The sequence below is a fragment of the Rhizobium sp. P43 genome (assembly GCF_056730705.1).
In genome coordinates, this window is the sequence record NZ_CM161539.1 from 2,453,690 (window position 1) to 2,674,774 (window position 221,085).

At 61.6% G+C, this 221,085-nt stretch carries 227 protein-coding genes, 2 tRNA genes, 1 pseudogene and 1 riboswitch (1 of these 231 running past the window's edge); of the genes and pseudogenes, 102 read left to right on the forward strand and 128 right to left on the reverse strand.

What is annotated here, in order from left to right; translation table 11 throughout:
* A protein-coding gene (locus AC1PUL_RS12335) for a hypothetical protein (protein ID WP_480464476.1) crosses the window boundary here: on the reverse strand, positions 1-57 show its start. It extends 180 nt beyond the left edge of the window; the window shows 57 of its 237 coding nt (coding positions 1-57); the start codon lies at positions 55-57; the stop codon falls past the left edge of the window.
* 355 nt (positions 58-412) lie between these two features.
* Between AC1PUL_RS12335 and AC1PUL_RS12340 the strand changes: the two genes are divergently transcribed.
* From AC1PUL_RS12340 to AC1PUL_RS12355, 4 genes are all read left to right on the forward strand, one after another.
* Positions 413-664, forward strand: coding sequence for a hypothetical protein (locus AC1PUL_RS12340; RefSeq protein WP_480464477.1), 252 nt, complete (start codon positions 413-415; stop codon positions 662-664).
* 100 nt (positions 665-764) lie between these two features.
* Positions 765-1,013 carry a hypothetical protein gene (locus tag AC1PUL_RS12345; protein WP_480464478.1) on the forward strand — a complete coding sequence of 83 codons (249 nt, stop codon included), beginning with the start codon at positions 765-767 and terminating at the stop codon, positions 1,011-1,013.
* A 105-nt stretch (positions 1,014-1,118) separates the two neighbouring features.
* Positions 1,119-1,367 carry a hypothetical protein gene (locus AC1PUL_RS12350; protein WP_480464479.1) on the forward strand — a complete coding sequence of 83 codons (249 nt, stop codon included), beginning with the start codon at positions 1,119-1,121 and terminating at the stop codon, positions 1,365-1,367.
* 123 nt (positions 1,368-1,490) lie between these two features.
* A complete protein-coding gene (locus AC1PUL_RS12355; RefSeq protein WP_480464480.1) occupies positions 1,491-1,739 on the forward strand; it encodes a hypothetical protein in 249 nt (82 codons plus the stop codon).
* 89 nt (positions 1,740-1,828) lie between these two features.
* Here AC1PUL_RS12355 and AC1PUL_RS12360 read toward each other — a convergent pair whose 3' ends face one another.
* A complete protein-coding gene (locus AC1PUL_RS12360) occupies positions 1,829-2,260 on the reverse strand; it encodes an RrF2 family transcriptional regulator (protein WP_480464481.1) in 432 nt (143 codons plus the stop codon).
* Between the two features lie 217 nt (positions 2,261-2,477).
* On the opposite strand from AC1PUL_RS12360, the gene AC1PUL_RS12365 reads away from it, so the two are divergent.
* The 4 genes from AC1PUL_RS12365 to AC1PUL_RS12380 all read left to right on the forward strand — a co-directional run bounded on the left by AC1PUL_RS12365 (position 2,478) and on the right by AC1PUL_RS12380 (position 8,089).
* Positions 2,478-3,227 (forward strand): phosphoadenylyl-sulfate reductase, encoded by a 750-nt coding sequence (locus AC1PUL_RS12365; RefSeq protein WP_480464482.1) that lies wholly within the window; start codon positions 2,478-2,480, stop codon positions 3,225-3,227.
* Between the two features lie 207 nt (positions 3,228-3,434).
* Entirely contained in the window at positions 3,435-4,391 is a 957-nt protein-coding gene (cysD, locus tag AC1PUL_RS12370) for a sulfate adenylyltransferase subunit CysD (RefSeq protein WP_480464483.1), read from the forward strand.
* Between the two features lies 1 nt (position 4,392).
* A complete protein-coding gene (gene cysN / locus AC1PUL_RS12375) occupies positions 4,393-5,871 on the forward strand; it encodes a sulfate adenylyltransferase subunit CysN (RefSeq protein WP_480464484.1) in 1,479 nt (492 codons plus the stop codon).
* Between the two features lie 526 nt (positions 5,872-6,397).
* Positions 6,398-8,089, forward strand: coding sequence for a methyl-accepting chemotaxis protein (locus tag AC1PUL_RS12380; protein WP_480464485.1), 1,692 nt, complete (start codon positions 6,398-6,400; stop codon positions 8,087-8,089).
* 38 nt (positions 8,090-8,127) lie between these two features.
* On the opposite strand, the gene AC1PUL_RS12385 is transcribed toward AC1PUL_RS12380, so the two are convergent.
* Both AC1PUL_RS12385 and AC1PUL_RS12390 read right to left on the reverse strand, forming a co-directional pair.
* Positions 8,128-9,168: a LacI family DNA-binding transcriptional regulator gene (locus tag AC1PUL_RS12385; RefSeq protein ID WP_480464486.1), complete on the reverse strand. Its 1,041-nt coding sequence runs from the start codon at positions 9,166-9,168 to the stop codon at positions 8,128-8,130.
* A gap of 282 nt (positions 9,169-9,450) precedes the next feature.
* Positions 9,451-9,527: transfer RNA gene (locus tag AC1PUL_RS12390), tRNA-Pro, on the reverse strand.
* Positions 9,528-9,862: 335 nt separating this feature from the next.
* Between AC1PUL_RS12390 and AC1PUL_RS12395 the strand changes: the two genes are divergently transcribed.
* From AC1PUL_RS12395 to AC1PUL_RS12405, 3 genes are all read left to right on the forward strand, one after another.
* Complete coding sequence (locus AC1PUL_RS12395) at positions 9,863-10,282, forward strand: hypothetical protein (protein ID WP_480464487.1); 420 nt, start codon at positions 9,863-9,865, stop codon at positions 10,280-10,282.
* Positions 10,283-10,704: 422 nt separating this feature from the next.
* Entirely contained in the window at positions 10,705-10,965 is a 261-nt protein-coding gene (locus AC1PUL_RS12400; RefSeq protein ID WP_480464488.1) for a hypothetical protein, read from the forward strand.
* A 169-nt stretch (positions 10,966-11,134) separates the two neighbouring features.
* On the forward strand, positions 11,135-12,913 hold the full coding sequence (locus AC1PUL_RS12405) for a flagellin N-terminal helical domain-containing protein (protein ID WP_480464489.1): 1,779 nt from the start codon (positions 11,135-11,137) through the stop codon (positions 12,911-12,913).
* Between the two features lie 110 nt (positions 12,914-13,023).
* Here AC1PUL_RS12405 and AC1PUL_RS12410 read toward each other — a convergent pair whose 3' ends face one another.
* Complete coding sequence (locus AC1PUL_RS12410) at positions 13,024-13,578, reverse strand: helix-turn-helix transcriptional regulator (protein WP_480468570.1); 555 nt, start codon at positions 13,576-13,578, stop codon at positions 13,024-13,026.
* 385 nt (positions 13,579-13,963) lie between these two features.
* Here AC1PUL_RS12410 and AC1PUL_RS12415 point away from each other — a divergent pair, with 385 nt between their 5' ends.
* Positions 13,964-15,136: a GGDEF domain-containing protein gene (locus AC1PUL_RS12415; RefSeq protein ID WP_480464490.1), complete on the forward strand. Its 1,173-nt coding sequence runs from the start codon at positions 13,964-13,966 to the stop codon at positions 15,134-15,136.
* Positions 15,137-15,142: 6 nt separating this feature from the next.
* On the opposite strand, the gene AC1PUL_RS12420 is transcribed toward AC1PUL_RS12415, so the two are convergent.
* From AC1PUL_RS12420 to AC1PUL_RS12430, 3 genes are all read right to left on the reverse strand, one after another.
* Positions 15,143-15,931, reverse strand: a complete 789-nt coding sequence (locus AC1PUL_RS12420) for a phosphate/phosphite/phosphonate ABC transporter substrate-binding protein (protein WP_480464491.1) — start codon at positions 15,929-15,931, stop codon at positions 15,143-15,145.
* Between the two features lie 35 nt (positions 15,932-15,966).
* Positions 15,967-16,890: a fatty acid desaturase gene (locus AC1PUL_RS12425; RefSeq protein ID WP_480464492.1), complete on the reverse strand. Its 924-nt coding sequence runs from the start codon at positions 16,888-16,890 to the stop codon at positions 15,967-15,969.
* A gap of 639 nt (positions 16,891-17,529) precedes the next feature.
* Positions 17,530-17,604: transfer RNA gene (locus AC1PUL_RS12430), tRNA-Gln, on the reverse strand.
* A 171-nt stretch (positions 17,605-17,775) separates the two neighbouring features.
* Here AC1PUL_RS12430 and AC1PUL_RS12435 point away from each other — a divergent pair.
* Positions 17,776-18,336, forward strand: a complete 561-nt coding sequence (locus AC1PUL_RS12435; protein ID WP_480464493.1) for a type 1 glutamine amidotransferase domain-containing protein — start codon at positions 17,776-17,778, stop codon at positions 18,334-18,336.
* 89 nt (positions 18,337-18,425) lie between these two features.
* On the opposite strand, the gene AC1PUL_RS12440 is transcribed toward AC1PUL_RS12435, so the two are convergent.
* The gene (locus tag AC1PUL_RS12440; protein ID WP_480464494.1) at positions 18,426-18,752 is read right to left on the reverse strand and encodes a hypothetical protein; all 327 of its coding nucleotides are present in this window, start codon (positions 18,750-18,752) and stop codon (positions 18,426-18,428) included.
* 113 nt (positions 18,753-18,865) lie between these two features.
* On the opposite strand from AC1PUL_RS12440, the gene AC1PUL_RS12445 reads away from it, so the two are divergent.
* Entirely contained in the window at positions 18,866-19,882 is a 1,017-nt protein-coding gene (locus AC1PUL_RS12445) for a hypothetical protein (protein ID WP_480464495.1), read from the forward strand.
* Positions 19,883-19,968: 86 nt separating this feature from the next.
* Positions 19,969-20,904, forward strand: a complete 936-nt coding sequence (locus AC1PUL_RS12450) for a DUF1499 domain-containing protein (RefSeq protein ID WP_480464496.1) — start codon at positions 19,969-19,971, stop codon at positions 20,902-20,904.
* Between the two features lie 229 nt (positions 20,905-21,133).
* Here AC1PUL_RS12450 and AC1PUL_RS12455 read toward each other — a convergent pair whose 3' ends face one another.
* Positions 21,134-22,054: an MBL fold metallo-hydrolase gene (locus tag AC1PUL_RS12455; RefSeq protein ID WP_480464497.1), complete on the reverse strand. Its 921-nt coding sequence runs from the start codon at positions 22,052-22,054 to the stop codon at positions 21,134-21,136.
* The gene (locus AC1PUL_RS12460; protein ID WP_298466899.1) at positions 22,051-22,347 is read right to left on the reverse strand and encodes a cupin domain-containing protein; all 297 of its coding nucleotides are present in this window, start codon (positions 22,345-22,347) and stop codon (positions 22,051-22,053) included. Before AC1PUL_RS12460 ends, AC1PUL_RS12455 begins: the two co-directional genes overlap by 4 nt.
* Positions 22,348-22,623: 276 nt before the next feature.
* Between AC1PUL_RS12460 and AC1PUL_RS12465 the strand changes: the two genes are divergently transcribed.
* The gene (locus AC1PUL_RS12465; RefSeq protein WP_480464498.1) at positions 22,624-22,908 is read left to right on the forward strand and encodes a ribbon-helix-helix domain-containing protein; all 285 of its coding nucleotides are present in this window, start codon (positions 22,624-22,626) and stop codon (positions 22,906-22,908) included.
* 34 nt (positions 22,909-22,942) lie between these two features.
* On the opposite strand, the gene AC1PUL_RS12470 is transcribed toward AC1PUL_RS12465, so the two are convergent.
* The 3 genes from AC1PUL_RS12470 to ppdK form a co-directional block, all read right to left on the reverse strand.
* Positions 22,943-23,929 (reverse strand): nucleotidyltransferase domain-containing protein, encoded by a 987-nt coding sequence (locus AC1PUL_RS12470; protein WP_480464499.1) that lies wholly within the window; start codon positions 23,927-23,929, stop codon positions 22,943-22,945.
* 5 nt (positions 23,930-23,934) lie between these two features.
* Positions 23,935-24,498 (reverse strand): 3'-5' exonuclease, encoded by a 564-nt coding sequence (locus tag AC1PUL_RS12475; RefSeq protein WP_480464500.1) that lies wholly within the window; start codon positions 24,496-24,498, stop codon positions 23,935-23,937.
* Positions 24,499-24,760: 262 nt separating this feature from the next.
* On the reverse strand, positions 24,761-27,427 hold the full coding sequence (gene ppdK / locus AC1PUL_RS12480) for a pyruvate, phosphate dikinase (protein WP_480464501.1): 2,667 nt from the start codon (positions 27,425-27,427) through the stop codon (positions 24,761-24,763).
* A gap of 225 nt (positions 27,428-27,652) precedes the next feature.
* Between ppdK and AC1PUL_RS12485 the strand changes: the two genes are divergently transcribed.
* From AC1PUL_RS12485 to AC1PUL_RS12495, 3 genes are all read left to right on the forward strand, one after another.
* A complete protein-coding gene (locus AC1PUL_RS12485) occupies positions 27,653-28,645 on the forward strand; it encodes a VOC family protein (protein ID WP_480468571.1) in 993 nt (330 codons plus the stop codon).
* A gap of 156 nt (positions 28,646-28,801) precedes the next feature.
* On the forward strand, positions 28,802-30,115 hold the full coding sequence (locus tag AC1PUL_RS12490) for an enoyl ACP reductase FabMG family protein (RefSeq protein WP_480468572.1): 1,314 nt from the start codon (positions 28,802-28,804) through the stop codon (positions 30,113-30,115).
* A 368-nt stretch (positions 30,116-30,483) separates the two neighbouring features.
* A complete protein-coding gene (locus tag AC1PUL_RS12495; protein WP_480464502.1) occupies positions 30,484-31,650 on the forward strand; it encodes an MFS transporter in 1,167 nt (388 codons plus the stop codon).
* On the opposite strand, the gene AC1PUL_RS12500 is transcribed toward AC1PUL_RS12495, so the two are convergent.
* The 4 genes from AC1PUL_RS12500 to AC1PUL_RS12515 form a co-directional block, all read right to left on the reverse strand.
* Positions 31,651-32,085, reverse strand: a complete 435-nt coding sequence (locus tag AC1PUL_RS12500) for an Ivy family c-type lysozyme inhibitor (RefSeq protein ID WP_480464503.1) — start codon at positions 32,083-32,085, stop codon at positions 31,651-31,653. It lies immediately after the preceding gene.
* Entirely contained in the window at positions 32,082-32,258 is a 177-nt protein-coding gene (locus AC1PUL_RS12505) for a hypothetical protein (protein WP_480464504.1), read from the reverse strand. Before AC1PUL_RS12505 ends, AC1PUL_RS12500 begins: the two co-directional genes overlap by 4 nt.
* A 92-nt stretch (positions 32,259-32,350) precedes the next feature.
* Positions 32,351-35,815: a chromosome segregation SMC family protein gene (locus AC1PUL_RS12510; protein ID WP_480464505.1), complete on the reverse strand. Its 3,465-nt coding sequence runs from the start codon at positions 35,813-35,815 to the stop codon at positions 32,351-32,353.
* 444 nt (positions 35,816-36,259) lie between these two features.
* Positions 36,260-37,009 (reverse strand): DsbA family protein, encoded by a 750-nt coding sequence (locus AC1PUL_RS12515; protein ID WP_480464506.1) that lies wholly within the window; start codon positions 37,007-37,009, stop codon positions 36,260-36,262.
* A 419-nt stretch (positions 37,010-37,428) separates the two neighbouring features.
* Between AC1PUL_RS12515 and AC1PUL_RS12520 the strand changes: the two genes are divergently transcribed.
* The 3 genes from AC1PUL_RS12520 to AC1PUL_RS12530 are packed head-to-tail and all read left to right on the forward strand — an operon-like array spanning position 37,429 to position 43,650.
* A complete protein-coding gene (locus AC1PUL_RS12520; protein WP_480464507.1) occupies positions 37,429-38,826 on the forward strand; it encodes a tetratricopeptide repeat protein in 1,398 nt (465 codons plus the stop codon).
* Between the two features lie 10 nt (positions 38,827-38,836).
* Positions 38,837-41,440, forward strand: a complete 2,604-nt coding sequence (locus tag AC1PUL_RS12525; RefSeq protein ID WP_480464508.1) for a FecR family protein — start codon at positions 38,837-38,839, stop codon at positions 41,438-41,440.
* 8 nt (positions 41,441-41,448) lie between these two features.
* Positions 41,449-43,650, forward strand: coding sequence for a CHASE2 domain-containing protein (locus tag AC1PUL_RS12530; RefSeq protein ID WP_480464509.1), 2,202 nt, complete (start codon positions 41,449-41,451; stop codon positions 43,648-43,650).
* 6 nt (positions 43,651-43,656) lie between these two features.
* Here AC1PUL_RS12530 and AC1PUL_RS12535 read toward each other — a convergent pair whose 3' ends face one another.
* The 3 genes from AC1PUL_RS12535 to AC1PUL_RS12545 form a co-directional block, all read right to left on the reverse strand.
* Positions 43,657-45,930, reverse strand: coding sequence for a SulP family inorganic anion transporter (locus AC1PUL_RS12535; protein ID WP_480464510.1), 2,274 nt, complete (start codon positions 45,928-45,930; stop codon positions 43,657-43,659).
* 13 nt (positions 45,931-45,943) lie between these two features.
* Positions 45,944-48,208, reverse strand: a complete 2,265-nt coding sequence (locus AC1PUL_RS12540) for a SulP family inorganic anion transporter (RefSeq protein WP_480464511.1) — start codon at positions 48,206-48,208, stop codon at positions 45,944-45,946.
* Positions 48,209-48,408: 200 nt separating this feature from the next.
* Entirely contained in the window at positions 48,409-48,900 is a 492-nt protein-coding gene (locus tag AC1PUL_RS12545) for a DUF721 domain-containing protein (RefSeq protein WP_298466852.1), read from the reverse strand.
* 82 nt (positions 48,901-48,982) lie between these two features.
* Here AC1PUL_RS12545 and mutY point away from each other — a divergent pair, with 82 nt between their 5' ends.
* The gene (mutY, locus tag AC1PUL_RS12550; RefSeq protein WP_480464512.1) at positions 48,983-50,089 is read left to right on the forward strand and encodes an A/G-specific adenine glycosylase; all 1,107 of its coding nucleotides are present in this window, start codon (positions 48,983-48,985) and stop codon (positions 50,087-50,089) included.
* A gap of 3 nt (positions 50,090-50,092) precedes the next feature.
* Complete coding sequence (locus AC1PUL_RS12555) at positions 50,093-50,704, forward strand: HAD family hydrolase (RefSeq protein ID WP_480464513.1); 612 nt, start codon at positions 50,093-50,095, stop codon at positions 50,702-50,704.
* Between the two features lie 181 nt (positions 50,705-50,885).
* On the opposite strand, the gene AC1PUL_RS12560 is transcribed toward AC1PUL_RS12555, so the two are convergent.
* Positions 50,886-52,016: a DNA methyltransferase gene (locus AC1PUL_RS12560; protein WP_480464514.1), complete on the reverse strand. Its 1,131-nt coding sequence runs from the start codon at positions 52,014-52,016 to the stop codon at positions 50,886-50,888.
* Positions 52,017-52,597: 581 nt separating this feature from the next.
* On the opposite strand from AC1PUL_RS12560, the gene AC1PUL_RS12565 reads away from it, so the two are divergent.
* A complete protein-coding gene (locus tag AC1PUL_RS12565) occupies positions 52,598-52,789 on the forward strand; it encodes a type II toxin-antitoxin system ParD family antitoxin (protein WP_480464515.1) in 192 nt (63 codons plus the stop codon).
* Positions 52,790-52,843: 54 nt separating this feature from the next.
* On the opposite strand, the gene AC1PUL_RS12570 is transcribed toward AC1PUL_RS12565, so the two are convergent.
* From AC1PUL_RS12570 to AC1PUL_RS12595, 6 genes are all read right to left on the reverse strand, one after another.
* On the reverse strand, positions 52,844-53,185 hold the full coding sequence (locus AC1PUL_RS12570; protein WP_480464516.1) for an MmcQ/YjbR family DNA-binding protein: 342 nt from the start codon (positions 53,183-53,185) through the stop codon (positions 52,844-52,846).
* Between the two features lie 126 nt (positions 53,186-53,311).
* The gene (locus AC1PUL_RS12575) at positions 53,312-53,734 is read right to left on the reverse strand and encodes a DUF1284 domain-containing protein (RefSeq protein ID WP_480464517.1); all 423 of its coding nucleotides are present in this window, start codon (positions 53,732-53,734) and stop codon (positions 53,312-53,314) included.
* Between the two features lie 7 nt (positions 53,735-53,741).
* Entirely contained in the window at positions 53,742-54,329 is a 588-nt protein-coding gene (locus tag AC1PUL_RS12580; protein ID WP_480468573.1) for a biotin transporter BioY, read from the reverse strand.
* A gap of 610 nt (positions 54,330-54,939) precedes the next feature.
* Complete coding sequence (locus AC1PUL_RS12585) at positions 54,940-55,620, reverse strand: GntR family transcriptional regulator (protein ID WP_480464518.1); 681 nt, start codon at positions 55,618-55,620, stop codon at positions 54,940-54,942.
* Positions 55,621-55,692: 72 nt separating this feature from the next.
* Positions 55,693-56,037, reverse strand: a complete 345-nt coding sequence (locus AC1PUL_RS12590) for an antibiotic biosynthesis monooxygenase family protein (RefSeq protein ID WP_480464519.1) — start codon at positions 56,035-56,037, stop codon at positions 55,693-55,695.
* The gene (locus AC1PUL_RS12595) at positions 56,034-56,363 is read right to left on the reverse strand and encodes an NIPSNAP family protein (RefSeq protein ID WP_480464520.1); all 330 of its coding nucleotides are present in this window, start codon (positions 56,361-56,363) and stop codon (positions 56,034-56,036) included. The genes AC1PUL_RS12590 and AC1PUL_RS12595 overlap by 4 nt, the downstream gene beginning before the upstream one ends.
* Positions 56,364-56,532: 169 nt before the next feature.
* On the opposite strand from AC1PUL_RS12595, the gene AC1PUL_RS12600 reads away from it, so the two are divergent.
* From AC1PUL_RS12600 to AC1PUL_RS12615, 4 genes are all read left to right on the forward strand, one after another.
* Positions 56,533-57,219, forward strand: a complete 687-nt coding sequence (locus tag AC1PUL_RS12600) for an ArsR/SmtB family transcription factor (RefSeq protein WP_480464521.1) — start codon at positions 56,533-56,535, stop codon at positions 57,217-57,219.
* A gap of 86 nt (positions 57,220-57,305) precedes the next feature.
* Positions 57,306-57,650, forward strand: coding sequence for a DMT family transporter (locus AC1PUL_RS12605; protein ID WP_480464522.1), 345 nt, complete (start codon positions 57,306-57,308; stop codon positions 57,648-57,650).
* On the forward strand, positions 57,650-58,237 hold the full coding sequence (locus tag AC1PUL_RS12610) for a TetR/AcrR family transcriptional regulator (protein WP_480464523.1): 588 nt from the start codon (positions 57,650-57,652) through the stop codon (positions 58,235-58,237). The genes AC1PUL_RS12605 and AC1PUL_RS12610 overlap by 1 nt, the downstream gene beginning before the upstream one ends.
* Positions 58,238-58,353: 116 nt before the next feature.
* The gene (locus AC1PUL_RS12615) at positions 58,354-59,043 is read left to right on the forward strand and encodes an HAD family hydrolase (protein WP_480464524.1); all 690 of its coding nucleotides are present in this window, start codon (positions 58,354-58,356) and stop codon (positions 59,041-59,043) included.
* Between the two features lie 12 nt (positions 59,044-59,055).
* Here AC1PUL_RS12615 and AC1PUL_RS12620 read toward each other — a convergent pair whose 3' ends face one another.
* Together AC1PUL_RS12620 and AC1PUL_RS12625 are read right to left on the reverse strand one after the other, a co-directional pair.
* Entirely contained in the window at positions 59,056-59,961 is a 906-nt protein-coding gene (locus AC1PUL_RS12620; RefSeq protein WP_480464525.1) for a diacylglycerol/lipid kinase family protein, read from the reverse strand.
* A gap of 297 nt (positions 59,962-60,258) precedes the next feature.
* A complete protein-coding gene (locus AC1PUL_RS12625; protein ID WP_480464526.1) occupies positions 60,259-61,623 on the reverse strand; it encodes an LLM class flavin-dependent oxidoreductase in 1,365 nt (454 codons plus the stop codon).
* Between the two features lie 119 nt (positions 61,624-61,742).
* Here AC1PUL_RS12625 and AC1PUL_RS12630 point away from each other — a divergent pair, with 119 nt between their 5' ends.
* On the forward strand, positions 61,743-62,336 hold the full coding sequence (locus tag AC1PUL_RS12630; RefSeq protein WP_480464527.1) for a helix-turn-helix domain-containing protein: 594 nt from the start codon (positions 61,743-61,745) through the stop codon (positions 62,334-62,336).
* 31 nt (positions 62,337-62,367) lie between these two features.
* Here the strand turns inward: AC1PUL_RS12630 and AC1PUL_RS12635 are convergent, their stop codons facing one another.
* Positions 62,368-62,925 (reverse strand): hypothetical protein, encoded by a 558-nt coding sequence (locus AC1PUL_RS12635; RefSeq protein ID WP_480464528.1) that lies wholly within the window; start codon positions 62,923-62,925, stop codon positions 62,368-62,370.
* Between the two features lie 303 nt (positions 62,926-63,228).
* Between AC1PUL_RS12635 and thrC the strand changes: the two genes are divergently transcribed.
* The 4 genes from thrC to AC1PUL_RS12655 are packed head-to-tail and all read left to right on the forward strand — an operon-like array spanning position 63,229 to position 69,535.
* The gene (gene thrC, locus AC1PUL_RS12640) at positions 63,229-64,635 is read left to right on the forward strand and encodes a threonine synthase (protein ID WP_480464529.1); all 1,407 of its coding nucleotides are present in this window, start codon (positions 63,229-63,231) and stop codon (positions 64,633-64,635) included.
* A gap of 20 nt (positions 64,636-64,655) precedes the next feature.
* A complete protein-coding gene (locus tag AC1PUL_RS12645) occupies positions 64,656-65,954 on the forward strand; it encodes a M16 family metallopeptidase (protein ID WP_480464530.1) in 1,299 nt (432 codons plus the stop codon).
* Between the two features lie 60 nt (positions 65,955-66,014).
* On the forward strand, positions 66,015-66,626 hold the full coding sequence (locus AC1PUL_RS12650; protein WP_480464531.1) for a GNAT family N-acetyltransferase: 612 nt from the start codon (positions 66,015-66,017) through the stop codon (positions 66,624-66,626).
* Positions 66,627-66,628: 2 nt separating this feature from the next.
* Positions 66,629-69,535 carry an EAL domain-containing protein gene (locus AC1PUL_RS12655; RefSeq protein ID WP_480468574.1) on the forward strand — a complete coding sequence of 969 codons (2,907 nt, stop codon included), beginning with the start codon at positions 66,629-66,631 and terminating at the stop codon, positions 69,533-69,535.
* A 31-nt stretch (positions 69,536-69,566) separates the two neighbouring features.
* Here AC1PUL_RS12655 and AC1PUL_RS12660 read toward each other — a convergent pair whose 3' ends face one another.
* Positions 69,567-70,172, reverse strand: a complete 606-nt coding sequence (locus AC1PUL_RS12660) for a YqgE/AlgH family protein (protein ID WP_185809439.1) — start codon at positions 70,170-70,172, stop codon at positions 69,567-69,569.
* Between the two features lie 187 nt (positions 70,173-70,359).
* On the opposite strand from AC1PUL_RS12660, the gene AC1PUL_RS12665 reads away from it, so the two are divergent.
* Together AC1PUL_RS12665 and AC1PUL_RS12670 are read left to right on the forward strand one after the other, a co-directional pair.
* Positions 70,360-71,208 carry a protein-disulfide reductase DsbD domain-containing protein gene (locus tag AC1PUL_RS12665; protein ID WP_480464532.1) on the forward strand — a complete coding sequence of 283 codons (849 nt, stop codon included), beginning with the start codon at positions 70,360-70,362 and terminating at the stop codon, positions 71,206-71,208.
* A 71-nt stretch (positions 71,209-71,279) separates the two neighbouring features.
* Positions 71,280-71,771 (forward strand): peroxiredoxin, encoded by a 492-nt coding sequence (locus AC1PUL_RS12670; RefSeq protein ID WP_298464139.1) that lies wholly within the window; start codon positions 71,280-71,282, stop codon positions 71,769-71,771.
* A 66-nt stretch (positions 71,772-71,837) separates the two neighbouring features.
* Here AC1PUL_RS12670 and AC1PUL_RS12675 read toward each other — a convergent pair whose 3' ends face one another.
* Complete coding sequence (locus AC1PUL_RS12675) at positions 71,838-72,146, reverse strand: Dabb family protein (protein WP_480464533.1); 309 nt, start codon at positions 72,144-72,146, stop codon at positions 71,838-71,840.
* Between the two features lie 198 nt (positions 72,147-72,344).
* Here AC1PUL_RS12675 and AC1PUL_RS12680 point away from each other — a divergent pair, with 198 nt between their 5' ends.
* Positions 72,345-72,662, forward strand: coding sequence for a helix-turn-helix transcriptional regulator (locus tag AC1PUL_RS12680; RefSeq protein WP_298464144.1), 318 nt, complete (start codon positions 72,345-72,347; stop codon positions 72,660-72,662).
* 17 nt (positions 72,663-72,679) lie between these two features.
* Here the strand turns inward: AC1PUL_RS12680 and AC1PUL_RS12685 are convergent, their stop codons facing one another.
* The 16 genes from AC1PUL_RS12685 to coxB form a co-directional block, all read right to left on the reverse strand.
* Positions 72,680-73,045 carry a type II toxin-antitoxin system RelE/ParE family toxin gene (locus AC1PUL_RS12685; protein WP_480464534.1) on the reverse strand — a complete coding sequence of 122 codons (366 nt, stop codon included), beginning with the start codon at positions 73,043-73,045 and terminating at the stop codon, positions 72,680-72,682.
* A gap of 135 nt (positions 73,046-73,180) precedes the next feature.
* Positions 73,181-73,651: a ribonuclease HI gene (rnhA, locus tag AC1PUL_RS12690; protein ID WP_480464535.1), complete on the reverse strand. Its 471-nt coding sequence runs from the start codon at positions 73,649-73,651 to the stop codon at positions 73,181-73,183.
* Positions 73,648-74,613 (reverse strand): homoserine kinase, encoded by a 966-nt coding sequence (locus AC1PUL_RS12695; RefSeq protein ID WP_480464536.1) that lies wholly within the window; start codon positions 74,611-74,613, stop codon positions 73,648-73,650. The genes rnhA and AC1PUL_RS12695 overlap by 4 nt, the downstream gene beginning before the upstream one ends.
* 115 nt (positions 74,614-74,728) lie before the next feature.
* Positions 74,729-75,163 (reverse strand): type II toxin-antitoxin system HicB family antitoxin, encoded by a 435-nt coding sequence (locus AC1PUL_RS12700; RefSeq protein WP_307376084.1) that lies wholly within the window; start codon positions 75,161-75,163, stop codon positions 74,729-74,731.
* 4 nt (positions 75,164-75,167) lie between these two features.
* The gene (locus AC1PUL_RS12705; RefSeq protein ID WP_480464537.1) at positions 75,168-75,356 is read right to left on the reverse strand and encodes a type II toxin-antitoxin system HicA family toxin; all 189 of its coding nucleotides are present in this window, start codon (positions 75,354-75,356) and stop codon (positions 75,168-75,170) included.
* A gap of 365 nt (positions 75,357-75,721) precedes the next feature.
* Complete coding sequence (locus AC1PUL_RS12710; RefSeq protein WP_480468575.1) at positions 75,722-76,120, reverse strand: DUF5333 family protein; 399 nt, start codon at positions 76,118-76,120, stop codon at positions 75,722-75,724.
* A gap of 41 nt (positions 76,121-76,161) precedes the next feature.
* The gene (gene ispH / locus AC1PUL_RS12715) at positions 76,162-77,160 is read right to left on the reverse strand and encodes a 4-hydroxy-3-methylbut-2-enyl diphosphate reductase (protein WP_480468576.1); all 999 of its coding nucleotides are present in this window, start codon (positions 77,158-77,160) and stop codon (positions 76,162-76,164) included.
* A gap of 10 nt (positions 77,161-77,170) precedes the next feature.
* Positions 77,171-77,536, reverse strand: a complete 366-nt coding sequence (locus tag AC1PUL_RS12720) for a DUF1304 domain-containing protein (RefSeq protein ID WP_480464538.1) — start codon at positions 77,534-77,536, stop codon at positions 77,171-77,173.
* A gap of 71 nt (positions 77,537-77,607) precedes the next feature.
* Positions 77,608-78,366, reverse strand: a complete 759-nt coding sequence (locus tag AC1PUL_RS12725) for an SURF1 family protein (RefSeq protein ID WP_480464539.1) — start codon at positions 78,364-78,366, stop codon at positions 77,608-77,610.
* Positions 78,359-78,742, reverse strand: a complete 384-nt coding sequence (locus AC1PUL_RS12730) for a DUF983 domain-containing protein (protein ID WP_480464540.1) — start codon at positions 78,740-78,742, stop codon at positions 78,359-78,361. Before AC1PUL_RS12730 ends, AC1PUL_RS12725 begins: the two co-directional genes overlap by 8 nt.
* A gap of 141 nt (positions 78,743-78,883) precedes the next feature.
* The gene (locus AC1PUL_RS12735) at positions 78,884-79,762 is read right to left on the reverse strand and encodes a cytochrome c oxidase subunit 3 (protein ID WP_480464541.1); all 879 of its coding nucleotides are present in this window, start codon (positions 79,760-79,762) and stop codon (positions 78,884-78,886) included.
* Positions 79,763-79,817: 55 nt separating this feature from the next.
* On the reverse strand, positions 79,818-80,426 hold the full coding sequence (locus AC1PUL_RS12740; RefSeq protein ID WP_480464542.1) for a cytochrome c oxidase assembly protein: 609 nt from the start codon (positions 80,424-80,426) through the stop codon (positions 79,818-79,820).
* A gap of 13 nt (positions 80,427-80,439) precedes the next feature.
* Entirely contained in the window at positions 80,440-80,574 is a 135-nt protein-coding gene (locus AC1PUL_RS12745) for a hypothetical protein (RefSeq protein ID WP_480464543.1), read from the reverse strand.
* Positions 80,574-81,530, reverse strand: coding sequence for a heme o synthase (locus tag AC1PUL_RS12750; RefSeq protein WP_480464544.1), 957 nt, complete (start codon positions 81,528-81,530; stop codon positions 80,574-80,576). Before AC1PUL_RS12750 ends, AC1PUL_RS12745 begins: the two co-directional genes overlap by 1 nt.
* Positions 81,531-81,620: 90 nt before the next feature.
* On the reverse strand, positions 81,621-83,288 hold the full coding sequence (ctaD, locus tag AC1PUL_RS12755) for a cytochrome c oxidase subunit I (protein ID WP_480464545.1): 1,668 nt from the start codon (positions 83,286-83,288) through the stop codon (positions 81,621-81,623).
* A gap of 14 nt (positions 83,289-83,302) precedes the next feature.
* The gene (gene coxB, locus AC1PUL_RS12760; RefSeq protein WP_480468577.1) at positions 83,303-84,187 is read right to left on the reverse strand and encodes a cytochrome c oxidase subunit II; all 885 of its coding nucleotides are present in this window, start codon (positions 84,185-84,187) and stop codon (positions 83,303-83,305) included.
* Positions 84,188-84,514: 327 nt separating this feature from the next.
* On the opposite strand from coxB, the gene AC1PUL_RS12765 reads away from it, so the two are divergent.
* From AC1PUL_RS12765 to AC1PUL_RS12780, 4 genes are all read left to right on the forward strand, one after another.
* Positions 84,515-85,045, forward strand: coding sequence for an invasion associated locus B family protein (locus tag AC1PUL_RS12765; RefSeq protein WP_480464546.1), 531 nt, complete (start codon positions 84,515-84,517; stop codon positions 85,043-85,045).
* A 109-nt stretch (positions 85,046-85,154) separates the two neighbouring features.
* Positions 85,155-86,570: a metalloprotease TldD gene (gene tldD / locus AC1PUL_RS12770; RefSeq protein ID WP_480464547.1), complete on the forward strand. Its 1,416-nt coding sequence runs from the start codon at positions 85,155-85,157 to the stop codon at positions 86,568-86,570.
* Entirely contained in the window at positions 86,567-86,995 is a 429-nt protein-coding gene (locus tag AC1PUL_RS12775; RefSeq protein WP_480464548.1) for a bleomycin resistance protein, read from the forward strand. Before tldD ends, AC1PUL_RS12775 begins: the two co-directional genes overlap by 4 nt.
* Positions 86,996-87,029: 34 nt before the next feature.
* Positions 87,030-87,704 (forward strand): HAD family hydrolase, encoded by a 675-nt coding sequence (locus tag AC1PUL_RS12780; protein ID WP_480464549.1) that lies wholly within the window; start codon positions 87,030-87,032, stop codon positions 87,702-87,704.
* Here the strand turns inward: AC1PUL_RS12780 and AC1PUL_RS12785 are convergent, their stop codons facing one another.
* From AC1PUL_RS12785 to AC1PUL_RS12795, 3 genes are all read right to left on the reverse strand, one after another.
* Positions 87,705-88,118, reverse strand: a complete 414-nt coding sequence (locus AC1PUL_RS12785; RefSeq protein ID WP_480464550.1) for a type II toxin-antitoxin system HicB family antitoxin — start codon at positions 88,116-88,118, stop codon at positions 87,705-87,707. It abuts the gene before it with no gap.
* A 25-nt stretch (positions 88,119-88,143) separates the two neighbouring features.
* Positions 88,144-88,398 (reverse strand): type II toxin-antitoxin system HicA family toxin, encoded by a 255-nt coding sequence (locus tag AC1PUL_RS12790; protein WP_480464551.1) that lies wholly within the window; start codon positions 88,396-88,398, stop codon positions 88,144-88,146.
* A gap of 336 nt (positions 88,399-88,734) precedes the next feature.
* A complete protein-coding gene (locus AC1PUL_RS12795; protein ID WP_480464552.1) occupies positions 88,735-90,048 on the reverse strand; it encodes a serine hydrolase in 1,314 nt (437 codons plus the stop codon).
* Positions 90,049-90,356: 308 nt separating this feature from the next.
* Here AC1PUL_RS12795 and AC1PUL_RS12800 point away from each other — a divergent pair, with 308 nt between their 5' ends.
* On the forward strand, positions 90,357-91,403 hold the full coding sequence (locus AC1PUL_RS12800; protein ID WP_480468578.1) for a polysaccharide deacetylase family protein: 1,047 nt from the start codon (positions 90,357-90,359) through the stop codon (positions 91,401-91,403).
* Positions 91,404-91,416: 13 nt separating this feature from the next.
* On the opposite strand, the gene pdxH is transcribed toward AC1PUL_RS12800, so the two are convergent.
* Complete coding sequence (pdxH, locus tag AC1PUL_RS12805) at positions 91,417-92,031, reverse strand: pyridoxamine 5'-phosphate oxidase (RefSeq protein ID WP_298464221.1); 615 nt, start codon at positions 92,029-92,031, stop codon at positions 91,417-91,419.
* Between the two features lie 65 nt (positions 92,032-92,096).
* Here pdxH and AC1PUL_RS12810 point away from each other — a divergent pair, with 65 nt between their 5' ends.
* The 4 genes from AC1PUL_RS12810 to AC1PUL_RS12825 all read left to right on the forward strand — a co-directional run bounded on the left by AC1PUL_RS12810 (position 92,097) and on the right by AC1PUL_RS12825 (position 95,680).
* Complete coding sequence (locus tag AC1PUL_RS12810) at positions 92,097-92,552, forward strand: RT0821/Lpp0805 family surface protein (RefSeq protein WP_480464553.1); 456 nt, start codon at positions 92,097-92,099, stop codon at positions 92,550-92,552.
* Between the two features lie 224 nt (positions 92,553-92,776).
* Positions 92,777-94,033 (forward strand): J domain-containing protein, encoded by a 1,257-nt coding sequence (locus tag AC1PUL_RS12815; RefSeq protein WP_480464554.1) that lies wholly within the window; start codon positions 92,777-92,779, stop codon positions 94,031-94,033.
* A 220-nt stretch (positions 94,034-94,253) separates the two neighbouring features.
* Complete coding sequence (fabI, locus tag AC1PUL_RS12820) at positions 94,254-95,072, forward strand: enoyl-ACP reductase FabI (protein WP_480464555.1); 819 nt, start codon at positions 94,254-94,256, stop codon at positions 95,070-95,072.
* Positions 95,073-95,089: 17 nt separating this feature from the next.
* On the forward strand, positions 95,090-95,680 hold the full coding sequence (locus AC1PUL_RS12825) for a histidine phosphatase family protein (protein WP_480464556.1): 591 nt from the start codon (positions 95,090-95,092) through the stop codon (positions 95,678-95,680).
* Between the two features lie 39 nt (positions 95,681-95,719).
* On the opposite strand, the gene AC1PUL_RS12830 is transcribed toward AC1PUL_RS12825, so the two are convergent.
* On the reverse strand, positions 95,720-95,980 hold the full coding sequence (locus AC1PUL_RS12830) for a DUF1344 domain-containing protein (protein WP_480464557.1): 261 nt from the start codon (positions 95,978-95,980) through the stop codon (positions 95,720-95,722).
* Positions 95,981-96,272: 292 nt separating this feature from the next.
* On the opposite strand from AC1PUL_RS12830, the gene AC1PUL_RS12835 reads away from it, so the two are divergent.
* The 3 genes from AC1PUL_RS12835 to ribB all read left to right on the forward strand — a co-directional run bounded on the left by AC1PUL_RS12835 (position 96,273) and on the right by ribB (position 101,708).
* Positions 96,273-99,326: a bifunctional diguanylate cyclase/phosphodiesterase gene (locus tag AC1PUL_RS12835; RefSeq protein WP_480464558.1), complete on the forward strand. Its 3,054-nt coding sequence runs from the start codon at positions 96,273-96,275 to the stop codon at positions 99,324-99,326.
* Positions 99,327-99,501: 175 nt separating this feature from the next.
* A complete protein-coding gene (gene aroC / locus AC1PUL_RS12840) occupies positions 99,502-100,596 on the forward strand; it encodes a chorismate synthase (RefSeq protein WP_480464559.1) in 1,095 nt (364 codons plus the stop codon).
* An 11-nt stretch (positions 100,597-100,607) separates the two neighbouring features.
* Entirely contained in the window at positions 100,608-101,708 is a 1,101-nt protein-coding gene (gene ribB, locus AC1PUL_RS12845; protein WP_480464560.1) for a 3,4-dihydroxy-2-butanone-4-phosphate synthase, read from the forward strand.
* 82 nt (positions 101,709-101,790) lie between these two features.
* Here ribB and AC1PUL_RS12850 read toward each other — a convergent pair whose 3' ends face one another.
* The 3 genes from AC1PUL_RS12850 to AC1PUL_RS12860 all read right to left on the reverse strand — a co-directional run bounded on the left by AC1PUL_RS12850 (position 101,791) and on the right by AC1PUL_RS12860 (position 104,273).
* Positions 101,791-102,495, reverse strand: a complete 705-nt coding sequence (locus AC1PUL_RS12850; RefSeq protein ID WP_480464561.1) for an AprI/Inh family metalloprotease inhibitor — start codon at positions 102,493-102,495, stop codon at positions 101,791-101,793.
* A 141-nt stretch (positions 102,496-102,636) separates the two neighbouring features.
* Positions 102,637-103,053: a GNAT family N-acetyltransferase gene (locus AC1PUL_RS12855; protein WP_480464562.1), complete on the reverse strand. Its 417-nt coding sequence runs from the start codon at positions 103,051-103,053 to the stop codon at positions 102,637-102,639.
* 32 nt (positions 103,054-103,085) lie between these two features.
* A complete protein-coding gene (locus AC1PUL_RS12860) occupies positions 103,086-104,273 on the reverse strand; it encodes a winged helix-turn-helix domain-containing protein (RefSeq protein WP_480464563.1) in 1,188 nt (395 codons plus the stop codon).
* 111 nt (positions 104,274-104,384) lie between these two features.
* Between AC1PUL_RS12860 and AC1PUL_RS12865 the strand changes: the two genes are divergently transcribed.
* The 5 genes from AC1PUL_RS12865 (at position 104,385) to AC1PUL_RS12885 (ending at position 108,449) form a co-directional block, all read left to right on the forward strand.
* A complete protein-coding gene (locus AC1PUL_RS12865; protein ID WP_480464564.1) occupies positions 104,385-105,224 on the forward strand; it encodes a DUF3800 domain-containing protein in 840 nt (279 codons plus the stop codon).
* Between the two features lie 222 nt (positions 105,225-105,446).
* Positions 105,447-106,127 (forward strand): energy-coupling factor ABC transporter ATP-binding protein, encoded by a 681-nt coding sequence (locus tag AC1PUL_RS12870; protein WP_480464565.1) that lies wholly within the window; start codon positions 105,447-105,449, stop codon positions 106,125-106,127.
* Entirely contained in the window at positions 106,121-106,726 is a 606-nt protein-coding gene (locus tag AC1PUL_RS12875) for an energy-coupling factor transporter transmembrane component T family protein (protein ID WP_480464566.1), read from the forward strand. Before AC1PUL_RS12870 ends, AC1PUL_RS12875 begins: the two co-directional genes overlap by 7 nt.
* 28 nt (positions 106,727-106,754) lie before the next feature.
* Positions 106,755-107,318 (forward strand): biotin transporter BioY, encoded by a 564-nt coding sequence (locus AC1PUL_RS12880; protein ID WP_480464567.1) that lies wholly within the window; start codon positions 106,755-106,757, stop codon positions 107,316-107,318.
* 93 nt (positions 107,319-107,411) lie between these two features.
* On the forward strand, positions 107,412-108,449 hold the full coding sequence (locus AC1PUL_RS12885) for a DUF4424 domain-containing protein (protein WP_480464568.1): 1,038 nt from the start codon (positions 107,412-107,414) through the stop codon (positions 108,447-108,449).
* Positions 108,450-108,456: 7 nt separating this feature from the next.
* Here the strand turns inward: AC1PUL_RS12885 and AC1PUL_RS12890 are convergent, their stop codons facing one another.
* Entirely contained in the window at positions 108,457-108,687 is a 231-nt protein-coding gene (locus tag AC1PUL_RS12890) for a hypothetical protein (RefSeq protein ID WP_480464569.1), read from the reverse strand.
* Between AC1PUL_RS12890 and AC1PUL_RS12895 the strand changes: the two genes are divergently transcribed.
* Complete coding sequence (locus tag AC1PUL_RS12895; protein ID WP_480464570.1) at positions 108,677-110,683, forward strand: methyl-accepting chemotaxis protein; 2,007 nt, start codon at positions 108,677-108,679, stop codon at positions 110,681-110,683. The genes AC1PUL_RS12890 and AC1PUL_RS12895 overlap by 11 nt on opposite strands.
* An 87-nt stretch (positions 110,684-110,770) precedes the next feature.
* Here AC1PUL_RS12895 and AC1PUL_RS12900 read toward each other — a convergent pair whose 3' ends face one another.
* The 3 genes from AC1PUL_RS12900 to AC1PUL_RS12910 form a co-directional block, all read right to left on the reverse strand.
* Positions 110,771-111,028, reverse strand: coding sequence for a DUF2188 domain-containing protein (locus AC1PUL_RS12900; RefSeq protein ID WP_480464571.1), 258 nt, complete (start codon positions 111,026-111,028; stop codon positions 110,771-110,773).
* A 9-nt stretch (positions 111,029-111,037) separates the two neighbouring features.
* A complete protein-coding gene (locus tag AC1PUL_RS12905) occupies positions 111,038-111,364 on the reverse strand; it encodes a hypothetical protein (protein WP_480464572.1) in 327 nt (108 codons plus the stop codon).
* A gap of 151 nt (positions 111,365-111,515) precedes the next feature.
* Positions 111,516-112,118, reverse strand: a complete 603-nt coding sequence (locus AC1PUL_RS12910) for a superoxide dismutase (protein ID WP_298464282.1) — start codon at positions 112,116-112,118, stop codon at positions 111,516-111,518.
* Positions 112,119-112,313: 195 nt separating this feature from the next.
* Between AC1PUL_RS12910 and AC1PUL_RS12915 the strand changes: the two genes are divergently transcribed.
* Positions 112,314-112,643: a hypothetical protein gene (locus AC1PUL_RS12915; protein WP_480464573.1), complete on the forward strand. Its 330-nt coding sequence runs from the start codon at positions 112,314-112,316 to the stop codon at positions 112,641-112,643.
* 5 nt (positions 112,644-112,648) lie between these two features.
* Here the strand turns inward: AC1PUL_RS12915 and AC1PUL_RS12920 are convergent, their stop codons facing one another.
* Both AC1PUL_RS12920 and AC1PUL_RS12925 read right to left on the reverse strand, forming a co-directional pair.
* On the reverse strand, positions 112,649-112,990 hold the full coding sequence (locus AC1PUL_RS12920; protein ID WP_480464574.1) for a YkgJ family cysteine cluster protein: 342 nt from the start codon (positions 112,988-112,990) through the stop codon (positions 112,649-112,651).
* Between the two features lie 4 nt (positions 112,991-112,994).
* Positions 112,995-114,179, reverse strand: coding sequence for an MFS transporter (locus AC1PUL_RS12925; RefSeq protein WP_480464575.1), 1,185 nt, complete (start codon positions 114,177-114,179; stop codon positions 112,995-112,997).
* Between the two features lie 156 nt (positions 114,180-114,335).
* Between AC1PUL_RS12925 and AC1PUL_RS12930 the strand changes: the two genes are divergently transcribed.
* Positions 114,336-114,677 (forward strand): type II toxin-antitoxin system RelE/ParE family toxin, encoded by a 342-nt coding sequence (locus AC1PUL_RS12930; protein WP_480464576.1) that lies wholly within the window; start codon positions 114,336-114,338, stop codon positions 114,675-114,677.
* Here AC1PUL_RS12930 and AC1PUL_RS12935 read toward each other — a convergent pair.
* The 5 genes from AC1PUL_RS12935 to AC1PUL_RS12955 form a co-directional block, all read right to left on the reverse strand.
* The gene (locus AC1PUL_RS12935) at positions 114,674-114,985 is read right to left on the reverse strand and encodes a helix-turn-helix domain-containing protein (protein WP_480464577.1); all 312 of its coding nucleotides are present in this window, start codon (positions 114,983-114,985) and stop codon (positions 114,674-114,676) included. The genes AC1PUL_RS12930 and AC1PUL_RS12935 overlap by 4 nt on opposite strands.
* A 99-nt stretch (positions 114,986-115,084) precedes the next feature.
* Positions 115,085-115,630, reverse strand: coding sequence for a GNAT family N-acetyltransferase (locus tag AC1PUL_RS12940; protein WP_480464578.1), 546 nt, complete (start codon positions 115,628-115,630; stop codon positions 115,085-115,087).
* Positions 115,627-115,935, reverse strand: coding sequence for a type II toxin-antitoxin system TacA family antitoxin (locus AC1PUL_RS12945; RefSeq protein ID WP_480464579.1), 309 nt, complete (start codon positions 115,933-115,935; stop codon positions 115,627-115,629). The genes AC1PUL_RS12940 and AC1PUL_RS12945 overlap by 4 nt, the downstream gene beginning before the upstream one ends.
* A gap of 73 nt (positions 115,936-116,008) precedes the next feature.
* Complete coding sequence (gene dxs, locus AC1PUL_RS12950; protein WP_480464580.1) at positions 116,009-117,928, reverse strand: 1-deoxy-D-xylulose-5-phosphate synthase; 1,920 nt, start codon at positions 117,926-117,928, stop codon at positions 116,009-116,011.
* Between the two features lie 89 nt (positions 117,929-118,017).
* The gene (locus AC1PUL_RS12955) at positions 118,018-118,944 is read right to left on the reverse strand and encodes a pirin family protein (protein WP_480464581.1); all 927 of its coding nucleotides are present in this window, start codon (positions 118,942-118,944) and stop codon (positions 118,018-118,020) included.
* A gap of 287 nt (positions 118,945-119,231) precedes the next feature.
* On the opposite strand from AC1PUL_RS12955, the gene AC1PUL_RS12960 reads away from it, so the two are divergent.
* Positions 119,232-119,597: a response regulator gene (locus tag AC1PUL_RS12960; RefSeq protein ID WP_480464582.1), complete on the forward strand. Its 366-nt coding sequence runs from the start codon at positions 119,232-119,234 to the stop codon at positions 119,595-119,597.
* A 54-nt stretch (positions 119,598-119,651) separates the two neighbouring features.
* On the opposite strand, the gene AC1PUL_RS12965 is transcribed toward AC1PUL_RS12960, so the two are convergent.
* Complete coding sequence (locus AC1PUL_RS12965; RefSeq protein WP_480464583.1) at positions 119,652-120,122, reverse strand: Lrp/AsnC family transcriptional regulator; 471 nt, start codon at positions 120,120-120,122, stop codon at positions 119,652-119,654.
* 181 nt (positions 120,123-120,303) lie between these two features.
* Between AC1PUL_RS12965 and AC1PUL_RS12970 the strand changes: the two genes are divergently transcribed.
* The 9 genes from AC1PUL_RS12970 (at position 120,304) to AC1PUL_RS13010 (ending at position 127,471) form a co-directional block, all read left to right on the forward strand.
* A complete protein-coding gene (locus tag AC1PUL_RS12970) occupies positions 120,304-121,095 on the forward strand; it encodes an ABC transporter ATP-binding protein (RefSeq protein WP_480464584.1) in 792 nt (263 codons plus the stop codon).
* A gap of 41 nt (positions 121,096-121,136) precedes the next feature.
* Positions 121,137-121,910: a transporter substrate-binding domain-containing protein gene (locus AC1PUL_RS12975; protein ID WP_480464585.1), complete on the forward strand. Its 774-nt coding sequence runs from the start codon at positions 121,137-121,139 to the stop codon at positions 121,908-121,910.
* A 21-nt stretch (positions 121,911-121,931) separates the two neighbouring features.
* The gene (locus AC1PUL_RS12980; protein ID WP_480464586.1) at positions 121,932-122,657 is read left to right on the forward strand and encodes an ABC transporter permease; all 726 of its coding nucleotides are present in this window, start codon (positions 121,932-121,934) and stop codon (positions 122,655-122,657) included.
* A gap of 13 nt (positions 122,658-122,670) precedes the next feature.
* Positions 122,671-123,360 (forward strand): ABC transporter permease, encoded by a 690-nt coding sequence (locus tag AC1PUL_RS12985; RefSeq protein WP_480464587.1) that lies wholly within the window; start codon positions 122,671-122,673, stop codon positions 123,358-123,360.
* A gap of 22 nt (positions 123,361-123,382) precedes the next feature.
* Positions 123,383-124,615: a trans-sulfuration enzyme family protein gene (locus tag AC1PUL_RS12990; protein WP_480464588.1), complete on the forward strand. Its 1,233-nt coding sequence runs from the start codon at positions 123,383-123,385 to the stop codon at positions 124,613-124,615.
* A gap of 23 nt (positions 124,616-124,638) precedes the next feature.
* Positions 124,639-125,550, forward strand: coding sequence for a homocysteine S-methyltransferase family protein (locus AC1PUL_RS12995; RefSeq protein ID WP_480464589.1), 912 nt, complete (start codon positions 124,639-124,641; stop codon positions 125,548-125,550).
* A gap of 43 nt (positions 125,551-125,593) precedes the next feature.
* Complete coding sequence (locus tag AC1PUL_RS13000; RefSeq protein WP_480464590.1) at positions 125,594-125,884, forward strand: toxin-antitoxin system TumE family protein; 291 nt, start codon at positions 125,594-125,596, stop codon at positions 125,882-125,884.
* A complete protein-coding gene (locus tag AC1PUL_RS13005) occupies positions 125,881-126,231 on the forward strand; it encodes an HVO_A0114 family putative DNA-binding protein (RefSeq protein ID WP_480464591.1) in 351 nt (116 codons plus the stop codon). The genes AC1PUL_RS13000 and AC1PUL_RS13005 overlap by 4 nt, the downstream gene beginning before the upstream one ends.
* A gap of 286 nt (positions 126,232-126,517) precedes the next feature.
* On the forward strand, positions 126,518-127,471 hold the full coding sequence (locus tag AC1PUL_RS13010) for a TerC family protein (protein ID WP_480468579.1): 954 nt from the start codon (positions 126,518-126,520) through the stop codon (positions 127,469-127,471).
* 100 nt (positions 127,472-127,571) lie between these two features.
* Here the strand turns inward: AC1PUL_RS13010 and AC1PUL_RS13015 are convergent, their stop codons facing one another.
* A complete protein-coding gene (locus AC1PUL_RS13015) occupies positions 127,572-127,823 on the reverse strand; it encodes an exodeoxyribonuclease VII small subunit (protein WP_480464592.1) in 252 nt (83 codons plus the stop codon).
* 2 nt (positions 127,824-127,825) lie between these two features.
* Positions 127,826-128,761 carry a histone deacetylase family protein gene (locus AC1PUL_RS13020; protein ID WP_480464593.1) on the reverse strand — a complete coding sequence of 312 codons (936 nt, stop codon included), beginning with the start codon at positions 128,759-128,761 and terminating at the stop codon, positions 127,826-127,828.
* A gap of 179 nt (positions 128,762-128,940) precedes the next feature.
* Between AC1PUL_RS13020 and AC1PUL_RS13025 the strand changes: the two genes are divergently transcribed.
* Positions 128,941-129,342: an acyl-CoA thioesterase gene (locus AC1PUL_RS13025; RefSeq protein ID WP_480464594.1), complete on the forward strand. Its 402-nt coding sequence runs from the start codon at positions 128,941-128,943 to the stop codon at positions 129,340-129,342.
* Between the two features lie 35 nt (positions 129,343-129,377).
* Here AC1PUL_RS13025 and AC1PUL_RS13030 read toward each other — a convergent pair whose 3' ends face one another.
* Together AC1PUL_RS13030 and AC1PUL_RS13035 are read right to left on the reverse strand one after the other, a co-directional pair.
* A complete protein-coding gene (locus AC1PUL_RS13030) occupies positions 129,378-131,102 on the reverse strand; it encodes a methyl-accepting chemotaxis protein (protein WP_480464595.1) in 1,725 nt (574 codons plus the stop codon).
* Positions 131,103-131,301: 199 nt separating this feature from the next.
* Positions 131,302-133,203 carry a methyl-accepting chemotaxis protein gene (locus AC1PUL_RS13035; RefSeq protein ID WP_480464596.1) on the reverse strand — a complete coding sequence of 634 codons (1,902 nt, stop codon included), beginning with the start codon at positions 133,201-133,203 and terminating at the stop codon, positions 131,302-131,304.
* 390 nt (positions 133,204-133,593) lie between these two features.
* Here AC1PUL_RS13035 and AC1PUL_RS13040 point away from each other — a divergent pair, with 390 nt between their 5' ends.
* From AC1PUL_RS13040 to AC1PUL_RS13050, 3 genes are all read left to right on the forward strand, one after another.
* Entirely contained in the window at positions 133,594-134,400 is an 807-nt protein-coding gene (locus AC1PUL_RS13040; protein ID WP_480464597.1) for a TlyA family RNA methyltransferase, read from the forward strand.
* Entirely contained in the window at positions 134,397-135,647 is a 1,251-nt protein-coding gene (locus tag AC1PUL_RS13045; protein ID WP_480464598.1) for a class I SAM-dependent RNA methyltransferase, read from the forward strand. The genes AC1PUL_RS13040 and AC1PUL_RS13045 overlap by 4 nt, the downstream gene beginning before the upstream one ends.
* 103 nt (positions 135,648-135,750) lie before the next feature.
* Complete coding sequence (locus tag AC1PUL_RS13050) at positions 135,751-137,307, forward strand: peroxidase family protein (protein WP_480464599.1); 1,557 nt, start codon at positions 135,751-135,753, stop codon at positions 137,305-137,307.
* A 2-nt stretch (positions 137,308-137,309) separates the two neighbouring features.
* On the opposite strand, the gene AC1PUL_RS13055 is transcribed toward AC1PUL_RS13050, so the two are convergent.
* Positions 137,310-137,618: a hypothetical protein gene (locus AC1PUL_RS13055; RefSeq protein ID WP_480464600.1), complete on the reverse strand. Its 309-nt coding sequence runs from the start codon at positions 137,616-137,618 to the stop codon at positions 137,310-137,312.
* A gap of 207 nt (positions 137,619-137,825) precedes the next feature.
* Positions 137,826-139,916 carry a methyl-accepting chemotaxis protein McpU gene (gene mcpU, locus AC1PUL_RS13060; protein WP_480464601.1) on the reverse strand — a complete coding sequence of 697 codons (2,091 nt, stop codon included), beginning with the start codon at positions 139,914-139,916 and terminating at the stop codon, positions 137,826-137,828.
* A gap of 285 nt (positions 139,917-140,201) precedes the next feature.
* Here mcpU and AC1PUL_RS13065 point away from each other — a divergent pair, with 285 nt between their 5' ends.
* Entirely contained in the window at positions 140,202-141,119 is a 918-nt protein-coding gene (locus tag AC1PUL_RS13065; RefSeq protein ID WP_480464602.1) for an aminoglycoside phosphotransferase family protein, read from the forward strand.
* A gap of 13 nt (positions 141,120-141,132) precedes the next feature.
* Here the strand turns inward: AC1PUL_RS13065 and AC1PUL_RS13070 are convergent, their stop codons facing one another.
* The gene (locus AC1PUL_RS13070; RefSeq protein ID WP_480464603.1) at positions 141,133-141,894 is read right to left on the reverse strand and encodes a crotonase/enoyl-CoA hydratase family protein; all 762 of its coding nucleotides are present in this window, start codon (positions 141,892-141,894) and stop codon (positions 141,133-141,135) included.
* A gap of 153 nt (positions 141,895-142,047) precedes the next feature.
* Entirely contained in the window at positions 142,048-143,826 is a 1,779-nt protein-coding gene (locus AC1PUL_RS13075; protein WP_480464604.1) for an acyl-CoA dehydrogenase family protein, read from the reverse strand.
* A gap of 407 nt (positions 143,827-144,233) precedes the next feature.
* On the opposite strand from AC1PUL_RS13075, the gene AC1PUL_RS13080 reads away from it, so the two are divergent.
* Complete coding sequence (locus tag AC1PUL_RS13080) at positions 144,234-146,144, forward strand: PhoX family protein (RefSeq protein ID WP_480464605.1); 1,911 nt, start codon at positions 144,234-144,236, stop codon at positions 146,142-146,144.
* A 111-nt stretch (positions 146,145-146,255) separates the two neighbouring features.
* Here the strand turns inward: AC1PUL_RS13080 and minE are convergent, their stop codons facing one another.
* The 7 genes from minE to AC1PUL_RS13115 all read right to left on the reverse strand — a co-directional run bounded on the left by minE (position 146,256) and on the right by AC1PUL_RS13115 (position 152,010).
* A complete protein-coding gene (gene minE, locus AC1PUL_RS13085; RefSeq protein ID WP_113379454.1) occupies positions 146,256-146,516 on the reverse strand; it encodes a cell division topological specificity factor MinE in 261 nt (86 codons plus the stop codon).
* Positions 146,513-147,328: a septum site-determining protein MinD gene (gene minD / locus AC1PUL_RS13090; protein ID WP_480464606.1), complete on the reverse strand. Its 816-nt coding sequence runs from the start codon at positions 147,326-147,328 to the stop codon at positions 146,513-146,515. Before minD ends, minE begins: the two co-directional genes overlap by 4 nt.
* A gap of 29 nt (positions 147,329-147,357) precedes the next feature.
* On the reverse strand, positions 147,358-148,128 hold the full coding sequence (gene minC, locus AC1PUL_RS13095) for a septum site-determining protein MinC (protein ID WP_480464607.1): 771 nt from the start codon (positions 148,126-148,128) through the stop codon (positions 147,358-147,360).
* A 188-nt stretch (positions 148,129-148,316) separates the two neighbouring features.
* Complete coding sequence (locus AC1PUL_RS13100) at positions 148,317-148,826, reverse strand: BA14K family protein (protein WP_480464608.1); 510 nt, start codon at positions 148,824-148,826, stop codon at positions 148,317-148,319.
* Between the two features lie 210 nt (positions 148,827-149,036).
* Complete coding sequence (locus AC1PUL_RS13105) at positions 149,037-149,456, reverse strand: BA14K family protein (RefSeq protein ID WP_480464609.1); 420 nt, start codon at positions 149,454-149,456, stop codon at positions 149,037-149,039.
* Positions 149,457-149,680: 224 nt separating this feature from the next.
* Positions 149,681-150,763 carry an FAD-binding oxidoreductase gene (locus AC1PUL_RS13110; protein ID WP_480464610.1) on the reverse strand — a complete coding sequence of 361 codons (1,083 nt, stop codon included), beginning with the start codon at positions 150,761-150,763 and terminating at the stop codon, positions 149,681-149,683.
* A 2-nt stretch (positions 150,764-150,765) separates the two neighbouring features.
* A complete protein-coding gene (locus tag AC1PUL_RS13115; protein WP_480464611.1) occupies positions 150,766-152,010 on the reverse strand; it encodes an aromatic ring-hydroxylating oxygenase subunit alpha in 1,245 nt (414 codons plus the stop codon).
* A 102-nt stretch (positions 152,011-152,112) separates the two neighbouring features.
* Positions 152,113-152,310, reverse strand: a riboswitch (cobalamin riboswitch).
* Between the two features lie 303 nt (positions 152,311-152,613).
* Between AC1PUL_RS13115 and AC1PUL_RS13120 the strand changes: the two genes are divergently transcribed.
* Positions 152,614-153,219 (forward strand): DUF6656 family protein, encoded by a 606-nt coding sequence (locus tag AC1PUL_RS13120; protein ID WP_480464612.1) that lies wholly within the window; start codon positions 152,614-152,616, stop codon positions 153,217-153,219.
* 16 nt (positions 153,220-153,235) lie between these two features.
* On the opposite strand, the gene AC1PUL_RS13125 is transcribed toward AC1PUL_RS13120, so the two are convergent.
* On the reverse strand, positions 153,236-154,315 hold the full coding sequence (locus AC1PUL_RS13125) for a GGDEF domain-containing protein (protein WP_480464613.1): 1,080 nt from the start codon (positions 154,313-154,315) through the stop codon (positions 153,236-153,238).
* Between the two features lie 219 nt (positions 154,316-154,534).
* On the opposite strand from AC1PUL_RS13125, the gene AC1PUL_RS13130 reads away from it, so the two are divergent.
* From AC1PUL_RS13130 to AC1PUL_RS13140, 3 genes are read left to right on the forward strand one after another with little or no spacing between them, the layout of a single operon-like run.
* Complete coding sequence (locus AC1PUL_RS13130; RefSeq protein WP_480464614.1) at positions 154,535-155,527, forward strand: L-threonylcarbamoyladenylate synthase; 993 nt, start codon at positions 154,535-154,537, stop codon at positions 155,525-155,527.
* The gene (locus AC1PUL_RS13135) at positions 155,524-156,960 is read left to right on the forward strand and encodes an FAD-binding oxidoreductase (RefSeq protein WP_480464615.1); all 1,437 of its coding nucleotides are present in this window, start codon (positions 155,524-155,526) and stop codon (positions 156,958-156,960) included. Before AC1PUL_RS13130 ends, AC1PUL_RS13135 begins: the two co-directional genes overlap by 4 nt.
* 4 nt (positions 156,961-156,964) lie before the next feature.
* A complete protein-coding gene (locus AC1PUL_RS13140) occupies positions 156,965-157,351 on the forward strand; it encodes a winged helix-turn-helix domain-containing protein (RefSeq protein ID WP_480464616.1) in 387 nt (128 codons plus the stop codon).
* A 17-nt stretch (positions 157,352-157,368) separates the two neighbouring features.
* Here AC1PUL_RS13140 and modC read toward each other — a convergent pair whose 3' ends face one another.
* The 4 genes from modC to AC1PUL_RS13160 form a co-directional block, all read right to left on the reverse strand.
* Complete coding sequence (modC, locus tag AC1PUL_RS13145; protein WP_480464617.1) at positions 157,369-158,454, reverse strand: molybdenum ABC transporter ATP-binding protein; 1,086 nt, start codon at positions 158,452-158,454, stop codon at positions 157,369-157,371.
* Complete coding sequence (modB, locus tag AC1PUL_RS13150; protein ID WP_480464618.1) at positions 158,454-159,146, reverse strand: molybdate ABC transporter permease subunit; 693 nt, start codon at positions 159,144-159,146, stop codon at positions 158,454-158,456. Before modB ends, modC begins: the two co-directional genes overlap by 1 nt.
* Before the next feature lie 33 nt (positions 159,147-159,179).
* Positions 159,180-159,980: a molybdate ABC transporter substrate-binding protein gene (modA, locus tag AC1PUL_RS13155; protein WP_480464619.1), complete on the reverse strand. Its 801-nt coding sequence runs from the start codon at positions 159,978-159,980 to the stop codon at positions 159,180-159,182.
* A 95-nt stretch (positions 159,981-160,075) separates the two neighbouring features.
* Complete coding sequence (locus AC1PUL_RS13160) at positions 160,076-162,307, reverse strand: DUF1217 domain-containing protein (RefSeq protein WP_480464620.1); 2,232 nt, start codon at positions 162,305-162,307, stop codon at positions 160,076-160,078.
* Between the two features lie 304 nt (positions 162,308-162,611).
* On the opposite strand from AC1PUL_RS13160, the gene AC1PUL_RS13165 reads away from it, so the two are divergent.
* The gene (locus tag AC1PUL_RS13165; protein ID WP_480464621.1) at positions 162,612-163,178 is read left to right on the forward strand and encodes a DUF6101 family protein; all 567 of its coding nucleotides are present in this window, start codon (positions 162,612-162,614) and stop codon (positions 163,176-163,178) included.
* Positions 163,179-163,309: 131 nt separating this feature from the next.
* Here AC1PUL_RS13165 and ubiA read toward each other — a convergent pair whose 3' ends face one another.
* Both ubiA and AC1PUL_RS13175 read right to left on the reverse strand, forming a co-directional pair.
* Positions 163,310-164,263 (reverse strand): 4-hydroxybenzoate octaprenyltransferase, encoded by a 954-nt coding sequence (gene ubiA / locus AC1PUL_RS13170; protein ID WP_480464622.1) that lies wholly within the window; start codon positions 164,261-164,263, stop codon positions 163,310-163,312.
* An 81-nt stretch (positions 164,264-164,344) separates the two neighbouring features.
* A complete protein-coding gene (locus AC1PUL_RS13175) occupies positions 164,345-165,142 on the reverse strand; it encodes a MipA/OmpV family protein (protein WP_480464623.1) in 798 nt (265 codons plus the stop codon).
* A gap of 307 nt (positions 165,143-165,449) precedes the next feature.
* Between AC1PUL_RS13175 and AC1PUL_RS13180 the strand changes: the two genes are divergently transcribed.
* From AC1PUL_RS13180 to AC1PUL_RS13190, 3 genes are all read left to right on the forward strand, one after another.
* Complete coding sequence (locus AC1PUL_RS13180; protein ID WP_480464624.1) at positions 165,450-166,337, forward strand: branched-chain amino acid aminotransferase; 888 nt, start codon at positions 165,450-165,452, stop codon at positions 166,335-166,337.
* An 86-nt stretch (positions 166,338-166,423) separates the two neighbouring features.
* Positions 166,424-168,532 (forward strand): S9 family peptidase, encoded by a 2,109-nt coding sequence (locus tag AC1PUL_RS13185; RefSeq protein WP_480464625.1) that lies wholly within the window; start codon positions 166,424-166,426, stop codon positions 168,530-168,532.
* 223 nt (positions 168,533-168,755) lie between these two features.
* Positions 168,756-169,073: a hypothetical protein gene (locus AC1PUL_RS13190; RefSeq protein ID WP_480464626.1), complete on the forward strand. Its 318-nt coding sequence runs from the start codon at positions 168,756-168,758 to the stop codon at positions 169,071-169,073.
* Between the two features lie 68 nt (positions 169,074-169,141).
* Here AC1PUL_RS13190 and AC1PUL_RS13195 read toward each other — a convergent pair whose 3' ends face one another.
* Positions 169,142-169,867, reverse strand: coding sequence for a cation efflux transmembrane domain-containing protein (locus tag AC1PUL_RS13195; RefSeq protein ID WP_480464627.1), 726 nt, complete (start codon positions 169,865-169,867; stop codon positions 169,142-169,144).
* A gap of 81 nt (positions 169,868-169,948) precedes the next feature.
* Between AC1PUL_RS13195 and AC1PUL_RS13200 the strand changes: the two genes are divergently transcribed.
* From AC1PUL_RS13200 to AC1PUL_RS13225, 6 genes are all read left to right on the forward strand, one after another.
* Positions 169,949-170,362 (forward strand): MerR family transcriptional regulator, encoded by a 414-nt coding sequence (locus AC1PUL_RS13200; RefSeq protein ID WP_480464628.1) that lies wholly within the window; start codon positions 169,949-169,951, stop codon positions 170,360-170,362.
* Between the two features lie 10 nt (positions 170,363-170,372).
* On the forward strand, positions 170,373-170,831 hold the full coding sequence (locus tag AC1PUL_RS13205) for a cupin domain-containing protein (protein WP_480464629.1): 459 nt from the start codon (positions 170,373-170,375) through the stop codon (positions 170,829-170,831).
* Positions 170,832-170,869: 38 nt separating this feature from the next.
* Complete coding sequence (locus AC1PUL_RS13210) at positions 170,870-171,166, forward strand: toxin-antitoxin system TumE family protein (RefSeq protein ID WP_480464630.1); 297 nt, start codon at positions 170,870-170,872, stop codon at positions 171,164-171,166.
* Complete coding sequence (locus AC1PUL_RS13215; RefSeq protein WP_480464631.1) at positions 171,139-171,495, forward strand: HVO_A0114 family putative DNA-binding protein; 357 nt, start codon at positions 171,139-171,141, stop codon at positions 171,493-171,495. Before AC1PUL_RS13210 ends, AC1PUL_RS13215 begins: the two co-directional genes overlap by 28 nt.
* Positions 171,496-171,724: 229 nt before the next feature.
* A complete protein-coding gene (locus AC1PUL_RS13220) occupies positions 171,725-172,213 on the forward strand; it encodes an N-acetyltransferase family protein (protein WP_480464632.1) in 489 nt (162 codons plus the stop codon).
* Positions 172,214-172,243: 30 nt separating this feature from the next.
* Complete coding sequence (locus tag AC1PUL_RS13225; RefSeq protein WP_480464633.1) at positions 172,244-172,813, forward strand: DJ-1/PfpI family protein; 570 nt, start codon at positions 172,244-172,246, stop codon at positions 172,811-172,813.
* 15 nt (positions 172,814-172,828) lie between these two features.
* Here the strand turns inward: AC1PUL_RS13225 and AC1PUL_RS13230 are convergent, their stop codons facing one another.
* The 6 genes from AC1PUL_RS13230 to AC1PUL_RS13255 all read right to left on the reverse strand — a co-directional run bounded on the left by AC1PUL_RS13230 (position 172,829) and on the right by AC1PUL_RS13255 (position 177,782).
* Positions 172,829-173,053, reverse strand: coding sequence for a hypothetical protein (locus AC1PUL_RS13230; RefSeq protein ID WP_113460664.1), 225 nt, complete (start codon positions 173,051-173,053; stop codon positions 172,829-172,831).
* A 76-nt stretch (positions 173,054-173,129) separates the two neighbouring features.
* Positions 173,130-174,047 carry a cytochrome c gene (locus AC1PUL_RS13235; protein ID WP_480464634.1) on the reverse strand — a complete coding sequence of 306 codons (918 nt, stop codon included), beginning with the start codon at positions 174,045-174,047 and terminating at the stop codon, positions 173,130-173,132.
* 90 nt (positions 174,048-174,137) lie between these two features.
* Entirely contained in the window at positions 174,138-174,581 is a 444-nt protein-coding gene (locus AC1PUL_RS13240) for a c-type cytochrome (RefSeq protein WP_480464635.1), read from the reverse strand.
* Between the two features lie 166 nt (positions 174,582-174,747).
* The gene (locus AC1PUL_RS13245; protein ID WP_480464636.1) at positions 174,748-175,623 is read right to left on the reverse strand and encodes a metallophosphoesterase; all 876 of its coding nucleotides are present in this window, start codon (positions 175,621-175,623) and stop codon (positions 174,748-174,750) included.
* Between the two features lie 64 nt (positions 175,624-175,687).
* Complete coding sequence (locus AC1PUL_RS13250; RefSeq protein WP_480464637.1) at positions 175,688-176,764, reverse strand: AI-2E family transporter; 1,077 nt, start codon at positions 176,762-176,764, stop codon at positions 175,688-175,690.
* Positions 176,765-176,900: 136 nt separating this feature from the next.
* Positions 176,901-177,782: a VOC family protein gene (locus AC1PUL_RS13255; RefSeq protein WP_480464638.1), complete on the reverse strand. Its 882-nt coding sequence runs from the start codon at positions 177,780-177,782 to the stop codon at positions 176,901-176,903.
* 212 nt (positions 177,783-177,994) lie between these two features.
* On the opposite strand from AC1PUL_RS13255, the gene AC1PUL_RS13260 reads away from it, so the two are divergent.
* Both AC1PUL_RS13260 and AC1PUL_RS13265 read left to right on the forward strand, forming a co-directional pair.
* Positions 177,995-178,405, forward strand: coding sequence for a universal stress protein (locus tag AC1PUL_RS13260; RefSeq protein WP_480464639.1), 411 nt, complete (start codon positions 177,995-177,997; stop codon positions 178,403-178,405).
* A 25-nt stretch (positions 178,406-178,430) separates the two neighbouring features.
* Positions 178,431-178,751 carry a TraR/DksA family transcriptional regulator gene (locus AC1PUL_RS13265; RefSeq protein WP_480468580.1) on the forward strand — a complete coding sequence of 107 codons (321 nt, stop codon included), beginning with the start codon at positions 178,431-178,433 and terminating at the stop codon, positions 178,749-178,751.
* 65 nt (positions 178,752-178,816) lie between these two features.
* On the opposite strand, the gene AC1PUL_RS13270 is transcribed toward AC1PUL_RS13265, so the two are convergent.
* A complete protein-coding gene (locus tag AC1PUL_RS13270) occupies positions 178,817-181,135 on the reverse strand; it encodes a Tex family protein (protein WP_480464640.1) in 2,319 nt (772 codons plus the stop codon).
* Positions 181,136-181,272: 137 nt separating this feature from the next.
* Between AC1PUL_RS13270 and AC1PUL_RS13275 the strand changes: the two genes are divergently transcribed.
* The 4 genes from AC1PUL_RS13275 (at position 181,273) to AC1PUL_RS13290 (ending at position 186,361) form a co-directional block, all read left to right on the forward strand.
* Complete coding sequence (locus AC1PUL_RS13275; protein ID WP_480464641.1) at positions 181,273-182,340, forward strand: hypothetical protein; 1,068 nt, start codon at positions 181,273-181,275, stop codon at positions 182,338-182,340.
* Positions 182,341-182,427: 87 nt separating this feature from the next.
* Complete coding sequence (gene purD / locus AC1PUL_RS13280) at positions 182,428-183,699, forward strand: phosphoribosylamine--glycine ligase (RefSeq protein WP_480464642.1); 1,272 nt, start codon at positions 182,428-182,430, stop codon at positions 183,697-183,699.
* Positions 183,700-183,824: 125 nt separating this feature from the next.
* Entirely contained in the window at positions 183,825-184,274 is a 450-nt protein-coding gene (locus tag AC1PUL_RS13285; RefSeq protein ID WP_480464643.1) for a plant virulence effector HPE1-like domain-containing protein, read from the forward strand.
* Between the two features lie 266 nt (positions 184,275-184,540).
* Positions 184,541-186,361 carry a methyl-accepting chemotaxis protein gene (locus AC1PUL_RS13290; RefSeq protein WP_480464644.1) on the forward strand — a complete coding sequence of 607 codons (1,821 nt, stop codon included), beginning with the start codon at positions 184,541-184,543 and terminating at the stop codon, positions 186,359-186,361.
* Positions 186,362-186,421: 60 nt separating this feature from the next.
* Here AC1PUL_RS13290 and AC1PUL_RS13295 read toward each other — a convergent pair whose 3' ends face one another.
* The 9 genes from AC1PUL_RS13295 to AC1PUL_RS13335 form a co-directional block, all read right to left on the reverse strand.
* Positions 186,422-186,925: a 2-thiouracil desulfurase family protein gene (locus AC1PUL_RS13295; protein WP_480464645.1), complete on the reverse strand. Its 504-nt coding sequence runs from the start codon at positions 186,923-186,925 to the stop codon at positions 186,422-186,424.
* The gene (locus tag AC1PUL_RS13300; protein ID WP_480464646.1) at positions 186,922-187,221 is read right to left on the reverse strand and encodes a type II toxin-antitoxin system RelE/ParE family toxin; all 300 of its coding nucleotides are present in this window, start codon (positions 187,219-187,221) and stop codon (positions 186,922-186,924) included. Before AC1PUL_RS13300 ends, AC1PUL_RS13295 begins: the two co-directional genes overlap by 4 nt.
* Complete coding sequence (locus AC1PUL_RS13305; protein WP_076392690.1) at positions 187,214-187,465, reverse strand: type II toxin-antitoxin system ParD family antitoxin; 252 nt, start codon at positions 187,463-187,465, stop codon at positions 187,214-187,216. Before AC1PUL_RS13305 ends, AC1PUL_RS13300 begins: the two co-directional genes overlap by 8 nt.
* A gap of 106 nt (positions 187,466-187,571) precedes the next feature.
* Positions 187,572-189,836, reverse strand: a complete 2,265-nt coding sequence (glyS, locus tag AC1PUL_RS13310; RefSeq protein ID WP_480464647.1) for a glycine--tRNA ligase subunit beta — start codon at positions 189,834-189,836, stop codon at positions 187,572-187,574.
* Between the two features lie 97 nt (positions 189,837-189,933).
* Entirely contained in the window at positions 189,934-190,239 is a 306-nt protein-coding gene (locus tag AC1PUL_RS13315; protein WP_113460681.1) for a HigA family addiction module antitoxin, read from the reverse strand.
* A gap of 144 nt (positions 190,240-190,383) precedes the next feature.
* Positions 190,384-190,884 (reverse strand): endonuclease domain-containing protein, encoded by a 501-nt coding sequence (locus AC1PUL_RS13320; protein ID WP_480464648.1) that lies wholly within the window; start codon positions 190,882-190,884, stop codon positions 190,384-190,386.
* A 172-nt stretch (positions 190,885-191,056) separates the two neighbouring features.
* On the reverse strand, positions 191,057-192,991 hold the full coding sequence (locus AC1PUL_RS13325; protein WP_480464649.1) for a DUF2207 domain-containing protein: 1,935 nt from the start codon (positions 192,989-192,991) through the stop codon (positions 191,057-191,059).
* Positions 192,988-194,253 (reverse strand): 3-phosphoshikimate 1-carboxyvinyltransferase, encoded by a 1,266-nt coding sequence (gene aroA / locus AC1PUL_RS13330; RefSeq protein ID WP_480464650.1) that lies wholly within the window; start codon positions 194,251-194,253, stop codon positions 192,988-192,990. The genes AC1PUL_RS13325 and aroA overlap by 4 nt, the downstream gene beginning before the upstream one ends.
* A gap of 36 nt (positions 194,254-194,289) precedes the next feature.
* Positions 194,290-194,841, reverse strand: coding sequence for a LemA family protein (locus AC1PUL_RS13335; protein WP_480464651.1), 552 nt, complete (start codon positions 194,839-194,841; stop codon positions 194,290-194,292).
* Positions 194,842-195,043: 202 nt separating this feature from the next.
* On the opposite strand from AC1PUL_RS13335, the gene AC1PUL_RS13340 reads away from it, so the two are divergent.
* Together AC1PUL_RS13340 and AC1PUL_RS13345 are read left to right on the forward strand one after the other, a co-directional pair.
* Positions 195,044-197,068: a sensor histidine kinase gene (locus tag AC1PUL_RS13340; protein ID WP_480464652.1), complete on the forward strand. Its 2,025-nt coding sequence runs from the start codon at positions 195,044-195,046 to the stop codon at positions 197,066-197,068.
* A gap of 12 nt (positions 197,069-197,080) precedes the next feature.
* Positions 197,081-197,482, forward strand: a complete 402-nt coding sequence (locus AC1PUL_RS13345) for a response regulator (protein WP_480464653.1) — start codon at positions 197,081-197,083, stop codon at positions 197,480-197,482.
* A 69-nt stretch (positions 197,483-197,551) separates the two neighbouring features.
* On the opposite strand, the gene AC1PUL_RS13350 is transcribed toward AC1PUL_RS13345, so the two are convergent.
* The 8 genes from AC1PUL_RS13350 to AC1PUL_RS13385 form a co-directional block, all read right to left on the reverse strand.
* Positions 197,552-198,850 carry a glycosyltransferase gene (locus AC1PUL_RS13350; protein WP_480464654.1) on the reverse strand — a complete coding sequence of 433 codons (1,299 nt, stop codon included), beginning with the start codon at positions 198,848-198,850 and terminating at the stop codon, positions 197,552-197,554.
* A complete protein-coding gene (locus AC1PUL_RS13355; protein WP_480464655.1) occupies positions 198,847-199,803 on the reverse strand; it encodes a glycine--tRNA ligase subunit alpha in 957 nt (318 codons plus the stop codon). The genes AC1PUL_RS13350 and AC1PUL_RS13355 overlap by 4 nt, the downstream gene beginning before the upstream one ends.
* 89 nt (positions 199,804-199,892) lie before the next feature.
* Positions 199,893-200,300 carry a PIN domain-containing protein gene (locus AC1PUL_RS13360; RefSeq protein WP_480464656.1) on the reverse strand — a complete coding sequence of 136 codons (408 nt, stop codon included), beginning with the start codon at positions 200,298-200,300 and terminating at the stop codon, positions 199,893-199,895.
* Entirely contained in the window at positions 200,300-200,530 is a 231-nt protein-coding gene (locus tag AC1PUL_RS13365; protein ID WP_298464513.1) for an AbrB/MazE/SpoVT family DNA-binding domain-containing protein, read from the reverse strand. The genes AC1PUL_RS13360 and AC1PUL_RS13365 overlap by 1 nt, the downstream gene beginning before the upstream one ends.
* A 59-nt stretch (positions 200,531-200,589) precedes the next feature.
* On the reverse strand, positions 200,590-200,784 hold the full coding sequence (locus tag AC1PUL_RS13370) for a hypothetical protein (protein ID WP_480464657.1): 195 nt from the start codon (positions 200,782-200,784) through the stop codon (positions 200,590-200,592).
* A gap of 34 nt (positions 200,785-200,818) precedes the next feature.
* Positions 200,819-201,682 (reverse strand): S49 family peptidase, encoded by an 864-nt coding sequence (locus AC1PUL_RS13375; protein ID WP_298464519.1) that lies wholly within the window; start codon positions 201,680-201,682, stop codon positions 200,819-200,821.
* A 92-nt stretch (positions 201,683-201,774) separates the two neighbouring features.
* Positions 201,775-202,581, reverse strand: a complete 807-nt coding sequence (locus tag AC1PUL_RS13380) for a tRNA1(Val) (adenine(37)-N6)-methyltransferase (protein WP_480464658.1) — start codon at positions 202,579-202,581, stop codon at positions 201,775-201,777.
* Positions 202,582-202,588: 7 nt separating this feature from the next.
* Entirely contained in the window at positions 202,589-202,819 is a 231-nt protein-coding gene (locus tag AC1PUL_RS13385; protein ID WP_480464659.1) for a putative signal transducing protein, read from the reverse strand.
* Between the two features lie 125 nt (positions 202,820-202,944).
* Here AC1PUL_RS13385 and AC1PUL_RS13390 point away from each other — a divergent pair, with 125 nt between their 5' ends.
* The 4 genes and pseudogenes from AC1PUL_RS13390 (at position 202,945) to moaB (ending at position 207,345) form a co-directional block, all read left to right on the forward strand.
* On the forward strand, positions 202,945-203,961 hold the full coding sequence (locus AC1PUL_RS13390) for a polyprenyl synthetase family protein (RefSeq protein WP_480464660.1): 1,017 nt from the start codon (positions 202,945-202,947) through the stop codon (positions 203,959-203,961).
* Positions 203,962-204,082: 121 nt separating this feature from the next.
* Positions 204,083-205,895 (forward strand): annotated as a pseudogene (locus AC1PUL_RS13395) (tetratricopeptide repeat protein).
* A 5-nt stretch (positions 205,896-205,900) separates the two neighbouring features.
* Positions 205,901-206,797 (forward strand): 4-(cytidine 5'-diphospho)-2-C-methyl-D-erythritol kinase, encoded by an 897-nt coding sequence (locus AC1PUL_RS13400; RefSeq protein ID WP_480464661.1) that lies wholly within the window; start codon positions 205,901-205,903, stop codon positions 206,795-206,797.
* Positions 206,797-207,345, forward strand: coding sequence for a molybdenum cofactor biosynthesis protein B (gene moaB / locus AC1PUL_RS13405; protein WP_480464662.1), 549 nt, complete (start codon positions 206,797-206,799; stop codon positions 207,343-207,345). The genes AC1PUL_RS13400 and moaB overlap by 1 nt, the downstream gene beginning before the upstream one ends.
* On the opposite strand, the gene AC1PUL_RS13410 is transcribed toward moaB, so the two are convergent.
* Positions 207,346-207,867 (reverse strand): glycosyltransferase family protein, encoded by a 522-nt coding sequence (locus AC1PUL_RS13410; protein ID WP_480464663.1) that lies wholly within the window; start codon positions 207,865-207,867, stop codon positions 207,346-207,348.
* A 130-nt stretch (positions 207,868-207,997) separates the two neighbouring features.
* On the opposite strand from AC1PUL_RS13410, the gene AC1PUL_RS13415 reads away from it, so the two are divergent.
* Both AC1PUL_RS13415 and AC1PUL_RS13420 read left to right on the forward strand, forming a co-directional pair.
* Positions 207,998-209,155, forward strand: a complete 1,158-nt coding sequence (locus tag AC1PUL_RS13415) for a PA0069 family radical SAM protein (RefSeq protein WP_480464664.1) — start codon at positions 207,998-208,000, stop codon at positions 209,153-209,155.
* 132 nt (positions 209,156-209,287) lie between these two features.
* Positions 209,288-209,947, forward strand: a complete 660-nt coding sequence (locus AC1PUL_RS13420; protein ID WP_480464665.1) for a ribonuclease HII — start codon at positions 209,288-209,290, stop codon at positions 209,945-209,947.
* On the opposite strand, the gene AC1PUL_RS13425 is transcribed toward AC1PUL_RS13420, so the two are convergent.
* The 6 genes from AC1PUL_RS13425 to AC1PUL_RS13450 all read right to left on the reverse strand — a co-directional run bounded on the left by AC1PUL_RS13425 (position 209,944) and on the right by AC1PUL_RS13450 (position 213,685).
* Positions 209,944-210,969, reverse strand: coding sequence for an SH3 domain-containing protein (locus AC1PUL_RS13425; protein ID WP_480464666.1), 1,026 nt, complete (start codon positions 210,967-210,969; stop codon positions 209,944-209,946). The genes AC1PUL_RS13420 and AC1PUL_RS13425 overlap by 4 nt on opposite strands.
* 88 nt (positions 210,970-211,057) lie before the next feature.
* A complete protein-coding gene (locus tag AC1PUL_RS13430) occupies positions 211,058-211,537 on the reverse strand; it encodes a F0F1 ATP synthase subunit B (RefSeq protein WP_480464667.1) in 480 nt (159 codons plus the stop codon).
* A gap of 5 nt (positions 211,538-211,542) precedes the next feature.
* Entirely contained in the window at positions 211,543-212,133 is a 591-nt protein-coding gene (locus tag AC1PUL_RS13435) for a F0F1 ATP synthase subunit B (protein ID WP_480464668.1), read from the reverse strand.
* 81 nt (positions 212,134-212,214) lie between these two features.
* A complete protein-coding gene (locus tag AC1PUL_RS13440; RefSeq protein WP_006726635.1) occupies positions 212,215-212,442 on the reverse strand; it encodes a F0F1 ATP synthase subunit C in 228 nt (75 codons plus the stop codon).
* 72 nt (positions 212,443-212,514) lie between these two features.
* Complete coding sequence (locus AC1PUL_RS13445) at positions 212,515-213,264, reverse strand: F0F1 ATP synthase subunit A (RefSeq protein WP_480464670.1); 750 nt, start codon at positions 213,262-213,264, stop codon at positions 212,515-212,517.
* A gap of 58 nt (positions 213,265-213,322) precedes the next feature.
* The gene (locus AC1PUL_RS13450; RefSeq protein WP_298464573.1) at positions 213,323-213,685 is read right to left on the reverse strand and encodes an AtpZ/AtpI family protein; all 363 of its coding nucleotides are present in this window, start codon (positions 213,683-213,685) and stop codon (positions 213,323-213,325) included.
* 383 nt (positions 213,686-214,068) lie between these two features.
* Here AC1PUL_RS13450 and AC1PUL_RS13455 point away from each other — a divergent pair, with 383 nt between their 5' ends.
* On the forward strand, positions 214,069-214,263 hold the full coding sequence (locus AC1PUL_RS13455; protein WP_298464576.1) for a hypothetical protein: 195 nt from the start codon (positions 214,069-214,071) through the stop codon (positions 214,261-214,263).
* 5 nt (positions 214,264-214,268) lie between these two features.
* On the opposite strand, the gene AC1PUL_RS13460 is transcribed toward AC1PUL_RS13455, so the two are convergent.
* The 5 genes from AC1PUL_RS13460 to AC1PUL_RS13480 all read right to left on the reverse strand — a co-directional run bounded on the left by AC1PUL_RS13460 (position 214,269) and on the right by AC1PUL_RS13480 (position 220,926).
* Positions 214,269-215,444 carry a cell wall hydrolase gene (locus AC1PUL_RS13460; RefSeq protein WP_480464671.1) on the reverse strand — a complete coding sequence of 392 codons (1,176 nt, stop codon included), beginning with the start codon at positions 215,442-215,444 and terminating at the stop codon, positions 214,269-214,271.
* 192 nt (positions 215,445-215,636) lie between these two features.
* Positions 215,637-217,529 (reverse strand): potassium transporter Kup, encoded by a 1,893-nt coding sequence (locus tag AC1PUL_RS13465; RefSeq protein WP_480468581.1) that lies wholly within the window; start codon positions 217,527-217,529, stop codon positions 215,637-215,639.
* A gap of 24 nt (positions 217,530-217,553) precedes the next feature.
* Entirely contained in the window at positions 217,554-218,531 is a 978-nt protein-coding gene (locus AC1PUL_RS13470) for a magnesium transporter CorA family protein (RefSeq protein WP_480464672.1), read from the reverse strand.
* A 158-nt stretch (positions 218,532-218,689) separates the two neighbouring features.
* Positions 218,690-219,844 (reverse strand): iron-sulfur cluster carrier protein ApbC, encoded by a 1,155-nt coding sequence (apbC, locus tag AC1PUL_RS13475; protein ID WP_480464673.1) that lies wholly within the window; start codon positions 219,842-219,844, stop codon positions 218,690-218,692.
* Positions 219,845-220,188: 344 nt separating this feature from the next.
* Positions 220,189-220,926, reverse strand: a complete 738-nt coding sequence (locus AC1PUL_RS13480) for a LuxR family transcriptional regulator (RefSeq protein ID WP_480464674.1) — start codon at positions 220,924-220,926, stop codon at positions 220,189-220,191.
* Between the last annotated feature and the right edge of the window lie 159 nt (positions 220,927-221,085).

The following is a 221,085-nucleotide window of genomic DNA, read 5'->3' on the forward strand; positions in this document are numbered from 1 at the left end:
ACACGCGTCTCGCAGGCTGGATCCGGCCATCAGCGAATGGCCTTTGGCAAGCGACATGCGGCGGCTCCGCGAGGGGTCAGAGAACCAGAATTGTGCGGCTCCCTGATCGTGAGAATGGCTCTCAGAACACAGCCAGGACCCTCTCGCCCCCCCCTCAATCGCAGTCACGAAAGGGTGAAAGCAGTAGAAAATAATCGTTGTATGTCATAGTTAAATGACAGTGTCCTTCAACGCTAACGCGCTGATTTCACTCACATCTCTCCGCAAGTATCATCCCTGATACCGAGTACACTTGCCGAACCAATCAGTTCGATTGTGCGCAAAGGGCTCTTGCAAACCAAATTCCTCTACGCCATATCTCAATCATCGAACCGAGCAGTTCGATTAAGCAAGGTTCTAAAGGCACACACTCATGAAGACCATCGCAGCAGCAATCTTGACCTCCATACTGGCCGCTCCCCTGGCCACGTCGGCCGCTGCTGCGATGCAGCCAATCCCGGGCTCCATCACCTATGGCGGTGCCCAACCGAGGCTCGAACAGGCCCCCGCCGGTTCGAACTTCTTCCACACCTTCTATCTCAACGGCACCGAGGTGCACGAGATTTACAAGGTGAACCCAGACCGGACCGTCTCCATCGTCTCCCGTTCCATGTCGAACGACTGACGCAGAAGGCGACCCGCAACACAGGTGAAGCACACCCTGAAACGCAACCTACAGCTGAGACCGTGAAGGCCAGCTCTCTTCAAGATAAGGAAACACGACCATGAAGACCATCATCTCTGCCGCCCTCATCTCCATCGCTGCTGGCTCGGCCGCTTTCGCCGCCGTCCAGCCGATCCCGGGCTCGATCACCTATGACAACGCAAACGTCCAGCTGGAAAAGGCACCTGCCGGTTCGACCTTCTTCCACACCTTCAACAACGGTGATGGCCGTGACGTTCGCGAAGTCTACAAGGTCAACGCCGACAAGACCGTGACCCTGGTTGATCGCCAGATCTCCAACGCTTCGTAATTAACGCGCCTCCCAAGACGCACAGAAGACCCCGGTGGCTGGCTCGGCCCTCCCCCTCAGACCCCGAGCCGCCGCCAACCTAACCCTAGACAAGGAACCAAGACCATGAAGACCATCATCTCCGCCACCCTCATCGCCCTCGCAGCCGGCACCTCGGCTTTTGCCGCCGTCCAGCCGATCCCGGGCTCGATCACCTATGACAACGCCAATGTCACGCTCGAAAAGGCACCAGCCGGCTCGACCTTCTTCCACACCTTCTCCAACGGCAGCGGCCAGGATGTTCGCGAGATCTACAAGGTCAATGCCGACAAGTCGGTGACCCTGGTTGATCGCCAGGTCTCCAACGCTTCGTAATCTCGAAGCGAACGATAACGCGCCTCCCAGGACGCAATACCTCTCGGCGGTCGGTCCGGTCCCCTCTCCCCCGCCCCAAACCGGGCCGCCGCCACACCCAACGCTCCACAAGGAAACACGACCATGAAGACCATCATCTCCGCCACCCTCATCGCCCTCGCAGCCGGCACTTCCGCCTTCGCCGCCGTCCAGCCGATCCCGGGCTCGATCACCTATGACAACGCCAATGTCACGCTCGAAAAGGCACCCGCCGGCTCGACCTTCTTCCACACCTTCAACAATGGCAGCGGCCAGGACGTTCGCGAGATCTACAAGGTCAACGCCGACAAGACCGTGACCCTCGTCAACCGCTCCATCTCCAACGCCTCCTGATCTTCAGGGTGCGTGTGGGGCCCCGCAGCCAAGGCTGCGGGGCTTTCTTTTCGTTTGTGATTGACGCGAGAAAGGGTGCCCCACGAGGCTCAATGGGCGAGATCGTCCGCCTTTGCGGCAGCGTCTGCCAGGCTGGTCGACAGCAGAACAGCACGCGTCTCGTCGGCCACCTTGGCAAAGACCCGCCGAATCTCGCAATCGGTTTCGCCATCGCAATCCTCGCAACGGCGATAGGCCGTGAGCGACAGGCAGGGCAAGGGTGCAACAGGACCGTCGATCAGCCGCAGCACTTCGCCATAGGTGATTTCGGTGGCCGGACGATGCAGCAGATAGCCGCCCTGCTTGCCGCGCCGGCTTTCCACCATGCCACCACGCTTCAGATCCAGCATGATCTGCTCAAGGAATTTCTTCGGAATCTTCTGCTTGTCGGCGATATCGGGGATCTGGATCGGCTCGCCCGGCTCAGCCCTGGCAAGAAGCGTCAGCGCTCTCAGCGCATACTTGGCTTTCTGTGTGATCATCGATCGTCAATGTCTGCCATGAGCGGCTTCAAATCGTGCCTCGGCCATAGCGCAAATTCCCGCGCCGTGCCACGGGTCATTTCAGCCGTGCGGCACGAATTGCCGCGATATCTGCATGCGAGAGAGATATTTGCTCTTTCGATGCAACTCGGCGAACGTCGATTTCTGTCCGTCCCGCCGCTCATGCCGGATAATGGCGTCACTGAGCAGGGATCCCATGATGACTACGAACACATCCGCAGACCTGGCCCGGACGCTGGACCAGCAACTCGCCTCGGCCGACCTCACCGAGCGCCTGCGCATCGTCGCGGGCCTTGATGGAAGGGCTGTTTTCACGACCTCGCTCGGCATCGAGGATCAGGTGATTACCGCGGCGATCGGGCTCGCCAACCTTCCGATCGATGTCTCGACGCTGGAGACGGGCCGCCTCTTCAAGGAGACGGTGGACTTGATCGCCGAGACCGAAGAGCGTTTCGGGATTGCGATCAAGCGCTTCCATCCGCGCCAGGACGACATCGATGCCTATGCGGCGAAGTATGGTTTGAACGGCTTCTACGAGAGCGTCGAGGCTCGGCATGCCTGCTGTCATGTGCGCAAGCTGGTTCCGCTGGGGCAAGCGCTTGCCGGTGCCCGCTTCTGGATCACCGGTTTGCGCCGCTCCCAGTCCGGCAACCGCGCGGCCACCCCGTTTGCGGAATATGACGCCGAGCGCGACCTGATCAAGGTGAACCCGCTCGCCGACTGGTCGATTGACGACATCAACACTTACGTCGAGGCCGAGAGCGTCCCCACCAATCCGCTGCACAAGCGCGGTTACCCCTCGATCGGCTGCGAGCCCTGTACCCGTGCGATCAAGCCGGGTGAACCGGAGCGCGCCGGGCGCTGGTGGTGGGAGAATGACGAGAAGCGCGAATGCGGGTTGCATGTGCCGGAGGCAGCAGCGTCTTCGGTCGCGGCGCCGGCTTGAGTAGGAACGAGAATTCACCCCCCTCTGTCACTTCGTGACATCTCCCCCACAAGGGGGGAGAGCGGGGCGCCAGCCACTCGCCTCCCTGCCTGGACTGGGCGCTCGGGAAGCGGATTTCGGTCTCCCCCCGTGTGGGGGAGATGCCGGCAGGCAGAGGGGGGTGCCACGAAATGCCATCGTCGATGGCCATCAAGGCAGACAGAGACCATGCACACACACACATCCGAATTCGATCCGCATTCCAAGGATCCCGTCACCAAGCCGCCGCTCGATCCGCATCTGAAGGCGCTCGAGAATGAGGCGATCTATATCTTCCGCGAAGTGGCAGCCGAGTTCGAGAAGCCGGTCATGCTCTATTCGATCGGCAAGGATTCGTCCGTGCTCCTGCACCTGGCACGCAAGGCCTTCTTCCCCGGTCGCGTGCCCTTCCCGCTTCTGCATATCGACACCGGCTGGAAATTCCCCGAGATGATCGCGTTTCGCGATGCGACGGCGGAGAAGTTCGATCTCGACCTGATCGTGCACACCAATCCGCGGGGCAAGGAAGAGGGTATCGGCCCCTTCACCCATGGCTCGGCCTATCATACCGATGTGATGAAGACGGAAGCGCTGCGCCAGGCGCTCGACGCCGGCAAGTATGACGCGGCCTTCGGCGGCGCGCGTCGCGACGAGGAAGCCTCCCGCGCCAAGGAACGCATCTACTCCTTCCGCACGCCCGACCACAAATGGGATCCGCGCAACCAGCGCCCGGAACTCTGGAACATCTATAACGGCATGATCCGCCGGGGTGAAAGCGTGCGCGCCTTCCCGCTGTCGAACTGGACCGAAGTCGACATCTGGCGCTACATCCAGGCCGAAAACATCGAACTGCCGCCGCTCTATTATGCGAAGAAGCAGAAATATGTGGAACGCGACGGCATGCTGATGTGGGCCGAAGACCCACGCTTCGAGGCCTTGCCCGGCGAACAGATCCAGGAAGGCATGCTGCGCTTCCGCACCCTCGGCTGCTGGCCGCTGACCGGCGGCATCCGCTCCAATGCGACCACCCTCGACGCGGTGATCGCCGAACTCGAAATCGCCACCGTCTCCGAACGCCAGGGCCGCGCCATCGACCGCGACCAGGCCGGATCGATGGAAAAGAAGAAGCGCGAAGGATATTTCTGAGATGACCGCAGCTGCCAATACCGCCCTCGCCACCGAGGCAACCCAGACCGAAGCCGCACCCGTCATCCGCGACTCGCGTCCCCTTCGCCTGATCACCTGCGGCTCCGTCGATGACGGCAAGTCGACGCTGATCGGTCGCCTGCTGTGGGATACCAAGGCCGTCAAGGAAGACCAGGCGGCGACGTTGCGCCGCGATTCCGGCCAGCAGAACGATCTCGGCCTGCCCGATTTCGCCCTGCTGCTCGACGGCCTGCAGGCGGAGCGCGAACAGGGCATCACCATCGATGTCGCCTATCGCTATTTCGCCACCGACCGCCGCTCCTTCATCGTGGCCGACACACCCGGCCACGAGCAATATACCCGCAACATGGCAACCGGCGCCTCGACGGCGGACCTCGCCATCCTGCTGGTTGACGCTCGTGCCGGCCTCCTGGAACAGACCCGTCGCCATGCCACCATCGCCTCGCTGATGGGCATCAAGCAGTTCGTGCTGGCGGTGAACAAGTTCGACCTCGTCGGCTACGACAAGGCCGTGTTCGACCAGATCAGCACCGAGTTCAAGGCACTGGCGCTGACCCTCGGCGTGCGCCAGGTGACAGCCATCCCGATGTCGGCGCTGCAGGGCGAAAACGTCGTCTATTCCGGCAAGTCGGTGATCCCGTGGTATGAAGGCCCGACGCTGGTCGAGACGCTGGAACTCGCCACCCTGCGCTCCGGCCAGTCGACCGGTTTCCGTCTGCCCGTCCAGCGCGTCTCGCGTCCGGGCGAAAGCTTTCGCGGCTATCAGGGCACGGTGGCCGGCGGCGCGGTGAAGCCCGGCGACAGCGTGGCCATCCTGCCCTCCGGCCAGGTCGCCAATGTCAAGCAGATCGTCACCTTCGACCTGGTGCGCAACGCAGCCGTTGCCGGTGACGCGATCACGCTGGTACTCGACCGTCAGGTGGACGTGGCGCGCGGCGACATGATCGTCTCGCTCGATGCCCAGCCGCAGACGGGTCTTGCCTTCGACGCGCAGATCGTGGCGCTGCAGCCGGATGGTATCATACCGGCCAAGCGCTACTGGCTGAAGGCCGGTTCGCGTCGCCAGCGCGTGCAGGTGCAGCCGGTGCAGCAGCTGGATCTCAAGTCCGGCAAGTGGCAGGCGGCCGAGATGCTCCAGATGAATGCCATCGGCAAGGTGCATCTGTCCTTCGACGAGACCGCGATCTTCGACCCCTATGAGCAGAACCGCGGCACCGGCGCCTTCATCCTGATCGATCCGGACACCAACAACACGGTGGCCGGCGGCATGATATCAGCCAAGCGCTCGGAACTCGGCGAGCTGAACGCCCATGACGGCCGTGTGATCCTGTCGCTGCCAGCGGATCTTGCCGAGCAGCTGCTGGCCACCGAACTTTTGGCCAGCCGCCGCGACGAAGTGGAAACCCGCCGTGTGACGACAAGCGCTGCGCGCCAGTTGTTGGATGACATCGACGGCTGAGATCCAAGTTCCTATGACTGCCACGACCGGCCCGCTCTTGTGCGGGCCGTTTTACGTGGATGACCGGCGCGTCCGTAAACAGGGCCAGACAAGCTTTCCGACTTTCATAGATACGCCTCGCGTCCGCGTATCGACACGGCATGAACGCTTTCCGTATGGGCGTAGTGATCGCCCGCAGCGCAACCGTGGAGCGATTGTGCGGATAATGCACTCGGCACTGTCCCCGGGTAACGGGATGTGACTGGCCGGAACAGCCCAGACCGGCCTGCCGCCGGATCGCAGCGTCACCGCTATGCAGACACTTGAGGTCTTCCGCCAATACTTTCAAACCCTTGGCAACCAAAGGCCTGTGGCGGTGTATGGGCACCGCTGTAGTTACGAAATAGTGATCGAACTTGATCGGACCAACTCGCTCGCACCCAAAAAAGGACTAGGACCTTAATCGCTGCCTTAAGTTTTTGCTCTTACCGATACGGACACCAACGCGCCGAACGTGCGGCAGCGCAAAACAGCAACCGGAGGACATATGCAACTGCCAGGTTTTGGAAGTTCGAAGAACGTAGCGAAGATGTTGGCGCTGGAGGCGCTGCAGGCGAATGTCATGGTGGCCGACGGCAATCTTAACATTACCTACATGAATCCGGCATTGGTGGAGCTTCTCAAAGCCGCTGAGGCGGACCTGAAGAAGGAATTGCCGACATTCAGCGTCGCGAGCCTGATCGGCAGCAATATCGACATCTTCTGCAAGCCCCGCTCGGCGCTGAGCAACATCTTAGCTGCGAAGACCGCCAACCGCACGACCATCACAATCGGCAATCGCATCTATGACCTGTTGATAACCCCGCTAAAGCGGGGCGCGAAAACCGTTGGCTTCGTGGTCGAGTGGACCGATGCCAAGGCTCGCCTTATGGATGTCGATTTCGCGGCCCAGATCACGGCGATCTCCCGCTCCCAGGCGATCATCGAGTTCACCGTTGATGGCAATATCATAAACGCCAATCACAACTTCACCGATCTCATGGGCTATTCACTGCATGAGATTGTCGGACGGCATCACAGTATGTTCGTCGAGAAGGCGCATGCCAATTCCGAGGAATACAAGACGTTCTGGCAAACCCTTCGTGATGGCCGATACGTCGCCGCCGAGTTCCCGCGAAGGACGAAGAGCGGCAAGGAAGTCATCATCTCCGCCTCCTACAATCCGATCTTGGACAACCATGGCAAGGTCGTGAAAATCGTCAAGTTCGCCACCGATGTTACGGCCCGGGTGCGCACGGTCAGCTCCCTCGGTGACTCCCTGAAACGTCTTTGTTCCGGGGACTTCGGCTTCCAGCTCACCGAGCCGTTCTCAGCCGAATTCGAATTTCTGCGCCACGATCTCAACCGCTCGGTCTCCCAGCTTTGCGACACCTTTCGCGAGATATCGAGCAGTGTCGAGATCATTAGCCAAGGGACCCGCGAGATTACGCAGGGTGTGGGCGACCTTTCACGGCGGACCGAGAGCCAGGCGGCCAATCTTGAGGAGACGGCAGCGGCGCTAGAGGAAGTTACGTCCAACGTCAGCGCGTCAGCGCAACGCGCACAGGATGCCCGGGACGTCGCTGGCTCTGCCAAGGCGAGTGCCGAAAAATCCGGAGAGGTGGTGTCCCAGGCCGTGGATGCGATGAGCCGTATCGAAGTCTCCTCCTCGAAGATCTCCAACATTATTGGTGTCATCGACGAGATAGCCTTCCAGACCAATCTTCTGGCGCTGAATGCCGGTGTCGAGGCGGCACGCGCCGGTGAAGCGGGACGCGGATTTGCTGTGGTGGCTCAGGAAGTTCGCGAACTTGCCCAGCGCTCGGCCAAGGCCGCCAAGGAGATCAAGGACCTGATCCAGAATTCTGCAACGGAAGTTGCCTCCGGCGTCAGGCTGGTCAGCGACACTGGCGGAGCGCTGAAATCGATCAGCCAGTTGATCGTGGAGATCAATGATCACATCGTTGCCATTTCAACGGCAGCACGCGAACAGTCTTCCGGCCTGGTTGAAGTCAACAGCGCCGTCAACGGCATGGATCAGATGACCCAGCAGAATGCCGCCATGGTCGAAGAAAGCAGTGCTGTGGCTTCCACGCTCGCAAGCGAAGCCAACAAGCTGCGCGGCATGATTGGCCAGTTCAACCTCGGTGATCAGCAGAATGGCGCAGCAGCGGGGCAGCGGATGAGACGGGCGGCGTAACAAGTTTTACAGCATGACGGCCCGAGGCGTGGCTGACGTCACCCCTCGCGGTCCGTCGAGCCGCGTTTGACGAGCTGATAGCCGAGATCGACGACCTTGGACGGGTAGGTGCCCGATCCGGTCGCGCGGATGATCATGTCCACCGCGCGATAGCCGATTTCATAGCGGGGAACACGCACAGACGTGATCGCCGGAAAAGCGAAACCCGCATATTCCAGATCATTGAAGCCGCAGATGCCGAAATCCTCGGGAACGGCAATGCCCCGGCGCTGACATTCGAAGAGCACGCCAAGGGCGATATCGTCATTGTGGCAGAAGGCAGCGTCGACATCCGGGAACTCGCTTTTCAGCCGATCCAGCAAATGGCAACCAAGGCCAACGCTGCTGCTGGTATCGACGGAGAGTACAAGGGCAGGATCGAAGAGGTCTGCCTCCTCCATCACGGCCTTGAAACCTTCCAAGCGGCGCCTGGCACGAAAATCCCAGAGACCGCCCAGCATTGCGATGCGTTTGTATCCCTTTTCAAGAAGGTGCCGTGTGGCCGCTTCTGCGGCAAGCCGGTGGTCGATACCGACCGCCATGTCTGACGGCTGTCGGCTGATATCCATGACTTCGACCACGGGACAGGGGGCACGACGCAGGAGATCATCGATCGCGGGATCATCCATCTGCCCGACATGGATCAGACCGGCTGGATTTTGAGACAGGAAGAAGCGCAGCTGACGGAGCTGGTCTTCGCTGTCGGCCCCGGGGTTTGCATATTGGATGCGCAAATCGGAAGGTCGAACACGATCCTCGATACCGCGAATGAGGGCGAGAAAGGAATGGCTGGTCAAAACGGGAGAGACGACACCCACGAGACCGCTGTTCTTGCTGGCGAGAGCGCGGGCAGCAAGATCCGGCACATAGCCCATCTGCTCCACAACGCTCAGGATCGTGTCGCGCAACTGCGGAGATACTTTTTCAGGGTCTCGGAGGGCGCGAGACACGGTTATCGCACTCACCCCCGCTTTCTGAGCAACGTCTGAAAGCGTTACCTTATCCTGGCGCTGACGACGCCTCTTCGTGCTCTGAATCATGCTCACCAAACCGTATCAATTACAATTATTGGTAGAATGCACGACATTGGTGTGCAAGACTGCACTGGACCTTATGCACTTAAACTTAGACTAATCTTCCTTCTCAAGCAACGGCTTGCAACTCGCATTCAGGATTTCCAACGCAAATCGGGATGCATGTCTGCTACCATTGTTTGCATTGATTACAATTCAACACAGGCACGCGCCGCCATGCGCCTGTGACATATCTCACTGGGGGAGAAGAAAATTCAGGAAAATGATGATGATGTCGGGAGCATCGACTGGTCGGAGTGGAGTGATTCGAACACTCGACCCCCACGTCCCGAACGTGGTGCGCTACCAGACTGCGCTACACTCCGTGACCAGCGGCGCCTCTATAGACCAGCGATTTTCGTTGCACAAGCATGGAAACGAAAAAAGCGGCGATAAAGTTGAAGTTTTCGTGACGACGACCCGCATGTTGCTGAATTCATTGCCGGAAGGGCGGTGAACCTCAATCGGTCGTCGGCCCCTTCGAGCACAGCGACAAGCCGACAATCACGCCGTTGCGGAGAAGCCACCTGACAAAAAATTGCGGCTTAGCAGCAAGCGCTCCCGTTTCGCCCGCCACGCTTTCGCAGTAAAGCAGAGCTGGACCGGACGTGCCTGGCGCAGCGCCGACGGCGGTCTTGATGGGGTTCAAGGGACAGTGACAATGAATTTGGTGAAAAGCACCAGGAATGGACTGATCGCAACGGTCTGCGTGGCAATGGCCGGCTGCACTTCGGTGGGCGGAGTGCCGACCAACGAAATCGAGGCCCGGTGGAACGGTCAGCAGGCCGGCGCCTTCTTTGCCAAGTTCGGCCCGCCGGTCGCGGACGTGGCCTCCGGTTCTTCGACGCTTTATACCTGGCGTGGGGGTTATAACACCCGCGTCATTCCGGCGACCTACGAGGATCTCGGCGACGGCAAGCGGGGCAAACTGCTGACCCGCGCCCGCACGGAGTACCTGCGCTGCGAGGTGCAGCTGACCGTATCGTCCGATTACATCATTCGCGGTGTTCGCACTGTTGTCGATCGCCCGGGGACGCAGGGCGGAAAGAGCTACTGCGCGGAGTTCCTCACCGCAGCCTGATTGCGACGTAGAACATCATGGAGCCTCCCGCCAGCCGGCGTGGAGGCTCGTTTGCATTTCATTGTCTGGAAAGCTGTTTGAAAGCGACGGTTTGACCCGTCCGCCACCAGGAGGGCTTCATGCCCTTTCGACGCCCGGCGGTTGCGCGCGGGAGGACGCCGTGGATGACGCCCTCCCCGATACGCAATACAGAAACCGAGCGCTTCTCGACGCATTACCTTGGTGGAAGCGCCTCCTTTATAGGAAGATCAAGGTTAACAGTTGGCTTACAGAGCGAAGGATTTATAGTTAATTTTCAGTGACCTAGCAGATGGCATACGGCAGGCGCCGGAAGAGGCAAAAAGCCTTGAAAACCGGCGTCTGTAGCGTATTGCGCGCATCTCAGTACTTGACGATGTTCTTGTTTTGTTCAAAATCGTCTGATGACCCAGACGATAAACACACTCGGAAAAGCGCTGCGCCACAACTTCCTCGTGGTCGCCACCTGCCGGGAATGCCAGAACCAGGGGCGGTTTCTGGCGAAAGACCTGGCCACATTCTACGGTCACGGCCGGGACCCCTTCTCGCTGAAATTTCGCTGCAGCCGCTGCAACACGCGCAATTGCAAAGTGACGCTGATGGACAACCCCTATGACCGCACGCCGGAGACGATCGTCTGGCGGCCGGTGAAGGTGAAGCTGTGAGCAGCGCGTCGTTTCGCCTGTGACAGACGGACTTCGAGAAATTTTGATACCTCCGTATTTTTACGGATGAAACTTCATAGGGGCGTTAACCATTTCGAAACCATAACGGTCGCCGGGGTCATTTCTCATGAATGATTTTCTGGTTTTTCCTCTGGGCGGTCTGATTTCGATGACGAGCATCCTTACCAATCTTCCTGCAATGACAGCCTTGCAAACGCTGAGAAGCCTGTCTTCCGATCTGCAGGCAACACAGGAACGCGTGAGCTCCGGCCTTCGGGTCGCGATCGCCGCAGACAATGCCGCCTATTGGTCGATTTCGACGACGATGCGCTCTGACAGCAAGGCCATTTCGGCTGCCGCGGATGCGCTGGGTCTTGGGGCAGCCAAGGTCGATACGGCCTATGCCGGGATGACTTCGGTGATTGACGTGCTGACCGAATTCCAGGCGCGCCTGGTTGCCGCCACCGAAGAGGGCGTGGACAAGGCCAAGGTTCAGACGGAACTGGACCAGTTGAAGGATCAGGTGAAGTCGATCACCGACTCCGCGAGCTTTTCCGGCCAGAACTGGCTGACCACCGACATCGCCGACATCTATGACGTCAACATCAACAAGACCCAGGTCCTCTCCTCCTTCGTGCGCGACAGCAATGGGGGCGTGTCGACCAAGTCGATGACCGTGGATCTCTCGGAGATCTCACTGTTCAACAGCACGGGAGGCGGCCTCCTGGAGAGAGATCCGCGGGATATCGAGACGATTGCGGGCATGCGAGATCTGTGGAGCGAGATTGATGGCGCAAAGGTTTGGGGGCCTAACTGGAATTCGGCATCGGTAGCGCGAGTTCGGGATATCGTCTTTTCCGGCCCGCTCGATCTGACAGGCACCGGCGATGCAATAACCTTCGACGTTACCGTAGACAGAGATGAGCCGTCTCACGGCATCTCGCCGCCCTATAATCCTGGTAAAACAACCGTCGGTGTCACTATCGACAAGACATTTCTGGATACGCATTTCCCAAGTTGGAATGGCGTCGTCGCCGACCACAAAGCGTTTGCGCAAGTACTGAACATGGCTTTATCGGTGAACAACACTGGGGCGGCAGCAGGCCTGCAATACGACAACGACTATCCAAATGGTATCGAACCTGACGTCTACCAGATACTAACCCTACAAAACTCCGGGCTTGACGGCTCCTACATCGAAATCAGCAATCTCACGTCGCAGGTCACGTCGGGATCTCACGGCTTGAGCAACACGTCCGCCCAGGCACCGCGCGGTTCGCAGATGACGCTGCCCTTCGACTCATTCCAGGTTTTCCGTGATGGCGAGGAACCCGATGGTATTGAGGTGACGTTCAGCTTCTATGTGAACAGCGAAAGCCCGAAGACCTATTCCTTCGACCGGACCTATGTGAACAACCTGCTCGGCAAGACCGATGGGACGGTGTCAAGCTCGGCGGAAATGGTCACGCTGCTGACCTCGCTGATGCAGGCCGACTGGCCGGACGTGATCATATCGGATACGGGTACCGGCGTTTCGATGGTTCTCGATCCACTGGCCGATCGCCGGGCCGGGAGCGGATCACGGATCGGCTTCAGCGACATCACGGTCAGCCACGAGCCCATCCCCTCCATCGACTTCATGAACATTGATATCGTGCAAAACCCGGACTGGGTGCGGACCTATATCAACTACATGGAGACCGCGACGGCGCGGGTAGTAGATGCGGCGGCAACGCTTGGCGCGCTGCAGACGCGCATCGATATGCAGGCGGAATTTGCCGCACGGCTCGCGGCCAATATCGAGAGCGGGATCGGTCGCCTTGTCGATGCCGATATGAATGAGGAATCGACAAGGCTGAAGGCGCTTCAAACACAGCAGCAACTTGCCATCCAGGCGCTGTCGATCTCCAACACGGCACCCGACGTAATCTCGCAGTTGTTCCGCTAAAGAATTTACAAGCAAGCGTGACCGCTTCGGCGTCAGTCAATGCGAAAAAGTCACGGCTTGGAACATCAACGGCGACAAACTTGTCGCAGGCATTCCCTGCGGATCACGGGTCAACGGGCTGGCGCGTGATCGATATGCGCCGCGACCAGCATGGCCACGAGATGGACGGTGTTGCGCGCGCCGTACCGCTGCTTCAGCTTTTCCAGCCTGTGCTCCACCGTGCGATGGGACAGGCCTAAGAGCTCGGCGATCTCCTTGGCGGTCGAGCCCTCGATCAGCAGCTGGACGACCGCCTCATCGGCCGCATCAAGCGTTTCGCGGGCGGCGGGCTGGCCCAGCATGAACTGCGCATAGGACGAGGATATCACCCATTCGGAGCCGCCCGCCTTCTTCTGCGGCAACAAAATCCGGTCATATCCGACGCTGACACCAAGAAGCTTCGTCCGAACAAGCTCCGTTGCAGGCTGCTGGCGCGCAACGACATCGGTCAGGCGCGGGATGACCGACTGCTCCATGTAGGCGCGGTCCTTGAAATCGCCGAGGCGACCATCGGAGAACAGGCTGTTGATGTCGAGCAGGCGGGAGGTGAAGCCGGAATGGCGGACCGTGCGCATGTGCCAGTCCAGTGGATCGGAGCCTCTGATCTCGATCAGCGTCAGCCGCATCTTCAAAGTCAGAAGATCCAGTACACGACTGTAGATGCTCTCAGGTCTTACGGGACGGTCAGGTGATGTTGTGATCCAAGCGTCAAGCAATCGGCCAACAACGACGGAAAAAGGTGTTTCTCGGGGCATGTACTCTACGCTGAATCAACTGCCCCAACCTGATACAGCCGCAGATAGAAGGTCGCAATCAACTAATGCATAGACATCAGAAATACAACCAATCTCTCCAAGGGGTTGCGCCATTCGCTTCACTTCGAACAGAGGCGATAACATGGGGGTGATACCCATCACTTTTCGCGGGTATTCATAAGCAAATTCAATATAAGTTAACCATACGAATCGCATAACAGTCTTAAATGTAACGATCGTAGTGAGCGGGAATCCGGTGGGCGAAAGTTCGGTTATTGTGTATGTTCCGCCGATCCTGTTTGGTCTGGTTGCGCTGACATTTATAGTTCTCTGGCAACAGAAGATCGTCACCAACTGGCAGTGGGGAGCAGGCTTCGGCCAGACTGCCCTCGGCTTCTCGCTTTCGACCTTTCCGATCCAGCCGATCTTCGATGCTTTCGCGTCCGGCATGATCTTTATCGGTGCGGCCTATTGCTACAGCAGCGCCGTGTTCGAGCATTTCCAACAGCGATCCTTCGACCGCGAAAGGCGATGGTTTGTCGGCCTCTACACCCTGCTTCTGCTCGTTTGCATCTTCGTTCTGGAGAGCCTGCGCTACCAGATATTTTTGACAGACATTGGCTTTGCCTGCCTGATCGGGCTCGCCCTTGCGATGACGGTGCCGAAGGCAAAGCGCAATGCCGACAAGATGCTTCTTGCGTCGATCGGGCTCGTCTTCATCGATACCGTGGCACGCGCCGTCTATTTCTTCTTCTTTTACGGCAATGCCAGTGACAATTTCGGCGACTTCGTCGATTCCGCCTATAATCTGGCGGTGCACATCACCACCATCACGATCTGCATGACCTTCCCGTTCTCGGCCCTGGTGGCGAGCGGGGTATCAGCCATGGATCGGCACAGACAGGCGGCGGAGCGGGACCCGCTGACCGGTCTTCTCAATCGTCGCGGCTTCGAGGCAGCACTGGCCGGACTTAGCCCATCTGAAGCGCGCGACGGCGCGGTCCTCGTCTGTGACATCGACCATTTCAAGCGGATCAATGATACGCTCGGGCATGCCACGGGCGATGCCGTCATCTCGGCCATTGCCGATATGCTGCGACAAGTGACGGGTCGGGACACTGTGACGGCCCGCTTCGGTGGAGAGGAATTCGTGACCTTCCTGCCCCGCGCGACGGTTGCCGATGCGCGGAAACTCGCCGAGAAAATCCGGCAGACAGTGTCCGAAAAGGATTGGCGCTTCTTCGGTCTCACGGGCGTGGTGACGGTCAGCATCGGCATAGACCGTCCGCGCTCCGGTGACAGCGATCTCTATTCGGCCATCGCCCGGGCCGATCGGGCGCTTTACGCAGCCAAGGCAGCCGGGCGCAACCGTGTGTTTGAGGCCGAGGCGCACAGCACCGTCGGTGCAGCGGCCATGGAAACAGTCTGACAATCGTCAGAGCAGTTCCGGATACCCAGCACTGATTGCAGCCCGTTCATGGTCGAGCAAGATGTCATAGGCCGCGTCTTCCAGGACAACCACATCCGTGAGGCCAAGGATAGTGCGGGCTTCCTTCAGTTCGGGAGCCGTGATTGCCGCCTGCAGCGCGCTGCGGAGAAGCGCCAGTTCATCATCGGAGGTATCAAGGCGGGTGATGAAGGGCAGATTGGGGCCGGAGGCGGTTTCGGCGAGGATGTGCAAACCTTCGATGCGCTCGGGCGCATGACGGCGCAGGAGATCAAAGGTGATGCAGTCGATGGCGGCGAGATCGGCTTTGCCTTGGCGGACGGCCTCCATGCTCGCAAGATGGCCGCCGGTTTCCACGACAGCGGCGAAAAACGGCCTTCCTTCGGCATGCGGCGCGACTGCGGCGCGCAGCAGGTTATAGCCAGAATTGCTGCCGGGTTCGTTGATGGCGACACGCAGGCCACGGCAGGCGGCGAGGCTTTCGGGCGCATCCCCTGCCCTGACGACGATGACGCTGACCATGGTATGTCCGTCACAGCCCGGGGCCTCGTAGACCGGGGTTGCGACCAGACGCACCCTGCCCCTCAGATGCTTGACGCAGGGAAAGCCGCAGGTCTGGGCGAGGAGAAGACGCGGATCGAGCCAGGCCTCGTGATGGGCCAGCGTTTCATCGAGGGCATCGGGGACGCCCTCAAAGCCTGCCTCACGCAGCCGCTCGCGCAGAAATGCCCACAGGTCACGCTGCGCCTCAACGACCACCGGTGGGGCGACATACATGGCGAGGCTGGCAAGCCTCCTGTCAGCGGGCCCTGTCAGGAGTACCTCGGATGGGTCGGGTCGTCGTGTTTCCTGAACAGGAAACGGCGGGCGACATCGCGATAGCCGCGATAGACGAGGCCACCATTCAGGCGCACAAGGAAATCGCGATGCCGCTCATAGATGCCGGGCAGCATGTACCAGGGCAGCGCCGGAACGCGATGATGCAGGACATGCAGATTGTTGTAGAGGAAGAGCAGGCCAAAGAGCGGGCTTCTCTCGACGATCGCCGTGCGCTCCTCGTGGTTATCGGCAAAGCGATGCTCGGCATAGGAGCGCAGGCGCGACAGCGCCGTGCCGCAATAGACGAAGGCAAAGAAGAAGAGCAGGAAGGGCATGTCGCAGACGGCGAGCACCCACCAGAGCACGACGGCGACGCCGAGCATATGCCAGGCCCAGAGGCGACGGCTATCGCCCTCCCCGCGGAAGACCTTGATCGCCTCGTGCCAGAGGAAGGAACCGAGGATGATCGCAGGGCCGACGGTCAGGCGACCGATCAGCGTCAGATTGAACTCCCACAGCGTGCGCCCGGCCCAGCCGAAGCGATCCCAGTCTTCCCTGGTGAAGTAATAGGATTCCGGATCCTCGATGGGATCGGTCAGATGCTCGTCGCGGTGATGGGCGAGATGGCTTTCCTTGTAGACCCGATAGGGCAGCCAAAGCGAAATCGGCGGGAAGCCGATGGCATCGTTGATCCATTGATGCCGCGTCGGATGATGGTGGATGACCTCATGTTGCAGTGATCCGTGCCAGGCGATCAGCCAGGCTCCTAGCGGCACGAGGATCAGAAGTGGAATGTCACGCCAGAACCAGGTGAGGCCAACAAAGCCTCCGTAAATCAAAATGGCCAGTGCGACGGTCGGCCACTCGATGCGCGCGATGCGCGGTATTTCGATCTCACCCTCGGCAAGCAGTGCCATGCAGTCCCCATAGCGAATCCCCTATGGCCGCTCAGACTATCTGCATGCGTGACGGCTTGATGGAACAAAAGCGGCAGCCGACGGCGCGAAAAGAGCAGAAAGAGGCGGAAATCGACAATAATTCTACGCCCAGCCCCGGAAAAGCGCGCCCGGCGGGGCTATTCATGTCAGTGATTGGCTTGCAAACTGAGAATTCTCGCCTGTTGAACAGATAGAGATACTGCGTCTTGTCCTCGACAGCTCCTCAGCTCTCCTCACATCGAGTTCCTGTCTCAAGCCTCGTTGATAATCCAAGGGACGCTTCTGTCGGTTACTGTGCCGGATGCCAAAAGCTTCTTTTGCCATCCTCCAGTCTCCCTCAGCAGGTCCCGTATTCTTAGGTCACCAGTCATTGTCGCGATGAATGCCTCATCAAAGCTTTCGAAAGTTCCGACAATTTCATCCTGAAACACGATCCTCTAACGATCACCGCCCTCAGGAATCGACGTAACCAGCCCCTTGCTAGAGTGATTGGTGTCATAGCAGTGCTGAGTAGCCATGCTCGCTCCATTGCGCCGGCTCCATGCACCGGAAAAGTGTTCCGGCAGTACTAATCCGGAACGAAGTAAGCTATTGAAAAAAATATAGATTTAAAAGCGGTGGCTGGGGCGCCAGGATTCGAACCTGGGAATGTCGGTACCAAAAACCGATGCCTTACCGCTTGGCGACGCCCCAACAGGATTGCGAGGCCGCGGGCGGCGCTGCAAATCGTGGCCTGATTATCAAAGCCTAAGCCGGGCGGCAACACCTTCGGAGGGGACTTTTCGCGTTTTTCCCGGAACGATGCCGCGGTCCTGTCGTTTGTCTGTCATCCCCTATGACAGAAACCCCATGAAAGGACATGCCATGCCCTCCATCACTTCCGCCCGCATCCTCATTCTCGCCACCCATGGCTATGAGCGCTCCGAGCTGCGCGTGCCGCTGGAGCAGCTGACAGCCAAGGGTGCAACGGTGAAGATCGCTTCGCTCGAAACGGCGCCGATCAAGAGCTGGGACGACAAGAACTGGGGCGACACGGTTGAGGTCGATCTCGTGCTCGAAGATGTCAGGATTGACGACTTTGATGCCCTCGTCATTCCCGGCGGGCAGATCAATCCCGACCTGCTGCGCAAGGAAGAGAAGGCGATCGAGCTGGTCAGGGCCTTCCTCAATTCCGGCAAGACGGTCGCTGCCGTCTGCCATGGCCCGTGGCTGTTGATCGAAGCCGGTGGCGTGAAAGGGCGGAAGGCGACCTCCTTCTCCTCGATCAAGACCGACATGATCAATGCCGGCGCAGACTGGCGCGACGAGGCCGTGGTCACCGACCAGGGCATCATCACCTCGCGCAACCCCGGCGATCTCGACGCCTTTGTCGCCAAGATCGTCGAGGAGGTCGAAGAAGGCCGGCATCAGCGCCGCGCGGCCTGAGCTTTCAAAAAATCGACCTGTGATCAAGCAAGAACCCGGTGGGCGACCGCCGGGTTTTTCTGCGTCGTCTGACGATAACGGCCAGCCGTTCATCCGGGAATAGACGGTATCTCGCGTTTCAGGTCCGGCTCGTCATGGATGAAAGTGAGCTGCAGGGTTGCCATGCGCTCGGCAGCGGCATTGCCACTCTCGGCGAGCACTAAGGGAGCATCGACGGCAATATCGTCGGCCCGCAAGGCCTCGATGAGAGAGCCGAAGGCTTCGCCCGGCAGGGTGAAGCGGATCGTGTTCATCAGGTTGGAATACATCTGCACATCGTCGATCCAGCCGCCGAGGCGGTTGACGGTGTCGAAGACGAGGCTCGTCGCAAGCTTGCGCTCAACGCGCGTGACGGCCGTCAGCATGAGGATGGCCATGAGCCCGCTCCCTTTCTCTCACGAGAGAGTGCAGCGGCCGGCGGTGACAAATCAAGTCTCCTGTGAAATAGGCTGAGACGATGCGGTTGACCGCGCGGGATCGGACGAGGCGCATGAAAAAGCAGAAGCCCCACAAGACAGCGGCGCGACAGGCACCGAAGAGCGGAGGAGCAAAACCCGTCGGCTCCATGCCGCGTGGCGAAGCCGCCGAGCTCCTGGCCCGGGAGACTGAACGCCGTGGAGACGCGACCAAGGCCTCAAGCGGCATGACCGCTGCGGAGCGCTTTCGCGCCGGTGTTCGGACGCTCGCCTTCAGGATCGCCTTTTCGATCTTTCTCGCCGGCGTGCTGATCGTCACGGCCTCGCTGACCATTCCGCATGAATTCGCCTTCTTCGAGCTCGGCTATCTTTTCACGCTGTCGATCTATGACCTGGTGCTGGCCATGCTTGGCCTGTCGGTGACCATCGGCATGGCGGAGCGGCGGGGCGAGGTCATGTCGATCGTCATCGCCTTTCTCGGCGTCATGACGCCCATGCTCTTGTTCTTCGACCCGATTTTCAGCGCCATTCTGCAGAGCCCGCTGGGGCACGAGCTGTTCTTGATCGCGCCTGTGGCCGTGCTGCTCTCGGGCCTTGTGCTGTGGTTGCCGGCAGGGATCCGCCGGTTTGCGGCCCCGATCGCGGCCGCCATTGTCGGCTTCTCCTTTGCACTGTTCATCGGGCTTGATGATTTCGGCATCGGCATCCAGGAATTCACGCTTGCCGCCGTTCTTGGCGCGCTGTGGATCCTCGTCGTCCCCGGGCTGATGCTGCGCCCCTTCCGCGGCGCCTGGCTGACCATACCGGCGCGGATCATCGGCTCCTGGCTGATGGCGATCGCGGTCATCGTGACCGTTTCGCTTTACGTGCCATTCACCCCCGATGCACCGCCGCTGCCCGATCCGAGCCTGCCGGATGGCGGCGAGACACTCGACGCCCCCGGGCTGCCGCCGCTTGATTCGGCCATCGAAGAGGGGCTGATCGAGGCACCCGACCAGCTCGGCACGCCGCAATCCAATGACGGCGCAATTCCGCCCCCCGCATTCGGCGACAATCCGCTGCTGGGCGGCGGGCGCAACAGAGAGCCTTGACGAGACGCAGACCGCATTGCCTGTCGACGCCTTCAGCGCCAGCCGTTACAAGCGGTTAGTGTCGCCTCTGATTCCGGTAGATCCTGATGCAAATCCGCTATGACCGTCCGGTGTCCCGTTCCGCCTTTCTGGCGCGGCGGCTGGCGCTGTTTTCACTCGGCATGCTGCTGATCGTCGTGCTGGCGCATCGCTTCGGGCCGCTCGCAACACCGGATTTCGTGCTTCTGGTGCTGGTATCGGCCGTGCCGGCAGCGCTTGCCGTGCCGCTTGCGCTCCTGGGTCTCGCCAGGCTCTGGCAGATCGGAGCGCTGGGCGGTGTCGCATCGGCCTGGGCGCTGATCTATGCGGCCCTGCCGCTCGCCCTGCCCGGTTATGGCTATTACCTCTATGTCTCCAAGCCGAAGCTGACCGAAGTTTCGACCGATCTCGCCGACCGACCGGCTTTCATTTCCGAATCAGAGGTTGTGCAGCATCTCCTGCCGCGCCCTGAATTGCCTGCCAACGCGGACGAGGCGCAGCTGGCCGCCTATCCGGGTCTCAATGGTCGGCGCTACGAAGGCGCGATCGACCGCGTTTACGAGGCGGTGCGCACGGTTGCCGCGCAAAACCGGCTGGTGGTGACGGCGAGCCGTGGCGAGGAATATGGCCTGCCGGAGCTTGAACTGCGCCCGACGACCGAAAGCCCCGCAGAGGCGGAAGGCGAGAGCGCTGCAGCGCCCGCCCAGGAGGCGCTGCCGGAAAGCGGGCCGCTGCCCACCGCCCGGCCCGAGCCCGGCGCCCTGGTCCCGCTTGCAGACGGCGAGCCGGAGGGTACGGCGCGACTGCAATTTTCCACCCGCACCTTCGTGCTCGGCCTGCCCTTCGATGCGGTGGTGCGCCTGCGCGAAGAGGCGGAAATGACGCTCGTCGACATCCGCGTCGCCTCCCGCTACGGGCCGCACGACCTCGGCATCAGCGATGAGATCGCCGAAGGGTTTTTACATGCGCTCGATGCGGAGCTTCTGGGGATTGCCGGGAACTGAGGTGGGACCATCAACGACGTCTGGTTTGGTGCCGCGTGTTACCCCCCTCTGCCCTCCTGAGCTTGTCGAAGGGCGGGCATCTCCCCCACACGGGGGGAGAGCGGATGAACGCAGGCGCGGCGACAACCTCCACTCTCCCCACCTGTGGGGGAGATGTCGGCGAAGCCGACAGAGGGGGGCAATCCAGGTGGTGCGGTGGGCGGGGCAGGCCAAAGACCCGCAGGTCCATCTAACCCGGTCGATATTCCCCCGACAGCCTCGGCGGGCCATCCGTGGCGATCAGGCCATTCTCCAGGAGATCCTCGATATGCGCGAGCACGGAGAGGGCGGCTGCCCCATGCAGGCGGGGGTCGGTGGTGGCGTAGATCACCTTCACCATGTCCGAAATCAGCCGGTCGCCCTTGCGGATGCGCTCCAAGACGGCGCGTTCGCGCAGGCGGCGATGGGTGCGCAGCGCCCGGACAAAGGCCTGGGGCTCGGTGACCGGGCCGCCATGGCCGGGGAGATAGAGCCGATCGTGCCGCTCCAGCAGCCGGTCGAGCGAGGCCATGTAATCGCCCATGGCGCCATCCGGAGGGGCGACGATCGAGGTGGCCCAGGCCATGACATGATCGGCGGAGAAGAGGATGCCGGTGTCTTCGAGCGCAAAGGCGGCGTGGTTGGCTGTATGTCCAGGCGTGTGGACGGCGGTCAAGCGCCAGCCCTCGCCTTCGACCGCCTCGCCATCGGCAAGGGCGATATCGGGGACGAAATCGCTGTCGGCGCTTTCGGCAAAGGGGTTCACCTCGCCCTCGAAGAGCGGACGGGCCGAGCGATGCGGGCCCTCGGCGACCATCAGGGCACCGGTTCTTTGCTTCAGCCGGCGGGCGAGCGGGGAATGGTCGCGATGGGTGTGGCTGACGGCGATATGGGTCACCTCCCTGCCCTGCAATGCCCCCATCAGCGCCTCGAAATGCGCGTCATTGTCTGGGCCGGGATCGATGACGCAGACGGATTTGTTCCCGACGATATAGGTGTTGGTGCCGTGGAAGGTGAAGGGGCTGGGATTGGGCGCGGTCAGCCGCTCGACGCCCTCGGCCACCTGAACCGCCACGCCATGCTGCGGCTCGAAAGCCGTGACGAAATGGGGCGTGGCTTCCTCTGTGCTCATTTATACTCGATCTCGACAAAACTCATCGGCTGGTCGCCGCCATTGATGACATTGTGCTCGACGCCGGCATCCCGCCGATAGGCCTCGCCGGCTTTGCTCGTGACCCGGCGCGAGCCTTCGGCATCCTCGATCAGGAAATGGCAATCGGTGAGCGGCACGACGACATAGCCGAGGCCATGGGTATGATGCCCGGTCGCTGCACCGGGTTCGAAATCCCAGCGGGTGATGCGGGTGACGGCATCGTCGAGCACCACGGTCGGGATGGCGGGCGGACGGGCGGAATAGCCGGGCATGGCTGGGGGACTCCGGGTGGGCGATGACGGGGCAACCTAGCCTGCGGGGGTGGCGGGGGCAATTGGGGGGATGGGGGATGAAACGAGCAGTCGCGTAGGGATACCCCCCTCTGTCACTGCGTGACATCTCCCCCACAAGGGGGGAGATGCCCGCCCTTCGGCAGGCTCAGGAGGGCAGAGGGGGGCGTTCGATATGCGATAGCCCTAGCAGGATGACTGGCGTGACGGGGCTCGATCGCCTGTGATATGATCTCTACCGTGTCAGGAGGGATCTTCATGTCCAGACACGAGACAGTAACCGTCACATTATCGACCGACCTTCTCGACCTGATCCGCACAAAGGTTGAATCGGGTGAATATGCGGATGAAAGTCAGGTCGTTTCGGAAGGCTTGAGACTGCTAGCTTTGAGCGAGAATACGCTGGACGCCTGGCTTCGCGACGAGGTGGCCCAAACGTATGATCGCGCGATGGCCAACCCCGGGAGTTTGCTGAATCTGGACGAGGCGTTCGATAGCATTCGCAAGGGCCTGAGGACCGGCAAGGCTTCGGCGGCAGAATGAGATATCGGCTTCGCCTGACAGGAATTTTGGTAGATCAGACTGCGATCAATCTGAAGAACTTTGAGCCTGCGCCAATTTTGAAAATGATGTCAAAAATCAAATCTCCAAATTCGTATGATTGCCTGACCCACTCCCGACTGTTACTTTCAAAGAGCTCGTTCAACTCAGTTTTTGGTTTATCCATTCGCCTCAAAAACTCACTGTATCGCTCAAGGACTTGCGCGACTTCAAGGTGTACTGTGCTAAACGCTGACTCCTTCAGCAGCCATTGCAAACGCTCCGTCGGTGTCAATTGGGTCATCTGTTTGGCGCGCTGCGGAGAAACAGTGCCATCCAACTTGTAAACGGCCAGCAGGAAGATCAGTGCGGAGAAGCAAGTTAGCATTCTACTGTGCTTCAGCTTGTGGTTCTTAATCTTCGAATTTCCTTTTGCTGAACGACGGCCCGATTCATAGTTCACACAAAAAGTTCGCCAGAGCCTAAGGATGTCATTGGTGAGGAAGGCTGGAATGAAATCAGCCGAATGGTCTCCAAAATCGCCCCAGTAGGCCGCGATCACCTCATCAATAATTTCTTCATAGACGACTGCGCCCACAAGAGGGCGACTTTCAAGGAATAAGAGCAACCGGCCTGTCAGTGTATTGCGGTAGTCGTCTTCTGCCGTTCCAAGGTGAGTCTTCAGATCATAAATCGAATGACTTGACAGATACTTTCCATCAGCATCGAATTTTGGCATATGAAGTGTATTTATAGATTTAATCAGTTCAGCCTTAACGAGGATTGTATCCAAGTTAGATAGCTGATTGACCATCAATTTCTTGTCGTCCCGCTCTATTTCGGCAGTCTTGCTAACGATAAACACGTCCAAGTCGCTCTGGTCTCCGGCCTCCAGACGACCAAACGAGCCGGTAGCGTAAACACAGGCCTTATCAGCCACAATGTCGCCAGCCTTTTGCAAATGCGATTGAAGCTCAGCAAAACGTTCTAACGTTTTCTTTCTTCTCTCTTCTATGTACATCATAGAATTTAACCTTCAAAAATATTCGCAAAGATCTCAGCCTGCTCTATCGCATCATCCACGGCGTGGTGAGTGTGAGGGCGATCAGAGGTAAATCGAAGGGGCAACTTTGCTCTGCTTGACGAACTTATAGTACGGCCAGTTTTGACTGCTACTGCGGTTTTTAGATCGAAACAACGCGAATGACCAAACGGAGACCCGCGCTTCGAAAATCTCATAAAATACCAATAAAGCCACGTCCAGTCGAATGAAAGTGGGTACGCAACCAGAACTGGCTTTCCTGCTCCTGAAAATTTCTGAATCCATTCAAAAGCCTCATCCATTGCTCTGGCCGGTGAAAGTCCGCTTGATGCAAGCTGCCCCCGATCAAGCCCGTTTATTGCCAAGGCCTCCGGATCAAAACTGTCCGAAATCGGCTTGAGCTCCCGATAGAACGATTGCGTATAATCTAGAGGACGAGAAAAGGTCTCTCCGTCATAGGTTCCAGCGTAGACAAACGCGAACGACAGCATTGAAAAGGGCCCCGGTATAGAACCATCTGTTTCAACGTCGGCTGAGAAGAAAACATCCACCGTATTTATTCCATCAAACTGCCCACCCGCTCGGGCGCCCCGCATCGTAGTGGTCGGTAAAGGCGTGCGAGTGACAATGAATCGATAGCATCTTGGCATTGCCCGTGCCTTACATACAGTCCGGTCCAAATCTGTCCACCCTAAGTCACAAGACATCAACCCTTTCAGCCATCTTTCTGTAAAAGCCACAGACTACCGGTTCGCAGATGTTTTCAGCAGACAAAACACGAGATGGCGGATTTGCAAGCGCAAACTCGCCCCCTCACGCCCGCGCCTTGATCGCCGCCTGGGCCGCCGAGAGCCTCGCGATCGGCACGCGGAACGGCGAGCATGACACATAATCCAGCCCGACATCCTCGCAGAAATGGATCGAGGTCGGGTCGCCGCCGTGTTCGCCGCAGATGCCGAGTTTCATGTCGGGGCGCGTTTTGCGGCCGCGTTCGGCGGCGATGCGGATGAGTTCGCCGACGCCGTCGAAATCGAGGGATACGAAGGGGTCCTGCACGATGATGCCCTTCTTCTGGTAGGTCGGGATGAAGCGGGCGGCGTCGTCGCGGGACATGCCGAAGGTTGTTTGCGTCAGGTCGTTGGTGCCGAAGGAGAAGAATTCGGCGGCTTCGGCGATGATATGGGCGCGGATCGCGGCGCGCGGCAGCTCGATCATCGTGCCGACGAGATAGGAGATCTCGAGCTTGGCCTCGCCCATGACTTCTGACGCGACACGATCGATCACGCCCTTCACATAATCGAGTTCGCCGCGCAGGCTGACCAGCGGCACCATGATTTCCGGCACGACCGGTGCGCCCGTTTCGCGGGCAGCAGTGACGGCGGCCTCGAAGATGGCGCGGGCCTGCATTTCGGCGATCTCGGGATAGGAGATGGCCAGACGGCAGCCGCGATGGCCGAGCATCGGGTTGAACTCGTGAACGGCATCGATGCGGCGGCGCATGAAGCCGGGTTCGAGGCCCATGGCATAGGCCACTTCCTCGATCTCTTCGTCCGACTTCGGCAGGAATTCATGCAGCGGCGGATCGAGCATGCGGATCGTCACCGGCAACCCGTGCATGATGGTGAAGAGCTCGGTGAAATCAGAGCGCTGCATGGGAAGCAGCTTGTCGAGAGCTGCGCGGCGGCCGGCCTCGTCTTCGGCGAGGATCATCTCGCGCATGACATGGATGCGGTCGCCCTCGAAGAACATGTGTTCGGTGCGGCAAAGACCGATGCCTTCGGCGCCGAAGGAGCGGGCGGCGCGGGCATCGCCCGGCGTGTCGGCATTGGTGCGCACCGTCATGCGGCGGGTGGCGTCTGCCCATTCCATCAGCTGCGCGAAATCGCCCGAGAGTTCCGGCTGCAGCATGGGCACTTCGCCCTTCAGCACCTGGCCGGAGGAGCCGTCGATGGTGACGATGTCGCCCTTGGTGAGCGTGACGCCCATGCCGATGAGCTTTTCGTTGCGCAGATCAACGCGCATGGTGCCGGCACCGGCCACACAGGGGATGCCCATGCCGCGGGCGACGACGGCGGCGTGGCTGGTCATGCCGCCGCGGGTGGTCAGGATGCCTTCGGCGGCATGCATGCCGTGGATGTCCTCGGGGCTCGTTTCGACGCGCACGAGGATGACCTTGCGGCCCTCGGCTTCGGCCTCCACCGCCTCTTCGGCGGTAAAGACGATGGCGCCAGTCGCCGCCCCCGGTGAGGCGGGCAGACCCGAACCGATGACATGGCGGGTGACGCGCGGATCGATGGTCGGGTGAAGCAACTGGTCGAGCGAGGAAGGCTCGATGCGCAAGACCGCTTCCTCCTCGGTGATCAGGCCTTCGGCCACCATATCGACGGCGATCTTCATCGCGGCCTTGGTCGTGCGCTTGCCCGAACGGGCCTGCAGCATCCAGAGCTTGCCGCGCTCGATGGTGAATTCGAGATCCTGCATGTCGCGGTAATGCGCTTCGAGCCGGTCGCAGATGGCGCAGAATTCGGCGAAGGCCTCGGGCATCAGCTTTTCGAGCGAGGGTTTGTCGGAACCACTATCGATACGGGCGGCCTCGGTGATCGATTGCGGCGTGCGGATGCCGGCCACCACGTCTTCGCCCTGCGCATTGACCAGGAATTCGCCGTAGAGCTCTTTCGCGCCGGTGGAAGGGTTGCGGGTGAAGGCGACGCCGGTGGCAGAAGTCGAGCCGAGGTTGCCAAAGACCATGGCCTGAACGGTGACAGCCGTGCCCCATTCGCCGGGGATCTTGTGCAGCAGGCGATAGGTCTGGGCGCGCGGGTTCATCCAGCTTGAGAAGACCGCGCCGATTGCGCCCCAGAGCTGCACATGCGGATCCTGCGGGAAGGGTTGGCCGAGATCGTGTTCGAGAAGCTCCTTGTAGAGCTTCACCACATGCTGCCATTCCATGGCCGACAGTTCGGTGTCGAGCTCGTGGCCAAGCCGGGCCTTCTCGTCTTCGAGAATTTCCTCGAAGACCTCGTGATCGAGGCCCATCACGACATCGCCATACATCTGGATGAAGCGGCGATAGCTGTCCCAGGCGAAACGGGCATCGCCCGAATGCTCCGCGAGCGCCTCGACCGTGTGGTCGTTGAGGCCGAGGTTCAGCACCGTATCCATCATGCCGGGCATGGAGGTGCGCGCGCCGGAGCGGACGGAGAGGAGAAGCGGATGGTTGATATCACCAAAGGCGCGGCCGGTGGCCGTTTCAATGCCGGCAACACCTGAGAGAACCTGGGCCTTCAACTCCTCGCAAAGCGTCTTGCCGTTCTTGTAATAGAGGCCGCAGGCATCTGACACGATCGTGAGGCCGGGTGGCACGGGCAGGCCAAGCGACGCCATTTCGGCGAGATTGGCACCCTTGCCTCCCAGCTGATCGATCTCGGCCCTACTCCCTTCGGCCGCTCCTCCGCCGAAGGTGTAAACCCATTTGCGCATTGCCCTCTCCACCCGAACAGGCTTGTTTTTCCACCGTTTACAGCAAATGTGACGGATTGGAAACGTTCACCTCACAAGATTATGCTGCAATGCATCATAATTGCGGCAAACGGTTCGCCATGTGCTCACGGCGATGTGAGATGTCGTGGAGAGACGCGGAGGATAGAGGTCTGGATAATTTTGTACGTCAGACAGACGAAGTTCGAGAGCGGGGGCATTTTGGGGATCAACTGGACACGGCGGCAACTGCTGCGGCTCGCCGGGACGACAACGCTTTGCGGCGCCATGGCAGGCGCGCTGAAAGCGGAAGGGCTTGGCAGTGACGGCGGGGCGACGACCGAGGCGACGGCCCTGCCCTATGCGCTGACGCGGCCGGTGCATGTCGGCGAGGTGGCGCTGAGAGCGAAAAACGTCACCCTGCTCAAACAATATTACACCGAAATGCTGGGGCTTTCCGTGATCATCGAGGCAACCGACCGGGTGACGCTTGGCGCCGGCGGCGCGCCGCTGCTAACGCTCAATTCCCGGCCCGACGCAGAGCCCGAGGCGAGCGGCCAGGCGGGGCTCTATCACACGGCCTTCCTGATGCCGGATCGTGCCGATCTCGCCCGCTGGCTGGTGCATGTGGCGCGCAGACAGATCCCGCTCACCGGCTTTGCCGATCATTCGGTCTCGGAGGCCGTCTATCTGACCGATCCGGAGGGAAATGGTGTCGAGGTCTATAGCGACCGACCGCAGGAGACCTGGCTCTGGGCCGGCAATACGGTGACCATGGGCAGCCGGGAACTCAATATCGACGACATCTTTCTGAAGACGGGAACGCGGACCGATCGGGATGAGTATACGGAGGCACCCGCTTCGCTGCGGATCGGCCATATCCATCTGAGGGTCGGCGACTTGGCGCGGGCGCGCGACTTCTATGCGACCGGGCTTGGGCTTGATGTCGTCGCCGGCAGCGACGAGCGCGGCGCGACCTTCCTGTCGTCTGGGCGCTATCACCACCATATCGGCGCCAACATCTGGGAAAGCCAGGATGCCGGTCCGCGTCAGGAGCAAATGACAGGGCTCGACTGGTTCTCGCTGAAGGCCAGGGATGCCGCAATCCTTTCGGCACAGAGGGCGGAACTTGAGGCACGTGGCTTCCAGATCACTGAGATCGACGAGGGCTTCGAGGCGCTGGATCCCTGGGGCAACAGGGTGCGCTTGGTGACGGCGTAAGCGTCCCTGGCCACCGCCGGATTGTTACAGCTCATCACGCAATGCGATAAACGGTCACGGAAAATGACCAGAGAAACCGTCTCAGGATGATGCACTGCTGCTCAGTCTTTGATAGTGGGCATTCACGAGTACTGTAATCTGGAATCGAAAATGACCCTGACCAGCCCGGTTTCCCTGACTGAGATCCCGCAGAACAACCTCTACAAAAAGGGCGATGTTTTCGTTCTTTTCGGCGAATTGTTCGGGCGTGGCTATGTCACGGGTCTGCTCGATCAGGCCAAGAAGGCCGGCATGGAGATCATCGGAATCACCGTTGGTCGTCGTGACGAAAACAACAGACTGCGTCCGCTGAACCCGGAAGAGCTCGCCCAGGCGGAAGCCAATCTCGGTGGCCGGATCATCAACATTCCCGCCATGGCAGGCTTCGATCTCGATGCGCCCGAAGGTGAACCGACACCGACCGACCTGCTCGCCTCGCTGACGCTGGAAAACTGGGAAACGGAAAAGCTCGACTGGGCGCATATTGAAAAGTGCCGCCAGGTGGGCGTATCCCGCTTCCAGAAGGCCGTTTCCGACATCATGGCCGAGCTGGAAGGCATGATTGCTGACGGCAAAAACGTGCACTTCGCCCACACCATGGCCGGCGGCATTCCGAAGGCCAAGGTCTTCCTCGTACTTGCGAACCGCATCTACAAGGGTCGCGGCGCCCGTCACATGTCCTCGCAGGTGCTGCTCGACAGCGATCTCGGCAAGCTGATCCTGCAGAACTTCGACGAAGTCTCGGCCAACACCTTCCGCCATCTGATCGAAGGCAGCGCTGCCATTCGCGCCCGGATCGAAAAGAGCGGCGGCCAGGTACGTTACTCGGCCTATGGCTATCACGGCACGGGCATCCTGATCGGCGACGAATATCGCTGGCAGACCTATACGAACTACACCCAGGGCTATGCCAAGATGAAGCTCGAGGCGATTGCCGAGGAGGCGTATTCTGCCGGCATCAAGGCGACCGTCTTTAATTGCCCGGAGATCCGCACCAATTCGTCTGACGTCTTTGCCGGCATCGAGCTGCCGCTTCTGCCGCTCCTGAAGGCCTTGAAAAAGGAAAATCCTGGCGCGCGCGCCGAGAAGATCTGGGCCGACTGCCAGGCGCTGCTGGTCGAGGGCGTCACCGTCGATGACGTTCTTCAGAAGATCGCCGACTTCCAGGTCAGCGAGGTGATGAAGCCGTTCTACGACTTCAACAACTGGCCGATGCCCAACAGCCAGGGCCAGTCCGACATCACCATCGGCACCTCGCAAGAGATCGCCCAGATGCACAAGGACGCCAAGGCGCTGATCTCGGACTATCTGAGCGTGCTCGTGGTCGAAGCGACTGGCGCGCTGATCTTCGGCGAAATGGCCAATCCGTCGGCGCCGGTGCTGTGGCTCAACCACGATGTGGTGGCACGGCAGATCAACAAGGCTGGATGAGCGGGCGAAGCTAATAGAAGGATGCCGGGAGCTTGCTTCCGGCATTTTTTGTTTGGTGAGGCCCTCTCCTTCGTCATCCTCGGGCTTGTCCCGAGGATCTACTGCCGTTGCCTTGTGCTCGACGTTTATGGACTCTCCTTACGGCTCCCAGCCGTGGCCACCCTTGGTAGATCCTCGGGACAAGCCCGTGGATGACGGCGCGTATGGGCTCGGCAGTGCAAGCCCGCCTTTTCCGAAGACCATGGCTGCGTTGCCCCATACATAAGCCCTTTTCCGGGGGCGAACCGATCAGCGGTTCGGACGGCTGGACTTCCGCGTCCAGTGCTGGCACGCCGTTGACGGGTCATCAGACAAATCGAGTCCTCCCGATGCATCTTCCGCCGCAGTACCGCGTCTATATCGCCTTCTTTCTCTTCGCCATGTCGACCGGCTCGCTGTTCTCGCGGCTGCCCGACCTGCAGGTGCAGCTTTCGGTCAACAAGGCGGAGCTGGGGCTGACGCTGATCGGGATGGCGATCGGCTCCTTGATTTCGCTGACTTTGTCTTCGCCGCTGATCGTCCGGCTCGGATCGCGCACGACGCTCGCCATCTGCCTGCTCGGGGTCATGGCGCTGCTCTGCCTCATCCCGTTGTTGCCGTCAGCGCCCTTCGTCTTTGCCACGCTTTTCGTCATGGGACTGCTCGCCGGCGCGCTGGAGATCTGTCTCAATGTCGAGATCGGGCGGATCGAGGCGCAGGCGGGTTTCGGCATCATGAACCGCGCACATGGCTGCTGGAGCCTCGGCTTCTTCGTCACGGCGATCACCGCCTCGCTGGTGCGGCAGGCTGATATCAGCATGCAGATGCACATGCATGTGCTGCTCGGGCTGATGTTCATCGTCGGTGCGATCACCATCGCGGGCATGAAGAATGCGCCTGTTCTCACCACGACGGGTAGCGAAGACAAGGCGCCGCATTTTGCGCTGCCGACGCTTTCGCTCTTGCCGCTCTGCATCATCGGGACCTCGGCCTTCCTGATCGAAGGAGCCGGCATCGACTGGTCGACGATCTACATGGAAGAGGTCTTCGACGTCTCGCCCTTCATTTCCGGTTCGGGGCTGACGCTGTTTGCCTTCTTCATGGCGCTGGCCCGCCTCACCGTCGATCCGGTGGTCGATCGCCACGGTGCGCGGCTCGTGGGCCGGGTGCTGCTGTCGGTCGCGGCACTGGGGATCGCCATGGCCTGGCTTGCGCCGTATCCCTATGTCGCTTTGCTCGGCTTTGCGCTGATGGGGGCCGGCTGCAGCGCGGTTTATCCGATGGCGGTCTCGGCGGCTGCCCAGCGCACCGATCGCCCAGCCGTTATCAACGTCGCGGCCATCGCGCAGATGGCCTTCGTCGTCTTCTTCCTCGGGCCGCCGCTCTTAGGCTTCGTTGCCGAAGCCTTTGGCATCCGCAACGCCTATCTCGTCTGTCTGCCGCTGGTGCTCGGCTCGATCCTGGCGAGCGGCGCACTGCCAACAGGGCCGTCGCGGCGGGAGGCGGTGGCGGCGTGACTAGGAACGGGTGAGGAAAGCCAGCTCTTCCGGCGTGGGATCGCCGAATATCTTGATGCCGAGCTTGGCGTCGGAGACGTAAAGCAGCGCCCGCTTGCCATCCTCTGAATAGAGCACGCGGATCCAGCTCAATTCGCAGGTGCGGGGCTCACAGGCGCGGAAGAGCTGCATGCGCTTGTCCTTGACCTTAACCTCCTCGGAGGCAAGCGCGACATAACGCGGCTGGCGCACCAGAGCGCGGACCCAGAAAGGCAGGCCCGGCTTGCCCTTGATCATCTCCATCAAGCTGTCACGATGGGCCGGAGAGGTTGCCAGAACGCTCGGCAGATAGTTGCCGGCAAGCGAGGTGGAGGCTGTCTGGGCGTTGAGGGGTACTGCGCTCAGAGTGAGCACGGCGATAAGAACAAACTGAGTCCAGACACGGCTTAACTTCACGCCGTCCTCTCCGTCACCGGGAAGTGAAGTGCCTCATAGTGCTCGATGAGCGCAGCTAGGCGGTCGAATTCCAACGCTTCTGCTGTGCCCTCTTCAGGCTCACGGTCGAAAAACGGGAGCAGTGCCGAAAGGGCGGCTCGATAATCGCTGTCGTTGGAGATTTCTTTCAACACGGCTCGCTGCACCTCAGCAGAATAGTCTTCACCGTCTAACCGGCACTTCCATAGATTGTACTTGCATCGGCCACCATTCGGCAACCTGGCCCTCACACCAGATCCCTCTCGCGCAGCGCCTCCGCCGTCTGCAAATCCACGGAGACGAGCTGGCTGACGCCCTGCTCGGCCATGGTGACGCCGAAGAGGCGGTTCATGCGGGCCATGGTGATGGGGTTGTGAGTGATGATGACGAAGCGGGTCTCGGTGGAGGCTGCCATTTCGTCCATCAGGTTGCAGTAGCGCTCGACATTGTGGTCGTCGAGCGGTGCATCCACCTCGTCGAGAACGCAGATCGGCGCGGGGTTCGTCAGGAAGACGGCGAAGATCAGGGCCATAGCGGTCAGCGCCTGTTCGCCGCCCGAAAGCAGCGTCATGGTCTGCGGTTTCTTGCCCGGCGGGCGGGCGAGGATTTCGAGGCCGGCTTCGAGCGGGTCGTCGCTTTCGATCAGCTGCAGTTCCGCCGTGCCGCCGTTGAAGAGGTGGGTGAAGAGGCGCTGGAACTGGGCGTTGACCACATCGAAGGCGGCGATCAGGCGTTCGCGGCCTTCGCGGTTGAGGCTCTGGATGGCGCCGCGCAGCTTGCGGATCGCGTCGATGATGTCGTCGCGCTCCTTGATAAGCGCCGCGAGCTTGTCCGACAGTTCCTTCTGCTCTTCTTCGGCGCGCAGGTTGACGGCTCCCAAGCGCTCGCGCTCCATCTTCAGCCGGTCGAGATTGCGCTCGACCTCGCGCAGGTCGCCGATCTCGGAGGGATCCTTCAGGCCCGTCAGGCGAAAGGCCTCGTGCGGGCCGACATTCAGGGTCTCGCGGATGCGGGTCTCGGCTTCGATACGCCATTCGCGGGCGGAGACCAGACGCTCCTCGGCGCGGCCGCGCTTCTCCCTGCTTTCGGCGAGTTCGGCGAGCGCCGCTGCCGCCTTCTGGTCGGCCTCGCGCTGGCGGGTCTCGGCTTCCACCAGGCGATCGGCAGCCTCGCGGCGGTCCTTCTCGGCCTTGTCGAGGGCGGTCATCAGGTTGCGGCGCTTGTCCTCGAATTCGTCGGGCGCCATTTCGAGATCGGTGATCTCGTCGCGGGCTTCGGCCTCGCGCTCGCGCAGCGTCGCGATGTGCTCCTCGGCGGACTTGGCGCGGCTCTGCCAGTTCTGCTTTTCCTGACGGATGGAGAGAATGCGGCGGCGGCGCATTTCGTCTTCGCGGGCGAGCCCCTCGAAACGGGCGCGGGCTTCGGCGAGCAGGCCGCGATCGCGCGCAACGAGGCTTTCAGCCTCCCGCAGGCTGATATCGAGGGCGGAGAGGTCGGGCGTCTCTTCCATCTCGATGCGCGCGGTTTCCTCCTGCTCGACGATCTCCTCGATCTGGCCCTTCAACCCGTTCACCGCCTCTTCGATCACCTCGCGGCGGCGAATGAGATCGCCTGAGGCGCGTTCGGCCTGAGCCAGGGCTTCGCGGGCTTCGGCCAGCCCACGGACCGTCAGGCGGCTGCGGTCGCGGGCCTCCGTCAGGCGGGCCTCTTCTGCGCGGATGGCGTCGGCGGCTTCCGCGAGACGGTCTTCCGCCTCGACCATCTGGTCGCGGGCTTCCTCAGTCTCGATCTCGATTTCGGCAAGGCGGTTCTTCTGGGCGAGACGCAGGGCGGCGGCACTCGGGGCATCAGCGCCGGTGACATGGCCGTCCCAGCGATAGACGGCGCCGTTAAGGGTGACGAGGCGCTGGCCGGGCGCGAGGCTTGCCATCAGGCGAAGGGCATCGGCCTCCTCGACGACGCCGATCTGGCGGAGTGCCCGGGTCAGGGCTGCGGGTGCGCGGACATGGGCGAGCAGCGGCTTTGCGCCGGAGGGCAGGCCTGGGTCCCCTGCCCCATCGCCATTGCCGTGCCAATGGGCGGGTGCTGCAGGATCAAGCGCGCTGTCGAGATCGTCGCCGAGTGCGGCACCGAGCGCGGTCTCAAAGCCGCGATCGACGGAGAGTTCGTCTGCGACCGGGGGGAAATCGCCCGTGGTCGTGCTCGCCAGGATACGGGCGATGGTGCGGGCTTCGGTCTCCAACCCATTGACGCGGGCGCGCGCGGCTTCGAGCGGCTGGCGCAGATGGCTTTCGGTCCGGCGGGCCTCATTGAGGGCGGCCTCGGCTTCCATGGCCGCAGTTTCGGCATCGGCGACCGCCTGTTCGGCGATCTCGACCATTTCGCGCTTTTCGTCCGGATCGGGGAGAGCGGCGATGCGATCGGAGATCTCGGAGAGTTCGCGGGAGGCGTCGGAGACTTGACGCTCGAGGCGGGCACGGCGCTCCGTCAGATCGCGGATGGCGCGTTCCAGCTGGTTGCGGCCGGCAGCGGCTTCGGCGCGCTCGGCGGTCAGGCGGGTGAAGTCGCGTTCGCTGTCGGCAAGGGTTGCGGCGGCGGCCTCGAAGGCTTCCTTTGCCTCTTCACCGAAGCGGCCGGCATCGGCGAGGATGTCCTCGAGTTCCGCCTCTTCTTCCGTCAGCCGCTGGATGACCTCGGCATTCTCCGATACCAGACGCTCCTCGCGGCGGATATCCTCGTCGAGCTGGGCGAGACGGCGGGTGAGCTCGTCGCGGCGGCGCAGAATCCGATTGGCTTCCTCGTCCAGCTGGCTGCGGGCGATCTGCAGACGTTGCAGGGCGGCGGCGGCCTTCGCCTCCTCCTCGCGCAGTTCCGGCATCTTGAGGCTGGCAACCGCCTGGAGCTTGGCGGCCTCCATCTGGTGGTTCGCCTTTTCGGCAACCGTCGACATGGCCTGGTTCAGGGCACTTTCCGCCTCGCCTTCCGCCTGCTTGGCCTGCGACCAGCGGATATGCAGGAGCATGGCATCATGGGCGCGGATATCGGCGGACAGCATCTTGAAGCGGTTGGCCTGGCGGGCCTGGCGCTTGAGGCTCTCGATCTGGCTCTCGAGCTGGGCGGTGATGTCTTCCAGGCGCTCCAAATTGGTCTCGGCGGCGCGCAGGCGAAGTTCCGCTTCGTGGCGGCGGGAATGCAGGCCGGAAATGCCGGCGGCTTCTTCGAGCAATTGCCGGCGCGCCTGGGGCTTTGCCTGGATCAGCTCGCCGATGCGGCCCTGGCCGACCATGGAGGGCGAGCGGGCACCGGTCGAGGCATCGGCAAACAGCAGCTGCACATCCTTGGCGCGGGCTTCCTTGCCGTTGATGCGATAGACCGAGCCATTGCCGCGCTCGATGCGGCGCGTCACCTGGATCTCATCGGCATCGTTGAAGGCGGCCGGTGCCGTGCGGTCGGAATTGTCGAGATAGAGGCCGACTTCCGCCGAGTTTCGGGCCGGGCGGTTGCCGGAGCCGGAGAAGATGACGTCGTCCATGCCGGACGCGCGCATGTTCTTGTAGGAATTCTCGCCCATCACCCAGCGCAGCGCTTCGACAAGGTTCGACTTGCCGCAACCATTCGGTCCGACAATGCCGGTCAGGCCGCGCTCGATGAAGAATTCGGAGGGCTCGACGAAAGACTTGAAACCGACGAGGCGGAGGCGGTTGAATTTCATGCTTCTACCCTCCCCTTGAGGGGGAGGGTCGGACCAAGGGTCCGGGGTGGGGTGATCATACTGACGTGTTGCGGATATACCCCCCTCTGCCCTGCCGGGCATCTCCCCCTCAAGGGGGGAGATCGGCGTGGCGCATAGGCCCCGGTCACCGCTGGAGTCGCGTTCCTAGAAGCGATGCGGCGCTTCGCATTTGCCGAAATGATATGAGGCAGGCAGAAGGCCGGCGGGTTCCCAATCTCCCCCCTTGAGGGGGAGATGTCCGGCAGGACAGAGGGGGGTAACGGCGCGCTCGACGTCAACAAGCAGCCCCTCATCCGCCTGCCGGCACCTTCTCCCCGCAGGCGGGGAGAAGGGCGCTCGACGCTACCGTCATCCATCCAATCACCAGATGAACAAACGGGCGCACGGGTTTCCCCGGCGCCCGTCGTCAGAACGGAACGTCGATCAGAGCAGGCTGTCGATGAGGGCCGACATGGAGTCAACCGACATGTCCCCCGAATAGGCCTTGCCATTGATCAGGAAAGTCGGGGTCGACTGAACTCCGAATTCCTGGGCGCCGCGATCGCGGACTGCCGACACATCACCGGCAAGCTGGGCGTTCGTCAAGCAGGCGTCGAAGGTCTCCTGTGTAAAACCGGCGAGCTTGGACATCTGCAGCATGGCGCCGCGCACGTCACCATCCGCCGGGGCGGCCCAGGTGCGCTGCTGCTTCAGAAGCGTCGAGACGAAGGGGAAGAACTTGTCTTCGGTGGTGCAGCGCGCCAGCATGAAGGCGGCAAGCGACGCTGTATCCTGCGGGAAGGGGAATTCGCGCAGAACGAAATAGACCTTGCCGGTATCGACATACTTGGTCTTGATCGCTTCAAAAGTATTCTCGTGGAAATGGGCGCAATGCGGGCAGGTCATCGACATGTATTCGATGATCTTGACCGGGGCATTGGGATCACCGAGTGCCATTTCCTTCAGCGGGCCAGGCTTCAGAGCCTCTTCCATGTCCACGTCGCGATCGGCCGTGGGGATCTCTACGGCGGGGGTCGTGGAGGCGGTGGTCTCATTGCTGACGGCAGGCTTTGGCTCGGCATTGGCCGCCGTGTCTTCGCTGTCGCTGCAGGCGGTGAGCGCGATGGAGACTGCGGCGATGGCGATGCCGCCGAGGAGACGGCGTTTGGTGATCGAGAGTTCTGAAGTCGACATTGTGCATTTACCTGCTTGGAAGATCCGTGATTGCATCACCGTTATAACGGTAAATGGTGCCAAACAAGGCAGGGCACCCCATGAGATATCAAAGTTCCGTGACCTTTTTTTATGCATCGTCGGCCCGACGCATTTGGTCGGCGGCCCGTTGTTCCGCCTCTTCGCCGACGCGGCATCATTGCCCGGCGCGCTGCGCCCGAGACCCGCACGACGTCGCCCGACAGGTTCCTATCATCGACACTTGGATACCTAAGCTCATGCGTTGTGTCGTGGAGCTTGCGAGACTATCCTGATGACATCGGGCCAATTTTCACAAAACGACCCAATGTTGGCCGGTCCAGCCGTATTTCTTGCCTTTTAACAAAAGCTTAACCTGCATTAAAGACGTCCCAGCGTATTCAGTTCGAGTTCCTTTCATCATGATTTTGCCGAAGAGCCGGAAGGCTGCAATCCTCTCCGCTGATCTGCTGATGCTCTGCTTCGCAGCGGTTTGCGTGGCGCTCTCGTCCGGTGAGGCGGCATCACAACAGTCCCAGAACGTCGCTCCGCGGATCGGCCATGCCTCCTCCGAAGAGATCGAAGCCAAGAGAAAGGCCCTGTTCGGGCGGATGATGGCGGCCCCGGACGATCTCGATTCCGCCTTCGAATATGCAGCACTTTCGTCTCAGGCCGGAGATCTGGAAGGCGCGATCTCGACGCTCGAACGCATGCTCATCTATGCACCCGGCCTGCCTCGGCTGCAGCTGGAGCTCGGTGTGCTCTATTATCGGCTTGGCGCTTACGAAACCGCCCGTCAGTATTTCGAGGGAGCGAAGGCCTCAGGCGATGTGCCGCAAGAGGTCTCCGCGAAGGTGGAGCAATATCTGGCGGCCATCGATCGGCGCGGCGCACCCTCGCAGTTTTCCGGCATGATCCGCACCGGCCTGCGCTATCAGAGCAATGCGAATGCCGGACCTGGCAATTCCAACGTTACGCTCAACGGTCTTTCCTACACGCTCGATGGTCAGGCCATCGCAGGTGAAGACATCAATGGCTTCGTCAACGGCGCGCTTCGCTACCGGCACGACACCGATATTCAGGGATTGTCTCTCGAGGCCGGCCTCTCCGGATACGCGGCCGGCTATCGTGATCGTGATACGCTGAACACAGGCGCAGTCGAAGCCTATGCCGGCCCGGTCTTCGATCTCGGCCGTTTCGGGCTGGACGATCGGACACTTTCGGTTCTGGCGACCACCAGCGGCGTCCTGATCGAAGGCGACCGCTATCTGGCTTCGGCCGGTGTCTCGACCACCACTGACTGGCAGGTCACACCAAGCGACAGCCTCTCTGCGGGTCTGCAATATCGCTACGAGGATTTTTCCAACACCAAGGCCCGCCGGACCGCAAAGCTGCAGAGCGGCCATCGTTTCGACGGACAGCTGTCCTGGTCGCACAACCTCACGGAAGACGTGAGCCTGACGGCGCGTGTTCTGGCAACCCGGCGCGAGGCGCGGGTCGGATATCTGGCGGCGACGGAAGTCGGCGGGGCGATTTCCGGCACCTATCGCTATGCCGCGCCTTTCGGTGACGGACCGGCCTGGGCAACGGGACTGGAAGCGGCCGTGGCCGGACGTCGGTATGACGATCCAGACACGATGATCAACGCGTCGGCCAATCAGCGCGACCGGGAATTCAGCCTGAACTTCCGGCAGATCATGCCCTTTACCGAGCATGTAGCGCTGGTGACCGAGGCCGGCTATCGAAAGGTCTGGTCAAATTACGACATCAAGGCCTTCGACAATATCTCGATCTCTATCGGCATCCAGGCGGCATTCTAGGAGCATCCCGATGAAGCGAAAGACACGCCCTATCCTGCTTTCCGCTTCCGCTGCGCTGCTGGTGATGGCCGCCCAGCCGGCGCTGGCGGAAACCGATGTCGCGGGCGTGACCGCAGCCGTCAATCCGAATGCGACCGCGATCGACGGTGCCGGGCGGACGCGCCTTGTATCGCTTGGCGATCCCGTCATCCGCAATCACCGGATCGAGACGAGCGCTGCGGGTCTGGTGCAGATCCTGCTGGCTGACGGCACGTCCTTCACGGTTGGGCCGAATTCCTCCGTGGTGATCGACAGCTTCGTCTATGATCCGGAAAAGAACACCGCTTCTTTGGCGGCGACCATGACGAAGGGTGCTTTGCGCTTCATCGGCGGCAGGGCATCGAAGGCAAGTGGCAATGTAAAGATCAACACACCGATCGGCACGGCCGGCATTCGTGGCGCGGTGGTCGATATCAATCTTGGCGGTCAGACTTCCGACGGCCAGACCCTGCCACCGCATCTGACGCTGGTCTATGGCAACGAGGTGCAGCTCACCGGCAATGGCGCACCGCAACGGCTTTTCCAGCAGGGCTTCTCGATCGTCGCTGGCGAGGGTCAGCCGCGTGTCCAGCGCACCCCGCCGCAATGGGTCAGCGGACTGCAGCAGGTTCTGGCGGGCCGGCCTGGCCAGAGCGGCGGCGCAAGCAATGCACCGACGGAGCAGACGGTGGCCAGCAGCCCGGTTGCTGAGAGCAATTCCGCGCAGCTGCCTTCGGATAACGCCATCCCCGTACCGACGCCGCGCCCGATCGTGACGACACCGGTCGAGGAGGTGGCGAGTACGTCGCAGCGCGCCGTGGGGCCGCAGCCGCAAGTGCAAAGCGGTGGTAGCAATGATACTGGCGGCAGCGGCGGCAGCGGAAGCGACGGGGGCGGCGGAAGCGACGGCGATACGGAGACTTCCGTTTCCGTGCTCTCGCCAAGCGAAGCACCAGGAGGCGGTGGGCCTATCGCATCGCCGGGTGGCGGCTCCAATGAGCTCAGGCTTGCCGCTTCGCAGGGGACACTGACCCGCGAGGCCGATGGGACCCTGAGCGGGACGGATGGCGACGGCAACAGCTTTACCCTGCCGGCATTGTCCTCGACCAGCGTGCTGGCCGAGCGCACTGTTTCGGGTTCGGTCAACGGCACAGCCGTGAACGGTACGGCCTATACAGGAAGCGGCGGTTTCTTCACCTACATGCTGACGGCCGGCAATACCGATCCCAAGGCCTTCTATGTCATCGGCGGCACACCTGCAGATGCGCAGGAAACACTCTCGACCGGCGAAATCCTGTCCTACGTTCTGGAACCGGATCTTCTCGCCGCTTTGACGAATGGCAGTGGGACAACGATACCGTTTACCGGAAGTTTCGCGGAGAGCGATGAAGCCGTGGTGAGCGATCTGCTCGTCAGTGGGGTTTCAGATACCAGTGATGGTGTCATTGGTCGGGCCCTGCAGGCATCGCTCGTCATCAGTGGCTCCGGCAGTGCACAGAAGAGTGCAATTAGCGTGTTGAGCGGCGCCTTCGAACTAAAGTCGGGCGGCTACGGGCTTACGGCCTCGACGGCGGGATCGAGCCGAGAAGCCGCCAATGGATCTGCCGACCATCGCCAGGGTCTGGCGAGCAGTTTCGGCAGCACAGCGGGAGCCGATCATTTCCTGGGCGCTGATGGAGAATATCTGGTGATTGGTGCCGGAAGCATCGACACAATGGACGAAACATACCAGACGCCATCGTTCGCAGGATACGAACAGCTCCATGTGGGGAGCCGCGATGACAACACCTCGATCAGCGGTGAAAAGCGCCTGGGCGGCGAGACGTTGCAGGGATTTGCCGCAGGCGTGATGCAGGATTTTGGTGATGAAAGACTGTTGACCGGCAGAGTGCGCGTCACGCCGGATGCCGATACCGGCACGGTATCAGCCCGTTTTGCGTCCGATGGCGGGACAGAATATGCGGATCTCTACTCCAGCGACGCGGACTCGGCTTATCTTTCCGACCAGTTGATGGCCGCCACGAACCACGAGCAAGGGTCCTATATGGTTTCCTCCGGCGTGGTGGAAGCCAAGATCTTCGATGGCGGCAATTCCAGCCAGATTTGCAATACATGCGAATTCATGACTTGGGGCTGGTGGGGTCGCAATCGCGCCGGGGAAGTCCCGTACGAGGTTCACCTTGGCAACTGGATCGTGGGCGTCAATCCGGAGGCGATCGACATGCCGCCGTCCGGATCTGCGACCTATGCCGGCCATGCGGTGGGCACAGTGATGAATGGGACCAACCGCTACATTGCCACCGGCGAGTTGGACGCGACCATGGACTTTGGAACGCGTACCGGCACCATTTCGGTTGGGGGTTTTGATGGCCGCGACTTTTCGACCAGCGTCAGCTTCGACAACAACGGGGCGCCCAAGGCCACGTTCGCCGGCAGCAGTTCGGGCAGCATAGACATGAGCGTGAGCGGCGCATTCGCACAGGGCCCGGGCGGCTTCGATATGCCGCCGGATCCGGTCAAGGGCATCATGGGCAACTTCACTGCCAGTGATGGCAATGGCTGGTCGTCCAGCGGCATTTTCGCCGGCAGTCGATAATCCGCCTGATGGTCGAAGTCCTCACCCCCCGTGCCCGCCTCTCCGCCTCGCAACGCCGCAGGCTCGGCGTTGTGCTCGTGGGTCTTGCGGCGCTGGTCGCGGTCATTTTCGGCCAGGCGACCTTCGCGCCGCAGGCCTTCCGGCTGACGGCGCTGGTCTTCGACGCCTATCAGCTGATCAAACCGCGCGAAGCGACAGATCCGCCGGTTGCGGTCATCGACATTGACGAGGCCTCGATCGGCAAGCTTGGGCAATGGCCCTGGTCTCGCCGGACCGTGGCCGAGATGGTGACGCAGGCGAGCGGCCTGGGGGCTGCGTCGATCGGCTTCGACATCGTGTTTTCAGAACCAGACCGGACGGCACCGGCCCGTCTCGTTGAGGAAATGCGGCGCCAGGGGATTGCCATCGATATCGGAACCGATATGCCGGACCCGGATCTCCAATTGGCCGAGGTGGTCGGCTCGAACGCCGTGGCGCTTGGGATCGCGCTCAGCAACGAGACCACGGCACCGCCACCGGAGCCGAAGGCAGGCTTTTCCTTTCTGGGGCCTGATCCGCGCGCGCGGCTCACGCCCTATTCCGGCGCCTTGTCCAACCTGCCCGTTTTGACCGAGCGAGCGACGGCGATGGGTTATTTCTCCTTCCCGCCGACGCCGGACAACATTATCCGCAGCTTCCCGCTAGTCTCTTCGAGCGGTGACCGGCTCTATCCGGCGCTCTCCATCGAGACGCTCAGGATTGCGCAACAGGAGGGTGCCTTCATCCTGCGCGCTGCCGGACCCGAAGAAGGTTCGGCCTTCACGGACTTGAGGGTCGGGGCGCTCGATGTGCCGCTCTCGGCCGATGGTGAGATCTGGATCTATTATTCCGGCCTACCGAACATGCCGGTCATTTCCGCCGCCGATTTCTTCGACCCGACAAAAGCCGACACATTGGCCGGGTTGATCCAGGGGCGCATCCTGCTGGTCGGAACCAGCGCGGTCGGTCTGCGCGACATCGTCGCAACACCGGTCGATCCGGCGATGCCTGGCGTCAAGGTGCATGCCGAAATCATCGACCAGATCGCCAGTGGCATCTTCCTGCAGCGGCCCGACTGGATCATCGGGGCAGAACGGGCGGCGGCAATTGCCGTCGGCCTGATCCTGCTCCTCGTCCTGGCCAGCGCCTCCCCTGCCCTTTCGGCGGTAACCGGTATGTTGCTTGCAACGCTCGTCGCCGGCGGATCCTGGCTCGCCTTCTCTCAGGCGCTGACACTCTTCGATCCGCTGCTGCCCCTGGCTGCCCTCGGAGCCGTCTTGCTGACGGCGCTGCCGCTGCTCCTAATGCTCACCCATCGAGAAAAGCGCTTCGTGCGCGAGAGCTTTGGGCGCTATCTGTCGCCCACACTTGTCGAACGTCTTTCCGAGAACCCGGAAGGGCTGACACTCGGCGGCGAGGATCGCGAGCTCACCATCCTCTTCTCCGACATCAGAGGCTTTACCAGCCTCTCCGAAACGATGACGCCGACTGAGCTCACGGGGTTGCTCAACAATTTCCTGACGCCGATGACCGACGTGCTTCTGAAACGCGAGGCGACGATCGACAAGTATATCGGCGATGCGATCATGGCGTTCTGGAACGCCCCGCTCGACATCACCGAGCATCCGCAAAAGGGCTGCCTTGCCGCTCTCGACATGGTTTCGGCGCTGGCTCGTCTCAACCGCGAGAGCGGCATGGCGCTCAAGATCGGCATCGGTCTCAACACCGGCATGGCCTGTGTCGGCAATCTCGGCTCCGACCAGCGCTTCAGCTATTCCTGCCTTGGCGACAGCGTCAATCTCGCCTCTCGCGTCGAAGGGATGACCAAGCTTTACGATGTCTCGATCCTGGTCACCGAGGAGGTACGAACCGGCACGACGGGCCTCGCTTTTGCGGAAGTGGACCGGGTGCGCGTGGTCGGGCGGCAGGCGCCTGTGACGCTCTATGCGCTGATCGGGCTCGCCGATGCGCTGCCATCGGATCAATCCGATCTGCTGCAGGCGCACGCGGCATTGATCGCGGCCTGGCAGTCGGGCGATCTTGCCGCTGCACGCGATCTGCTGAAAGATCTCGTTACGCGGCCACAAAACCCGCTTTCAGGCACGCACAGGCTCTACCACGAGCGGCTCGCCCTGCTGCCGGAGACCGCTCCCGACAACTGGGACGGCGTGTTTACCGCGAGCAGCAAGTAGTCCATCTCACTCGTGCAGCGACTGGACAACCCGATTGGCGATGGTCAGGCGTTCAGCGAGTGTGGTGGCGCAGAGGCGGTGAACGAGGAGCGCGAGTTCCGGATCGGCCTGTTCGAGATAGCGCAGCTGGCGGCGGGCGAGGCGATAAACGGTCGAGGGGACCTCCGCCACGACATCGGCCGTGCGCGGGCCACCGCGATAGATGGCGATTTCGCCGAGCACGACGCCGGGTTTGACGGTTCGCAGCCGCAGGCGCTTGCCGTTGGCGAGCACAGCCTCGACCTTGGCGCGGCCGGTCCAGAGCAGGAAGAGATCGTCGCCCGGTTCGCCCGCCCGGATAAAGCGGTCGCCCGGCTGGAGACGGATTTCCTCCATCGAGGCAACCAGGTCCTTCACTCGTGCGCTCGGGCCAATCGTTTGCGCCAAATAATCCTCAACCCGGTCCCAGCTCTCTTCGCGAGCCGTCTCTTGCAACAGCGCTTGCTCGCAATATTCGATCGCATGATCGAGATCGGGCTCAAGACGCAGGGCGGGGCCATCCGGTGCCCCCAGACCATTGCGGCGAAGCGTTGCCTCAGTGTCGGGTGACAGATGACTGAAAAGCAGTTCAACGCCCGCTTCCGCCAAGAGGTTGCCGATCTTGAGAAAAGCAGCAGCGGCGGCCGCATCCATGCCGCTGACGCGGCGGAAATCGACGATGGCATAAAGCAACTTGGGACGATGTCGGTCCTGCAAACGGCGACGCATGGCCGTAACCACCTGTTCGGCGGTTCCGAAGAACAGATATTCCTGGAGCTCCAGCAGCTGGACCTGATCGCCAACCGCTTCCAGATGGGCTGTTTCAACGAGCGGGCGATCCGTGCTGCTGCGGCGAGCATGCAGGGACGTGTCGCTGCGGATCACCGACAATCGCGCGTAATTGTAGACGAAGGACAGGATGGCGAGCGCAAGGCCGATCATCATGCCGGTCAGGAAGCCGAAGACCAGCATGCAGAAGGGGATGGTCAGGACCACCATCCATTCGCTGCGCGGCAGCTGGCGACGCGCTCCCCAGAGCCATTCCTCCGCCATGTCATAACCAAGCGTGATCATCAGGCCGGCAGCGACAAAGGTCGGCATGGCACCGGCCAATTGTCCGGCAAAGGGCAGCATCAAGACCAGGACCAGCGTGGTGGCGAAGCCTGGAAGGCGGCTTACGCCGCCCATGCGGGTCGCGAGCAGCGTCATGCTCATGCTGCTGAACCCCGGCGCTCCGCCCAAGCCACCGGCCAGGAGATTGGCAAGGCCCGTCGTGCGCAATTCGCTGTCGGCATCGATCTCACGGCGTGTGGCGACCTCTTGACCACTGGTGTTGAGGAGAAGGCCGACCATGGAGAGAAGCACGACCGACGCGATGGCGGGCGCTGCGTGGCCAACGGCAGACCAATCGGCATGCGTCAGAATGGCGATGGGCGATGGCAGTTCGAGGCCGGCCCCGGCCGGCAGGGCGGGCAGCCAGTGGAAGCTCCGGGCTGTTTCAGCGTCCGCTCCGAGACCCACCAGCATCAGATAAAACAGAGCGGTCGCTGCCAGCATGATGCCGGGGGCAACGAGCGGGCTTGAGGATCGGCGCAACGAAAAGTTCAAAATGAAGGCGAAGATCAGGGCAATGTGCAGGTTGGCGATGGCCCGCCGGCCATCCGCGGTCGTGAACAGATCGATGACCGGATGCCCGGCGAGGAGCATGTTCACGGCCCCCTGAATCATCAGGCATCCGGAACCGGCCAGGAAGCCGGCGATGACCGAGAAGGGCATGAAACGCACGAGCTTGCCGAAGCCGAAGGCGCCCGACAGGATGAAGACGACACCGGTTGCAACCGCACTGGTGCCAAGGATGGCGAAAGCGGTCATGATGCGGACTTCTTCCGACGCATCCATCAATGCCGGAGAGGCCAGTGCCGCAGCAATCGCCGCCGCCAGGATTGCGACATTCGGCTTGCGCACCTGGCCGATGCTCGCCGGGTAGCGGCTGCCAAGCGCGATGACGAGCGTGAGCAGGACGCTGGACATCAGGATGGCTCCGACGCCCATGCCGAAGCCGGCGGAGACGGAACCGGTGAAGATGAGCGCGGCAAACGCGATACTCGTGCCGAGGCCGTCGATGCCCGCGATCACGGCGAACAGCAGGGGCGCCAGGAGGCCGCTGATCCTCGTCATGCCAAGCCGGGAGGATGCCTGCGGCATCGTTGTGACATGCACTCCGTCCGGCTTTTGCGGAAGCGAGGCGTCCTGCAGCGTCACGACCCTCTACTCCTCACTCGTGTAGCGACTGGACCACGCGGTTGGCGATGGTGAGCCGTTCGGCAAGCGTGGTGGCGCAGAGGCGGTGGACGAGGAGCGCGAGCTCGGGGTCTGCCTGTTCGAGATAGCGCAGCTGGCGGCGGGCGAGGCGATAAACCGTCGAGGGCACTTCGGCGACGACATCTGCCGTGCGCGGACCGCCGCGATAGATGGCGATTTCGCCGAGCACGACGCCGGGTTTGACGGTTCGCAGCCTAAGGCGCTTGCCGTTGGCGAGCACAGCCTCGACCTTGGCGCGGCCGGTCCAGAGCAGAAAGAGATCGTCGCCCGGTTCGCCCGCCCGGATAAAGCGGTCACCCGGCTGCAGACGGATCTCCTCCATCGAGGCAACCAGGTCCTTCAGCCTCGCGCTCGGGCCAATGGTCTGGGCGAAGTAGTCTTCGATATCCTGCCAGGTCTCCTCCCGGCTGATCGCGGCGATCAGACGTTCCTCGCAGCGCTCCAATGCGTGATCGAGATCGCGTTCGCGCTCCACGGATGAGTCTGAGGCGAAGTCGATGCCATTTCGGGCTAGGGCCTGTTCAATCTCGGGCGAGAGGCTGCTGAAGACCAGTTCGATCTCGCTGCCGGCGAGCAGGTTGCGGATCTTGACGAAGGTCGCGGCTGCGGCCGCATCCATGCCGCTGACGCGGCGGAAATCGATGACGACGAAGCGCAGCGACAGGCGGCTGCGATCCTGCTGACGGCGGCGGATCGCCTCGATGATCTGTTCTGCCGTGCCGAAGAACAGAAATTCCTGCAATTCCAGCACCTGGACCTGTTCGCCCTCCAGCTCGATCAGGCTGTTTTCCGCCGGGGGGCGGTCGATGCTGCTCTTGCGTTCACGCAGCGAGGCATTGACGCGGATCACCGAGAGGCGGGCGTAATTGTAGACGAAGCTGGCGATGGAAAGCGCGAGCCCCAGAGCCATGCCGCCCATGAAGCCGGAGGCGGCCATGCCGAGCGGGATGGCGAGAACAACGAGCCATTCCATGCGCGGCAGCTGCGCGCGGGTGCGCCAGAGCCAGTCGTGGATGAGTTCGACGCCGAGCGCGATCATCAGCCCGGCGGCAACGAAAGTCGGCATGGCGCCGGCCAGCTCACCCGCAAAGGGCAGCATCAGCGCCAGCACGATAGCGGTTGCGATGCCGGCTGACCGCGCCTTGGCCCCCATGCGGTTGGCCAGCAGTGTCATCGACAGGCCGGTGTAACCCGGCGCGCCGCCGAAGCCGCCGGCGACGATATTGGCGATGCCGGTCGTGCGCAGTTCGGCATCGGCGTCGATTTCCCGGCGGGTCGCCACTTCGAGGCCGCTGGTGTTGAGCAGCAGCCCGACCATGCCGAGCAGCGCGACCGAGATGATCGCCGGCAGGGCATGAAGGACGACCGACCAATCGGCAGAGGCGACGACTTCGACGGGGTTCGGGAGGGCAAAACCCTGATCCGCAGACATGGCCGGCAGCCACTGCAGGGCGCGCGCCTCTTCGCTTTCGACACCGATCGCCGCCAGCATTGCATAAAAGAGGGAACCGCCGCCGAGCAGGACCAGCGGCATGGTCAGCGGGCTCGTCGAACGGCGCAGGGCAAAGACCATGACGATCGAGAAGACAACGGCGACATAGAGATTGGCGACCGCCTGCTGGCCCTCCGGCCTGACGAGAAGATCGACGAGGTTGCGGTCGCCGATGATCATCATCACGGCACCCTGGATCAGCAGCCAGCCCGAGCCGGCGAGGAAACCGGCGACGACCGGATAGGGCATGAAACGAACGAGCCGGCCAAAGCGGCAGAGGCCGAAGAGCCAGAAGACCAGGCCGGTGACCACCGCGCTGGATCCGAGAATGGCAAAGGCAGTGGCAACCTTGACCTCTTCCGGGGCGAGTTCCAGCCGCAGGGTTGCTGCAAAGATCGCGGTCGCGAGGATGGCGATGCTCGCTTCCTGCACCTGGCCGATGCTTGATGGATAGCGGCTGCGCAGCGCAATCCAAAACGCCATGATGATGCTGGACAGCAAGATGACACCGACGCCCATGGAAAAGCCGGAGGCGAGCGGGCCGGCGAAGATCAGCGCGGCAAACGCAATGCTGGTGCCGAGACTATCGATGCCGGCGATGATCGCGAAAAGCACCGGAGCCAGGTAAGGAGCGCGTGCGCCGGGAAGCGGAATACGCCAGGCCGGCTGTCGCGGGGCGGCATTGGACGCGATCTTGCGATCGGGCGCTGGATTGTGAACGTTCACGGCTTGACCTGCTGTTGACAAGGGCTTTCGCGGCCGCTTGCAACAGGCCGGTACAGCGACTGGTAGACGCGGGTCGCATGACGGGCAACGCGATGACTGGGATCGACCCAAACTTGGCCGGATCAGCGGCAACAAGGCTGAGGTCGGCGGGGAAAACCTGTGGGTTTCAACGGCTCAGCGCCGGAGCGGACAACCAGTGGCTACTTTCGCTTGGCCTGCAGCACGGCGGTGCCGAGCCGCTCGACGGCGCGGCGGAGGTTCTCGTCTTCGATGCCCTCCATCATCGCGGCCAGCCGCTTTGCCTTTTCGCCTTCGAGCTTGCGGATGCGAGGCCTCGTGCTTGCGACCGAGACCGGTTTCTGGACGATGCGAACCTGGCCGATCGCGGGGTAGCCGAAGAAGCCGTTGATGCGGGCGATCAGCTCGCCCTGGGCATGGGAGAGGAAGAGCGCGCGCGCACCTTCACAGGCGATCGTCAGGACACCGGGGCGATGGCCGCCATCTTCGGGCAGGTCCGAGCGGCGCGGCCAGGCGATCTTTTCGGGGCGGGTGCAATCGGCAAAGCCCTCGCCGACGATGTCTTCCCAGGAGCCGAGCAGCGCCGTGTTGATGCCGGCACGGCGCGCCAGCACCGGGTCGACGATGCCATTGGCGATGTCGGCGATCTGGTTTGCACCCTTGAACGTGGCCATGGCGGCTGGGGATCCTTCACATCGGCCCTTGATCGGGCGGCTGCTTTGGCCAGATATAGTCCATCCTCCCCTCCTTTCGCAAATGGCCGGCGTGACACTCCCCAGCAAAGCCCTGACACGACCGACAGCTCCCACGCTTCTTGCCTGGTATGACCGGCATCACCGGGAGCTCCCCTGGCGCATTTCGCCCAGCGCGGCCAAGCGCGGCGTGAAGCCCAATCCCTATTACATCTGGATGTCCGAGGTGATGCTGCAGCAGACGACGGTTGCGGCGGTGAAGGCCTATTTTGCCAAGTTCGTTAGTCGCTGGCCGACGGTCAAGGATCTTGCGGAGGCACCGAACGAGGATGTCATGGCGGCCTGGGCGGGGCTTGGCTACTACGCGCGCGCCCGCAACCTGAAGAAATGTGCCGAAGCCGTGGCATCAGAGCATGGCGGGGTCTTTCCGGATACCGAAGAGGGATTGCGCGCGCTTCCGGGCATCGGCGACTATACCTCGGCAGCGGTGGCCGCGATCGCCTTCAACCGGCCATCCGCTGTCATGGACGGTAATGTCGAGCGGGTGATCTCACGGCTCCATGCCATCGAGGCGCCGCTTCCGGGATCAAAGCCGCAGATGAAGGCGAAGGTCGCAGAGCTGACGCCGACCGATCGGCCCGGGGACTTTGCCCAGGCGATGATGGATCTGGGCGCCACGATCTGCACGCCGAAGCGCCCGGCCTGCGCACTCTGTCCGTTCAACGATGCCTGTCTGGCGCTCGCGAGTGACGAGCCGGAGCGTTTTCCGGTCAAGGCGGCGAAGAAGGCAAAGCCGGTGCGGCTGGGGGCCGCCTTCATCGCTGTTGATCGCGACGGGCGGCTTCTGCTGCGCAAGCGGGTGGAAAGCGGCCTGCTGGGCGGCATGACGGAGGTGCCGACGACCGACTGGACCTCGCGGCAGGACGGGGAAACGGGGGTGGACGCTGCCCCTTTCCCCGCCGAGTGGCAGGCGGCGGGAAGCATTTCCCATGTCTTCACGCATTTCGAACTCCGGCTGTCGATCTACCGCGTCGGGCCGATCGACTGCCCCGTCGGCGATCACGGTTTCTGGGTGCCGGTCACCGAACTTGATGGGGAAGCGCTGCCGACTGTCATGAAGAAGGCAATTGCGGCAGCTATTCCAACCGCCTTTCCAACACTCAAGGGCTAAGACATGACCGAAATCCGCCATATCGTCTTCGACATCGGCAAGGTGCTCATCCATTACGATCCGAACCTGCCCTTTTCGCGGATCATCCCGGACGCAGATGAGCGGGCGGATTTCTTCGCGCGGGTCTGCACCCATGACTGGAACATCGAGCAGGATCGCGGTCGCAGCTGGGCGGATGCCGAGGCGCTGCTGATATCAGAGTTCCCCGAGAAGGAAGCGCATATCCGCGCCTTCCGGAAGCACTGGGCCGAGATGGTGCCGCATGCCTATGAGGACAGCGTTTCCATCATGACCGGGCTGATCGATGCGGGACGCGACGTGACCATGCTCACCAATTTCGCAGCCGACACATTTTCCGAGGCGCGCAAGATGTACCCATTCCTCAACCTGCCGCGCGGTGTGACCGTCTCGGGCGAAGTGGGTCTGATCAAGCCTGACGTGGCGATCTACGAGCGGCATGCAAATGATTTCGGCCTGTCACCAGCGCATTCCCTGTTCATCGACGACAGCCTGCCCAATGTCGAAGGCGCGCGCGCTGCCGGCTGGCAGGCGGTGCATTTTACCGGGGCGGAACAGTTGAAGGCGGATCTGCAGGGGCTGGGCGTGACGGCCTGAGAATGAGGCGCTGGCGCGGGTGGAGTTGGCGGACCCCTGCCCGCGCCAGATCGATCCCTGGGGATCGAATGCAGCCCATGTAAGAGCTTCGACTTGCTCGAAGCTGATCACAGCTATGTGAAGTTATTCTAATACTGATGAAAATCGGCTTCGGCGTTTCAAACGCGCCGGAGCCGTTTGATCATTCCAGGCCGCCCATGCGGCTGCGGATGACCGAGCGCAGGTCGTCGATCGGCTTCAGGGCGCCCTCGTCCTCGACATGCCAGAAGGTCCAGCCATTGCAGGCATCGAGGCCTTGCACCCTGGCACCGACGCGGTGGATGGAGCCTGCCTCGCCGTTTGCCGTCAGCGTGCCGTCGGCACGGATGATGGCGGAGTGGCGGCGCTTGGCATCGGTCAGGACCTGGCCGGGCTTCACGAGGCCTGCTTCCAGGAGAACGTTGAAGGCGACGCGGGGTTCGGCCTTCTTGCCGGTCATGACCGTCAGTTCGACCTTGCCGAGCGGCTCGACGGCGGCGATGCGGGCCGAGGCCGCATCGATGTAATCCTGCTCGCGCTCGATGCCGACGAAATGGCGACCGAGACGCTTGGCGACGGCCCCTGTCGTGCCGGAGCCGAAGAAGGGATCGAGCACGATATCGCCCGGCTTGGTGGACGCCATGATGACGCGGGCCAGCAGCGCTTCCGGCTTCTGGGTCGGATGGACCTTCTTGCCGTCGTCGCCCTTCAGCCGCTCGCCGCCCGAGCAGATCGGGAAGAGCCAGTCGGAGCGCATCTGGACGTCGTCGTTCGACGCCTTCATCGCATCGTAATTGAAGGTGTAACCCTTGGCCTTCGGATCGGGCGAGGCCCAGATCATCGTCTCATGGGCGTTCTGGAAACGACGGCCCTTGAAATTCGGCATCGGGTTGGTCTTGCGCCAGACGATGTCGTTAAGGATCCAGAAGTTGAGATCCTGAAGCGTCGCGCCAACGCGGAAAATGTTGTGATAGCTGCCGATCACCCAGATCGTGCCTGTCGGCTTCAACACGCGGCGGCACGCCAAGAGCCAGGCGCGGGTGAAGGCATCATAGGCTTCAAACGAGGCAAACTGGTCCCATTCGTCGTCGCAGGCATCGACGAGTGACTGGTCGGGGCGATGCAGGGCGCCGCCTAGCTGCAGGTTATACGGCGGATCGGCAAAGATGACGTCGACGGATTTGTCGGGAAGGGCCTCGAGGGCGGCAACGCAATCGCCCTTGATGATGCTGTCGACCCAGGCCAGCGGGTCGGACGAACGGCGGAGTTCGGCAATCGGGAATACGGAAGCCATGGGTTACTCACTCTTACGCTGACGCAGCACGGGATGTGAGGCTTATGGTTACCGAAGTTGGTTACTGAAGGGTGAAGAGGGGGTGAGATTTTGTGCGGGGGTGGGATGGGGGGCGGATTATCCCGAAAAGTGGCGGCGCCGCTTGCAAGCAACCATTGCTTGAAGCACTCTTCGTGTGGCCACAAGAAACCTCGACAGGAGAACCGCTTGCCCCAAAGCTCTTCTCGACCACCCATGACTGAAGGCGCCGCGCAGGCTATCGCGCGGGAGGCTGGATTAGGTCGGCCAGAACACGCAAATCCAGCAGAAGTACCCTTGGCGTTCCAAGAGCGCTCAGAGCGAGGGAGGTTGCGCGGAGCCGGAGTCATAGCGCGACGGAGCGCTAGCAGCCGGCGCCGTTGGGCAGTGTGGCTGACGTTGTCGCTTGTGTTTGCCCTGCTCCTGCTCTGGCTGCTTGTCTAGTTTCGGATGGGCACCAGATAGGCCGGATATAGAGAAACCTCTCGAAGGAGGAGCGAAACGAACTTGGCGCGCATCCCTCCCAGGCTGGCCGATGCCTATAGACAGAGAAAGACCAGAGCATGAGTTTCGGAAAAGAGCTGATCCAGAGCGCCGAAGAGGCGCTTGCAATTGCCGAGGGACGTGCCGAGCCTGCCAAGGTGAAGGCGCTGCAGGATGCCTTGATCAAGGGCGAACAGTCCGGCGAGCCTCAGCCGTTTGATTTCGATGCGTTCAAAGCGCGTAAACGAGCCGAGTTCAAAGGCACAGATTGATACGGAGGCGCCGCCGCGCGCTCTCTCTTCTCCCCAGCGGGGAGAAGAGGAGCCTCACCGTCGCACATCCCACTCTTTCACCACCGCCTTCTTCGCCTGCGCTCGCCAGACACGGGTGAGGTTTTCCCGCGCCCAGTCGATATCGAGGCGATGAGGGCGGGCGAGTACCATCGGATAGGGGCGATGGTGATCTGTCGTAAAGAAGGTGTCGGGGTCCATCTCGATCAGGTGGTCGCGCTCCTCGAAGGGGACCTTGAAAACCGGGCAGTCATGGGTCGGGTTCCAGAATAGCATGGCCTTACCGTTGACCTTGAAGGACACGGCACCCCAGGAGGTGGTTTCCTCCGTGGCCGGCAAAGCGAGTATGATCTGGCGGAGCATATCGAGGGTGATCATGGCGGGGGCCTCCAGACGGGAAGTCTGCCAGAGGTTGTGGGACATGTCATCAGGTCCAGATACGCCCCTCATCCGCCCTTCGGGCACCTTCTCCCCGCGAGCGGGGAGAAGGAGATCCCGCCGGCCTCAGGGCGCGACGCGGACGCCCAGATAACCGCCCTCGGCCACGCTGTCGCAAAGGCTTGACCATTCACAGCCGGAACAGGCCGCGCGGATCTCGCCGGTGGCGAAGGTTTTTCTGAGCCGGGCGAGCAGTGCGGCTGATGGCGTGATGCGAGCGCCTGTTGGAAGCGGGCTGCCGATCAGGCGGGCGACGGCGGCTGCCGCCGCGCGGTCCCGCTCGATGACGCTTGCGCCATGGCAATGAGCCTCGGGGTCTGCGGTCAGCGGGCCGCATATATCGTCCGGCCCCGCCACCAGCTCGATCTCCTCGCCGGCCGAGAGCCTTGCGGCAATGACCTCGTAGTTCTCGACGAAGGCGGGCGAATAGCCCTTGCCGACATAGGTCAGCATGCAGAGCAGGTGGTGGGCGCGGAGCCGGACGGTCATGTTTGCCTTAGATGTCGAGCGTGCTCGTCTGGCGGCGGGCCAGCGCCAGCAGCAGAGCGGCGGCGAGTGCGGATTTCAGGACGGCACCCAGGATGAAGGGCGTAACGCCGAGAGCCAAGCCCTTCTCGGCACCGATGAGAGTGCCAAGCCAGGCACCGCCGATGGCGAGGCACAGGATGTTGGCCGAGAGATGGGCGAGGAAGCTTTTGACCACATGGCTGCCCGTCCAGCCCTTTTCCGCGAGGTAACCGGCCAGTGCCGCGATGATCGGGAAGGAGACGAGGTAGCCCGCGGTCGGGCCGACAAAGGGTGCAAGCCCGCCACCGCCATTGGCGAGAACCGGCAGGCCCATCATCGCCTCACCCAGCCAGGCAAGCACGGTGAGTGCGCCCAGACGCCAGCCATAGAGCACGCCGATCATGGTGATGGCGAAGGTCTGCATGGTGATCGGCACCGGCACCATGGGCACTGAAATCTGCGAGGCAAGGGCCAGCACAGCCGTTCCAAAGAGGAGAAGAGCGGCCTGCACAGGAAGCGAACGGCCTGAAATGCCGAGCGGATCGAAACCGCGAGCGGCGGGCGTGAGAAGTGTCATCATGGGCAATCTCCATTTTATAGATAATTTTAAGTGGCGCAGAATCTTTTATCTATGGAATCGGCGGATGCCAAGATGGTGGATTGAGGAATTTTGCGGTCAAGGCTATCCGTTTGGCAGTCAAACCGCCGAGCAAAGGGCAAAGTGGCGTCACATTTTCATTTTTATCTATAATTTAACTTGAAGGCGCGACCTCGCCCCTCACCCTGAGGCGCCTGCGCCAGCAGGCCTCGAAGGGCGAGGCCACGGAGGAGCCACACGCCCTCGTCCTTCGAGGGGAGCATTCGCTCCCGCCTCAGGATGAGGGCTGGTCACCAGAGAGGGGCGCTTCTATCACAGCGCGATAGTGGGTCAGCGGAGAGCGGAACCTTCTTCTGCCAGGATGGGGGGCCTGAGGTGGCGCCACCAACACCCTCCCCTTGAGGGGGAGGGTCGGACCGAAGGTCCGGGGTGGGGTGATCTCGACGTTTCCCGGAAACGAAGGCGATATGGCAGCGATCAAAGCAAGTGGAAGTTGGACAGGTCAGCGGGGTTCACCCCCACCCGCCGCTTTGCGGCGACCTCCCCCCTCAAGGGGGAGGTGGAGTGCGGCGGAACGGCTCGGCGACGCTCACCCGACGATGGCGAAGCCTTCGGTTTCGGCGCGGCCTGGCACCGGCAGAGGCGCGCGGCCGATCCATTGGACGTGGCGCTCGAGGATGCGGGCGGCTTCCGATGCGTCGCCGGATTTCAAGGCTTCGAGAATGGCGCGGTGGTCGTGGTCGGTGCGGGCTTCCCAGGTGGCGCGCCAGGCGACGAAGAGGAAGCGGGCGGAGACGGCGTGCAGGTCGTCGATGACGGACAGCAGTCGCGGCATGCCGCAGGTGGAGACAATCAGCCGGTGGAAGCGGCGGTTGGCCTCCTCCCAGGTTCGAACATCCTTGGCGTCATCGGCGTCTGCTGCGGCCTGTTCTGCGGCAGCGAGCACCTCGGGCGTGAGGTTCGGGGCGGCGTGGCGGAGCGCAAGAACTTCGAGTGCTGCGCGCATCTCGGCGACTTCGCGCACCTGTTTGAGATCAAAGCTTGCGACGCGGACGCCGCGACGGGGCAGCGAGACGACGAGCCCTTGCGCCTCCAGCCGGCGAAAGGCTTCACGCACCGGCACATGGCTTGCGCCGAATTCCTCTGCGATATGGTCCTGCGCCAGGCGCGAGCCGGGCACCAGTTCGCCATGGATGATGCGCTCCGCCAGCGCGCGGCTGATGCGGCTCGCCACCGTGTCCTTCAAGGAATCGTCGCGCGTCTTGGGCATGCGGTCATGCATAGTCAGCGGGGCATGGCTTGTCGAGGGAGAGGGACTACGGTGCTCTCCCCAACCCTCCCCTCACCCATGCCTCGCCCGGCTGTCCTCCGGCGCCTCGTCGCGCGCATGAAGACCGTAGTCGCGCAGGACATGGGCTACACGCAGACGGTAATCGGCGAAGACGCCGCCTCGGCCAGCCATCTGGGCAGCGCGGTGTTCTTCCGTTTCGCGCCAGCGGCGAACCGCCTCTTCGTCGCGCCAGAAGGAGAGCGACAGCAGCTTGCCACGGGTCGTCAGGCTCTCGAAGCGCTCGACGGAGAGGAAACCGTCGGTGGCCTGCAGATGGGCGCGAAGGTCTCCGGCGAGATCGAGATAGCGGTGGCGTTCTCCGACAAATGGCACCACCTCGAAAATGACGGCGATCATGGCTGGACTTTCGACAGTGGTGGATTGGAGACGTTTTTGAGGAAGAGGCGGTCTTCCTCCAGGATGAAGCGGGCGTTTCTGGCGAAGTCGTAGTTGGCCTTGCCCAGCGGATCGGCGGCGAGCCTTGCGCGATAGGCCTCGTAGGCTGCCAGATTTTCGATGTGGTAGATGCCGTAGGCCGTGGTTGCCGAGCCCTCGTGCGGGGCGAAATAGCCGACGAGATCGGCGCCGCAGCGCGGGATCGCCTTGCCCCAGTTGCGAGCGTAAGTGGCGAAATCGTCGTGACCGAAGGGGTCGATGCGATAGCGGATGATGCAGGTGATCATGGGGGAACTCCTCGTTTGTTGCGAGGCCGGTTTGCCATGAACGAAGGGTGGGATGCTTCGATCGGGATCGAAGTTTTGCACGACGCCTCATCATCAACAGTTCGACCGGGATCGAAGCATTGGCTACACTGGCAATGCAGACTGCCCTTGCGAACCGGGAGAGGAACACATGGCGGAAGGCCCTGATATCGCGCGCATCGCCTCGCTGATCGGCGATCCCGCGCGTTCGAACATGCTGCTGGCGCTCATCGGCGGCAAGGCGCTGACGGCAACGGAGTTGGCGGGGGCGGCCGGCGTGACGCTGCAGACGGCGAGCTCACATCTCGCGAAGCTGGAAGACGGCGGGCTCCTCGCCCAGCGCAAGCAGGGGCGGCATCGCTATTTCGCGCTGGCCGATGGTCAAGTCGGCGCGATGATCGAAAGCCTGATGAGCTTTTCGGCGACGCGCGGGCACATGCGCCACCGCACCGGGCCGAAGGAGCCGGAGCTGCGCAAGGCGCGGATCTGCTATGACCATCTGGCCGGCGATTATGGTGTGCGGATGCTGGACAGCCTGATTGCGCAGGGCGCCATCCGAGCGGAGGACGAGGCGCTGACGCTCACGACAGAGGGCGAGGCGCTGCTCGATGCCCGGGGTCTCGATATCGGCAGCCTCAGGGCAAAGCGCCGGCAGCTGTGCCGCGCCTGCCTTGACTGGAGCGAACGGCGGACGCATCTGGCGGGCACGCTGGGGGCCGCGCTGCTGAAACATTTTCTCGATCGCGGCCTTGCCCGGCGGGTGGAGGAGAGCCGGATCATCCGGTTCTCACCCGAGGGCGAACGGCAGTTTTTGAACTGGTTTCCGCTGCCCGACTGAGGTCACGGAATTCGGCTCGGAAGGCCTTGAAAAGAAACCGACCGTACGGTATGTTTAAAACAAGTCCTATTTTTGGAGTTTCTTCCATGTCCCCCGCCATCACTGCCTATGGCGCGCTTGCCGGCGCCATCGTGCTCGAAGTCATCGCCACCACGCTTCTGCAGAAGTCGGCGCAGTTCACCAAGCTCCTGCCGACGGCCGGCATGGTGATGCTTTATGCCGCCTCCTTCTACCTGCTTACCCATGCGCTCAAGGGCATGCCGCTCGGCGTTGCCTATGCCATGTGGGGCGGGCTCGGCATTGTGCTGACGGCGCTGATCAGCGTCTTCGTCTTCAAGCAGAGCCTCGATTATGCAGCCCTTGCCGGCATCGGCCTGATCGTGTCGGGCGTGATCGTGATGAACACGCTGTCGAACACGGCGGCCCATTGATGGTCTCGCCCTCCCCCGCCGAGGCTCAGCTGTCGGCCCATCACCGCAAGAAGCAGCCGGAGCAGGTGCGCCGGGCGCTGCTGGATTGCGCCGCCCAGATTGCCGCCGAACAGGGCGCGCAGGCGATCACCATTCAGGCTGTGGCCGAACGCGCCGGCGTGACCAAGGGCGGGCTGCTGCATCATTTCGACAGCAAGCAGGCGCTGCTTGCCGCCGTGTTTTCCGATCTGCTGGAGCAGATGGACCGGGAGATCGAGAAGACCATGGCCGGTGATCCCGTGGCGCGCGGGCGCTTCACGCGGGCCTATGTGCGCGCCTGCTTTTCCGATCGTCTGCTTGGCGAGCGCAGCCTCTGGGCGGCGCTGTCGGTCGCGATCGTCTCGGAGCCGGCGCTGCGCGCGCTCTGGTCTGCCTGGCTCGACGGCCGCATGGCACGGCATGCCGAAACGGACGGCGACCCGTCGTTGATTGCGGTCAGGCTGGCGGCCGATGGCGTCTGGCTGGCAGACATGATGGAAAAGGCTGGTGGGCTGAAGCGCTATCCGCTGGCCTTCGAGGCGGTGCTGCTGGCGATGGCCAAAGGTTAGGCCGCGGTTTGGGACCTGCGTCGATCGGCACACCAGCCCTGCGCCGCGCGTGATTGTCCTTGTCGTTGCGATCGTGTAGGGAGCGACCTTCCCTGGACCACATGACGGATGTTTCCATGAGCGGCTTCGACCTCACCCTTTTCGATTGCGACGGCGTGCTCGTCGATTCCGAGATCATCGCGGCCAAGGTCGAGTCGAAGCTTCTGACGGAAGCGGGCTATCCGATCTCGGTCGAGGAAATGGGCGAGCGTTTCGCCGGCATGACCTGGAAGAACATTCTTCTGTCGATCGAGAAGGAGATCGACATTCCGCTGTCGGCAAGCCTGATCGACAAGTCGGAACAGCTGCTCGACCAGCGCCTGGCGCGCGAGGTGAAGGCGATCGAGGGCGTGCAATATGCGCTGTCGCGGATATCGGGCCCGCGCTGCATCTGCTCCAACTCCTCCTCGCACCGTCTCGACATGATGCTCTCCAAGGTCGGGCTCAAGGAGTTCTTCGCGCCGCATATCTATTCGGCCAAGGATCTCGGCGCCGACCGCGTCAAGCCGAAGCCCGACATCTTCCTGCATGGTGCCAAGCAGTTCAATGTCAGCCCGTCGAAGTGCATCGTCATCGAGGATTCCGTGCATGGCGTGCATGCGGCGCGCGAAGCCGGCATGCGTGTGGTCGGCTTCACCGGGGCATCGCATACCTATCCCTCGCATGCCGATCGGCTGACGGATGCCGGCGCCGAAACGGTGATTGCCCGGATGCAGGACCTTCCCGGCGTGATTGCCGCCATGGCCGAATGGGAAGGCGCGTTCTGAGGCTGCCCGCCGTCAGGTCTTGACGGTGAGGACTTCGGGCAGAATTTCGGCGATAAAGCTGCCACGAATGGCATTCTCGCCATCGACCTCGATCGGAAAACGCGCCGGATCGCGCGGGCGCACTTCGACGCGATGCCCCCTGTGGAAGCTCAATAACGGGTGACCGACATGGCCGGCGGAATGCAGGCGTCCCAGTAAATTCAAAAGACCGATGACCTTTTCCTCCCGCATCACCGCGACATCGAGGAGACCATCGGCGACATTGGCCTCGGGCGTGATGTGCATGCCACCGCCGAACCAGGCACCATTGGCGATGGCCACGACAGCAAGGCGCCCTTGATGCACCTGCACGCCGTCAACCAGGATGTCGAAGTCATAGGGCCGATAACGCAACATGGCGAGGGCCGAATGTACCATGAACCGAAGCGGACCGTTGAGGATGCGCCGACGGCCGGGCGCATTCACTGCATCGACGATCTCGCCGGAAATGCCGACGCTGGTGATGTTGGCAAAGTGGCGACGCTGTTCGTTTCCGGCGCTATCGCGACTGATCAGCAGGCCGGCATCGATCTTGCGAAACGGCGCAAGGGCGATGTGATCAGCCAGCGCTGCGGGATCGCTTGGAAGCGCGAAGTTGCGAACGAAATCACAGCCGGTGCCGACCGGTAGAAAGGCGAGCGGGATGTCGGGGCGTGTTGACGTCAAGATGCCATCAACGACATCGCTGATGGTTCCGTCACCGCCTGCCACAAGCAAGAGGTCAAAAGGACCGGCTGCGAGCTCGCGGGCGAGCCTTCGGGCATCACCGCCGGAGCGGCTTTCATGGACTTCCAGACCCGGAAAACGCTGACGGAAGGCCGCATGCAAAGGCTCCCATCGCTTTTGACCCACACGGCCTCCCGCAATGGGGTTTCTCACGACCGCAACTCTCAATCACGCCTCCCCGGAGGCTCCTCTGGCAGATGCCTCCCCCATCAATTTTGGCCCGCCCTAGCGAATTGCTACCCATGCGCGCATTATGATTCTCAGGTTGCAAAGTAGCATTGCCCCACCGGCGACAGCGAGCGAGGCAAATCGTCATAGAACATTCCCGTGATCACGAGATCACCCAAAATGTACTAGGTTCTTCCGCATTGTCCGGCGCCGAAGCGATCATGCTTTGGCTGGACATGGTCGAGATGCCCAACCCTCAGGGTCCTGAGGTCTGGCCCTGCATCATGTCTGCCGCTGTCGATGCGTGGTTGCCACATGGTTCCCCTTGAGGCGTGGCGTGCCGAAAAGCTTCTCCCTGAGCGGTCCCTCCTGATAAGAAGTCTTATAGAGGCCGCGCTCCTGCAGACGGGGAATAACCAGTTCGATGATGTCGTCGAAACATTCCGGCACGACGGTGCGCGACAGGTTGAAGCCATCGACGCCGGTATCTTCCACCCAGTCAACCAGCCAGTCGACGACTTGATCGGCCGAAGCGACGAGTGGCGGCTGGCGGCTGCCGAGCACCATCTGTTCGATCAGCTTGCGTTTGGTCCACTGCGGACCGGCCGCGCGATCCATGGCCTTGATGTTGGAGGTGATCGCCTGGCTTTTTCCGGTCTCGACCGGTTCGTCCATGTCGAATTTGTCGAAGTCGATGCCCATGGAGGCGGCGGCATGGGTCAGGGCTGCCTCGGAACTGACATAGCGGCGGTAATCCTCGAATTTCTCCTGCGCTTCCTTTTCGGTTCGGCCGGTGACGATGGTGGCGCCAAGGAAAACCTTGATGTCATCGCCGCTTCGGCCAAGCCCTTCGGCCCGAGCACGCATATCGGTCACGATCTCGCGCACGCCCTCCTTCTTCTGGCCGTTGACGAAGACGCATTCGGCATGGGTTGCCGCAAACTGGCGGCCGCGCGGCGAGGAGCCTGCCTGATAGAGCACCGGCGTGCGCTGCGGCGAGGGTTCGCAGAGGTGATAGGCATCGAGCCTGTACTGGCGTCCATGATGGTGGACGGCATGCACCTTGTCCGGGTCGGCATAGACCTGGCCCGCCTTGTCGGCGACGACGGCATCGTCCTCCCAGCTGCCTTCCCAGAGCTTGTAGACGACGTCCATATACTCATCGGCGAGATCATAGCGGTCGTCATGGGCCATCTGGCCGTCGAGACCGATGGCGCGGGCGGCGCTGTCGAGATAACCGGTGACGATGTTCCAGCCCATGCGACCGCCGGTCAGGTGGTCGAGGGTTGCCATGCGGCGGGCGAACAGAAAGGGCTGTTCGTACATCAGGTTGGCGGTGACGCCGAAGCCGAGATGCTGCGTGACCGAGGCCATGGCCGGCACCAGCATCATCGGATCGTTGACCGGCACCTGCACGGCGCCGCGCAGGGCGGGGGCCGGACTGCCGCTGAGGACATCATAGATGCCGACGACATCGGCCAGGAAGATGCCATCGAAGAGGCCGGCCTCCAGACGTTTGGCATAGTCGGTCCAGTAGGCGAGGCTCTTATACTCCATCGACCGGTCGCGCGGATGCGACCAGAGGCCTTGCTGGATATGCCCGATGCAATTCATGTCGAAGGCGTTGAAACGGATTTCGCGTGCCACTTCGCTTCTCCCCAATATCGTGACAGGATCGATGCAGGGGTCTTGTGGAGCCGCCGTCACCTATCTTATTCTGTTGTCCACTATAGAAGACGCAAGAAGCGGATTTGGCAAGTACTCAGATGAGGAAGACGGCACGCGCAGACAGCATGACGGATGAGGATCGCCAGGCACGGGCGATTGCCGATCGCATCCGGCTTGAACGCGAGACGCGCAACTGGTCGCTCGCGGAGTTGGCGGCCCGCTCCGGCGTGTCCAAGGCGATGATCAGCAAGGTGGAACGTTGCGAGGCGAGCCCGACGGCAACCGTGCTCGGCCGCTTGTCGGGCGCCTTCGGCTTGCCGCTCTCGGTCTTGCTGGCGCTTGCGGAGCGCGAGGGGGAGAGGCTGGCACGGCGTGCAGAGCAGCAGGTCTGGACCGATCCAGAGACCGGCTACACGCGCCGTACGGTGTCACCTGATAATGGCGGACAGCTGGAACTGATCGAGGTGGTTCTGCCCCCAGGCGTGCGTATCCCCTACCCGGCTTCGGCTTTCAGCTTCCAGCACCAGCAGATCCTGGTCCTGGAAGGCGAACTCCAGTTCGTCGAGGGACACCACAGCCACCAGCTCGCATCCGGCGACTGCCTGCAGCTCGGCGCGCCTGCCGACTGCGTCTTCGTCAACGACGGCGATTGCGCCACCCGATATCTGGTGGCGCTGACGCGGCGGGGTTAGACGGCGCCATTCGGCCGCTGCAAGACGGAACTTACTTCTTCTTCGGCTGTTCGAAGCCGATGAAGACGCGGGCCGTGCTGGAGATGTTGCCGGGAACGGTTGCCACCTTGCTATAGATGAATTGCGTCGGTGTGTTCACATCGGCGAGCGTGACGGAATACTGCTCGACTTCGTTGAACAGCTCCTGACCACCATCCACGACGGTGACACGAACCGGCAGGTTGATCGTGCCGGCCTTGCCCTGCGGGCCCGAAACCAGGCGGCCCTTGACCAGGGCATTGATCGTCAGCGAGGTGTCGGTGCGTGAGCAGGAGCGCGTCGTATCGGCAAGCGAGGCCTGGAAGACCACCTGCTCGGCATCACCGTCCTTGCCGCGCACATAGGTGCGGTAAACGGCGGTGCCATCCCGCAGAGCGATCTGCGGGCAGAAGCCCTGGACAACGGCCTGCTGTGCCGCAGCGGCGGCCGCAGCGTTGCCAGGCTGCGACTGAGGAAGGCCGAGGCCGCTGCCGAGACTGCCGGCATTGCAGCCTGAGAGAACCATCATCAGCGAAACAGCGATCACACCGCGCGACACGTTTACAGACACCAGACTCCACCTTCCGCATGCTCGGCCAAAGGCCGAAAAACAGTCAAACTTGAGGCTTTTCAGCGCCCTCGCGGATGGTCTATACCAGCGGCCACAACAAAAATCGATTGGGTAGCCGGCAATTTGCTTCAATTTTCGATGTGCCTACGAACGTCGGCGAACTGCCCCGGGCCGGCCAGGCAGTCCTCAACTGCCGGGCATGCGAAATCCTGGCCCGCGCACTGGCGCAAACGGGCAAACCTCTTTATCCGAAACGCCATAGGTTTGACGGCGGCTTCGGCTCCGACTTCTTGAACTCTAGGGATGAGCGACGTGGACTATATTTCGACCCGCGGCGAGGCCCCGAGCCTCGGTTTTTGTGACGCACTTTTGGCGGGTCTTGCCCGTGACGGCGGGCTCTATGTGCCCCGCGAATGGCCGCAGATGTCGAAGAAGGCAATCCGCGGACTTCGCGGCAAATCCTATGAAGAGGTTGCCTTCGAGGTCCTGCTGCCCTTCACCAATGGCGAGATCGAGCCCGAAACCTTCCGGGCGATGATCGACGAGGCTTATGCCACCTTCAAGCATCCGGCCGTCGCGCCGCTGGTGCAGACGGGGCCGAATTCCTTCGTGCTCGAACTCTTCCACGGCACGACGCTCGCCTTCAAGGACGTGGCGATGCAGCTGCTCGCCCGGCTGATGGACCATGTGCTGGAAAAGCGCGGCGAGCGCGCGACGATCGTCGGCGCGACCTCGGGCGATACGGGTGGTGCGGCGATCGACGCCTTTGCCGGGCGCTCGCGGACCGACATCTTCATCCTCTTCCCGCATGGCAAGGTCTCGCCGGTGCAGCAGCGCCAGATGACCTCATCGAAGGACGAGAATGTGCACGCCATCGCGGTTGAGGGCAATTTCGACGACTGCCAGAACCTGGTGAAGGCGATGTTCAACGACGGCGCCTTCCGCGATCGCGTCAAGCTGTCGGGCGTCAACTCGATCAACTGGGCGCGCATCATGGCGCAGGTGGTCTATTACTTCACCTCCGCCGTGGCGCTCGGCGCACCCGACCGCAAGGTCTCCTTCACGGTTCCGACCGGCAATTTCGGCGACATCTTTGCCGGTTACGTCGCCAAGAAGATGGGCCTGCCGATCGACAAGCTGGTGATTGCCACCAATGACAACGACATCCTGGCGCGGACGATGAAGACAGGCCGCTACGAGATGAAGGGCGTGTCCGCCACCACCTCGCCGTCGATGGACATCCAGATCTCCTCGAACTTCGAACGCCTGCTTTACGAAGCCTATGGACGCGATGCCTCTGCCATCCGCTCGTCGATGGAAGGCCTGAAGCAGTCCGGCGCCTTCGAGATCAAGCCGGAGGCGCTGAAATTCATCCGCAAGGATTTCCGTGCCGGACGCGCCACCCAGAAGGAAGTGGCCAAGACGATCAAGGCCGTTCTCGCCGATACCGGCTATCTGCTCGACCCGCATACGGCGGTTGGCGTGCATGTCGCAAGCAAGTTCGAAAAGCCTCAAAGCCCTATGGTCGTACTCGCTACGGCCCATCCCGCGAAGTTCCCGGCGGCAGTAAAATCAGCCTCCGGTATTGACCCCGCGCTTCCGGCGTGGCTTGCTGATTTGATGGACAGGGAGGAGCGCTTCGAAGTCCTGCCCGCAGACCTGAAAGCCATCGAAGGCTTTGTCAGTGGTCATGCACGGGCAGTCAGGTAGGAAGCGCGGAAAGACGGACCATGAATGTTGAGTGCACCCGGCTTCCATCGGGTTTGACTGTCGTAACCGAGAACATGCCGCATCTGGAAAGCGTAGCTCTCGGCACCTGGATCAAATCCGGCTCGCGTAACGAGACCGAAGCCGAGCACGGCATTGCACATCTGCTCGAGCACATGGCCTTCAAGGGCACGAACCAGCGAACGGCCCGGCAGATCGCCGAGGAAATCGAGAATGTTGGCGGCGAAGTGAACGCCGCCACTTCGACGGAAACCACCTCCTATTACGCCCGCGTGCTGAAGGACAATGTCCCGCTCGCGGTCGATATTCTCGCCGACATCCTCACCGACAGCGTCTTTGACGAAGAGGAGCTGGAGCGCGAAAAACACGTCATCCTGCAGGAGATCGGCGCTGCCGACGACACGCCAGACGACGTGGTGTTCGACCGCTTTTCCGAGCAGGCTTTCCGGGGCCAGACGATCGGGCGCAGCATTCTCGGCACGCCGGAGACGGTGCAGTCCTTCTCCAGCGACCAGATCCGCGGCTATCTCTCGCGCAACTACACGACGGACCGGATGTTCGTCGTGGCCGCCGGCAAGGTGGATCATGACGCCTTCGTCAAGCAGGTCGAGGCGCGCTTTGCCTCGCTGCCGACGAAACCCTCGACCACGCCCGTGATGGATGTGGCGCGCTATACCGGCGGCGAAGCCCGCGAAGAGCGCGACCTGATGGATACGCAGGTGCTGCTCGGCTTCGAGGGCAAGGCCTATCACATGCGCGACTTCTACTGCTCGCAGATCCTCGCCAACATCCTCGGCGGTGGCATGTCGTCGCGCCTCTTCCAGGAAGTGCGCGAGATCCGCGGCCTCTGCTATTCGGTCTACGCCTTCCACTGGGGCTTCTCCGATACCGGCATCTTCGGCATCCATGCCGCGACCGGCGGCGAGAACCTGCCGGAGCTGGTGCCGGTGATCATCGACGAGCTGCGCAAGGTGTCCGAACACATCGACCAGCAGGAAATCGAGCGCTCACGGGCACAGATCCGGGCGCAGCTTTTGATGGGCCAGGAAAGCCCGGCGGCGCGTGCCGGCCAGATTGCCCGGCAGATGATGCTCTATGGCCGCACGATCCCGAACCAGGAAATGATGGACCGGCTTGCCGGGATCACCACCGAGCGGCTGACGGACCTCGCGGGCCGCCTGTTCTTCGATACGGCACCGACGCTATCGGCCATCGGTCCGATGGATCATCTGGTGCCGCTCGACGATATCAGGGGTGCGCTGACCACACAGACTGCCGGAATCCGCAAGGCCGTCGGCTGAGGGCCGGTGGCAAGGACTTCGACCGGCGGGCCACCGCCGGACATCGCTCGGGGATTGACGATGACGCGTTCGGTCTTTCGATTTCTGTCCCGGCAGCCGGATATGCCGGAGCTGACGAGCGAACGGCATCTGCTGCGCCTGCCTCGGTTTCGCGATTTCGAACCATGGCACCAGCTCAGGCGCGAGAGCCGCGCCTTCCTGCAGCCCTGGGAGCCGACATGGCGTGCCGACGAACTGACCGAACGGGCATTCCGGCAAAGGGTCCTGCGTAATGAACAGGAATTTCACTCCGGAATGGCTGTCCCCTTCTTCCTGTTCGATCGGGCCGAGAATGTACTGTTGGGCGGGCTTACCGTCGGCCTGATCCGCCGAGGTGCTGCGCAAAGCTGCATGATCGGATACTGGATGGGCGAGCGGCATGCAGGCCAAGGACACATGTTTGCCGCACTTCAACTGGCTATTCCCTACATCTTCGGGCCACTCGAGTTGCACCGTATCGAAGCAGCCTGTATTCCGGACAACGTCAATAGCCTTGGGCTACTCGAAAAGGCGGGATTTGAGCGGGAAGGTCTTTTGCGCGATTATTTGAAAATCAACGGGGAATGGCGCGACCATCTGCTGTATTCCCGGATCTGCGACGCCAAAGGGCGGAACGGCAAGACGCGCTCATGACCATGACCGCCACCCTCTTGCGCGTCTTGTCACGCCTGGCTGCCGTTTGGTCTGCCGCGTTTGCCATGCTTTATGTGTGCCTCGCAGCCTCGACCGCCTTCGCCGTGGAACCGGTGAAGATCGCGCGTGACGACAATGCGCTGGATCTCACGGCAACGACGGAAATCTATACGAACCAGGGCGAGGCCTTTCAGGTATCCACCGCTGCTGGCGCGGACGGGATCCGCCGACGCATCGAAGTGCGCTCGTCCACCGAGGGGCATCAGGGCGACTGGGCGGTGTTCGCGCTTGCCAACGTCTCCGAAGAACAGCTGGAGCGCGTCATCGTCGCGCCGCATTTCCGTCTCTCGGGCTCCAAGATGTTCTGGCCGGATCTTGGCTCGCAGCGCATCATGGCGATCACGCCCTCGGAAGGCTTTGCGCTTGACCGCGTGCCGAGCCCGGATGCCGACGTCTTCCGGATCACGCTGAACCCCGGCACGGTGATCACCTTCGTTGCGGAACTGGCGACGCCCGAACTGCCACAGATCTATCTCTGGGAACCTGACGCCTACAAGGACACGGTCAACGCGTTCACGCTCTATCGCGGCATCGTGCTCGGCATTGCCGGCCTGCTTGCGGTGTTTTTGACGATCCTCTTCGTCGTCAAGGGCACCTCCATGCTACCGGCGGCGGCCGCACTCGCCTGGGCGGTGCTTGCCTATATCTGCGTCGACTTCGGCTTCCTGGAAAAGCTGATCACGCTCACCTCGTCCGACATTCGAATATGGCGCGCAGGCGCGGAGGTGGCGCTTGCCTCGTCGCTCGTGATCTTCCTGTTCACCTATCTCAATCTCAATCGCTGGCACGTCCATCTGGGCTATGCGACGCTTGCCTGGATGCTGGGCCTCAGCGGGCTCTTCGGTGTCGCGATCTTCGACCCCTCGATTGCCGCCGGCATCGCGCGCGTGTCCTTCGCGCTTACCGGTGTGGTGGGCATCGGCCTGATCATCTATCTCGGCATCAACCGCTATGACCGCGCGGTGCTGCTTGTCCCGACCTGGGCGCTGATCCTGGTCTGGCTGTTCGGCGGCTGGATGACGGTGACGGGCCAGCTCGACAACGACATCATCCAGCCGGCGCTCGGCGGGGGCCTCGTTCTCATCGTTCTGCTGATCGGCTTCACCGTCATGCAGCACGCCTTTGCCGGCGGCGCCTATCAGCAGGGCCTGTTCTCCGATCTGGAACGCCAGTCGCTGGCGCTGACCGGCTCCGGCGATACGGTCTGGGACTGGGACGTGGCGCGCGACCGCGTGGTGACCAGCCCCGACGTTTCGCTCCGTCTTGGTCTCTCGCCCGGCACCATGCATGGGCCGGCGCGCAACTGGCTGCCGCGCCTGCATCCCGACGATCGCGACCGCTTCCGCGCGACGCTCGACGTGCTGCTCGAACACCGCAAGGGCCGCCTCAGCCACGAATTCCGCATCCGCGCCGAAGACGGCCATTTCCACTGGCTGAAGATCCGCGCCCGGCCGGTGCTCGGCTCGAACGGCGAAGTCATCCGCTGCGTCGGCACGATCATCGATGTCACCGAGCAGAAGAACTCGATCGACCGGCTGCTGGTCGATGCCATGCACGACAATCTGACGGGCCTGCCGAACCGCGAGGTCTTCCTTGACCGGCTGCAGGCGATCCTTTCGCTGGCAGGCTCTTCCGAGAGCGTGCGCCCAACCGTGCTCGCCATCGACATCGACCGCTACAAGCAGGTCAACGACGCGCTCGGCATTGCGGCCGGCGACAATATCCTGATTGCCATCACGCGACGTCTGCGCCGACTTTTGAAGCCGCAGGACACGCTGGCGCGTCTGTCCGGTGACGAATTCGGTCTGATCCTGGTGTCGGAAAAGGATCCGGCCAAGATCGCCGACTTTGCCGATGCCGTGTCCAAGGCGATCATGGTGCCGCTCAACTTTGCCAACCGCGAGATCAGCCTGACGGCCTCGATCGGCCTTGTCTCCTGGGTCGACCAGCAGGAAAGTGCCGCCAGCCTGCTCGCCGATGCAGAGCTCGCCATGTATCGCGCCAAGCGCACCGGCGGCAACCGCGTCGAGCCCTTCCGTCCGGCCTTCCGCACCGTCAGCACCGACCGCCTCCAGCTGGAAACGGATCTGCGCCGTGCCATCGAGCGCAAGGAGCTGTCGATGGCCTACCAGCCGATCGTCAGGCTCGCCAATGGCGAGATCGCCGGCTTCGAGGCGCTGATGCGCTGGGATCATCCCAAGCGCGGCAATATCTCGCCGACGGAGTTCATCCCGATCGCGGAAATGTCCGACCTGATCGAGCCGCTCGGCATGTTCGCGCTCGAGCGTGCCTCCGGCGACTTGATGGACTGGGAGCGCCAGACGGGCGAACTGCCGGTCTTCGTCTCGGTCAATCTCTCCTCGGCCCAGCTGATCTCCAGTGAGATCTACAACGACATCCGCGCCATGCTGGTGAAGACCCAGTGCGATCCGAAGCGGATCAAGCTGGAGCTAACCGAAAGCGTCGTGATGGAGAACCCGGAACAGGCGCGCCTGATGCTGGAAAAGCTGAAGGATACGGGCATCAGCCTGGCGCTCGACGATTTCGGCACCGGCTATTCCTCGCTTGCCTATCTCACCCGCTTCCCCTTCGACACGATCAAGCTCGACAAGGCGCTGGTCTGCGACCAGTCGGACAAGAAGTCCGTGCTTCTGCGCTCCGTCGTCTCGATGGCGCGCGGGCTTGACATGCAGGTGGTCGCCGAAGGCATCCAGACCGACCAGGACGCCGCCGACCTCGCGATGATGGGCTGCGATTTCGGCCAGAGCTATCTCTTCGGCCCGCCGCTGGGAGCGGAGTCAGTCTTGAGGTTGCTCAAGGAGCGGTTTCCGCTGATGAAGCGGGCGTAGTCCGGAGGACGCAGACCGCGGCCCCCTTACCTCAAGCGTGCCCCGCCTCCATCGACAGCATCGCGGGATTGATGCCCATCAGCGCCAATGCCCTGTCATACTTGTTGTCGAGGCTGCGGTCGAAGATCAGGCTTTCGGTGGCCGCGCAATGCAGCCAGCCGTTCTGGGCGATCTCCTCTTCCAGCTGGCCCGGGCCCCAGCCGGCATAGCCGAGCAGCATGGTGGCGTGGCGGGGACCACGGCCGTCCGAGATGGCGCGGACGATGTCGAGGGTGGCGGTCAGCGAGATATCGTCGCTGACGGGAATGGAGCTATCCGAGAGATAGTCGTCGGAATGCAGCACGAAGCCTCGGTTCTGCTCCACCGGCCCGCCGCACTGGATGGGGAAATGGCGGGCGTGGTCGGGCAGCATGATCGCATCGTTGCGGTCGATCAGCTCCAGATGCAGGAGCAGATCGGCGAAGGTCACCGATTGGGCACGATTGATGATGAAGCCCATGGCACCCGCATCGGAATGGGCGCAGATATAGACCACGGAGCGGGCGAAGTTGCCGTCTGCCATGCCGGGCATGGCGATCAGCAGCTGGCCATCCAGGAAGCCGCGCTCTCTCAGACTGGTTTTGGACGACAATGCCATGCCCGCCTCCTTGGTTTGCCTCAAGGGCAATCGGCTTCATGCGTGGTTCAGATGTAGTCTCGTATTCAAGATGGGGCAGAAGCCGATTGTGATCAACCCAAAATGATGACCATGAAGCAAGCGTGACTGGCTAATGTGAGAGTGATCTTTTAGAGCCGGATGCATGACCTTCAGTAAGAAAACAGAGATGTCTTGTTCGAGCCTTTCGCGGGTCATCCGCAGCGGTCGGCTGGCGGTGCTTTCGGCGGCGATTTGTCTGATCACGATGATGCCCGGCGCGCCGGCTGTCGCCGCGAGCAGCGACTGGGCGGTGAACGAAGGCGGACGCATGCGGCTGATCCTTCTGCCGCAAGGTGCCGACGGCCTGCGCCAGGGGGCGCTGGTGATCGAGCCGAAACCCGGTTGGATCACCTATTGGAAAGAGCCCGGCGATGTCGGCATTCCTCCGACGCTGACGCCGGCTCCAGGCGCTCCATACACAGTAGAGAGCGTGGATTTTCCCGTGCCGAAGGTGCTGGAGAGCGGTGAGCTGACCGATGTGGGTTATGATCATCCGGTCACGCTGCCGCTGACACTCAAGAATGCGCCGGATGGGACCGGCGTCACGCTCAGCGCCTTTGTCGGCGTCTGCCAGAATATCTGCATCCCGTTTCAGGCTGATCTCAGCGTGCCCCCGGACACGGCAGCCGTCGCCAATCCGGTCGAGGCAGCCCTGGTTCGCGCAGCACGCGCCCAGGTGCCGCCCGGGCCGTCGGCGGATTTTCATGTCGTCACCCATGAACTGAGCGCAAACAGGAAGGAACTGGTGGTCCGTCTGAAAATGCCCGCGGCCACCGACCAGCCGAAGGCCTTTGTCAGTGGTCCGAGCGGGCATGTGTTTGTGCGCGCGCTTGCCACGCAACTTGATGGCGGCGAGACGCTTCTGACGCTGCCGATAGGCAAACTGCCGAAGAAATACGACATCGCCGGCAAAGAGTGGGGACTTCTTGTGGTGAGCGGTAACCGGGCGATGGAAACCAAGCTTGCCTTTGATTGACCCGTTCCTATATTCGCCTCGATTGCCATCCGGAGGGGTTCTGGGTGGTGCAACACAGCGAGGACGATTTGATGACCATTGCCATTGGCGAAAAGCTGCCCCAGGCCACCTTCAAGGAAAAGACCGCTGACGGTCCGGTGGAGATCACCACGGAACAGCTGTTTGCCGGCAAGAAGGTTGTCGTCTTCGCCGTTCCCGGCGCTTTCACGCCCACCTGCACGCTGAACCACCTGCCGGGCTATCTTGAAAACCGTGACGCGCTGATGGCGCGCGGCGTCGACGACATCGCCGTCGTCTCCGTCAATGACTGGCATGTCATGGGTGCCTGGGCACAGCATTCGGGCGGCCAGGGCAAGATCCATTTCCTCGCCGACTGGGACGCCGGCTTCACCAAGGCCATCGGCCTCGACATCGACCTGTCGGGCGGCGGTCTTGGCGTGCGCTCCAAGCGCTATTCGATGCTGGTGGAGAATGGCGTGGTGAAGAGCCTCAACATCGAGGAAAACCCGGGCCAGGCCACCGTATCGTCGGCTGCAACGATGATCGAGCAGCTCGGCGCCTGATCACCTTCAGATGTCATGGATTGCAGAGGCTCGGGACACCGGGCCTCTTTTTGTTTCCGCCAATGCTCAATGGGCGAGATCGAACACAAGAATGCCGGCCAGGCCGCCATCGGTGGCACTCACGATCCGCTCTCCGACTTCGACATGCTTGGGATGTTTCAGATAGTAGTCGCGGACCATCTCGTCCTCGAAGGTGACGATGAAACCGTCATTGTAGCCGCCCGTCAGTCCCTCCGGTGAGACATTGGCGCCCGCCTTCACCTCCAGCATGCCCGGCACCACATCCTTCAGATCGGCAATCGCCGCATAGATCGCCTGCTTCTCGGCTTCCTGAACGGCGGCCTTGAAGCGCAGGAACACGCAATGCTGGATCATGGATGACTCCCGTCTGTTCTGTTTTGAAGGGAGCATAGGGGCCGTGGAGGAAAGGGCAAGGGGTGGAAGAATTGCCTCCGTGTCGGCCACCGGGAGCCTTTCCGGATCGCCGGGAGATCCCGCTGCGTGGATCATGTTGACATTTCGGGTTAAGGCGCCCAGATTATACTGAAATCTGTATAAAACTGAGTGAGGCATATGTCGGAGACCCTCGCCTACCGCAACATCTTCGAATCGATCACGGAAGACCAAGCGCTTGCCGCCGATCTCCAGTTCCGTTCAGACCTTCTGATGACCTTGATTGATGTTATCGAGCACAAGGGATGGAACCAGGGTGAAACGGCCGCAGCGCTGGATATACCTCAACCGCGTGTGAGCGAGCTGTTGCGCGGCAAGATCAGCCTCTTCTCCTCAGACCGGCTGATCGGCTACCTGGCGAAACTCGGCTATCGCTTGCGTCCTTCCGTGGATCGCGATCGCAACGTCGTCTGCGTGGTCGAGACGGCGGCAGCCTGACGCCCGTTGATCGTGGATCAGGATGTCCTCCGATCAGACTTTTGTTCTTCACGAAGGATCGCCATCATCTCCTTGTAGCGCTCCCTCACCGTCGTCATAGCCTTCCTGTCCACGCCGTTCGTGGTTTTGGTGAAGGCGTGAAGGACAAACACGGTGTCGGCAAATTTTGCACAGTAGACAAGTCTGTAGGCGGGTGAGCCGTTTTCGATCAACTCGATCACTCCGGCACCAAGTTCAGGCAAATGCTTGAACGGTGAACGCGGATCTTTCCCTACGGCGACAAAGTTCAGATCGTTGAGAAAGTCGATGGCGATGGCTTGCGGCAGTTTCTGAACCGCTTTCTTAGCGGCGTTGTTGACATACCGAATTGACCTGATCGCCATCCCGCCCCACCGCACCGACATCCATCTGTTTTGCGACAGGCAATGCCAACTTCGCCCGTCGCGATAGGTTACGGTAACGCGCGGGCAGGACGATTGCACCCCTGCAAATACAGGGATCAGTAAGGCCTCCGATAGTCACTTCACCATCAGCGATTTCGGAAAACCACCCGTCTTCTTGAACGGCTCCATGCCCTTTCGCGCCAATTCGTCAGCGCGTTCGTTTTCCGGATGACCGGCATGGCCCTTGACCCAGTGCCACTTGACCTTGTGGCGCTGGTTGGCGAGATCCAGCGCCTGCCAGAGTTCGCCATTCTTCACCGGCTTCTTGTCGGCGGTCTTCCAGCCGTTCTTCTTCCAGCCGAAGATCCACTTGGAGATGCCGTCCATCACGTATTTGCTGTCGGTGTAGAGATCGACTTCGCAGGCGTCTTTCAGCGCGTTGAGCGCCGTGATGGTGGCGAGCAGCTCCATCCGGTTGTTGGTCGTATCCGCCTCGCCGCCGAAGAGTTCCTTCTCGACCTCGCCGTAACGCAGAATCGCGCCCCAGCCGCCGGGGCCGGGATTTCCCGAACAGGCGCCATCGGTGAAGATGTCGACATGCTTCATGCGATCAATCCATATTCGGAGGCATTGGTGACGGCGCGGTGGAAGCGCAGCTTTTTCAGATATTCGAGCGGGTCCTTCTTGACCACCAAGGCGCCGGCCGGCGTGGTCAGCCAGTCATAGAGGCGGGTCAGGAAGAAGCGGAGCGCCGAGCCTCGGCATAGGATCGGCAGGGCCTCGATCTCTGCGGCCGAGAGCGGGCGCACCGACTGGTAGCCTTCAATCATCGCCTTGCCCTTGGTGATGTTGTAGGCGCCGTCCTTTTCGAAGCACCAGGAATTCAGGCAGATCGACAGGTCATAAACCAGGAGATCATTGCAGGCGAAATAGAAGTCGATCAGGCCCGACAGGCTATCGCCGAGGAAGAAGACATTGTCCGGGAAGAGGTCGGCATGGATGACGCCCGCCGGCAAGTTCTTCGGCCAGTGGGTGGCAAGAAAATCGAGCTCGGCGCCGATCTCGGCTTCCAGCCCCTCCTCCACCTCGTCGGCGCGCGCTTCGGACTTTGCCCAGAGCATCTGCCATCCCTCAAGCGACAGCGCATTCGGTCGGGTGAGCTCGAAGCCTTCGCCGGCGATGTGCATCCTGGCGAGTGCGGCTCCGACTTCGCGGCAGTGCTGTGCCTCGGGCTTTCTCAGCCACATGCCTTCAAGGAAGGAGATGAGGGCTGCCGGGCGGCCCGAGAGTTCGCCCAGCAAATCGCCATCCTTGCGCGGCAAAGGCAGCGGGCAATTGAGGCCGCGCTCGGAGAGGTGATGCATCAGACCGAGGAAGAATGGCAGATCCGACTTTTCGACCCGCTTCTCATAGAGCGTCAGGATCAGCGGGAACTTCGAGGTGTGCAGAAGGAAGTTGGAGTTTTCCACGCCTTCGGCAATTCCCTTGTAGGACAGCAGTTCTCCGGCGTCATATTGCGCGAGAAAGGCCTTGAGGTCGATTTCGTTGATGTCGGTATAGACTGCCACAGCGTAAGTTCCGTGCCGCTTCGATAAGGCCACGAGTCCTATAACGGTGTAACGGACAGTGCCAGCCCTGGAACGACATGGGGCACAGGAAATGGGGCGTCATAGGCAGGCCGATCTACGCAGAAAGCGCATAGCCTTTCACATTGCCAGGATTGTCATCTTCGCTCATCTGCCGTTTTGCGGCCTGAGCGAGGAAACCCGAGCGTGTAAGGCCATGCGCCTCGGCATAGGCATCAATTTCGCGCAAGACTTCTTCCGGCAGCGTGATGTTAAGCCTGACTGATTTTCGCGCCTGGCTTTTCAGCGGAATAAGCACCGCAACTGCGTCCAGATTGGCGGCGTCGGCCATGACCTGGTCAAGTGAGGAAGGCTCCGGGATGGCTTCACCGTCTTCCACCATGCCCTCGACATGGAAAGCGAGCGCCTCTTCCGCCATACGACGGGCATCGTCCAGATCGGTGCCAGCCGTCACGACGCCAGGAAAATCCGGAAAGGATACACCATAGTCACTGTCCGGATCCTTGTGGATCAAACCGATATAGCTGCGCATGGGTTCACCTTAGCTTCAAAGCCGCCTGTTTTTCGATATTCTTGAGTGTGCCGATCGGGAGATCCCGCTTCGGGTGGGGGACTGTCACCCGCCCCGCCTTCACAGCATGCCTGAACTGCACATGGCTGCCCTTTGTGGAAACCACAAACCAGCCATCTGCCTTCAATGCTGCAATGACATCAGCGCTTCTCATTGCTCGATTATACACACCGAGTGTGGATTCAGCAATTCCAGTTTCATCCGCTGCCTCATGGCACGCAGATGGAGTTCGTCAGCAATTCACACAGGCCATATACTGGCGAGTGAGCTACATATGCGCCGCTCGTGATTGACGGAGAACTGGCGGCATACCAGCAAGCTCTGATTCAGAGACGTGGTGTTGCCCTTCCCTTTCCGAAATGGTCGTGAAAGTCATTCATCTGCAGTTTTGCGACCAGGGCCAGGAAACCAGGGAGCGTAAGGCATGTACGTAGGAGTGAACGTCCCGAAGAATACATTCTCCGCAGCATCTGCCATCATCTGAGGGGACAATAAGGGACTCACAGCTGTAATTGAGCCTCAGCTCTTTTTCTTCTCCAGCATTCGACCGATAACCGTTTTCGCGTCCATTTGTTGGCTCCCAAAAGCACAATACTGTTCTCTGGTTGCTCCATCCAAGCCGCTGCTTTTCTCAAATCGATCTACCTCTGCAACCAATTTGTTAATGTCGATATCGGATTCTTTAACAAGGCCATGAGAACGCGCCAAATTTGGGCGAGCTCTGAGTTCAGCCATCATCCCATTAAAACTCAGAGAGAGATCAGGGCATTTGCGCTGAATCGCGCGCGCCTTTGTGACGTCCAGTGTGAAATCAAAAAATGCATCTTTGATGGCAACATCGACCTCAGGCTCTGGTGTCCTGGAGGCAGGGCTACAACCACTTAACAAAGGCAAAAAGCAAAGACTTATCAGAACCACTCTCTTCAAAAACACGCTCCTTGAAATATCTATCTCAAAAACTACCCATTCACCCAGGCCATGTCCTCGCGCGTCAGCTCCACATCGCGCAGCTCGCGATTGACGAGGAAGTGCTCGTTTTCTTCCGTCGTGATCGCCAGCTCCACCTTGGCGTCGAAGCGCTGGCGGAAGGCGTCGATGATTTCGTCGACGATGACTTCCGGCGCAGACGCACCGGCGGAAATGCCGAGAGTCCGGATCTCGCCGATCTCGGCCCAGTCGATTTCGGAGGCGCGCTGGACGAGCAGGGAGCGGGTCGCCCCTGCCCGCAGGGCGACTTCGACAAGGCGCTTGGAGTTGGAGGAATTGGGGGCGCCGACGACGATGAAGAGATCGCAGCCGGGGGCGGCCTGCTTTACGGCTTCCTGGCGATTGGTCGTCGCGTAGCAGATGCTGTCGGCCGATGGGGGCGTGAGGTTCGGGAAGCGCTCCATGAGACGGGCAATCACGCCTGCGGTGTCATCGACGGAGAGCGTCGTCTGGGTGACGTAGCCGAGATTGTCGGGATCGGCGGGCTGGTAGGCGTCGGCATCCTCGACAGTTTCGATCAGCGAGACGCTTCCGGGCGGCAACTGGCCCATGGTGCCGATGACTTCCGGATGGCCTTCATGGCCGATCAAGATCACATGGCGACCGAGGCGCTCATGGCGCATGGCCTGCTTGTGGACCTTGGAGACCAGCGGACAGGTGGCGTCGAGATAGAAGAGGTTGCGGCTTGCGGCATCTTCCGGAACCGATTTCGGCACGCCATGGGCGGAGAAGACCACCGGTTGCTGGCGATGCTCGGCCGGGATCTCGTCCAATTCCTCGACGAAGATTGCGCCTTTGGCTTCCAGCCCTTCCACGACATACCTGTTGTGGACGATCTCGTGACGCACATAAACCGGCGCTCCGTAGCGCTTGAGAGCCAGCACGACGATCTGGATCGCGCGATCAACCCCGGCGCAGAAGCCGCGAGGGCCGCAGAGCCGGATCGTCAGAGGGGGGCGGTTCATGTGCATGTTCATCGGGTCAACCGGCAATCAGGACAGCGAGAATGGCAAGCGCCGCGGGCAGAGCCTGAATGACGAAGATCTTCCGCGAGGCCGTTGCACCCCCATATAGGCCGGCAACCAGCACACAGCCAAGGAAAAACAACTGAATTTGAGTGCCGAAGGCGACATCGGGATGCAGCAGCCCCCAGATCAAGCCGGCGGCGAGGAAACCGTTGTAGAGACCCTGGTTGGCGGCCATGACCTTGGTCGCTTCGGCCTGCTCGGGCTTCATGCCAAAGGCGCGGCGACCGGTTGGTGTCGTCCAGAGAAACATCTCCAGGACGAGTATGTAGATATGTTCCAGCGCGACCAGCGCAACCAGCGTTGCAGCGACGTAAGACATGCAATCCCCCTGTGGCAGCGGCCGATTCAGACCGCACGTACCGCGTGTTTAACCGAAAAGATCATCGCGGACTATCGGGATCTGCGCTTGAAAAGTCCTGCCACCGTCACAGCCACCAGGGCAACCGCGAGACCATACCAGGTGATCACATATTGCATGTGATTGTTGGGCAGGTCGATTTGGGTGACGCCCCCTTTGGGAAGGCCTCCGGCGACGGGTGTCGCGTCAGCGTCGAGGAAGAACGGCAGCACTCTGTCCGCCGGCAGCCCCGTTGAGGCCGCCATGCGAGACAGATCCTTCCAGTAGAAGATATTGGTCGTCTCATCATTGTCAGGCACCAGAGACGAAGGTTTCTCCGTCAGTTCAGCGCGCGCAAGGCCGATGACCGTCTGCACTCCCTCGATCTGCCCTTCGGGGCGGGTGGAGGCGTCCTTGCGATCATAGGGCACAAAGCCCCGGTTGACGAAGAGATAGCGCCCGTCGGCAAGCTCCAACGGCGTGTAGACGTAGAAACCAGACTGGCCCTGGAAGGTCGCGAGGAAATGCCGCTCGCGGTCGTTCAGATAGCGTCCGGTGGCGGTCGCGTGACGGTAGTCGATCGGCTCTCCGGCGGCCAGTTGCTGCTCGACCTCGGCAATGTCGATTGCAGGCGCGGTGCTGCGGGACTGGATGTCCGCCAACAGCGCCTCCTTCCAGTGCAGACGGTTGACCTGCCAGGTGCCGAGCGAGAGGAGAATGGCGAGCGCCAATGGCACCAGGATCAACGCCAACCAGAAACGCCAGGTCCGGCGGCCGCGATCGCCGCCACGCTCTACCTGAAGATCAGCCACGGTCGATCACCCCTTGCGATGCGTTGTGCTTGTATTGCAGCGCGATCAGCAGAGCTTTCAGGAAGCGCATCAGCCACAGCGTCAGCGCCACGCCAAGCGGAGCGAAGACAAGAATATGCAACCAGACGGAGGGTTGATAGGTCAGCTCCACCCAGACGGCGAAGCCAACCACGAGCAGATCTGCGAGCAGGATGACGAAGATCGCCGGACCATCGCCAGCATCGATCCAAGAGAGATCAAAGCCACAGGCATTGCAGCGCGTCTTGGGCTTGAGCAGTCCGTCGAAGAGTTTGCCCGTGCCGCAACGCGGGCAGGATGCCGATAGCGCCGCCTTGACCGGATCAACCGGCGAAAATTTCGCGTTGTCTTCGGTCATGGTCCTCTCCTCGGTGCTGCCTTTGATGTGCACCGCCAACCCATAGAGCACTAGAGCGTTCCCTCCCAGTGCCGGATCGTCGCATCTGCAAATGCAGGAAGGGCGGCTTTCGCCGCCCTTCGGATTGTTTCGTCACTGAGATCAGTGGACGGCGATCGGTGCACCCCAATCGCCCCAGATGTAGATGGCGAAGAAGAGGAACAGCCAGACGACGTCAACGAAGTGCCAGTACCAGGCGGCCGCTTCGAATCCGAAGTGCTGCTGCGCAGTGAAGTGGCCGGCAAGCGCGCGGAACAGGCAGACGATCAGGAAGATCGTGCCGATCAGAACGTGGAAGCCGTGGAAACCGGTCGCCATGAAGAAGGTCGCGCCGTAGATCGAATTCTTGAAGTCGAAGGGCGAGACTGCGTATTCATAGGCCTGGACGAAGGAGAACAGGATGCCGAGCAGGACTGTCAGCAGCAGGCCGTAGACGAGGCCCTTGCGGTCGTTGTGCAGCAGGGCATGGTGGGCCCAGGTGACGCAGGTGCCGGACAGCAGCAGGATGACCGTGTTGTAGAGCGGCAGGTGCCAGGGATCGACGACCTCGATACCAACCGGGGGCCACTGACCGCCGGTGAATTCGACACGGCTCGTCTGGATGGCTTCGCCGGCAAACAGGCTGGCATCGAAGAAGGCCCAGAACCAGGCGACGAAGAACATCACTTCGGACGCGATGAACATGATCATGCCGTAGCGCAGATGCAGCGACACGACGCGGGTGTGATGGCCTTCGTGGGCTTCCTTGATGGTGTCGGCCCACCAGGCAAACATCGTGAAGAGCACGATGGCGAGACCGATGAAGAACAACCACGGATTGGCAAAGTCGATGCCGAACAGGTTCAGCGAACCGCCGTTCAGATAGCGCATGTAGCCAACGCCACCGAAGGTGAGGACGAAGGCGCCGATCGAGGCCAGGAGCGGCCATGGGCTCGGATCGATGATGTGGTAGTCGTGGTTCTTCTGGTGCGCTTCGGCCATTTCAGCAATCCCCGAATGTCAATTTCATTACGAGTTCCGGCGAACCGGAGCCCTCTCACAGTTTCGGCTGTTCCTTGCCTTCCTCGACCGCAAGAGCGGCCACCGGCGCCTGATCTGCGCGCGGATAGAAGGTGTAGGACAGGGTAATCGTGCCGATGCCCTTTGTCTCCTCCGTTTCGACGATGGAGGGATCAACAAAGAATACAACGGGCATTTCGAGCGTCTCGCCCGGCTGCAACGTGGTCTCGGTGAAGCAGAAGCACTGGACCTTGTTGAAATAGGCACCGGCCTCGAGAGGCGTGACGTTGAAGATGGCCTCGCCGGTCACCGGATGCGGCGAGTTGTTCGTGGCAGTGTAGGTGACCTGCACCGTCTCACCGATCTTCGGCGTGACCTTCTTATCAACCGACTTGAAGTCCCAATTCAGGCCAGGCGCCGAATTGGCGTCGAAAGTCACGGTGATGTTACGGTCCAGCACCACGTCCGACATCTGGTCCACCCGCTGGGTGGTGCCGCCGAAGCCCGTGACCTGGCAGAACAACTGATAGAGCGGTACCGCAGCATAAGCCATGCCGACCATGGAGCCGACAAAGACGACGCAAGCTGCCGCTACGCCGGCGTTGCGGCGGTTCGAAACCTTTGTGTTGTCGTGCGATACAGTCACGGTCTGCGCCTCGTTAACCCACGTTTCCAATCTTGATGATGGTGATGATGTAGAAGATGATCACCAGCGATGCCAAAACCACGCCAAGGGCGATGTTGCGGCCACGGCGGGACTTCTTCTGCTTTTCGTTGAGTTCGACAGTTTCCATCAGACCAGTCCTCCGAGCATCGAAGCCAGCGGCGCGACATAGAAGTCGATCATCAGGGCCGAGAATATCGCGAAGAGATAAAAGATCGAATAAGCGAAGAGCTTTTTGGCCGGCACCATCTTCTCATCGCCGTCGGCCATTCGCCAGACGGCGATGGAACAGTGGATGAAGACTGCGCCGAGCAGCGCTGCGACAATGCCATAGCCGATCGAGGACAGGCCGGTGAAGGTGGGCAACACGCCGGTGAGCGCAGTCAGCACGGCATAAAGCGTGATCTGGCGCTTGGTCGAGGGGATGCCGGCGACGTTCGGCATCATCGGCACGCCGACGGCGCCGTATTCCTTCATCTTGAACAGCGCAAGCGCCCAGAAGTGTGCTGGCGTCCAGAGGAAGATGATCATGAACAGGATGAAACTGTCGAGCGAAACGCCGCCGGTGACGCAGGCCCAGCCAACCATGGGCGGGAAAGCGCCAGCCGCACCGCCGATGACGATGTTCTGCGGGGTCGAGCGCTTCAGCCACATCGTGTAGACGACGGCGTAGAAGAAGATGGTGAAGGCCAGGAGAGCGGCCGAGAACCAGTTGACCGCAAGACCGAGCACGCCGACGGAAAAGACCGAGAGGACGAGGCCAAAGGCGAGCGCTTCCTGGGGCGTCACGCGGCCAGCAGGCACCGGACGGGTCGCCGTGCGTGCCATGATGCCGTCGATATCGGCATCATACCACATGTTGAGCGCGCCAGAGGCGCCAGCACCGACGGCGATGCACAGGATCGCGATGAAACCGATGATCGGGTTGATGTCACCGGGTGCCAGAACCAGACCAGCAAGTGCGGTGAAGACGACGAGGGACATCACGCGCGGCTTCAGAAGCGCGAAGAAATCACGCGGGCCGGCTTCAGAAAGGCGAACTTCGCCTTCCAGACCGTAGACGCCGCTGTTGTCGATGACCGTCATGCTATCGAGTTCCGTCTTTTGTTTGGTTTTGCGGGCGCCGCGATCCTGGAGATCGCGGCGCCCGATCGTGTTGTGCCGATAATGCGCGGCTTACTTGATCTTCGGCAGCTGTTCCCACTGATGGTACGGCGGCGGCGAAGACAGCTGCCATTCCAGCGTGGTCGCACCTTCACCCCAGGGGTTGTTGCCGGCGAGGCGCTTCTTGGCGAAGGCTTCGAAGACGCCGTAGAGGAAGATCAGAACCGCGAAGGCAGAGATGTAGGAGCCGATCGAGGACACATAGTTCCAGCCGGCATAGGCATCCGGATAGTCAATGTAGCGGCGCGGCATGCCGGCGAGGCCGAGGAAGTGCTGCGGGAAGAACACCAGGTTCACGCCGATGAACATGACCCAGAAGTGCAGCTGACCGACGAACTCGTTGTACATGTAGCCGGTGATCTTCGGGAACCAGTAGTACCAGCCTGCAAAGATCGCGAAGACGGCACCGAGCGACAGAACGTAGTGGAAGTGGGCCACGACGTAATAGGTGTCATGCAGCGAGCGGTCGAGGCCGGCATTGGCGAGCTGAACACCCGTGACACCGCCGACGGTGAACAGGAAGATGAAGCCGATCGCCCAGACCATCGGGGTCTTGAAGGAGAGCGAACCGCCCCACATCGTCGCGATCCAGGAGAAGATCTTGATGCCGGTCGGGACCGCGATGACCATGGTTGCGAACAGGAAGTAGCGCTGGGCCTGAAGCGAGAGGCCAACCGTGTACATGTGGTGGGCCCAGACGACGAAGCCGACGGCGCCAATGCCGACCATGGCATAGGCCATGCCGAGGTAGCCGAAGACCGGCTTCTTGGAGAAGGTCGACACGATGTGGCTGACGATGCCGAAGCCGGGCAGGATCAGGATGTAGACTTCCGGGTGACCGAAGAACCAGAACAGGTGCTGGTAGAGAACCGGGTCACCGCCGCCTTCCGGCGAGAAGAAGGTGGTGCCGAAGTTACGGTCGGTCAGCAGCATGGTGATGGCGCCGGCCAGAACGGGCAGCGACAGCAGCAGCAGGAAGGCGGTCACGAGAACCGACCAGGCAAACAGCGGCATCTTGTGCAGCGTCATGCCTGGAGCGCGCATGTTCAGGATCGTGGTGATGAAGTTGATCGCACCGAGGATCGAGGACGCACCGGAGACGTGGAGCGCAAAGATCGCCAGGTCAACCGCCGGACCGGGCTGGCCCGAGGTCGCCAGCGGCGGATAGAGCGTCCAGCCGCCACCGACACCATAACCACCGGCCGGACCTTCGACAAACATCGAGAGAACGAGCAGCAGGAAGGCCGGAACGATCAGCCAGAAGGAGATGTTGTTGAGGCGCGGGAAGGCCATGTCCGGAGCGCCGATCATGATCGGGATCATCCAGTTGGCGAAGCCGCCGATCAGCGCCGGCATGACCATGAAGAAGATCATGATCAGCGCGTGTGCCGTCGTGAAGACGTTGTACATGTGCTTGCCGCCATCGATGGCAGCATCGCCTTCGAAGCCGTAGACCATGGATGCCAGACCATGGAAGATCTGGATGCCAGGATCCTGGAGCTCCATACGCATGGCAACCGAAAGGGCGGCACCGATGATACCCGCGACGATCGCGAAGATCAGGTAAAGGGTACCGATATCCTTGTGGTTGGTCGACAGAAACCAGCGGGCGAAGAAGCCCGGCTTATGGTCGTGATGCGCACCATGTGCGTGTTCGTCGTGGGCAACAGAACCAGCCATCGTCCTCACTCCTCTCAGTTCGTTGCATTTTCGGCGGTCTGGACGGCAGCGGGAGCGCCGTCAACAGCAGCCATCAGCGCCTTATTGGCACCAGCGAGGTCAGAGGTCGCAGCCTGCAGCCAGGTCGCATACTGCTCGTCCGAGACCACACGGATCGCGATCGGCATGTAAGCGTGGTCCTTGCCACAGAGCTCGGAACACTGGCCGTAGTAGAGGCCTTCGCGGTCGGCGCGGAACCAGGTTTCGTTCAGGCGACCCGGGATCGCGTCGATCTTGATACCGAAGGCCGGCATGGCGAATGCATGAATGACATCGGTCGGGGCGGCGGTGACCAGGAGACGGACGGTCTTGCCGACGGGAACGACCACCTCATTGTCCACAGCGAGCAGACGCGGATAGCGCGCGACATCTTCCTTGCCGTAAGTGGCGCGATCGCCTTCCTTCAGCATGTAGCTGTCGAAGGAAACGGCCTGCTCACCCTGATACTCGTAGCTCCAGAGCCACTGGGTCGCGGTTGCCTTGATGGTCACATCCGGGTTTTCCGGCATCTTCAACTGGTAGGTCAACAGGTTGAAGGACGGGATGGCAATCGCAAAGAGGATAAGAACCGGAACCACCGTCCAGGCGATCTCGATTGCCGTGTTGTGGCTCGTCTTGGACGGAACCGGGTTTGCCGAAGCGCGGAACTTGACGACCACGATGACCAGCAAAAGCAGCACGAAGATGGTGATCGGAACGATGAACCACAGCGTGTATTGCTCAAACCAGCGCGTCTTTTCCATGATCGACGTCGCGGATTCCTGCATACCCATCTGCCAGGGCTTCGGCTGATCGGCGAAGCTGACAGAAGCGAAAAGCAGACAGGCCAAAGCGGCCAAGGCTGCATAGGTTCTCTTCATCACGGTTTGGTCTCCCCAAGCGCTTGATCCACATCAAATCATAGCGCAAAAATCATGCTAGTGTCGCCGTTTCAAATCACAGATTGGCCGCAATCGCAATACGCAGGCTCCATTGCCGGTGCGGCATTTTTGCGCTTCATCAAATAGATGGGCGCTCCATTCACAGTCTTTCGTCAGAAGCGACCGAAAAGGCTGCATGATTGCGCTCCCACCTCCAGGCCGCAGTCCCAATTATGCCGCAGTCGGCCTTAAAACAGGCGGCGGGGCTTCCATTTGCGGGCCCTCGCGACAAGAATGTCGTCAATGATTCGTTTTCCAGAGGTTTTCATGGGTCTGTCTAGACTTGCCTGGTCGAGCCTGACCGCGAGCGCCGTGTTGATGGTCGCGCTCGCCACCCCGGCACTGAGCCAGCAACCCCAACAACAGCCGGGCTCGATCCGTTCCAACCACGGTGCGTGGTCGGTCATCTGCGACAAGCCGGCCGGTGCATCGGAAGAGCAATGCGCTCTGATGCAGAACGTGATTGCCGAAGACAGGCCGGAAGTTGGTCTTTCCGTGGTGGTGCTGAAGACAGCCGATCGGAAGGCGCGCATCCTGCGCATCCTCGCGCCGCTTGGCGTCCTCCTCAAGGACGGCATGGAACTGTTTGTCGATGGCAACAACATCGGCCGTGCCTATTTCACCCGCTGCTTCTCGGAAGGCTGCTATGTGGAAGTCGAGATCGACGAAGAGCTTATGAAGATCCTGCGCGTCGGCAAGGCTGCCGTCTTTGCGCTTCGCGAATCGGCAGACCAGGACCGCGTGGGCATTCCGATCGAGCTGGCCGGCTTTGCCGAAGGCTATGACACGCTGCCATAAGCGCGGTCGCCTGATCGTGATGAGTTTATAGGATGGGGCAGGTCCGGCGGGCTTGCCCCTCTTTTGTTGTGCGCCTACATGCTTGATGCCAGCGCCCAAGGAGACATGTATGACCCAGGACCTTCTCTCCCTCTTCGACTGCGACGACGCCACGCTGACGCGGCGCGTTGCCGATGCTCTCAAGGGCGCCGATGACGGGGAGCTGTTCGTCGAGCATGCCCAGGCGGAATCGCTGACCTTCGACAACGGGCGCCTGAAGGGCGGCTCGTTCAACACCGATCAGGGTTTTGGACTTCGCGCCGTGGCCGACGAGGCGGTGGGCTATGCCCATTCCGGGGAGCTGTCGCTTGCTGCCCTCTCCCGCGCGGCGGATGCCGTGGGCGCCGTGACCCATGGCTATTCCGGCTCCTATGCGACGGCGCCGCAGCGGACCAATGCCAAGCTCTATGGCGACGGCAACCCGATCGGCTCGCCGACCTTCGAGGAGAAGGTGAAGCTCCTGTCGGAGATCGACGCCTATCTGCGCGACAAGGACCCCAAGGTGCGGCAGGTGACGGCGACCGTCGGCGCGAGTTGGCAAGTGGTGGAGATCCTGCGCGCCGATGGCCACCGGGTGCGCGACATCCGCCCGATGACGCGCATCAACATCTCCGTTGTCACCGGACAGGGCGACCGACAGGAAAGCGGCTCCTTCGGCACCGGCGGACGCATGAGCTTCGACGACTTCCTGACGCAGGAAAGCTGGCAGCGCGGCGCCGACGAGGCGCTGCGCCAGGCGCTGGTCAATCTCGAAGCGCAGGAATCGCCGGCCGGCACCATGGACATCGTGCTCGGCAATGGCTGGCCGGGCGTGATGCTGCATGAGGCTGTCGGCCACGGGCTGGAAGGTGACTTCAACCGCAAGAAGACCTCCGCCTTTGCCGGGCTGATGGGCGAGATGGTGGCAGCGCCCGGCGTGACCGTCGTCGATGACGGCACGATTGGTGACCGGCGCGGCTCGATCACCGTCGACGACGAGGGAACGCCCTCGGCCTATAATGTCCTGATCGAGAACGGCCGACTTGTCGGCTATATGCAGGACCGGCAGAACGCGCGGCTCATGGGCATGAAGGCGACCGGCAATGGACGCCGCCAGGGTTATGCCCACCAGCCTATGCCGCGCATGACGAACACCTACATGCTCTCGGGCGACAAGACGCCGGAGGAGATCATCGCTTCGGTCAAGAAGGGCATCTATGCCGTCTCCTTCGGCGGCGGCCAGGTGGACATCACCTCCGGCAAGTTCGTCTTCGGCTGCACCGAGGCCTATCTCATCGAAAACGGCAAGATCGGCGCGCCGGTCAAGGGCGCCATGCTGATCGGCAACGGTCCCGATGCGATGAAGCGGATCACGATGATCGGTAATGATTCGAAGCTCGACACCGGGATCGGCAATTGCGGCAAGGCCGGCCAGTGGGTGCCCGTCGGCGTCGGCCAGCCGCATCTCAGGATGGACCAGATCACGGTGGGCGGGACGAAGGCTTGAGGACAAACGCCCTCGTTCCCGAACTCGCCGTCAGCGACTGGCAGACGAGCCGGGCGTTTTATTGCGATCTTGTCGGATTCGAGGTTGCCTATGAGCGGCCCGAGGAAGGGTTCAGCTTCCTGGCGCTAGGCGACGCGCAATTGATGATCGACCAGATCGGCATCGGGCGGACCTTCGAGATAGAGGATGCTCCTCTCGAACGACCTTTCGGTCGTGGCTTGAACCTGCAGATCCTGGTGCCTGCTGTCTCGATCATTGTCGAGCGCCTTGCGGCGGTGGGTGTGACGCTTTATCTGCCGCTCGAGGAGAAGTGGTACCGGCGGGACGACCATGAGCTCGGCAATCGGCAATTCGTTGTCGCCGATCCGGATGGTTATCTCCTGAGACTGTTCGAAGATCTCGGGGAGCGGCGGAGAACGCTTTGACACATCGCTCCTTCAGCAACCGAGACACAGCCCTATGATCCACCTCCCCCGCCCGCCCAAGGCCGTTGTCTTCGACATGGACGGGCTGCTGCTCGACACAGAGATCCACTACCGGGCCTCGGTCATTTCGGCTGCCCGGCAACGGGGCCTGCCGATCGATGAGCGCGTCTATGAAGGCATGATGGGCCAGCCCTGGACCGGGATCTCGGCGCTTTTCAAGCGAACCTGGGGTGACGGTTTCGACGCTGACGGTTTCCGCGTTCTCTGGCTCGAGCATTTCCACGCGCTGCTGGAAAAGGATCTGAGGCTCAAGGTCGGTGTGGTCGAACTGCTCGACCTCCTCGACACGCTCGGCCTGCCCAGGGCGATTGCCACGTCGTCAGCGCATCACCAGGTCGAGCATCACCTGGCGGGCTTCGACCTCATCCGCCGTTTCGACGCGGTGGTCGCGCAGGGGGATTATCGCAAGGGCAAGCCGGCACCCGACCCCTATCTCGTGGCGGCCGAGCGTCTGGGTGTTGCGCCTCACGACTGCCTGGCGCTCGAAGACAGCCATAACGGCATCCGCTCCGCCCATGCCGCCGGCATGATGGCGGTGATGGTCCCGGATCTGCTCGCGCCAACCGAGGAGATCGAGGCGCTTTGCGCCTATGTGGCGCAGGACCTCCTGGAATGCATGCGGTTCTTCGAGGTGGTTGAGGCGGGCTGATCAATCAGCGTTCAACAGGTCTCGGATGCGCAATCGCGCGGCTTCCGCCAGAAAGCCGGACCGCGACTGGTTGGCATATTCGGCGGCGCGATCGATTGCCTCCACCAGCGTTTCGTCCATCGATATGTTGATGCGCACCGACTTTCGCGGCAATTCGTAGCGCGCCAGAAATAGCACACCGTCAGCCAGGCTCTCCCTTGTCTCAGGATCCGCCAGAAGCACCTTCACGCTTCGCCTCGCAGGCAAGGCTTCGCCGTCTTCCAGCATGCCGGCGACGTGGAAGGTCAGGACTTCATCGGCCTTGCGAATGGCGTCCTCTTCGCTGTCGGCGCCTGTAATGCACCCGGGAAAATCCGGGAACGAGACGCCAAAGACGCCGTTCTCTTCATGAAGAATTGCATGGGCGAAAGGCATTGTCACTCTCCATGGCCACCTCAGGTTACCAAACCCAGCCGGCCTGCCTGTAGATGGATCGTAGCGTTCCGGTCGGGACTTCGCGAACACCCATGTCCAACGTCACTTTTCCGGACTTATCGGGGTGGGCATATTGCACATGGTCGCCTGGCCCTTTGCGCTTGATGGTCCAGCCATCCGCACGGAGCCTCTTGTCCACCTCACGGGGTGTCAGCGGTCTGTGTTTCGAACTCATTCCGACCCTTGTGTATTTATACACAACGCATGGCAAAATCAACATATGCCACAGCTGGCGTAGACTAGGTCATCAGAAATGCTGGTCTATCCCCGATCGCTAGGGGCTTTCGAGACAGAAGGGATTTCAGCTCGGGCTCGGGCGCGGACATCGGTAGCGATGCAGCTGCTGACTGAGGCAGGCAAAGCCGGCTCATCTGCGAGTACAGATTACAGCTTCTGCTCGCTTATGCTACTGGCGCAGCGGGGTCGCTGAACCGATTGGCCGCCTGCAGCACCTCTCCCGCTGCTTCGGCCAGATTCAGCCAAAACCGGTCGCCATCGCGGAGAATGCCATTCATTTCGGCGAATGGAGTTTGTCGAGCTGCTGGGAGGGCCAGTCTCACCCCCGCGCGGGCATCAGCACGCAGTCGTAGCGCTTGCGCACCAGCTTGTCGCAGGCCATGCGGGCGTCTTCCTTGGTGTCGAAGCCGGTGAAGCGGGCGCGATAGAAGGTGACGCCGTTGCGGGTCACCATTTCGGTATAGGTATCGAGGTCATTGAGCGGACCGCCGACCTTCTGGCGCGCCTCGGAGAGGAGCTCCATGGCGGCCTGGGCGGAGGTGGCGGCGGCAATCTGGACCTGCCACTTGTTCTTGCCGGCCGGTGTGGCGGTGCTTGCGGTCTGCTGCTGGTCAACGGCAGCAAGGCGGCTCTGCGGCGTCGCGTCCAGCTCTGCCGAGGTGGTGTGGGCCGGTGCATAGGCGGCGACCGTATCCGGAGCCAGGGTGCCGGTGGCGCCCGCCATGCTCTGGACGGCGGCCAGCGCCGACTGGCGCGAGGCGGGAACCGGGATCGCATCGCCCAGACGGGCAAGGTCCATCTGGACGCCGGTCGAGCGCGAAACGAGCAACTGGCTGCCGGTCGAGGCCTTCTTGATGTTGGCGTCGATCAGACGCTCCATGATCCTGTCGCGGCTGGCGGCAGTCCGGCCGCCCATGACCACGCCGACGACGCGGCGGCCGTTATGCTCGACGGCACTGACGAGATTGAAGCCGGAGGCGTTGGTGTAGCCGGTCTTGATGCCATCCATGCCCTTGTAGCGATACATCAGGTTGTTGTGGCCGCTGATCGTCTTGCCGCGAAACTTGAAGCTCCGGGTGGCGAAGAGTTCATACTCTTCCGGAAAGTCACGCATTAGCGCCACGCCAAGCGTCGACATGTCGCGAGCCGTGGTGAACTGCCGGGGATGCGGCAGGCCCGACGCGTTGAAGAAGGTGGTGTTCATCATGCCGAGCTGACGCGCCTTGCGCGTCATCATCGCAGCGAAGTTCTCTTCGGTGCCGCCGAGCTTCTCGCCGATCGCTGCCGAGGCATCATTGGCGGAGCGGATGATCATGGCGAGCACGGCTTCGCGCACGGTGATCGAATCGCCGACCTTGACGAAGAGCTTGGTCGGCGGACGGGAGGCGGCGTGTTTCGAAAAGGGAACCGGGCTGTCCCAGCTGATCTTGCCGGCGCGAATGGCGTCGAACACCATGTAGACCGACATCATCTTGGTCAGCGAGGCCGGATGATTGAGTTCGTCGGGGTTTTCGGAGGCCAGCACTTCGCCAGTGCGGGCATCGAGAAGGAGCTGGGCACTGCCGGCCTGGGCAGTTGTCGAGAGGGAGAGGATCGCCACACAAAACGATAGCGCGATCAACAACTTGCTCATGAAAACTCCAATGCCGCCCGGATTTCAATGAAGACTGTAAGTGGCTCGATTCGACCGATCTGCCGTCTTGCGATGGACGCCATATGGCAAGAATGGGGCGACAATCAGCCGAACGGAATCAAATGCAACCATCATTCCACAGAAGGTCGCCTGATCATGGTGAATGGATGGTTAATCCGCATGGCGAAAGGTCGTATTCGTGGCGTCACAGTCGATCACGAAAATGCGCATCCGGTCGTTGAACCTCGCTTAAGGGTTAGGGGATTAGCCTGCCTGGCATTGGGGATTATGATTTTCAGGCGGGGCTTATAGTGGGACTGATCAAGCAAGGACTGAAACGCGCGGCGATCACGGTCGGGTTGGAGCTATCCTTCCTGACGTCTCGCCTGGGCATCATGAGCCGCTTGCGGGGACGTGGCGTCATTTTCACCCTGCACCACGTCCGCCCTGCCGATCGGCGTCCTTTCCAGCCGAACAGGCATCTTGAAATCACGCCCGAGTTTCTCGATGCATCCATCGTGGCTCTGCGGGCACGCGGCTATCGCTTTCTCCGGCTGGACGATGTGCCGGCGGCGCTTGCCGAGCCGGACGGCGCCCCGCCCTTCGCCGTCTTCACCCTGGATGACGGGTTTCGCAACAATCGCGACCACGCGCTTCCCGTCTTCGCGCGGCATGGCGTGCCATTCACCATCTTCGTCTGCAAGGGCTTGTCGGAACGCAGCCACACGATGTGGTGGGATACGGCTGCGGCGCTCATCGAAAGGCGCGACCGCCTGACAGTCAGCCTGCCGGCCGACCGCCTGGATCTGGACTGCAGCACCACGGCGCGGAAATCTGCCGCCTTCTCGGCGCTCGCGGAACTGTTGATGAAGGGGGACGAAACCAGAGGTGTCGCCCAACTGGATGCTGCGGCCAATGCAGTCGGTATCAATCCGCACGCGCTGGTCTCGGAACTGGTGATGGATCATGACGAGCTGGCAGATCTCGCGCGCCATCCGCTCGTCTCCTACGGCGCCCATACCGTCAGCCATCGCGGCCTCTCGGCTTTGACCGACGAGGAGCTGTTACGCGAGTTTAATGAGAGTGCCGACTATGTTGCCGGCATCACGGGCTCACGCCCGCTGACATTTGCCTATCCCTATGGTGACGCACGCAGTGCCACCAGGCGCACGGCCGGATATGCCGATTGGGCGGGCTTCAAGCTTTCCGTCACCACACGGCCGGGAACCCTTCATCCCGGCCTGATGGAGAACCCGCAGCTTCTGCCCCGGATCTCCCTCAACGGGCTTTACCAGAAGCGCCGCTATGTCGAGGCGCTGGCGTCGGGGCTGCCATCACGGCTCTCGGGCGGCTGACCTTTCTCCCCTATCAGGGATACATCCTGACCTTCGACCAACTGTCGCCATCGCGGCGAAACTCGATGCGATCGTGCAGGCGGAACTTGCGGTCGTGCCAGAATTCGATCGAGCGCGGAATGATGCGGAAACCGGACCAGTGCGGCGGACGGGGGACATTTCCGAGCGCGAATTTCGCCGTGTATTCGGCGACCGCCTTCTCCAAAGCGAAGCGGCCCTCGAGCGGGCGCGACTGTTTGGATGCCCAGGCGCCGATGCGGCTGCCAAGCGGCCGGGACTGGTAGTATTCGTCGGCTTCCTCGTCCGAGACGACCTCGACATCACCCCGCAGGCGGATCTGGCGGCGCAGTGATTTCCAGTGAAAGCACATGGCTGCCTTTTTCTGGCCGAGAATTTCCTGTCCCTTCTGGCTCTCGAAATTCGTGTAGAACACAAAGCCTCTGACATCGAAGCCCTTGAGAAGCACCATACGAACATTCGGCAGACCCTCGGCATCCACCGTGGCCAGCGCTACGGCATTGGGATCATTGATCTCCGAGGCTTCGGCATCCTTGAGCCAGGCGGCGAAGAGCGCGAAGGGTTCGTTCTCTTCCGTGAAGTCACCAGTTGTTAACCCGATATCTGACATATTGTGTAAAATGCTCCCGATATGCATATTGGCCGTCGATGACGAAGCATTGGATCGCAGGCCCCTTGGCAGACATAGCAAAATCGGTCGGGCGGACAAAGGGTTGGTGCATGCGTAGAAGCTCTATCTTGCTCGTCATCGCTGCGACACTTCCGCTCAGCGGTTGCTTCGGCAGCAGCATGGACCTGTTCGGTTCCGACACCGTCGACAACTCCATCTCCACCTCAACCGTTGCCAAGAACGGCAATACGACCAGCCGCTCCGACGAACTGACGGTGCAAAGTGCGGTCTCGTCGGCCGACCTTTCGAAGACCGAAGGCAAGCCGCTTCCCTGGGCGAATGCGACGACGGGGAGCGCCGGCGTGGTGACGGCCATCCAGGAAGAAAAGGGTGACGGCGTCATCTGCCGCAACTTCTCGACCACGCGGCATTCCTATGAGGGTATCGCCTATTTCTCCGGCAAGACCTGCACGAGCGGTTCGGGCAACTGGCAACTGATGAGCTTCGACCGCCAATCGTAAACGGCGGAGCGATTTCGGTTGCATTCGAAAGATTTGCTTAAGCAAACCCGAAGAAATGCCCCCCAGTGCCCTGACGTTGCGTAACCTTAGATTAGTACCTCGCATGCGACGCTTCGCCGGATTATACGCGCGGCCCCGCATGAATGTCAGCGGGACGGCATTTCAGAAGCGCGGAGAAGACGCCATGAACGGGTCTTCCCGCATGAGGTTTGTTGGTGTCCTCGATGCGTGATTTCTATTCGATCCTTGGCGTGAAGCGTGATGCCGGTGCAGACGAAATCAAGGCCGCATGGCGCACGAAGGCGAAATCCGTGCATCCGGACCAGAACCGCGACGATCCGCAGGCGCATAATCGCTTTGCCGAGATCGGCCGCGCCTACGAAGTGCTCAAGGATCCGGCCAAGCGCAGCCGGTATGATCAACAGCGCATGAAGGTGGAAGCCTTGGAACGCGAACAGACGATCATGCAGCAGCGCCAGGCGGCGCGCGAGGCAGCTGAAAGAGCCAAGCAGGCCAAGGCCAATGCCGAACGCGTGCTTGAGGAGCTTGCGCGCGCCGAAGCCGAAAAAGCCAAGGCCGACGCTGCCCAGGCCGCCAAGCTGAAGGCCGCCAAGGAGCAGGAAGCGAAGGCAAAGGCCGAGGCCAAGGCGAAAACCGATGCCGAGGCTCCGGTCGAAGCCTCAGGGGCGACGAGCACGGCCGGCGCCGACAAATCTCAGACGCAAGGCACGGCCGGTGCCCAGGGCCCCACGGTCGGTGGCACCACCTCCGGTCCGGAAGAGGCGGCATCGCGGATCTTCGGCGACAGCCCGGAAGCCGCCGCTGCAGCCGAGACGCTCAGACGCGAGCAGGAGGCCGCCGAGCTTGCGGAAGGCATGCCGCTCAAGCCAGCGGCATCTCCGCTGCTGGCGCCAATCGAGCTGTTCAGCTCGCTGGTCCGCCGACTGCGCGGCACACCTCCGCCGCCGCCGGAAAAGGCGCCAGATATCTTCACCGAAGCCGTCGTGGCAATTGCTGATCTGCTCGAACAGAAGTCCGTGCCGATCACGCTCAATGACGGCCGCGAAGTGCGCGTGCCGCTGGATGGTGTGACAGAGGGGCATGTGGTGCGCCTCAAGGGCCAGGGTCTCAAGTTCCAGGGTCTCCAGCGCGGCGACGTGGCCGTGACGATCCGGGTTCTGAAGGCGGAAAGGTTCCGTGTCGAGGAATTCGACATCAAGACCGTGCTGCCGATCACGCTGGAAAACGCAGTTCTCGGCTGCGAGAGCCAGGTCGAGGGGCCGGACGGCACGATGGTTCCCGTGACCATTCCAGCCTGGTCGAATTCCGATCAGGTGATCCGTATCGACGATCTTGGTCTGCCCAATCCCGAGGGCGGGCGCGGCGCGCTGGTTATTGAACTGCGCGTCATGCTCTGGGAAAAGCCGGACGAAAAGGTCACAGATCTGATGCGCCTTATGCGTGAAGGTCTCTATATCTAAGGTCTGCGGAGGGGTATCACCCCCTGCCTCTTGACCCATGGCGGTTATCAGGCCGTGCGTTCGGCCGGCCGCCAGTCCCGATTTTCAGGTGTTTATGACGGTTTCCGGACAGCGGACGCGATTGTCCGGGCGCTGTTCTTGCGATGACCCGCTTCAATCTTGAACGCCGGTTCGGCCTATGCCATAGGCAACTCCACCGAAAGTCTCAAAGGATCTCGATATGGTTCAAGGTTCCGGCCTTATGGCAGGCAAGCGCGGCGTCATCATGGGTGTCGCCAACAATCGCTCCATTGCCTGGGGTATTGCAAAGGCCTGTCGTGATCAGGGTGCCGAAATCGCATTGACCTGGCAGGGGGACGCGCTGAAGAAGCGTGTCGAGCCGCTTGCCCAGGAACTGGACGCCTTCCTTGCCGGCGATTGCGACGTGACCAATCTCGAGAGCATCGACGCTGTCTTCAGCAATATCGAGGCGCATTGGGGCAAGATCGACTTCGTCGTGCATGCCATTGCCTTTTCCGACAAGGACGAGCTGACCGGACGCTACATCGAGACGAGCCGTGACAACTTCGCTCGCACCATGGATATCTCGGTCTATTCGTTCACTGCCGTTGCGGCCCGCGCCGAAAAGATCATGAACGATGGTGGCTCGCTTTTGACGCTCACCTATTACGGCGCCGAGAAGGTCATGCCGCATTACAACGTCATGGGTGTTGCCAAGGCGGCGCTTGAGGCGTCCGTGCGTTATCTCGCCGTCGACATGGGCGGGCGCGGCATCCGCGTCAACGCGATCTCGGCCGGCCCGATCAAGACGCTGGCGGCCTCGGGCATCGGCGACTTCCGCTATATCCTCAAGTGGAACGAGTATCATTCGCCGCTGAAGCGCAATGTGACCACCGATGAAGTGGGCAAGTCGGGCATGTATCTCCTGTCGGACCTTTCCACCGGCGTGTCCGGCGAAGTCCATCATGTCGACTGTGGCTACCACACGGTCGGCATGAAGTCGGTCGATGCGCCCGATATCGTCCTTGGCAAAGACTGATTCCGGAGTTCTCAGCCGTGCTCATCTACATGATCCGCCACGGCCAGACCGACTGGAATGCCGAAGGGCGGATGCAGGGGCAAAAGGACATCGGCCTCAACGACATCGGCCGCCAACAGGCCAGTGAAAACGGGCGAAAGCTCGCTCAGATCCTCGGTGACCGCGCCGGGGATTTTGATTTTGTCAGCTCCCCGCTCGGGCGGACCCGCGACACCATGGAGCGCGTGCGGGCTGCCATGGGTCTTGAGCCTGGGCGCTACAGCACGGACGAACGGCTGAAAGAGCTTTCCTTCGGCGACTGGGAAGGCTCTACCCTGCCGGAACTGGCGAAGGTCTCGCCAGAACGGGTCGAGGAGCGGGCGCGGCAGAAATGGGGTTTCATCCCGCCAGGAGACGATGCGGAAAGCTATGAAATCCTCTCCTGGCGGATCGGTGCCTGGCTCAATTCCGTCGAGCGGCAGACGGTCTGCGTCAGCCATGGCGGCGTGATCCGCAGCTGCTTCCGCCTGATAGGGGACGTCAGTGAGGACGAGGCCTGCGAGATGAACATTCCGCAGGATCGTATCCTCAAGATCGATCGCGATCGGAAGCTGATCGGCTGGTTATGAGCATCCGACGGCCGCCGTATGGCGGCCGGTTGTCCTCGGTTATTGAAGCACTTCCAGGTCATCGACGACGCGTTTGCCGTCAACTTCTGTATAGAACACGATGACCTTTTGACCGGGTTCCAGCCCCTCGAAATTGAACTCGGAGGGAACGGCATAGGTTTTGCCGTCTTCAAGCACCAGGCTCATGCCCTCGATGTTGACGTCGCGAATGGTCGATTCAACATCGGCACTGCCGGCGAACACACTCACGGGAGACAGGAAGCCTGCCGTGGCGAGAAGCAGGGAAACCACGAGACGCATGCGCACCACCTTCGGCCAAATCGATACTGAAAACTTTTGCAAAATTGCCTCCTGAATGTGGCGGAATTCGCCCTCGATCTTGTCATTTCAAGGAGATTGTGGACTCGAATGATGACCGGGATCAAGCGCTTATGCGACTTCACACCCTGATATCCAGCCAGAATGCCACTCTGAGAAAATTGCTGTTTGTCTGAAAAAGACCGCGACAGAGAAAAAACCTGTCTCCGCCGAAATCCTAAGTTAACCGCAGAAGCATAGACTTAGCGTAATCGGGACCAGGGGATTCTTAAACTTGCGCAAGTTGATGATGGACGGGCATGCCGACAGAAAACTGAGCAACGGCATGTTTTGGCTGATCGGCGCTGCCGTTCTGAGCCTCCTGATCGTATCCGTCGGGCTGATGATCGATCGGCAGACCGCGCAAAAGGAGCGCGGACGCCTCGAGCATGCCATCCTCGACCGCCTGCTGCATGTCCAATCCGAAATCTCCACGCATCTCGATAATGAAGTGGAACTTGCAATCAGCCTTGCGGATGATCTCGCCGATGATGGACTGTTGTCTCCGGCAGAGTTCAACCGTACGATCAACCGGCTGCTGATCGATAATCCGTATATCCGCAGCATCCATCTCGCGCCCCTCGACGACCCCAGCCGCATGGCTTTCACGCCGAAGGTCGAACTGCAGGGGCGGTTGTTTGTCGTCAATATTCCGGTGTCGCCACCATCGTGGCAGGCAAGTCAGGCATGGGTCTCGCTTGTCATGGAAGTCGACGGGGATCGCTTCTTCGATCACCACCGTATGCTTGTACACGCCGATCTCCTGGATCACGAAGACCACGACCATACGAAGATCGCGGTTGTCATGTCATCGCCGTCGGGCAACGAGGAGGTTTTTGGAGAGAGGGCGATCTTTGATGATCAGCCCGTATCGCTCACGGCTGAGAACGGTGCTCTGCCATTCCGACTTTATGGCGTCCCGGCCGACGGATGGGAGACGGCGATGAACCGCCTGCTGCCAAGCCGTCTGCTCGTGCTGGCCGGTGTCACAGCCATGACGGTCTCTGTGCTGCTTGCGCTTTTCCTGTTGCGCGAGCGCAACCTGAACATCAGCCGGCTGAGAGCACGGGAACAACGGCTGCTTGAACTGTCGCAACGCTTTCAGCTCGCTCTGGAAACCTCCAATATCGGCATTTGGGAGATCGACTCGACGACCCATGCGTTGATCTGGGACCAGCGCAGCGCCGGTCTGCATGGCCTGCCGGCAAGCCTGTCCGACGACGAAGATCGGCTTGCCGACTGGTTCGCCTGCCTGCATGCCGAGGACATCGGCAAGGCCGAACAGCTGTTCTTCGACTGCGTGGTTGCGGGCATGGCCGATCAATGGGACATCAGCTACCGTGTTCCGCTTTCGGACAACAGTTTCCACTATCTCCGTTCGGTTGGCGCCCGTACCCTGGACGGCAGCATCACCGGCATCGTCTGTGATGTCACACGCGACACGCTGCTGACCCAGTCGCTGAGCAAGGCGAAGGAAAACAGCGATATCAAGAACGCCGAGCTTGAGCTGGCGCTCGAGGAGCTTTCGAGCCGCGAACACCAGCTGGCGGAAGCGTCGCAGCGACTGGATCTGGCACTTGGCTCCTACAATTGCGGCACCTGGGAAGGTGACCCTGTCACGAAAAGCGCCATCTGGGATGAGCGCATGCACCAGCTTTACGGTCTTCCGTTCAGCGAGAAGCCCGTTCCCGAACACACTTGGCTGTCACGCCTTCATCCCGATGATCGCGGCGAGATCCAGCTTGCAACAAAGCGGGCCGTGACGCTCGACCAGATCATCAACACAACGCAACGTGTCGTCCTGCAGAATGGCGAGCTGCGCTATATCCGCTCCGTCGGACAGCCGCATATTGGCCGGGATGGCAAGAAGAAGCTGATCGGGATTGCCTTCGATGTCACAGCTGATGCGCTGCTGGCAGAACAGTTGCGCAGCGCCAAGGCGGAAGCCGACATGCGCAACATCGAACTGGAACTCGCGAAAAATCGTATCGAATTCAATGCGCTGCACGATCCGCTGACCTCGCTCGCGAACCGTCGCAAGCTTGATCTCGAGCTCGACGCGCTGGCGCGCAGCAAAGACCGCCAATCGTCGAAATTCGCCATCCTGCATCTCGACCTCGACCGGTTCAAGGAAATCAACGATACGCTTGGCCATGCCGCCGGCGACGCCATGCTGGTGCATGCTTCGCGCATCCTGATGAAGCATGTACCGCGTGGCGATCTCGTCGCGCGTATCGGGGGCGACGAATTCGTGGTGCTTGCGCGCCGCCAGACATCCATTGACGAGCTCTCCGCACTTGCCAACAAGATCATCGAGGAAATGCGCCAGCCACTGGATTTCGAGGGCTTCGACTGTCGCTGCGGCGTATCGATTGGCATCGCCCAGGCCCAGGGCATCGCGCCTGATCCGCGCAAGGTACTAATCAACGCCGACATCGCGCTCTATCAGGCCAAGGAAAAGGGTCGCAACTGCTGCGAATTCTTCACGCCGGACCTGCAAGCCAATATCGTTGCCAAGAAGCGCATGGCGGACGACATGCTGGCCGGTCTCGACCGGGATGAATTCATCGTCTGGTACCAGCCGCAATTCGAAGCCGACAGCATGCAGCTCTGCGGTGCCGAGGCGCTGATCCGCTGGCGGCACCCCGATCGCGGCATTCTTGCCTCGGGCAACTTCCTCAAGGTCGCGGAAGACCTGAACGTCATGGCCCGCATCGACGAACTGGTATTGCAGACGGCACTCAAGGATCAGATGCGCTGGACGGCGCTTGGCATGCAGGTGCCGCGCATTTCGGTCAATGTCTCCTCGAAGCGCCTGCATGACGACAACCTGATCGACCAGTTGAAGGGCCTTGCGATTACCCCCGGTTCGATCTGTTTCGAACTGGTGGAATCGATCTTCCTCGACGAAAGCGACACGCTCGCCTCCGACAATATCGAGAGGATCAAGGCGCTCGGCATCGACATCGAAATCGATGATTTCGGCACCGGTCATACGTCGATCGTTTCCCTGCTGAAGCTCAAGCCGAAGCGGCTGAAGATCGACCGGCAACTGGTGATGCCGGTGACGATCCAGCCGCAGGAGCGCAGCCTCGTGCGCAATATCGTCGAGATCGCCCGCTCGCTGGGCATCGAGACGGTTGCGGAGGGCGTCGAGACCCAGGAACATGCCGGCATTCTGCGCCAGCTCGGCTGCGACTATCTGCAGGGCTACGCTTTCGCCAAGCCGCTCTCCTTCGAGGAATTCACCCGCTTCGTCGACCGGCTGCCGCAACGAAAGGCGTCCTGATCTGTCAGTCCGGTGGATCAGCGCGTCTGCGGTGACACTGTGTCGTCGCAAATCAGTCGCTTCCGGCGCAAAAGCGCTTCACAGAAATTGTCAATTTGCTCTATGAGTGACGCCATCCAAGGCAGGGGCCACCGGAAGACGTTCCGGCGGCCGAGAATGGAACGGTAGCTCACGCATGTCGCATAACACCTTCGGTCACCTCTTCCGCGTCACCACCTGGGGCGAAAGCCACGGGCCGGCGCTCGGCGCGGTCGTTGACGGCTGCCCTCCGGGCGTCCGTTTCAAACAGGAGGATCTGCAGGTCTTCATGGACAAGCGTAAACCCGGCCAGTCGCGCTTTGTCACCCAGCGGCGCGAGGACGACATCGTCAAGGTGCTCTCGGGCGTCATGCCGCAGGAAGACGGGACGATGATCACGACGGGGACACCCGTCTCGCTGTTCATCGAAAACACCGACCAGCGATCCAAGGATTACGGCGAAATCGCCAAGCGCTATCGCCCCGGCCATGCCGACTATACCTATGATCTGAAATACGGGATCCGCGACTATCGCGGCGGCGGTCGTTCGTCCGCCCGCGAAACCGCGGCCCGTGTGGCAGCCGGTGCTCTGGCCCGTCTTGCCATGCCCGGTGTGACCATCCGGGGTGCGCTGGTGCAGATCGGCACGCATAAGATCAACCGCGACAACTGGGACTGGGCCGAGGTCGATCAGAACCCGTTCTTCTGCCCGGATGCGGCGATGGTGCCGGTGTTCGAAGACTACCTGGACGGCATCCGCAAGGCGGGTTCCTCGGTCGGTGCCGTGATCGAGGTGATCGCCGAAGGTGTGCCGGCCGGGATCGGCGCACCTGTCTATGGCAAGCTGGACCAGGATATTGCTGCAGGTCTCATGTCCATCAACGCCGTCAAGGGCGTCGAGGTCGGCAATGGCTTCCAGGCGGCCGAGATCACCGGCGAGGAGAATGCCGACGAGATGCGGATCGGGGCTGACGGCAAGCCGGTCTTCCTGTCGAACCATGCCGGCGGCGTGCTGGGCGGGATTTCGACGGGAGAGCCGATCGTGGCGCGCTTTGCCATCAAGCCGACCTCCTCGATCCTCACCGAAAAGCGCTCGATCGATGCCGATGGCAACGAAGTCGATGTGCGCACCAAGGGCCGCCACGACCCCTGTGTCGGGATCCGCGCCGTGCCTGTCGGCGAAGCGATGCTCGCCTGCATCCTTCTCGACCATATCCTGAGAGACCGCGGCCAGAACGGCCGGACCAGATAAGGACTTGCCCCATGAGCTATGACCAAAAGCGCGTCGTTGAGGCGATCCGTGCCTTTGAAGCCGGTGAAATCGTCGTTGTCATGGATGACGACGGGCGCGAGAACGAAGGCGATCTGATCGTTGCCGCCGTGCATTGTACGCCCGAAAAGATGGCCTTCATCGTGCGTCATACCTCGGGCATCGTCTGTGCGCCGATGCCGAAGGAAGAGGCGAAACGCCTGAACCTTTCCGCCATGGTCGCCGACAATGACAGCGCGCATACGACGGCATTCACCGTCTCCGTCGACTTCAAGCACGGCACGACGACCGGCATTTCCGCCGACGACCGGACGTTGACGGTGCGCAACCTCGCCAATCCGAATGTCGGCGCCTCCGATTTCGTCCGTCCCGGCCATATCTTCCCGCTGGTCGCCCGCGAAGGCGGCGTTCTCATGCGCTCGGGTCATACGGAAGCGGCTGTCGATCTCTGCAACATGGCAGGCCTGCCGCCGATCGGCGTGATTTCCGAACTGGTGAATGACGACGGCACCGTTATGCGTGGCCCGCAGGTCTCGGCCTTTGGCGTGCAGCACGGCCTGAAGCAGGTGACCGTCGCGGACCTGATCGCCTATCGCCAACGCAAGGAAACGCTGATCCAGCTGGTTTCCAAGTTCGACCTGCAGACCCCCTACGGCTCGGCCAAGGCTTATGCCTATTCGCTGCCCTGGGATCCGATGCAGCATCTCGCCGTCGTCTTCGGCGATATTCGCGACGGGGAAGACATTCCGGTGCGGCTGCATCTGGAGCATGTCGGCCAGGACGTATTCGGCACGGACCGTCAGATCGACACGATCATGAAGAAGATCGCAGACAAGGGGCGCGGTGTCGTCGTCTATCTGCGCGAGGGCTCGGTCGGCGTCGGCGTCTCGACCACGGCGCGAAGCGGGAAGCATGACCGCGAAGCCCATTCGGAAGCCCAGGCACGCGAAAGCGAGTGGCTGGAAATCGGCCTCGGTGCGCAGATCCTCAAGGATCTGGGCGTCACCTCGATCCGGCTCTTCTCCTCGCGCGAGCGCCACTATGTCGGTCTCGAGGGTTTCGGCATCCGGATCTCGGCGACCGAGATCGTTTGATTGGACGAGGGGCAGATCTGCGCCCTGCCCCTCTGCTCTCATCCGACCGGCGGCATGGCGCATCGGGCCACCGCGCATATGCTCAGCACCCCGTCGAAAATGCCGAATAGGTCTGCCCTTTCTGCTCGAAGTAGCGGAGGATATAGCCCTTGCCGCCACCCCGGAGAGGAACTTCGCAGCGCATTTCGGCAGCGGTCTCGAAGCAGCCCTCGATTTTGATGCACTGGCCCTTCTGCAGTTCTCCGACGATACCACTGCGGTAAGTGGGGGCCGCGCGCATGGTCAGTTTGTGAAGGATACGGACGCTTTCCGACCCGCGTGGCACACGCAATTCGGCCTGTGAGGCACATTGCCCGGTGACCGGACTGAGGATGCAGCCGTTGTGATCGGTGATGCCGGGAAGAGCAATCGCGGGCGGTCGGGGTGCGGCGACGCGGGCGACCACGGCGGTCGAACCGTCTGACAGCTGGCCGCGCAGACCGCCGGCGGCCGGCGAAAAGCGGCCGAGTGTGCCACCCGTGATATTGTGCAGCAGGAATCCGTCCTGCGTCGGCTCCCAGCCATCGAGAAAACTCATGGCGCCGACGCAAGTCGTCGTTGCGCGGAAACGTCCCTTCCAGTTGTCGAGGGTCAATGTCAGACGGCAAGGGCCGAAGATGCTGCCATTGTTGAGGGTCCAGTCGCCGACGAGGCTCTGAGGCGTAACGGCAAGGCTCGGTGAGTTTGCCGCCAAGCTGCCGATCAGCGTGATCAGCGCCAGAACGGTCTTTTTGCGAAGATGTCTCATGTCATGTCCCCACTTGCTTTACATTCTTCAGGGCGCTTATCGCGGCAAGACATCCCGCGGCACCCCCGAAATGCCACGACCGTGGCGCGTTCCATGATCCTCTCCCAGTCCAAACTTTGCCGGTATCGGCGCTGATGGGCGTCAGGTCACCCGGCGGGCCATGCCGACCGAGCGGGGTGCGGTCTCATCGAAGCCATATTGCGCATAGAGGCGGTTGGCGGGCACATCGGCGATCAGACTGACATAGGCGGTGGTTGGCAGCGTGGCGATGAAATCGGACAGCGCGGCCATCATCCATTTGGCAAGCCCCCTGCCCTGATGGGCTGGCAGGATGGCGATGTCGGTGACCTGAAAGAAGCAGCCGCCATCGCCGATGATGCGGCCCATGCCGACGGTTTCCTCGCCCAGCATCAGGCTGACGCCGAAGATCGAATTCGGCAGGCCCTTCTCGGCGGCTTCACGGGAAAAGGGTGTCAGGCCGGCTTCAAGACGCAGGCGCAGGTAGTTGTCGATGGCGGGCACGCGGGCTTCGATGCGGTAGGCGCTGTTGTCGGTCATGCAAAAGGTCTTTCCCGTTGAAATGTCTTTGATCAGCCGAGCCAGCCGGGCTGAAGGCGCACGGTTTCCATCCCGGCAAAGCGGGCGACGCGCTGGAGTTCGGCCTCGAGCTTTTCGAGGCGCCCGGCGCTCGGCTTCACGCCCGGCTCCAGCCAGAGGCGGCGGACGTCGAGCACACCTTCCTTGCGCTCCGCCTTCATGTCGATGCGGCCGATCAGACGATCGCCTTCAAGGAGCGGGAAGACATAATAGCCGTATTGGCGCTTCGGCTCGGGCACGAAGACTTCGATGCGATAGAAGAAGCCGAAGAGGCGTTCGGTGCGATTGCGGTCGCGGATCAGGGGATCGAAAGGCGAGAGCACGCGGATGCGGGCCGGCGGCTCGGGGGCGTCGAGGAGTGTGGCCACCTGATCGGCAAAGGCGAAGGAGATGCGTGGCTTGCCGTCGACGGTTTCCAGCGCAAGCTCCTGCAATTCGTCGCGGTGCTCGGTCAGCCAGGTCTTGGCCTCCTCCGGCGTGATGATCTTGAAGAAGGCGGCGATCTCGCCGGAGGTGGCAAAGCCGAGGCGGGTCAGCGCTGCCCGGCAGGCCCAATCGACAAAGGCCTCGTGCTCGACTTCGACCGTATGATGTTCCGCCGGGATCACCCGTTCGGCGAGGTCATAGACCTTCTGAAAACCTTCGCGCCGGGCGATGGCTAGCTTGCCGGTGTGCCAGAGGAATTCGAGCGCGGTCTTCGAGGGATGCCAGTTCCACCAGCCGCCGGAGACGTGATCCTCGCTCTTCACATCGCGGGCCATGACCGGGCCATGGTCGCGGATGCGGGCATAGGTTTCCTCGAAGGCCTGATCAAAACCCTGGCCCTGCCATCGGGCCCAATCCTCGCGGATCTTCGCCTCGCGGCGCACGAAGCGGTGTTTCCAATAGGGGAAGAAGGCTGAGGGGATGACCGAGGCGTCATGGGTCCAGTGCTCGAACAGCGAGCGATCCTTTTCGATGAGATGCTGGAGATCTTTGGTCCGATAGGTCTGGTTGCGGGAGAAAAGGATCTGGTGATGGGCGCGCTCAACCCACTGGATGCTGTCGACCTGGACGAAGCCCAGATCATGGATCAGGTCGTAGAGACCGTCACGCCCGAGCGCCTTCGTCGGCGAGCGGGACAGGCCCTGCCGTTCGAGGAAGATTTTTCGCGCAAGGGCGTTGGGGATAGGAATCGGCATGGGCAGAGGCTAGGGCATGTTCGTGGTTTGTTCAATGGGCGCTTGCCACTCCCCTTCAGCCGTGACAACTTTTCCGCTAACCTCAAGGAAAATTCACAATCGGAGTGGCGAGTGCAAGTTTCGTCCCGCGTTGATCACCTGATTTTCTTCATGGATGACTTTGGTACTCGTACGATGTGCACACCTGCGGAGATGATGCCAATGGCACCCCACGTCTTGAGCTTTGGCTTAGGTGGCATCATCGTACCTTCCGAAGCCGTGAATGCCCTGTCACACCGGGTCCACCGGTTTTGCGAGCTTTGGAGTGTCCCAGCGCTCCACGGCAACAAGATCCGTTCCGCCAAGGGTAAATTTGCCTTTCTCAAGGGAGAGAGCAGGATTCGTCAGCAGTTCTTCTCCCAATTGGAAAACCTCATCATTGATGAACGCATCCTGGCCCATGCGTGTGTCATATGCAGGCCTGGCTATAGGGATCGATATCTCGAGAAGCACCCTGTCAGTTCCCGATGGCATATGAGCCGTACGGCCTTTGACATCGCGGTGGAGCGCGCTGCGAAATATGCTATGCAAATCAACAAACGTCTGTCGATTGTCTATGAACGATCGGGAGAAAAAGAAGACCGTTTGATCGAAAGTTACTTTCGAGGACTAAAGTCTGTTGGCACCGAGTTTGATCGCCAGAATGCGGGCAAATATGAGCCTCTGTCTCGCGACGAACTTGCCCATACCCTCATGACGATCTGGCCCGATGGAAAGGCGAACCCGGTGTTGCAGCTCGCAGATCTGGTGATACATCCCTTGTGCCATCGACCAACTGGCTTGCCAAACCGAGCGTATGCCCGTCTGGCTGATGCAAGACAGATCCTGGATTTTCATTCGAAGGGTGACCCAGCAATCGGCGTCAAATACTCATGCTATGATGGTGTCTATCAAAGGCGCGAAGGCCCTTAAACACACAAGGGACCCGAAGGTCCCTCATGGCGGTCGGCGTAGGAGCCTGACCCCGTGGCATAGCCATGTAGTGGAAAATATAGCAACGACCTCAAAATGACAAGCCTGGCGTGTATGGCCTGACGCGCGCACCATTGAGGCTCCCCTGATCTGAAGATCTTGAGCATTTCGCTCACGTCGCAGTCAGTCTATAGCTTGCCAGACTGCTTCTGGAGCCCCGCCTTGCACATCCATTTCGACCAAGCCGAATTGCGCTTCGGCGATCGCGTAGCCCTTCAACCGCTCACGCTATCGCTCAGCGAGCCGCGCATCGGCGTGATCGGCTTGAATGGCTCCGGCAAGACGAGCTTTGCGCGGCTGATTGCGGGGCTTGCCAAGCCCTCGTCGGGCACGGTGACGCTCGACGGTCTCGATACCGTGGCCGACGAGAAGGCGGCGCGGGCGAAGACGGGGTTCATCTTCCAGAATCCCGGACACCAGATCATTCTGCCCATCATACGCGAGGACATCGCACTCGGGCCGAAGTCGCGGGGGCTTGATGCCTCCGAAGTCGAACGGCTGGTGGATGAGGCGCTTACCCGGTTCGGCATCAGCGATCTCGCGGCAAGACGGCCGCATGAGCTGTCCGGTGGCGAATTGCAGCTTGCGGCGCTTGCCGCCGTCTGCGTCAACCGGCCTCAAGTCGTGATCTTCGACGAGCCGACCAACCAGCTGGATCTGAAGAACCGCGCGCGGGTGAAGGCAGCGATCGAGGGGCTGGACGAACAGGCCGTGGTCATCAGCCACGACCTCGAGCTTGTGGCGGATTTTTCCCGCGTGCTGGTGTTCCATGAAGGTGCACTAGCCTTCGATGGCGCAGGCCAGGCCGCGATTGCCCGCTACCGGGAGATCGCCGGATGCTGACGAGCCTGCATGTGGAAGGAACTGGTATCCTGCATCGGATGCCGGTTAAGCCGAAGCTCTTCGGGTTGATGGTCTTCGGGCTGGCGCTCTATTTCGTCGATCATCCGCTGGTGCTGGGGACGGCCCTTGTTCTGACCGCGCTTCTCTATCGCTCGACGGGCATCGGGCTTTCCGAGGGCTTTCAGAGGCTGAAGCCGGTGCTGTTCACCATCGGTTTTCTCGCCGCCGTCAATCTCTGGCTGTTGTCGCCAGATGAGGCGCTGGTCATCACGCTTCGGCTCGTCGCGATCCTGTTTCTCGCGGCTGCCGTCACCGCCTCGACCACGATTGCCGACTTCATGGCCGCCGTGACCGATCTTGCGCGTCCGCTGGAGCGGCTGGGCCTCTTGAAGGCTGCCGATCTCGGCCTCGCTTTCGGGCTGGTGCTGCGCTTCGTGCCGGAAATCGCGGCGCGATACGAGGCTTTGAAGGAGGCGCATGCGGCGCGCGGCATTCCGGTGAAGCTGTCGCGTTTGCTGGGTCCGCTGATCATTTCGACGCTGAAGGATGCGGACAGGATCGCCGAAGCGATTGACGCGCGGGGCATTCGGGGTCAGTAACGGGGCGATCTTTTTCCGGGGACCTATCATGACGACCAGAGACCTCGTGCTCGCCGCACTCTTCACCGCCATCATCATCGTGCTTGGCTTCATCCCGCCCGTGCCGATCCCCATGCTGCCAGTTCCGATCAGCGCCCAGTCCATGGGCGTCATGCTCGCCGGCTGCATCATCGGCGCCAAGCGCGGGGCGCTGGCCTATGCTCTGCTCGTCGTGCTCGTGGCCGTCGGACTGCCGGTGCTCTCGGGTGGTCGCGGTGGTCTCAACGTGCTGATGGGTCCGACCGGCGGTTACATCTTTGGCTGGATCCTCGGCACATTCGTCACCGGTTTCCTCGCCGAAAAGCTGGTCCGCGAGGGACAGTCGGCGGCCAAGCAGATGACCGGCTTCTTCATTGCCTCGATCGTCGGCGGTATCGGCGTCGTCTATCTCTGCGGCATGCCGTGGCTGTCGTTGGTGGCCGGCACGCCTTTTCCGGCTGTGCTCACCGGCTCGCTCGCCTTCATCCCGGGCGACCTGGTCAAGGCCGCGATCGCCACGCTTGCGGCACGCGCCGTGATCGTCGGTTACCCGCTCTTGCCGGCACGCGCGTAATAGCCAGAAAGCGCTGTTCAAAAATCGAAATGCCACCGCTAAGGTGGCATTTTCCGTTCTGGGGATAGGGCGGGTTTCTGGGGGATTTGCATCGTGACGATATCGAAGACGACAACACTGATTGGCGCCTGCGCTCTTCAGGCTCTGGCTGCCACAGCCGTTCTTGCCAATGACTCCATGGCAACGCTGGAGGCCGGTGGGCTGGTCTTCACGCGCAGCGATGAGATCACCATGGCCAAGGAGGATCTCTATATTTCCCCGGAGAAGGTGGAGGTGAAATATCTCTACCGCAACACCTCGGACAAGCCGGTCAACACCATCGTCGCCTTTCCCATGCCGAAGATCGGTGGCCCGATCGAAATCATGTCGGCGGTGCCGGACGAGCAGAGCGACAATTTCATGGACTTCTCGGTCGTGCAGGACGGTGAAGAGATCGAGCCCAACCTGCAGCAGCGGGTATTGGTGCGCGGCATCGACTTCACCGCAGAGGTGGAAGAACAGGAGATACCGCTGCAGCCGCTGTCCAAAGAAACCTCAGAGGCCCTGAAGACCCTGGATTCGGCGATTATCGCGGACTGGCTCGCCAAAGGCCTGATCGTGGATATCAACTACGGGTCGGGCGGCAACGAGCAGCCGGAACCGGAATATGTGCCGGTCTGGGAGCTCGAGTCGATCTATTGGTGGGAGACGACCTTCCCGGCTGGGGCTGACGTAGAAGTCGAGCATCGCTATCGCCCGAGCGTCGGCGGCAGCGCCGGTATCGCCTTCATGTGGGACGGGAAACCGTCGGATGCCTATGCCGAGTATCAGAAGCGCTATTGTGTCGATGACGCCTTCCTGAAGGCTACGGCAAAGCTCGAAAAGAAGCAGAACCCGGATGCCGGCATCTACTATTTCGAACAGTGGCTCTCCTACATCCTGACCACCGGGAACAACTGGTTTGGTCCGATCGGTGACTTCCACCTCACGGTCGACAAGCTCCACCCGGAATCGCTGGTCAGCTTCTGCGGCGAAGGCGTGAAGAAGACTGGGCCGACCACATTCGAAATGCGGGCCAAGGACTATTTCCCGCCCGACGATCTCCATATCCTGCTCGTCGTGAGCAACCAGATTGCCATGCAGGATCCATAACGTCAGATCAGCGCTCTTGTCCGGGATAGGTGGCAAACCACAATCCGCTGGTAACGGGTTGTAAAACCGTTTTCGACAGGATCGCGCCGATCGATTGCTTCCGGTTCCCCCCTGAGCGCGCCATGACTGGCGCGCAAATTCCGAGAAAGATCATGTCACGCTGTTTTGGCGCGTCCGCCGAGTGCCGGACGTGCCGAATTCCTTTGCGCGCTTTGAAAGTCATGTCGATGTTTCTCAAGAACCTTTCCCTCAGCAAACGGCTGATCCTCACCTTCTGCACGATCATGGCCGGCTGTTTCCTGGCCTCTGTCGTCGTCTTCTTTCAGGCCTACACGGCCAAGAACACGCTGATCGAGCAGGATCGGGCACAACGCATCGTCAATCTCGTGGAGGCGGCAAGCACCGCGATGGCAGAGCAGGCCGCCAATGAGCGCGGTTATCTGCTGCTCGGCAACGAAGGCATGCTCACGGCTGTGGCTAACAACCGGCAGGCGCTCGAAGCCGCCATTGCCGAGGCTAGAACGATGGCCGGAGCAGAGAGCGCGCTTGTCGCCCGTCTCGATGCCATGCGCGCGGCAGCCGATACCTATGCCAAGGAGGTTATCGATCCCCAGATCACAGCGCGCCAGGCCGGCAGTACACTCGAAGACGTCGCCGCCATTGGCACTTCGCAGGCCAGTGCTCAGCTCGATTCGTTCCGGAACGCTGCCTCGGACATCAAGGCTTTGTTGGCCGGCGAGATGGCAGCGACGCGCGCCCGTCTGGAGGCCGCTCACTTCGCGCTGGAAATGGCGCTTGTCCTCGGCGCCGCGGTGGCGGGCGTCTTTGCAGTTGGCTTGATCTGGCTTCTCGCCCGCTCCATCGTCACGCCGATCACCGGGATGACCAATGCCATGGCCCGCCTTGCAGCAGGCGATCACGCCATTGAAGTGCCTGCCGTCGATCGAGGCGATGAAGTCGGACGCATGGCGAAGGCCGTACTGGTGTTCAAGGAAGCGGCGATCGAGAGCGCACGCATGTCCGACGAGCGCCGCATGATGCGCGAACAGGCTGAAACGGACCGCCAAAGGGCCGAAGCGGAAAAGGCGCGTGAAGCCGAAGAAGTGCGCTTTGCCATGAGCGAACTGGCAACCGGCCTCTCCGCACTGTCGGAAGGTGACGTGGTCTTCCGGCTTGAGAAGCCATTTGCTCCGCATCTCGACAGCCTGCGCGGCAATTTCAACGAGTCCCTGGAAAAGCTGCAGGCCGCGCTTCGCACGGTGGGCGCGAATGCGCATGCGATCCATGCCGGTGCGGCAGAGATCCGGTCGTCCGCAGACGATCTCGCCCGGCGCACGGAACAGCAGGCCGCATCGGTGGAAGAGACGGCAGCCGCTGTCGCCGAAGTCACCAAGACCGTAAGGGATACCGCAAAGCGGGCCGAGGATGTCGGCCAGCTGGTTGATAGCACCCGGGCCGGTGCCGAACGCTCCGGCGACGTCGTGCGCAATGCTGTCCAAGCGATGACCGAGATCGAACAGTCGTCGCAATCGATCTCCAGCATTATCGGCGTGATCGAAGACATCGCGTTCCAGACCAATCTTCTGGCGCTGAATGCCGGCGTGGAAGCGGCCCGAGCCGGCGAAGCCGGCAAGGGCTTTGCCGTCGTCGCCCAGGAAGTGCGCGAACTGGCGCAGCGCTCGGCAAACGCCGCCAAGGAAATCAAGGCGCTGATCTCGAAATCGACGGCACAGGTGGGGAACGGCGTGGCACTGGTCGGCGAGACGGGCGTGGAGCTCGACAAGATCGTCACCGCCGTCCAGGAGATCAGCCATCATGTCGGCGCCATCGTGACGGCAGCGCGCGAACAGTCGACCGGTCTGCAGGAGATCAACCTCGCCGTGACCAGCATGGATCAGGGTACGCAGCAGAATGCCGCGATGGTCGAGCAGCAGACAGCTGCCTCGCATACGCTGGCGGCAGAAGCGGATTCGCTCAACACTCTGCTTGCCCAGTTCCGTCTCGGCCAGCCTGTTGCTGCACCCAAGAATGCGGGACAGTCGTGCCCGGCTACCTCTGCGCATGGAAACGCAGCAGGTGTGGCGAAAGCAGCGCGCCAGCCACTGGCGGCCTCCAGCGTCCATGCGCCGGCCCCCTCGCCCGCAAGGGTGCTGGCAGGCAAGCTCGGTCGCGCCTTCGGCATGGGATCTGCCGCTGCCGCCGAACCGGTGAAGCAGGACTGGACGGAATTCTGAGCCACAAAGGGAAACTGTGGGCGTCAATCAAGAAAGCCCGTGGCGCGCACCACGGGCTTTCCTTTGCCTGAACTCAAAATGATCAGGCTACCGGTCGTCCTCGACATCGTCGACGACGTCCGTCATGGGGCGGTCCGCACCGTCCGCATGTTCATGGATCCATTCGCCTTCGTCGTTCTGCCAGCTGATTTCGGCGTCGCCATCGGCCAGCTGCTGTGCTCCCGCCGCCTGACGGGCGGCTGCGAGCACCTCGTCGTGGGTCGGATAAGGCTCGGAATAGATGTCGCCCAGACGGTAGGCATAGCCTTCGTCATGGGCGACGACGTGATAGGTCACCTTCACCATTCGATGACCTCAATTCCAGTGCCAGCGATTGTCGCGCCGGTTCGGGGTGGAGGTGGCCACAAGATAGCCGATCACGCCACCGATGATGCCGAGGGTGATCAGGGCCGTGGAGGTGGCGGTCGGATGACGGCGCACCACGCCGGCGACGCTGTCGGCACCGTCGCGCGCGTAGTCGGCAACCGTGCCTGCCGTGCGGGCTGCCCCATGAAGAGCTTCCGATGCGCGATGACGGGCATCGTAGCCGGCGCGCCCGGCCTGACGGCCAACCGCCTCCCGCAGGTCGCTCATCTGTTCGCGCAGCTCGCGCAATTCTGCCTGCAGGTTGGACGTCGCCATGACTCGGCTCCTTTTCGTTTGTGAGATCTTGCCAAAGTAACGTGATCGACGGGGGATGGTTCCACTTCCTCGTTCTGGAGCACCTGCAGTCCAGAAACGAAAACGCCCGATGCAGAGCACCGGGCGTTTCCAAAACAATGGGCTGACGCGCTTACTTGGTCGCGGCTTCGTACATTTCCAGGACATAGTCCCAGTTGATCAGGCTGTCGACGAAGGCTTCGAGGTACTTCGGACGGGCGTTGCGGTAGTCGATGTAGTAGGAGTGTTCCCAGACGTCGACGCCGAGGATCGGGGACGCGCCGTGGATCAGCGGGCTTTCGCCGTTCGGGGTCTTGGAGATTTCGAGCTTGCCGTCCTTGACGGAGAGCCAGGCCCAGCCGGAGCCGAACTGGGTCGTGCCGGCTGCGACGAAATCGGCCTTGAACTTATCATAGCCGCCGAGGTCGCTGTCGATGGCAGCCTGCAGCTTGCCCGGCAGCTTGTTGCCGCCGCCGCCCTTCTTCATCCAGTTCCAGAAGTGGATGTGGTTGTAGTGCTGGCCGGCATTGTTGAAGAGGCCGGCATGCTTGCCGTAGGACTGCTTGACGATCTCTTCCAGGGACAGGCCTTCCAGGCCCGAATCCTTCAGAAGGTTGTTGCCGTTGGTCACATAGGCCTGGTGGTGCTTGTCGTGGTGAAACTCAAGAGTTTCAGCCGACATGAACGGGGCGAGCGAGTCGTAGGCATACGGGAGGGCGGGCAATTCGAAGGCCATGGTGAGATCTCCTTTTGGCGAATGGATTGCGGTTTGGCAGGTGACGGGAACATAGGTGCGGAACCTCGCTCAGGCAACCTTTGCCCTTCCAAAATCCGGCCTCCAAGCGAAAGAAATGTCTTCCGTTTTTGGACTTGCGCGGTGTAGCGTTTCGGCCGAGGTTCACAGCTCGATTGCATCCAACCGAGGTCCCCCATGTTCCGTTCCCAGACGCTTCTCCTTGCGACAGCGCTCGTCCTCATTCCGCTCTCTTCGACAGTGCTCGCCTCTTCGGATGATGCCTGGGAGGACTTCGCCAAGGATGTTGCGGCCAAATGCACAGCGCTCGCTGAAGGGCGGATCGAACAGCCAAAGGTCGTCGTCGATCCCTTCGGGACGGAGAGTTATGGCGTGGCGATCCTGACCGGCAAGGCTGTTGGGGCCGCTGCTGTCGTCAGTTCGATCTGCGTCTATGACAAGAAGAGCCAGGCGGCGGAGATCGGCGGGGAACTGCCGGCTGATCAGGTGACGATCAGTATCCGCTGAAGAGGTCAGGCCTCGTAGACATCAGGCTCCGGCAGGCCATCGATCGGAAAGCCGAACTCGGCGCGGGCGATCTTGCATTCCTCGTCGCCGGGCATGCAGGTGCGACAGACATGCGGGCGCACGGAATAGACCGCGCAGCCGACATGTTTGCCGACTTCGCCGGTGAGCGCCGCGCAGCGCCCGTTCTCGAACTTCATGCCGCTTTCGTACTTGGCGATCATCGCTTCGGGGATCGCGGCAATCTCCTCGTCGCTTTCCATGGAAAAGCGCGGCCAGTCGGCGGAATAGGCGCAGCAGGCACCGCAGGTCTGGCAATCGAAGATGTCGGGCGGCGAGGTTTCCAGCATGGGTTCAGCGCTTTGCGGCGCGCAGGCGCATGAGGTTCACGGCGAAGAAGCCGGTGAAGCCGAGCATCAAAAGGCCGACGAAGACGGGGCCGGCATGGATGGAGACGAGATCCATTGTCAGCCCCGTGCTGCCGGAGCCGGCGGCACTGCCGATCGCGTAGGCGAGTGCGAAGACCGCAGCGCCCGAGACCAGGAGACCACCGCGAAAGCGCTCACCGAGCAGGGTCAGCGCTGCCGTGTAGAGCGAGAAGCTTGCTGCACCGAGGATCGAGATGGTGATCAGCAAGGCGGCCTCAGAGGTCATGAAGGGCAGAGCCAGGAAGGCGACAGAAGCGATCAACGAGCCGGAGACGGCGATCACCGGGCGCGACAGGCGATCCAGCAACCAGCCGACAAAGGGCTGGGCAAGCGCCGTCGGCAGGGCCACCATGGTGACGACGAAGGCTGCGAAACTCTGGCTGTAGCCGCGTTCGACGAAATAGAGCGGGATCATCGAGATCGCCGCGATATCCGAAAAGCCGAAGGCGACGACCATCAGCGTCAGCACCGGCGCCATTTTGACGAAGGTCAGGAGCCCGCCCGCTTCCGAGGCTTCCGGCTTGGTCTTGGCATAGCGCCCGAGCATGACCGAGGCAAAAGCGACGAGTGCCACGTAAGCCGCCGTCAGCGCAAAGGCGAAGCCGTCCTCGATGCCGACAAGCGGAATGGCGAGCGGACCTGCAGCGAACCCTGCGCACATGCCGGCACTATAGGCGCCGGAGACACGGCCGCGCAGGCGGTCCGGACAGGCTGTGTTCAGCCAGGCTTCGGAGACGGTGTAGATGATGCTGGTGCAGAAGCCGAGCAGAAAGCGGGCGACGAACCAGACCCAAAGCTGGTCGAAGACCGAGAAGGTGGCAAGACAGACGGAGACGCCGAGCAGCGAGGCGACGATCAGCCTGTCGCCGCGCACCAGCTGCGTGAGCTTGCCGATCAGAAGCGTCGAGGAGGCGAGGCCCAGCGCAAAGACCGAGGCGTTCAAGCCCGCCATGCTGGAGGAGACACCTCGGCTTTCAAGGATCAGCGCAATCAGCGGATAGGTGAGCCCCTGCCCCACCGCAAAGGCGGTGACGCCCAGGATGACAACCGCGATCGCTGCCCAGTCGGGCGCGACGTCGGGTGCGATATCCGTGGTGTGTGCGGTGTGCATGGGGCCTCCAGAGCCCGTTTCAGGGTCCGTCGATTGAGGCTCCGGTCTAGCGGGGCGTTTGGGGGAAGTCCAGAGAGGGGTGAGCTTGCAGTCAGGGGGCAGATGTGCGGAAATTCAACCCAAAGCAATCCCCCTATTGTCTGGCCCGGTCAACGCATGAAGAAGTTCGTCTTTGTCAACGAAGCAGCCAAACGCGCCTTCCTCGATCTGCCACGGGAGATCCAGCGGCAGTTCGGTGCGGACCTTCAGGCGGTGCAGCGGGGTGAACCGCCGTTTTCGCGCTGGAAGCATTTGGCAGAAACGGTTGGTCCCGGTGCGATCGAACTCATCGAGAATACACCGAATGCCTATCGCGCGATCTACTGCGCCAAGTTTGCCGAGACCGTCTACATCCTGCATGCTTTCACCAAGACGACGAACGGTGTGGACCGGCACGCAATGAAAACGGCCAGTGAGCGCTACAAGCTCATGGTATCAGAGCTCGCGACCAAGCGCTAAGCCGCCTGTACGACCTCACAAACGACCCGACCACTGGCATCAACCGATGGCCTCAGCCGAACATCGAGGCGCGCCAGAAAGCCGATCAGCTTATCAGCGGAGAAGAGGTCGATCTTGCCGCGCATCAATTCGCTGACGCGCGGCTGAGACACGCCGAGCGCCTCTGCAATCTCTGCCTGCCGCAGCTTTCTTTCCTCAAGCAGCTTGCGAAGCGTCAACATCAGGTCCGCGCGAAACTGCAGATCCGCAGCTTCCGCCGAGTTCTCCGCGACGACGTCAAAGATGTTATCGTATTCGAGACGTTCCAACGGGCGGCTCCAGAATTATACGGATTTACGTATAATTCTGCTTTATCCTCAGCATGTCAAGGGACTGCAGCTGGGCAGCCATTCTGGTTGAGAAGAAGGTTATAGCTGTGAAACAAGTTGGCGTATGGCTGCCACCGGCAAGAATAGACGGAGTGGGTTCGATGGCAGCGCCTGGAAACCGTAGCGCAGGTAGAGGGTCTTTCGACGGGCTAGGTGATCTGGATTGCCGTCATCCAGCACGTCCAGAATGACCACCGCAATGCCGATCCGCTCGGCTGCCTGCACGATCCGCAGCAGGGCGTCGGCGAGCAGATCGCCGCCATAGCCTTGTCCGGCATATCGCTGGTCCACACCGATCATGGAAATGAAGGCGGCAGGGATCGCACCATGGGATGGGCGGCTCCGGGCGTAGCGAGACGGCAGTTCCGTGAAATCGACAGAATGGGCATTGAGGGCATAGAAGCCGATCACATCGCCGTTCTCAGAGGTCATCACGTAGACGCGCGCATTGCCGGCCTTGGCGAGCTTGTTCGCGGTCTTGCGGAAGTAGTTGTCGACGGTTTCGACGCCGCAGGAAAAGCTGTCCCGATCATGGCGCTCGGGATCGAGCAACTCGATGAGGACCGAGTGCCCCTCGTCATTCATCTGCTGATGACGCGCGACTTGTGGCTGGCAAAGGCATTTCGCAAGGCGTCGGTCGGGGAACGCGGGTTATCGAGTGCGTCGAAGAAAGCTTCGTGATCGATCGGTTGCAGAAGTGTCCGTTCATGCGCTTCGATGGTCGCGAGCGCCGAGGCATAGGCCGCATTCATCGCAAAAGCCGTTTCATCGACCCCGCTGATCGCAGCAGCGCGCTGGATCGCCTGTTTGACATGCGGCTTGGTGCGAAAGTGCATCCGCTCTGTCACACGGTCTTCTTTGGTCCGGCTGATGTTCTTGGCTGTGCTCATGATGGCGGCCCTCACGTCTCGCTACAAGTGTACGCCGTTTTGGCGTACACTTCAATCAAGCAAGTGGACCGCCTCAACCCGCCGCAATCACACCCGGCACGTCCTGCCCAAGCGCTGCAAACACCGTCCTCAGAATACCGGCGGCATCGAGGCCTGCCTTGGCATACATGGTTTCGGGCTTGGCCTGGTCCATCCAGATGTCGGGCAGCACCAGCGAGCGGACCTTCAGGCCGTTGTCGAGCAGGCCCTCATTGACGAGGAAATGCATGACATGGCTGCCGAAGCCGCCGACGGCGCCTTCTTCGACCGTCACCACCACCTGGTGATGGCGGGCGAGCTGGCGGATCAGGTCGTGATCCAGAGGTTTGGCGAAGCGTGCATCGGCGACGGTGGTCGAGAGACCTGCAGCGTCCAGGTCTTCGGCGGCGAGCAGACAGTCGGCAAGGCGCGTGCCGAAGGAGAGGAGTGCGACCTTCGAGCCCTGCTTGACGATGCGGCCCTTGCCGATTGCAAGGATCTCGCCGCGTTCGGGCATGGGAACGCCAACGCCTTCGCCGCGCGGATAGCGGAAGGAGATCGGACCTTCGTCATAGGCCGCAGCGGTGCGGACCATATGCTTCAGCTCCGCCTCATCGGCCGCCGCCATGACCACGAAGCCTGGCAGTGCCGCGAGGAACCCGGTGTCAAAGGAGCCGGCATGGGTCGGCCCGTCGGCACCGACGAAGCCGGCGCGGTCGATGGGAAAGCGGACCGGCAGACCCTGGATGCCGACATCATGCACGACCTGGTCGTAACCACGCTGCAGGAAGGTCGAATAGAGCGCGCAGAAGGGTTTGAAGCCTTCGGCAGCAAGGCCGGCTGCAAAGGTCACCGCATGCTGTTCGGCGATACCGACATCGAAGGTGCGTTCAGGGAAGATCGACTGCAGCTTGTCGAGGCCGGTGCCCGAGGGCATGGCGGCGGTGATGCCGACGATCTTCTCGTCGTGGCGGGCTTCCTCGACCAGCGCATCGGCGAAGACGGAGGTATAGGCCGGCGCATTCGGCTTGGCCTTCGCCTGGGTGCCGGTGATGACATCGAACTTGTTGACGCCGTGATACTTGTCGGCGGCCGCTTCGGCGGGGGCGTAGCCCTTGCCCTTCTGGGTCACGACATGGATCAGCACCGGGCCCTTCGCGTTGTCGCGAACGTTACGCAGCACGGGCAGCAGATGATCGAAGGAATGACCGTCGATCGGGCCGATATGGTAGAAGCCGAGCTCCTCGAACATCGTACCGCCGGTGACGTAGCCACGGGCATGCTCGACGGCGCGGGTGATCGCGCGGTCGACGGTCTTGCCGAGATAGGCGGTCAGCTTCTTGCCGAACTCGCGGAAGCCCATATAGCTGCGGCCGGAGGCGAGACGCGCGAGATAAGCGCTCATTGCGCCCGTCGGCGGGGCAATCGACATATCGTTGTCGTTCAAGATGACGATCAGCCGGGCGTCGAGCGCGCCTGCATTGTTCAGTGCCTCATAGGCCATGCCGGCAGACATAGCGCCGTCACCGATGACGGCGATAACCTTGCGGTCGGTCTTCGACAGGTCGGCGGCCACCGCCATGCCGAGGCCGGCGGAAATCGAAGTGGAGGAATGGGCGGCACCGAAGGGATCGTATTCGCTCTCGGCGCGCTTGGTGAAGCCGGACAAGCCGTCTTCCTGGCGCAGCGTGCGGATGCGGTCGCGGCGGCCGGTCAGGATCTTGTGGGGATAGCATTGGTGGCCGACGTCAAAGATCAGACGGTCTTCGGGGGTGTTGAAGACCTTGTGGATGGCGATCGTCAGCTCGACCACACCGAGACCGGCACCCAGATGACCACCCGTCTTCGACACCGCATCGATCATTTCGTCGCGCACTTCGCGCGCCAACTGCGGCAGATCGCGGTCCTCGATGGTCTTCAGGTCTTTGGGGAACTCGACCTTGTCCAGCAGCGGGGTATCGGGCATGGATGTCACGGGCTCTTGCCTCTTCAACGCGTTTGGGTGCGCGATAGCATCCCAAGACGAACTGGGCAAATATCCGACACCAAACTGCTATATAGACGTCAACGGCCCTCGGGCAAAGGCACGAACTCTTCTTCGTCCCCCGGAACAATGTCGAAACGGCCGGTTCTCCACTCTTCCTTTGCCTGTTCGATGCGCTCCTTCGACGAGGAAACGAAGTTCCACCAGATATGTTTCTGCGTGCCAAGCGCGGCCCCCCCGAACAACATCACGTGACAACCGGTCGCGCCGCCGATGAGCGTGATCTCGTCGCCGGGGCGGAAGACGAGCAGCTGGTCGGACGCGAAGCGATCGCCGGCGATCTCGATTTCGCCTGAGAGGATGTAAAGCGCGCGCTCTTCCTGGCCGGCATCGAAGGGAAAGCGGGCCCGGGGCTCGAGCGTCAGATCGACGTAGAGTGTCTCCGAGAAGGTTTTGACCGGTGAGCGCAAGCCTCCCATGGAGCCGATCACCACACGGCCGGAAGCGCCGCGATCGGCAAAGATCGGAAGCTCGGTCTTGGCCGTGTGGGCAAAGGCCGGGTCAATCTCTTCGTGCTGGTCCGGGAGCGCAATCCAGGTCTGCAGGCCGGACATGGAGAGCGGATGGCCACGCAGGTTTTCCGGCGTGCGTTCGGAATGCACAATGCCGCGACCCGCCGTCATCAGGTTGATGTCTCCAGGCGCAATCACAAGCTCGGTGCCGAGGCTGTCGCGGTGCTTGATCTCGCCATCGAAGAGATAGGTGACGGTGGAGAGACCGATATGCGGATGGGGGCGGACATCCATCGCTTCTCCGGCCTTGAGCACCGTGGGTCCCATGCGGTCGAAAAAGATGAAGGGGCCGACCAGGCGGCGGCGGCTGGAAGGCAACGCGCGGCGCACGGCAAAGCCACCGATATCGCTGGAGCGGGGAATGATCAGATGTTCGATGGCATCGCAGGCAAAGGCATCGCCCGGGACGGGATCATTTCCGGGAAAGAAGGACATGGGAAACCTCTTCGTTCAATCGGGTCAAGATTATCAGGTCTCGACGCGGATCATAGAACGGATCGACTGCAGACGCGGTGACGCATCGTTCAGCCTTCGCCACTCGACCGCATCCGCTGAACGATCAGGCTGGAACTCTTACGGTGTTTGAAACCCAAATCGACACTCGCTTATCGATCACAGGTAAAGTCCGTTAATTCTAAATAAGCTATATCTAACTATTGTGATCGCAGCCGGCCCAACCGTTGAGTATGGCTCCAGCGAAGCGTGAAGGAAGCGAGGCAATCTTGGTGAAGAAAATTCTGGCGGTGGATGATTCCAAAACCATCCTGTCCATGGTGACCCAGACGCTTGAAAGCGCTGGCTATGAGACGCTGCAGGCGGAAGATGGCATTCAAGGCCTGGAAGTGCTCGCAGACAACGCACCTGACCTTGTTATCACCGACATCAACATGCCGAGGCTTGACGGTTTTGGCTTCATCGAGCGCATTCGCCGCAGCGATCGTTACAGAGCCATTCCGATCCTTGTGCTCACGACGGAAAACGATCCTCAGAAGCGGGAACGCGCCCGCAAGGCAGGCGCGACTGGCTGGATCGTCAAACCGTTCGACGCTGCCAAACTCGTCGACACTGTCGGACGGCTGAGCGGCTGATCACGGACCACGCTTAGTCTCCCGCGTCGGTCGAGGATGCCCGTCACCAGCGGATCAATCCCCGACCGGGATATGCAGGCCGACCTTGACGTCGCGCAGCACGACATTGGTATGCATGCGGCGGATCTGCGGGTTCTCGGCCATCAGCTGGGCGCTGATATCGTCGTAGTGCTCGACGTCACGGGCGGTGATGATGGCGACAAGATCGACCTGGCCGGTCACATAATAGACCTGCTGGACGTGTTCCTGCTTGTCGGCCCAGGCGCGGAAGCGGGCAAGCGCATCGTAATTGTCGCGCTCGATCTCCATGCCGGTGATGAAGGTCATCGGGAAGCTCGTCGCCTTGCGGTTTACCACGGCGATCTCGGCGGTGATGATGCCCTCGTCCCGCAGCCGGCGGAGCCTGCGCTGCACCGCTGAGGGTGAAAGCCCCACCTTGTCGGCAATCGCCTCCGCCTTCAGCTGGCAGTCGCGCTGCACCACTTCCAGAATGCTGCGGTCAAATTGATCGAGCTTTTCCGGCATGCGTTTCCTCCCTCACCTGCCATTTTTCCTGCCCCATATCGGAAAACAAAGGTTTTCGCCATCTTTCAGCAATGATCCGGCAATCGATGCGGAATTTTCCCGCAGACGACAGAAAATGCGCCAGAAATCCGCATCCACTCCCTCATAAGGTCTCGCAATTGTCAAATTACCTGGGATCAAGATGACAGGGACCACCCCGGCCGCGCTCGATGTGCACGACATCCACAAAAGCTTTGCCGGCATCGAGGTTCTGAAAGGCATCTCGGCCACGGCCCGTCGGGGCGACGTCATTTCGATCATCGGCTCGTCCGGTTCCGGCAAGAGCACCTTTCTGCGCTGCATCAACCTGCTTGAAGCGCCCGACCGCGGCCGCATCATTGTGGGCGGTGAGGAGCTGAAGCTGCGCCCCTCCCGCAAGGGCAGCCTTGAGGCCGCCGACCGCAAGCAACTGGAGCGGCTGCGCACCGGGCTTGGCATGGTGTTCCAGAGCTTCAATCTCTGGGCCCATCGCACGGTGCTCGAAAACGTCATCGAGGCCCCCGTCCACGTTCTGAAAATGCCGCGCCGCGAGGCAGTGGAGAAGGCCGAAGCGCTGCTGGCCAAGGTCGGGCTCTACGACAAGCGCGATGCCTATCCGGCCTTTCTCTCCGGCGGCCAGCAGCAGCGGGCGGCGATTGCGCGCGCGCTCTGCGTCGATCCGGCCGTGATGCTGTTCGACGAGCCGACCTCGGCGCTCGATCCGGAGCTTGTCGGCGAAGTGCTGAAGGTTATCCGGGATCTCGCCGAAGAGGGCCGCACCATGCTTCTCGTCACCCACGAGATGAGCTTTGCCCGCGACGTCTCCAGCCATGTGATGTTCCTCGACAAGGGGCGTGTCGAGGAAGAGGGACCGCCGGACCAGGTCTTCGGCGACCCGAAAAGCGCCCGTTGCCGCGACTTTACCCGCAGCCTTGGTGGGCGCGGGACCGTTTGAACACTGATCCAGAACCATCCAACCAATCGGGGAAAACGACGATGAAAATGATCTCCCTTCTTCTCGCCGGTGCCGCCTTTGCCGCAACCGCCGTCACCGCCCAGGCCGAAGTGCGCTTCGGCATCATGAACGAGGCCTATCCGCCCTTCTTCGCCAAGGATGCTTCCGGCACCTGGAAGGGCTGGGAAATCGACCTGATGAACGCCGTCTGCGCGGAAATGAAGGAAACCTGCACGATCGTCGACGTCTCCTGGGACGGACTGATCCCGGCGCTGCAGACGAAGAAATTCGACGTGATCTGGTCGTCGATGTCGATCACCGAGGAGCGCCTCAAGACGATCGACTTCACCGACAAGTACTACAACACGCCGAGCAAGCTGATCGGCCCGAAGGATGGCACGCCGGGTGCGACGCCCGAAGCCGTTGAAGGCAAGACCATCGGCATCCAGGTCTCGACCGTGCAGTCGGCCTATTATGCGAAATACTTCGCCGACAAGGCCGAAGAGCAGACCTACGCCACCCTTGACGAAGCCTTCCAGGATCTCGCCGCCGGCCGCATCGACTATGTCTTCGGCGATTCCATCCCGCTTGCCGACTTCCTGAACACCGATTTCGGCAAGGATTGCTGCGCCGACATGGGCAATGTCGCGGATGATCCGTCGGTTCTCGGCGTTGGCATTGGCGGCGGTCTGCGCAAGGAAGACACCGAGCTGAAGGCCAAGCTGAATGCGGCGATCGCCGCTGTCCGCGCCTCGGGCAAGTATGACGAGATCACGAAGGCCTATTTCACCTTCGACATCTACGGCCAGAAGTAACCGACGGAGACCAGGAGCGAGATGGCGACGGGATCAATGACGGCCTGGCAATTGCTGGCGCTCGAGCCTCCGGGCTGGGGCGGCGCGCTGTTGACCGGTGCCGCGACGACCGTCGCCATCTCGGCCTGCGCCTTTTCGATCGGACTGGTCATCGGTCTCTTCGGAGCGATCGGCAAGCTCTCCGACAATCGCCCGGTGGGGTTGATCCTCAAGGGCTATACCTCTGTCATCCGGGCGGTTCCGGAACTGATCCTGATCGTCGGGCTCTATTATGCCGGGACCGATGGCCTCAACCGTCTGTTGATGGCGCTTAACCTGCCGACCATCGAGGTCAATGGTTTCGTGGCGGCCGTCGCCGTGCTCGGCTTCGTGCAGGGCGCTTACATGACCGAGGTGCTGCGCGGCGCGATCCTGGCGATACCGACCGGACAGCTCGAGGCGGCGCGGGCCTTCGGCATGTCGCCGCTCCTCAGGTTTCGCCGAGTAACGCTGCCGGCGCTTCTGCCGAACGCCCTGCCCGGCATGGCCAATCTCTGGATGTCGGTGACCAAGGACAGCGCGCTGGTTGCCGTGGTCGGCTATCAGGAACTGGCGCTGACCACGCGTCTCGCCGGCGCCAATACCAAGGAATATTTCCTGTTCTTCCTGGCGGCAGCCGTCCTCTATCTCATCATCACGCTTCTCTCCAACCTCGTCTTCCATGGCATCGAGCGCCGCGTGCGCCGGGGCCAGCGGCCGGCGCATTGAGGGAGGGACGGAGATGAATTTCGAATGGATCGCGAAATACTGGCCGCTCTTGATCGAGGGCGCCTTTCAGACGGTTGCACTGCTGGTGATTTCGGTGAGCTTCGGCTTCGTGTTGGCGGTGGGGCTTGCCTTTGCCATGGTGAGCGGCGGCCCAATCGCCCGCAATCTCGCGCGCGGCTATTCGACCGTGTTTCGCGGCACGCCACTGCTGATCCAGCTCTGGCTCCTCTATTACGGCGTGGGCTCGCTGCTGCCGATGGTGCCGGGCTTGAGGCAGAGTTTCCTCTGGCCAATCCTGCGCGAAGGCTTCTTCTTTGCTGCGGTTTCTTTCACGCTGAATTTCGCCGCCTATCAGTCGGAAGTGTTGCGCGGTGCGCTCTTGTCCGTGCCGAAGGGCGAGCTGGAAGCCGGGCGTTCGCTCGGGATGAGCCCCTTGATGCTGATCCGGCGCATCTGGCTGCCGCGGGCGATCCGCACGGCCCTGCCGACGATTGCCGGCGAAATCGTGCTGCAGCTGAAAGCCACGCCGCTCGCCTTCACCGTTACCGTGATGGATCTCTATGCGGTCGCCTTCAAGGTCCGCCAGGACACGCTTCTCGTCTACGAGCCGCTCATCGTCGTCACCCTCTTTTATGTCGCGCTGACTGCGCTCATCACCCGCGCCTTCGGGGTTGTCGAGGCGCAGGTGCCGATCCGCCGCTAAGGCGGCCCGAAAGTGAAATGCCATGACGAAAGTCTTCGTGACCCATCCCCTGCCCGCGTCTGCCGGTCCCGAAACCCGGGCGCTAGATGCCGGCCTGGTGATCGATCCCGCGACCGGGGCGATTGCGCCCAATGTCTCGATGTCGGTGAACAATGCGCTGATGCCGGGCGACGGGGCCTTTTCCGCCGATGGCGTCGAGGATCTCGCCGATCTGCCCTACCTCTATGCCCGCTGGACGAACCCCACCGTACGGCAGCTGGAGCAGCGGCTGGCGGCTATCGAAGGCGCCGAGGATGCGCTGGCGACGGCGACGGGCATGGCGGCGATTGCCGGTACGCTCTTCACCTTCCTCAAGGCCGGCGATCATCTCGTCGTCTCGGATGTCTGCTATGCGGGCGCCGTAGAACTCACCCAGAGGGTGCTGCCGGATTTCGGCATCGAGGTGACGCCTGTCAACATGGCACGGCTCGATCTGGTTGAAGCCGCCATGCGACCGAACACGCGGCTCGTGCACTGTGAGAGCCCCGTCAATCCGATCCTGCGGATCGTCGATCTCAAGGCACTGGCGGCCATTGCCCACAGACATGGGGCGCTGATCTCTGTTGATTCCACCTTTGCCACGCCGGTTGCGACACGGCCGCTCACGCTCGGCGTCGATCTCGTCATCCATTCGCTGACCAAGTTCATCAATGGCCATGGCGACGTGCTGGGCGGGGCCGTGATCGGGCGGAAGGAACTGATCACGCGTCTTCGCGGGCGGGCCGGCGTCTATCTTGGAGCGTCACTTCCGGCCCAATCCGCCTGGCTGATCATGCGTGGCATCGACACGCTTTATCCACGCCTGCGCATGGCGTCAGACAGCGCCCTTGCTGTCGCAACCTTCCTGGAAGGGCATCCGGAGGTCGAGCGGGTCATCTATCCGGGCCTAACCTCGCACCCGCAGCATGATCTCGCCAAACGCCAGATGGATGTGTTCGGCGGCATGATCGGCTTTCGCACGCGGGGTCCCAGGGCCGCTGCCGATCGGCTGGCCGAGCGACTGCGTGTCATTCACTACGCCTTTTCCCTCGGGCACCAGCGCAGCCTCGTGGTGCTGCTCGACACCGAGGAAATGATGACCTCGACCTTCCGCCTCACGGGCGAGGCCCTTTCCGATTATCGCGCCTATGCCGGCGACGGGCTCTTCCGCCTGTCGATCGGCCTCGAGACTACAGGCGACATCATCGCCGATCTCGACCAGGCACTTACCCCCTGACCGCATCCGACGGAGACCCTCCCATGGCAGATACCATCATCCTCGACGGCGGCATGAGCCGCGAACTTCTCCGGCTCGGGGCGGAGCTGAAGCAGCCGGAATGGTCTGCGCTGGCGCTGATGAACAGCCCCGAGATCGTGCGCCAGGTGCATGCGGAATTCATCGCCGCCGGTGCCGATGTCGTCACCACCAATTCCTATGCGCTGGTGCCCTTCCATATCGGCGAGGAGCGGTTCCGCAAGGACGGTCCGGCCCTGATCGCGCTCTCCGGCCGGCTGGCACGCGAGGCTGCGGATGCGGCGGGCCGCAAGGTTGTCGTCGCGGGATCGCTGCCGCCGATCTTCGGCTCTTATGAACCGGAGAATTTCGATCCATCGACGGTACAGGACTATCTGAAGGTGCTGGTCGAGAACCTTAGCCCCCATGTCGATGTCTGGCTCGGCGAGACGCTGAGCCTGATTGCCGAGGGCGAGGCCGTGCGCAAAGCGATAAAGGCACAGCCGAAGCCGTTCTGGATCTCCTTTACGCTGGCGGACGACGCAGCCCAGGTGTCCGGTGGCGAGCCGAAGCTGCGCTCGGGCGAGACCGTGCGGGCGGCTGCGGAATGGGCGGCGGGCTCGGGTGCCTCGGCGCTGCTGTTCAACTGCGCCAAGCCCGAGGTCATGAAAAAGGCGGTCGAGACGGCCGCAGCCGTGTTTGCCGAAAAGGGTGCGGCACTCAAGATCGGCGTTTATGCCAATGCCTTCGAGAGCGACACCGACGACAAGGCCGCCAATGAAGGGCTGCATGATACCCGCCAGGATCTCACCGGCGACGTCTATTCGCGCTTCGCCTGCGACTGGGCAGAGGCCGGCGCAACCATGATCGGCGGCTGCTGCGGGATCGGGGCGGAGCATATCCACAGGGTCGCAGGGGCGCTTCGGGCCCGGGCCTAAGCCGCTGGTTTGACGACTATGGCATCCAGTGTCATAGTTGGTCATGAAGGCAGATCTGGTCATCCGAGAACGCATCGTCTTCAATGACGGTGCCATTCTGGAGGTTCGGATCTGGTCAGTGCCCGTTCCGGTGCCGCCATCATTGCACCGGTACAAATACGCACTGTTCTATGGGTATCCGGGCGAACGTCTTGTTTGCTACGACAATGAGCGTGGCAAGGGTGACCATCGGCATCACGGTGCGATCGAGACACCCTATGCGTTCGCCGGGATCGAGCAGCTTCTCAGAGATTTCCGTGCCGATGTCGAACGGCTGCGAGGAGAAACGATATGACGAGGGAACTGGACGTTCATGTCGGTGGCGGCTTCGATGCCTTGCAGGCACGGGTCGGTGGCGCCTTGCGCCGGCATCAGGATGGCGAGCCTGTCCACGAGGATCACCTGACCTTCGTCGATTGGGACGCATTTGCGCGCACCATGACCGCAAAGCGGCTGGAGCTGCTGCGGTATCTGCACCGCAATCCTCAGGAAAGCGTCGCGGCTCTGGCCCGCAATCTCAATCGTGACTACCGGCGTGTTCACGAGGATGTGGAGCTTTTGACGGCAGCCGGGTTGATCGCGAGAGACGGTCTGGCGCTTTCGACCGGTTACGACGAAATCCGCACTGTGATCGCACTGTAGGCCGGCATCCCGGCAGAATTACCAATTGTGGCATTCCTGTGTTTTTTTCTCGTCACGGGGCTTGAACTCCCCGTGTCAGGCCCCCATTTGCACCCCTGCGGACCGGGCCCCTCTGACGACGGATTACCCTCGTGATGTCGGACCGCATCGAGCACGCTCGATGTCATGCCCGGACCGGACCTCTCTTCAGCGAGACCGTGCGTGCATTGCATCGAGCCGGATCAATGCAACAGAGGTCAAACAATTGGAACTCCTGCTCATTCTGTTTCTCGGCAAACCACTGTGGATGTGGTTGCTGTTCATCCTGCTGGTCGTGGCGCTGCTTGCCTTCGACCTCGGCGTTCTCAACAAGGACGACCATGAAATCGGCATTGCCGAAAGTCTGAAGCTTTCGGCCATGTACATCACCCTGGGCCTCGCCTTCTCAGGCTTCATCTACTGGCAGATGGATACGACCGCGACGGCGCAGTATCTGACGGCCTTCGTGGTCGAGAAGACGCTGGCGATGGACAATATCTTCGTCATCGCGCTGATCTTCGGCTTCTTCGCCATCCCGCGCGAATATCAGCACCGCGTGCTGTTCTGGGGTATCCTCGGCGTCATCGTGCTGCGCGGCATCATGATCGGCCTGGGTGCAACGATCGTCGACCAGTATCACTGGGTTCTCTACTTCTTCGCCGGCTTCCTGATCCTGACGGGCATCAAGATGCTCTTCGTTGCCGACAAGGAGCACAAGATCGAAGAAAACGGCATGATCCGCTTCCTGAAGCGTCGCATGAACGTGACGGAAGAGATCCATGGCCACGCCTTCATCGTCAAGAAGCCGGATCCGGTGACGGGCAAGATCAAGCGTTTTGCCACGCCGCTCCTGCTGGCGCTCGTCATGATCGAGATCGCCGACCTGGTGTTCGCCGTCGACTCCGTGCCGGCCGTGTTCACGATCACCACGGACCCCTACATCGTCTACACCTCGAACATCTTCGCGATCCTCGGTCTGCGCGCCCTCTACTTCGCGCTGGATGCCATCCTGCACCGCTTCGCCTATCTCAAATATGCGCTTTCGGTGCTGCTGATGTTCATCGGCTCGAAGATCTTCATCGCCTGGGGCATGGGCTGGGAGAAGTTCCCGCCGGAGTGGTCGCTGGGCATCACCTTCCTGATCCTCGGCGTCGGCGTTGGCTATTCGCTGTGGAAGACCGGCCCGTCCAAGGCCGTGGAAGCCAAGAGCCCGGCCGAGTAAGCCTAAAACCTTGCATACACGAAAACGACGAATGGCCCCGAAAGGGGCCATTTGCGTTGATGGTCAGCAGTCAAAAGCGGGCGGTGAGGCCTGCTGGAGATCAACCGCCGTCGAGCGGCTCGACGCCGGTCGGCTTGCCGGCACGGTCGAGGCGGATCTTTTCGATGCGGTTTTCTGCGGCTGACAGGAGCTGCTCGCAATGCTTCTTCAGAAGCTCGCCGCGCTCATAGATGGCGATGGACTCGTCGAGCGCCACGTCACCGCGTTCGAGGCGGGCGACGATGCTTTCGAGCTCGGCCACGGCCTTTTCGAAGGAATAGCCGGAGAGATCGGCGGTTACGGCGTCGGACATACTCAACCCTTCATCAGTCTCAGAATGTGCAGGCCTGCCGATTCGGCGAGGCCTTCGAGATCATAGCCGCCTTCAAGCAGGCTGACGACCCGGTTCTGGGCGAAACGGTCGGCGACTTCCAAGAGCCTTCCCGTCGCCCAGTCGAAATCCTCGCCAACCAGATTGATCTGCGCCAGAGGATCACGGTGATGGGCGTCGAAGCCGGCGGAGATCAGGATGAAATCGGGGGCAAAATCATGGAGGGCGGGGAGCACGCGGCTCTTGAAGGCCTCGCGGAAATGGTCCGAGCCGACATTGGGCGAGAGCGGCGCATTGACGATGTTCCGGTGCTTGCCCGTCTCGTCCTTGGCGCCCGTGCCCGGATAAAGCGGCATCTGGTGCGTCGAGCAGAAGAGCACGGAGGGGTCGTCCCAGAAGATGTCCTGGGTGCCATTGCCGTGGTGCACGTCCCAGTCGACGATCGCCACACGCTCGACGCCATAGGTCTTCTGCACATGGCGGGCGGCAATCGCCACCGTGTTGAACAGGCAAAAGCCCATGGCCTTGGTCTTTTCGGCATGGTGGCCCGGCGGACGCCCCGCGACGAAGGCGTTGTCGGCCTTGCCGGTCATGACGTCGTCGACGGCGGCGATGGCGCCACCGATGGCGGTCAGTGCCACCTGCAGGCTCTTCTGCGAGGCATAGGTATCTGCCTCCAGCTGGTTGATGCGATCCTCTTCCTCGGGGATCTCCCGCATCACCGCAAAGAGATGCTCCTCGGGATGGGCAAGCGTGACCAGGTCCTCGTTGGCCTGGGTCGCCTCGACACGCTCCAGCCGGGCGAAGTTCGGATGCTCCAGCGCGATATTGAGCGAGCGCAGCCGGTCTGCCCTTTCGGGATGGCCTTCCGGCGTGTTGTGTTCGAGGAAGATCGGGTTTTCGTAGAGACGGGTGGCCATGGGCATCCTTCCGGGGTTGCACAGAAGATAATGCGACCGACCGTCATCTTCCACCACGGATCCGGGTTTTACCCAGGCCTTGCGCCGCGTCTGGCCATTGTCTGCCGCGCCGGGCGCTTGTGAAGCTCAGCCCTATGCCGTTAGATGCTGCTAACACACGAAAACACCAGGGGACCTTGATGGACGAAATGGAACGGGTGGAGGTGAGCGCGCTGGTGGTCGCCTATCGCGACATCGGTCCAACCGGTGAAATGCAGGCCTCAGCCTATGTCATCCATGCGGAGGAAGCGGTGCGGCACTTCTGGCGTTATCGACCGCCGCTTGAAGACGAGCCCCATTACAGCCCGACCAAATTCGAGGTTCGCCTGCACCAGCCGCTCCGCCTTGAGGATCAGGTGCGCCTGACGGTGCAGGTCGACAAGATCGGCGGCAAGTCGGTCGGTTTCGAGGTCCAGCTGGAAAAGGACGGCCAGACGGTGGCGGAGATCGACATCACCTGGACGGCGCGGGATGGCGAGAGTGGCGAGCCGGTCGCGCTGCCCGAGGACATCCGCGACTGGCTCTACAGATACGTGCCCTGACCGGTTTCACTTCCTATCAGCCACGCCGATTCGGCTCAGGCGGCGATGTTGGGCCGCTTGCGCATATGCGGTCCACCGGCGGCGGCGGCTGAACCGGGCTCACGCGGCGCGGCCCGTCGGTTGAGTTTGAAGATATCGACCAGGGTTTTCATCTTGCTGGCGCCGAGCGCCATGATGTCACTCGCGGAGCTGATGCTGGAGACGAGGCCGGCATTTTGCTGGGTCGCCTGATCGAGTTGATTGACAGCATTGTTGATCTCGGTGAGGCTGGAGGCCTGCTCATTCGCTCCGGTCGCGATGGCGTCGACGTTGACATTGATCTCGTTGACGAATTTTTCGATCCGTTCCAGCGAGCTACCAGTGGCATTGACGAGGCGGACGCCTTCGGCGACCTCGTTGGTCGAGTTGAGAATCAAAGCGGAGATTTCCCGGGCGGCGGCGGCGGAACGTTGGGCGAGTTCCCGAACCTCCTGGGCAACCACGGCGAAACCCTTGCCTGCATCGCCGGCACGAGCCGCCTCGACACCGGCATTCAGCGCCAGAAGATTGGTCTGGAACGCAATCTGATCGATCACATCGATGATGCTGCCGATCTCCTTCGAGGCGTTCTCGATCCGCCCGATCGCCTCGACCGTCGAACGCACGACATCGACCGACTGGCCGGTTGCCGCCCGTGCTTCCTTGACGATGTCGCGCGTGTCGCGCGCCCGAACGGAGGCCTCCTTCACCGTTGCGGTGATCTGTTCGAGGGCGGCGGATGCCTGTTCGAGGGCGGCGGCCTGCTGCTCGGTGCGGCGGCCAAGGGCCTCCGCATCGGCCTTCAGGCTATTGCTGTTCTCGGTCAGCGAGCCGGTTTCGCCCAGCACGCTTTCCAGCGTCTTCTGGAATTCGCCGATCGCCTTGTTGAAGTCATTGCGCAGACGTTCGAACTCGGGAATGAAGGGGTCGTCGATCGTGATGCGGATATTGCATTCCGAGAGACGCTCCAGGCCTGCGGCGATAGCCTCCACCGCAGACACGCGACCGGTGACGTCGATCGCGAATTTGACCACCTTGAAGACCTTCCCTTCCTCATCGAAGATCGGGTTGTAGGAGGCCTGGATGTAGATCTTCCGGCCATCCTTGCGCAGACGGGTGAATTCTGCGGATTTGAATTTCCCGGCGCGCAGGGATGTCCAGAAGGACTGGTAATCCGGCGAGCGGACATAGTCGGGCTCGCAGAAGATCGCATGGTGCTTTCCGACGATCTCCTCCAGCTTGTAGCCGACTGCCGAGAGGAAATTCTGGTTGGCTGTGAGGATCTGTCCGTCCGGTGTGAACTCGATGGTCGCCTGGGCCCGGGAGATCGCATCGAGCTTGCCGCCGTTTTCCAGCTCCGCGCGTTTGCGTTCGGTGATATCGGTGGCGAACTTGATCACCTTGTACGGTTTGCCGCCGCGCATGACGGGGTTGTAAGAGGCCTCAATCCAGATTTCACGGCCCCCTTTGCCGAAACGCTTGTACTGAGCGCTGAAGAATTCGCCGCGCTCAAGGCGCGCCCAGAAGTTCTTGTAATCCTGAGACCTGGCATAGTCGGGTGCGACAAACATGCTGTGGTGCTTGCCGACAATCTCGCTCAGAGCATAACCGACGGCACCGCAAAAGTTTGCATTGGCCGTCAGGATCGTGCCTGTCGGCGTGAACTCGATGACAGCTTGCGATCGGTCCAGGGCCTTGAGGATGGCGCGGGGTTCATTTCCGAAAAGAGCGATAAGGGACATGGTTGCACCTATGATTTTATATTACTCAAAGTTTATTTTGATTTTCCTATATAAAGTCTTACTAAAGTTTGGTGAAATGTGAACTTGGATTGCGGCAGACCCTGGCTTCCTGCGGTCAAAACCGGGGAAACAGCCGACAAAACAAAACGCCCCTGCTTTCGCAGAGGCGTCGTGCGCGGGACCGATCCGTGTCGTTCCGTCAGAACTCGCTCCACTCCTGTTTGACCGCGAGATTGCCCTGGACCATGGGCGCGCGCCGGGCCGCCGGCTGAACGGCCTGAGCTCGCGGCTCGGTTTGGGCAGCAGAGGCGGAGGCGCGGCCGGACAGGTTGAACTGTGAAACCAGCGAGCGGAGACGCAGAGCTTCCTGGGCCAGGGCCGCCGAGGCGGCCGTGGACTGTTCGACCATGGCAGCGTTCTGCTGGGTCGTCTGATCCATCTGGTTGACCGCCGTGTTGACTTCGGCAAGGCCTGTCGACTGTTCGCGGGCCGAGGTGGCGATGGCATCCATCAGCTGGTTGATCTGGGAGACGTAATCGCCGATCGCTTTCAGGGCGACGCCCGTGTCACGCACGAGCCGGACGCCGCTGTCGACCTCTGTCGAGGAGTTCTGGATCAGACCCTTGATCTCCTTGGCGGCGCTGGCCGACCGCTGGGCGAGCTCACGGACTTCCTGGGCAACGACTGCAAAGCCCTTGCCGGCTTCACCGGCGCGGGCCGCCTCGACACCGGCGTTGAGTGCTAGCAGGTTCGTCTGGAAGGCGATCTCGTCGATCACGCCGATGATGTTGGAGATCTGCTGCGAGCTTTCCTCGATGCGACGCATCGCTTCTTCTGCATTGGAGACGACTTCCGCTGACTTCGCTGCATTCTGGTTGGCGAGGATCGCCACCGTACGGGCTTCTTCCGTCCGCTTCGACGAGGTCGAAACATTCACGGTGATCTCGTCGAGCGCAGCTGCCGTTTCCTCCAGCGAGGCAGCCTGCTGCTCGGTGCGCTTGGAAAGATCATTGGCGCCCGAGGAGATTTCACGGGTTCCATTGTCGATGCTCTCGACCGAGTTCATGACCGCCGAGAGCGTCGCGCCGAGCTGCTTGAGCGAGGCGTTGAAGTCCTGGCGCAGGGGTTCGTATTCCGCCGCGAAGGGCTCGCTGAGCTGGAAGGAGACATCGCCTTCGGCGAGACGCTTCAGACCGCTGCCCAGGGTGGTGGTCGCGAAGCGCAGCTTCTCGGCTTCTTCGGCGGCGCGGCGGCGGGTCTCAGCATCCTGATGGCCTTCCCGGATGCGTGCTTCTTCTGCCTGGCGCTCAAGCTCCTTGTTGGCGATGCCAGCCTGGCGGAAGACCTCGACGGCTGCGGCCATTTCGCCGACTTCATCAGCTCGTCCTTCAAACGGGATGTGGCTATCCAAATCGCCGCCTGCAAGATTACGCATGGCGCCAGAGATACGAGCGATCGGTCGGGTGACCCCGAGGATGGCATAGGCGATACCGGCCAGCGCAATCAGCAAGGTCATCGCGGCAATGCCAAGGGTGGTGAACAGATTGGTCCGGTAGACCGCGCCGCTGTCGGCGACCGCCTTGTCGGCATTCTCGATGACCTTGGCCACGAGTTCATCGACGATCGTGTTCACCTTTTCCGACTGGACCTTCATCTTGCCCTTGAACAGGCTGGTGGCCACCAGTGTCTGGCCGTCCTGCTTAATCGTGACGAGCTCTTCACCCAGCGCGGTATAAGCGTCGAACTCAGGCTTCAAGGCCGCAATGAGCTGACGACCGGTTTCAGTGCGAACGCCGGCTTCGTATTCAGCCATGGATTTGCGGACGACATCGGCCATATCGGTGATGCTTTTGACTTCCGCCTCGATTTCACTCGGCGTCGAGGCCATCAGCATACGGGCATAGGCCAGACGCATCAGGTTGAAGTTGCCCTTGACTTCACGCGCCAAGACCATTCGGGACATCCAGTACTCGCCGATATCCTGTGTGTTGTGATTGAGCTTCGACAGACTGCTGTAGGAGGTGAAGCTGAGGGCGAGGATAGCGACGGCGATCAGGCTCAGCATACCGGTGAGCGCGACCCGGATGGACAGACGTTTCATGAGAAGTCCCCTGATGTGAGGCAGTACGGAATGACAATGTTGTGATTTAGCTTTATTTTTATTAATATTCTCTTTTTTAGAGGCGGGTTGAGCGCTGATATCTCAAAACAAATGAAGCCCCCCGGGCCCGAAACCGGGGGGCTTCTATTCCTACAGGCCGGAAGGAGGAGGAGGGCCTGCAGTTTTGTGTCGGAGCACGCTGCTTGGGAGGGAGGATTGCATCGCGCCGGCAAGGGAACATTAGAAGAGATTGCTTAACTTATTCCTAATGAAACCATGAATGGCCGCAAAAGGAAAATATGCAACTCATCTTGCATCATCCATGCGACGCTGCCATCAGACTTCACGAAAAGACTTGCGCCGCGCGACGTCTCCGCTCATTGACGGGGCATGAAAAAGCTCCCAGAACCCCAGCGCCTTGACCAGCTCCTGGTCGCCCTCGGCCTATTCGCCAGCCGCTCCCGCTCCCGTGACGCCATCCAGCGTGGCACGGTGAAGGTGGACGGCAAGGTCGTGACGAAACCCAGCCTTGTCTTTGCCGCAACCCATGCCTTCGAAATCGACGATCCGGCGCAGGATTACGTCTCCCGCGCGGCGCTGAAGCTCGTTGCGGCTCTCGACCATTTCGGCCTGTCGCCGGAGGGGTGCCACTGTCTCGATGTCGGCGCCTCGACCGGTGGCTTTACCGAAGTGCTGTTAAAGCGCGGTGCTGCGCATGTGACGGCCATCGATGTCGGGCATGATCAGCTGCATCCAAGGCTTGCCAGCGATCCGCGCGTGACCAATCTCGAAGGTCTGAATGCCCGTTATCTGGAGCCGGCGGATTATGACGAGGAGCCGTTTGACTTTCTCGTCTCGGACGTCTCCTTCATCTCGCTGAAGCTCGCACTCGCTCCTGCCCTGGAACAGGCCGAGCCCGGCGCGCATTGCCTGTTGCTGGTCAAACCGCAGTTCGAAGCGGGTCGCGAGGCGATCAGCAAGGCAGGCCTGCTGAAGGAGCCGGAAACGGCGCCGCTCGTGGCAGCCGAGCTTGAACGCTGGCTGACGGAGGATATGGGCTGGACGAGCCTTGGCCTCATCCCCTCGCCGATCGCTGGCGGCGATGGGAACGAGGAATTCCTGCTCGCCGGCGTCAAGCCTGATGATGCGAACCTTGGTGAAGACGACGATGTCGAAGACGGCGAGGACTCAGAATGAGTGCGGAAACCGTCACGATTTCGAGCCTCGGCGCCAAGGGCGATGGGGTGGCGCATGTCGCCGATGGTCCGGTGTTGGTGCCCTTTGCCCTGCCGGGCGAGACCGTCTCGATTGCACGGGTGAAGAGCGAGGGCACGATCATGTCGATCGCCAGCCCCTCCCCCGACCGTGTGGAGCCACCCTGCCGACATTTCGGTCCCGATGGCAAAGGCGGTGTCTGTGGCGGCTGTTCGCTGCAGCACATGGCCAAGCCCGCTTACAATGCCTTCAAACGGCAGGTGCTGATCGATGCGCTGAAGTCGAAGGGCATCGAGGCGCCGGTGGGCGAAGTCTTCGAGGCGCATCCGCATCAGCGCCGCCGCCTCGTCTTCACCGCAAGGCGGCGTGAACAGGGCCTTGTCATGGGCTTCATGCAGGCGGAAACCCATCACGTCGTGCCGGTCGAGGAATGTCCCATCGCGTCGGACGGGCTGATCTCCCGGCTGGACGCAATCAAGATCATTGCCAATGCGTGCGGTGCAGAACACTTCCGCATCACGGTGACCGAGACGACCACCGGCCTCGACATTTCGCTCGACGGTTTGCGCGGCGGGCTTGGCGACCAGGAACGACGCGCGGTCACCAATGCCGTGATCAAGCTCAAGGGCATTGCCCGCGTTTCGGCCAATGGCGAGATCGTCATCGAACCGCACAAGCCGCTGCTCGATTTCGGCGGCGCCCGTGTCGTGCTGCCACCCGGCGGCTTTACCCAGGCGACGGATGAGGCCGAGGCACATATGGCGGCTCTCGCCATCGAGCATATCGGCAAGGCCAAGAAGGTCGCCGATCTCTTCGCTGGTGTCGGCACCTTCGCATTACGGCTGGCGCGCAAAGCTTCCGTGCATGCGGTGGAGTCCGACGAAAAGGCCGTGAAGGCGCTCGATTTCGCCGCCCGCAATACGCAAGGGTTGAAGCCGGTCAGCGCCGAACGGCGCGACCTCTTTCGCCGGCCGCTGATGACATCCGAGTTCAAGACCTTCGACGCAGTCGTCTTCGATCCGCCGCGCGCCGGTGCTGAGGCGCAATGCGCGGAACTGGCGCGATCGCAGGTCAAGAAGGTCGTTGCCGTCAGCTGCAATCCGCTGACGCTCGCCCGCGACCTCTCGATCCTGATCGCCGGAGGCTACCGGGTCGATAAGGTCACGCCGATCGACCAGTTCCTCTGGTCGCCGCATGTCGAGGCGGTTGCAACGCTCAGCAAGAAATAGATCAAGATTCATTTTTAGGTTGTAGTCGATTTGTTGCGCCACCCCCGATAATCATTTCTGATCACATCATCCAGAAAATGACGTGATCAGAGGGGGAATGACGATGTCTGAAGTCGCAGCCCACGGACATGGCGTTCGTGGCATGAGCCGTGAGTCCCTGCAGGCCTTGGCCGGCAACGCCGATCCGGGGAAGTTCGGCAAAATGTTTCCAAGGCTTCGGCCGCTGCATGCCGAGGATGACGCGCTTTTCGATCTCGCAAAGGCTATGCGCGACGAGAAGGGACCGGAGGGCGATCATCCCAAGCTGCCGGCCGGCTATACCTATCTCGGCCAGTTCGTCGATCACGACATTACGCTTGATACGACGCCGCTCGACAAGCAGCGGGCCGATCCGCTGGCGACCGAGAACTTTCGCACGCCGGCGCTGGACCTCGATTCCCTCTATGGTGATGGACCGGGCCTTCATCCCTATCTCTATGCCAAGGAGGGGATCCGAAAACTGCCGGGACCGAAATTTCTGATCGGCAGGGCCGAGGCCTCTGCAGGTTTCAACGGAACGATCCCGGCCCTCGCGAATGATTTGCCGCGCAACGCCCACGGCCGCGCACTGATCTTCGATGAGCGCAATGATGAGAACCTGCTGGTGGCGCAGTTCCACCTGCTCATGCTGAAATTCCATAATGCCGTGGTAGATCATCTGAAGAAGACGACATCAGGCCTGACGGATCCGGAGCTTTTTCAGGAAGCACGGAGGCTCGTGACCTGGCACTATCAGTGGATCGTGCTCTTTGATTTCGTCGAACGCCTGACGGAACCGGGGCTTATCCGCAAGATCAAACACGAAGGGCGGCGCTTCTATCGCTTCCGCAGCCGGCCCTATATGCCGGCAGAATTTGCAGCGGCCGCCTATCGGCTGGGGCATTCGATGGTGCGGGAGAGCTATAGCCATAACGCGGTTTTCCGCCCCGGCGGCTTTACCGACGGCACCCTTGACCTGATGTTCAACTTTACCGGAAAATCCGGCCAGATCGCCGGGGAGCTTGCCCCCGCGGCACCGCCCTCACCGCTTGGACCTCTCCGTTCGCTGCCATCGAATTGGGTGATCGACTGGCGCCGTTTCTTCGATCTCGAAACGCCTGCCGAACCCGACTTCACGCTCAATCATGCCCGCCGGATCGATCCGCTGATCGTGCCGGCCCTGCATACACTTCCCGATCATCCCGAAGACATGACCACGGTGGCAGCGCGGGAATTCGTCCTGCCGTTTCGCAACCTTCGACGCGGATCACAGATCGGCCTGCCATCCGGGCAGGATGTTGCCCGCGCCATGGGATTCGAGCCGCTCAGCGACAGGCAGCTTTCGCAAGGTGCCGATGGCGAGGCTGCGGCGCGCAACGGCTTCCACAAGGCGACACCGCTTTGGTACTATATCCTGAAGGAAGCCGAGCAACTGCATCAGGGATTGAGGCTCGGCCCCGTCGGATCGACGATCATTGCCGAAACCTTCCTCGGCCTCGTGCATGGCGATCAGAATTCCTTCATCTGGCAGAGATCGGACTGGAAGCCACATCTGGGCAAGACGCCCGGCGATTTCACCATGGCGGACCTGATCACCTTCGTCGGTGATATCAATCCGGTGGGAGACGGCAGCGGCGCCTGAACTCAATAGGTGTAGAGCGTGCCGGAACCCGTCACGTTGGCGCAGCGGCAGCGGCCGCCGACGCGGCCCGGTTTGGCCGGGCAGGACACCTGTCCGCCACCGCCAATGCTGCCGGACTGGTCGACGACGCAGATGTAACGCTGCGGGCGCACGCGCTGACTCTGCTGGTTGTTGGAATAGGTTTCGCTGGTGATCACGTCATTGGTATCATTGACGAGGATCATCGAGCCGCCGGTAGCGGGCAGCATGTCCGCGGCAGAGACGGTCACGCTGAAAAGCAGGCTGAGTGCGACACAGAACAAACGCAACATGATAACCTCGACGCAATTGCTCGGTTGGGGCTGACTGCGATGATAGCGGCAGCACTTATGGCTACCAAACTTCCAAAGCGGATCCTGGTTCCAGAGACTAGCGGCAAAGACTGAACACAGACTGAACCGAGCAGGCGCTGTGTGATAGAAACGGAAAACGGCGCCGCAGGGGCGCCGTTTCGATGCGATGGCTGGAAACGCGCCTGATCAGGCGGCGCGACGGCCGTGATGCGAGGACATTGCTGCACGCTCGTCGATGCGGAACTGGTTGAGGAGCGCCGTGAGTGCTGCGGCTTCCTGGGCAAGGCCATGGCTTGCCGCCGTCTGTTCCTCGACCATGGCGGCGTTCTGCTGGGTGCCCTGGTCCATGGTATTGACGGCGGTGTTGATCTCCTGCAGACCGGTCGACTGTTCGCGCGAGGCGGTGACGATCGCGTTGACGTGGCCATTGATCTCCTGGACCTCGCGGACGATCACGTCGAGCGCCTTGCCGGTCTCGTTGACGAGATCGACGCCGACCTTGACCTGATCGCCAGAGGCGCTGATCAGAGCCTTGATCTCCTTGGCAGCGTTCGCCGAGCGCTGGGCGAGTTCACGGACTTCCTGGGCGACGACGGCAAAACCCTTGCCCGCTTCCCCGGCACGGGCGGCTTCGACACCGGCGTTCAGAGCAAGCAGGTTGGTCTGGAAGGCGATCTCGTCGATGACACCGATGATGTTGGAGATCTCGCCGGAGGACTTCTCGATGCCCTGCATGGCGCCAACGGCACGTTCGACGATCTCGCCGGACTTTTCGGCGCCGGCACGGGCACGGCTTACCAGCTGGCCGACTTCCTCGGCGCGGCGGGCGCTGTCCTTGACGGTGGTGGTGATCTCCTCAAGTGCTGCGGCCGTCTCTTCGACCGAAGCTGCCTGCTGTTCGGTACGGCGGGCGAGATTGTCGGCCGACGAGCGGATTTCGGCAGCACCGCCATCAATGGCGCGGGCGTTGCGGCCTACAGCAGCAAGCGCATCATGCAACTTCTCGACGGAGGCGTTGAAGTCGACGCGCAGACGATCGAGGTCACCGGCAAACGGGGTGTCGATGCGCGAAACGAGGTCGCCATTGGCCAGGCGGCCAAGGCCGTCTGCCAGCGAGTGGACCGCAAACGAGACCTGCTCGGCTTCGCGGGCCTTGGCGGCTTCGCGGTCACGGCGCTCCTGTTCGGACATCGTGCGGGTTTCATCGGCCTCGCGGGCCAGGCGGCCACGCTCGATGATGTTGTCGCGGAAGACGGCAACGGCTGCGGCCATCTCGCCGATTTCGTCCTTGCGGGCGGTGCCGGGGATCTCTGCCGAGACATCACCACCGGCAAGCTTGCCCATGACGCCGGTCATATCGACAACCGGGCGGACGACGAGGCGCGAAAGAAGAGCAGCCAGGACAGCGATCATGGCGACAACGCCGACCAGGGTTGCGACGGCGGCAGCCGTGCGGAATTCGCCGACGCTGGCATAGGCGAGGTCACGGTCGATCTGGACGCCGAGATACCAGTCATCGCGCGGCAGGCCCTTGATGGGCAGGAAGGAGACCAAAACATTGGCATCGGCGAACGTGGTTTCAGTGATGCCGGAGCCGATGGTCGGGGTCTGGTTCGGGAAGGCATCCTTCAGCGTCTTGGTGACGAGGTTGCCGTCGCGGTGGACGAGGATCGTGCCGTCCTGCTTGACGAGGAAGGCCGAGCCCTTGCCGCCCATATCGACAGAGTTGACCATGGCAACGAGCGAGGTCAGCGAGAAGTCGGAAGCGGCGACGCCGTAGAGCTTGCCGTCCTTCTTGACCGGAATGGCGGCGCTGATGATGAGATTGCCTGTCGAGGCGTCGGCATAGGGGTCGGTCAGCACCAGCTTGTCGGCCTTGACGGCATCCTGATACCACGGGCGCTTGCGCGGGTCATAGCCTTCCGGCAGCGGCTGGACGGGAACGCTGGTGAAGACACCCTGCTCGTCGCCGACATAGGTCGACATGAACTCCCGGATCAGGACCGGATTGTCGAAGGCCGCGGTGATGGCAGCCGCATCGGGCGCCTTTGCGGCGGCATTGCCAGCCAGTTCCGTCAGCGCGACACGCGCGGCGAGCCAATTGGCGATACTCTGCGAGGCCTGGAGACCGGAGCTCTCGATCTCGCTCTTGACGGCGGCACTCGTTGCCTTGCGCTGGAGGCTATCGATGTAAAAGGAGAAACCGGACAGGGCGGCAACCACCACGAGGGAGGCGACCACCAGGATCTTTGTCATCAGGTTGGAGCTGGTCTTCACGATACGGTCCTGCAAAAACTCTCCGCGCAATTGCGACGCGGTGATGTCATGGGGCATTGTGTGATCACGGCACCATCATGGTGAGGAAGCGGTAAATTTGTCCGCTGCCCCAGCATTAGCCTGCAGGATTTAATGGGTACTTAAGGGAACTCCGAAAAATAAGTAGGCCTCACATACCGTGCCAGAGATATCAGATACGGTTTATCCGGGGATTTCGCCCATGGCGGGAGAGGCAAGCTTGTGATCGATCAGAGGTTCCAGCAAAGACTCCGGTAGGAGGGCGGAATGAAGCGCAGCGACAAGCTTGATGCCGGCAAATTCGCGGTCGATTCGGACCTGGTGCACCGCCTGTTGCGCGCCCAGTTTCCCGCGCTGGCCGAGCTTGCCATAGAGCCGCTCGATGAGGATGGCTGGGACAACTGGTCCTTTCGGCTTGGCCCGCACCTCAAGATCCGTCTTCCGACCGACGCTGCCTATGCCGGCCAGGCTGCAAAGGAGTTTGAATGGCTGCCGCGGCTGGCGCCGCATCTTCCGCTCGCCGTACCGAAGCCCGTCGCGCTCGGCAAACCGGATGCGGGCTATCCTTGGCCGTGGTCGATCTACGATTGGATCCCCGGGAGACCGCTGCGCCACGAGGCCAATCTCGACCTCGTCAGTTTTGCGGAAGGTCTTGCCGGCTTTCTGAAGGCACTGCAGGCGATCGACAACACCGGCGGCCCGCCGCCCGGCGCACACAACTTCCATCGTGGCGGCGACCTCAGCCAAATCTACGGTGCGCAGGCGCGGGCCGCACTGATAAGGATCTCGGACCGGATCGACGTCGGCGGCGCCATGGCCGTGCTCGACCGGGCCGCTGCAGCGCCGTTTACGGGGCGCCCCGTCTGGCTGCACGGCGACATCGCCGTCGGCAATTTGCTTCTGCGCGATGGACGGCTGTCTGCCGTGATCGACTTCGGCTCCTCGGCCATCGGCGATCCTGCCTGCGATCTCGTGATCAGCTGGCTATTTCTGGATGGCGAAGCCCGGGCGCGGTTTCGCGACGCCATGGCCCTCGATTCGGGCTGCTGGGCACGGGCACGGGCCTGTGCCCTCTGGAAAGCAGCGATCGTGCTGGCGGCGGGCTCGCCCGTTCATCCAGACGAGCGCCCGCCGCTCGCTGTTATCGAGACCGTCGTTCGCGAGCATCACGAACACTCCGGCTGACGGCCTTACCGGCTCATCCGCGTCCCTTCATGAAGGCTTCGAAGGCGGCGCGGGCTTCGGCGCTCTTCAGCTGGGCGACGAAGTGGACGAGTTCTTCCTGCATGCGGGCGCGCACCTCGTCGGCACTGCCCTTGACCAGCGCGCGGGCGATCTTCATCGCCGCCGGGGGCTTGGACGCCAGCGAGGCAGCGATCTTGAGGGTCTCAGCCTCGACCTGATCGGGCGACACGACCTTCCAGATGAGGCCGGCCTCGCGGGCCTGTTCGGCGGAAAAGCCTTCGCTGGCGGCGAGCATGGCAAAGGCGCGCTGGTGGCCCATGATGCGCGGGGCGATCAGGCTGGAGGCGGCTTCCGGGACCAGCGCGAGATCGACGAAGGGGGTCTTGAACAGGCTGCGGTCGGAAGCGACCGTCAGGTCGCAATGCATGTGCAGCGTCGTGCCGATACCGATCGCCAGGCCATCGACGCCAGAGACGAGCGGCTTGGTGACTTCGGTCAGTGCGCGCAGGAGGCCAAAGGCGGCGGGTTCGCCGACGGCGCCGGCCATGGCGAAGCCGAGGAAATCGGCCATGTCATTGCCAGCCGAGAAGCAGCCCTCGGTACCGAGGAAGACGATGGCGTGGATGCTGTCGTCCTGCTCGCCTTCGAGGAGGCCAGCGGTCAGCTTCTGGTACATCGCCTGGGTTATGGCGTTTTTCTTGTCCGGGCGGTTGAAGCGCAGGACGAGGACGCCGGGATGGGTTTCTGGGCGGGTGATCTCAATGTGGTCGGTCATCTCGGCTTCCTCGGGTGGTCCCCACCCTCCCCTCGAGGGGAGGGTCGGAGCGCAGCTCCGGGGTGGGGTGAACAACGACATATGCTGGTTTTGGCAGGGTCACCCCCACCCGCTGCTTTGCGGCGACCTCCCCCCTCAAGGGGGAGGTGGGAATTACGCGAACAATGCCCTGGCCGCGTTGAGGCTTGCCTCGCCGTTGATGACGCGGTCCTTGAGGGCTGCTGTCTCGGCGATCAGGTTCTCGGCAGCGAAGCGGCACAGCGCCAGGCGGTTGTCGCGGCCATGGTCCTCGTCGGCGAGCGCGCCCTTGGCGAGGTAGACGCCGGTCAACGAGAGGCCGAAGAGGCGCTGATAGGGTGTGGCGCCAGAAAGGGCGGCCGAAGCATTGCCAGCGGCGAGCTGCGACAGCAGCCATTCGGTCGTGTCTTCGAGATCGGCAAGGCTCGCATCCAGCCGGGCGGCGGTTTCGCCAAAACCTTCGAGATTGGAGGCGCGCACGGCATTCACCACCTGCTTAAGCTCGGTGATATAGCCGCGCACATGGTTGCCGTTGGAGAGCGGCAGCTTGCGGGTGACGAGGTCGGCGGCCTGGATGCCGTTGGTGCCTTCGTAGATCGGGGCAATGCGGCTGTCGCGCCAGTAGCGGGCAGCGCCCGTTTCCTCGATGAAGCCCATGCCGCCATGGGTCTGGATGCCGAGCGAAGCGACGTCGACGCCGGCGTCAGTGGCGAAGGACTTGGCAATCGGGGTCAGCAGAGCTGCGCGTTCGGCAAAGTGGCGGGCTTCGTCGCCGTCTGCGTGGTGGCTCATATCGGTGGCGTGGGCGCAGACATAGCAGATGGCGCGGGAGCCTTGCGTCAGCGCCTTCATCGTCACCAGCATGCGGGCGACATCGGGATGCTCGATGATCGGCGACATGCCCGAACCGGTCCAGCCCGGAGCCTTCCCTTGCGTACGGTCCTTGGCATATTGCACGGCCTTCTGGGTCGCAGCTTCGCAGATGGCGACACCCTGCATGCCGACCGCAAGGCGGGCATTGTTCATCATGGTGAACATGCAGGCGAGGCCCTTGTTCTCCTCGCCTATCAGCCAGCCGATGGCGCCGGCTTCGTCGCCATACTTGCCGTCGCCATAGATCATGGTGCAGGTCGGCGAGCCATGGATGCCGAGCTTGTGCTCCAGCGAATGGCAGTGAAGATCGTTGCGGGCACCGAGCGAGCCGTCGTCATTGACGAGATATTTCGGCACGAGGAAGAGCGAGATGCCGCGCGTGCCGGCGGGAGCATCGGGCAGGCGGGCGAGAACCAGATGGATGATGTTCTCGGTGATCTCGTGTTCGCCCCAGGTGATGAAGATCTTCTGGCCGAAGATGCGGTAGGTGCCGTCATCGCGGCGCTCGGCGCGCGACTTCATGACGCCGAGATCCGAGCCGGCATGGGGTTCGGTGAGGTTCATGGTGCCGGTCCATTCGCCTGACACCATCTTCGGCAGGTACTTCGCCTTCAAGGCATCAGACCCGTGGGCGGTCAGCGCATCGACGGCGCCCATGGTCAGCGTCGGCCCAAGGGCAAAGCCCATGGAGCCGGAATTCCACATTTCGAGGGCTGCGACGTTCAGCATATGCGGAAGCCCCTGCCCGCCGAAATCCTCGGATGCCGTCAGTGAATTCCAGCCGCCTTCGGCCCAGGCGCGGTAGAGAGTGTCCCAGCCATCTGGAACCACGACCTTGCCGTCGACCATACGGGCGCCCTCTCTGTCGCCGATCTCGGCGAGCGGTGCGACTTCGTCACTGGCAAAGCGGCCGGCTTCAGAAAGGATGGCATCGACCAGGTCGTCGCTCAGATCACCGAGCTTGCCGTCTTCGATGGCCTTGCTCAGACCCGCGACGTGCTTGAGGGTGAACGCGATCTCTTCAACAGGCGCCTTGTACATGACGTGCTCCTCCATCTGGCATATGCTGTGAGGCCACGCCCAGACTCCCACCCAGGAGGCGCGGCTTATTCTTCTCTTTGGCTAATTGATTTTTACGTAAACGTCAAATCTTTTGGATGCGTCATGCGGTCTCGTCCCCCGGCTTGAATCGGGGCCGAGATCGGGGCGAGAAGCAGGGATCGGAACAAAGATGTGTGAGCGCTGCAGCCCATATGCTCAAGTAATCCGGTCGGCCTCTTGCCAAAGGCGAGGTGGGACAAAGGCTTAAAACGATTTGCCGGCTGGTGCCCGCTTGGCGCTCCTAAATCAGCGACTTCACATCTGCCGGACCGTCAAGATTTCGTCACATCACTGTTACCCGCGCTGGCTAGTCGGAGAGTGAACTTCAACTCCAAGGAGGCTCTGCCATGACCGAGACCAACACCAATCACCTGTCCTGGGACGAGTGGGACGAACTGCACAATCCGCCGCCGGCCGTGACGGATTTCGACCGCGTGGTCGAACGCGCAATTTCGCGCCGTGGCTTCCTTGGCGGCATTCTCGCCATGGGTTCGGCGGCTGCCGCCATGGGCACGCTCGGCAATCTGATGAGCTCGACCTCCGCCCAGGCCCAGGAAGCAGCCTCGCGCTTCGCCTTCAAGCCGATCCCGATCGCCACGGACAATACCGTGCATGTTCCGGAAGGTTACAGCTGGAAGCCGCTCGCCCGCTGGGGTGAACCGCTATTCTCCACCGCCTCCGACATCGATCCGGTGAAGGGCGTTTCGCTCGAGAATTCCGACAAGGTCTTCGGCGAAAACACAGACGGCATGGAGCTGTTCGTCATCGGCGACGCCCAAGTGATTGCGGTCAACCACGAATACGTCAACAACGAAACCAACCTGCCGCACGCGCCGGAAGGCATGCCTCAGTCGCTGGACGACGTGAAGATCCTGCAGAACATGCAGGGCGTGACCGTCATGGAAGTGGCTGAAGGCGAAAACGGCTGGCAGATCGTCGTCGATAGCCCATTCAACCGCCGTATCCACCACAACACACCGATGAAGCTGTCCGGCCCGGCTGCCGGCTCCGAGCTCGTCAAGACGGCTGCCGATCCCAATGGTGTCGACTGTCTCGGGACCTTCAACAACTGCGGCGCCGGGAAGACGCCGTGGGGCACCTATCTGACCTGCGAAGAAAACTTCAACGGCTACTTCGGCACCACCAATGCCGAGTTCAAGATGCCAGACGATTACAAGCGCTACGGCATCGTGGCCGAGACGCGCTATGGCTACGAGAAGTTCGACGAGCGCTTCGACGTGGCGAAGAACCCGAACGAGCCGCGTCGCGCGGGTTACGTCGTCGAGATCGATCCGTCGGATGCCTCCTCGACGCCGATCAAGCGCACCGCGCTTGGCCGCATCAAGCATGAGAATGCCGCCGTCGTCATCGCACGCGATGGCCGCGTGGTCGTCTATATGGGCGACGACGAGCGGGGCGAGTTCCTTTACAAGTATGTCTCCAACGGCATCTATGTGCCGGGCGGCGACACCTCGAAGCTGCTCGACGAGGGCACGCTCTATGTTGCCAAGTTCTCGGACGAAGGCACCGGCGAATGGCTGGCTCTGACGCCGGAGACCACCGGCATGAAGGCCGACGAGATCGCCGTCTTCACCCGTCAGGCCGCGTCCAAGGTTGGCGCCACGACCATGGACCGTCCGGAATGGGTCGCGATCAACCCGGTTGCGATCGAAGCCTATTGCTGCCTGACCAACAACTCGAACCGCGCCGTGATGAAGGACGGCAAGATGCGGACGAATGCCGGTGGCGACGTCATGGATGTCAACGCCGTCAACCCGCGCGCCGGCAACGAATACGGTCAGATTGTCCGTTGGTATCCGGACGCGGAAGACCACACCAGCAATACGTTCAAGTGGGACCTGTTCGCCATGGCCGGCAATCCGGTCGTGCACAAGGACGCCTATGCCGGCTCGTCCAACATCAACGAAGGCAACATGTTCAACTCGCCGGACGGCATGATGTTCGATTCCACCGGCCTCGTCTGGATCCAGACGGATGGTGAAGATTCGAACGAGGGCGACTTTGCAGGCCAGGGCAACAACCAGATGCTCGCCGGCGACCCGGTTACCGGTCGCATCGAGCGCTTCCTGACCGGTCCGAAGGGTTCGGAAGTGACCGGACTTACCTGGTCGGCCGACAAGCGCACCATGTTTGCCGGCATCCAGCATCCCGACGCCCCCTTCCCGGATGGCGAAGGCAAGCTGCCGCGCTCGACGATCGTTGCGATCAAGCGCGACGACAACGCTCTGGTGGGCTGACGCTCCCGAAACGGCAGGGCGGATATCAACCGCCCTGCCCCAGCAGAATACGAAAAGGCCGCCGACCGGAGATACCGGCGGCGGCCTTGTTCATGGCAGAAGGTGGTCGGATCAGGCGGCGAGGCGCTGGGCGTTGCGCGGGATCTCGACATCGATCTCCAGGATTGACACGTCCTCGTCGCGATCCATCTTGATCTGCACCTTGTCGCGGTCGAATTCGACATGCTTGGCGATCACGGCGAGGATTTCCTCCCGCAGCACGGCCACCAGATCGCTTTCCAGCGACGCCCGTTCATGGGCCAGGAGAACCTGCAGTCGCTCGCGCGCCATGGGGGCGGAACGCTGCTTGCGGAACAGGGAGAAGATGCTCATGCGGCCCTCCGCGCGAAGATCTTGTCGAGGAAGCCACGCTTCTCGCCCGGAATAGTCATCGGAATATTCTCGCCGGCCAGACGACGGGCGGCGTCGAAATAGGCGAGTGCCGGCGCACTGCGGGCATCGGCCAGCGTGACGGGGGCGCCGATATTGGAGGCGCGCAGCACGTCCATGCTTTCCGGAATGATGCCGACCAGCGGGATCGACAGGATCTCGAGCACGTCGTCGACCTTCAGCATGTCGCCGCGCTGGGCGCGATTGGCGTCATAGCGGGTCAGCAGCAGGTACTTTTCCATGCGCTCGCCGCGCTCGGCCTTCAGCGTCTTGGAATCGAGCAGGCCGATGATGCGGTCGGAATCGCGGACCGAGGAGACTTCCGGATTGGTGACGACAACGGCCATGTCGGCATGGCGCATGGCAAGGGTCGCACCGCGCTCGATGCCTGCGGGGCTGTCGCAGATGATCCAGTCGAAATACTTCTTGAGCTCGGTGATGACCTGCTCGACGCCTTCGGCGGTCAGGTTGTCCTTGTCGCGTGTCTGGGAGGCAGGCAGCAGGAAGAGCGTTTCCAGCCGCTTGTCGCGGATCAGCGCCTGCGGCAGCTTGGCATCACCCTGAATGACATTGACGAGATCGTAGACGACGCGGCGCTCGGCACCCATCACCAGATCGAGATTGCGAAGGCCTACGTCGAAATCGACGACGACGACCTTTTCGTTGCGCTGCGCGAGCGCGGCACCCAGAGCGGCTGTCGACGTGGTCTTGCCGACCCCGCCCTTGCCTGATGTCACAACAATCACCTTGCCCATGTTGTTCTCCTGTCTATCCCCGCTCAAATTCACGTCATTCTTTCAGTCATGATTGCATCCCCCTCCAGCCAAAGCTGGACGGGATGCCCCTTCAATTCTGGGTCCATGTCGTCGGTCATCGCGTAGACGCCGTCGATGGCAACCAGCTCGGATTCGAACTTACGACAGAAGATCCTTGCGTCGGCATTGCCAACGCATCCGGCGAGCGCTCTGCCGCGCAGCGCGCCGTAGATATGGACCGAGCCGCCGGCGATCACTTCGGCGCCCGACTGGACCGAACCGATGACCGTGACATCGCCCTGGGTGTAGATGACCGACTGGCCGGAGCGGATGGTTTCGCGCACGATCAGCGAGGGTGCGGCGACCGGGCTCTGCTGTACGACCACCTGCGGTGCCGCCTGCTCCGCCGGCTGCTTTTCCGCCTTACCCTTGGGCTTGGCAGTCGAGCTTTCAGCCGCTTCTTCGCGCGGCACCTCGTAATCGGCGGCGGGTTTTCCGCCCTTCAGCATCGGCGGCATGCCCGGCTCGACGAGCGAGGGGCGACCGCCTTCGATGCCCATGATCGAGACGTTGCGGGACGCCAGTTCGGCAATCAGCGCCTTGAGCTGGGGACGATCGATCTCGATCTCGGAGACATCGAGGACGACGGGACGACCGAGGAAGAAACCGGCCGAACGGGCCGCGAGATCGTCAAGCCGGACGAGCCAGTCGTCGAACGGCAGATCCGGCGTCAGGACGACGGCCAGGAAGGATCTTCCCTTGATGCGGATGGAGCGGGGTTCGGTTAGCACTTTGGTCATCTACGTAAACAAATCGTTGACCAAGAAGTATCGCCGATATGGTTAACAAAGGGTTAACGCAGCGCTTTTGCCGTTAGGAAACAGGCGGATCGGGGAGATGAAAAAGCCGCCCGCAGCACGAGGCCGGAGCGGCATATTGTTAACTTTTCCCGGCTTCAAACGGAAGCCCGGTCACGTGCCGGTGCCGATCAGTAATAGGGCGAATAGCACTGCTGGCGAGGGCCGTGATACGGCTGGAAGGTGTTCGAGTAGCTATCATAGGACCGATAGCGCGCCTGGCACCAGTCATAGTGACGCGGGTTCAGACCGGCCGCACGGGGGACGGGTGCCGGACGTGGCTGCGACGCAATCGCTCCGCCGATGATCGCACCGGCCGCAAAGGCTGCGAGCGGGTACCAGTAGCCATTGTGATAACGGTAGCCTGCGCGGCGTTCGCGATAGCCGCGATGGCCGTTCCAGTAACGGGCGCGCTCGTAGCGGTCATAGCGGTCATAGCGGTCATATCGATCGTAGCGGTCGTAACGACGCTCGCGATAGATGCGGATCTGGCCATCGATATACTGGACATTTGTGGCATCTGTCGTCGTCGTGGCCGGGGCCACCGGGCGGATGACCTGGGCCTGGGCGGGGACCATGCTGGTGACGGCGAGGATCGATGCAAGAGCGGCGACGGCCGTCGTCTTGAATGCACTCTTCATGATGTTTCTCCCTGCGTGTTTCCTGAGGCCTCGGAAAGCGGACGATCCGCCCGATCCCCTGACCTTGAAACAAAGGTTAACGATACCAGCCTGAACCCAGAATTAACGCTCTGTTCAGGGTTCGCGCCCGACGCATGGCGGCACCAGGACAGTGCGGGCGCACCAGTGCCCGTCAACGCGGATGCATGAGTTTTGTTCCTGCGACCGGCATCAATAGTAGGGCGAATAGCACTGCTGGCGGGGGCCGTGATACGGCTGAAACGTGTTGCTGCGCCAATGATAGGAGCGATAGCGCTCGGCGCACCAGCTGTGGTGTTTCGGATTGATGTCGCCCCGGTAATTCACGACATGCCGACGCTGGATCGGATAATCGACGATCACCCCTGCCCGCATGGAGCGCGGGGAGAACCAAAGCCCATTGTGATAAACATATCCCGGCCGATGCACGCGATGGCCATAGACCCGTTGGCCATGATGACGCGAATACACGGTGACCCGCTCGTAATGCCGATAGCTGGTTTGGCGTTCGTAGATGCGGACTTCGATGCCACCGGCATTCGCCGCATTCCCGGTCATCATGAAACCGGTCACGGCAAGGCATGCGGCGGCAAGAGCAGAAACAAGCTTCATGCGTGATCCCCCTTTGACTGAACCTCCACTCGCCTGCACCGGCCATCATGGCCGATCAGACCCGACCGCAGCGCGCGGCAGGAGGCTCCATCAGAGGATGCTAATCGGGGCGCTCTCGAGCGGCAAGAGGCCACGCCACATCGCAGAGCCGCAGAGACGACGAGAGGGCGAATCCGGCCCGGAATCGCCCCCTTCTCACGTGCAATTGATCGCGGAGGCGATGCTTAGGCTTCGATTTCGATGTCGCCCTTCGGCCGCGAACAGCAGGCGAGGATGTAGCCCTCGTCGATCTCGTCATCGAGAATGCCGCCATTGTGGTCCATCTCGACCTCGCCCGAGAGCTTCATGACCTTGCAGGTGCCGCAGAGACCGGATTCACAGGCAGCCCCGATGCGCACACCGGCGGCGCGGGCCGCCTGCAGCACGGTATGGCCGGGCGCGCAGAGACCGTCCTTGCCGGACATGGCAAAGGTGACCTTGGTCGGCTGCTCGCCATCGGCATACACAACGACTTCAGGCAGCTCCGGCTTGACCGGCTGGAAGGCTTCCTCGTGATACTGCTTCATGTCGAAGCCGGCACCTTCGAGCGCTTCGCGGACGGTCGCCATGAAGGGCGCCGGGCCGCAGCAAAAGACGGTGCGCTCAAGGAAATCGGGGGCAAGCAGCGCGATCTTCGCCTTGTCGATGCGGCCCTTCAAGCCCGACCAGAGCTGGCCGCGCGAGACCTGCTCGACGATGAAGCCCAGCGTCAGATGCGGCATCTCGCGGGCCTTGGCCTCAAGCTCCCAGCGGAAAATGATGTCGTCGGGCGAGCGGGCACAGTTCAGGAAAGTGATGTCGCTGTCGGGGGCCCGGTCGCTCATGTCGCGGGTCATCGACATCATCGGCGTGATGCCGGAGCCGGCGGAGATGAAGAGATACTTCTTGCCCGGATACTTGGCATAGGAGAAGTCGCCGAGCGGACCGAAAGCCTTTAGCGCCATGCCGGGCTTCAGATTGTCGAACATCCAGCGGGTGCCGATTGAATCCTTCTGCGCCTTGACCGTGACCGCGACCGTATAGGGCCTGGAGGGGCTGGAGGAAAGCGTGTAGGTGCGCATCACCGGCTCAGGCCCGACGGGGATTTCCAGCGTGACGAACTGGCCCGGCATGTAGCGGAACCACAGGTTCGGCTTGTTCGGCTTGAAGGTGAAGGTCATCACGTCTGCGGCCTCAGGCGTGACGGCGACGCATTCGAGGAGATGCTCCCGGTCTGACCAGGGGCGCATCTCGTCGACATGACGATACTGGGTGACGGCGATGTTCATGATCAAGCCACCGCAGACAGGCGGGCCTTGTCGCCCTGCAGGCGGCCCGTCATGAAGTTGGAATACCATTCGACGAACTGCATGACGCCGCCTTCGTGATCGACGGAATAGGGACCGGGCTCATAGGCCGGCGAGCGGATGCCGAAGGCGTTTTCCTCGACGATCGAGCGGTCCTGGTCGTTGGTCATGTTCCAGACATGGGTCAGCTCTTCCAAGTCGTAATCGACGCCTTCGACGGCATCCTTGTTGACCAGCCAGGTGGTGGTGACGGCGGTCTCTTCCGCCGAGATCGGCAGGACGCGGAAGGAGATCGCGTGGTCGCCGAGGATGTGGTTCCAGGTCGTCGGATAGTGGAAGAGCAGCATGGTGCCGATATGGCTGATCGGCACGTCGGCGGAAAGCGGCTTCTTCACGGCGCGCTTGCCGGACATGGTGTAGCTCTCGGCATCCTGTATCAGCGGCATGCGGGCGGTGCGGAACTGGCCAGACGGGTCCATCTTGAACTCGGACGGTAGACCGGCGGCCTCGCAGCGGGCCCAGTGCTCGGAAATGAACGGGTCGTCGCCTGCCCCTTGCACGCCGGTTGCGGTCGGGGCTTCCGGATAGGTGCGGCAGAGTTCGGGATGGTTGCTGGCGCAGTGGTAGCATTCGCGGTTGTTTTCCCAGACGAGCTTCCAGTTGCCCTTTTCGATGATCGTGTTCTTGTGGGCGACCTTTGCCTCCCAGAGGCGATGCGGCGCAAGGTACGGTTCGATCGAGGCGCGGACGGGGGTGAAATCGGCAGGCTCATTGGCGAGGCAGACGAAGATATAGCCGCCGACGCTTTCGCAATGCACGGTCTTCAGGCCGAATTCGGCCTTGTCGAAGGTCTCGCCCATCTGGCGGGCGAAGACGAGCGAACCGTCGAGATCATAGGTCCAGTTGTGATAGGGGCAGACGAGCTTGGCAGCCGCCCCCTTGTCCTTGGTGCAGACGCGGTGGCCGCGATGGCGACAGGTGTTGTGGAAGGCGCGGATGACCTGATCCTTGCCGCGCACCACGACAACGGGGTAATCGCCGATCTGGGCGGTGAAATAGTTGCCGGCGCGCGGGATCTCGCAGTCGTGGCCAATGAACAGCCAGTCGCGATACCAGATCATTTCCATGTCGAGCTTGAAGTAATCCTGATCGATATAGAAGGGCTGTTCGAGCGAGAAGCCTTCGCGGCGGTTCTTCAGCTGGCGCAGCACGGTGGCCTGCAGGTCCATGTCGTCCTCGTTTTCAAAAACTCGGGGGAGAAAAGAGCACAGCCTGTCGTCGCCTTGAGAAGGCGGTGCGCATAGCTATCTCCGGTCGCCCTCCGCAACCTCAAATGTCCGTCTGCCGAGGCTGGTTTCCGGGCTCAGGAGCATCCTTGCGGATCAGACCGACGCCTTCCCAGGTCTCCCCCCAGTGGCAATGTGTCGGTCCTTCACTCCACCACCGTTGCGGGGGCAGCGCCGGATTTTGACCGGCTTCCCGATTTCCCGCCCCCTTAGGAGGGCAGCACCTCGAGCTTCACTGCATCTAATCACAGGCCAGCGCCACACGCTGCGCTGCGAAACGACACGGCGGAAATCGTTTGCGACATCCCACAGACGGTGTGGATTCAGGCCAAGTCGCCAAATTTCTCATTCTTTTCCGACATCTGCGCGCGAGCAAAACACCAGGCGCCAAAAAGCGTGGCGCAAACGAGCGATCGACAAGGATTTTTCCGATTTGCGCTGCGGCAAGCCTCGCGAAACCTCGACAACGCAGAATACCGTCAAATCATGATTAACCATGCTGCGCTAAGCTCAAGCAGTCAGTCCGGGTACCGTCAGAGCGTCGAGATGCAGAAACTGAGATACTACGCGGCTCCCAAAGGGGAAACGAAATCGGCGCCGCCCGCCAAGGCTGTCCATACCGAGTTCCTCAGAACCGGTCGGATCTCGCGTAGCCGCGAGGACTGGCTGCCGGATGAGCGCCGTTATCTCACCTATGAAGAGGTCGCGGAGCGGACGGGTAAACGCCTGGAGCGGGCTGCCGAGACGACGCATGAGCGGATCAACGGCTTTCACCGCTCCATCAAGTTTCCCAAGATCATCTTTCACCGCACCCTGAACAACAGCCCGCATCTGGGCTATTGCCACGTCACGGCAGCGCGAACGAATTTCGCCCAATATGCGGATGTGAAATGGGCCTTCTACATCGCCAACTTCTTTGCGGAGCTTGGCGGCGAAGAGGTGTTCTTCGAGCAGATCAAGCAGAATTACGGGCGGATGTATTTCGCCGTTGCAATCAAGCCGGAAGCGGAAGCGAAGTCGATGACGATCGACCGGTCAATCCGAGACAATGGTTTGCTGTTCCAGACGGTCGATCCGAAAGAAGCACTTCGAAACGTGCTGATGCTCGGCGCGCGTGACGCCGAGCTCAGGAAGATTATCGCCAAACTCTAGGGGAAGGCTGCGGCGCTCAGGCGCCGAAACCGCCGACCGGCTTCTTCTTGTAGAGCAGCCAATCCTTCGAGACGTAGTCGCTCACCCCATAGATCGTCACGGTATCGCCGCCGGCGGCCTTGGAGGTTGCAAGGGCCTTTTCAGCAAAATTGGTGAAATCGAAGGCGTTCGGGGCCTGTTCCGAGAAGCAGATGCCGAAGGACATGCCGAGCTGGCCGAGACGGGCGCCGCTCGACGAGCCAACGAAATTCGTGGCCTTCAGCTTGGCGCGCACGAGTTCGACGACGCGGCTGACTTCTTCCTGATCAGACGTATAGAGAAGCAGGCCGAAGCGGCCGGCATCGAAGCGGCAGGCCAAATCACCACCGCCGGAGACGGCTTCGAGCACCTTGGCAACCTGCATCAGGAAGCGTTCGGCAACCGCCGGGCCCATCTGTTCCTGGATGCGAGCATAATCGTCGATCTCACCGATCGCGACACCACACAGGAGGGGCATCTCCGGGTTTGCATAGACCTTGGCGATGGCCTTGTTGAAAGCACGGCGGGAGGCAAGCCGGGTCACCGGGTCAACGAATTTCGCCGCTTCCGCCTCTTCCGCCTCGCGCTGGAGATCGGCAAGGGCGGCCGTCTTGTCGACGACGGCACGCACCACATTGCTGTTCTGGTGCGCGCGCTTTTCGGTCGCGGCCTTCAGCATCTTGATCGACTGGCCAAGCGGGGTGCCCTCGAGATCGGCTTCCGTCAGGATGGTCTTGGAGGCGTGGCCGATGACGCGGCCGTAATCGGTCAGCGAAATCTTCTCTTCGTTGAGGAGCGAGATGAAATTGCTCATTTCGGCGCGAACCTGGCCGTTCTGGCGGCTCAGCAAACCGTCTTCATGGTGATGGGGCAGATACTTGCGGCCGAGCTCGTCGAGCGCTTCCTGGGTTTTGACCTTACCGAGCGCGATGAACTCACGCACAAGTTCCGGATTGCTGCCTGAATAGGCTTCATAGACCAGTTCGTAATTGCGTGGCAGACCGTCGATGCCCATCTGATGCATGGCGGTCGCGACGCGAAGCGCAATGCTGGCGGCCGGGTTCTTCACTTGCTGCATCTGTCCAATTCCCCGAATGAGGCTTTCCGTCTCTTAATCGCGACGATAGGCCAACATTTCTTTCTTTCGGTTACGCCGGTGATTAAAATTCGAACGGTTTGCCCATCCCCTTTAAAAAATAGGGTGGAATCTGCCGGTTTCGCTGTGGAAAAAAGAACTTTGCCGCCCCGCCCTGCTCAGGATAAGGACGAGCGATTGATGGCAGGAAGGCTGAAAAACATGGCGCGGATCATCCCGATCGCTACTGAGAAGGACAAGGTGGAGGCCATCGCGGCGGCGACGGAGGTGCTGATGCGCCAGCGTCCCGTGGCCATCCCGACCGAGACCGTCTACGGGCTTGCAGCCGATGCGACGCATCCCGCCGCCATCACCTCGATCTATGAGACCAAGGGCCGTCCACGTTTCAACCCGCTGATCTGCCACATGTCGGATCTTGCCATGGCCGAGCACTATGCCGTGTTCGATCCGCTCTCACGGCAGCTGGCGGCAGCCTTCTGGCCCGGACCGCTGACCATCGTTTTGCCGCTCAAGGAGAATTCGGGCATTCATCCGCTGGCGACGGCAGGTCTCGATACGGTCGGTATCCGTGTGCCCGTCGGCTTCACGGCAGAGCTGATTCGCAGTCTCGGGCGGCCGCTGGCGGCCCCGAGTGCCAATTCCTCCGGCCGTATCAGTCCGACCACCGCGCAACATGTCGAAGCGGATCTCGGCGGCAAGATCGACGTGATCGTCGATGGCGGCCCCTGCCCCGTCGGTGTGGAATCAACCATCGTGAAGGTCGAAAGCGGTGAAATCCGCCTGCTTCGGCCTGGCGGCATCGATGCCGAGGCGATCGAGGCGGTGACGGGCAAGCGTGTGGTGCGCCCCAAGGCCTCCGGCACGGCGGCGATCGAGGCGCCGGGCATGCTTGCCTCCCATTATGCACCTGACGCCTCGGTGCGGCTTCATGCGACAACGGTGGCAGAGGGCGAAGCCTTGATCGCCTTCGGTCCCGGCGACATATCGGGCGCGTCAACGGCAAAAGCGGTGTTCAATCTGAGCCCTCGCGGAGACCTGAGAGAGGCGGCCAGCAATCTCTTCGATTTTCTGAAGAAGGCGGATGCGAGCGGTGCAACCGGCATTGCCGTCCAGTCCATTCCCGAGGAAGGTCTGGGTGAAGCCATCAATGACCGGCTGATGCGGGCGGCAGCGCCGCGCGGCACGGAGGGATGAACAGGATGACCATCAGCATGAGCCTTGCAGAACGTCTGCGCGCCTTCATCGACATTGTCGGCGAAGCCAACGCCCTGACCAGGCCCGAGGACATCAAGCCCTATCTCACCGAAAACCGTGGCCTCTATCATGGCGCCTCGCCACTGGTGCTGAAGCCGGGTTCGACGGCGGAGGTCTCGGCCATCCTCAAGCTTGCGTCCGACACCGGAACGGCGATCGTGCCGGTCAGCGGTCGCACCGGGCTTGTCGGCGGTCAGGTGCCGCGTGAGGAAAGCCAGGACGTGCTGCTTTCACTGGAGCGGATGAACAAGATCCGGGAAGTCGATCCCGTGGCCGACGTGATCGTTGCCGATGGCGGCGCGATTCTCGCTGATGTGCAGAAGGCGGCGGAGGCGCATGACCGGCTCTTTCCACTGTCGCTCGGGTCGGAAGGCTCCTGCCGGATCGGCGGCAATCTTGCCACCAATGCCGGCGGCACCGCCGTTCTCGCCTATGGCAATATGCGCCAGCTCTGCCTCGGCCTTGAAGTGGTGCTGCCGACGGGTGAGATCTGGGACGGGTTGCGGCGTCTGAAGAAGGACAATAGCGGCTACGACCTGCGCGACCTGTTCATCGGCGCCGAGGGAACGCTTGGGGTGATTACCGGGGCGGTGCTGAAGATGTATCCGCGTCCGCGCGGAAAGCAGGTCGCCTATGTCGGCCTTGCCTCGCCGGAGGCCGCCCTTCAGCTGTTCGAGAAGGCGTCGCAGCGCTGCGGCTCGGCGCTCACGGGCTTCGAGCTGATGCCGCGGATCGGCATCGAGTTCACGACGAAGCACATTCCGGGTGTCCGCGATCCGCTCGCCTCGGTGCATCCCTGGTATGCGCTGGTCGACATCTCGACCTCGGATTCGGCCGAGACGGCGGAAACGATGATGCAGGAGTTGCTGGCGGAGGCCTTCGAGGCCGGGCTCGTTTCGGATGCAGCAATCGCTGCTTCGCTTACCCAGCAGGATGCCTTCTGGCACCTGCGCGAGAGCATGTCCGAAGCGCAGAAGCCGGAGGGCGGGTCGATCAAACATGACGTCTCTGTGCCCGTCTCGCGCATCCCGGCCTTCCTTGAGGAGGCGGATGCTGCCGTGCATGCGCTGATCCCGGATGCCCGCATCTGCGCCTTCGGCCATCTCGGCGACGGCAATATCCACTACAACATCAGCCAGCCCGTCGGTGCCGACAAGGCGGCGTTCATCGCCCGCTGGCGCGAGGTCAACGCCGTCGTGCATGCGGTCGTGCACAAACATACGGGCTCGATTTCGGCCGAGCATGGCGTGGGTCAGCTGAAGCGCGACGAACTCGTGGCAAGCCGTCCGGCGATCGAGACCGAGCTGATGCGGCGCATCAAGCAGGCCTTTGACCCCGCCGGCATCATGAACCCCGGCAAGGTAATCGGCTGATCCGATGCCCGACGCCCCTCGCCTCTCGCTCAGGATCGACCTTTCCAACGGCGCAAGGCTCGGGCCGGGCAAGGCGCAGCTGCTGGCACTGATCGAGGAACATGGATCGATCCGGGCAGCGGGAGCAGCCATGGGCATGTCCTATCGGCGGGCCTGGCTCTTGGCCGACGAGATCAACCGGATGTTCCGCGAGCCGTCGATCTTCACCCGTCACGGCGGGAAAAGCGGCGGTGGCGCGGGTCTGACGCCGTTCGGCGAGACCTTGCTCAAAGCCTGCCGGCGGATGGATGCGGAGAGCCGCAAGGCGCTCTCGACGGATCTCGACTGGCTTCAGAGCATGCAGGCGCTGGATTTCGTTGCCGAAGGACGGAAGGCCGACGACGAAGGCTGAAAGCCAAGCGACCGAGTTTACCCTTGCGCCTTCCGGAAGAGGCCTTCCGAAGCGATCGACACAGTCTTGAACAGCAGATGTACCGGCTTGCCGGGGGCGAGCGCCAACTGGCGCAGCGATCGTCGGGTGACTTCGGCGACAAACGTCTGGCCCTGACAGTCGACTGTGATGGTCGCGCTCCCGCCGGTTCCTTCCACGATCTCGACGACTTCACCGGAGAGGCGATTGAGCGCGGACAGGCCGTCTCCTGCCTCCGTCGCGACGACGATATCGGAGACGGGCACGAAAACGCGGACGCGGGTGCCTGTTGGCAGAGAGGTTTGCCGCAGCAGGATCGGGCCGGCTTGCGACAGGGCTTCCGTCAGGCCGTCGTCCTCATGATGGGCTATGATCTCGGCTTCGATGAAATTGCCGGCGGGGAGGTCGCCTGAGGCGCGGACCACGGTCGCCAGGGCTTCGTCGGGGCGACCGACGGCGCGGGCTTTCCCATGATCGAAGGTGACCACCGCATTGGCGAGGCGTGCGACCTCCTCGACGGAATGGCTGACATAGAGGATCGGCACGCCGAACTCGTCGCGGATGCGCTCGATATAGGGGAGGATCTGCGCCTTCAGCGCACCGTCGAGAGCCGAGAGCGGCTCATCCATCAAGAGCAGCTTTGGGCTTGCCATCAGGGCACGGCCGAGCGCGACGCGCTGCTTTTCACCGCCGGAGAGATGGGACGGGCGCCGGGCGAGCAGATCGGCGATGCCCAGCAGCGTGGCGATGCGGGCCAGATCCTCGCGGCGCTCGCTGCGCGGCAGCAAGCGTTCGCCGTAGCGCAGGTTCTGGACGACCGTCAGGTGTGGGAACAGGCGCCCCTCCTGAAAGACATAACCGATGCGGCGGCGGTGCGGCGGCAGGAAGGTCGAGGCGTCGCTCCAGATCTCGCCGTTGAAGGCAATGCGCCCCTCCTGTGGCCGGATCAGGCCGGCAACAGCGTTGATCAGCGTCGTCTTGCCGGAGCCGGAGGCGCCGAAGAGGGCGGTCAGCCCCTCGCCAAGCGTGATATCGGCTTGAAGCGTGAAGTCTCCCTGGCGATGGCGGATGGCGAGTTCCAGCATCAGGCGGCTCCCACGCGGGCGGCGATGCGGCGCGACAGGAATTCGGAGGCGATCAGGGCACCGAGCGAGAGGACGATCGATATCAATGTCAGGCGCATGGCTGCCAGATCGCCGCCGGGCACCTGGGTATAGGTGTAGATCGCCGAGGCGAGCGTCTGGGTCTCCCCGGGAATGTTGGAGACGAAGGTAATCGTCGCGCCGAACTCGCCCATCGATTTGGCGAAGGCGAGGATCGCGCCGGCGGCGATTCCGGGCAGGATCAGCGGCAAGGTGACGGTGAAGAAGACGTAAGCCGGTCGGGCGCCGAGCGTGGCGGCGGCGGCCTCAAGCCGACGATCCACCGCATCAAGCGACAGGCGGATGGAGCGGACGAGCAGCGGGAAACCCATGACGGCGGCAGCCAGCGCGGCGCCCGTCCAGCGGAAGGAGAAGACGAGGCCGAAGGTCTGCTCAAGGAAGGCGCCAACCGTGCCGCGCCTGCCGAAGGTGATCAGCAGCAGATAACCGGTGACGACAGGCGGCAGGATCAGCGGCAGATGCACGAGGCCGTTCAGAAGCGACTTGCCCCAGAATTCGCGGCGCGACAGAAGCCAGGCGACCAGCAGCCCCAGCGGCAGCGAAAAGACCACGGCAACGGCCGCGACCTTCAGGCTCAACAGCATCGCGGTCCATTCTTCGGCCGTCAGGGTCAAGAGCAGGTTCCCGGATGCTGGGTCATGGCAAGGTCAGTTGGTCTTGGCCAGCACGGTAAAGCCGGCGGCGGTGAAGATGGCATGGGCATCGGCGCCCTGCAAGTAAGCGAGGAACTCGGCCGCGCGGGGGGTGTTGCTGTCAGTCGTCAGAGCTGCCGGGTAGACAATCGCAGGGTGGCTTGTCTCGGGGAAGCGATCCAGGATCTTCACCGAGGGATCAACCCTGGCATCGGTCTCGTAGACGATGCCAAGCGGCGCCTCACCGCGCGAGACGAGCAGGAGGGCGGCACGGACATTTTCGGCTTGCGCTACCTTGTCCTTGACGCTCTCCCAGACGCCGAGATTTGTCAGCGCGGCCTTGCCGTAGGTGCCGGCGGGGACAGCATCGACATTGGCCATGGCGAGGCGCTCATTGCCGAGAAGTGCGGCGAGCGGGAAGCCTGACGCGATGGTGGTTGCTGCGGTCGAGTCCTTCGGAGCGACCAGCACAATGCGGTTGCCGAGCAGGTTGACGCGGGTTTCCGTCTTGACCCTGCCGGCCTTGTCGAGATGGTCCATCCATTTGAGATCGGCGGAGATGAAGACATCGGCCGGTGCGCCCTCCTCAATCTGTTTGGCTAGTGCGGAACTGCCGGCGAAGGAGAAGGTGACGTCCGCGCCCCCTGCGGTCTTCCAGGCGGCGGCAATCTTTTCGGCGCTCTCCTTCAGGCTGGCAGCGGCGAAAACAGTCACCGGCTCTTCGGCACGGGCGGAGATCGCGAAGGGGCTGGTCGCAGCAACAGCCATCAGTGCAGCGATTGCAAATGCGGCACTCCTCAGGGCTTGCAGCATCATCTCCCCCCCCCATTCGATATATCCTTCTGGATATATCGATAGCCAAAAACAAACCCGCCGGCAAGATGGCGGCGGGTTGCTTGATCGAACTGTGATCAGGCCTTGAGCTGCGCCAGACTGAACAGGAGATCGGCAGAAATGCTGCCGCCTCCGCCAGCGAGAATTGTGGCAGCCGAGGACGCGCCAACACTGTTTTCCGTGTCGTACATGGCGGTATAGCGCTGCAGGAAGCGTTCGAGCTTGTCGGGATCCTGCAGGTCGGCGAGATCCATATTGTCCTCGATGATGCGGGCCTGCTGGTCGACATCCATGTTGGAGAATTCGTCGGAGTAACCGAAGGTCGTTCGGAAGACGGCCATGAGCGCGTCGTCGGCAATGAGGCCATAGGCATCGGTGACATTCGGTGCGGCGCGCTGGAAGTAGAGCGCAAGACGGACGGCTTCGTTGCTTGCGCCTTCCGTTTCCTCGAGCGTCTGACGCAGGTACTTGTTGACTGTCTCCATCGTCTCCCCGCGCTGCTGGATCGTCCCGATCGTCGCGCGCGTGAGATTGCCATTGGCATCGAAGTTGAAGGAGGCGACAAGCTCGGCCCAACGGTTGTCGGACTGCTGATTGACGAAGCTCCTGCGGTCGGCAAGATCCGATCCGAAGGCCTGCTTGAGGAAGTCGTCGGTCACCGAGTCCGGATCGAGGCCGTAGGCACTGATGACGACGTCGAGAACATCGCGATCTGCCAGCAATTCGGCGACCGTGTCGATCGACTGGATCTTCTCCTGATAGTTTTCCGCCTTCTTGGTCGCAGCCTCCTGCACCGAGGTCTTCTCCGACCCTTCGAGGAAGCGGACCTCGTTGATCACATACTGCTTGGCGATCATCGTTGCAGTCAGGGTGTTGTGGGGCGAGAGCGGAACGCCAGCATTGCCGTTGCTGTCGAAGTTGAAGAGCTTCGACATCTCGATCAGACGGCTGTCCTTGGATTTATTGGCGAAGCTGTTCGGATCGGTAAAATCGCTGGTCAGGGCACGCTTCAGATCGCGGGTCGAGAATTCGTCCGCTTCGAAGCCGAAGGTGCGCTGGAGGACCAGTCGCATCGTGGTATCGGCCAGAAGCTCATCGACGTTTTCAACTTCCCCGATGTTTGTCTTGAAGAGGTTGATCAGGTCGGCCTTCTGCTCTTCATCCACATCATCGTAATAGGTGGAAAAACCGGAATGGGTGGAGGCGAGCTGGGTCGATCCCTGTGCGGTCATACCGGCATCCACCGAGCCGTCGCTGGCAAAGTTGAACTTGCCGGCCAGCGCCACCCATTCGTCGCCGCCATTGGTGGCGGCATAGTTGGACGGATCGGAGGTGTCGCTGGTGACGATCAGCTTGAAGGTGGAAGCCCCCATGAAGTCCAGCTGGAAGGCGGTCTTGACGTAGTTGAACAGGCGCTCGTCGCTGGTCAGCTCATCGACATTGGTGATGGTCGCAATCTTGGATTCGTAGTAGGCGCGCTCGCGCTGGCGATAATAATCGGTGACATAGGTCTGCTCTTCTTCGACATAGAGCGAGACCGTCGCCTCCTTTTGTGCCGCCGTCTGGGCGGTGGCGCCGGACAATGTTCCATCGGCGTTGAAATCGAAGGCCTGGGCAAGCCTCAGGAAATTCGCGGCGTTGGCTGAGCCGTTGGCGACCAGTTGATTGACATAGCTGTTCGGGTCCGAGGTGTCACTGGTCAGCACCTTGGTCAGGTGATCCTTGGTGTAGCGGCCGCTGTCGATCCCATAGGCATCGGAGAGGAAACTCATCAGGCGGCTGTTGTTCACCAGACCACTGACATTGGTCACCTTGTCGATGACTGCCTCATAATAGAACGCTTCCGTCTCAAGCGCATCGCTTTCGCCTGCGAGCGAGGCTTCATATCGCTCAAGCAGGTCGCTTTGCTGCGCATCGGTCTGCAGATCGGTCTTTTCTGCGGAGAATTGGAAGGAGGCGGCGAAGTTGCGATAGCGCTCGTCACTCAAACGATTGGCAAAACTGTTTTCGTCCGAAAGATCGCTTTCCAGAACCTTCTTCATGAAGGCCTTCGCATAGGTGAACTCTTCCATGCCATAGGCCTTCATGGCGTAGGAATAGAGCTGGTAGTCGTCCAGGAACTCATCGACGGTCGTGACCTTGCCGATGTTCTCCTTGAAGTACTCCGTCTGGCGCGTCACGATCGGATCAGAGGCCGTGCGGTTGAGGCTGGCCTTCATGTCACGATTGACGAGATTGTAACTCAGATAGGTCGAGACCATCAGAAATTCCTGCAGAACGGATCGCGCGCGAATCACAGTATGGCGCATAATCCTTGCCTTAAGCTTTATGAAGTCGTGAAGAAGCAAACGGCCTGTCTGACCTGGCGAAAGATTGCCTGGCGTCGTGAGGAAGGCAGTCGTTCCAGGGTGGAACAGAAGTGCTGCGACTTTCACTTTTTCGAAACCGTGAGTGGTACGACAAAACTAACCATTTGACTGCGCAAGGTTTTCTTTACCGCATCTTTTAAGCTGTCTCCAACAGCGGCTGGCTATGTTGCCCCTACAGAGGACGAAAAGTCCCGAACAGACGAGCACATGACGCGCTCTCGGGTAAAACAAGGGTAGCATGAAGATGACGAACACCGTTTTGAAGCCAGCCTGGGCCGGCGCCACTCTGCGTCTGGATCCCTCGCGGTTCCCCCAGCAGGTTACGTATGCTTTGCGCGGCGCTCTGGGCGATGTCACGATCACCATTGACGAGCGCGGAGCCGTCCTGCGCAAGATCCTTCCCGGCAGCGGCCTGCCGCTTTCCTTCGCGCTTCCGACCCGCGCCTTCAAGGGCGTTGCTGCCCGCGCCATCGACCATGGTGATGGTGAGGTCACGGTGACGCTGGAACTGCATCACGAAGATCCGGACCTGTGCATCCCGCTGCTCGTCGCCCATGACCTTTGCGATATCGCCGCCGACTGGCGCGGCTGGGCGGATGCCTTCCGCATTCCGATGCTGATGGTGGAAGCCGATGGCGTTGCCCGTCCGCTCGAGGAACATCTGGGCGAAGTTCGCACCAAGGAGACGCAGCCGCGTCGCCGCCACTCCTATTTCGCCGAGCGCCGCCCGCGCTTCCTCGTGCGCCGCACGACCGGCAAGCTCGGTGTCACCATGAAGATTTCCGGAAAGGAAATCATCGCACGCAACTGATTGCGTCCCAGGACTGAACAGAGACAAGGCCCGGAAGGCGACTTCCGGGCCTTTTACTTTGCGTCTTCGCCCCTCTCGCCCGTTTCAGATCAGGACAGATCGGAAGGCTTCGTTAGAGCGGTTGAAGGGCCTCAGGAGAAGGGAAGCGCGATCACCAAGCCGAGGAAGATGATCAGACCGACCCGGTTGTTCGACTTGAAAAGGGCGAGGCATTGCGCGCCATCGTCGATATCGAGCACCTTGATCTGCCAGGCAAAGAGGCCGGCGGCAATCAACAGAGCGAGGATCGCCGGGAAGGCGGCGCCGGCGACGAGGAAGGCCGAGAGCAAGAGCACGAGCGTCAGGCCATAGAGCCCGGTCAGCCAGATCTTGGTGTCGCGGTCGAAGAGGCGCGCGGTGGAGCGCACGCCGACCAGGGCATCGTCCTCGCGATCCTGATGGGCGTAGATCGTGTCGTAACCGATCGTCCAGGCGACCGCGCCGATATAGAGCAGGACCGCCGCAAGCGACAGATTCCCATGCAGCCCCGCCCAGCCCATCAACCCGCCCCAGGAGAAGGCCAGCCCGAGGAAGAATTGCGGCCAGTCCGTAAACCGCTTGGCGAAGGGATAGATCGCGACAACGGCGAGCGAGAGAATGCCAAGCACGATCGAGAAGGTGTTGAAGCAAAGCAGCACGGCAAGCCCGACGAGCGACTGGACAACCATGAATATCTTGGCATCGCGGCGGCTGATGCGCCCCGACGGCAAGGGGCGCGAGCGGGTGCGGGCCACCTGATTGTCGATGTCGTGGTCGACGAGATCGTTATAGGTGCAGCCGGCGCCGCGCATGGCGACCGAGCCGATGAAGAACAGCACGAGGTGGAAGACGAAGAGCGATAGGCTCAGCCGGTCTTCGGCGGCCAGCGCATTGGCTGCAAGCGCCGATGACCAGAAACAGGGCCACATCAACAGCTGCCAGCCGATCGGACGATCCCAGCGGGCCAGCTGGGCATGTGGCCAGAGCCATCGCGGCAGGATGCGATAGACGAAGTTGTCGGAGGGCGCGTCGATGACGCGATCGATGTTGGGCTCGGTGGTGCTCATGGGCAAACTGATAGAGCATGGGCGGTTCCAAGAAAACCGCCCGCTTCCGTTCGCCCGTCAAAATCGGCTGCGGCCTTTTCGTCAGTCGAAGCTGACGCCGAACTTGTAGCTGGCGGAGACGCCGAACAGCAGCTGGTTTTCGCTGCCCTTCTGGCGCACCAGGCTCGAATCGGCAGCTGGACCCGCCAGCCGCTTGTATTCGGTGAAGGCGCTCATGGTGATCTTCTCGGTGGCGTTCCAGGTGATTGCGCCGCCTGCACCATAAGAGGTTACGCCGCCATCCGGATTATACTGGCTGAGGCCCGATGCTGCGGATTCGGCTGCGTCCACGCCGTAATAGGTGCTGGTGTAGCCGCTGGTGGCGAAGGTCAGGCGGGGACCAGCCGAGATGCGCAGGTCGGGGGCGATATCGGTGAAGGCATCGACGGCGACATCGGCGACAAGGCCGTCATGGGCGCGGATCCCCTGGCGGACTTCGGCGCGGGCGCGCATCCAGTCGGTGACATAGACATCGGCAAAGCCGCCGAGTTCGGCGCCCCACTTCACTTCGGAGAGGCCGCGCAAGGCGTCATCCGTGCCGGCATCCCGTGCACGCACGAATTTGCCGACGACACCGGCGCGCAGCACGTCCGTGTCGTAGATCGCGAAGGATGGATTGTCATTGCGCGATGAGAAACGCGGCGTTCCACCACGGCCGACCGAGATGATCGGCGAGAAGAACAGCTTGTTGTCCTTGGACCCTTCAAAGGTCGGCGCCGAAATGCCGGAGCCGCCGAGGGTCACATACCAGTTGCCGGAGAAGAAGCCTTCGGCAAAGGCCGGAGACGTTGAAAGCGCGAAGGACGCGGTCAAAAGAGCGGCAATCCGTAGCTTGTTCATGAAGACCCCCAAAAGACGCAGAACAAAGGACCCGCAGGCCGCGAGATCATCTTCGTTTAATATTTCAGAAATCTGTTACGGGACCTTTAACCAAACGGATCGCCTGGCCTGGGTCCTGAACAGCACGGGTCGATGATCAGCCCGATTGATCGGTCCATCAGCCAAACTTCTGTATTCACGGCGAAATCGCCCGGTTTTTCAAGGAATGGGCATCTTGGCTGCGGATTTGCGTCACGGAGACTTGTTTCGCCTTGACCTGACAGGCGCAGACGACTTTCCTGCAGTGCAACGAGAACAGGAGATCCTCATGGCCGTCGACACTTCCGCCCGCACCCCCACCTTCACCTATGTTGACGGCGACTGGTTTTCCGGCAATCCGCCGCTGATCGGACCCGTGTCGCATGCGATGTGGCTGGGTTCGACGGTGTTCGACGGCGCGCGCTGGTTCGACGGCATCGCGCCGGATCTCGACCTGCATTGCCAGCGTGTCAACCGCTCGGCCGAGAACATGGGCATGAAGGCCGTGGTGGCGGCCGAAGAAATCGAGCGTCTCGCCTGGGAGGGGATCGCCAAGTTCGATGGCAAGACGGCGATCTACATCAAGCCGATGTATTGGGCCGAACACGGCCAGATGGGCTCGGTCGTCGCGGCCGACCCCGAATCGACCCGTTTCGCGCTTTGCCTCTTCGAGGCACCGATGCACACCGCCAAGCCGTCCTCGCTGACGCTCTCGCCCTTCCGCCGCCCGACGCCGGAATGCGCCATGACCGACGCCAAGACCGGCAGCCTTTATCCGAACTCCGGCCGCATGATCATCGACGCGCGCAAACGCGGCTTCGACAATGCACTGGTGCGCGACATGAATGGCAATGTGGTGGAGACCGCCTCCTCCAACGTCTTCATGGTCAAGGACGGGATTGTCTACACCCCGGCTGCCAACCGCACCTTCCTCGCCGGCATTACCCGTGCCCGCATCATGGGGCTCTTGCGGGAGGCTGGCTTCGACGTGCGCGAGGCGACGCTGTCGGTCGAAGACTTCATGAATGCCGACGAGATCTTCCAGACCGGCAATTATTCCAAGGTGGTGCCGGTGACGCGTCTGGATGACGCGCAGTTCCAGGAAGGTCCTGTCACGCGCAAGGCGCTGGACCTTTACATGGACTGGGCAAAGTCGACCGCCGGCACCGACGGCTGATCTCCGACCGGCGGCGCTTGATCACGCTCGGCCGCCTCTCTATCTCTCGGTGATATCAGCTGTTCCATTTCCCGGAAGGAAATCCCTTGTCCGTCTTCAAGAACCTGCCCTCCCCGCCCGCTGCCGCCAAGAAGCCCGTCACGGACACCCGCCATGGGATTGTCAGGACGGATGATTATGCCTGGCTGCGCGCCGACAACTGGCAGGCGATGTTCAAGGATACCTCCATCCTCGATCCGGAAATCCGCGGATATCTCGAAGCCGAGAATGGCTATATGGAAGCAGCAATGGCCGACACGAAAGAGCTGCAGGGCCAGCTCTTTGCCGAGATGAAGGGCCGCATAAAGGAAGACGACTCGTCGATCCCAATGAAGGACGGCCCGTTCGCCTATGGCTCGGCCTTCGTCACCGGCGGCGAACAGCCGCGCTATTTCCGCATCCCGCGCGACGGCAATCCGAAGGACGAGACCATCCGCGAACTGCTGCTCGACGGCGACAAGGAGGCAACGGGTAAGGACTATTTCCGCCTGTCCGGCATCGATCACACGACAGACCACGCCTTCGGCATCTGGGGCTATGACGACAAGGGCTCGGAATACTACACGCTGCGCATCCGCGATCTCGCCACCAAGCAGGATCTCGACGACGTCTTGGAAAACACCGCCGGCGGTGGGGTCTGGGCGCCTGATGGCAAGAGCTTCTTCTATACCCTGCAGGACGAGAACCATCGTCCGTCCAAGGTCTTCCACCATATCGTCGGTCAGCCGCAGTCGTCCGACCGGCTCGTTTACGAGGAGAAGGATCCCGGCTTCTTCATGGGCGTCGGCGGCTCGTTGCTCGACGATTTCATCTTCATCGACATCCACGACCACGAGACCTCGGAATACCGCATCCTCTCGACCAAGGACCTGACGGCGGAGCCGATGCTGGTCGCCGAGCGCGAGGAAGGCGTGGAGTATTCGATGACGGAAGGCGGCGATGTCTTCTACATCCTGACCAATGCCGACGGCGCGAAGGACTTCAAGATCGTCGAGGCGCCTGTCACCGCACCGGGCAAGGCGAACTGGACAGAGGTCGTGCCGCACGAGCCGGGCCGGCTGATCCTCAACCATATGGCCTTTGCGCGCCATCTCGTCTGGCTGGAGCGCCGCGAGGGCTTACCCGTCATCATGATACGCGACCGCAAGTCGGGCGACGAGCATTCGATCGCCTTTGCCGAGGAAGCCTATTCGCTGGGGCTGCAGGGGGCTGCGGAATACGACACCGATGTCATCCGCTTCTCCTATTCGTCGATGACGACGCCAAGCCAGCTCTTCGACTACAACATGGCAACGCGCGAGCGCACTCTTTTGAAGACGCAGGAAGTGCCATCCGGCCACAAGCCGGAGGACTATGTCACCCGCCGGGTCTTTGCCGAAGCGCATGACGGCGAGAAGGTGCCGGTCACCCTGCTCTACCGGAAGGACACCAAGCTCGACGGCTCCGCCCCCTGCCTGCTCTATGGCTACGGCGCCTATGGCATTACCATCCCAGCCGGCTTTAACACCAATTGCCTGTCGCTCGCCGATCGCGGCTTTGTCTATGCGATTGCCCATATCCGCGGCGGCAAGGACAAGGGTTTTTCCTGGTACGAAGACGGCAAGATGGAAAAGAAGGTCAACACCTTCAAGGACTTCATCTCGGCTGCCGACCACCTGGTGAAGGAGCATTTCACGGCCTATGACCGGATCATTGCCGAAGGCGGGTCTGCCGGCGGCATGCTGATGGGGGCGGTTGCCAATATGGCGCCGGAGAAATTCGCCGGCATCATCGCCGCCGTGCCCTTTGTCGATGTCTTGAACACCATGCTCGACGACACGCTGCCGCTCACCCCGCCGGAATGGCCGGAATGGGGCAATCCCATCGAGTCGGAAGAGGAATATCGCTGGATCGCGGCCTATAGCCCCTACGACAACGTCGAAGCCAAAACCTATCCGCCGATCATCGCGCTTTCGGGCCTCACCGACCCGCGCGTGACCTATTGGGAGCCGACCAAGTGGATCGCGCGGCTACGTGCCACCGCGCCGGCGGCCGGACCGTTCCTGCTCAAGACCAACATGGCCGCCGGCCATGGCGGCAAGTCGGGGCGTTTCCAGCGACTGGAAGAAATCGCGTTCGAATATGCCTATGCGATCAAGGTGGCGGGGAAGATGTGAGGCGGTGGCCTCCGCCCCACCGACTGAGCAATCACGGATTGGTTTTGGGCATTGTATCGAGTTTGGCTGATGCAACGAGGCGCCGCCCATGATTCGGGCGGCGTCCGTACTTTCAGACGCCTCGTTCCGCAAGGGCCAATCGTCATAATGCAATGCGGGACGCAAGCTTCGCGCAAGGTTGAAAGGTTAACAAAAGGTTAATTCTTCAACCGAGGTGTCCGCCATGAGGATCGAAAGCGGCCTGAGCAGCTACTCCTACCAAAGCCGATACGTGCCGAACACGGTCGGCACAGAGGATGCTGCCCCCGAAACGGCAAACACCAATACGCCCCGCGCCAGCGGCGCCAGCACGTTTTCGAGCACGCTTCTCTCCAACCAGCTTGCTTCTGCTCTGTGGACGGTCGAGGGATCCCGCAAGGCGATCGTTGATATCGGCAACAGCCAGAACCGGGATCGCCAGCCGGCGGATTCGCGCGTCCAAATGGTGGAAGCGGCTTACCGCGAATACGAAATCCCTCCTTCGCCCTATCAGGAATTCTGATCCGACGATGCGGTCAAGAAGGCCGGCCGGCATGATGCCTGGCCGGCCTTCTTGCGTTTCGAAGATCGTCAGTGGTGGCGGTGCGCATGAATTGCGCCGTGATCCTGATGTGCGTGATCATGCGCGGAGCCACAGGATGCCTTCTCAGTGCCGCAGCAGGAGGATGACAGCGTGATCGCCTCGCCCGCCTTCCATTCGCGAAAACTCTGCGAGAGGATCTGGACCGAGGAGTTGAGGAACAGCCCCGCCATAATGGCCGCGACGATCAGGTCCGGCCAGGCGGTGGCCGTGCCCCAGACACCCAGGGCCGCGATCATGACGATGACATTGCCGATCGCATCATTGCGCGAGCAGAGCCAGACGGAGCGGACATTGGCGTCGCCATCCTTGTAGGACATCAGCAGCAGCACGCTCGCTACATTGGCGGCAAGCGCGAGGAAGCCGATGACACCCATGACCGGCGCTTCGGGCACACCACCCTGAAAAACCCGCCAGATGGTGGAGCCGAAGACCCAGAGGCCCATCAGAAAAAGGCTCACGCCCTTGGCAGCGGCGGCCATGCTGCGGGTTTTCAGCGAGGCACCGATGACGGCGAGCGAAATGCCATAGGTCACGGCATCGGCGAAGAAATCCAGCGCATCGGCCTGCAGTGCCTGGGAACGGGCGAGCTGGCCCGCAGTCATCTCGACGGCGAACATCACGGCATTGATGGCGATCACCATCCAGAGCCGGCGCTTGTAGGTCTCCGACATGCCGGCGAAGGGGGCGTGGTCATGGCCGCAGGCAGCACTCATTTCAGATATCCTTCAGGTCTTGATGTGGTCATGCATCGACCTTAGGATCTCTAGTGACTAGAGGTTCAAGAGGTTTTTTTCATGTTTTCGATCGGGGATCTGTCACGGCGCGCCGGGGTCAAAGTGCCGACCATCCGCTACTACGAGCAGATGGGGCTGATTTCCGCGCCCGACCGCACGGAAGGCAATCAGCGGCGCTACGAAAAGAGCGACCTGGAGCGGCTGACCTTCATCCGCCATGCGCGGGATCTCGGTTTTCCGATCGAGGCGATCCGTGAATTGCTGACGCTCAGCCGGCATCCGGAAGAGCCCTGCGAGCGGGCGGATCTTATCGCGCGCGAGCAGCTGGAAGAGGTGCGCGAGAAGATTGCGCGGCTAAGGAAGCTGGAGGCGGAACTTGCGCGGATCGTCTCCCATGCAGACTGCCATATAGTCGGCGATTGTTATGTGATCCGGGCGCTCTCCGATCACGGTCTTTGCGAACACGAGCATTGAGGGAAGCAGCATGCCGGTCATCAGATGCGAAGACGCGCCGCTCGAAGAGGGCAAGGGCGAAGGATTGAATGCGGAACTCGGGCCCTATTCCGCCCGCCTGCTGTCCGATGCCGGAGGGCTGACGCAGTTCGGCGCCTTCGTCGAGACGTTGATGCCGGGCGCCATGTCCTCGCACAAACACTGGCACGAGCAGGAGGACGAATTCGTCTATGTGCTCTCGGGAAGGGTGACGCTGAACGAGGGCGATGATCTGACTGAGATGAAACCCGGCGATGCCGCGACGTTCAAGGCGGGCGTCGCCGTCGGCCATAGGCTGGAGAACCACTCGAATGAGCCGGCAACCTATCTCGTGGTGGGGACACGATCGCCTGACGACGTGGTGCATTATGCCGACAAGGATCTGCTGCTGACCAAGGTGGGGTTTGAGAAGCGACTGACGACGAAGGCGGGGGTGGACATAGAGCGGTGATCTTTGACTTTGCTAAGACGTTGGAGTAAAGTCCAACAATGAAGGCGAAAAATCTTCTGAAAACCCGCCGCCACCTTTCCGAGACCGTGTTCATCGACATGAAGGTGTGGCTCGTGCCTGAGAAGGTGCCTGGCAGCGACCACATGTTCAAGTACAGTCTTGCTCTGGTGAGCCAGAATGTATGCATTCTCCGCTACGATAATGAAGCGGGTAAAGGTGACCACAAACATATTGGAGCGACCGAGTTCTCGTATGCCTTCAACGGACTGGATACGCTGCAAGCTGACTTTTGGAAGGATGTGGAGGAATGGCTGAGCGAGAATTCAACAGTGTGACCATCAGCATCTGCTCACTGGAGGAAAGCAAGCAGAGGCTGGCTGCCGCATTCACAGGCGAAGAACAGGGCAATTATATCGAGTTTCCCACTGTTGACGTCCTCTGGAAGGTTCTCACTGCGAAACGTTGGGAGATCCTTCAGGCGATGACGGGTCAGGACGAGATGAGTATTCGTGAGATTGCCCGGCGTGTCGGTCGCGATGTCAAAGCGGTGCATGGCGATGTGCACGCAATGCTATCCGCCGGACTTATCGACAAGACAGCCAGTGGGAACGTGATCTTTCCCTATGACGAGGTCCATGTGGACTTTAGGTTACGGGCTGCCTGAATAGGGTGCTAGAAGAGTGCCCTTCCCCCGTTGACAATCGATTTAAACTGGCGCATCACAGCCGCCATGATCGACATCCGCGCAAACATCACCTGCACGTATTTTTGGGCCTACCGGTAACCGGCGGCCCGACAAGATCTCGTTGTCAACAGGCCGCCGTCAGGCGGCCTTGTTGTTTTTCGGACGACTTTCCCCCTGACGGCACGAAACAAGACCAAGGGAAAGTGACATGACCGAAGATACAGACCTCACCCAGCCCCGCCCGCCGATCGTGGCCATCCGTCACGCCAAGCCGCGCGATCTGCCGGAACTCAACGCCATGATCGCAGCGCTTGCCATGCACCATGGCGACGCGTCTGCCATGACGCCGGATGTGCTGGAACGCGACCTGTTCGGGCCGGCGCCGTGGATCCAGGCTCTGGTGGCCGATAGCGGCGAAGGCCTGATCGGCTATGCCATTCTCGTGCCGCTCTACAAGGCGCAGGAAGGCAAGCGGGGGATGGAGTTGCATCACCTCTTCGTACGCGACGGCCAGCGCGGCAACGGCATCGGCCAGCATCTCGTCGATCGCGCCAAGCAGATTGCACGGGCCTCGGGCTGCGACTTCCTCTCGGTTTCAGCCGCCACCGGCAATTTCGCCGCCCATCGCTTCTACGAAAACATGGACTTCATTCCGCGCCCGGTCACCGGCATGCGTTACCTGCAGGCGCTGAGCTGATCCCAGCCTTCAAGCACGAGGAGACTTCCAATGCCCCGTATCGTGATTGCGCTTCAGAATGACTATGCCGACTGGGAGCCAGCGCTTCTGATGGCGGCCACCCGCTACTGGCTGGATTGCGAGGTCTTGACGGCAAGCCCGGATGGCAAGCCGGTTACCTCCATGGGTGGATTGAAGGTCACGCCCGATATCGGCTTCGACGGCATCAATGCGGACCGGTTCGACGCGCTGATCATTCCCGGCGGCTATGCCTGGGAAAAGGGAGTGGCCTACGACTTTACCGCGCTTGCGACGGCGTTTCGCGACAAGGGCAAGGTGTTGGGCGGGATCTGCGCGGCCGCCAGCGCTCTTGCGGCGACAGGCGTGCTCGATGACGTGGCGCATACCGGAAACGCGCTTGCGTCGCACAAAAAGTATCCCGGCTATCATGGGGAAGCTCGCTATCTCGACCAGCCACAGGCAGCGCGCGACGGAAAGATCGTCACCGCAGCCGGCTCGTCACCGGATACATTTACCATCGAAGTGCTGAAGGCGCTGGATCTGTATGGACCGGAAGCCGAAGCCGAATTGGCAGCCTTTGCGGCGGAACATCGCCGCTGAAAGCGCTTCATCCGCTCAGTGGCGAACCGGCGGATTTTCCGACCATTTCTGCAACGTCGTCTTGATCAGAATGAGCGCTGCCTGCTGGGCGTGATCGCGCTCGCGTGGATCGACGATGGCCGAGAGACGCTTTTCGAAAGCGCGAACCGTTTCATCCACCCAGCGATGCAAAGCGGGGTCCGGATAGTTGTCGAGCAGGGACCGGAGCGCATTCTCCATCCGCCGGCGTTCAATGCTCATGTCCCCTCCGAAGTCCATTCGACGACGGAAAGATGACAGGCAAGGCTTGCGCGATGCTGAACAGAACGGCAGCCAGTTATTGTAAAGCTGGAATGGCCTTCAGATAGGCGGCGATCGCCTCGCGGTCTGCAGCTGTCAACTCGGCCATGTTCTTCTGTACGGACACCATGGAGCCACCGACGCTGTCGTAATCGGGTGTGAAGCCGGTCTCGAGATAGGTGACGATGTCGCCTTCGCTCCAGGACGCCATGCTTTCGGAGCCAGGCGTGATGTTGGGGATCGAGCCCTCTCCGTCCGGATTGGGGCCACCGGCCAGCCACCTGTCGGCCAGAAGGCCACCCAGAAGATTGCGCGGCGTATGGCACTCGCCGCAGTGACCCGGTCCTTCAACCAGATATTGCCCGCGCTTGAGCATGTCGGACGCGTCGGCAAGCTCGACCATCGGCGCGTCGCTGACGAAGAGGAACTTCCAGCCGCCGAGCAGCACACGCTGATTGAAGGGAAAGCCGAGTTCGTGGGCTGGCGCCACGGCATCACTCGCCGGCAGGGTCTTCATGAAGCCGTAGAGGTCGTTGATGTCCTTGGGCGTCATGCGCGCGTAAGAACCATAGGGGAAGGACGGGTAGAGATGTTCGCCCTCGCGTCCGACACCACGGGTCATGGCATCACCAAACTCAGCAAGCGTCCAGGCACCGATGCCAGCTTCGGGGTGGGATGAAATGTTGGGTGCGTGGAAGGTTCCGAAATCGCTTTTCAGCGGCGCACCACCCGAGAGGACAAGCCGCGCATCGCCAGTTGCATCTGACGGAGCGTGACAGCTGGCGCAGCCACCGGCGAAGAAGACCTCACGGCCGTTGGTCAGATCGGGCTCACCGAGATTGGCCCAGACTGCGGGATCCTGGCGCGCCGGCGCGGTGATGAACAGGAAAGCGCCGAAACCGACAGCTCCGAGAGCGGCCAGTCCACCCAGCCCCTTGACCCAAGTCGATGCCATCCCGGCCTCCGTCATTTGAATTCGGTTCCCAGTCCGGGAAACAGAGCGGCGGGCGCTGCGGATCAACCGCCATTCGCCCGCCGGAAGGCCTTACTTCTTCAGGCGGTAGGTCTGGTGGCAATCGCCGCAGGTGGCACCGACGGACTGCATGGCAGCGGCGACGCTCGCCTGATCAGCAGGCAATGCGGCGAGCTGCGCTTCTGCAGCCGAAGCGAGTTTCGCCGACTTGGCCTTGAAGTCGTCCATGTTCTGCCAGATCGCGGGCGCGGCTTCCGAGTCGCTGCCGGTTTCGCTGCCGGCCGGGAAGTGGTCGGGGAAGGTCTTGCCAACTTCCGCCAGCGTCGTCAGCGCGGCCTTGACGGCTTCTGCGTCATAGGGCTTTTCGCCCTTGGCAATCCCGCCGAGCGCGCCCATGGCACCGCCAACCTTCTTCATTTCGTCCTGACGGACGACCTGAGGTTCGCCCGCAGCAATGGCTGCGGTCACGCCAAGACAGATCGCCGTCGCGGCGGCCAGAACGACTTTCAATTTCATCAGGTTTCTCCAAGGCTCGGCCGGCGCACCGGCGATCGTTTGCGGAACAGACTATGTTTGCCGTGTTGGTAGAGACGATAGAAGTCACAATGGAGTGAATATCAGAAGTTCGAAGAAATTTTTGATATCTATGACGAATTTGCGACGAATGCCGATCAGGGATCTGTCACGTGACGGTGTAATTCACCCGCTTTTCAGGCACCAGCGGCAGGCGGCGATCCGGTTCCCGACCATGTCCCGCGATCTCGATCCGATCATCGAAGACCGTCAGGACTGCGTAAGCGTTGGTCTCTTCGGTATCGACCATGCCGCAGAAATTGACGAAGTGGACACCGTTCCGCTCCGCATACCCGCCCGCATGCTGGTGGCCGCAGAGATAGGCGATGGCCGAGGGGGCGGAGGCTACAGACGTCGCCAATCTCTCCGCATCCCACAGCATGTGGTCGGAGGGCGGATAAATCGGGTAATGACCGAGGAGGATGACCTTTTCAGCGCATCCTTGTGCCGCCGCCAGTCGTTCGGCAATCCAACCGGCCTGTCGGTCCGAGATGCCGGCATTCCACTCATGGGCGTTCGCAGCGCCACTCGCCTTCAAAGCCTGCAGGCGAAGCTGGGCCTCTGCATGTCGGGCGTCGCCCTCTGCTGCGGAAAACAGCGAGATCTCATTGCCGTCGATGACGAGGAGACGCAGCCCCGGAAAGCTGACCTCATGGTAGGGCATGGGCATGCCGAGCCGGGCATGCACTTCAGACAGACGGTTGGGATCGACGAGGAAATCATGGTTTCCGGGCAGCAGGATGCGCGGCGCATGCAGCCTGTCCAGGATGTCGAGCACCGCAGCGAAGTTCTCCCAGCCGCGATCGATCAGATCCCCCAGCACCACGACGGTATCGAGAGGCTGGGCGTTGAACGTCTCCACCGCTTCGCCGAGCTTCTCCAGTGAGCGGCGGAAGTGGCGATCCAGCCGAGGGTCCGGCTCGAGGTCGGCATATTGCGGATCAGCGATGATGCCGAGCCGCAAGAGGGGACGCGTGTCAGTCATGGATGCACCGTTTCTGGGTCTAGCGGTGCATAGGACTTCGGCGTGACGGATGGATGACAGTCGCTCAGTCGGGCAGATTGGGCTGGATTTTCGTCTGGGGCATGATGCCGGCATAGAGCGTCATGCAAATGAGCGTTAGCGGGACGGCGAGCATGGCACCGACGGCACCCCAGAGCCAGGTCCAGAAGACGATGGCGACGAAGAGCATGAAGGCGTTCATCTCCAGCCTCTTGCCCATGACCGCCGGGATCAGCAGGTTTTCGAGGAGGCCATCCAGCAGAAAGAAGATGAAGGCCGGGAGCAGGCCGAGAAACAGGCTTTCATGCACCAGCACACCGGCAATGGCCATGGCGATGGTGACCATGGCGATGCCGAGAAAGGGAATGAAACTCAGAAGAAAGGCAGCCACACCCCAGAGCACGGGGGAGCCCAGACCGCCGATCCAGGCCACGAGCGCCGCCACGACGCCGAACAGGCCATAGACGATGACGGCGGTTGCGAAATAGTAGCCGAGGGCCTCCTCCACTTCGTTGAACAGCCGGATGGTCTTCAGCCGGCGGGCGCGGTCCGAGAAGGCGCGGATCAGCTCGCGGCGCAGTGCCAGCCGGCAGGACAGGAAGAGCAACAGGCCGGCGATGAAGATGAAGACCTGGAGGAGCGCCGGTGTTACGCCGGCGGCGATGGTCGAGAGGATGGTCCCGGAATTTTCCAGCATCGCCTCCATGGAGTCGGGGCCGCGCGACAGGATCGCAAGTGGGCGCTCCATCCAGGGGATGCTTTCCAGATATTGGATGCTCTGATTGATCATCTCAGGGCCGTTTTCGACCAGCATGTTGACCGGCGTCCAGATCAGGCTCGCCAGCACCAGAAGCAGGATCAGAAACAGCCCGGAGAGAATGACCGCTGTGAGCGTCGGCGGGATGCCGAGTTTGCCCATGCGGTCTGCGGCAAGGCCTAGGATCAGCCCGACCACGACCGCCATGGTCAGCGGAATGAGGATGAAGGAGGCGAGATGCAGGGCAATCAGCGCGAAGATCAGGAAAAGCCCGATCACCGACCAGGAGACGACGTAATCGAGCCCGGTCTTCTTGAAGCGAACCTTGCGGGCGGAGCTATGGCGATGATTGACCTGGAGGTTCACCGGAGACACTCCGGTGACACACGTATTCGGTGGCTCGATGCTGGCATGGCCTGGTTCCCCTTGCGACGTCCTTCAACGTGCAGGAACAACTTCCGTTCCACGGGGGAACCAGAGCCAGCGGCTCGAAAGCGCCAGATCAGGCCTGCGGCGCAACCAGTGTCAGGCCGATGCCCCAGGGATCAGCAAGACTGAAGCCGCGGGCGGTGCGATCGACCTTGATCTCCAGGCTCTCCAGCGTGGAGAGCACGCCGTCGAGGACTTGCCTGTCGTTGAAAGCAAGCTCGTAGCCTTGAAGACCCGTCATTGCCCCTGTACGGGCTGCGGCATTGCGGCTGTTCCAGACATTGGCGGCGACGTGGTGATGATAGTTGCCGGAGCCGTAGAAGCTGGCACCCGGATAGACGGCCATTTTCTTCAAACCAAGGACGCCTTCATAGAAACGATCGGCTTCCGGCACATTGCCGACTTGGAGATGCACGTGACCCAGGGCGGCACCGGGGGCCATACCGGCCCAAGGCGTTTTCGGGGCGCTGTCATAAAGCGCCTGCAGATCCAGCCGGCGCGTGTCCATCTCAACTGTGCCATCGGGATGAAAAGTCCATTCCGTCGGCTGGCGGTCACGATAGACCTCGATGCCGTTGCCTTCCGGATCGGAGAGATAGATCGCCTCGCTGACCAGATGGTCGCTGGCGCCCTCAAACTTGAGGCCGAGATGGGCGGCATGCGCCAGCCAATGGGCAAGCTCGGTGCGATCCGGCATCAGGAAGGCGTTGTGGAAGAGACCAGCGGCGTTGCGCGGCGCGGGTGCCGCATCGCTTCTCGTGGTCAGCGTCAGCAGCACGCGCTCGCCAGCCCCGAGGTCAACGCCGCTCGGGCCGTGATCGATGCGCTTCAGGCCGAGCGCCTGTTCGTAAAAGCGCGTCATCGTTTCGAGATCACGGACCACCAGATGGGCGCGCCCGATATGCAAGGGACGGGTCAGGGCGAAGGATGGGGTGTCTGCGTCTGCGCCGGTCATCGGTTTTCTCCTGCGCCTGTCGAGGCGTCTTGCTCTGGATATGGAGCAAGACGGCCGTTCACAATAGACGTCATCTCATCGAAAGATCGTTCGACAATGATTGACAACGAACTGCGCTCCAAAGTTGATCCTGATCAATGCGGCAGTTCGCCGTCCGACGCATTTTGCATTCATCAAGAGGAAACACCCGGCGGGTGACAAAGGAGAGCAGAATGTACAAGAAGATCATCGTTCCGGTCGATCCGGCTGCCACTGCCATCGGCGAGAAGATCCTGAGCAAGGCCAAGTCTCTGCTCGATGCAGGCGGCGAGATCGTGCTTCTCACCATCATCGAGGACATTCCGGGTTATCTCGCCATCGACGTTCCCGTTGACCTGATCGAAGGCGCGATCACCGACGCCAAGGCCAAGCTCGTGACGCTCAAGGAGAAGACGGGGGCCACCGCACATATCGAGATCCGCTCCGGCGCCCCTGCCCGCGAGATCCTCGCGGCAGCCGAGGAGCATAAGGCGGACCTGATCATCGTCGGCTCGCATGTGCCTGATTTCTCGAACTACTTCATCGGCGCGACGGCCGACCGTGTCGTGCGCCATTCGAAGATTTCCGTTCTGGTCGACAGGTGAGATGATGGACAATCCCGTACAGGCCATGGACACGGCCCACTTCGAACGCATTCTACTCGCCCGCAAGGACGAGATCGAACGGCGGCTGAAGAAGATCGATCATGATCTCGGTACCCTAAAGAGTGCCGACAGCGCAGAACGGGCTACCGAGTCTGAGAACGACGAGGTGCTGGAGGAATTCGGCCAGGTGGGTGAGGAAGAGCTGAGGGCGATCGATGCCGCGCTGGACCGGATCGCCAAGGGGCAGTATGGTCGATGCGTCACCTGTGGCGAGCCAATCGCCATGGAGCGGCTGAAGGCTGTGCCGCATACGCCATTCTGCAAGGATTGCGCAACCTCCCATTGAGAGGCGCCTTTTGAGGGGCGATGGGCAGGCCGGAGTGACGAGCTCCGGCCTGTTTCTATTCTGTCTTATTTCTTGCGCATGGCCTCGGCGAGCGCCGCACCCAGGCCGCCCATTGCGGGCTGCTCGGGCTTCGGCGGGCGGGCATTGGAATGCTTCATCGCATTGGCATTGCCGCGCGCGTCGCCGCGCATCGAGGGCTGTTGCGCCTCGCCGCCATCTTTGCGCATCGTGAGCGCGATGCGCTTGCGCTTGACGTCGACCTCGACGACGCGGACCTTCACGACATCGCCCGCTTTCACCACCTCATGCGGATCCTTGACGAAGCGATCGGCAAGCTGGGAGACATGCACCAGACCATCCTGATGCACGCCGATATCGACGAAGGCGCCGAAGGCGGCGACGTTCGTGACCGTGCCCTCAAGCGTCATGCCGATCTTCAGGTCGGTGATCTCGTCGACGCCTTCTGCAAAAGTCGCAGTCTTGAAGCTCGGGCGCGGGTCGCGGCCGGGCTTTTCGAGTTCCGCAAGGATGTCCTTGACCGTCGGCAGGCCGAACTGCTCGTCGATGAAGCGCTTCGGGTCGAGGTTCTTCAGCGTCGCGCTGTCGCCCATTAGCGAGCGCAGGTCGCGGCCGCAGGCGGCGACGATCTTCTTGGCCACGCCATAGGCTTCCGGGTGCACGGATGAGGCGTCGAGCGGCTCCTTGCCGTTCGGGATGCGCAGGAAGCCGGCGCATTGCTCAAACGTGCGGGCGCCGAGGCGCGGCACTTTCAAGAGATCCTTGCGGCTTTCGAAGGCGCCGGTTGCATCACGATGGGCAACGATGGCTTCCGCCGTGGTTTTGCCAAGGCCGGAGACGCGGGCGAGCAGCGGGGCGGATGCCGTGTTGAGGTCGACGCCGACGGCATTCACCGCATCTTCGACGACGGCATCGAGCGAGCGGCCGAGTTTGCCCTGATCGACGTCATGCTGATACTGGCCGACGCCGATCGATTTCGGCTCGATCTTGACGAGTTCGGCCAGCGGATCCTGCAGACGCCGGGCAATCGAGACGGCGCCACGCAAGGAGACGTCGAGATTGGGGAATTCCTTGGCGGCGGTTTCCGAGGCGGAATAGACGGAGGCGCCGGCTTCCGAGACTATGACCTTGGTCGGCTTCGGCGCGGTGGACGGGAACTGGGCTAGCATGTCGGCCACCAGCTTTTCCGTCTCGCGGCTGCCCGTGCCGTTGCCGATCGAGATCAGCTCGACCTTGTGCTTGCGGGTGAGCGAGGCGAGTTCTGTCTGGGTGCCGCGGATGTCGTTCTTCGGCGGGAAAGGATAGACGGTCGTCGTTTCCACCACCTTGCCGGTGCCATCGACGACGGCGACCTTGACGCCCGTGCGGATGCCGGGATCGAGGCCCATTGTGGGACGCGAACCGGCGGGGGCTGCCAGCAGCAGGTCTTTCAGATTGCGAGCGAAGACGTGGATCGCCTCTTCCTCGGCGCGTTCGCGCAGCTCGCGCATCAGGTCGAGCGACAGCGACACGGAGAGCTTGACGCGCCAGGTCCAGCCGGCGACCTCGAGGAGCCACTGGTCGGCGGGGCCCTTGCCCGCGACCTGATAGGCGCTCGCGATCATGCGCTGGCTCGGCTTGACCGGGGCCGTGTCATCGCGGTCGACTTCGATCGACAGCGACAGGAATTCCTCGTTCCAGCCGCGCAGCATGGCAAGCGCCCGGTGACCGGGCACCGTTGCCCAGCGTTCGAAATGGTCGAAATAGTCGGCAAATTTGGCGCCGGCCTCGGCCTTGCCGTCGACCAGCTTCGAATAGAGGATCGCGCGATCCTTCATGTCGTTGCGCAACCGGCCGATAAGATCGGCATTTTCGGAAATCTGCTCAGCGATGATGTCGCGGGCGCCTTCCAGCGCTGCCTTCACGTCCGCGACTTCTTCCGTGATGTATCCGGCTGCGAGCTGCTGCGGGTCGCTCGTGCGATCGGCCATGATCGCATCGGCGAGCGGCTGAAGTCCCCTCTCGCGGGCGATTTCCGCCTTGGTGCGGCGCTTCGGCTTGTAGGGCAGATAGAGATCTTCCAGCTCGGCCTTGGTGGTGACCTGAGCGATCTTGCGCGCGAGTTCGTCGGTCATCTTGCCCTGGCTATCGATGCTTTCGAAGATCGATTTGCGGCGGGCGGCGAGCTCGCGCAGATAGATCAGCCGTTCGGCGAGATTGCGCAGCTGCGTGTCGTCAAGACCGCCGGTCACTTCCTTGCGGTAGCGGGCGATGAAGGGGACCGTCGCGCCTTCATCGAGCAGGCCGACAGCCGCCGTCACCTGCTCGGGACGGGCGTTGATTTCGGTGGCGATGAGGGCGGCAATGGATCTGATGTCGTCGGCCATGGGTCTTCCGCATTTTTCGATTGAGGGCGGACCATAGCGAGGGAATGCGGCAAGGCAAGCTCTCCAGCTTCGCGTTTCACATTTCAGCGAATCTCGCTAACTTACTTCTGCGGTTCCCATGCTATTTTGGATCTGAAATGGGGTATTTTCAAATCTACGTGTCTGATGATTTCCCACTGGAAGAAATTACATTCCTCGGCTCGGAGATTGAACGCTCAAAGCTGTTTACGGCTGGCTATATTGCGCCCAATGTCGGCCTTACCAACCCAGCTGGATTGATATTCGCGAAAGAGTACGAAGGCATCGACACTTGGATTCTACCGGACAGAAACCTGGTGTCACGCATTGCGAAGATTGCAAAGCTGGGAACCGTTGGCGCCGACCAGACCTCCCGCAACGCACTTGTTGTGATGTCTTTCTGCAAAGCAATGGACCTTAACTTTGAACCATCTATTGCATATCACGAGTTAGCCCACGCACTCGGCAATCAAGACGCAATTGACGAATTGTCTTGGTTTCGTGGCGGTGACAATCACGATACTCAAGAATGGCTTGACCTCACCCTCGGCCGTATCCCTCGTCTCTCAACAGTAACCGCTGTAACAGTTGATCCGCCGGGCAATCTGGCTCGCCCTTTGCACCGTTGGAAGCGGAACTATGCAGCGGTGCTCAAGATCGCGACGCTTGAGCTGTCAGCATTAAGCCCACCGGAAAAATCGTTGGCGCTTCTCGACTGGATGGAAAACAAGTTCCTAGTAGCAGGGCCAGCTTTGATGTTTGCGCAGCGCTACTTTGCTCCCAACAGTAGCAAGAGAGGCCTTCTAAAGGGACTGCGCTCCGCTGATCGAACGAAAGCAATCCAAGGCGCTAAAAACGCTGCTTGGGACATTACTCACCTTAGTGACTTTGTTAAGAGGGTCGACGAAGGCGTTGATCAGAGTATTCGCTACATCTTCGCGACGGCGGACAAGTTGCTCGGTGAAATAGCGCCGAAGCTACTGATAGGAAACGCAAGTGGCATGCAAAGTGAAATCCAGTCGGAGATGCGAGGTCTCTGGGGGGAAAGGGACAGCATTCACATCTCTGGTAAAGTCGTCGAGCTCCTCGAACTGGCGCAAAATCACCCCACTAGAAGAGACCGTCAATTGCCAGTCGACGAAATGATAAGTTCACTTGAGCGCGAAATTTGCCTTTGGGCCCCGTGATTCTATCTGTGTTGCGACACTCGAACTTGACCTTTCGCCTCCCTCCCCTTAACCGCCGGGCATTCCCTTGGGCATTGGAGGCTGGCGATGAAGGTTTTGTTGATCGGGTCGGGTGGACGCGAGCATGCGCTGGCCTGGAAGATCGCCCAGTCGCCACTCCTGACCAAGCTTTATGCCGCCCCCGGCAATCCCGGGATCGCCGAAGAAGCGGAACTGGTTTCCCTCGATACAGATGATCACGCTGCTGTGGTGGCCTTCTGCAAGGACAAGGCGATCGACTTCGTCGTCGTCGGGCCGGAAGCGCCGCTGGTCGCTGGTATCGCCGACCGTCTGCGCGAGGCCGGTATCGCCGTCTTCGGGCCGTCTGCGGCGGCTGCCCAGCTCGAGGGCTCCAAGGGCTTTACCAAGGATGTCTGCGCCCGCTTCAACATTCCGACCGGGGCGTACCAGCGCTTCAACAATGCGCCAAAGGCCAAGGCCTATGTGCGCGAACAGGGCGCACCGATCGTCATCAAGGCCGATGGGCTTGCAGCCGGCAAGGGGGTAACGGTTGCGATGACGCTGGACGAGGCGCTCGCGGCCATCGACGACTGCTTCGAGGGCGCCTTTGGGGCGGCCGGTGCCGAAGTCGTGGTCGAGGCCTTTCTTGATGGCGAGGAAGCGAGCTTCTTCTGCCTCTCCGACGGCAAGTCGCTTCTGCCGCTTGCCACCGCCCAGGACCACAAGCGTGTCGGCGACGGCGATACCGGCCCGAACACCGGCGGCATGGGCGCTTATTCGCCCGCGCCGGTCATGACATCAGAGATGGTCGAGCGGACGATGAAGGAGATCATCGAGCCGACCATGCGCGGCATGGCCGAGATGGGGCATCCCTTCCAGGGCGTGTTCTTCGCCGGGCTGATGATCACCGAGAAGGGCCCGGAACTCATCGAATACAATGTCCGCTTCGGCGATCCGGAATGCCAGGTGCTGATGATGCGGCTGAAGAGCGACCTGTTGCCGATCCTCCATGCCTCTGCCACCGGCACGCTGGACAAGGTTTCGGCCGAATGGAGCGAGGACCCGGCACTGACCGTGGTGCTGGCCTCGAAGGGTTATCCCGGCGCATACGAAAAGGCGACGCCGATTGCCTCGCTGCCTGAGGCGGGGGACAGCGCGAAGGTCTTCCATGCGGGCACGGCGCTGAAAGACGGCCAGCTGGTTGCAACAGGCGGGCGCGTGCTCAACGCCACGGCGCGTGGGGTGACGGTCGCGGAGGCGCAGGCTGCCGCTTACCGGCTCGTGGATGCGGTAGAGTGGGCGAACGGCTTTTGCCGCCGCGACATCGGCTGGCGGGCGATTGCGCGCGAAAAGGCCTGATTTCCGGCTGCCCGAGCCGGATTTCGGGTGGAAATCCGTCCTTTCGTTCAAATTTTACCAAAGCTTCTGACCGGATCGAAAGAAACGATTGCTAATGTTCTTCCCAACAATCGGGGAATAACGTGATGCGTCTCATCCTTTCGACATCCATGGTTCTGGCAGTATCGACCTTGGCCGCGCCTGCAATGGCCGGTTCGATCTCGACCGTGACCGGCCTTTCGCCGACCCAGCCGAGCATCGTCAAGGTCGATTGCAGCGAATGCCCGCCGCCGGCCCCCAGGTTGGGCCAGAGGAACTATGAAGTCCCGACCCTGCCGCCAGGCAGCCAGACCGCAGAAGTGGTCGAAGTCGATGGCGAACAGAAGCTGAAGCGCGTTGAAAACTGGTTCGGCGGCTCGCCCGTGGTGGTCTATACCTCTGCCGAAGGCTGGGCGACGAACGGCTCCACGATTGTCGCAGGCGCCCTGCCCACCGGCGATGCAATCGACCATGACGCAACCACTGCGGCCGTCGACGCACCTGTCGATGCCGACAAGACGCCGGCGCTCGCGGGCTTTGATCTGCGTCTGAACTGATCCCAATCCGCCGGCCTTACGATCCGGGCGCGGCGGTCTCTCGTGGTCGACACGGACATAACGCCCGGCCCAGTCCCGGGCGTTATGCCGTTTGCCGCAACATTTCACCCGTTCATTCTTATAGAATCATATTTGGACGCGCTTAAAGTCGCATCAACTTTTCGCGATGAGACTGTGAAGCACCTTCGGGACATGACGTACCGATTCGTTCGACTGTCCCCTCCTCCGGCGCCCGAACCGCTCCCCAGACGAAAGCGTCCCCCGATATGAAAAATTTGAAGATTTCCCTCCAGCTGATCGTGCTGATCGGTGGATTGATGGCGGCTTTCGCGGCGGCCACCTATTTCCAGGTGCGTTCGTCTACAGCGACCATTTATCAGCAGCGTTACGAGCTGCTGCGCACGCAGGTCGAGACTGCTCTGTCGGTTCTGAAGGATTTCAATGATCGCGCCGTCGCCGGCGAATTCACCGTCGAGGAAGCCAAGACCCGCGCTTACGAGATGCTCAACAAGCTGCGCTTCGAGCCCGACGGCTATTTCTTCGGCTATGACTACGACGTAGTGATGATCTTCCATCCGACCTCGAAGGACGTGGGCAAGAGCAACAAGGGCAAGCCCGACGCCAACGGCTTTGCCTATCGCGACGAACTGGTTCGCCTCGGTCAGCAGGGCGGCGGCTTCGTTGAGTTCATCGGTCCGAAGCCTGGCAAGGATCCGGAAGACCGGTCTTATCCGAAGGCCTCTTACGGCAAGGCGTTCGAACCCTGGAAAATCGTCATCGTCACCGGCCTTTATACCGATGATCTCAAGGCCGAAATCCGCTCCAGCGTGATCAAGACCATCAGCTGGTCGGCCGGCATCTTCGTGCTGGCGCTGGTCGCCGCCTATTTCGTGATCCGCAACATCACCGGTCCGCTCAAGGCCATCCATGATGCGCTTGAGGCCGTCGCCGACGAGAATGTCAGCATCGCCATCCCGCATACGGACATGCGCAACGAGATCGGTCTGATGGCGCAGGCGACGAAGAGCCTGCAGGACAAGGTGCGCGAGCGCCATGCCCTGGCCGCCCGCCAGGATGAGCAGCAGCGCGAGCTTGACAGCGAGCGCAGCCAGAATGCCGAGGCACAGGTCGCCGAAGCGCGCCAGCAGGCGCATGTCGTCGCCACCATTGGCCAATCGCTGGAACAGCTCGCCCATGGCGATCTGACCGTGCGTTGTGCCGATCTCGGCCCGAAATATGCCGGCTTGCGCGACAACTTCAACGATGCGCTGGCGCGTCTCGAAGAGGCCATGGCCCGTGTCAACCTGAAGGGCAACGATATCGCGGTCTCGAAGGAAGAAATCCGTCGTGCCTCCGGCGAGCTCGCCACCCGCACCGAGCGCCAGGCTGCGAACCTCGAAGAGACTTCGGCAGCCCTCGACGAACTGACCGTCGCTGTTCGCCAGACGGCGGATGGCGCCCGCGAGGCCGCAAGCCGCGTGAGTGCCGTCAGCGGCGAGGCGAAGCAGAGCGACGAGATCGTCACCCGCGCCATCAACGCGATGAGCGGCATCGAGCAGTCGTCTGCCGAGATCACCAAGATCATCGGCGTGATCGACGAAATCGCCTTCCAGACCAACCTGCTCGCACTGAACGCAGGCGTCGAGGCGGCTCGCGCCGGCGAGAGCGGCAAGGGCTTTGCCGTTGTCGCCCAGGAAGTGCGGGAACTCGCCCAGCGTTCGGCAGCGGCGGCCAAGGAGATCAAGGACCAGATCGCCCGCTCTTCCGCTCAGGTGGAACAGGGCGTGCAGCTGGTCGGCCAGACCGGCGAGGCGCTGAAGCGCATCTCGGATCAGATCGCCAGCGCCAACGACATCGTCTCGAAGATCTCGCACAGCGCCCAGGAGCAGGACACGACCCTGCGCTCGATCTCGTCCTCGATGAACCAGCTCGACCAGGCCACCCAGCAGAATGCCGCCATGGCCGAGGAAACCACGGCCTCTGCCGAGGTTCTCGCCAACGACACCGGCGACCTCTTGAACCTGATCCGCAGCTTCAAGACGAGCCAGTCCGGTGGCAGCCAACAGCCGATGCGCATGGCGAGCTGAGGTCCCTCCACAACCGCGACATCAACAAGGCTGCCGGAGCAATCCGGCGGCCTTTTCGTTTCAGTCCGCGCGATCGATATGCGCTGCGAGCCGATCGAGCTCACGGTCGGAAAAGACCGCGATGCCGGCCCGACGCATCAAGGCTGCCGTGACGCCGAAGCCGGGATGGCGGGTACCGGAGAACGAGCCGTCATAGATGAAGCCGGAACCGCAGGAGGGGCTGCCATCGATGAGGAGTGCAACGTCGCACCCCTGCTCGCGGGCGAAGGCGACGGCCTTTTTCCCGCCCTCGACGAATTCGGCGGTGACATCGCCGCCCGTCAGTTCCATGACCCGGGCCCGGCCGGCCAGCACATCCTCGCCATTCATGCCGCCTTCGATTTCGGCGGGTGGACGGGGTGTCGGCAGGCCACCAGCCTGTTCGGGGCAGTAACCGACGAGGCGACCTTCCGCCTTCCAGCGCTCGATGCGGGGATCTGCGAGCGGCTTGCCCTTGCCGTCATAACGGACGGGGCGACCGAGCAGGCAGGCGCTGATGAGGATTTTCGGGGGCATGGAAGTCATTTGTCCAGCTGGCGCGAAATGTCGGCGCGTTCGTGGATGATGCGAACGACCTCCACCATCCCCTCCTCCAGAATGACATAGAAGATCAGATGTGAGCCGCACCGTCGGCGACGATAACCAGGCCGCAATGAAGGCAACTCGCTGCCTGAAAACGGATAGGTTCCTATTTCCGCGATCATCGCAAGGATCTGCCTGAGGTATCGTTCGGCTTGAGCCTCAGACCATCGATCCCGCGTGTAGTCACCGATGTCGAGAAAATCCTGGCGTGCGGCGGGGCTAAGCCGGATCTCAGCCACGGCTCTTCCATCTTTCTCGGACAGAATCCATGAGATCTTCGGGATCGAACGGCACAGACGGCCCGCTGTTCTCCCCCTCGATCAGCGCATTGCGCAGCCATTCGATCCGCGCCTGCTCTTCCTTGAGAAGCTTGAGGCCGGCCTCGACAACGTCTTCGGCAGACTTGAACGCGCCGCTTTCGAGCTGGGACTCGACGAAGCTGTCATAGGGCTCGGCAATGGTGACCTGAACGGGCTTGTTCATGGGGGTGGCTTCCTCTGGACTGCTCGTTCAGTCTAGCACAGGATGCCAACCTCGGAAAACTCGCTGTGTCAAACGAAAGACCCCGCCGAAGCGGGGTCTCACATCATCAGCCTGTGATCTTGGAGAAGTCAGCGACCGTGGCTGTCGCCTCGCGGATGGCCTTCAGGAGCGCCAGGCGGTTGGCGCGGATGGCGGCGTCCTCGTCGTTGACCAGGACATCCTCGAAGAACTTGTCGACCGGGCCTCGCAGCGTCGAGAGCGCCTGCATGGCGGAGCGGAAGTCTTCCGATGCCACAGCGTCTGCCGCCGCTTTCGAGGCGGACTGGATGGCGGCGAAGAGTGCCTTCTCGGCATCGAGCTTCAGGAGCGCTTCCGAGACGCCATCGGCGACGACGGTGCCCTTCTTCTCTTCGGCTGCTAGCAACTGGGTGGCGCGCTTGGTGCCGGCGAGCAGGTTCAGGCCGTCTTCCGAGGTGATGAAGGCGGTCAGGGCTTCCGCCTTGCGGGCGACCATCAAGAGATCGTCGGCATCGGGCGTCAGCACGGCATCGATGATGTCGTGGCGGGCGCCCTGGTCGCGCAGGTAGACCTTCAGGCGGTCGTGGAAGAAGGAGAGGAGATCGGCATCCTTGGCGACCGATGCGATCGGCAGACGAATGCCCTTCTCCAGGATCATCCGCACCACACCCAGCGCCGCACGGCGGAGCGCATAAGGGTCCTTCGAGCCGGTCGGCTTTTCGTCGATCGCCCAGAAGCCCACAAGCGTGTCCAGCTTGTCGGCGAGCGCAACGGTGAGGCCCACCTTGTCTTCCGGCAGACGGTCCGACGGGCCGTTCGGCTTCCAGTGGTCTTCGATGGCTGCGGCGACGGAGGCATCTTCGCCCTGCAGGAGCGCATATTTGCGGCCCATGGCGCCCTGCAGTTCGGGGAATTCGCCGACGGCTTCGGTGCGTAGATCTGCCTTAGCGAGCACCACGGCGCGGTCAACGAGGGCGGCATCGGCGCCAACGATTGGAGCCAGCACCTTGGCCAGTTCGCGGATGCGCGCGACGCGCTCCCCTTGCGTGCCGAGCTTGGCGTGGAAAGTCACGTTCAGCGCATCGAGCTTGGCCATACGCTGGTCGAGCGGCTTCTTGAGGTCGAGGTCGAACTTTGCAGCGGAGGCCTTGAGCGTATCGAGGTCCGGCAGATCGCCCTGGTCGCGCTTCCAGAAATGCAGCGCATCCGACAGGCGGGCGCGCACCACCTTGCCGTTGCCATGCATGATTTCCTTGCCGCCGTCGGTGGCCTGGATGTTGGAAATCAGGATGAAATGGTTGGAGAGCACACCCTCCCCTTGAGGGGGAGGGTCGGACCGAAGGGCCGGGGTGGGGTGACCCACAGCCATCGAGGCGTCACCCCCACCCGCGCGTTCCGCGCGACCTCCCCCCTCAAGGGGGAGGTGGGTGGCCTGTGGGCGCACGACAAAGCACTTCTGGTTGGTCTTGATCGTCAGGCGGATGATCTCGGCCGGGATCGAGAGGTAATCCTCCTCGAAGGTGCCAAGCAGGACCTGCGGCCATTCAACGAGGCCGGAGACTTCTTCCAGCAGGCCTTCGTCCTCAACCAGGTCGAGACCGTTGGCAAAGGCGATGTCGCGGGCGTCATGCAGGATCATGTCCTTGCGACGCTCGGCATCGAGTATGACCTTGGCGCGTTCGAGGCTCGAAACGTAGTCATCGAAGCGCTTGACGGTGATGGCATCCGGCGCGTGGAAGCGGTGACCGTAGGTGACGTTGGACGCCACAATGCCGTCGATCTCGAAGGGGATGACCTGGACTTCGTCATGCTCGGGGCCGAAGGTGCAGACGATCGACTGCAGCGGGCGCACCCAGCGCAGGCTTTCCATGCCCTTGCCCTCGATGCCGCCATAGCCGGAGCCCTTGGGCATGGAGGCGAAACCGGAGCGCATCGATTTGGGCCAGGGGAATGCGCGGATGATGCCGGGCATGACATCCGCGATGATCTCTTCCGCCGCACGGCCGGGCTTTTCCATGTAGGCGACGTAGAAATCGCCCTTCTTCGGATCCGTCTTGATGGTGGCCTGATCGATCGAGGTGAGGCCCGCGCCGCGCAGGAAGCCATCGATCGCGCCCTGAGGTGCGGAAGTGCTCGGGCCCTTCTTCTCTTCCTTGATGTCGGCGGAACGGGCAGTCAGCCCACGGATATCCAGCGTCAGGCGACGCGGCGTCCAGTATTCGCGCGCACCCTCATAGGTCAGCCCCGCATCGACAAGCGCATCGGTGACCATCTTCTTCAGATCGCCAGCCGCCTTGCGCTGCATGCGGGCGGGGATTTCTTCGGAGCGGAGTTCGAGCAGGAGATCGGGCATCGGGTCTGACTTTTCGAGATGTTGCTTGAGGCTGCGGCGGACTTAGCAAGCCGCGCGGCAAAAGTCATCCATGGATCGGTGTAAATTGGCGGGTGGATCAGGCAGCGGTCAGATCGGTTCGCACGGGAATGGCAGCCAGCTCGGCGGCTTTCGCCGTCGCTTCCGTCTTCAGGTCGTAGCTGGTCTGAAGGTTCATCCAGAACTGCGGTGACATGTCGAAATAGCGGGCAAGGCGGAGCGCTGTATCCGGTGTCAACGACGTCTGTTCTGCGACCAGTCGCTCGATCCGGGTGCGAGGCACGTTCAAGAGGCGCGCAAGGGCACCAGCGCTCAGCCCCATGGGCTCCAGAAACTCATCGCGCAGAATTTCACCGGGATGGACGGGCGGCAGGACGATGGTCATGGCATGTCTCCTTCTCAGTGATAGTCGACAATCTCGACCTGGTCGGCACCGTTGTCGGACCAGACGTGCCGCCATCACCCCCACCCGCCGCTTCGCGGCGACCTCCCCCCTCAAGGGGGAGGTGGGTAGTGCGGCGCCAGCGTCTCAGCCACCCTCCCCTTGAGGGGGAGGGTCGGAGCGCAGCTCCGGGGTGGGGTGATCCGGCGGAGACTGTTTATCACCTTTGGACACCTCAACCGAGCCGGGACGAACCAGTCTGCAGAGGGGCCAAACCTCAGGGTGGAGTTCAAGGAAGATTTCACGCTCACGGACCGCCGCAAAAACAGTATCCAGGACCGCATCGAGCTCCGTCAGGACTTCGGCGTTCCAGAAGCGGATCACTTTGTATCCCTGTGCTTCCAGAAAGGCTGTTCGCGCAGCATCTCGTTTAAGCGCATCGTCCGTCGCATGCTGGGAGCCGTCGAGTTCAATGATCAGCCCGATCTGGTGACAGGCGAAGTCGGCGAAGTAGGGACCGATCGGGACCTGGCGGCGGAAATGGCTGCCGTCGATTGGAATGCGCCAGAGATGGCGCCAGAGTTTTCGTTCGGCGTCCGTTGCCGCCGAGCGCAGGCGTCTGGCATTGGCGCGGCGAAAGCGATCCATAGAGGTGGGAGGTCTGGGCATTTCGCTGGTTCCTCAACCGTTATCTGTCCATGGAACCTCGAAACTCAGGGTGTTGCAATTCCGGGGATTGAGGGGAAATGCCAAAGCCTAGGCGTGATCACCCCCTCCCGCGCGCTCCGCGCGACCTCCCCCTCAAGGGGGAGGTGGAGGATTACCACCCTCCCCCGCCACCGCCGCCACCGCCGCCGCCGGAGGAGCCGCCGGAGAAGCCTGAGGAGGATGAGGAGCTGGAGGGGGGTGGTGTCGGTATGGTGGAGGCGATGGTCGAAGCCATGGAGGAGGAGAAGCCGCCGATGCGGTTGCCGAAGCCGCCGGGATTGCTGCCGTGATACCAGCCGGGGCTGTAATTGGCGGCAGCGGCACCTGATGCGGCTGAGGCGAGCCAGGTTTCGAAGGTTTCAGACCAGGGTTTCTCCACGCCCAGCGCCACGGCATAGGGCAGAAGCTTTTCGAAGTGGCTGGGCGACATGGTGGGAGCGCCAGCCATGTTCATGCGATCCTTCTCGGCGAGCGTCAGATAGGTGCGCAGGCCCTCTATGCCGTCCATCAGCTTGCGGCCGAGCGGGGTCGGGGCGCCCATGATGTAGAAGAAGAGCAGGTTGACCAGGAGGATGCCGCCGAAGGCGATGAGGACCGGGATCTGATGGGTCGCCTCCAGATCCATCCACATGGAGATCAGCATCAGCGCCATGGTCGACAGGGCAACGAAGCCGATGAGGGCCAACGCCACGACGGTGATGATCTTGCTGAACAGCGAGCGCCCCCGTCTGAACGAGTTCACGAGCCCGATGGTGAAGGTGCCGAAGAAGATCGAGAAGAAGGTCGGCACGAAGATCAGGGCGTAGACGTCTTCGCTGAGGTCGCCGAAGATGAAGAGCGAGGCAACCACGGCGATGGACAGGCCGATGCCAAGCGAAATGTAGCCGGCATTGCCCTTGTAATACTTGTTACGGTGCTCCTTTTCGATGGCCTGACGAAAGCGGTTGCCGACGGCTTCTACCTTCTTGCCATTGGCCTTGTCGATGACGAGCGCATCGCCTGCTGATGGGATCTCGGCCATCAGGGATGCTTCACCCGCCTGCAGCCTACCCTCCACCGGCTTTTTCGTCCGGCGGATGGTGATGCTGCGGTCGAGATCGTCGAGTTCGACATAGCCTTTGACGGCGAGATCAAGCGCGGAGGCGGAGAGCGCCGTCCAGCCAGCGCCGGAAAAGCCCTTGTTGTCGATGTAGTTGACCAATGCGGGCGAGATGCCTTCGGGCGGATCCCAGCGCGGGACCATGACGCCCTTCGGCGGATCGCGGCCGACGGCCACCCAGGAACGGAGATAATAGAGAAAGATGACGGCGAGGCCGCCGAAGCCGATGATGGTGTTGAGGTTGTCGCGGATGAACCACCAGGTGGTGTCCTCGGAGGAGGGCGCTGCAACCAGCCCCTTGTCGAAGGCAAGCACGATGGTCAGGCCTTCGTTCGGGCCGAGTGGCTGGGTGGTCTGGAATTCGAGGCCGTTCGATCCGGGGATTTCGCGGGCATTCTGGGCGGTCGACCCCATGGGGCCCGTATAGAAGGTCGTCCGGGTAGGAAGAGCACCATCAGGGAGCATCACAGTGGCCCCCGCACGATCAATCGGAAACTGCCAGCCGTTTCCGGTTACGTTCCAGTAAAGCTCGTCGTGATCATCGAAACATCGGATCTGGCGACCAGTCCAGTAAGTGATGGTGTAAACGTACTCGCCAGGACGCAGAAAAATGCTTTCACTCCCGGTATAGATCCGGATTCCACCCGTCACGTTTTCTGTGTGGAAGTTTTCGGGGCGACCATCGCGTTCGACCGAAATCAACCCGAAATCGACTTTTTTGCGAAAGCCCCGTGCGTCCTGAGCATAGAGCGGAAAATCGCGGAAGATGCCACGCTTGATCTGGTCACCCTCGACATTGACGGTAATCGTTTCCGTGACCCTGATCGAAGCATCGGGAAATACGGTGATATCGGCGTGGTAATCGCGAATGACTTCCACAGCCTGCGCGCCGCATGCCATCCAGAAAAGGAGAAGGAAGGCGGAGCACAGGCGGAGGAGCGTGGTCATTTCGGATCGTTCCTGACGAGCTCGACGCCGAGCGAGGCGAGTGCATCCCAATAGCCGGGATAGGTCTTGGCCACGCAGCCGGGGTCGAGAATGGTGATGTCGCGGATCTTCAGGCCTGCGAGTGCAAAGCTCATCGCAATGCGGTGATCGGCAAAGGTGTCGATCTCGGCCGGCAGGGACTGGCCGACAAGCGATGGGTCGGAGAAGACCACCAGGTCGTCGCCCTCTTCCTTTGCGAGGCCTTGGCGGATGTTGTTGAGGCCCGTCGAGACGGCGCGGATGCGGTCGCATTCCTTGACGCGCAGGTTCTCGATACCGACGAAGCGCACCGGCGTCTCGTTGAAGGCGGCGAGCACGGCAATGGTCGGGATCGCATCCTGCATCTGGCTGCCGTCGATCACGGCGGGCATGTTCGGAAACTGCGCGATCACGTCATAGGCCTTGGCGTCAGGCTGAGTGAAGGCGTCAGACGGCGTGCCGATGTCGATCCGCCCCTTGGTCAGCACTTCCGCACCCCAGAGATAGGTGGCGGCAGAGGCATCCGGCTCGATGTGGAAATCGGTCGCGGTGTAACCGGTTGGCTGGATGACCCAGGAGGAGGCTGTCGGCTGTTCAACCTTGGCGCCGAAGGCCCGCATGGCAGACATCGTCAGGTCGATGTAACCGCGGGCGCCAATATCGGCACCGGCAAGCTCGATGGTGAACGGCTCGGAACCGCAGGCGGCCGCCATCTGAAGAGCCGAGACATACTGGCTGGAAAGCCCGGCATCGATCACGACATGGTTCTTTTCGAAACGGCCGGTGGCATCGATCGTGACAGGCGGGCAGCCGGTCGGGCTTTCGATGGTGACGCCCAGCGATTTCAGGGCTTCGACCAGCGGCTTGATCGGGCGCTTGCGCATATGCTCGTCGCCATCGACGACATAGCGGCCATGGCCAAGTGCCAGCGCAGCGGTCAGGAAGCGGGTCGCGGTGCCGGCATTGCCCAGGAAAAGCGGGCCGGCCGGGGCCTTCAGTTCACCAGCGCTGGTGACGACGAAGGTGGTGGCATCCGGCTCCTCGACGGTGACGCCCATCTGGCGGAGTGCTTCGGCCATATAACGGGTGTCGTCGCTTTTCAGCGCGCCGGTCAGGCGGCTCGTGCCTTTAGCGAGGCCTGCCAAGAGCAGCGCGCGGTTGGTGATGGATTTCGAACCCGGAGGGCTCACCTTGCCGGTCAGGGCATGGGCGGGCGGAAGGATGGTCACACTGTCAGTCGTCATGATCCCGGTCTCTGCTGTCGCGTCCTTGCGTGGACGTCAGAACTTGACCGTCGGTACCGCACGGTCGGCCTCGTTGGCAATCTCGAAATAGGGTTTCTGCGAGAAGCCGAACTGGCCGGCGACGAGGTTGTTGGGGAAGCTCTCGACCTTGACGTTCAGATCGCGGGCGGCACCGTTGTAATAGCGGCGCGACATCTGGATCTCGCCCTCGACGGTTTCCAGCGACTTCTGCAGCTCGAGAAAGTTCTCATTGGCCTTGAGGTCCGGATAGGCTTCGGCAAGCGCGATGATCTTGCCAAGTGCGGCTCCGAGAAGCCCCTCGGCTGCCGCACGGCCAGCCACATCGCCTGCGGGCACGGCCTGGGCCTTGTTGCGCAGCTCCACGACACTTTCCAGCGTATCCTTTTCGTGACCGGCATAGCCCTTCACGGTCTCGATCAGGTTCGGGATCAGGTCGGCACGGCGCTTCAGCTGCACATCGATGCCCGACCAGGCTTCCTCGGCCATCTGCCGGGCCTTTACCAGGCCGTTGTAGATGAAGACGAGATAGGCACCGATGGCGGCAAGAATGGCAAGTGTCGTGAACATGATGCGGAAGGCTCCCAGCTGAATTGGCCGCAGGTTAGCGGTTCATCTTGGGAAAGTCATGGCTGAAGTGCGGGAGAATGTCCTGTCCGGCAAGCCGCATCTGCTGCGAGGTGATGGTTCAAATTGGAGGGAAACCGACACAGCTCCGTTAATCGGCAGGCCCTAATATGACCATCCGAAGGTTTTGCAGCGGAGCTGTCGCATGCAAACGATGACCTGGAACGCCATGCCCTCCTGGGCGCTGCTCGCCAGCCGCGACATCCTCAAGGCCGCGCTCCCCGAACGGCGGCTCGGCGAAACGCTGAAAGACATCCTGTCGATCATCACCGGGCTACCGCAGCTTGATCTTTCCGAGATGGCGGCGATCTATGTGCGGGACGCGGGGCAGGACCGGCAGCGGCTGGTGCACCACAACACCGCGGACCAACTGGATCTGCCGATCGATCTTGCGCCTGGGGCGCGTATGCCGGAATGCATCGCAGACCGGGACGATCTCATCCCCTACTGGATTGCGATCACCGTGAACGGCGATCCGGATTTCGGCACAGCCGTCTTCTTCAGCCGCAGCGAGAGACCGATCAACACGGAGAGCCTGTCCGCCTTGCGCCTGCTTGCCCAGGAAATCGGACCGGTGATCCAGCAGCGCAACGGCTGTACGACCTCCGTTCTCGACATGGTGGAGCTTTCCACCGACGAGATCTACATCTTCGAACCGCAACGCTTCACCATCAGCCGCACCAATGCAACCGCGAGCGTGCGCACCGGCTATTCGGCCGAAGCGCTGGCAGGAATGACGCCGGCCTCTTTGAAAGTCGGCATTTCCGAGCTCGACTACCGGGCCAAGCTGATGCCGCTCGTCGAAGGCAGTGCCCGCAGCGTCACATTCGACGCCATCCAGCGGCGACGCAATGGCACGGTCTATCCGGTCAAGGTGCATGTCTGGCGCATTCGCGGCCCGTCTTCCGATCTTTTTGCTGAAGTCGCCATCGCCACCGCCGACCAGCGCAAAGCCTTTGGTCTGCTGGAACAGGTGTTCGACGCCATTCCGGGCGGCATTGGCGTCTTCGACAATCGCTCCCGGCTGTTGATGGCCAACCGGCGGCTCTACGACCTGATGAACATTCCGCCGGAGATGTTTCCGCCGGGCTCGAAGTTCGAAGATATCCTGCGCTACAATGCCAGCCGTGGAGAATGGGGCGATGGCGACCCCGAGGCCATGGTTCGCGAGCGGATAGAACAGGCCGCGCTCGGTCTGCCCTATAGTTTTGAGCGCGAGCGCAAGAGCGGCAAGGTTCTGGCCGTGCGTTCTGAACCGCTGTCGAATGGCGGTTATGTCTTGAGCTATACCGACATCACCCTGCGCAAACGGGCCGAAAAAGAGCTCATTCGCCATCGCGACGCGCTGGAAAAGACAGTGCGCCAGCGCACCGCCGAGATTGCCGCCCAGGCGGCGGCGCTGGAAGAGGCGCTGCAGCAGGAGAAGAACATCAATGCCATGCAGCGGCAGTTCGTGGCGATGACCAGCCATGAATTCCGCACGCCGCTTGCGATTATCGATGGTGCCGCCCAGCGGATCCAGCGCAAGAAGGGCGAGATGGAGGCGCGTTTCCTCACCGACAAGACGCAACAGATCCGCTCGGCCGTTTCGCGTATGGTTGAGCTGATGGAAAGCTTCCTGTCGGCCGGGCGAATGGATACCGGAAAGGTCGAGCTTTCACTGGTCGATTGCTCGCTGCACAAGCTGATCGAACAGGCCATCAAGCGGCAGAAGCTCTCCTCGCAGCATCACCGCTTCGACGCCGATTATGAGACCCTGCCGCCGGTAATCCGTTGCGATGCGCTGGCGATCTCGCAGGTGCTGACGAACCTTTTGTCCAACGCCGTCAAATATGCACCACGGGCGCCCGACATCACCATCAAGGGCTGGGAAGAAGACGGCTTCGTCTTCCTGTCGGTCAAGGACGAAGGCGTTGGGATCGATGCCGATGACGTGCCGAAACTCTTCCAGCCCTATTTCCGCGCCCGCACCTCGACCGGCATCGCCGGAACAGGCATCGGCCTGTCGCTCGTCAAGCAGATCGTGACCCTGCATGACGGCGACATCTTCGTCGAAAGCGAACGCGGCAAGGGAACCTGCTTCACCCTCGTCCTGCCGGTCCAGGGACCGGCGGCGAAGGACACTGCCGAACCGGCGCCGGAGGTAGCGCCGCCTGACCCTGGAGCCTGAAAGGAAGATGACATGATCACCGTGCTTTGCGTCGAAGACGAAAGAGACGTCCGTGAACTGATCGTCGAAGAGCTGGAGGACGCCGGCATTCGCGTGCTGCAGGCGGAAAACGGCAAGGAGGGCCTCGACAAGATCCTGAGCCAGCGGCCCGACATCGTGATTTCGGATATCACCATGCCGGAGATGGACGGGATCTCGATGCTCGGCGAATTGCAGATCAACCATCCGCAATTCTCCAACATGCCCTTCCTCTTCCTGACTGCGCTCGCCGATCGGGAAAAGATGATCGAGGGCTTGGGCGCCGGCGCGGAAAGCTACCTGACCAAACCGATCGACTTCGACGTGCTGATGGCGAAGATCCACGGCCTCGTGGTTCGGATCGAAAACCGGGTGGCGGCGGGGCTGGAGTTTTAGGCGCGGTGTCAGTCTGGCTCTGCTGGATGGGCAACCTGACGACCTATCAAAGCGGCCTGAATGCTTGCCTTACGCGATCAGTGGAGAGACTGCGCCCAACAGATCGGAAGAGACTGTATCCCATGTCCGGAACGTCGGTCTTGCCGCGTGAATGCGCGCTTTCAGCGCCGCCGTACCCGCAGCGTCGCGTGACAGAAGGTCTATCGCATCCGCGAGCCCCTTGGCGTCGTCAGGATCCACATACAGGGCGAGGTCACCGCAAACCTCTTTCAAAGCTGGGGCAGTTGAACTTATCACCGGGGTTCCCAGCCACAGGGCTTCGCCTGCCGGCAAGCCCCAGCCTTCCATTCGGCTGGGTATGACAAGGGCGAGTGCGCCTCGATACAGGCGCACAAGATCGGTCTGTGTCGGGTTTCCAATGAAGCGGATCTTATGACGGACGGGATCGAAATCTGCTTTAGCCAGATACTCGCGTATCTGTCGGCGCGGATTTCCGGCGATCACGAACTCGGGTACTGGCCGTCCCTCGCGATGAAGCTGCTGAAGCGCCTGAAAAGTCAACTCTATGTTCTTATTGCCCAGATTGGGGCCGACGGAGAGAATGAACGGCGACTGAGGCAACTCAAGCACCGGTGGCTCATTGCCCTCCGGGCAATACTGTACCAGAGGCACCGGCGACATGTATTGCGGAGAAGGTAAGAAACCTTGCTTTGCGAAATGCAGCACTTCATCCCTTGTGAAGGCTGAGTTGGTCAGCACTGCCGCCGAATGCGTAATGAGATAGCGGTTGTCGTTTAGAAAGTTGCGGCTGAAACTTGAGAAGCGGCGGCGTTTCTCTTTGTAGAGCGGCATAAGATCGTGCAGCAACGGCACAAGCTTTACAGGCCACTTCTGCTGCTCAATTGCCCACGCCAAATCGACCATCAACTTTGGCCGAGCAAGAGAGACTAAAACACCAGGCGTCAGTTCGATCGGCGCAAAGAACTTGGTGTTGACATCCCAAACCTTCCTATTGCGGCCAGCCCATGGGCCGTTAAGCCAACTGGATAGGCGTGTGAGAGCACGCGACCCATAGACCGTCCTCATCTTGCGCTGCGAGAATTCCGTTGGGAACAAAAAAGAGACCTGACCCTCGCCGTCAATCTCATGGGCAATCTTGAAGAAGCGCTGATAGGCGAAAGAATATACAACGAAATCAATATCGCTCCGCATCCGTGCGAGAGACTTTCCGACCTCGTAGACAGTCCGCGCTATGCCGTAATACTGAACACTTTGCCCGCCGAAGGCCATAAGCGCCTCGGTCATATCGAAGTACAGGCGCTTATCTGCCGACCCATTCCCCGATGTCACGGCGGCCAAATCGGTCATGCGACATCCTGGAGTTTGGCCCCGCCCGCATCCGTCAGCAGAAACGCCTCGCCGCAGCTTTTCGCCAGTGCGCGGACCCGACCGATATAGGCCTGGCGTTCGGTGACCGAGATGACGCCACGGGCGTCGAGCAGGTTGAAGATGTGAGAGGCCTTGATGCACTGGTCATAGGCCGGGAAGACGCATTTGTGCAGGCGCTGGTTTTCCGAGTCGGAAGGCGCGCCGGCGGCCAGCAGGGCCTGGCATTCCTTCTCGGCATCGATGAAATGGCGATGCAGCATTTCGGTGTTGGCGAATTCGAAGTTGTGGCGGGAATATTCCTGCTCGGCCTGCAGGAAGACGTCGCCGTAGGAGATCTTCTCTTCGCCTTCGCGGCCGTTGAAGTTGAGATCATAGACGTTGTCGACGCCCTGGACATACATGGCCAGACGCTCGAGACCGTAGGTCAGTTCGCCCGAGACCGGCGAGCAGTCGATGCCGCAGACGGCCTGAAAATAGGTGAACTGCGAGACTTCCATGCCGTCGCACCAGCATTCCCAGCCGAGGCCCCAGGCGCCCAGCGTCGGGCTTTCCCAATCGTCCTCGACGAAGCGGATGTCATGCAGCAGCGGATCAAGCCCGATCGCCTTGAGCGAACCGAGATAGAGTTCCTGCAGGTTGGACGGGTTCGGCTTCAGGATCACCTGGTACTGATAATAGTGCTGCAACCGGTTCGGGTTTTCGCCGTAGCGGCCGTCGGAGGGGCGACGCGAGGGCTGGACGTAAGCGGCGCGCCAGGGCTTGGGGCCGAGCGCGCGCAGCGTCGTTGCCGGATGGAAGGTGCCGGCGCCGACTTCCATGTCGTAGGGCTGCAACACCGCGCAACCCTTGTCCGCCCAGTAGGCGTGCAGCGTCAGGATCAGAGCCTGGAAGGAGCGCTTGGGGTCCATATGCGGTGCGAGCGGAGCGGTCATGGTCATCTTCGGTATCGGGTTGTCATTCGTTGCGGACGAGTGCCACGCTCAAGGCGTCGGGTCAATCGGTTATGGCGCGATTGCGGGCGTCAAAGCCGAAAAGGATCGATCACCGTCATGCGACCGGCAAGCTGCCAGCCATGCTGGAGATCCTCGGAATAGAAGCTCTCACAACCGCTGCGGAGTGCGACGGCAAGCATCAGTGCATCATAGAAGCTGATCCTGTGGTCCATGGCGAGTTGCATGGCCTCGCTCGTATCGACCGGCTCGATCGGCAAAATGCGCTGGGCGAGCATTTCAAACTGTTCAACCGCCAGACGGATGTCCGGCCAGTCGAGACCGAACTTCCTACGGCAGACATTGATGCACTCGTTAAGGGCCTGGACGCTCAGCAAGAAGGGTTCCTGCAGCAGAGCCTGCGCCACATCCGCCTTGGTGCCCTCACCCAGCGCGTAGATCAGGATATTGGTATCGAGACAGACTTTCGTCGCCAGCATCAGCGGGCATTCGCCTCGTCGCGGTCGAACTTCCAGTCTGCCGGGATCTTCAGCTTGAAGGCTCTGATACGGTCCAGCGCCTCTTTGCGTCTGTCGTCACGCGCAATTTCGAGGGCCGGCCCGTCCGCAACGCGCACGGTGATGTCGTCGCCTTCCTTGAGATCAAGCGCTTCGGCAACGGAGGCAGGAATGCGAATGGCGAGGCTGTTACCCCATTTGGCAACTTGCATGACCGGTTCCCTGATATACCCAAAGAATGTATATCTTCGATGCTTGTGCGGCAAGGCGTCTAATCGTCGTCCTCGCGACGAGGGCGATATTCGCCGGTCTCGGGATCCTGGATGAGCGTTCCGATTGCCTGGTTCTGACGCTCCATCTCCTCCGCACGGGATTTGGCCGCGAGCTTTTCGGCATCGGCCACGAAGCGACGGTAGAGCAGCCATGCGCCACCGACCAGGATCGTCAAGAATATCAGCTGCCCCATGTCCCCTCGCCGTCAGCCTTGTCCATCGCTTCGATCAGAGACCGTAGCGGCCCCATAGTGCCTTTTCTTCGAGCGTCTCGGCAAGACCGGCAACCGCCTGGGCGGCAATCTGATCGGTCGAGCCGAAGGCACCGATCCCGGGCGCCCGGCGGCCGAAGAGGCCCTTCTGCGCACCGACGAGTTCGAGGCGAGCGTCCTTGCCGTAGCGGGTCTTGATCTCCTCGCGCAGGCCACCGAGACGATCGACAAGGCCGAGCTCGAGGCCCTTGCGACCGGTCCAGAAGAGACCGGAAAACAGGGTCGGATCGTCGGCAAGCTGCGCGCCACGGCGGGCCTTGACCATGTCGATGAAGATCTCGTGGATCTCGGCCTGCAGGGTCTTCAGATACTCGATGTCGCTTTCCTTTTCCGGCTGGAAGGGATCGAGGATCACCTTGTTCTCACCGGAGGTATAGACGCGGCGCTCGACGCCGATCTTCTTCAGGAGTTCCGGAAAACCGAAGCCGCCGGAGACGACGCCGATCGAGCCGACGATGGAGGTTGCGTCTGCGATGATCTCGTCACCGGCAATGGCGATCATGTAGCCGCCGGAGGCCGCGACATCCTCGACGAAGACCAGAACGCGCTTGTTCTTCTCTTCGGCCAGCGCCCGGATACGGTCATAGATCATGCGCGACTGGACGGGCGAGCCGCCAGGCGAATTGATCGAGAGTGCCACGGCCGGGCTGTCCTTCATGGCGAAGGCCTTTTCCAGCTGGCCGGCGACCGACGCGAGGTTCAACGCAGGACGAAAGCGCGAGCCGCCGCTCATGATCGGCCCATGCAGCCTGACGACCGGAATGACGATACCCTTCTTCTGGAAGCGCTTGGGAACCAGTCGTTTCAGAAAGCCTGCCATGGTCGCGTTTCAACTCCTTAATCTTCAATCTGACAGGAGATGTAAGACGCAAGGGCGCAAACACAATGGTACGCCCGGAAAAATCAGTGTTTTCAACGCAGCCGAGGATAGCCTGCGCGGCCATTGTTGAGATTGTCAACGAAAGACGCGAAAGCATGGCTGTCGGGATTGTCGTGCATCAGGAGCGGTGCGCGGAGTTGCAGCCTTGCCCGCGAACCCTTGATCGCGGTGACCAGGATGCGGGTGGCATTTTCACCCGGTCGGGGATGGATCGCGGTGATCTCCAGCCCGCCGAAGCGTTTGCCGCAGGCGGCGATGATCTCGGCGATCGACTGCGGCCTTGCGATCAGCGACAGCTGTCCCCCGGGGATCATGATGGCACCGGCGGTGCGGATCCAGCTTTCAAACAGGTTCTCCGTCATCGCATGCGCTTCGGCCTTCAGGGCATCCGGAGTCTTGCGGTCGCCGGGGTCGTTGAACGGCGGGTTCATGATGACGTGGTGGAAGCTGTCATCAGCGAGGCCCGCGGCGACCCGCGCCTTGCCGGTCAGGGTGACATCGGTTTCGAGGACCTCGGCGCGCGCCGCGAGCGCGGCGTTTTCCGGCAAAGCGAGGCTCTTGCGGGCGAAGGCTGCCATGTCTGGAGCGCGCTCGACCAAGACGACGGAAGCATTGGGCAGACGGGCCGCGACGGCCAGACCAGCGGCTCCGGCTCCGGCGCCGAGATCGGCAACCCGGATCGGGCGATCATCGACAACAAGCGAAGCGAGCAGCATGGCATCCATGCCGGCCCGATGGCCGCGACCGACCGGCTGCACGAGATGGAAGCGGCCTCGATGAAAGGCATCGACCGTTTCGGCCTGAGGCTTGTCGAGGCTGGGCTCTACGCTTGCCGCCATCGCGCCCTCACGCTTCGCGGTCGCGCAGTTCTGCCCCAAGGCCGGCATCGGTCAGGATGCGGCGGGCCTGGTCGACACAGTCGGAATCGACCAGCAGGCGTCGCTGCAACATTCCGAGCGAACCCTCCAGAATGCTCATCGACTGGTCTGCGATCATCACGGCAATCCCGGCGTCGCGCATCAGACTTTCAGCAAAGGAGAGCAGGACGACGTCGTTGCTGCGAATGATCTCATGCATCGATTTCAGAACTCACTGTTAACAGCTAAACCGGCTCTGAAGCCCAGACCGAGGCAATTCGCCCCTTGCCCTGGCCTTTCCGGCTTTTTAAAGTCGGCGACCAAACTGAACAGGAGTCCGGTGCGTTGGGCGTAGTCATACCGCTTGAGGAAAGCAAAAACAAACAGGCATCCGTCAAGCCTCTGGTGGACCTGACCAAAAGCGGCATGGAACGCGTGAACCAGCTGATCCTGTCGAAGGCGGGCTCCGATGTGCAGATGATCCCGGAAGTTGCCAACCACCTGATCTCCTCCGGTGGCAAGCGGCTGCGGCCGATGCTGACGCTCGCGACGGCATCGATGTTCGGCTACGAGGGCGACCATCATATCAAGCTCGCGACCTCCGTCGAGTTCATGCACACGGCAACCCTGCTGCATGACGATGTGGTCGATGAAAGCGATCTGCGCCGTGGCAAGTCCACGGCCCGCACCATCTGGGGCAACCAGGCCAGCGTGCTTGTCGGCGACTTCCTGCTTGGCCAGGCGTTCCGCATGATGGTGGAGGTCGGCTCGCTCGAGGCGCTTGACGTGCTCTCAACGGCGGCCTGCGTGATCGCCGAAGGCGAAGTCCTGCAGCTTTCCGTCGCCAAGAACATGGAGACGACCGAGGACGACTATCTGGCGGTCATCCGCGCCAAGACGGCAGCCCTTTTTGCCGCGGCCGCCGAGGTAGGTCCGATCGTGGCCGGCACCGACAAGGCAACCCGCAGCGCGATGAAATCCTACGGGATGAATCTCGGGCTTGCCTTCCAGCTGGTGGACGACGTACTCGACTATGGCGGCAAGTCTGCCGAGACCGGCAAGAATGTCGGCGACGACTTCCGCGAGGGCAAGATCACGCTTCCGGTCATTCTCTCCTATCGCCGCGGCACCGCTGCCGAGCGCGAGTTCTGGAAGGAATCGATCGAAGGCGGACAGAACGACGATGCGAGGCTGGAGAAGGCAATGGGCCTGATCAGCAAGTACGGCGCGCTCACCGATACGATCCAGCGGGCGCAGCATTACGGCACGATCGCACGGGATGCACTGGCACCGCTTCCCGAGACGCCGTGGAAGAGCGCTCTCAACGACGTCATCGATTTCTGCATATCCCGCGTCAATTGACGCAGACGCCGCGATTGCCTTGCGAGGCTGCTTCAAAAAAGCCATTCTGTCTGTGAATCATCGCTTGATCGTTCGCGCGCGGACGACCGGCGCTCGGTCTCGGATCTGGAAAGGCTCGTTCATGCGGCAAAGTTTTGCCCTTCGCACTCTCGCTGGCACCGCGCTTGCGCTGCTTCTGAGTCTCTCGCAGGCGCCGCTGGCACTCGCAGCTGGCGACGAGAAACCCGCCGAAGCTGAGAGCTTCGATATTGAAAGCGTCGATTCCTTCGCTGGCGCCTTCCTGGCTGCCCGGACGGCAGAGGCCGACCGCGACTATCGAAGTGCTGTTAAGTTCTACAAGAAAGCGCTGGAATTCACGCCGAACGAACTGGAATTGCAGCAGCGGCTGATGATCGCGCTGATCATGAGCGGCGAGTTTGATGAAGGTGTCGATCTCGCCAAGGTGCTGGAAAACGATCCGGCCGTTGAGCGCGTCACCTCGGTTGCGCTCGGCTTTCGAGCCATCCGCGACGGCGACTACGAGGAAGCCTTGAAGCATTTCAAGTATCAGGGGCCGAACGATCTCGACCGCCTGATGAACCAGTTGCTGATTGCCTGGACCAAGGTCGGCGACGGCAAGGGCAAGGAAGCGCTGACGCTGGTTCAGGATCTTGAGGGGCCAAGCTGGTATGGCATCTTCCGGAACTACAATGCCGGTGTGATGGCCGCCATGATCGGGGACGTCGATGCGGCCCGCAAGGCGCTGACCGATACCGTGACCGACCGCAATGGCGGCGCGACGGCGCCGGATACGTTTGCCCGTGCGGTCATCGCACTTGCATCCCTTGAGGCGCAAGCCGGCAACAAGCAGAAGGCGCTCGATGCACTTTCCGCCGGGGACGAGCTGATCACCAATTATGCGCCGTTCAAGGCGTTGCGCGACGAGATCGAGGCCGGCGGCAAGCCGAAGCCCGTCGTTGCCTCTGCCGCGCAAGGGGCAGCGGGCGTGCTCTTCTCGATCGGCGGCGCGCTGAACCGCGAGGGTGCGGAAGACACCGTGATGCTCTATCTCCAGCTCTCCCATGCGCTGGACAAGGAAGCAGCGGATACACTGATCCTGCTCGGTGGCATCGCTGAAAACGCCAAGCAGCCGGAAAAGGCGATCGCTTTCTATCGGCAAGTGCCCGAGACATCGCCGATGCGGCGGATTTCCGAGTTGCAGCTTGGTCTGACGCTCGCCGAGACCGGCAAGGTGCAGGAAGCGCGCGAGCATCTTTTGGCGCTGATTGCGTCCGATCCGCAGGATATCCGCAGCTATCTCGCCTATGGCAGCGTGCTGTCGGAAGCCAAGGACTATGCGGCGATGGCGGAGAATTACGATAAGGCGGTCGAAATCATCGGCCCCAATCCGTCCCGGAACCACTGGTCGGTCTTCTTCCAGCGTGGCATCGCCTATGAGCGACTGAAGAAGTGGGAGAAGGCGGAGCCGAACTTCCACAAGGCGCTGGAGCTCAATCCGGACCAGCCGCAGGTTCTCAACTATCTCGGCTATTCCTGGGTCGATATGAATCGCAACCTCCAGGAAGGCCTGGAGATGATCAAGAAGGCCGTCGAACTGCGGCCGGATGACGGCTACATCGTCGATTCGCTCGGCTGGGCCTATTATCGCCTCGGTCGCTTCGAAGAGGCGGTTGTCGAGCTGGAACGGGCCGTCGAATTGCGCGCCGGCGATCCGACGATCAACGACCACCTGGGTGACGCCTATTGGCGCGTCGGTCGCAAGCTCGAAGCCAAGTATCAGTGGAAGCGGGCACTCGCCTCCGAACCGGAAGAAACTGAGATCCCGAAGATCCAGGCCAAGATCGAGAAAGGCCTGCCGCCGATCGAGTTCTGACGCCGCCAAGGTCGAAGAAAAGCCGGTCGAAGAGCCCAAGAAAGACGACAAGAAGACCTGAGCCGCATGACCCCTGTTGCAGAGCGCCGGCCGGAGCGGATCGTCGAGACGGCTCCGGCCAAGATCAATCTCGCTTTGCATGTGACGGGCCGGCGCGATGACGGCTATCACTTGCTCGACAGCCTCGTGACCTTTGCCGAAGACGGCGACGAACTCACTTTCGAGACGGCAGAGCGCGACAGTTTTCGTGTTGTGGGGCGCTTCGGTGCAGAGCTTTCCCCGGATGACAATCTGGTTCTGAAGGCGCGCGACCTGCTGCGGGCGGCGCTGGACGTCCGAGGCCTGCCGCATGGCCCTGTCGCCATCACGCTCGACAAGAGCCTGCCGATTGCCTCCGGCATTGGCGGGGGCTCGGCAGATGCGGCAGCAACCTTGCGCGGACTTTTGAAACTCTGGAAGGCGGAGCTGGCGCCCGGGACGCTGCAGCAGATCGCCCTGAAACTCGGGGCGGATGTGCCGATGTGCCTTGCTTCGACACCGCTTCGGGCGCGCGGGATCGGCGAGGCGATCGAGCTGGCTGCCATGCCCTCAGTGCCGCTGGTGCTGGTCAATCCGCTGAAACCGGTGTCGACACCAGAGATCTTCCGCAGCCTCCAGCGCCGCGACAATGCGCCGATCGGCGAGATCGCTGCAGCGGCTGAAGTGTCTGTGTGGATGCAGTCGCTTTCTGTTCTGCGCAACGACCTGCAGCCGCCGGCGGAAGCCTTGGTGCCCGAGATTGCAGAGGCTTGCGACCTTTTGCGCCAGAGCCTTGCCGGGTTCGTGCGCATGTCCGGCTCCGGGGCCACCTGTTTCGGGCTCTACGAGACCGAGGCTGCGGCGATGAAGGCGGCGCTTGCGCTTTCCGCCTATCGGCCCAACTGGTATGTGCTTCTGACACGCACCGTTCCGGGAGACAGATGATGAGCCGCATCGACGAGAGCCGCCCCTTCATTCCCGTGGGCATTGCCGTGCTGACCGTCTCGGATACGCGCAGCCTGTCGGACGACAGGTCCGGCGACACGCTGGTCGCCCGCATCGAAGAGGCCGGCCACCGACTGATTGCCCGATCCATCGTCAAGGACGACAAGGCGGCGATTCGGGAACAGGTGGAGACCTGGACGAAAACGCCGGAAATCGATGTGGTGATCACGACCGGCGGCACGGGCTTTACGGGCCGGGATGTGACGCCTGAGGCGCTGGAGCCCCTCTTCGAAAAGCGCATGGACGGTTTCTCGGAAGTCTTTCACCGGATCTCCTACGACAAGATCGGCACATCGACGATCCAGTCGCGAGCGACGGGTGGGGTTGCAAATGCCACCTTCATCTTCGTGCTGCCCGGCTCGCCCGGCGCCTGCAAGGATGCCTGGGACGGGATCATCAAGCTGCAGCTCGACTATCGGCATATGCCCTGCAATTTCGTGGAAATCATGCCGAGGCTCGACGAGCACTTGAAGCGCAGTCAGGGCTGATCAGCGGCGCGCTTCGCGGGCGACCCAGGAGGGGATGATCTCGCTGGTGAGACGACGTGGCTTGTGTCCGCGCGCCAGATGCAAAAGCTCCCTGCTCTTCTCAGCAAGATCCTGCGCCTGACGCTTGGGGATCAACAATCCGTTTTCCAGGATCGGCGCGGTGCGCGTCAGACGGCGGTAGAAGGGCAAACGATAGAGCCGCGATTCGGAGAAGCGGGCCGGCACCTTGTTCAGCGCCACATATTCGGCAACTTCGTCGACCCAGCCCTGGCCAAGCCGCGCACCGGGCTCGATCAACAGCAGCCATTCGCCGCGCGCGGTCGCCAGTACTTCCTTCATGTCCCACTGCTGATAAAAGCGGCAGCCTGCGGCATCCGCCACGAAAGACGAGCCATCCGTGGAGCCGTGATCGAGGACAATGACATCGCTGACAAGACCCTCGACAGCACCGGCAACCAGCACGGACAATGTCTGTGCAAGCTCAGGTTCCTGATCGTGGCATTCCATGATGACTGTCAACATTGCCTATATCTACCGCATTGCACAAAGTTTTGCCACAGACAGTTTGTCGAAGTTTGTTCTTGCATTGTTCTCATTTCGGCGCTAGGAATAAAGTCATTGAGCGGGGCCGGAAAGCCCGCGAGGAGCAAACATGAACGAGCTGTCTCTTGTGAGCCAGGCTGCCTTTCAGCCCGGCAATACGGCAGGTATTGCCGATGCGCTGATGAATGCTTCTGGCATGCGGATCGAGATCGATCGGCGGCGCGGGCGTGCGGCCGGCATCAATCCGGCCGGCCGGTTCGAGACACTGGAGCGCGTCGCCTTTGACGACGGCTGGCAGACGCTTGAGGACATGCCGCCCTTCAAGACCGAAGTGCAGGTGGAGAAGCCGCGCACGGTCATCACCCGCAACGAGTCGCCCGACATTCCCTTCGACCGTTCGATCAACCCCTATCGCGGCTGCGAACACGGCTGCATCTACTGCTTCGCCCGGCCGACGCACAGCTATATGGGTCTGTCGGCAGGCCTCGACTTCGAGGCGAAGCTGTTTGCCAAGCCGGATGCCCCGCGCCTGTTGGAACGGGAGCTTTCGAAGCCGGGCTACAAGGTGAAGCCGATCGCGATCGGCACCAATACCGATCCCTATCAGCCGATCGAGCGGGAATGGCGCATCATGCGGCAGGTGCTCGAGGTGCTTGATAAGGCGAACCATCCGGTGGTGATCGTCACCAAGTCGGCGCTGATCCTGCGCGATATCGACATCCTGAAATCCATGGCCGAGCGTGGCCTGGCCAAGGTCGGCATCTCCGTGACGACGCTGGACCGGAAGCTGGCGCGCAGCATGGAGCCGCGGGCATCGACCCCGGCGAGGCGGTTGGAAGCGATCAAGACCCTGTCCGAGGCCGGCATTCCCGTTGCCGTGATGATGGCGCCTGTGATCCCGGCACTCAACGATTATGAAATCGAGCGGATCCTCGACAGCGGCAAGGCTGCGGGGGCGACTGAGGCGAGTTACGTTTTGCTGCGCCTGCCGCTGGAGGTGAGCCCGCTGTTCCGTGACTGGCTGCTGCAACACTATCCGGATCGCTATCGCCATGTGATGTCGCTGGTGCGATCGATGCGCGACGGCAAGGATTACGACGCCAAGTTCGGCAAGCGGATGAAGGGCGCCGGCCCTTATGCCTGGCAGATCAGCCGCCGCTTCGAGATGGCGACCAAGCGGCTCGGCCTGACACGGCGCAGTCTGCATCTGAGGGAAGACCTGTTTATCTCGCCCAACAGTGACGGAGTGCAACTCTCGCTGCTTTGATTTTGTCATTCCGGTGCGTTTGTCCGCCGCCTCGCACCGGATGTGGTCCCTGGTAAGCCGCCCCTGTCGCCATGATTGGCGATCGGGACCGGGGACTTGCAGGAGGTCGGGTGCGCGTGCGATTTCTGCCGCATGAAACGACGCACGCCACCCGATTCTCCTGGCCTCTTTCCCGACCTGCCTCTTGTTCCGGATTTCTCGCTGGAGAGCCGCGCGAAACGAAAGGGCCTCTGGCCTGTCGCCGGGACCGACGAAGCAGGGCGCGGGCCGCTGGCGGGGCCGGTGGTGGCAGCAGCCGTCATTCTCGATCCGAAGCGCATCCCCGAGGGACTGAACGATTCCAAGAAGCTCTCGGGTGCGCAGCGGGAAGTGCTCTACCACCAGATCCTCGAATGTGCCGTCGTCTCGATTGCCTCGTCATCGCCCAAGCGCATCGACCTCATCGATATCCGCAAGGCCAGCCTCGATGCCATGCGCCGGGCTGTCGCCGGTCTCGATCTCGAAGCCCAGCATGTGCTTGCAGACGGGCGTGACGTACCGATGGGACTGACCTGCTCCGGTGAAGCCGTCGTCAAGGGCGACGCAAGATCGGTTTCGATCGCGGCCGCATCCATCATCGCAAAAGTCATGCGCGATCGCATGATGGTCCGCGCCGGTCTCGTCTATCCGCCTTATGGCTTCGAGATCCATGCCGGCTATGGAACGGATCGCCATCGCAGCGCCATCGTGACGCACGGCCCCTGCCCCCTGCATCGCATGAGCTTCCGACCGCTGCGGCAAGAGCAGCTCTAAGGGCAGGTCGTCACCTGATTGGCGCAGGTTCCAGTCACCCAACCCTTCTGGCGTATCTCGCTATAACTTGCCTGCAGCTCGACCCAGGCGCCTCGGCAGGCGAACAGTTGGTCAACCGTGAACGAATCCGCGCCCACGGCGCCGCCAGCTGGATCGCCGGCAAGATTTCGCCACTCCGCAAGAGGCACAGAACTGCCGCGAGGCTCTCCGTAAACCTTGGCGTCGTTCATCAATAGACCCAGGTGAGACCCGTGCACCCATCCCTCGCCCTCGAAAACGGAACGACCGTCGGTTTCCCCGAAATAGTCCGGTACGGTCCCGCTCGATATCCGGAACCAGCCATCACGGCTTCCGCTGACGGCCACCTCAGTCCGGAAAGTATAGCCTTCGACCTGCACCGGTGGCGGCAGGGTGCCGATCACGGGTGCCGAGAGAGACGGACCCTTCCGAACCGCAAGACCGTCCGGATCCGTATCGGTCACCCAGGCCCAGATATCACAGCTATCGGTCAGTGCCAGTTCCGGATCAGGCGTGGCATCATCGCAAACCCGCAACAATGGCTGCGCCGCCGCCAAGGCACCTGTCAGGGGCACCTTTTCGACGATGCCGTCGTGATCGACGTCCAGAACATCCCCCGAGGTGAGCAATTGATTGACGGTGCTCGAAGACGGTAGCCTCGCGCGAAGGCGCTGAATGTGATCGTGTTGCGGGCCGACTGGCTCAAGGAGGAGTGACAGCGACATGGTCCCGGAGGACAGGACGAGCCGGTGTTTTGTGGAGGCCGTGTCGAAGCGGGGATCGCTACTGCGTTCGAAGGCGATGCTGCCAGTGGCGTGGTCGCACACAAACGAGAAATAGGGTTCCCGATCCAGCTCGGTTGGATAGCTCAAATAGGCTTTGCGGTCACGGACTTCACCATGCCAAAGCTGGCTATCCGACGCCAGCGCCGGTCGGATGAAGGCGAGCGGAAGCAGGCAAAGCAAAACACAAACAATCGAATTCCGGTGGGCAATGGACATCATGACCTTTCCCCCAAACTAAAAGCGCCCCGTGTCGGTGAACCGACCGGGGCGCCGAAGAGCAATCTGCCGGAGAGGCAGGAGGCCAATATCAGTTCAGGCGGGACTTTACCTCACCGACCGAGGCCTTGAACAGCGCCTTCTGGACGCCTTCATCGGACTTCTTGGCCAGAACCTTTTCGGCGGCTGCGATCGCGAGATCGACGGCCGCGGCGCGAACAGCGTTCACGGCTTCGGTCTCGGCCTGCTTGATCTTCTGCTCGGACATAGCGTTGCGGCGGGCAACGAATTCCTCGGTCTTCTGCTTGGCTTCTGCCGTCAGGGCAGCCGCTTCGCGTTCAGCGGCAGCAACGATGGCTGCAGCCTCGGCTTCGGCTTCCTTGCGCTTGCGCTGGTATTCGGCCAGCAGATGCTGGGCCTCTTCGCGCAGGCGCTTGGCTTCGGCCAGCTCGTCGCGGATCTTGTCGGCGCGGTCGTCGAGCGCCTTTGCCATCATGCCCGGAACCTTCAGGTATGCGAGCAGGGCGAAGAAGAGAACGAGGGCAACGAGTGCGAAAAATGAAGAGTCCATGATGCTTAGGCTCCCTGCTTCGCGACGCCGGAGACAGCGGCCTTGATGTCGGCTGCGGTCGACTTGGTGCCGATCAGTTCTTCGACGATCGTGCCGACAGTCTCGATGGCGATCGTGTCAACTTCAGCAAAGGCGCGAGCCTTGATGTCAGCAATACGGCTTTCGGCAGCAGCGATCTTGGCGGAGAGTTCCGCTTCGATTGCGGCGCGCTCGGCGTCTGCCTTGGTCTTTGCTTCGTCACGAGCAGCAGACGCAATCTGGCCGGCTTTCGCCTTGGCCGCGGTCAGTTCACGCTCATAGGTTTCGATGGCGGCGTCCGCTTCAGACTTCAGACGAGCAGCCTCGTCGAGATCCTGGGCGATGCGGTCGTGGCGATTCTCGAGAATGCCACCGACGCGCGGTACGATGACCTTCTGCATGAGCATGTAGAACACGCTGAACGTGATCACCAGCCACAGAAGCTGCGACGGATAGGTCGAGAAATCGAACGGCGGGAACACGCCGCCGCCGTGGCCCGCGTCGTGGGCAACGCCGGTTTCCGTGTGAAGCTGGCCTTCTGCCGGCTTTTCCTCGGCATAGGCGGGGGTCACAAACATGCTCACCTCCAGGTGTATGCTCAAATGCGCGAGATCACGGCTGCCTCGTCGGCGCGCCGTGATCCCAAACTCCAGCCGTTATTAGACGGCGAACAGGAGAAGGAGAGCGATGAGCAGCGAGAAGATGCCCAGAGCTTCCGTAACGGCGAAGCCGAATACCAGACGGCCGAACTGGCTGTCAGCAGCCGACGGGTTGCGCAGTGCGCCGGTCAGGTAGTCACCGAAGATACGGCCGAGAGCGAGGGACGTACCAGCCATGCCGAGGCATGCGAGACCCGCGCCGATGTACTTTGCTGCTTCCGCTTCCATATGGATACTCCTTCGAATGGGTTGTTGCGGCTGTTTTTGACGCCCGGGAGGCCGGGGCCAGCGACTTTATTCTCAGTGACCACCATGCACGGCGTCGTTCAGGTACATGCAAGTGAGTACCGCGAAGACGTAGGCCTGCAGGAAGGCAACGAGAAATTCGAGAGCGGTCATGGCGACCGTCATGATGAGGGGCAGGATGGAGCCTGCGACGCCGACGGCACCAGCAGCGCTCATCGACACGACGAAGCCCGCGAAGACCTTCAGCGTGATGTGACCGGCCAGCATGTTAGCGAAGAGACGGACGGAAAGGCTGATCGGGCGCGACAGGAAGGACACGACCTCAATTGCGGAGACGAGCGGCAGAAGCGCGCCCGGAACGCCGGATGGCGCGAAGATCGAGAGGAAGTGCAGACCGTGCTTGTAGAAGCCGTAGATCAGGACCGTCAGGATCACGAACAGCGCCAGTGCGAAGGTGACGATGATCTGGCTGGTGACCGTGAAGAAATAGGGGAACATGCCGAGCAGGTTCGCCGTCAGGACGAACATGAAGAGCGAGAAGACCATGGGGAAGAACTTCATGCCCTTGGGGCCCGTGCCTTCCCGCAGCATGGATGCGATGAATTCATAGGCCATCTCGGCGACCGACTGCATGCGCGTCGGGATCAGGCCGCGATTGGCGGTCGAGAAGTAGAGGAAGCCCGACGCGGCTGCGACGGTTGCCACCATGAACAGGGAGGCATTGGTGAACGAAAAATCAATCCCGCCGATCTCGATCGGTACAATCGGCTTCACAAGGAACTGGGAAGTGGGATCGTTTGCCACGTTCTGCTCTTTCGCTTTCGCCGCCGAAGCGGTCCATTCTCGTTTCAGGGCGATCGCGTCAGCGACCCTTGCCCTTGTCGTCCAAGTCCAGTCTGCGATCCGCAGGATGCGGCGATGCCACGATCCCGACGACGCGCATGACGTTCAACACGCCGGCACAGAAACCAATCAGAAGCATGACGATCATGCCCCAGGGCGCCGTGCCCACAAAGTGGTCGAAGAGATAACCCAGGAGCGCGCCAACGATGATGGCGGAGATGAATTCGCTCGAGATCTTCATCGCCATCCCGTAACCCTTGCGGGTTTCGTCGGCTTTGCTCTCGGCGCGTTCCTCATCCTTGACCTTGGCATCCCGCTCAGCGAGTTCCGCGGCCAGCCGTCTACGGCGCTCTTCCAGATCTTCTTCCCGGTGGTCCGTCATGGCTCTCTCCGCCCGTTGCCTGTTTCAAGGGCCGTTCATGCGCCCGATTTGAATGCAGAAACGGCGAGATAGAAACCCTTCTGGCCCGCTTTGAAGTCGGGCGCACCATAATTTTGAGCCCCTGCATAGTCAAGGCACCAAAGCGCCAAGTTTCACCACAAATTAACCCCGAAAAATCATAGACTTAAGTCCAAGAAGCTGAATCGTCGCAGATGACGGACGACAAATCCGGTCAATTGGCCGCAAGCGCCGGCCAGAATCTGCCATAATCACGTAGACGTGCAATTGGCGTCATCGACTGCCCGGGCGGGGCTCAGGCCGGACGATTGCGGAAGCACCAAAGGCATGGGAGGCTTGTGCCGGACGGTCGAGACGGGGGACCCATGACGCGCTTCTTTGTCCGCATTCTGATCAGCATCGTTCTCGGCTGGACGATCGGCGTCTATGCTGCCTTGACCTTCGGTCCGGAGGGCAATCTGACGCCGATGATCTATATCTTTTTCACGGTTCCGCTGACCTATGCCTGCTCATTCCTGATCGTGCCGCTGTTGAGTGGCTGGCTCGACCGGCTTCGCTGACCCGATCAGCTCCAGCCGCCGCCATAGGTGCGGTAGAAGATGTGTTTGCCGATCTTCTCGACGCGCTTCATCGTCGGGCCCCAGGCGGGGCTGACATAGGTCGCGTGGTAATGGGTTGCGGAGCCGACATCCTTGAACCAGATCTTTCCGGCGGTGACCGCCATGGCGATCTCCTTGGCAATCTTCCAGTGACGCGGTGATGTCACGATGTCGGGAATACGATCGCAGGCAAAGGAGAACTGGCAGCGGTTGCGCCAGTCTTCGTTCTGGTAGACGACGCCGCAAATCGTATCGGGGTAGTGCGGGTTGCGCACGCGGTTGAGGATGACCTGGGCGACGGCGGCCTGGCCCTTGACCGATTCGCCGCGGGCCTCGAAGTAGATGCCTTCGGCGAGGCACTTCTGTTCCTTGTCGGAAAAGACGCTGGCCGGCAGCGGCGTCGCAGCCCAGGCATGGTCCTGAGGGTCGATTTCGGGAACGAAGCGGCCCTGGTCCTGCTGCTTTTCGGTCAGGATGCTGTCGAAGGGCGACACCCTGGCATAATCCGGCGCCGGCGGAGCATAGGCGGTTGCCAGGACGTCCGGTACAGGATTGGTCACGAGATCGGCGATCATCGGCGGCAGCGAGGGATCGATTGCCGGCTTCTCGCGCTTGAAGTAGAAGCTCGCGAGTTCAACCGGCTTTGCCTTTTCCTCCTTACGGGCGAAAACGGATGGCGCCTTCAGTTCCGGCTCCATCAGCGAGCTCGTGCGCTGCAGGATCGATCCGGCGGAGAAGGCACGTGGCGGCTGCATCGGCTCGACGGCGACCACCCTGCCCTTCTTCTGGTCGCGGGTCACGCGCATCTCGTCCGGCAGGGAATTCGGATCGGCCTTGCCGCCATCGAAAGCAATGCGGCGACCGTCGGGCAGAATAAGCCCTGCGCCACCGGACAGCGCTTCCGAGGCCTCCCCTTCCGAGAAGGCGAGATTGGCCTCATGGATCGAGCCGGCTGGCGTGGATGTCATGACCATGCGCCAGTTGCTGGCACCGCGGTCAAGACCGGTGAGGAGGCCAGCCATATCGGCCTGGGCGGCAACGGATGGGAAAATCAGCCACGAAGCAAGGCCGAAGACCAGGGGTGAGGTCCAGTTCTCCAGTCGGGAGAGGACCTTCTTCGAAGGACGAAACTTGAGACGCAAGGCCACACTCCAACACACGCTGACACGGGTCCGATGGTTCGAACCCAAACAGGATTACATTAGAGGAATATGTCTCGTTAACCTTGATGCTTGGTTAATGCCGGATCACAGGATCGGGAGCGCAAAGCATCAAACGACAAGACCGCCGGCGCTGCCGACGGTCCCTGGTCCATGGCTCTAGAGGCGTACCGGTCAGATGATGACGTGGGAGCCGAGTTCGATCACGCGGTTCGCCGGCAGGCGGAAGTAATCAGAGGGGTCGGCTGCGGCTTCCGCGAGTGCGATATAGAGCCGGTCCTGCCAATGCGGCATGCCCATGCCCTGACCGGCGACCAGCTTGCGGCGGCCAAGATAGAAGGAGGTCGACATGATGTCGAACTTCAGGCCACCCCGGCGCAGGCTGGCCAGCGTCTTGGAGACGTTCTGCGTCTCCATGAAGCCGAAGCGGATCTCGACGCGGGAGAAGCGCTCGGACAATTCCTCGACGGCGAATCGGTCCTCCTCGGCGATGCGGGGGCGTCCCAGCGTGCGGATGGTCAGGATGATGTTGCGTTCGTGGATGACATGGTTGTGCTTGAGATTGTGCATCAGCGCCGCCGGAGCACGGGTCGGGTCGCTGGTCAGGAAGATCGCGGTGCCTGCAACGCAGGCCGGGCTATGCTCGCCCTTCTTTTCGATCATGGCAATAAAGGCTTCGAGCGGAATGTCGTCACGGCGGGTCTTCTGGAAGAGGATCGCCGTTCCCCGGCGCCAGGTCCACATAACGATCGTGAAGGCGGCCGCGAAGAGGACGGGAATATAGCCGCCGTCATGGATCTTCAGCAGATTGGCGCCGAGGAAGACCAGTTCGAGCAACAGCAGCGGCGCGAGCACCGAGACGGCCAGGGGCAGGCTCCAGTTCCACTTCTTGCGGACGAATTCGAAGGCCATGATGGTGGTGACAACCATGGCGCCGGTGACGGAGATGCCATAGGCGGTGGCCAAGGCTTCGGAGCTCTCGAAGAGGAGAACCAGCGCAAGCACGCCGACGAGCAGCAGTGTATTGACAGAAGGCAGATAGATCTGACCGCTCTGGGTTTCCGATGTGAACAGGATCTGCATGCGCGGCAGGAAGCCCAGGTGGATCGCCTGGCGCACCAAGGAGAAGGCGCCAGTGATCACCGCCTGGCTGGCGATGATGGTGGCAAAGGTCGCGAGGACGACGACCGGCAGCAGCGCCCAGGACGGAAACAGCAGATAGAAGGGATCAGACGCCGTCGAGGGATCGCTGAGCACCAGGGCACCCTGGCCGAGATAATTCAGGACCAGTGCCGGGAAGATCAGGAAGAACCAGGCAAGCTGGATCGGCTTGCGGCCGAAGTGGCCGAGATCGGCATAGAGCGCTTCGGCGCCGGTGACGGTCAGGAAGACGGCACCGAGGACGACGATGCCGAGGAAACCCTCACGCCAGAGGAAGGTCGCGGCGTACCAGGGATTGAAGGCCGCAAAGATGCCGAGGTCGTCGAAGAGGTGGTAGATGCCGCCGGCGGCCATGACGAGGAACCAGATCGCCGTGATCGGGCCGAAGAAGCGGGCCATGGCGCCCGTGCCGCGCGACTGGACGGCAAAGAGGCCGATCAGGATGGCCAGCGAGATCGGCACGATGAATTCCGACATGTCGGGCGCGACGAGCTTGAGGCCTTCGACGGCAGACAGGACGGAAAGCGCGGGCGTGATCATGGAATCGCCGAGGAAAAGAGCCGCGCCGATCAGGCCCAGAACCATCAGGATCGGTCCGTGGCCGTTTGCCGTCTTCGACAGGAGCGCCAGGAGCGAGAGGGTGCCGCCTTCGCCGTCATTGTCGGCGCGCAGCAGGAAGAGGACATATTTGAGTGTGACGATGATGGTCAACGACCAGATCATCAGCGAGATCAGGCCGATGATTTCGACACGGGTGATCCCGTCAACGCCGATCGGCTTCAGGGCCTCGCGAAACGCATAGAGCGGGCTGGTGCCGATGTCGCCATAGACGACGCCGACCGAACCGAGCGCGAGAAGAAAAAGACTTCGTGCATCCTTCGGACCAGCCACCGGCTGGTGATCCATCTGCTGCATGGGATATCAGGCTCTTTAGAGCCAGCCTTTCCAACGGAAAAACAAGAAGGGGATGATGGCGGAGAGCAGCATGGCGAAGAGCGCCATGGGGTATCCGAAAGTCCATCCGAGTTCCGGCATGAATTGAAAGTTCATGCCGTAGATCGACGCGACAAGGGTGGGGGGTAGGAAGACCACCGAGGCGATCGAGAAGATTTTGATAATCGCATTCTGCTCGACATTGATCAGGCCGAGCGAGGCATCCAGCATGAAGGTGATGTTGTTGCCGACGAAGGCTGCATGCTCGCCGAGCGACTGCACGTCGCGCGCAACGATGGTGCAGAGCTCGGCGGCGTCTTCGTCGCGGCGCACGACAGGCTGCGCCTGAAGGAAGATTACGAGGCGTGACAGCGATACGAGGCTGTCGCGCACCTTGCTGACCAGCTGATGATGGCTGGCAATATCGAGGAGCTTGTCTTCGAGGAAGCGCGGCGGGCGACGTTTGGCCGCCTTTCGATTGACGAAGATGGTGATCGACAGCGAGTCGAGGCGCGAGGCCACCGTCTCCAGAATTTCGGCCGTCCGATCGACAATCGTCTCCAGCAGATGACCGAGAAGCTTGGCGCCCGTGTCACACTGCCCGTTGAGGCGAAGCAGGCTGGCGCTGAACAGTGCGAAGGATTTGGGTTCCGCATAGCGGATCGTAATCAGACGCCCGCGATAGAGAATGAAAGCGACATCTGTGAGCAGCGGAAGGGTGGAATCCGCCCTGTAGATCAGCGACGCCGTCATGTAGATCGCGTCGTTCTCGACATAGAGACGGCTGGAGGGCTCGATGTCCTTCAGCTCTTCCGGCGTCGGCAGCAGAATGCCGATCCGGCTTTCGACGAAGTGTTCTTCTTCGCGGCTCGGCTTGATCAGATCGATCCAGATGATGTCTTCGTGGAAATCGCCCGTCGCCGGCTCGATACCGATGACCTCGGCACTTCCGTCTTTTCTGTAGGCCCGTATCAAGGACTGAACACCTTCATGGCACGCCGCGCGATTGAGGCTCTAGAGCCAATCATAGTCCTGATCCGAATTCCAAAGCAATTGCTGCAGCACAGCAATGCAGCTGACGCAGGTCTGTTCGGACCAAAACCTTTGAACTTTCGCGCGCCGCCGGGAAAAGATCACTCGAAGACGATCGTCGGGGCAGCTCGACCGGAGCGTGCCTTGACCTGATCCCAGACCTTCGTGGCGATGTTGCGATAGACCTTCGCCTGCGGTCCGTCGGGCTCGCTGACAACGACGGGCGTTCCGGCATCCGAAGTCTCGCGGATCGAAATGGTGAGCGGCACCTCGCCGAGGAAGGGAACGCCGATCTTTTCAGCTTCCGCCCTCGCCCCGCCATGGCCGAAGATGTCGTAGCGGTTGCCGGTGTCGGGGGCGATGAAATAGCTCATGTTCTCGACGATGCCGAGCACGGGCACCTCGACCTTGTTGAACATGTTTAAGCCCTTGCGAGCATCGATGAGCGCGAGATCCTGCGGCGTGGAGACGATGACCGCACCTGATAGTGGCACCTGCTGGGCCATGGTCAGCTGCGCGTCGCCGGTGCCGGGCGGCATGTCGACCACGAGCACGTCGAGATCACCCCAGGCGACCTCGCGCAGCATCTGCATGAGCGCCGACTGGACCATCGGGCCGCGCCAGATCATCGCGGTCCCTTCATCGACCAGGAAGCCCATCGACATGACCTTCATGCCGTAGTTCTCCATCGGCACGATGATGCGATTTTCGATCTGCTGCGGGCGCCCGGTGATGCCAAGCAGTCGCGGCATGGAAGGACCATAGACATCGGCATCGAGAATCCCGACGCGAAGGCCGTTCGCTTTCATCGCCAGAGCAAGGTTGACGGCAGTGGTCGATTTGCCGACGCCGCCCTTGCCGGAGGCGACCGCAATGATCGCTTCAATGCCGGGAACGCCGGCCTTTGACCGCTGCGGACCGCTGGGCGCGGGACCGTGATTGTGCCCGTGATTGTGCGCGGGCGCGGACGCTTGCGGACGCGGCGGCGGCGGCGCTGAGCCCTGCTTGCGCTCGGCCGTCAGGCTGACGACAGCCCCTTTCACACCCGGCAGCGCCTTGACGGTGCGCTCGGCGGCCTGGCGCAGAGGCTCCAGCTCCTGGGCGCGCTCGGCGGGCACATTGATGGAAAAATAGACCTTGGCATCGGAAATGAAGACATCCGAGACCATGCCGAGGTCGACAATGTTGCCGTCGAGATCCGGTCCGCGGATCCCCTTCAGCGCCTCTACCACCCGCTCGCGCGACAACTCGGCCATATCGATCTTCTTTCCACTGCGTCATTCACGTCAGCGAAATCAGATAATGGAGCGGAAGGCATTCGCCAACTGCAAATGCGGGCCTCAGCTGCGACCTTTGCGGCAGAGACAGACAAGCCGCCTGCGGAGAGCACCCCCCGCGGCGGCTTGTCAGGCTGCACCCGTTGACGGGTGTCGTGCAACGTCCCCTCTGGACTGTCCATATCAATGCAGAAAGCGTGCCAAACTGAAAATGGCCGCAATTGATGATCGCCAACGCCATAGCTGCGCCGGATTTCAACACGCGTGCCGATAAAACAGGCCGGACCAGAACGTAGCGCACAAAAATGCACCAGCGTTTACCTTTACTTGATCAATCCGAGGCGCAGCGCCTTAGCGACCGCCTGGGTCCGGTTGACGGCATCCAGCTTCTTGGTGGCGCGGTTCAAATAGTGGTTGATCGTATGTTCCGAGAGGGTGAGGATCTCGGCGATCTCGACGCTGGTCTTACCAGCAGCCGTCCAGTTGAGGCAGTCAAGCTCCCGTTCTGTCAGCATGTCGCTGCTGCGGCTGTCCATCTCGCGGATCTCGGCAAGACGGTTGAACACATGGGCTGCGATATAGGAGAGCTGCATCATCTCGAGCGTATCGAAGGGATCACGATCGCCGATGAAAGAGACAGCACCACGGGCGCCGGTCGCGTCGTGAACCGGGAAATAGGCGCCACGATTCATCCGGAACCGGTGGAAGAGTGCCTTGGAGATCTCGCCGGTCTCCGGATCGCGCTGCGTCGCAATCTGGTCGATGTCGAAACCGATCGGAATGGAAGAGCGGCGCAGATGCGCCAGCACAGGACTTCCGGAGAGCAGGGAGATCTGATCGAACTCGGTGATCAAATCGGAAGGCCAGTTGGTGATGATCGAACTGCTGCTCAGGTCTTGCGCGGTCGCGCCGGGCATATTCAGCACCATGAAGGCACGGGCACCATATTGCTCCGTGACCCGTTTCATGAAGCGGAAGACGTCGAACTGGGTCTTGAAGCCCTTGATGTCGGCGACGAACCCGTCAACGCGGGCGCCAGCTTGTAAATCCTGGTTCGTCATCACACACCCGTCCATTCCGGATCACCGGTCACGAGGCTCAGGAAGATTGTCCAAGACGTGTACGTCAACTGCTATATCACCTGCCAATGGTCATGGATCGAGAACTTCGTGCCTGCCCTAAACGCGAGCCTAGTCCCCATCATCGCCGGATCCTGCTTG

What these genes read in the sequence shown, in the direction of transcription:
- AC1PUL_RS12340 (WP_480464477.1), top strand. Translation starts at nt 413, where the DNA reads ATGAAGACCATCGCAGCAGCAATCTTGACCTCCATACTGGCCGCTCCC.
- AC1PUL_RS12345 (WP_480464478.1), top strand. Translation starts at nt 765, where the DNA reads ATGAAGACCATCATCTCTGCCGCCCTCATCTCCATCGCTGCTGGCTCG.
- AC1PUL_RS12350 (WP_480464479.1), top strand. Translation starts at nt 1,119, where the DNA reads ATGAAGACCATCATCTCCGCCACCCTCATCGCCCTCGCAGCCGGCACC.
- AC1PUL_RS12355 (WP_480464480.1), top strand. Translation starts at nt 1,491, where the DNA reads ATGAAGACCATCATCTCCGCCACCCTCATCGCCCTCGCAGCCGGCACT.
- AC1PUL_RS12360 (WP_480464481.1), bottom strand. Translation starts at nt 2,260, where the DNA reads ATGATCACACAGAAAGCCAAGTATGCGCTGAGAGCGCTGACGCTTCTT.
- AC1PUL_RS12365 (WP_480464482.1), top strand. Translation starts at nt 2,478, where the DNA reads ATGATGACTACGAACACATCCGCAGACCTGGCCCGGACGCTGGACCAG.
- cysD (WP_480464483.1), top strand. Translation starts at nt 3,435, where the DNA reads ATGCACACACACACATCCGAATTCGATCCGCATTCCAAGGATCCCGTC.
- cysN (WP_480464484.1), top strand. Translation starts at nt 4,393, where the DNA reads ATGACCGCAGCTGCCAATACCGCCCTCGCCACCGAGGCAACCCAGACC.
- AC1PUL_RS12380 (WP_480464485.1), top strand. Translation starts at nt 6,398, where the DNA reads ATGCAACTGCCAGGTTTTGGAAGTTCGAAGAACGTAGCGAAGATGTTG.
- AC1PUL_RS12385 (WP_480464486.1), bottom strand. Translation starts at nt 9,168, where the DNA reads ATGATTCAGAGCACGAAGAGGCGTCGTCAGCGCCAGGATAAGGTAACG.
- AC1PUL_RS12395 (WP_480464487.1), top strand. Translation starts at nt 9,863, where the DNA reads ATGAATTTGGTGAAAAGCACCAGGAATGGACTGATCGCAACGGTCTGC.
- AC1PUL_RS12400 (WP_480464488.1), top strand. Translation starts at nt 10,705, where the DNA reads ATGACCCAGACGATAAACACACTCGGAAAAGCGCTGCGCCACAACTTC.
- AC1PUL_RS12405 (WP_480464489.1), top strand. Translation starts at nt 11,135, where the DNA reads ATGACGAGCATCCTTACCAATCTTCCTGCAATGACAGCCTTGCAAACG.
- AC1PUL_RS12410 (WP_480468570.1), bottom strand. Translation starts at nt 13,578, where the DNA reads ATGCGGCTGACGCTGATCGAGATCAGAGGCTCCGATCCACTGGACTGG.
- AC1PUL_RS12420 (WP_480464491.1), bottom strand. Translation starts at nt 15,931, where the DNA reads ATGTATGTCGCCCCACCGGTGGTCGTTGAGGCGCAGCGTGACCTGTGG.
- AC1PUL_RS12425 (WP_480464492.1), bottom strand. Translation starts at nt 16,890, where the DNA reads ATGGCACTGCTTGCCGAGGGTGAGATCGAAATACCGCGCATCGCGCGC.
- AC1PUL_RS12435 (WP_480464493.1), top strand. Translation starts at nt 17,776, where the DNA reads ATGCCCTCCATCACTTCCGCCCGCATCCTCATTCTCGCCACCCATGGC.
- AC1PUL_RS12440 (WP_480464494.1), bottom strand. Translation starts at nt 18,752, where the DNA reads ATGGCCATCCTCATGCTGACGGCCGTCACGCGCGTTGAGCGCAAGCTT.
- AC1PUL_RS12445 (WP_480464495.1), top strand. Translation starts at nt 18,866, where the DNA reads ATGAAAAAGCAGAAGCCCCACAAGACAGCGGCGCGACAGGCACCGAAG.
- AC1PUL_RS12450 (WP_480464496.1), top strand. Translation starts at nt 19,969, where the DNA reads ATGCAAATCCGCTATGACCGTCCGGTGTCCCGTTCCGCCTTTCTGGCG.
- AC1PUL_RS12455 (WP_480464497.1), bottom strand. Translation starts at nt 22,054, where the DNA reads ATGAGCACAGAGGAAGCCACGCCCCATTTCGTCACGGCTTTCGAGCCG.
- AC1PUL_RS12460 (WP_298466899.1), bottom strand. Translation starts at nt 22,347, where the DNA reads ATGCCCGGCTATTCCGCCCGTCCGCCCGCCATCCCGACCGTGGTGCTC.
- AC1PUL_RS12465 (WP_480464498.1), top strand. Translation starts at nt 22,624, where the DNA reads ATGTCCAGACACGAGACAGTAACCGTCACATTATCGACCGACCTTCTC.
- AC1PUL_RS12470 (WP_480464499.1), bottom strand. Translation starts at nt 23,929, where the DNA reads ATGATGTACATAGAAGAGAGAAGAAAGAAAACGTTAGAACGTTTTGCT.
- ppdK (WP_480464501.1), bottom strand. Translation starts at nt 27,427, where the DNA reads ATGCGCAAATGGGTTTACACCTTCGGCGGAGGAGCGGCCGAAGGGAGT.
- AC1PUL_RS12495 (WP_480464502.1), top strand. Translation starts at nt 30,484, where the DNA reads ATGCATCTTCCGCCGCAGTACCGCGTCTATATCGCCTTCTTTCTCTTC.
- AC1PUL_RS12510 (WP_480464505.1), bottom strand. Translation starts at nt 35,815, where the DNA reads ATGAAATTCAACCGCCTCCGCCTCGTCGGTTTCAAGTCTTTCGTCGAG.
- AC1PUL_RS12515 (WP_480464506.1), bottom strand. Translation starts at nt 37,009, where the DNA reads ATGTCGACTTCAGAACTCTCGATCACCAAACGCCGTCTCCTCGGCGGC.
- AC1PUL_RS12520 (WP_480464507.1), top strand. Translation starts at nt 37,429, where the DNA reads ATGATTTTGCCGAAGAGCCGGAAGGCTGCAATCCTCTCCGCTGATCTG.
- AC1PUL_RS12525 (WP_480464508.1), top strand. Translation starts at nt 38,837, where the DNA reads ATGAAGCGAAAGACACGCCCTATCCTGCTTTCCGCTTCCGCTGCGCTG.
- AC1PUL_RS12530 (WP_480464509.1), top strand. Translation starts at nt 41,449, where the DNA reads ATGGTCGAAGTCCTCACCCCCCGTGCCCGCCTCTCCGCCTCGCAACGC.
- AC1PUL_RS12545 (WP_298466852.1), bottom strand. Translation starts at nt 48,900, where the DNA reads ATGGCCACGTTCAAGGGTGCAAACCAGATCGCCGACATCGCCAATGGC.
- mutY (WP_480464512.1), top strand. Translation starts at nt 48,983, where the DNA reads ATGGCCGGCGTGACACTCCCCAGCAAAGCCCTGACACGACCGACAGCT.
- AC1PUL_RS12555 (WP_480464513.1), top strand. Translation starts at nt 50,093, where the DNA reads ATGACCGAAATCCGCCATATCGTCTTCGACATCGGCAAGGTGCTCATC.
- AC1PUL_RS12560 (WP_480464514.1), bottom strand. Translation starts at nt 52,016, where the DNA reads ATGGCTTCCGTATTCCCGATTGCCGAACTCCGCCGTTCGTCCGACCCG.
- AC1PUL_RS12565 (WP_480464515.1), top strand. Translation starts at nt 52,598, where the DNA reads ATGAGTTTCGGAAAAGAGCTGATCCAGAGCGCCGAAGAGGCGCTTGCA.
- AC1PUL_RS12570 (WP_480464516.1), bottom strand. Translation starts at nt 53,185, where the DNA reads ATGATCACCCTCGATATGCTCCGCCAGATCATACTCGCTTTGCCGGCC.
- AC1PUL_RS12575 (WP_480464517.1), bottom strand. Translation starts at nt 53,734, where the DNA reads ATGACCGTCCGGCTCCGCGCCCACCACCTGCTCTGCATGCTGACCTAT.
- AC1PUL_RS12580 (WP_480468573.1), bottom strand. Translation starts at nt 54,329, where the DNA reads ATGACACTTCTCACGCCCGCCGCTCGCGGTTTCGATCCGCTCGGCATT.
- AC1PUL_RS12585 (WP_480464518.1), bottom strand. Translation starts at nt 55,620, where the DNA reads ATGCCCAAGACGCGCGACGATTCCTTGAAGGACACGGTGGCGAGCCGC.
- AC1PUL_RS12590 (WP_480464519.1), bottom strand. Translation starts at nt 56,037, where the DNA reads ATGATCGCCGTCATTTTCGAGGTGGTGCCATTTGTCGGAGAACGCCAC.
- AC1PUL_RS12595 (WP_480464520.1), bottom strand. Translation starts at nt 56,363, where the DNA reads ATGATCACCTGCATCATCCGCTATCGCATCGACCCCTTCGGTCACGAC.
- AC1PUL_RS12600 (WP_480464521.1), top strand. Translation starts at nt 56,533, where the DNA reads ATGGCGGAAGGCCCTGATATCGCGCGCATCGCCTCGCTGATCGGCGAT.
- AC1PUL_RS12605 (WP_480464522.1), top strand. Translation starts at nt 57,306, where the DNA reads ATGTCCCCCGCCATCACTGCCTATGGCGCGCTTGCCGGCGCCATCGTG.
- AC1PUL_RS12610 (WP_480464523.1), top strand. Translation starts at nt 57,650, where the DNA reads ATGGTCTCGCCCTCCCCCGCCGAGGCTCAGCTGTCGGCCCATCACCGC.
- AC1PUL_RS12615 (WP_480464524.1), top strand. Translation starts at nt 58,354, where the DNA reads ATGAGCGGCTTCGACCTCACCCTTTTCGATTGCGACGGCGTGCTCGTC.
- AC1PUL_RS12630 (WP_480464527.1), top strand. Translation starts at nt 61,743, where the DNA reads ATGAGGAAGACGGCACGCGCAGACAGCATGACGGATGAGGATCGCCAG.
- thrC (WP_480464529.1), top strand. Translation starts at nt 63,229, where the DNA reads ATGAGCGACGTGGACTATATTTCGACCCGCGGCGAGGCCCCGAGCCTC.
- AC1PUL_RS12645 (WP_480464530.1), top strand. Translation starts at nt 64,656, where the DNA reads ATGAATGTTGAGTGCACCCGGCTTCCATCGGGTTTGACTGTCGTAACC.
- AC1PUL_RS12650 (WP_480464531.1), top strand. Translation starts at nt 66,015, where the DNA reads ATGACGCGTTCGGTCTTTCGATTTCTGTCCCGGCAGCCGGATATGCCG.
- AC1PUL_RS12655 (WP_480468574.1), top strand. Translation starts at nt 66,629, where the DNA reads ATGACCGCCACCCTCTTGCGCGTCTTGTCACGCCTGGCTGCCGTTTGG.
- AC1PUL_RS12660 (WP_185809439.1), bottom strand. Translation starts at nt 70,172, where the DNA reads ATGGCATTGTCGTCCAAAACCAGTCTGAGAGAGCGCGGCTTCCTGGAT.
- AC1PUL_RS12665 (WP_480464532.1), top strand. Translation starts at nt 70,360, where the DNA reads ATGTCTTGTTCGAGCCTTTCGCGGGTCATCCGCAGCGGTCGGCTGGCG.
- AC1PUL_RS12670 (WP_298464139.1), top strand. Translation starts at nt 71,280, where the DNA reads ATGACCATTGCCATTGGCGAAAAGCTGCCCCAGGCCACCTTCAAGGAA.
- AC1PUL_RS12675 (WP_480464533.1), bottom strand. Translation starts at nt 72,146, where the DNA reads ATGATCCAGCATTGCGTGTTCCTGCGCTTCAAGGCCGCCGTTCAGGAA.
- AC1PUL_RS12680 (WP_298464144.1), top strand. Translation starts at nt 72,345, where the DNA reads ATGTCGGAGACCCTCGCCTACCGCAACATCTTCGAATCGATCACGGAA.
- AC1PUL_RS12685 (WP_480464534.1), bottom strand. Translation starts at nt 73,045, where the DNA reads ATGGCGATCAGGTCAATTCGGTATGTCAACAACGCCGCTAAGAAAGCG.
- rnhA (WP_480464535.1), bottom strand. Translation starts at nt 73,651, where the DNA reads ATGAAGCATGTCGACATCTTCACCGATGGCGCCTGTTCGGGAAATCCC.
- AC1PUL_RS12700 (WP_307376084.1), bottom strand. Translation starts at nt 75,163, where the DNA reads ATGCGCAGCTATATCGGTTTGATCCACAAGGATCCGGACAGTGACTAT.
- AC1PUL_RS12705 (WP_480464537.1), bottom strand. Translation starts at nt 75,356, where the DNA reads ATGAGAAGCGCTGATGTCATTGCAGCATTGAAGGCAGATGGCTGGTTT.
- ispH (WP_480468576.1), bottom strand. Translation starts at nt 77,160, where the DNA reads ATGCACATGAACCGCCCCCCTCTGACGATCCGGCTCTGCGGCCCTCGC.
- AC1PUL_RS12720 (WP_480464538.1), bottom strand. Translation starts at nt 77,536, where the DNA reads ATGTCTTACGTCGCTGCAACGCTGGTTGCGCTGGTCGCGCTGGAACAT.
- AC1PUL_RS12730 (WP_480464540.1), bottom strand. Translation starts at nt 78,742, where the DNA reads ATGACCGAAGACAACGCGAAATTTTCGCCGGTTGATCCGGTCAAGGCG.
- AC1PUL_RS12735 (WP_480464541.1), bottom strand. Translation starts at nt 79,762, where the DNA reads ATGGCCGAAGCGCACCAGAAGAACCACGACTACCACATCATCGATCCG.
- AC1PUL_RS12745 (WP_480464543.1), bottom strand. Translation starts at nt 80,574, where the DNA reads ATGGAAACTGTCGAACTCAACGAAAAGCAGAAGAAGTCCCGCCGTGGC.
- AC1PUL_RS12750 (WP_480464544.1), bottom strand. Translation starts at nt 81,530, where the DNA reads ATGACGGTCATCGACAACAGCGGCGTCTACGGTCTGGAAGGCGAAGTT.
- ctaD (WP_480464545.1), bottom strand. Translation starts at nt 83,288, where the DNA reads ATGGCTGGTTCTGTTGCCCACGACGAACACGCACATGGTGCGCATCAC.
- coxB (WP_480468577.1), bottom strand. Translation starts at nt 84,187, where the DNA reads ATGAAGAGAACCTATGCAGCCTTGGCCGCTTTGGCCTGTCTGCTTTTC.
- AC1PUL_RS12765 (WP_480464546.1), top strand. Translation starts at nt 84,515, where the DNA reads ATGGGTCTGTCTAGACTTGCCTGGTCGAGCCTGACCGCGAGCGCCGTG.
- tldD (WP_480464547.1), top strand. Translation starts at nt 85,155, where the DNA reads ATGACCCAGGACCTTCTCTCCCTCTTCGACTGCGACGACGCCACGCTG.
- AC1PUL_RS12780 (WP_480464549.1), top strand. Translation starts at nt 87,030, where the DNA reads ATGATCCACCTCCCCCGCCCGCCCAAGGCCGTTGTCTTCGACATGGAC.
- AC1PUL_RS12785 (WP_480464550.1), bottom strand. Translation starts at nt 88,118, where the DNA reads ATGCCTTTCGCCCATGCAATTCTTCATGAAGAGAACGGCGTCTTTGGC.
- AC1PUL_RS12790 (WP_480464551.1), bottom strand. Translation starts at nt 88,398, where the DNA reads ATGTTGATTTTGCCATGCGTTGTGTATAAATACACAAGGGTCGGAATG.
- AC1PUL_RS12795 (WP_480464552.1), bottom strand. Translation starts at nt 90,048, where the DNA reads ATGAGCAAGTTGTTGATCGCGCTATCGTTTTGTGTGGCGATCCTCTCC.
- pdxH (WP_298464221.1), bottom strand. Translation starts at nt 92,031, where the DNA reads ATGTCAGATATCGGGTTAACAACTGGTGACTTCACGGAAGAGAACGAA.
- AC1PUL_RS12815 (WP_480464554.1), top strand. Translation starts at nt 92,777, where the DNA reads ATGCGTGATTTCTATTCGATCCTTGGCGTGAAGCGTGATGCCGGTGCA.
- fabI (WP_480464555.1), top strand. Translation starts at nt 94,254, where the DNA reads ATGGTTCAAGGTTCCGGCCTTATGGCAGGCAAGCGCGGCGTCATCATG.
- AC1PUL_RS12830 (WP_480464557.1), bottom strand. Translation starts at nt 95,980, where the DNA reads ATGCGTCTCGTGGTTTCCCTGCTTCTCGCCACGGCAGGCTTCCTGTCT.
- aroC (WP_480464559.1), top strand. Translation starts at nt 99,502, where the DNA reads ATGTCGCATAACACCTTCGGTCACCTCTTCCGCGTCACCACCTGGGGC.
- ribB (WP_480464560.1), top strand. Translation starts at nt 100,608, where the DNA reads ATGAGCTATGACCAAAAGCGCGTCGTTGAGGCGATCCGTGCCTTTGAA.
- AC1PUL_RS12850 (WP_480464561.1), bottom strand. Translation starts at nt 102,495, where the DNA reads ATGAGACATCTTCGCAAAAAGACCGTTCTGGCGCTGATCACGCTGATC.
- AC1PUL_RS12855 (WP_480464562.1), bottom strand. Translation starts at nt 103,053, where the DNA reads ATGACCGACAACAGCGCCTACCGCATCGAAGCCCGCGTGCCCGCCATC.
- AC1PUL_RS12860 (WP_480464563.1), bottom strand. Translation starts at nt 104,273, where the DNA reads ATGCCGATTCCTATCCCCAACGCCCTTGCGCGAAAAATCTTCCTCGAA.
- AC1PUL_RS12875 (WP_480464566.1), top strand. Translation starts at nt 106,121, where the DNA reads ATGCTGACGAGCCTGCATGTGGAAGGAACTGGTATCCTGCATCGGATG.
- AC1PUL_RS12880 (WP_480464567.1), top strand. Translation starts at nt 106,755, where the DNA reads ATGACGACCAGAGACCTCGTGCTCGCCGCACTCTTCACCGCCATCATC.
- AC1PUL_RS12895 (WP_480464570.1), top strand. Translation starts at nt 108,677, where the DNA reads ATGTTTCTCAAGAACCTTTCCCTCAGCAAACGGCTGATCCTCACCTTC.
- AC1PUL_RS12900 (WP_480464571.1), bottom strand. Translation starts at nt 111,028, where the DNA reads ATGGTGAAGGTGACCTATCACGTCGTCGCCCATGACGAAGGCTATGCC.
- AC1PUL_RS12905 (WP_480464572.1), bottom strand. Translation starts at nt 111,364, where the DNA reads ATGGCGACGTCCAACCTGCAGGCAGAATTGCGCGAGCTGCGCGAACAG.
- AC1PUL_RS12910 (WP_298464282.1), bottom strand. Translation starts at nt 112,118, where the DNA reads ATGGCCTTCGAATTGCCCGCCCTCCCGTATGCCTACGACTCGCTCGCC.
- AC1PUL_RS12915 (WP_480464573.1), top strand. Translation starts at nt 112,314, where the DNA reads ATGTTCCGTTCCCAGACGCTTCTCCTTGCGACAGCGCTCGTCCTCATT.
- AC1PUL_RS12920 (WP_480464574.1), bottom strand. Translation starts at nt 112,990, where the DNA reads ATGCTGGAAACCTCGCCGCCCGACATCTTCGATTGCCAGACCTGCGGT.
- AC1PUL_RS12925 (WP_480464575.1), bottom strand. Translation starts at nt 114,179, where the DNA reads ATGCACACCGCACACACCACGGATATCGCACCCGACGTCGCGCCCGAC.
- AC1PUL_RS12930 (WP_480464576.1), top strand. Translation starts at nt 114,336, where the DNA reads ATGAAGAAGTTCGTCTTTGTCAACGAAGCAGCCAAACGCGCCTTCCTC.
- AC1PUL_RS12940 (WP_480464578.1), bottom strand. Translation starts at nt 115,630, where the DNA reads ATGAATGACGAGGGGCACTCGGTCCTCATCGAGTTGCTCGATCCCGAG.
- AC1PUL_RS12945 (WP_480464579.1), bottom strand. Translation starts at nt 115,935, where the DNA reads ATGAGCACAGCCAAGAACATCAGCCGGACCAAAGAAGACCGTGTGACA.
- AC1PUL_RS12955 (WP_480464581.1), bottom strand. Translation starts at nt 118,944, where the DNA reads ATGTCCTTCTTTCCCGGAAATGATCCCGTCCCGGGCGATGCCTTTGCC.
- AC1PUL_RS12965 (WP_480464583.1), bottom strand. Translation starts at nt 120,122, where the DNA reads ATGCCGGAAAAGCTCGATCAATTTGACCGCAGCATTCTGGAAGTGGTG.
- AC1PUL_RS12970 (WP_480464584.1), top strand. Translation starts at nt 120,304, where the DNA reads ATGACAGGGACCACCCCGGCCGCGCTCGATGTGCACGACATCCACAAA.
- AC1PUL_RS12975 (WP_480464585.1), top strand. Translation starts at nt 121,137, where the DNA reads ATGAAAATGATCTCCCTTCTTCTCGCCGGTGCCGCCTTTGCCGCAACC.
- AC1PUL_RS12980 (WP_480464586.1), top strand. Translation starts at nt 121,932, where the DNA reads ATGGCGACGGGATCAATGACGGCCTGGCAATTGCTGGCGCTCGAGCCT.
- AC1PUL_RS12985 (WP_480464587.1), top strand. Translation starts at nt 122,671, where the DNA reads ATGAATTTCGAATGGATCGCGAAATACTGGCCGCTCTTGATCGAGGGC.
- AC1PUL_RS12990 (WP_480464588.1), top strand. Translation starts at nt 123,383, where the DNA reads ATGACGAAAGTCTTCGTGACCCATCCCCTGCCCGCGTCTGCCGGTCCC.
- AC1PUL_RS12995 (WP_480464589.1), top strand. Translation starts at nt 124,639, where the DNA reads ATGGCAGATACCATCATCCTCGACGGCGGCATGAGCCGCGAACTTCTC.
- AC1PUL_RS13000 (WP_480464590.1), top strand. Translation starts at nt 125,594, where the DNA reads ATGAAGGCAGATCTGGTCATCCGAGAACGCATCGTCTTCAATGACGGT.
- AC1PUL_RS13005 (WP_480464591.1), top strand. Translation starts at nt 125,881, where the DNA reads ATGACGAGGGAACTGGACGTTCATGTCGGTGGCGGCTTCGATGCCTTG.
- AC1PUL_RS13010 (WP_480468579.1), top strand. Translation starts at nt 126,518, where the DNA reads ATGTGGTTGCTGTTCATCCTGCTGGTCGTGGCGCTGCTTGCCTTCGAC.
- AC1PUL_RS13015 (WP_480464592.1), bottom strand. Translation starts at nt 127,823, where the DNA reads ATGTCCGACGCCGTAACCGCCGATCTCTCCGGCTATTCCTTCGAAAAG.
- AC1PUL_RS13020 (WP_480464593.1), bottom strand. Translation starts at nt 128,761, where the DNA reads ATGGCCACCCGTCTCTACGAAAACCCGATCTTCCTCGAACACAACACG.
- AC1PUL_RS13025 (WP_480464594.1), top strand. Translation starts at nt 128,941, where the DNA reads ATGGACGAAATGGAACGGGTGGAGGTGAGCGCGCTGGTGGTCGCCTAT.
- AC1PUL_RS13030 (WP_480464595.1), bottom strand. Translation starts at nt 131,102, where the DNA reads ATGTCCCTTATCGCTCTTTTCGGAAATGAACCCCGCGCCATCCTCAAG.
- AC1PUL_RS13035 (WP_480464596.1), bottom strand. Translation starts at nt 133,203, where the DNA reads ATGAAACGTCTGTCCATCCGGGTCGCGCTCACCGGTATGCTGAGCCTG.
- AC1PUL_RS13040 (WP_480464597.1), top strand. Translation starts at nt 133,594, where the DNA reads ATGAAAAAGCTCCCAGAACCCCAGCGCCTTGACCAGCTCCTGGTCGCC.
- AC1PUL_RS13045 (WP_480464598.1), top strand. Translation starts at nt 134,397, where the DNA reads ATGAGTGCGGAAACCGTCACGATTTCGAGCCTCGGCGCCAAGGGCGAT.
- AC1PUL_RS13050 (WP_480464599.1), top strand. Translation starts at nt 135,751, where the DNA reads ATGTCTGAAGTCGCAGCCCACGGACATGGCGTTCGTGGCATGAGCCGT.
- AC1PUL_RS13055 (WP_480464600.1), bottom strand. Translation starts at nt 137,618, where the DNA reads ATGTTGCGTTTGTTCTGTGTCGCACTCAGCCTGCTTTTCAGCGTGACC.
- AC1PUL_RS13065 (WP_480464602.1), top strand. Translation starts at nt 140,202, where the DNA reads ATGAAGCGCAGCGACAAGCTTGATGCCGGCAAATTCGCGGTCGATTCG.
- AC1PUL_RS13070 (WP_480464603.1), bottom strand. Translation starts at nt 141,894, where the DNA reads ATGACCGACCACATTGAGATCACCCGCCCAGAAACCCATCCCGGCGTC.
- AC1PUL_RS13075 (WP_480464604.1), bottom strand. Translation starts at nt 143,826, where the DNA reads ATGTACAAGGCGCCTGTTGAAGAGATCGCGTTCACCCTCAAGCACGTC.
- AC1PUL_RS13080 (WP_480464605.1), top strand. Translation starts at nt 144,234, where the DNA reads ATGACCGAGACCAACACCAATCACCTGTCCTGGGACGAGTGGGACGAA.
- minE (WP_113379454.1), bottom strand. Translation starts at nt 146,516, where the DNA reads ATGAGCATCTTCTCCCTGTTCCGCAAGCAGCGTTCCGCCCCCATGGCG.
- minD (WP_480464606.1), bottom strand. Translation starts at nt 147,328, where the DNA reads ATGGGCAAGGTGATTGTTGTGACATCAGGCAAGGGCGGGGTCGGCAAG.
- minC (WP_480464607.1), bottom strand. Translation starts at nt 148,128, where the DNA reads ATGACCAAAGTGCTAACCGAACCCCGCTCCATCCGCATCAAGGGAAGA.
- AC1PUL_RS13100 (WP_480464608.1), bottom strand. Translation starts at nt 148,826, where the DNA reads ATGAAGAGTGCATTCAAGACGACGGCCGTCGCCGCTCTTGCATCGATC.
- AC1PUL_RS13105 (WP_480464609.1), bottom strand. Translation starts at nt 149,456, where the DNA reads ATGAAGCTTGTTTCTGCTCTTGCCGCCGCATGCCTTGCCGTGACCGGT.
- AC1PUL_RS13110 (WP_480464610.1), bottom strand. Translation starts at nt 150,763, where the DNA reads ATGAACATCGCCGTCACCCAGTATCGTCATGTCGACGAGATGCGCCCC.
- AC1PUL_RS13115 (WP_480464611.1), bottom strand. Translation starts at nt 152,010, where the DNA reads ATGGACCTGCAGGCCACCGTGCTGCGCCAGCTGAAGAACCGCCGCGAA.
- AC1PUL_RS13120 (WP_480464612.1), top strand. Translation starts at nt 152,614, where the DNA reads ATGCAGAAACTGAGATACTACGCGGCTCCCAAAGGGGAAACGAAATCG.
- AC1PUL_RS13125 (WP_480464613.1), bottom strand. Translation starts at nt 154,315, where the DNA reads ATGCAGCAAGTGAAGAACCCGGCCGCCAGCATTGCGCTTCGCGTCGCG.
- AC1PUL_RS13130 (WP_480464614.1), top strand. Translation starts at nt 154,535, where the DNA reads ATGGCGCGGATCATCCCGATCGCTACTGAGAAGGACAAGGTGGAGGCC.
- AC1PUL_RS13135 (WP_480464615.1), top strand. Translation starts at nt 155,524, where the DNA reads ATGAACAGGATGACCATCAGCATGAGCCTTGCAGAACGTCTGCGCGCC.
- AC1PUL_RS13140 (WP_480464616.1), top strand. Translation starts at nt 156,965, where the DNA reads ATGCCCGACGCCCCTCGCCTCTCGCTCAGGATCGACCTTTCCAACGGC.
- modC (WP_480464617.1), bottom strand. Translation starts at nt 158,454, where the DNA reads ATGCTGGAACTCGCCATCCGCCATCGCCAGGGAGACTTCACGCTTCAA.
- modA (WP_480464619.1), bottom strand. Translation starts at nt 159,980, where the DNA reads ATGATGCTGCAAGCCCTGAGGAGTGCCGCATTTGCAATCGCTGCACTG.
- AC1PUL_RS13160 (WP_480464620.1), bottom strand. Translation starts at nt 162,307, where the DNA reads ATGCGCCATACTGTGATTCGCGCGCGATCCGTTCTGCAGGAATTTCTG.
- AC1PUL_RS13165 (WP_480464621.1), top strand. Translation starts at nt 162,612, where the DNA reads ATGACGAACACCGTTTTGAAGCCAGCCTGGGCCGGCGCCACTCTGCGT.
- ubiA (WP_480464622.1), bottom strand. Translation starts at nt 164,263, where the DNA reads ATGAGCACCACCGAGCCCAACATCGATCGCGTCATCGACGCGCCCTCC.
- AC1PUL_RS13175 (WP_480464623.1), bottom strand. Translation starts at nt 165,142, where the DNA reads ATGAACAAGCTACGGATTGCCGCTCTTTTGACCGCGTCCTTCGCGCTT.
- AC1PUL_RS13180 (WP_480464624.1), top strand. Translation starts at nt 165,450, where the DNA reads ATGGCCGTCGACACTTCCGCCCGCACCCCCACCTTCACCTATGTTGAC.
- AC1PUL_RS13190 (WP_480464626.1), top strand. Translation starts at nt 168,756, where the DNA reads ATGAGGATCGAAAGCGGCCTGAGCAGCTACTCCTACCAAAGCCGATAC.
- AC1PUL_RS13195 (WP_480464627.1), bottom strand. Translation starts at nt 169,867, where the DNA reads ATGAGTGCTGCCTGCGGCCATGACCACGCCCCCTTCGCCGGCATGTCG.
- AC1PUL_RS13200 (WP_480464628.1), top strand. Translation starts at nt 169,949, where the DNA reads ATGTTTTCGATCGGGGATCTGTCACGGCGCGCCGGGGTCAAAGTGCCG.
- AC1PUL_RS13205 (WP_480464629.1), top strand. Translation starts at nt 170,373, where the DNA reads ATGCCGGTCATCAGATGCGAAGACGCGCCGCTCGAAGAGGGCAAGGGC.
- AC1PUL_RS13210 (WP_480464630.1), top strand. Translation starts at nt 170,870, where the DNA reads ATGAAGGCGAAAAATCTTCTGAAAACCCGCCGCCACCTTTCCGAGACC.
- AC1PUL_RS13215 (WP_480464631.1), top strand. Translation starts at nt 171,139, where the DNA reads ATGGCTGAGCGAGAATTCAACAGTGTGACCATCAGCATCTGCTCACTG.
- AC1PUL_RS13220 (WP_480464632.1), top strand. Translation starts at nt 171,725, where the DNA reads ATGACCGAAGATACAGACCTCACCCAGCCCCGCCCGCCGATCGTGGCC.
- AC1PUL_RS13225 (WP_480464633.1), top strand. Translation starts at nt 172,244, where the DNA reads ATGCCCCGTATCGTGATTGCGCTTCAGAATGACTATGCCGACTGGGAG.
- AC1PUL_RS13230 (WP_113460664.1), bottom strand. Translation starts at nt 173,053, where the DNA reads ATGAGCATTGAACGCCGGCGGATGGAGAATGCGCTCCGGTCCCTGCTC.
- AC1PUL_RS13235 (WP_480464634.1), bottom strand. Translation starts at nt 174,047, where the DNA reads ATGGCATCGACTTGGGTCAAGGGGCTGGGTGGACTGGCCGCTCTCGGA.
- AC1PUL_RS13240 (WP_480464635.1), bottom strand. Translation starts at nt 174,581, where the DNA reads ATGAAATTGAAAGTCGTTCTGGCCGCCGCGACGGCGATCTGTCTTGGC.
- AC1PUL_RS13245 (WP_480464636.1), bottom strand. Translation starts at nt 175,623, where the DNA reads ATGACTGACACGCGTCCCCTCTTGCGGCTCGGCATCATCGCTGATCCG.
- AC1PUL_RS13255 (WP_480464638.1), bottom strand. Translation starts at nt 177,782, where the DNA reads ATGACCGGCGCAGACGCAGACACCCCATCCTTCGCCCTGACCCGTCCC.
- AC1PUL_RS13260 (WP_480464639.1), top strand. Translation starts at nt 177,995, where the DNA reads ATGTACAAGAAGATCATCGTTCCGGTCGATCCGGCTGCCACTGCCATC.
- AC1PUL_RS13265 (WP_480468580.1), top strand. Translation starts at nt 178,431, where the DNA reads ATGGACACGGCCCACTTCGAACGCATTCTACTCGCCCGCAAGGACGAG.
- AC1PUL_RS13270 (WP_480464640.1), bottom strand. Translation starts at nt 181,135, where the DNA reads ATGGCCGACGACATCAGATCCATTGCCGCCCTCATCGCCACCGAAATC.
- AC1PUL_RS13275 (WP_480464641.1), top strand. Translation starts at nt 181,273, where the DNA reads ATGGGGTATTTTCAAATCTACGTGTCTGATGATTTCCCACTGGAAGAA.
- purD (WP_480464642.1), top strand. Translation starts at nt 182,428, where the DNA reads ATGAAGGTTTTGTTGATCGGGTCGGGTGGACGCGAGCATGCGCTGGCC.
- AC1PUL_RS13285 (WP_480464643.1), top strand. Translation starts at nt 183,825, where the DNA reads ATGCGTCTCATCCTTTCGACATCCATGGTTCTGGCAGTATCGACCTTG.
- AC1PUL_RS13290 (WP_480464644.1), top strand. Translation starts at nt 184,541, where the DNA reads ATGAAAAATTTGAAGATTTCCCTCCAGCTGATCGTGCTGATCGGTGGA.
- AC1PUL_RS13295 (WP_480464645.1), bottom strand. Translation starts at nt 186,925, where the DNA reads ATGACTTCCATGCCCCCGAAAATCCTCATCAGCGCCTGCCTGCTCGGT.
- AC1PUL_RS13305 (WP_076392690.1), bottom strand. Translation starts at nt 187,465, where the DNA reads ATGAACAAGCCCGTTCAGGTCACCATTGCCGAGCCCTATGACAGCTTC.
- glyS (WP_480464647.1), bottom strand. Translation starts at nt 189,836, where the DNA reads ATGCCCGATCTCCTGCTCGAACTCCGCTCCGAAGAAATCCCCGCCCGC.
- AC1PUL_RS13315 (WP_113460681.1), bottom strand. Translation starts at nt 190,239, where the DNA reads ATGACCATCGTCCTGCCGCCCGTCCATCCCGGTGAAATTCTGCGCGAT.
- AC1PUL_RS13320 (WP_480464648.1), bottom strand. Translation starts at nt 190,884, where the DNA reads ATGGATCGCTTTCGCCGCGCCAATGCCAGACGCCTGCGCTCGGCGGCA.
- AC1PUL_RS13325 (WP_480464649.1), bottom strand. Translation starts at nt 192,991, where the DNA reads ATGACCACGCTCCTCCGCCTGTGCTCCGCCTTCCTTCTCCTTTTCTGG.
- aroA (WP_480464650.1), bottom strand. Translation starts at nt 194,253, where the DNA reads ATGACGACTGACAGTGTGACCATCCTTCCGCCCGCCCATGCCCTGACC.
- AC1PUL_RS13335 (WP_480464651.1), bottom strand. Translation starts at nt 194,841, where the DNA reads ATGTTCACGACACTTGCCATTCTTGCCGCCATCGGTGCCTATCTCGTC.
- AC1PUL_RS13340 (WP_480464652.1), top strand. Translation starts at nt 195,044, where the DNA reads ATGCAAACGATGACCTGGAACGCCATGCCCTCCTGGGCGCTGCTCGCC.
- AC1PUL_RS13345 (WP_480464653.1), top strand. Translation starts at nt 197,081, where the DNA reads ATGATCACCGTGCTTTGCGTCGAAGACGAAAGAGACGTCCGTGAACTG.
- AC1PUL_RS13350 (WP_480464654.1), bottom strand. Translation starts at nt 198,850, where the DNA reads ATGACCGATTTGGCCGCCGTGACATCGGGGAATGGGTCGGCAGATAAG.
- AC1PUL_RS13355 (WP_480464655.1), bottom strand. Translation starts at nt 199,803, where the DNA reads ATGACCGCTCCGCTCGCACCGCATATGGACCCCAAGCGCTCCTTCCAG.
- AC1PUL_RS13360 (WP_480464656.1), bottom strand. Translation starts at nt 200,300, where the DNA reads ATGCTGGCGACGAAAGTCTGTCTCGATACCAATATCCTGATCTACGCG.
- AC1PUL_RS13365 (WP_298464513.1), bottom strand. Translation starts at nt 200,530, where the DNA reads ATGCAAGTTGCCAAATGGGGTAACAGCCTCGCCATTCGCATTCCTGCC.
- AC1PUL_RS13370 (WP_480464657.1), bottom strand. Translation starts at nt 200,784, where the DNA reads ATGGGGCAGCTGATATTCTTGACGATCCTGGTCGGTGGCGCATGGCTG.
- AC1PUL_RS13375 (WP_298464519.1), bottom strand. Translation starts at nt 201,682, where the DNA reads ATGGCAGGCTTTCTGAAACGACTGGTTCCCAAGCGCTTCCAGAAGAAG.
- AC1PUL_RS13380 (WP_480464658.1), bottom strand. Translation starts at nt 202,581, where the DNA reads ATGGCGGCAAGCGTAGAGCCCAGCCTCGACAAGCCTCAGGCCGAAACG.
- AC1PUL_RS13385 (WP_480464659.1), bottom strand. Translation starts at nt 202,819, where the DNA reads ATGCATGAGATCATTCGCAGCAACGACGTCGTCCTGCTCTCCTTTGCT.
- AC1PUL_RS13400 (WP_480464661.1), top strand. Translation starts at nt 205,901, where the DNA reads ATGACCCCTGTTGCAGAGCGCCGGCCGGAGCGGATCGTCGAGACGGCT.
- moaB (WP_480464662.1), top strand. Translation starts at nt 206,797, where the DNA reads ATGAGCCGCATCGACGAGAGCCGCCCCTTCATTCCCGTGGGCATTGCC.
- AC1PUL_RS13410 (WP_480464663.1), bottom strand. Translation starts at nt 207,867, where the DNA reads ATGTTGACAGTCATCATGGAATGCCACGATCAGGAACCTGAGCTTGCA.
- AC1PUL_RS13415 (WP_480464664.1), top strand. Translation starts at nt 207,998, where the DNA reads ATGAACGAGCTGTCTCTTGTGAGCCAGGCTGCCTTTCAGCCCGGCAAT.
- AC1PUL_RS13420 (WP_480464665.1), top strand. Translation starts at nt 209,288, where the DNA reads ATGAAACGACGCACGCCACCCGATTCTCCTGGCCTCTTTCCCGACCTG.
- AC1PUL_RS13425 (WP_480464666.1), bottom strand. Translation starts at nt 210,969, where the DNA reads ATGATGTCCATTGCCCACCGGAATTCGATTGTTTGTGTTTTGCTTTGC.
- AC1PUL_RS13430 (WP_480464667.1), bottom strand. Translation starts at nt 211,537, where the DNA reads ATGGACTCTTCATTTTTCGCACTCGTTGCCCTCGTTCTCTTCTTCGCC.
- AC1PUL_RS13435 (WP_480464668.1), bottom strand. Translation starts at nt 212,133, where the DNA reads ATGTTTGTGACCCCCGCCTATGCCGAGGAAAAGCCGGCAGAAGGCCAG.
- AC1PUL_RS13440 (WP_006726635.1), bottom strand. Translation starts at nt 212,442, where the DNA reads ATGGAAGCGGAAGCAGCAAAGTACATCGGCGCGGGTCTCGCATGCCTC.
- AC1PUL_RS13450 (WP_298464573.1), bottom strand. Translation starts at nt 213,685, where the DNA reads ATGACGGACCACCGGGAAGAAGATCTGGAAGAGCGCCGTAGACGGCTG.
- AC1PUL_RS13455 (WP_298464576.1), top strand. Translation starts at nt 214,069, where the DNA reads ATGACGCGCTTCTTTGTCCGCATTCTGATCAGCATCGTTCTCGGCTGG.
- AC1PUL_RS13465 (WP_480468581.1), bottom strand. Translation starts at nt 217,529, where the DNA reads ATGGATCACCAGCCGGTGGCTGGTCCGAAGGATGCACGAAGTCTTTTT.
- apbC (WP_480464673.1), bottom strand. Translation starts at nt 219,844, where the DNA reads ATGGCCGAGTTGTCGCGCGAGCGGGTGGTAGAGGCGCTGAAGGGGATC.
- AC1PUL_RS13480 (WP_480464674.1), bottom strand. Translation starts at nt 220,926, where the DNA reads ATGACGAACCAGGATTTACAAGCTGGCGCCCGCGTTGACGGGTTCGTC.